Origin of the sequence: Actinoplanes sp. NBRC 103695 (genome assembly GCF_030269485.1) — a bacterium.
GTDB lineage: Bacteria > Actinomycetota > Actinomycetes > Mycobacteriales > Micromonosporaceae > Actinoplanes.
Genome location: NZ_BSTL01000005.1, coordinates 157,172 through 385,137, shown reverse-complemented (window position 1 = coordinate 385,137; position 227,966 = coordinate 157,172). Strand labels below are relative to the sequence as shown.

Below are 227,966 nucleotides of genomic sequence, written 5' to 3'. Positions count from 1 at the left end.
CGACATCTCCATGTGCGGCGCCAGCTTGCCGCCGTCGAACAGCGAGCAGCCCAGCCCCGTCCCGAGCGTGATCATCAACTCGCACCCGGTACCGGCGACCACCCCCGCGCCATGCACCTCGGCGTCGTTCAGCACCAGTGTGGGCAGCCCGAACGCCTCCGCCAGCGCGGTCCGGGCGTCGAACCCGTGCCACACCTCGACCAGCTCCGGGTCGACCTTGGTGCGCGGCCCGCTGCGCGTGACGTAATGCGGCGTGGCGACGACGACGCCGTGCCGGAGCATGCCCGGCATCCCGACCGTCACCCTGTCCGCCTGGGGCAGCCGCGCGCTCAGCTCGACCAGCGTCTTCACAAAAAGATCAGGATGCAGAGGGTACGGAGTGGGCACGCGCAACGGCTGCGCCCGCATCGTGCCTGCCTCATCCAGGACCGAGGCCTTGATGCCGCCGCCACCGCAGTCGATCGTCAGGGTGAATGCCACCTGAACAGTGTCGCCCACCCGGCGGAACACCGCGAGTAGGGTCTGCGCCGATGAAAATCACCACGCGCAACGCGAGTTTCCAGCAGTGGCAGGCGTTGCTGACGAACCGCACCAAGCGCCAGCGATCCGGCACGTTCCTCGTCCAGGGTGTGCGGCCCATCACTCTCGCCACCCAGCACGGCTGGACCGTCGAGACCCTCATCTACTCCGACCGGCAGGCCCTGTCGTCGTGGGCGCGCGACCTCCTGGACGAGACCGGCGCCACCCCCGTGGCGATGGCGCCCGACCTGGTGGCCGAGCTGGCCGAGAAGGACGAGGCGGAACTCATCGCCGTGGTCCGCCGCCCGCCCGACGACCTGAGGAGGATCCGCGCCGACCGGCGGCTGCTCGTGGTCGTCTTCGACCGCCCGTCCACGCCCGGCAACATCGGCACCCTGATCCGGTCGGCGGACGCGTTCGGCGCCTCGGCCGTCATCGTCACCGGGCACGCGGCCGACCCCTACGACCCCCGTTCGGTACGGGCGAGCACCGGCTCCCTCTTCGCCCTGCCGGTGATCCGCGCCGATTCGCACGGCGAGGTCCTCGACTGGCTCGCCACGCTCGGCAACCTGCCCGTGCGAGTGGCGGGCACCGACGAGCACGGCCCGGTGGACATCGCGGACTACGACCTGACCGGCCCGCGCGTGCTGCTGATCGGCAACGAGACCAACGGCCTGTCCGCGGGCTGGCGCGAGGCGGCCGACGACATGCTGCGCATCCCCATCACCGGCGCCGCCAGCTCCCTCAACGCGGCCGCGGCGGCGACGGTCGTCCTGTACGAGGCCGCCCGGCAACGCTCGGCGCCCGCCCGCAACGCCTGACCACCCGCACCACCTGACCGCCCGCAACGCTCGGCGCCCGCCCGCGACGCCTGACCACCCGCAACGCCTGACCGCCCGCAACGCTCGGCGCCCGCCCGCGACGCCTGACCGCCCGCACCGCGCTGGGCGGCGGTCAGCGCTGGAGAAGCGGCTCGACCGCGGCCACCAGGGCGGCGGCGCAGTCGTCCTCGCTCGCCCAGGGGAGATCCTCGGTGAAATGGGTGAGGAACGCGTAGTTGAGGCACCCGCCCATCAGCATGTGCGCGATCGCCACCGGGTCGGCCGCCGCGGACACCCGGCCGGCCTCCTGCTCCGCCCGCAGGTAACCGGCCACCCCCTCGGCCACCTTCTGCGGTCCCAGACCGGCCTGGCGCATCGACTCACGATGCGCGGCCAGCAGCTGGGGCTCGGCGAAGAGCGAAGCGGCCATCGGAAACGTACGCCGGTAGAACTGCAACCCGGCCCGCACCAGCTCGCCGAGGGTGTCCACCACCTCGCCCCGGCCGACCCGGGCGGGCAGCTCTCGCAGCAGAGGGGACAGTCCCGGGGCGCGCTCGTCCAGCACCGCGAGGAACATCTCCTCCTTGGTGCGGAAGACCTTGTAGAGCATCGCCTCGGAGTACCCGGCCTGCCGCGCGATCTCTTTCGTGGTGGTGCGCGCCAAGCCCAGGGTGCCCATCACGTGGGCGGCGGCGTCCAGAATGCGGTCACGGCTTTTCTCAGGCATGTCTTCTGCAGCATAGTGGTTAGTGAGCACTCACTCACCAGCGTTACGCGAGGAGATCCGCCATGCGAATCACCGTCATCGGAGGGACCGGCGGCACCGGGAGCCAGGTGATCGAGCAGGCCCTGGACGCCGGCCATCAGGTCACCGCCGTCGTCCGCGACCCGTCCCGGCTCCCCGCCCGCGCCGCCGGAGTCCGCGCCGGCCCGGCCGCCGGAGCCTCTCCGGATCACCCCGCCGCGGTCCCCGCGCAACCCGGCACGCTGACCGTCGTCACCGCCGACGTCCTGCGGCCCGACGAGCTCGGTCCGGCCGTCGAGGGCAGCGACGTCGTGATCACCGCCCTGGGCCCGCGCGGCCGTTCACCCGAGCCGCTGGTCACGCCCGCGCTGGAGGCCCTGCTCGCCGCCGAGCCGCCACGGGTGATCCTGGTCAGCAACAGCGGCATGCACACCGAGGGCGATCCCTGGGCGCTGCGGACCCTGATCAAGCCAATCCTGCAGTGGGTGCTGCGACACCACTACGCGGACGCGTTGCGCGCCGAGCAGACGCTGCGCTCCTCGGGCGTGCCGTGGACCGTCGTCCGGCCGCCGCGGCTCACGAACGGGCCGCTGACCGGCACCTACCGGTCCACCACGCAGGGCAACCCGCGCTGGGCCGGCAGCATCTCCCGCGCCGACCTGGCGCACTGCCTCGTGCACGCCGCCGCCGACCCCGGCACCACCGGCAAGGCGATCAGCATCGGCTACTGAGACCCGGCCGGACCCTCGCCGCCGACCCCAGCCGGACCCCGCCGCCGACCCCAGCCGGACCCCGCCGCCGACCCCAGCCGGACCCCGCCGCCGGCCCGGCTACCTCCGCCGTCCCTCGACTACAAGCGCGTGCGGGTGATCGTGGGAATCGGCGGGAGCGCACCGGCAGGAAGCTGCAACCGCTCCTCAGTGGACCTCGTCGGCCCAGGTGCGCCAGTTGTCGATCACGCCGTGCAGCGCCGGGGTCAGCCAGCCCGGCGCCGACCGCCGGAACACGCCCGGCTCCATGCCGCCCGCCCCGTCCGGCAGGGCGCCGACCAGGTGCGGCACCAGCTCGCTCAGATTCGCCCAGTGCACCAGTTCCGGGTCGGCGGGCCAAGCCCCCAGGACAACCCCGGCGGGTACGCCCCGGCGGGCCAGCGCCTCCAGCGTCAACGCGGTGTGGTTGAGCGTGCCGAGTCCCGCCCGGGCCACCACGACCGTGCTGACGCCCAGCGTCGTGGCCAGGTCGGCGAAGGTCCACGCCTCCCCCGACGGCCGCACACCCATCGGCACCAGCAGGCCGCCGGCCCCTTCCACGAGCACCAGATCGTGCCGTTCCGCCTCGGCGCGGATCGCGTCCACGACTTCGTAGAGTTCCAGCGGCGGCAACTCGGCGACCTTGGCGGCGGCCAGCGGGGCGAGCGGTTCCGGGTAGGTGGCCAGCGTCCGGGCGGTGTGCGGGGCGGCGAGACGCTGAACCTGCTCGACATCGGTGGGGACGCCGAGCACCGTACCCGTCTGACCGGGTTTGATCACCGCGACCCGCAGTCCCGCGGCCTGAGCCGCGGCGGCGATGGCGGCCGTGACGATCGTCTTGCCGACGTCGGTGTCGGTCCCGGTGACCAGCACGATGCCGCGCCATTCGGGTCCTTCGACGCGGCGCGGCCGGGCGGCCGGCTCGGGGGCCTGCGCGGCCAGCTCGGCCTCGACCTCCTCGTGCAGCTGCTCCGCGGCGTCGGGCTGGGCCAGCTCGTTCCCGCCCTCGCCGGGCGCCGGCGACACGGGCACGACGGGATCGGGCACCGGCACCACGACGGGCTCCGGCTCCACGACCGGGCCGGGCTCCACGACCGGGCCAGGTTCCACGACCGGCAGGGGCTCGACGACCGGACCGGGCTCCTCGACCGGGGCGGGATCGGCGATCGGCTTCGGCTCCACGACCGGACTCGAATCCACTTGCGATCCCTGATCCGCCACCGATCCCGGCTCTGCCACGGGCTCCGACTCCACCACCGGGCTCGAGGTCGTTGCCGGGCTCGAGGTCGTTGCCGGGCTCGGCACCGCCCCCGACGTCGATGCATTCTGCACCGCCGCGTCCGGCGAGACCTGGTCGGGCGCTGCCCCTCCGGAAGTCTCAGCCAGACGCATGGTGGGGCGCCGGCCCGACGCGGGCTCGCCGAAGTTGGGCTTGGCGACACCGGGCGCACTAGGCGTAGGCACCAGCACAGCCGCCGGCGACCGGCGGCCCGCGACAGGTTGCGGCGCGACGCGAACCGGCTGGGAAACCGACCACGACGTCCGCCGCGCATCCCCGCTGGCAAGCACCGCGAGGCGCGGCACCGGACCGGGCAGCGCGTGACCGGACGCCGGCCCGGCAGGCACGTGCCCACGAGACGCCGGGCCGGCGGTCGCCTGAGCGCGCGGCGCCGCGGCAGGCAACGCATGACCACGCGACGCCGGGCCGGCGGGCGCCTGAACGCGCGGCGCCGCGGCAGGCAGCGCATGACCACGCGACGCCGGCCCCGCAGGCACGGGCTCGGCAGGTGTGGACGCGGGGCGTTTCGAGGTGGGTGGCGAGGTGGACGTGGTGGAGCTCGGGGGGCGGGCTGGTGCGGGGCTCATGGGGCGCACTCCACGATGACGTCGAGGGCTCGGCGGAATTCGCTGTCCGGGACGCCCGCATTGAGGGTCAGGCGCAGGCGGCTGGATCCGTCGGGGGTGGACGGTGGGCGGAAGCAGCCTACGGCCACGCCCCGGTCCCGGCAGTCGGCCGCCCACGCCAGCGCCGCCTCGGGGCCCGGCGCCGGCACCGACAGCACGCCGGCCGCGGGACGGACCACCGGGAAACCGGCCGCGGCGAGGCGGCGCACGGTCAGGTCGGCCCGCTCGGCCAGCAGGGCGCGGCGGTCGTCGGCGGACCGGGCCACGTGCAGGGCAGCGCGAACTCCGGCCACGACCACGGGCGGTGGCGCGGTGTCGTAGATGAACGTACGGCTCGTGTCGACGAGGTGGCGGATGAACTGCCCGGGGCCGGCCACCACGCCGCCGGCGCCGCCCAGGGACTTGGACAGGGTCGCCGTGATCAGGACATCGGGGAGGCCGGCCAGTCCCGCGGCGGCCACCCCGCCCGCGCCCCCGGGGCCGAGCAGGCCGAGCGCGTGAGCGTCGTCGACCAGCAGCAACGCGCCCCGGGGCGAGGTCACCTCGTGCAGGGCGGCGAGGGGCGCCAGGTCGCCGTCCACCGAGAACACCGACTCCGTCACCACGACGGCGTCCCGGCCGGGGTGGGCGTCCAGGATCTCGGCGACCGCGCGCGGATCGGCGTGCGGGGTCACGACCGTCTCGGCGCCGGAGATCTTGCAGCCGTCGATCAGCGAGGCGTGGTTGTAGGCGTCCGAGACGACCAGGCCGCCCCGCGGGGCAAGAGCCCGGACGGCGCCCAGGTTGGCCAGGTAGCCGGAGGAGAACACCAGCGCACGCTCGGCGCCCAGCCAGCCGGCCAGGTCGTCCTCGAGGGCGGTGTGCGCGGCGGTCGAGCCCCGGACCAGGCGCGAACCGGTCGCTCCCAACCCGTACGCGTCAAGGGCCTGAGCGGAAGCGGCGACGACCGCGGGGTGGGCGGCGAGACCGAGATAGTCGTTGCCGGCCAGATCGACGACGGAGTCGGCGGCATCCCGCGGCCGCAACTCACGGGTGAGCCCAGCCTTGGCCCGGCCGCGAGCCAGGTGTTCCAGCGCCGCCAACCAGCCCGCCAAACCAGCCTCACAATCGTCGCCGGCCGCCATCTCCCGGCCCCCACCGAACCATGCCCGACCGAGCCCGTGCCGGACAACATCGCACCGAGTCACCGGGATGGGCCGGGGACTTCCGGGTTGTAGGGTACGGGCATGCCAGAGATCATCGACCGGGCCCGCGCCCAGGTGCTCGCTGACGGTGCCGGCCTGGACGAGGCGGGTGTCCTCGAGGTGCTGCGGTTGCCCGACGACGATCTGCCCGAGCTGCTCCAGCTCGCCCACGACGTGCGGATGCGCTGGTGCGGCCCCGAGGTCGAGGTCGAGGGCATCGTGTCGCTGAAGACCGGCGGCTGCCCCGAGGACTGCCACTTCTGCTCGCAGTCCGGCCTGTTCACATCGCCGGTGCGCGCCGTCTGGCTGGACATTCCCGCGCTGGTCGAGGCGGCCCGGCAGACCGCCGCGACGGGCGCCACCGAGTTCTGCATCGTGGCCGCCGTGCGCGGTCCCGACCAGCGCCTGATGGACCAGATGCGCGAGGGCGTCAAGGCGATCCGGGAGGCCGTCGACATCCAGGTCGCGGCCAGCCTCGGCATGCTCACCCAGGCGCAGGTCGACGAGCTGGTCGAGATGGGCGTGCACCGCTACAACCACAACCTGGAGACGTGCCGCTCCTTCTTCCCGAACGTGGTCAGCACCCACTCGTGGGAGGAGCGTTTCAGCACGCTGGAGATGGTGCGGGCGTCCGGCATGGAGGTCTGCTGCGGCGGCATCCTCGGCCTGGGCGAGACGATCGAGCAGCGCGCCGAGTTCGCCGGCCAGCTCGCCCAGCTGGACCCGCACGAGGTCCCGCTCAACTTCCTCAACCCCCGGCCCGGCACGCCCCTCGGCGACCGCGCGGTGGTCGACGGCAAGGACGCGCTGCGCGCGATCGCGGCGTTCCGCCTGGCACTTCCCAAGACCATTCTCCGGTACGCCGGGGGCCGCGAGATCACCCTCGGCGACCTGGGCACACGAGACGGCCTGCTCGGCGGCATCAACGCGGTGATCGTGGGCAACTACCTGACCACGCTGGGCCGCCCCGCCACCGCCGACCTGGACTTGCTGGCCGAGCTGAAGATGCCGGTCAAGGCCCTGTCGGCCACGCTGTGACGGCGCCCGCGGTGACCTTCTGCGACCGCTGCGGCGACTCTCTCACCCAGGGCGACCACGCTTCGTGTACGGCGGCCCGCCGGCTCGAGCCGCCGCGTTACTGCCCGCAGTGCCGCCGCCGCATGAAGGTCCAGGTCGTGCCGACCGGCTGGACGGCCACCTGCGTCGAGCACGGCGACACCCACTCCTGATGCCTGTCGTGGCTGCTCGCCGCCCGGCAGCTTCCGGCCCCAACGGCTGCCACCCGCCGCGCGCCCACTCGCCGCGCGCCCACTCGCCGCGCGCCCACCCGCCGCGCGCCCACCCGCCGCGCGCCCACCCGCCGCGCGCCCACCGGCTGAACCTCCGCTGCCCGCGCCTCGACTCGCCGCGCGCCCGTCGGCCGGTCATTCACCCACCGCGCCTTGACCTGTCGCGCCGCCGTGACCTGCCGCGCCGCCGTGCCGCGGCGCGGCGGGGCTGAACGCGATGGCGGTCTGGTCACGGCTGCGCGGCCGCACGGTGACGTTGCGCTTGGCGGAAGAGCCGGACGTCGCCGATCTGGTCCGGATCCGCTCGACATCGGAGGTCCACTCCCGGTGGCGCGGCGACGACCTGGCCGCCGAGACCCGCGAGTCGATAGCCACCGAGGACACCGAGTTCTACGTGATCGAGCTGGACGGCCGCGTGACCGGCGCGATCCAGTGGTCGGCCGAGGACGACCCCGACTACCGCCACGCGAGCATCGACATCTATGTGGACCCGGCGTTCCACGGCCGAGGCATCGGCACCGACGCGGTCCGCACCCTGGCCACCCACCTGATCGACGACCAGGGCTTCCACCGTCTGGTGATCGACCCCGCGGCCGACAACACCGCGGCGATCCGCTGCTACACCAAGGTCGGCTTCCGCCCGGTAGGCATCATGCGCCAATACGAACGCGACGCCACCGGCTGGCACGACGGCCTCCTGATGGACCTCCTCGCCGCCGAGTTGATCCGCGACTGATGCCCCGCCTCACGGTCCCCGCCCACCAGGTCCGCGACTGATGCCCCGACCGCGGCCGAACTCGACGCCCTCTGACCAACACGAAGACATCCACGCGAGCAACACCGGTTCGGCGGAGGGCAGACGCACGCCCGGCAGGACCAACGCCCGGCAGGACCAACGCCCGGCAGGACCAACGCCCAGCAGACGCGACCCGAAAGGCGCGGAGACCCTCGGCTGCGGTGAGCCCGGAACCCGGACTCACCGCAGCCGCTCTCACCCCACTACCCGAAGGTCGCGGGAGCTCTCAGCGCCGACCAGTGCGGCGGCATCTCAGCTCGACGTCGGCGGTGGCTGCCTGACATCGGCCGTGGCGGGATAGGTGCCAGCAGGGTGGGTGCCAGCAGGGTGGGCGCCAGCAGGGTGGGCGCCGCCAGAGTCGGCGCCGGTCGCGTAGGTGCCGGTGGCGGCTCGGGCGGTGGCCGGGCCAGCGGTGGCGGCGGCTGGGGCGGAGTCGGCGCCGGCAGGGTGGGCGGAGTGGGCGCCGGGGACCGTGAGGGTCACCGTCAGCATGTCGCCGTCGCGGTCGGCTGGGCCAGCGCCCAAGCGGCGCAACGTGCGGAGCATGGCGATGTTGTCCGCCGACGTGTGTGCCACCACCGCCGCGAAGCCGCCCCGGCCCGCCCATGTCACCAGGCGGCGCAGCAGCGCTGTGCCCAGGCCTCGGCGTTGCCACGCGTCCTCGACCAGCAGCGACGCCTCGCCCAGGTCGCCCTCGGCCAGGAGGGTGGCCTTGCCGACGACGTGTTCCTCCCCGCTGCGCGGGTCGGTGTGCACGGCCAGCAGGGTGAGGCCGCCGATCGGTTCGAGGAGTTGTCGCAGCCGGGTGTCGGTCGGCACCCCTCGGGGGTAGCGCAGGTCGCGGGCCGCGGCCGAGCAGCGGGCGTGCAAACGGCGGACCGCCTCGGCGTCGTCGGCGGTCGCGACCCTCAGGAGGAGCTCGTCGCCGGAGGGCAGGAGCATCGTGGTGCGGGTGTCGTCCCGCCGGAGGAGCGTCGCGCTCAGCTCGATCAGCGCCTGCGCCCGGGCGAACTCGGCGGGTGTGAAGACCGGCGCCGCCCGCAGCACCTCGAACGCCCCGCCCGCGGGGTCGACCAGGGTCATCTGCCCGGCGGTGAAGCCGTGCCCGGCGGCGGCCTCGGGGCGCCAGCGGACCTCGCCGGCGTCGAGCAGGCCGACCAGTGCCTCGCCCAGCGCGTCGGGGTCGTGCACGAGCCGGCCGGCGAGGGCCAGCGCCCGGGTCGGCGGGTCGGCCAGTCCTTGTGCCTCGGCCCGGGCGACGAACACGTCCCGGCCCCGGCCGCGCTCAACGGCGGCGAGCATGTCGCGTTCCGACATGGTGTCGGGGGCGTCGACCAGGAAGTCGTCGACCGCGCCCGCCTCGGTGGTGTGCACCTGGACGGCCAGGATGTTGACCGACTTGAGCGCCAGGCTCGCGGTCAGCACCGACAGGTAGCCAGGGCGGTCCTCGACGGTCGCCCTCACCCGCCACAGAGCCATCAGTCGCCCCCTTGAGGAGAAGCCAAATCCGGAACCGAATTTAAGCCTGCCGCGCGGGTGTTACCTCGGCATTGCCGATGCTTGCCGACTTATGAGGGGTCGGTCACAACCGATGCCACAGGCGGCACAACAGACGCCACAGGCGGCACACCGACCTGGTCGAGGCGGTCGCCGAGGATCACGGCCGCGGCTCGGACGAGCTGGGCGACCCGGTCGACCTCGGTCACGTGGAAGGCGGCGGAGGAGGTCTCCTCGTCGTCGCCGCGCGCCACCACCAGGACGAGACCGGCACGGCCGAAGGGCGCCACCGCGTACTTCGTGCGCTCGGGGCCGGTCATCGGGCGGGCGCGCAGCGGGGTCACCTCGGGGAGGACCAGCGGGGACGGCGCGCGCCAGGACGCGTACGCGATCGCCGGCTCGCTCACGGACGCCTGCGGTGCGGTCGCCCGCTCGGCCCAGTCGGCGGGCACCACGACGGCGGCGGCCCAGTCGGCGGCGAGCAGCCCGGGCACCGCGTCGACCAGGGTGGCCAGTCCGTCCGACGGGTTGGCGGCGACCTGGGCCAGCAACTCGGCGTCGTGCCCGCCGGAGACGGGCGCGCCGATCGCCTTCCACACCCCGTCGACCTGGACGCCGGGGATCGCGGCGAGGCCGGCCAGGAGCCGTTCGACCCGGGCGGCGCCGGGCCAGACCACGGTGAAGTCGTCGACCGCGCGGCCGCCGAGTCGCTCGAGCACCACCACCTGGACGATGTCGGCGCCCGCGACGCCGAGCGTCCGGGCGATCTGCCCGAGCGCACCGGGGCGGTCGGGCAGGGTGACGCGAACCCGCAGCAACATCAAGCTCCCCTCGAAAAGCACTTCCGGCGTCCACTCTGCCAACAGGGCGTTTCACCCCGGTTGCGACGCCGTGTCCCCGTCATAAAGGGCAGCATATGAGCGGCTAGGCCGAGCTTCGACGGACCAGGTGGGTGTCGAGCAGAACGTGCGAAACGACGTCCCGTCCGGCGATCAGGTCGATCAGCAGCGCGGCCATCGTCCGGCCCAGTTCCTCGACCGGCTGGTGGACGGTGGTGAGGGGCGGATCGGTACGCCGGGCCACGTCCGCGTCCTCGAATCCGACGAGCGCCACGTCCCGCGGCACCACGCGCCCGGCCTCCCGCAGCGCCCGCAGCGCGCCGGCCGCCATCAGGTCGCTGGCCGCGAACACGGCGTCCACGTCGGGGGCCGAGGCCAGCAGGGCGCACATGGCCGCGTACCCCCCTGCCTCACTGAAATCACTGACCTCGACCACCTCGGGAGCGTGCGCGGGCAACGCGGCGCGGTAACCGCCGAGCCGGTCCCGGCCGACGGCCATGTCCTGCGGCCCGGCGATGGTGGCCACCCGCCGCGCGCCGAGGCTCAGCAGGTGCCGGACCGCGAGGGTCGCGCCACCCACGTTGTCCACGTCCACGAAGGCGTCCCCGGATGTCTCGACGAAGGGCCCTCCGCCCAGCACGAACGGCATCCGGCGGGCCCGGAGCAGCGCGGGCAACGGGTCGTCGTCGTGCAGCGAGAGCAGCAGCACGCCGTCCACGTGCTGGTCGGTGAGGTGGTGCTCGACCCGTTGCCGCTGGGCGGGCGTGGCGGCCATCGCCAGCCAGAGCTGCAGTGACGTCTCCAGCAGGGTCTCGTTGATGCCACGCACCACGCCGGCGAAGAACGGCTCGCCGAAGACCCGTTCCTGGGACTCGGACACCACCAGGGCGACGGCGTCGGTCCGCTGCGTCACCAGCGACCGGGCGGCCCGGTTCGGCACGTAGCCGAGTTGGCTGATCGCGGCCTCGACGGCGGCCTTGGCACGGGGGCTGACCTGCGCCGATCCGTTGACGACCCGGGACGCGGTGCCACGGCCGACACCGGCCAGCGCGGCGACCTCCTCGAGTGTCGGCCGGCCGGCTGCGGAGCGGTGCACCTGCCTGGTCACTTGCGCATTATCAACTCAGTCGCCCGGAACGGCATAGTCTGTATCGGTGATCTGCCGAGCCTGCCGGGAGAAGCGGCACGACGACTGCCGCGGCGGCTCGTGGTGCGACTGCCAGCACCGGCCGGTGGTTCCGGTGCCGCCGGTGACCGGGCCACCCGGGCCGTGACTGAGATCCGCCGGCTGTGGCCGGAGGCCGGCGGGCCGCTCGACGACGACGCGCTGCTGGAGTGCTACGCCTACCCCGCTGGGCTCGCTCGGGATGGGCCCACGCTGCGGATGAACTTCGTGAGCAGCGCGGACGGCGCGGCCACGGTGGATGGCCGGTCCGGCCCGCTGGGCGGTCCGGGCGACAAACGGATCTTCGACATGCTGCGGCTGCGTTGTGACGCACTCTTGGCGGGGGCCGCTACGGTACGTGAGGAGCAGTACGACGCCCTGCGCCCCGATCCGGTGTGGCGGGAGGCGAACGGGCTCCCGCCGTACCCCCTGATGGTGATCTTGTCCCGTTCTCTTGATCTTGACCCTGATCAGGCGATCTTCACCGACGCACCCCGTCCTCCACTGGTACTGACCGGGCCGGGGGCCGAGCCGGGCCGACTGGCGGACGTGGCCGAGATCGTCACCGTGAGCAATCTCACCGAAGGGTTGGCGGAGGTACGCCGGCGCGGGGGCATCCGCATCCTCTGCGAGGGCGGGCCGTCGGTGTTCGGGCAGCTCATCGCGGCCGACCTGGTCGACGAGCTGTGCCTGACCATCTCGCCGTTGCTCGCCGGCGGCTCCGCCGGCCGGATCTCCCACGGGCCGCCTGCCGAGGCGCGGGAGATGTCGCTGCGGCAGGTCCTGACCGATGGCGGCCAGCTTTTTCTGAGGTACGGGCGCAGCTAGCAATTGTGGACAAGTCTGTGGATGACCACTAGAAGTTGTGGAAACTCGATGCCAACCGACGTGGTGTCCGTCGATTTGTCGTACCACTGGTGCACCATGATCCCGTGCTAGACGACGTCACCCCTCCCGGCGACCCGGTCGGCCGTGTGCTCGGCACGGCCGACGCCACCCCGCTGCAGTTCTGGACGGCGGTGACCCCGGGCAGCTACCTGCAGCTCGACGACGTCGTGGTGACCCGGCGCGACCTGCCGGGACGTGAGCCGGTGACGATCGCCGGCGTGGTCACCCAGGTGCGGGCGCGGCACGAGGGCGCGCAGTTCGACTCGGACGTGTTCGCGATCGCCGACGGCACGCTGCCCGCCGTGGTGCAGGAGGCCGCCGAGATCACCACCACCCGGGTCGATCCGGAGTTCTACGTGCCGCCGCAGCCGGGCGCGGTGGTCTACCGGGCGGCCGCCGAGGCGCGCGACGCGGCCCTGCACTTCGACCGGATGGAGCGGCGCATCCCGATGGGCACCGGGCGCGACGGCGTGCCGGTCTTCCTCAACGCCGACTTCCTCGACGGCACCCGGGGCGCGCACGTCTCGATCTCCGGCATCTCCGGCGTGGCCACCAAGACCAGCTTCGCGACGTTCCTGCTCTACTCGGTGTTCCGCTCCGGGCAGCTGGGTGCCGACGCCACCAACGCCAAGGCCCTGATCTTCAACGTCAAGGGCGAGGACCTGCTGTTCCTCGATCATCCGAATGTCCGGCTGGACGAGCCGACCCGGGCGGCGTACAAGCTGCTCGAGCTGCCGTCGATCCCCTTCCCGGACGTCCGGGTCTACGCGCCGCCCCGGGCCGGCGACTCGACCGGCACGCCCGACGTGACCAGCCGGATCACCGGGATCGACGCGTTCTACTGGACGCTCGAGGAGTTCTGCGCCAACCGGCTGCTCCCCTACGTCTTCGCCGACGCCGACGACGAGCGCCAGCAATACACGATGGTCGTCCACTCGGTGACCGCCCACCTGCACCGGCACGCGGTGCCGGCCGAGGGCGGCATCAGCATCGACGGCCGCCGCATCGGGTCGTACGGCGACCTGGTCGACCACATCGTCGAGCAGCTCACCGACGACGAGACCCGGTCCACCTGGGCCGGCTCGGCGGTGAACATGGGAACGGTCAACGCCTTCGCCCGCCGCATGATCAACAGCAAGCGCGACCTGGCCCGGCTGATCCGCGGCGACCTGGCCGCCCGCCGCCCGCACCAGATCAAGACCGCCGAGAGCGCTCAGGTCACGGTCGTCGACCTGCACAACCTGCCGGACCGCGCGCAGCGCTTCGTGGTCGGCGTGACGCTGAAGACCGAGTTCGAGGAGAAGGAGAAGGCGGGCACCGGCAAGCCGCTGCTGTTCGTGGTGCTCGACGAGCTGAACAAGTACGCGCCGCGGGAGGGCACCTCGCCGATCAAGGAGGTGCTGCTCGACATCGCCGAGCGCGGCCGCTCGCTCGGCGTGATCCTGATCGGCGCGCAGCAGACGGCCAGCGAGGTGGAACGCCGGATCGTCACCAACTCGGCGATCCGGGTGGTCGGCCGGCTCGACCCGGCCGAGGCGTCCCGCCCGGAGTACGGCTTCCTGCCCCCGGCCATGCGGCAGCGCGCGTTGCTGGCCCGGCCGGGCACGATGTTCGTCAACCAGCCGGACATCCCGGTCCCGCTCTGTGTCGAGTTCCCGTTCCCGGCCTGGGCCACCCGGTTCTCCGAGGCCGGGCCGCCGCCGTCCGACTCGATGCGCTCGATCGTTCAGGGCGCCGACCCGTTCGCGGTCGTGGGTGGCCGCACCGGTGGCGCCGACGACGACATCCCCTTCTAAGGTTGCCCGATGCGCGTTCTGCACACGTCCGACTGGCACGTTGGCAAGGTCTTGAAGGGTCACAACCGCGAGGACGAGCACAAGGCGGTGCTCGCCGAGGTGATCGCGATCGCCGAGCGGGAGCGGCCCGACCTGGTGCTGATCTCCGGCGACCTGTACGACACGGCAGCGCCGACCCCGGCCTCGACCCGGCTGGTGACCCGCGCCCTGTCCGCGCTGCGCCGCACGGGCGCCGAGGTGGTGGCGATCGGCGGCAACCACGACAACGGCCCGGCCCTGGACGCGCTGCGGCCGTGGGCGGAGGCGGCCGGCATCACCGTCCGGGGCGCGGTGTCCGCCAACGCCGATGACCTGCTCATCACCGGCGTCACGGGCAGCGGCGAGCGCTGGCAGCTGGTCGCCCTCCCGTTCCTCTCCCAGCGGTACGCGATCCGGGCCGCCGAGATGTACGAGTTGAGCGCGGCCGAGACGCAGCAGACGTACGCGGATCATCTCGCCCGCCTGATCGCCCGCCTGAGCGAGAAATTCGCCGAGCCCGGCGTGGTCAATCTCCTGACCGCGCACGTGACCGTGGTCGGCGCGAGCACCGGCGGCGGCGAACGGGAGGCGCACACCGTGATGGGCTACGCGGTGCCCGCGACCGTCTTCCCGGCCACCGCGCACTATGTCGCGCTCGGCCACCTGCACCGCGCCCAGCAGGTGATCGGCCCCTGCCCGGTGCGCTACTGCGGCAGCCCGCTGGCCATCGACTTCGGCGAGGAGGAGAACGTCTGCGGCGTGTCCATCGTCGATGTCTCCGCCGACAAGGCCGCCCGCGTCCGGGACGTGCCGGTGGAGGCGGCCAAGGTGCTGCGGACCGTGCGCGGCACCCTGGAACAGTTGTCGAAGGTGAACCTTCCGGAAGCCTGGCTTCGTGTCTTCGTGCGGGAGACCCCGCGGGCCGGCCTGCGAGAGGACGTACAGGACTTGTTGCCCAACGCGCTCGAGGTCCGGATCGACCCCGAGATGGTGCCCGACCGTAAGGGGGCACAGGCCCAGCGGCAGGGCCGCACCCCGCGCCAGCTGTTCGGCGACTACCTGGACAGCCGCGGCACGCCCGAGGACGGCGTCCGGGAACTGTTCGACGAGCTGTACGACGAGGTGAGCTCCACTCAATGAGGCCCCTGCGACTCGACATGGCCGGTTTCACCGTGTTCCGCGACGAGACCACGGTGGACTTCACCGACGCCGACTACTTCGCGCTGGTCGGGCCGACCGGCTCGGGCAAGTCGACGGTGCTCGACGGCATCTGCTTCGCGCTCTACGGCACGGTCCCGCGCTGGGGCGGCGCCCGCGGCATCGTCAACGCGCTGTCCCCGTCGGCCACCGAGGCCCGGGTCCGGCTGGTCTTCGAGTCGGCCGGCGACCGCTACGTCGCCACCCGCGTGGTGCGCCGGGACGGCCGCGGCAACGTGAAGACCTCCGGCGCGGGCCTCCAGCTGATGCCGCCCGGCTTCGACGTGTCCCGGCTGGACACCGGCATGAGCCTGGACGACCTGGGCGAGGTGCTGGCCGGCACTCCGGCCGAGATGGACCGCGCGGTGATCGAGGCGGTCGGCCTGCCGTACGAGCAGTTCACCAGCTGCGTGGTGCTCCCGCAGGGCCAGTTCGCCGACTTCCTGCACGCCAAGCCGGCCACCCGCCAGCAGATCCTGGTCAACCTTCTCGGCCTGCACGTCTACGAGGAGGTGCAGCAGCTCGCCACCACGCGCAGCAGCACCGCCGAGGGCAAGCTGGCCGCCATCGACCAGCTGCTGGAGGGCCTGGCCGACGCCGACGACGAGGCGGTCGCGACCGCCGAGGCGCAGCTGACCCAGATGCGCGACCTGGCCACGGCCGTCGAGGCCGCGGTGCCGGGCCTGCGCGAGATCCGGGGACGCGAGGCCACGGCGGCGCAGGCCCGCGACGCGCTGCGGGCCGAGGTGGCGGCGCTGACCGGGGTACGCACACCGGACGGCAGCGCCGAGCTGGTGGCCGCGGTGTCCGCCGCCCGCGAGACGGCGACCGCGGCGGCCGACGAGGTGCGGATCGCCGAGGAGCGCGAGGAGAAGATCCGCGGCGAGCTGACCGCGGCCGGTGACCCGGGCTCGCTCAAGCTGCTGCTGGACAGGCACGCCGAGCTGGACAGGCTGACCGGCCAGGCCGAGTGGTTCGCCGGCGAGGTGACCGTGGCCAAGGTCGAATTCGAGGACGCCTCGACCGCCGCCGACCTCGCGCACTCCGCGCACCTGGGCGCCACCCAGCTGCTCGAGCAGGCGCGCGCCGACTACACCGAGGCGCAGAAACTGGACCGGGCCGTGGCGCTGCGGGCGCACCTGAGTGCGGGCGACCACTGCCCGGTGTGCGAGCAGACCGTGACCGACGTGCCCGCGATGCCGACCGGCTCGGCCGTGCAGGCGGCGGAGGCCACCGGCAAGGCGGCCCGGTCCGCGGCCGAGGTCGCCGAGGCGGCGTGGAAACAGCGCGACGCGGTGGCCCGCAAGCTGGAGAGCAACCTCGAGCGCAAGAGCGCCCAGCTGGAACACCACATGTCCCGGCTGGCCGAGGTGCGCGCGGTGGTCGCCGACTCGCCCGGCGTCGAGGCGGTCCAGCAGCGCCTGGCCGAGCTGAACAAGTTGCAGAAACGACTCGAGGAGGCGGGCACGCGGGTCCGCGCCGCCCGGGAGGCGCAACGGAAGGCGCAGCGCGCGGTGGCCGTGGCGGAGGATCAGCAGCGGTCGGCGTGGCGGGCGTTCGACACCACCCGGGACGCGGTGGCGCGTTTCTCGCCCCCGCCGGCCGATCGCGACGACCTGGCACAGGCCTGGTCCACCCTGGTGGAGTGGGCTTCGGTCGAGCGGACGAACCGGACGGCGGCCCTCGGGTCGGCCGAGGACGCGGTCGCGCTCGCCCACGGCGCCACCCAGTCCGCCTTCGACGCCATCGCGGCCCTGTTCACCGAGGCCGGCCTTTCGGCGCCGCGGGACGACTCCGGTCTCATCCGGGCCGCCGCGGTGGCCGCGGAACGCGCCGGGTCGGCCTGGCAGCGGTTGGTCGACCGCCGCGAGCAGGCCCGCGACTTCACCGAGCAGCGCGCCACGCTGGCCCGCGAGGCGCAGGTGGCCAAGTCGCTGGCCGGGCATCTGCGGGCCAACAACTTCGAGCGCTGGCTTCTCGAGGAGGCATTGGACCTGCTGGTGGACGGCGCCTCCGGCATTCTGCGGGAGCTGACCGGCGGGCAGTACGACCTGATCCACGAGAAGGGCGAGTTCTGGGTCGTCGACCACTTCGACGCCGACCTGCGCCGCGGCGTGCGGACGCTGTCCGGCGGCGAGACGTTCCAGGCGTCGCTGGCCCTCGCGCTGGCCCTGTCCGAGCAGCTCGCCGGCATGTCCGCGACCGCCGCCAGCCTGGAGTCGATCGTGCTCGACGAGGGGTTCGGCACGCTCGACGCCACCACGCTCGACGTGGTCGCGGCGACCCTGGAAAACCTGGCCGCGCGCGGCGACCGGATGGTCGGGGTGGTCACCCACGTGAACGCCCTGGCCGAGCGGGTGCCGGTGCGCTTCGAGGTGCACAAGGACGCGCGGACCGCGTACGTGGAAAGGGTCGGCCTTTGACCGCGATGTTCGTCGACTCGTGGGATCCGTCCTACGGCGCCGCGTTCGAGGGTGACGGCGGGGACGGTCCGGCCTCGCCGAGCACCGCCCAGGTCGAGACGCACCACGAGGTGCCCGACGCGGAGTGGGCCCCGATCGACGCCGGCCGTGGCGCCCGCTGCCCCGACGTGGTGCTGCTGGTCGACGGGGTGCGGCGCAACGACGCCCTGCTCTGGACCCGGGAGGACGACGGCACCTCGTACGCCGGGCTGGCCGCCTCCTTCGCCGCCGGGGTGGTCCGCTGCGACCTGGCGAACGGCGTGGCCGAGCTGGTGGCCGGCGCGCAGGTCGGCCGGGGGCTCTTCACGGCCAGCCCGTCCGCCGAGGACGTGCAGGCGGGTTCGGTGCGCTACACGGTCCGCCGGGTCAGCGGCTCCGGCGAGGTGAGCAAGCTGCCCGCGGCCGTGCAGGCGCCGCTCACCGAGCTGGAGATCGCGGTTTCGTCGGCCGCCCGCGAGGAGGACGACCTGCTGGTGGTCGACGGTCCGCTGCGCAGCCGCCGCCAGCTGCCCCGCACCCTCGGCTATGTGAAGACCCAGCAGCGGCAATATCTTTCGGCCCAGCTCACCGGCGTGGTCACGAGTCTGCTGCCGGGTCAGCGCACGCCGGTGTTCAAGATGGGTTCGCTGTGGGGCGGCTGGAGCTGGTACCTGCGCCTGCCCGGCAGCAGCGGCGCGCCGTGGGCCGGCATCGTGCGCATCGAGTGCTCCGCCGACCTCACCATCGAGCAGGCGGTGGAGCTGGCCGATCTGTCCGCGGTGACGGTGCCCCGGTTCGCGTCGTCGGCCTACAAGGACCCGCGCGCCCCGCAAAACCTGATCCCGATCGCCGGCCTGGAACGCCGCCTGCGCGGCATGCTCGGCGACGCCCGCGTTCTGCACCGAGCCCTGACTCTCTCCGCGGCCGCCGGCCGGCGCTGAGGCGCCGGGGAGTCCGTCGACGATCGCGGTCCGCGCGTAACCTTCCTCGATTCCGCTCCGTCATGGGTGATGACGAGCCCGGCAGAGCTCAGGTCACCGAGGAGGGAGCACATCGCCCGAGTAGACGATGATCACCTGATCCTCGGCGCCGGCGACGGTCAGCGTCTGGCGGCGGACCGACAGCGGGCCGTACACCGGGTGCTCGAACTCCTTGCGCTCGGCCCGCGTCGGTCGTACGTCATGAAGTGCCCACAGCCGCCGGAAGTCCGCATCCACCGAGAGCTCGCCGACCAGCGCGACCACCCGCGGATCGGTGAGGTCCGCCTCGGCCCGCAGTGCCGCCGCCGTCTGCGCCGCGACCGTGGCCCAGTCGGGGAAGAGCGTCCGGGCCGCCGGGTCCAGGAAGATGTCGCGGACCAGGTTGTGCCCCGGCGAGTACATCGGGGCCAGCGCCAGCGCCGCTTTGTTGCCCGCGAGCACGTCGAAGCGCCGGTTGCGCACGTAGGCGGCGCTGTCCGGCCAGGAGTCGAGGAGCTCCTGCAGGTCGGGTGTCACCGGGCTGTCGGCGGACACCGGCGGCGGGTCGGCGCGAGCGAGCGTGAACAGGTGCGCCGCCTCGTCCGGGTCCAGCCGCAACGCCCGCGCGAGTGACCGCAGCACCTGCGGCGACGGATGCCGGTCGACGCCCTGCTCGAGCCGGGTCAGGTAGTGCTCGCTGAGCCCGGCCAGGCCGGCCAGTTCGTCACGGCGAAGGCCGGGCACCCGGCGCCGGCCGAGCGACGGCAGCCCGGCGTCAGCCGGACCGATGCGGCCTCGTCGCGCCTTGAGGAAGTCACCGAGCAGGGTCATCGTCCTCGCAGGGTAGCCCCGCCAGGGTGCTGGCTGCGGGCCGGCGGCGGGCGCACGGTGGAGCCATGAAGACATGGTTCATCACCGGCGCCTCGCGCGGCTTCGGGCAGCTGTGGGCGGCAGCCGCCCTGGCCCGGGGCGACCGGGTCGCCGCCACCGCCCGCCACCTGGACGCCCTGCGGCCGCTGGCCGGCGCGCACGGCGACCGTCTCCTCCCGCTCGAGCTGGACGTCACCGATCGGGCCGCCGCCTTCGCCGCGGTCGCCCGGGCCGCGGACACGCTGGGCGGTCTCGACGTGGTGGTCAACAACGCCGGCTACGGGCTCTTCGGGATGCTCGAGGAGACGACCGAGGAACAGGCGCGGGCCCAGATCGACACCAACCTGCTGGGCGCGCTCTGGGTGACTCAGGCCGCGCTTCCCCTCATGCGTACGCAGCGCGGCGGCCACCTCCTGCAGGTCTCCAGCATCGGCGGGCTGGTGGCCTTCCCGACGCTGAGCCTCTACAACGCGTCCAAGTGGGCGCTGGAGGGGATGAGCGAGGCGCTGGCCCAGGAGGTCGGCCCGCTCGGGATCCGGGTGACGATCGTGGAGCCCGGCCCGTACGGCACCGACTGGTCCGGGTCGTCGGCCGTGCACACCGATCCGATCGCGGCCTACGAGCCGATCCGGGAGGCGCGCCGTTCCGGGGCCGGCGCCCGGGCGCCCCGGGATCCGGCGGTCACCGCGCCGGTGATCCTCGACCTGGTCGACGCCGACGACCCGCCGCTGCGGTTGTTCCTGGGCGAATACCCGTATCCGATCGCCGAGAAGGCCTATCGGGAGCGGCTGGCGACCTGGGAGGCCTGGCGCCACCTGGCCGCGCGAGCCGCCTAGGTGTTGTCGTGGATCAGCCAGGGCTGCGGTGTGGCTGATCCACGAGACACAACCTAATCGTCGTCGTCCTCGTCGGGGCGGTCGACCGGGCGCAGCCGGATCTTGGTGATCGCCCGGCCGGTCACCTCGACCACCTCGGCGGTGAACTCGGGCAGCTCCACCACCTCGCCGGGAGCGGTCGGGATGTGGCCGAGCGCGGCCAGGACCATCCCGGCGACCGTGGTGTAGTCGCCCTCGTCGTGGCCGTCGCCCTCGAAGCCGATGTCGGGCAGGTCGTGGATCGGGAACGAGCCGGGCATGAGCAGCGCGCCGTCGTCCTCCCGGACCACCGCCTGCACGTCGCGGTCCGTCTCGTCGTAGATCTCGCCGACGATCTCCTCGACCAGGTCCTCCATGGTGATGATGCCGTCGATCGCGCCCCGCTCGTCGACCACCATGGCCAGCTGGTGGCGTTCCACCCGGAGCTGGCGCAGCGCGTCCGACACCCGCAGCGTCTCGGGCAGGAAGAGGCCGGCCCGGGCGACCCCGTCGACCGGGCCGGTCGCGTCGATCAGGTCGCGCAGGTGCACCACGCCGATCACGTCGTCCAGTCCGGCGGGGCCGACCACCGGCGCCCGGGAGTGGCCGCTGTCCATCAGCAGCTTCAACGCCTCGTTCGCCGGGGTGCCGGTGGGCAGGCTGAGCACGTCGCGGCGGGGCACCAGGATCTCCCGCAGGATCCGGTCGGCGATCTCGAACGCGCCGCTGATGATGGTCCGCTGCTCGGCCGAGAAGTCCTGCTGGGCGGCGACCATGTCGCGGATCTCCTCGGTGCTGACCTCCTCGCGTTTGGCCTTCGGGTCGCCGCCGGCCAGCCGCACCACCACGTCGGTCGACACGCCGAGCAGCCACACCACCGGACGCGAGACCGCCGAGAGAACGTCCAGCGGGCGCGCCACCAGCATCGCCCAGCCCTCGGCCCGCTGCATCGCGATCCGCTTCGGCGCGAGCTCGCCCAGCACCAGCGTGATGAAGGTCAGCGCGATGGTGACCAGCACGATCGCGGTCGGCTGGGCGGCCGCGCCGAGGAAGCCGAGCGGCTCGACCAGCGGCTGGGACAGCGAGACCGCGGCGGCCGCCGACGCCAGGAAACCGGCCAGCGTGATGCCGATCTGGATGGTGGCCAGGAACCGGTTCGGATCCCGCGACAGGCGCGCCAGCACCCGCCCGCGCCGGGACTGCCGTTCGAGCCGCTGGATCTGGCTCTCCCGGAGCTGGACCAGTGCCATCTCGCTGCCCGAGAAAGCCGCGTTGACCAGCACCAGAATCAGGACCAGGACGATCTCGCCGCCCGTTCCACCCATCAGACACACATCCCGCTGAAGAGGATCACGAAGGGCACACGCTACCGAAGGCGCTTTTCGAAGAAGGTCGAACCCGCCGCCGCCCCGGCCGGGCGGGACCGATCGTGAGATCCATCAGAACCGGGCGAAGGACCGGACCGGCATGCGCGGGCCGAAGCGGGGCGCGCCGATGCCGCCCGAGGCGAGCAGGTCGCAGACCCGGGCGCGGTGGCCGCGGAAGGGTTCGAGCAGCTCCAGCATCCGGTCGTCGGTTCCGCGCGCCTCGCCGGCCAGCGCCCAGGCCACCGTGTTCGGGATGTGGTAGTCGCCGACGCTGACCGCGTCGGCGTCGCCGTACACGGTGCGGACCGTCTCGGCCGCGGTCCACGGGCCGATGCCGGGCAGGGCGACCATCCGGCGGGTGGCCTCGGCACTGTCCCCGCAGCGTTCCAGCCGCTCGGCGACCGCCGCGACGCGCAGCAGGGCCTGGGTGCGCCGCTGCTCCACGCCGAACGGGTGGAACACCCAGTACGGCGTGGCCGCCACCGCGGCCGGGTCGGGTGGCAGGGTCAGGCCGGCCGGTCCGGGCGCCGGCTCGCCGAAGTGCCGGACCGTCGCCCGGTACGCCCGATGCGCCTCCTTGCCGGTGACCTTCTGCTCCAGCACGGCACGGAGCGCCCGGTGGAAAAGCAGGCCACTCGCGGGCATCCGTACGCCGGCAAAGGTTTTGGCCAGACGCGCGATCAGCGGGTGCGGCGCCGCCAAGGCCGCGAACTCCCCCACCTGGTCGCGCAGCCCGGCGATCGCGTCCGCGCGATCGACGATCCACGCCGCTCCCGGCCCATGGCCGGTCGCCACCATCTCCGTGCCGGTGCGGGCGAGGTGCAGGGTCGCGCTTCCTTCGGGGGTACGCGCGGCGAGCCAGAACTCGTTGGCCTCGAGCCGCACGCACGGATCGCCCTTGGTGGCGACCAGCGACGCCACGGTGCCCGCCAGGTGATACCTGTCCGGCAGCGCCATCCGCCGCGTCACCTGTGCGCTCACCCGGAACACTGTGCCACAGAAGTCCGGACATGCCGATGGCCCTGACTGCGCTCCCAGTCAGGGCCATCGGGGGGCGACTACGGACACCCGAGTCGGTCCGTGTCGCCGGTGCCGGAGCTCGATGCTCGGCCCGATTGGGGTACTGCGCCTCCTTTCGTCAGCCAGTTCCTTCATCGGGCCGACTGCCGCAGGTGCCGCCCTCAGGGGGGTGGACGGCGTCACCGGGATCCCGACGGGGGGTCCTGACGTCCGGACGTGACTTGCTCAAGGTCTACGCCCGGCCGCCAGGTTCGGAGTCCCGGTGTTGCGACAGCGCTCCGTATGTTCAGTTGTGGTGCTGCGGCAGGCTCAGCGGCCGTTGTTGTTGTTCTGGTCGCCCTGCTGCTGGTCGCCCTGCTGCTGGTCGCCCTGGTCGCCGCCCTGGTCACCCTCGTTGCCGCCGCCGTTGCCGCCACCGACCGTGAGCCGGAAGGAGTCCAAGGCGGGGGTCTGGTTGGCGCGCTCCATCATCGGCATGCGGTGCGAACCGTCACCCGCCCAGGAGGAGCACTGCGTGTTGCCGGCGTTGGGCAGGCCCGGGACGTTGATGCTCACGGTGTCCGGGGTCGCGCCACCCTGGCGGTCCTCGGTCGCCACGAAGAACTCCGGGGCGGGCGCCGGGTCGGGCGCCTCGTTGGTGTTCTGCAGGCTGCGGCACGCGGTGTGGAAGTGGCCACGGACCAGGCCGTTCTGCAGGACCGAGCTCTCCACGTAGTAGCCACCCTGGCCGGCCGCGAGGAACCGGTCACGGATGAGGTTCCGGGTGCTCACCTTGATGGTGAACGCCTCGCCGACGTCGACCTGGTCCGGGTGCTCGGTGATCAGCAGCGTCGGGTTGTTCGCCGCGACGCCGACCTCACCGAACTCGGTGGAGACGCACCGGTTGCCGATCTGGAAGCCGTCGTGTGGGTCGAGCTGGCTGTCGTCACAGGTGTTGGTCAGGATGCCGAGGCCGGCGCCGGGGGGCGGGGTCGCCTGGCCGCCACCGTTGTTGCCGCCGTTGTTCCCACCACCGTTGTTGCCACCGTTGTTCCCGCCACCGGCGTTGGTGTCACCACTCTGGCTCGGGGCCGGCGAAGCGCCGCCACCACCGTTGTTGTTGCCACCACCGTTGTTGTTGCCGGCGTTCTGCATCACCCAGCGGCGGCACCGGTCACGCAGCGTCTGCGCGCTCGGAACGTCGCTCGCGCCGTCGTCGGAGTGCTGGGTCACCTTGCCCTTTTGCTGGGTGTAGGTGCCCTTCTTGGTCTCCGAAGACAGCTTCGACGCCCGCGGCGCCTGGATCCGGTCGCAAGCGGCAAGCGCGCGGTCGGTGGACCGCTTGGTGGACGCGTCCGACACCTGCGTGACCGTGACAATGCCACCGAACGCCACGAGGGTGGCGGCCGCGGCGATGAGGCGCCGCTTGCCGGAGAGCCACTTCGGGCCCTTGGTTGCGCGCCGGTACTGAGACCTTCGCATCTGAGGAACACCTTTCCTTGAACACAACGTGGCGGCGGTGGGTGCCGGCCGAGGGGGTGATACGAACGACCTGGTCGGCTGGCCAGATCGAGACCGATGAGCGCTCCTACCTGGCTCGGAAGATGCGCATCGTGGTGACGACACCGGCGACGAGTGCCACCGCCAGAACCATCAAGATCACTGACGTGTTGACGCCGGGAACGCCTCCGGTGCCCGCCGCGGCTGCGAGCATCTGCCCGTCCACCGGCACCGGTCCGGCCTGCGCCGCGGGAGGAGGAGCCGCCGGAAGCGCGCCGTACTGGACGAGGCCGCTGCTCTCCAGAAGCGTCATGTGGGTCATGACGAACTGGTTGGCCTCCTGCGCCAGCTTCCGGACCGAGTCGTTGCGGGTGCTGGCCCGGATCGTCCCGATGGCCGGGAAGATCTTTCCGTGCGCGGCCCGCAGCCGGTCGATGAAGATCTGGTCGAACGTGGTGCTGTTCGCCGTCTTCATCTCGTCCAGCCAGCCCTGCTGCTGGGCGTTCGGCACGTTCGGCAGGGCCAGGCCCAGCTTCTTCGCGACGTTCATGTCGAGCTTGTCGAGGGTGACGTGCTGCGCGGCGATGGCCTTGCCGACCGCCTGCACCCGCTTGTCCTTCGACTTCTCCATCGCCATGTTCCCGGCGGGGATCTCCCAAAGGCCGGCGAGCCGCACCTTCACGACGAAGTCACGGTCGGCCGCCGAGATCTCCCCGGCGCCCTTGTCCGACAGGCCGTCACTGGAAGGAATCGGAACCGGCACGTCCGCCGCCTGCGCCGCGACCGGCACGGACAGTAGCGCCACGACCATTGCCGTAATGCCCACGAGCCAGCGAACCAGCCGGCGCGAGAACTGAGCGGCAATCATCTGTGAAACACCTCCGACTAGTAATTCCCGAGTAGAACGGTAGAAGCGCGCATCGGTGATTCGCAATGCCATGGGCCGGAAATGCGGAACACTTAGGTGCGGCCTAAAACAAACTTATGAGTTCTGTTGTGAACCCCGGGCATCATCCGTTCGGACGATGCCCCGGTTATGACTCTCAGTAGCTGTAGTCACTCGATCCGGCGCCGCCGTCCTCGGCCTCGCCCTCGCCGGAGTCGGCGGCAGGCGGCGCGACCGGCTTGGACACCGGCGGGAGGCAGGTCAGGTTCTTCTTGCCGGTGGGCTCGACCACGAACCACTTGCCACCGACGTTCTGGCCCTTCCACTGGCCGGCCTTCTTGTCACCGATGTAGCGGTAGAGCGCCCAGCCGTCGATCGTCAGCTGCTTGCTGCCGTCGGGCCGGGTGACCGTGCCGACGAGCTTCGGGTCGACGCCCTTGAGCTCCGGCTTCCCGTCGTTGGTGAGCGCCGCCGGCCACACCTTCTCGCAGTCACCCTTGCAGTTGGTCACGGCCTTCGGCTTGTTCTTGTCGTCGTCGAAGCGGTAGAGGACCCAGCCCTCCTGGTCCACCACGACCTTGCCCATGCGCTTGACCGTGGTGCCGGTCAGCTCGCTGGTGACGTCGTCCTCGCTCAGCTTGCCGGCAGCCTTGCCGGTCGACGTGGGGTCGGCGGTGGGCTCACCGGTCGGCTCCGCGGTGGGTTCGCCGGTCGGCTCCGGGGTGGTGTCGACCGCGTTGGCCGCAGGCTCGACGGCACCGCCGTTTCCTGACGTGCTGTAACCGGCCGGCGCGCAGCCTGGGAGCGTGAGCGCCGCCGCCACGGCAGCGCCGACGACCATCAACTTTCGCTTCTCCGGTGTCACGGGGGTCCTCCACCGTCTATGTTCGATCAGCTATTCCGCGCTGTAGTACGCGGACCGGCGGCCAGAGGTTGAATCCCGGCGACTCATTTTTCTTTGTTTTTTGTTTGAACCGATCGGCCGTCGCGTCCGTACCCGCGCCGCCACCGGCCCCGGAATGCGAAAAGGCCCGGCCGCAAAAGCGGCCGGGCCTCGAAGAATCGCTTTACGTCACGGAGCGGTCACCAGGTTGGTCGGGGTGCCGTTCGCCGAGATCTCCTGCACCACGAGGTGCGCGATCGACTCCCGCGGCAGCGCCGTGACCGCCGACATCACCAGAGCCTCTTCACGCTGCGCCGTGCCCCAGCCCTTCTCGCCCACCTTCCAGCTGGAGATGACCTCCTGGTCGCCGTCCGGCTTGATCGCGACGAGCTTGCAGATCTTCGGTCCCTTGATGTTGGAGACCGCGAACTGCACCTGGGTGCCGACGTCCTTGGCCTCGAGCCCGGCATCCAGCCGCACGCCGGTGCGGGCGTCGGTGCTGGCGACCCGCTGGCCGGCGAGCTCGGTGCCACCGATGCCGGTGCCGTCGCTGAGTGGCAACGGATCCAGTTGCGCCGGGCCGCGTGCCACCGTCGGGCTGCCCGTCTGTTCCGGCGCCAGCCAGCGGGCGCCGGCGAACAGCGCGCCGATGGACAGCATCGCGAAGACCACGACCGCGGCCGCCAGCGAGAAGAGCCGCCGGCTGTTCGCCTTGCGTCGCTCCGTGCCGACCGTGCGGATCATCTTCTTCAGGACCAGGCCGTCCTTGCGGGACTCCTCGGTCGCCACCAGCGAGTCGGCGTCGACGTCGGCGAGGATGTCCGCCACCTGGAGGAAGGACTCGAGCTCCACGGCGCAGGCCGGGCAGTCGATCAGATGGTCCTCGAACCGGCCGGCGTCGTGCTCGTCGAGGATCCCGAGCGCGTACGCCGCGACGTCGAAGTGCTGTTCCTGTGTCATTCCGTCACCCCCCGCTGCTGCAAGGCCGTACGCAGAGCCCGCAGCGCGTAGTACACGCGCGACTTGGCCGTCCCCAGCGGCAGGCCAAGCACCTCAGCCGCTTCCGGAACCGTCCGGCCGCGGAAATACGTCTCGACGAGGATCTCCCGATGCGACTGGCTGAGCGTCTTCAGCGCGTCGGTGACCGTCATCAGTTGCAGCACCCGATCCGTGTCGTCCGCGGTGCTGGGAAAGCTCTCCAGCTCGCGGTCGTACGTCTCCGGAGGGCGGGCGGTGGTGCTGCGGTGATCGTCGATCGCGATCCGGCGTGCCACCGTGACCAGCCAGGGACGCAGCGACTGCTGGCCCTGCGCGCCGAGACGGTGGGCGTTGCGCCAGGCTCGCAGCAGGGTTTCCTGCACGATGTCCTCGGCGCGCTGCCGGTCGCCGCCGGTGAGCCGCAGCACGAACATCAGGAGCGGGCCGGCGTGCTCCTCGTAGAGCATCCGGACCAGCGTGTCCTCATGATCCGCCGCGTTGGGGGCCGCTTCATGGCGCGGAGCCTGCCGGGGAATCACCGAACCATCATTCTCCGCACTACGGCCTCCGTCGAGAGCCTGCCACCCGCCACCGGAACCTCGTCCCGTCATGCCGCGCACCTCGCCCGGCGCACGTCGCTCCATGACTGACGCATGCATCGATTCCTCCTGCCGGTGCTTTCCCCGTCACCCTCTTTACGGGTGCGGTGCCCGGCGGGGATCAACCCAGACGCAAGAATTTCTAAAGGTTCGGCTGTGGCGACGAACAACGTTCCTCCGGGGGGCGGAAGTCTGGACCATGGGGGGCATGGGAGCACCAGGTGAATGATCGCTAAGCATCCATCTGCACCGATATGCGCGGTGGGGCAGGCGAATACTACTCACTTCTCCGCGAGCGGCGTTAGCTGAGTATCTCTGCGTCGCCGCAGCGTCGCGCTGCGCTGCACCGTGTCCCGGGGCGACGGGAAAGGGCGTGCCCGACGGTAGCGGCTGCCGGGCCGTCTGCCCACCGCCCGAACCGGTCACGGCTCACCTGGTGTGCGACTTTCCCCTAGCCGAGGCCGTTCCGGGCCGATTCGGCAGGCCGGGGGCATTGCGGTCCTCCCCCGTACCCTCATTAGGCTCTGGGTCACCAAGGAAGATCACTGCGTGAGGGGGAGCACCGATGACCAACAGCAGCCCGGTGTCCTCGAATGCCTATGAGTACCTCGACACCACGGGCCCCGGCGAGCAGGCGCGTCTCGCGGCCGTCCGCCGCTACCGGCTCGTCGACCAGCCGGTGGAGGACGCGTACGACCGGATCGCCTTCGTGGCCGGCGCCATCTTCGACACCCCGATCGCGACGGTGTCGCTGGTCGAGCAGGACCGGGTGTGGCTGGCCGCGTGTCACGGGCTGACCGGCGTACGCCAGGTCGGCAACGAACCGGGCCTGTGCGCCTCGGTGGTCCAGCGGGACGGCGTCTATGTGATCAACAACGCCGCCGTCGACCCGCGCACCCTCGAGCACCCGCTGGTCCGCGGCGAGCTCGGCCTGCGCTTCTACGCCGCGGCCCCGATCCGGACCCAGGACGGCTACCGGCTGGGCACGGTCAACGTCATCGACAACCGGCCGCGCGACGCCACGCCCCGGCAACTGCGCGCCCTCGAGCACCTCGCCCAGATGGTCTCCGACGAGCTCGAGCTCCGCCTGATGGTGATCCGCAGCGCCGCCGCCGAGCAGCGCATGCGCCAGACCGTCAGCTGATTCGTTTCCCCGCACATCGGGTAAACGCCGGTCCCATGCGGACACCACGGAAAGTCGCGGTCGTCGCCCACGCCCGCAAAACGCTGGACGGCGGCCTGGACGAGTTGCGCCGGCGAATCACCGACCACGGCGTCGACGAACTGCTCTGGTACGAGGTGCCGAAGAGCAAGAAGGCCCCCAAACAGGTACGCAAGGCGCTGAAGAAGGACGTCGACCTGGTGGTCGTCTGGGGCGGCGACGGCATCGTGCAGCGCAGCATCGACGTGCTCGCCGGCAGCGGCACCCCGCTCGCGATCATCCCGGCCGGCACCGGCAACCTGCTGGCCACCAACCTGGGCGTACCGGCCGACCTGGCCGGCGCGGTGGACGTCGCGTTCACCGGCAAGCGCCGCCGCGTCGACCTGGGCAAGATGAACGGCGAGCACTTCGCGGTGATGGCCGGCATCGGCTTCGACGGCGCGATGATCCGGGACGCGGACCGCAATCTGAAGGACCGGCTCGGCAAGCTGGCGTACGTCTGGGCCGGCCTGCGCCACGTCAACGGCGAGGCGCCCCGCGCCCGGGTGACCATCGACGGCGTGCCGTGGTTCGACGACCAGGCCTCCTGCGTCCTGATCGGCAACGTGGGCACGATCACCGGCGGCATCAACGCCTTCGACGACGCCAAGCCCGACGACGGCTGGCTCGACGTCGGCGTGGCGACCGCCCAGGGCGCGATGCAGTGGGCGCGCGCCCTCGGCACGATGGCCGTCGGCCGGTCCGACACGTCCCCGTTCGTCCGGATGACCCGGGCCCGCAAGGTCGACGTCAAACTCGACGACAAGCTCGAGTACGAGCTGGACGGCGGCGCCCGCGAGAAGAGTCGCCGCCTGACCGCCGAGGTGATCCCGGACGCGGTCAAGATCTGTGTGCCGGCCCAGAGCCAAGCACCTCGGCAAGAACAAGCGGATTGAGATAGTCCCGGTAGGACAGGACCTGGCCGCCCCGGACCCGGATCACGGCGATGACCGTCTGATGGAACGGGGCGCCGGTCCTGATCACGGTGCCGTACGCCGCGTACTCGACGATGATCACCTCCGGGTCCGTGGTCTCGTGCAGCACCACGTCGCGGTACTCGTCGAACCTGACGAGCTTCCCGGCGCCCTCGGCCAGGAACGCGCGGATCTCCGCACGGCCCCGCACCCCGGCGGGCGCACCCGGCGGCCGGTAGGGCCATTCGATGGAGGCGTCGGGCGCCATCAGCCCCGCGAACGCCTCGACATCCGCCTCCCGGCCGGCCCGCATCACCTGCTCGACAACCTCGCGCGACGTGGCGGTCATCTCGTACCCCATTTCGTTGAACGCCCGTTGATTGAACGACCGTAGAACGAATGGGCCGGTCCGTCAACGCCCGTAGAATGAACAGGTGACCCGGGCCCAGCAACGCCAGCAGACCGAGGCACGGATCCTCGCCGCCGCCCGCCGGCTCTTCGCCGACCTCGGCTACGACCGCACCACGATCCGCGCCGTGGCCGCCGCCGCCGGCGTCGACGCCGGCCTGGTCATGCACTACTTCAAAAGCAAGGACGCGCTGTTCGCCCACGCCACCGACCAGACACCCGCCGAGCCGTCCGCCGGCGCCCGGCCCGCGAGTCAGACGTCCGCCACCGCACACGCGGGTCAACTGCCCGCCACCGCGCACGCGGGTCAGCCGCCCGCCACCGCACACGCGGGTCAGCCGCCCGCCAGTCAGCCGCTCATCGCCGGGCCCGCCGACCAACTGCCCGCCGCCGGGCCCGCTTCGGCTGAGGGCACCGTCGCGTCTCCCGCGCCCGCCGAGGCTCTGCTCACCTCGCTGGCCGATCGCCTGGTCAGCGAGCCGGCATCCTCCCTGGCCGTCCTGCGCTCGATGCTCACCAACCCCGACGCCGCCGACCGCTACCGGGCCGCCGCCGAGGCCCAGCTCAGCGGCATCATCGCGGGGATACCCACAGCCGACGCCGACCTGCGCGCGGGCCTGCTGGGCGCGATCGTCCACGGCGTGATCATCGAGCGCTACCTGCTCCGGCTCGGCCCGCTCGCCGACGCCCCGCCGGACCAGATCATCGACCTGCTCCGCCCTTGCTTCGAGGCCTTGGCCGCAACCCCGGCCGACTAGTTGTCCACAGTCCCGGCCCCCTGGGGACAACGGGACAAAAATTCCCGCCGAAGCGCTACTTTGACTCCCACCCAGTGCCGGGGTGGGGGAGGCGGCGGGTCGTCGATCAGCGCAACCCACCCCGACCTAGGTGGGACCGTGGCACCGTGGCACAGCGGCGCAGCGGCGCAGCGGCGCAGGCTCGGGCGTTCTGGTCCTTGCGCTGACCGCGGCCGCTTTCGGCGTGTGGGTGGCCGGCCCGGGCACCAGGCCCCGAGGTGCCCGCTCATCGTCGCTGCCGCCGCTCGGCGGCCAGACCGTGCGCGCAGTGGTAGCAACTCGCGCAGGTGGCAGGACCAGGCACGCAGTGGTGGGACCAGGCGGCATCCTGCCGGAAATGCCGCCCTGGGCTACCACCGTCCGCGCGGGTGGCAGGGCCAGGCGGCATCCAGCCCAGAAATGCCGCCTTGAGCTACCACCATCCGCGCGAGTTGTTACCCGCTGGGCGGTCAGGCGCCCGGACAACTCCCGGTCACACTGCCGACCGCACGAGTGGTAGGCCGGAACGGTCGTGACCGGAACGACCGCGGCCGGAACGATCGTGGCCGACCCTCCACGACCGAGTCACCGCCCTTCGCCGATCGACTACCGCCGCGAGCGGTGCCGATCACCGTGAGCCGGGCACCCCGGCCGCCTGGCACACCCGGACCGACCCCAGCTACAACGCGGCGGTAAATCCCGCTCAGACCTTCGCCAGGAAGCTTAAGGCCGAGGCTCGGGATAGCGCGCCAGCCGCAACCGCCAGGCGAAGAACCCCACCGTCCCGGCCGTGCAGATCACCCAGACCGCCGCGCCGTGTGCCAGGCCTCGCCAGATCAGGTCGGTCGAGCCGCCGTCGATGGCGTAGTTGCCGATCTCCCGGGACGACCAGAACGGCAGCAGCTTGGCCACCAGCTGTCCGGGATCGGCGAGCATCTGCACCGCCGAGAAGCTGAACAGGGCGAACGCCCCTTCCAGCTCGCGTGGCAGCACCGCGCCGATCAGGCTGCCCAGCGGCGCCGCGACGATTGCCGTGACGACCATCATCAGCATCACCGACCAGGGGTGCAGCGGTTTCTGGTCCACGACGGCCAGGAGCCCGTAGCCGGTGGCCAGCGCCAAGCCGACGCCGGTCATGGCGAGCAGCCGGCCGCCGACGATGCCGAGGACTGAGGCGCCGGTCAGGCGGAGGCGGGGGTCGACGGTGCGGGACGCGTTGACCACGAAGAGGGTGAGTGTCGAGATGGCCCAGCCGATGCCGAGGGTCAGCATCCGGATCGACGAGCCGGCCTGGGCGTGCCGGACCAGGTAGAACCAGAGCGGCAGGCTGACCATCAGTGCGAGCGCCAACCGGCGCCGGCCGACCTCGCGGGCGGAGAGGCTCGCCACGACCAGGGCGGTCATGAGCTGAGGTCCAGGACGTGGTCGACGTTGGCCAGGTCGTGCAGCAGGTGGGTGACCACCACGATGGCCCGGCCGGCGTCGCGCCAGGCGAAGACCTGCTGCCAGAAGTCCAGGTAGGCGCCCTGGTCGAAGCCCTGGTAGGGCTCGTCGAGCAGCAGCAGGTCGGGCGAGTGGAGTTCGCCGAGGACCAGGTTGAGTTTCTGCCGGGTGCCGCCGGAGAGCTGCTGTACGCGCTGGTCGCGCCGGGGACGCCAGGCGAGCCGGGCGGCCAGGTGGTCGCCGGTGGACGCCGCCCGGGGCCGCGCCATGCCGGCGGCCGCGCCGAAGAGCCGGAAGTGTTCCTCGGCGGTCAGCCACCCGGCGGTGCCGCCGTCCTGCGGGACGAGGCCGACGCGCCGGGTCCGTTCGACGGTGCCGCTGGTGGGGCGGGTCAGGCCGGCGCAGATGCGCAGCAGTGTCGACTTGCCGCATCCGTTGGCGCCGACGATGGCGGCGACCTCGCCGCCGCGCACGGTCAGGGAGACGTCGTGGAACACGTTCTGCCGCCGGTAGCGTTTGCCCACCCCGGTCAGCCGGAGCAGCACGGGACCGGTGGTCCGCATCGGGACGGGCGCGGTGACGGTGAGCTCGGAGACCAGGTGGCGGGCGTACAGGTGGGCGGGGCCGAAGATGTCGGCGGGTGCCGACGCGTGCTCGGCTGCCTGCTGGACGGTCTCGGTGCTGAGTTGCCGGGCGCGCCGGGGTTGCAACCCGAGCCGCAGCAGTTCCGCCTCGAAGACGGCCGGCCAGCTCACCGGGGCACCACCGTGGAGATCAGCATGTCGACGCCGTCGCGGAAGCGCGTCCACTCCTGCGCTTGCGCGGCCAGCGTTTCGCGGCCGGCGTCGGTGATCTCGTAGTACTTGCGCCGCGGCCCGGCCTCGGACGGCGCCCAGCTCGGCAGGGCCAGCCCCTGCTGTTCGAGCCGCAGCAGGGCGGGGTAGAGCGTGCCGCCGGGCACGTCCGCCACGCCCGCCTCCGCGAGGCGCTGGGCCAGGCCGTAGCCGTAGTCGGCGCGCTCGGCCAGCATGGCGAGCAGGCACAGGTCGAGGAAGCCATGCAGCCATGGCCGGTTCGCGATCACGTAGGCAGGCTACCTGGTTAGTAGACAGTCTGACTAGCGAGTCAAAAACGCGACAGAACGTCCGTACCCAAGCGGGGTTTTTATGTGTTTTTAGGACCATCAATCCCCTGGTTTTGCCCGCGGCGGAACCCCACACTGAGCTTCCACAGCCGCTACGCGTCTCCAGGGGGTCCGCATGTCGCACCACCAGAGTTCGGCAGTGAGCGTCGCCTCTCTCATCATGGTCGGGACCGTGCTGGTCATCGGCTATCGCGCCGGCCGCACCCACGCGGCCTGGCGGGATCTCAAGTACGCCAAGCAAGCCGTCGGGGGCGCCCGGCGCACCGCCTGGCGGCACACCTTCGTCCTCGCCATGGGCGCCATCGCCCTGCTGGTCACGCTCGCGGCCACGATGAGTTAGCCCTTCAGGCCGGTGTGCGCCAGCCCTTCGATGAACTGCCGCTGGGCCACCACGAAGACGATCAGCACCGGGATCGCTGTCATCGACGCCGCTGACAGCTGCACGTTCCACAGCGGACCCGAGTAGGCGTCCGTGAACTGCGTCAACGCTTGCGGGAGCGTGAACTTCGACGACGAGCTGATGAACACGATCGGTTCCAGGTAGAGGTTCCAACTGTGCAGAAAGGTGAAGATGGCCACCGCGCCGAGCGCCGGGCGGGCCAGGGGCAACGCGATGCGACGGAAGATGGCCGGGCGGCTGAGCCCGTCCATCCGCGCCGCCTCCTCGAGCTCGCCCGGCAGCGTGATGAAGAACTGCCGCATGATGAACGTCGCCAGCACGCTCGGCGCACCGAAGATCGGCACCAGGATCAGCGGCCAGTGGGTGTCCACCAGGCCGGCGGCGTTGAACATCCGGAACAGCGGGACGATGGTGACCTCGCTGGGGATCAGCAGGCCGGTCAGCACGACCAGGAAGAGCACGTTCTGGCCGCGGAAACGGATGCGGGCGAACGCGTACCCGGCCATCGACGACACCACCAGCGTCCCGAGGGTGACCACGAGCGCGATGTAAGCAGAGTTGAAGTACTGCTGCGCGAACGGCTGCAGCGTGAAGACGTCGCGCCAGGCCTGGAACGACGGGTCTTTCGGCCACAGGCTGAAGGCGAACATGGAAGCGTTCGACTTCAATGAGGACGTGACCATCCACCAGGTGGGGAAGACGAAAGGCACGCACAAAAGGCAGAGCAACCCGTACCCGATGATCTTAGTTCTCATGGAAGACCCACCTTCGACGCATCTGCCACTGGAAGACCGTGAGCACGAGCACGATCAGGAAGAGCAGCACCGAGAGCGTGGAGCCGTATCCGAACGCGTGGAACTGGAACGCCTGCTGGTAGAGGTAGTAGACGAGCACCGTGGTCGACGTGCCCGGCCCGCCCTGGGTCAGCACGGCGATCTGCGCGAAGACCTGCAGCGACCCGACCACCGTGATGATCGACGTGAGCAGGATCGTCGGGCTGATCATCGGCAGGGTGATTCGTCGGAACGTGGTCCAGGCGGTTGCTCCGTCGACCCGGGCCGCGTCGTACAAAGAAGCGGGCACCCCTTGGAGCGCGGCCAGGAACAGCACCATGTTGAGCCCGACGTTCTTGAAGACCTGCACCACGATCACCGAGGCCATCGCGGTGCCGCCGGAGCGCAGCCAGTTCGGCCCCTGGATGCCGACGGCGTCGAGCAACCCGTTGACGCCTCCGTTGCTCTGCAGCATGAAGCCCCACACGATGGTCCAGGCCACCAGCGACACCACGACCGGCGAGAAGAACACCACCCGGAAGAACGTGGTCCCTCGCAGTCGCTGGTCGAGCAGCACGGCGAGCAGCAGTGCGAGCGCCAGGTTGAGGACGACCAGCCCGATCGAGAAGAGCGCGGTCGCCCCGAGCACCGACGGCAGCTTCGGGTCGGCGGCCAGCTGCCGGTAGTTCTCCGTGCCGACGAAGTCGAAGGTGTCGGCCAGCACGTTCCACTCGTGCAGGCTGTACCAGACCACCAGCGCCAGCGGGACCAGTACGAAGGCGACGGTCCCGGCCAGCTGCGGCGCGATGAACAGGTACGCCGTGAGGGAATCGCGATTTCTCACAACAGTGGCTGAATCGCTGTGCATACTCCGTTCAGGACGGCAGGCACGTCGGCGTCCGGCTTCCACAAGGGATCCAGAGCGCTCCGGACCGTTTGGGACAGTTCGGCGTTCGACGTGTGTGACGGCTTCACCACACCGGTCTCGATCCCGTTGATCACCACGTCCTGCAACTGCTCCGGCTCGAGCAACGGGTTCGCCTTCGCCAGCGACGCGGCCGTCAGCTGCGACTTGCGCGGCGGCGGGAAGAACTGCGCCAGCTTCGCGGAGTTGCCGGCGTTGGTGAAGAAGGTCAGGAAGTCCTTGGCCGCGTCCGCCTGCTTGCCCTTCTTCAGCACCCCGACGCCGCCCTGCCCGATCACCGAGTACTCCCCCTTCGGCCCGGCCGGCAGCGGCACCAGCGTCCACCTGAACTTCGCGTCCTTGAGCAGCGACGCCCGCGAGATCTGGGTGACGGTCATCGCGGCCTCACCGGCGAAGAAGTCCGCCGACGTGCCGGGCCCGGGCATCGCCTCGTCGGTGAAGATCGACTTGTGGATGAACGTCATCGCGTCCACCATCGCCGGCTGGTTGAAGCCGCACGTCTTCCCGTCCGCGCTCCACGCCTCGGCGCCCCAGCCCTGGAAGATCGTGGCCAGGTTGTCCCAGTTCTTGTAGTCGAAGTCCCGCACGACCAGACCCTTCGACCTGGCGGCCGCCGCCATCGCGCTCTCCCACGTCCACGGCTCGGGGAGCTGTTTGATCAGGTCGGTGTTCACGAAGACGCCGAAGGGCGAGGTGCTGAAGGGGTACGCGATGAGCTTGCCGTCCTGGCGCCACAGCTTGGTGGCCGCCTCGGTGAGATCGGACTCGTTCTCGATCGCCCCGTCGAGCGGCGCCAGCGCCCCGGACGAGACGAAGTCCGGCGCCGCGTTCTCCAGCACCCACGCCAGGTCGGGCGGATTGCCCCCGGCGATCTGAGTGGTGACGGTCGTCGTGTAGCTCTCGAACGGCAGCGCGTCGAACCGCACGGTCACATCGGGATGGGTCTGCTTGTAGGAAGCCGCGATCTCGGTGAACAGCTTGACGTGGGCCTCGTTGTTCGACCATGTCGTCATCCGCAGGGTGACATTGTGTGAGGCGGGCTGGCCGCCGCATCCGGCCAGCCCCGCGAGCAGCACAACGGCCGCTGTTATCGCTCGGATCTTCATCGGGAGGGTCCTTTTCTAATAACCACTGACGTCGGGCCAGCGCAGCTCGACGCCGTCGGCGGTCAGACGTTGCTGGAAGTCGGCCAGCAGGGCCGGGGTGTTGCGGACCGCGCGCGGGGTGACCGCCCGGTCCAGGCAGAAGGCGGCCAGCGCACCGGCCACCTCCCCGGCGTTCCACTCGGTGGGGTGGAGCCGGTGCGAGCCGTTGGTGATGTGGGTGGTGCCGATGTTCTTGCCCGCCGGCAGCAGGTTCTCGGTACGCCGCGGGATCAGCGCCCCCAGCGGCAGCTCGAACGGGCAGGACGCCACGTCGATGTAGTTGTCGCCGCCGGTCGACGGGTGCAGGTCGATCCGGTACATGCCGACCCCGACCGCGTCGGCGTGCGACACCGCGCCCTTGTCGCCGCGCACCGCCAGCGACAGGTCCTGCTCGGCGATCGTGTACTCGGCCCGGATCCGCCGCGACTCGCGGATGTACGGCGCCATCGCCAGCCCGTCCGCGCCACCGGTGACGTCGCCGCGCAGCCGCAGCCCCCGCCACCCGGTCCCGCCGTCCGGCCGCGGCGCCTCGGTCTGCAGCCAGTAGAAGACGGACATCGACAGCTCACGGGCCCGTTGCTCGACCTCCGCCGGCGCGGGCGCCCCGATCAGCGGCTCCTCGAAGTAGTCGATCATCGGCCAGTTCACCAGGCAGATGTCGCTCGGATAGAAGCCGTCGACGAAGTTCCGCCGCGCCGCGATCCGCCGGAACGTCCACAGGTTGCCGTCCCCCGGGTTGACCCGCTGATCCGCGGACACCAGCCACGGGTCGTCGTCCGGGTTGGGCGTGAAGCTGCGGGTCGACGTCTCCAGGGTGCGGGGATTCGGGGTCTGCCAGGACAGCATCGGCGCGCCCCAGAAATCGGGCTGGTGGTCGCGCCACCGGGCATAGGAGGCCGGCCGGTCGATGGTGTGATCGCCGTCCACCTGGTCGATCGCGAAGCAGACCGAGAACGCCTGCATGTTGCTCGCACTGGGAGAAGCAGGCGCGCTCGGCTCCCCGGTCTCGCCCTGCGACTCGAACCCGGTCACGAACTCCGTCCCGGTCATCGGCAACAGCTCGCCGGTCTCGGTCGCGTCCAGCACATAGGGCCCGGTCAGCACGATCTCGGCGCCGTCGTGGGTCACCGTCACCGACGTCACCCGATCCCCGTCGGTGGTCGCGCTCACCGGCTTCGCCGGCTGCAAGACCCTTAAGAGACCGGTGCTCCGGTACGGGGTCAGCATGCTCTCGATCACGGCGACGGCGACTCGCGGCTCGTGACACAGCCGGCTCACGTGGCCCGCGCCCGGGTTCAGATCCCGTGTCCCGCGCGCCCGTCCGGTCAGCGGGTAGTGCCGCCGGTAGTAGTCGCGGATCCCGTCCCGCAGTGCCCGATAGGACGCGGTCACCCCGAAACTCTCGACCCAGCTGTGCTCGTCCGGCGGCACCGCCTGACTGGTCAGCTGGCCGCCGAGCCAGGCGTACTCCTCGGAGAGCAGCACCGACCGCCCGGCCCGCAGCGCGGCGATCGCCGCGGCCACCCCACCCAGCCCGCCGCCGATCACCACGACGTCCGCATGCATCTCACGCCCATACGTCTCACGCACGGGCCACCGCCAGCGTGGCGCCCCGCACCGGCTCACACGGCAGGAGTCGTTGCCGTTCGCCCGGTCGCCCTTCGAGCAGGTCCATCAGCACCTCGACCGCCTGCCACCCCATCGCCCGTCGCGGAATGCGAAACCCGGTCAGCTCACGGTCGGTGACGGCCGGCCGGGTGGGGTCACCCAGGGCCACAAAGGACAGATCCTCGGGTACGCGCAGACCGGCGTCCTCCGCCTGCCGCATGAGAGCGACCCCGTCCGCGTACTCCTCGACGAACACGCACGTGGGCCTGCTGCGGAGCACCTTGTCCAGGTCGACCTCCGTGACGTGGGCGCCGTCCGCCTCGCTCCGGAACCCCGTCCACCGGTCGGCGTGCGACTCGGGCCCCTCGCCCTGGCCGACGTAGACCATCCGTTCGTGGCCCAGCTCCTTCGCGGCCCGCACCTGGGCGGCCGTGGCGCCCGGATAGTCGGCGCCGACGTACGGAACCGGCCCACCGGCGTCGTCCCGGCGTCCCACGCTGACGAAGGGCAGCCCCTCGGCGAGCAGGCGGGCGAGCTCGGTGGGGTCGAGCGACCGGCCGAGAAGCACGCACCCGTCGGCCAGCCGCAACCGGTTGTCCTGATGGAAGATCCGCCGCCGCCCGTCGACGACCGGAGCGCTGGTGAGCAGCAGCAGATCGCAGCCGACCCGCTCGGCGCACTCCTCGATGCCGACCAGGAACGGGTGGTAGAAGTCGCCCAGCCCCGCCGGGAACACCGACTCGTAGGTGAACACGCCCAGGATCCGGTTGTGCCGGCTGGCGAGCCGCCGGGCGATCGGATCGGCGACGTACCCGGTGCTCCGAATCGCCTTGAGAACCCGCTCCCGGGTCTCCGGCGCGATCCGCACGTCGGCGTCCGCCCGCCCGTTCAGCACCAGCGACACGGTGGCCTGACTGACCCCGGTCATCCGAGCGATGTCCTGCTGCGTAACCCGCCCCACGGCGCTCCCTAATACGCATTAGTAAAGCCTTGCGCAGAACTATGACGTCGCCGAAACACGTCGGTCAAGAGAAAGTCGTTTGGTAATAGGTATTAGCGCACACCGACCCGCGCGCCCGCTCCGCCGGGCCCCGGATCAACCACTTGCCGTGCGGCCCGGGTGCCCGCTCACGGTTGCTGCCGCCGCCATCGCGTGGCGGCGGGCCCATGCGGGTGTGCCAGGCGCCCCGGCGCCCGCTCACTGTCGCTGCCGCCGCTCGCGGCCGTGGCCGGGCACGGTCCGGTGGTAGGAGCGGGCGGGAGCGGTAGGACTAGGCACGCAGTGGTGGGACAGAGCGGCATCCGGGCCGAAACACCGCTCTGAGCCACCACGGTCCGCGCGCGTGGTAGCTCAGAGCGGGGGAAGCTCGGTGGATAGCGCCCGCTCCTACCACCGGCCGGCCGGTGCGGGCGGCGCGCAACGGCCGGGCCGGCCGCCAACGCCGCAGATGCCGCCTTCAGCTACCACTCTCACGCCCGGCTACCACCGTCGTGCCCGGCTACCACCGTCGTGCCCGGCTACCACCGCGAGCGGCGGCAGTGACGGTGAGCGGGCACCGGGGCGCCTGGCAACCCGGCCCAACCCCACACCCAGCGGAGACGCCGGCAGCAACGCCACGCACCGGGAAGGACGACCGATCAGACCTTCACCGCGTACGGTATCTAGCGCCTCTCGCGTCACCGGCATGGAGACGGTGGCCCAGGCTTTGGCCTGCAGGGAGTAGGCGCAGGCGATCGTACGGTCGCGGCCATCTGGTTGTAGTCGATGAAGACCCGCTAGCCTTTTGATCTCGAGCTATCTGCCCGAGCCAAGGCATAGCCTCGCCGACTTCGGTGACGGCGCCCCCGCCCTGTTCCTCGCCATCGACCCTTACGCCGAAACCACTCGACCGATTCGTCCGGCGAGGACCTTCGGACGGGCATTGGAGCTACGTTTCGGCGGAAGACCGGCGGAAGATCGAAGCATCTGCCGCCTGATACCTCAGCCCGACCGTTCAGAGGACGAAGGCGTCGGTCCAGAGCTGCCGGGAGCGTCCGGTCAGCGCGTCCATCAGGCCCATCGCCTGGTTGTCGGTGAGTGCCGCGACGAAGTCGACGACCGCCCGGCCGCGCGCCCGGGACACCCGGTCCGGCGTACCCTCCGGAAGCTCCGCCTCGGCGAGCTCGACCAGGTCGCGCAGGCGGGTCGGGAGCCGGTCCGTCTCGTCCGGGTCGGTCAGCCAGGAGAGCAGCGCCTCCACCAGGGTGGCCAGCAGGCGGGCCTGGCCGCGCTGGATCAGCGCCAGGTCCGGCCGGGCCAGCACGAACCGGTTCTGGACGAACTTGAGGATCTGCACCTCGTGCCACTGGGCCGGCGCCAGCAGCACGTGACCCGAGCGGACGGCCGGCTGGTCGGTCGCCCGCACCGACTCCACCAGCCGCTGCGTCCACGTCGCCGAGAAGGCCGCCACCTGAGCCTCCGCCCTCAACGACCCGTCGAACGGCGCCGCCAGCAGCCCGTCGACGAGCTCGGCGCGGACCTTCTCCACCGCCGCCGCGAACGCCTCGTCGTCGGCCATCCACGCGTCCTTGCGGTGCAGCTGCCGCCGCAGTGACTCGATCGCGCTGCCCGGCCCGGTCTCCGCCGCCGAGTGCCGCTGCCAGGCGGTGAGCTCGGCGGCCACCGCACCCGGCTGCAGCACGCCGACCCGATGCACATCCTCGAGATCGTGGATGGCGTACGCGATGTCGTCCGCCGTGTCCATCACCGAGGCCTCGACCGTCTGCTGCCAGTCCGCGACCAGCCCCGCGAACGGCGCGCGCGCCTGCGTCATGTCGTCCACCTCGGTGGAGTACGCCCCGAACTTCACCGACCCGCCGTCCGGATCGTCGGCCGGCGCCGCCGCGCCCCGGGGCACCGGATCCATGAAGCGCGGATGCGGCACCGGATGCGACCGGCGCGTCCACGGGTACTTCAGGATCGCCGCCCGGGTCGCCGCCGTCAGGTTCAACCCGATCGTGGCCTGCCCGCGGATCTCCGTGCTGGTCACGATCCGGTACGACTGTGCGTTCCCCTCGAACCCGTCCCGCAGCCGCAGCCGCGACCGGGCGAGCTGGTCCAGCGTCCGCTCGCCCAGGTGCCCGAACGGCGGGTGCCCCAGGTCGTGCGCCAGCGCCGCCGCCTCCACCACGTCCGGGTCGCAGCCGCCCAGTTTCTCCAGCAGCGGCCCCTGCTCGCCGGCGGCCAGCCGCTCGGCGATCGCCCGGGCCACCTGCGCCACCTTCAGGCTGTGGGTGAGCCGGTTGTGCACCAGCAGGCCGATGCCGCCCGGGCTGATCACCTGGGTGACGCCACCGAGCCGGGCGAAGAACGGGCTGCTCACGATCCGGTCCCGGTCCACCCGGAACGGGCTCAGCGCCAGATCGCCCGGTGCCAGGAGGCCGTCGCCGAACATCCGTCGGGCGCGGGGGTCGGTCATCACCCGATCTTATGGATGCTGAGAACCTGCTGAGGGGCCCGGTGGCAGAGAGCCCTTGATCCCGGTCAGACTTGGTCGATCAGGGGCTGTGTGGGAGGGCTTAGGTAATGGCTAAAAGAGGACGAACCGGTGCACTACTCGCTCTAGGGGCGGGTGCCGCACTGGCCTGGCTGGTGAAGGACCTTCCCAAGCAGATGGGCGCGCGCCGCGCATCCGGCGAGCGGCTCGACCGGATCCGGCGCTCGCCGCAGTTCCGGGACGGCAAGTTCCGCAATACCGTCGCGGCCACCGAGCTGCTCACGCCGGCCGGCATGCCCGGCATGATCGTCAAATCGCTGCGCGACACCGACCGGCGGCACCCGCACGCGCCGATCCCGTTGGTCAAGGCTCCGGACTCGGATGCGTCCGGGCTCTCGGTGATCTGGTACGGGCACTCGTCCGCCCTGATCGAGATCGAGGGCCGCCGCGTCCTGGTCGACCCGGTCTGGGGCGACCGCTGCTCCCCGTCCCGGGTGGCCGGCCCGCGCCGCCTGCACGAGCCGCCGGTCGCGCTGCGCGAGCTGCCTCCACTGGACGCCGTGCTGATCTCCCACGACCACTACGACCACCTGGACATGGAGTCGATCCGCAACCTGGTCGACCTGCAGGCGGCGCCGTTCCTGGTCCCGCTCGGCGTCGGCGCCCACCTGGAGCGCTGGGGTGTCCCGCCGACCCGCATCATCGAGCTCGACTGGAACGAGCGTCACACCGTCGCGGGCGTCGAGTTCATCGCCACCCCCGCCCGCCACTTCTCCGGCCGCGGCCTCACCCGCGACGAGACCCTCTGGTCGTCGTGGGTGATCACCGGCCCGACCCGCAAGGCGTTCTACTCCGGCGACACGGGTTACTTCGACGGCTTCGCCGAGATCGGCCGGGAGCACGGTCCGTTCGACGTCACCCTGGTGCAGATCGGCGCGTACGGCGACCAGTGGCCGGACATCCACATGCTGCCCGAGGACGGCGTCGCCACTCACGTCGACGTCCAGGGCGGCCTGATGATCCCGGTGCACTGGGCCACCTTCAACCTGGCCCTGCACGACTGGTCGGAGCCGGCCGACCGGGTCTGGGCCGAGGCCAAGGCCCGCGACGTGCGCCTGGCGATCCCCCGCCCCGGCGAGCGCGTCGACGTCGACGCCCCGCCCCCGGTCGACGGCTGGTGGCAGTCCGTCGCCTGAGCGTCGATCTGTTCAGCGGCGGCGCGCGGTCACCGCGACCGTCGTGTAGTGGATCGTCGTGTCGACCAGGCCGGTGGCCAGGTCGGCGAGGATCGCGGTGCGGGTGTCGGCGGGCAACCGCGTCATACCGCCCGTGGTGGGCAGCATTTCGAGCAGCTGGGCCCTGGTGTAGTGGCGCGTCCACGGCCGGCGCCACTCCTCGGGCGGGTGGAAGGCGCCGGCCTGGATCATGCCCTGGCCGGCGCTGTCCATCATCGACCGGTAGAGGTCGATGGCCGGGCGGTCGAAGAACGCGGGCGCCTGGGGTACGAAGCGGCTGAAGGCGCCGGCCAGGACGGACGCGACCTCGGGCGGGGGCTGGAAGACGTTCCAGAACACGGTCAGCCGGCTCCCGGGCCGCAGCACCCCGGCGGCGGTCACGGCGCCGGCGAGCGGGTCCACCCAGTGCCAGGCCTGGGCCGCGACCACGGCGTCGAAGGTGCGGCCGCGCGGCTCCCAGTCCTCGAACGTGGCGACCTCGACGTCGGTGCCGCCGCCGCGGGCCAGGGCCGCCATCCGCTCGTCCGGCTCGACGCCCAGCACGGTGCAGCCAGCCTGCTGGAGCTGGCGGGCGGCGATGCCGGTGCCGATGCCCACGTCGAGGATGCGCGGGCCGGGCGCTTCCCGGACGATGCGGTCGATGATCTCGGTGGGGTAGTCGGGGCGGGCCCGGTCGTAGCGCTCGGCCTGGGCGCCGAACGACTCGGCGACGTCGCGGTGCTCGTGCGGCTGAGGTTCTATAGTGGGCATGCGCCCACCTTAGTGGGCACGTGCCCACTCAAGCCAGAGGAAAGGGTGCGGATGCCGACCGGCGTGGCCATTCGAGACGTACGGGAGCAGCTCTTCACCGCGGCCGAACGCGTGCTCCTCAGGGACGGGGTCAACGCCCTGACCAGCCGCGCCGTCACCACTGAGGCGGGTGTCGCCAAGGGTGTGCTGCACCGGCACTTCGCCGACTTCGACGCCTTCCTCGCCGAGCTCGTCCTGGACCGCATCGGCTGGCTCGCCACCCGCCGCGACGGGTTGCTGGCACGCGTGGGAGAGGGCACGGTCGAGGGCAACCTGGCCGATGCGCTGCGCGACGTCTTCGGGTCGGTGGCCGGCGTGATGCTGAGCCTGATCATCGCCCGCGACGAGCTGCGCGCCCGGCTGCGAGCCGCCGGGCAGCCCGGCATCCCGATGGCGGCCGACGCGATGAAAATGATCACGGCCTACCTGGCGGCCGAGCGCGGCGCCGGCCGGTTGGCGCCGGACGCGGACGTGGACTCGATGGCGCTGATGCTGGTCGGCTCCAGCCATCTGATCGCCGCCGCCGAGGAGGACGACTTCGAGCGCGTGGTCGCCGCCGCTCTCCGGTCCAGCCGCTGACGGGTGTCTCGCCGACGACGGGCCTATCCGGTCTCGGCTCTCTAGGCCCTCTTTTCGGCGGCGTGCCGGGGCGTGCCGCGGCCGGCCGACGTGACCGTCCCGACCAGCGCGGAAACGGTCACCCCCGCTCGGTTTGGTGATGATCCCGGCGCGGCCGGGGACAGCGGCGCCGCCAGCTCGGCCGGGATCTGCACCGTCGCCGTGATGCCCCGGTCGCCGGACGGCCGGAGGACCACGCCGATCCCCCGCTCGGCGGCCAGTCGCCCGACCACGAACAGGCCGAGCCGGTTGCTCGTGCCGGGGTCGAAGTCCTGCGGCTGGGTGAGCCGGCGATTGGTCTCCTCCAGTGCGGACGCCGACATCCCCAGGCCGTGATCCTCGATCTCGACCACGATCCCGTCCGGCGCCGGTCGCGCCGACACCCGCACCGGAGTGCCCGGCGGCGAGAAGGTGGTGCCGTTCTCCAGCAGCTCCGCGAGCAGATGCCCGATGTCGGTCACGGCCGGCTCCGGCACCTCGGCGTCCGCCATCGCGCCGATCTCGATCCGCTCGGCGTGCTCCACCTCGCCCGCGACCCGGGTGATGATGCCGGCCAGCGTTTCGGGGCCGAGCCCGCGCCGGCTCCGCGCCGAGCCCGCGAGAATCACCAGGTGGTCGGCGTGCCGGCGCATCTGGGCGGCGAGTTGCCCGGCTCGCGCGGTGGACCGGTCGCCGGAGTTCAGGGCTTCGAGCTGCCGGTCGATCAGCGTCTGGTTGCGGCGGGCGATGTTGACCAGCACCCGGTTCAGGTCGTACCGGAGGGCGGCCTCGCCGGCCGCGGCGTCGATCGCGCTCCGCTGCACCTCGGTCAGGGCGGACCCGACGTCCGCGATCTCGTCGTCGCCGAGGGCGAGCCGTAACGTGGTGCCGTCCACGTCGACCTGCTCCCCGGTCTGTTCTCCGGTGCGGAGCCGCCGGACCGTCCCCGGCAGCCGTTGGGCGAGGTCGGTCGCCGCCGTCCGCAGAACGGTCAGCCGCCGCACCACCGAACCGCCGATGTGGATCGACAGCAGCAGCGACGTCACGATCGCGATCAGGCCCAGGACGCCGGAGATGACGAACCGGACGATGATCCGGTCCCGTTCCGCCGTCGCGAAGGCGACGGCCTTGTCGTAGCCGCTCGAGAGGAAGCCGTAGAACTGCCGGATGGCCGGGGTGAAGGTGGTCTTCCAGACGGCCGCCGTCGTCGGCACCGGATCTCCGGAAGTTCCGGCCCGGAGGAGCTGGTCCTCGACGGCCCGCAGCGCCGAGAACTCGGGGCTGCGCAGCATCTCCTTGTAGGCGGCCTGGTCCGGCGCCGGCAACGTGGAACCGGCGGTGGGGATCTGGAAGCGCAGGGCCCCGACCACCTCGATCAGCTGCCGGGACTCCCCGGGGCCGAAGCGGGCCGCCGTCGTCACGCCGGTGAGCAGGGCGTCCTCCTGGTGGAGCAGTTCGCCGGCCCGGCGCAGGCCGACCCCCGTACGGATGACCCGCTCCACCAGCGGAGAGCTGGAGGTGGCGGCGGCCGTCGACACCGTGAAGGCGTAGCCGATGACGCCGGCGTACCCGCTCACCACCTCGGAGCCGCTGATGTCGGCGGCGTTGACCCTCATGCGCAGCTGGGCCAGGGCGTCGAAGGCGGTGCTCATGTCGGCGATCCGGGACCGGGCGATGTCGGCGGAGATGCCACTGCCCCGGTAGAGCTGGGAGAGCTTCCGGAACTCGGTGATCTTCACGTCGGTCGCCAGCCGCTCGTCGCTCAGCGCGGCGATGTCCCGGCCGGCCGCCAGCGTCTCCACGGACGCGCTCCGCTCGGCCTGCAGCGCCGTCACCATCCGGTCGACGGGCAGGCTCAGATTGTCCCGGGTGTGAAAGCTGTCCCGGAGCGCCGCCGCGTCGGCGACCGACACGCTCAGGTCCAGGGTCCACAGCCCGATCAGTGCCACCACGGGGACCAGGAGAGCTAAAATGATCTTCGAGCGAATGGATCTCGGTTTCCTTCGCATGACCTGAATTACTCCCGCGGGCCGCCCTGGGTTCAGACCACGGGCCTAATGTCAGGCAACCGACAATTCCGGGATTTCCCCGAAACTTACGGGCCGTCCACCCGGACCAGCTTGTCGACCAGCCGATCGAGCTCTTCGGACGGGTCCGCCGCCAGTCCCATGTGTACCGCGCCGGCCCGCAGGATCGTACTGCGCGGTGCCACCATCCAGCGGAAACGCTCGCCCAGCGACATGCCGTGCGCCTGGCCGCCGCCCGCGCACGCGGCCACCCACGCGCCGAGGGCGGTCCGCACCGCGTGCACGTCCGCGGCCGGGTCCAGGGCGAGCAGCCGCTCCGGCACGAGCAGGATGCCCGCCTCCAGGAAGTCGGTCCGGTGGCAGTAGAGCAGCACGCCCACGTTGATCAGCTCGCCGCGCTCGACCCGCGGGCAGGCCTGGATGGTGGCGTACTCGTAAGGGATCCTCATGGCAGCCACGCCTCCGGCCGGGCGGCACGGGCGGCGAGATGGTCCACATAGCGCTCCGGCGGCACGTCCAGCCACTCGGGCGGCACCAGTGCGACCACCTCGGCGAGCAGGTCCGGGGTCACGACCGGAGGATCAAGAGCCTTCGTCGCGTACGACCTGAGCACGTGATCGCCGGCCCGGAACGGCCGCAGCACCACCCGCTCGGCGCGGTCCCAGTCGTGGTGGAAGTAGAGGCTGGCGCCGTGGTCGATGAGCCACAGGTCGCGGTGCCAGATCAGCATGTTCGGGTTGCGCCAGCTGCGGTCCACGTTCTCCACGAAGGCGTCGAACGCGACGATCCGGCCGGCCAGTTCCGCGTCGACCGGGTGCGCCGACGGCTCGTACCCGAGGGCTCCGGGCAGGAAGTCCATCCCCAGGTTGGCGCCGGCGCTTGCCTTGATCAGCTCCTGCACCTCCTGGTCGGGCTCGGCCCGGGCCACCACCGGGTCGAGGCCGGCCACCACGAGCTCGGGGACCGGGAGGCCGAGGCGCCGGGCCAGCTCGCCGGCGATGATCTCGGCGACCAGCGCCTTAGGGCCCTGCCCGGCGCCGCGGAACTTGACCACGTAGGTGCCCTCGTCGTCGGCCTCGACGACCCCGGGCAGCGAGCCGCCCTCCCGCAGCGGGGTGACGTAACGGGTGGCGGTGACCTGGCGAAGCACGCGGTCAGCTTATGCAGGGCCCTGCCGGCGCACCTCGTCGACCTTGGACATCGCCGCGCGCAGCTCGCCCAGCCACTCCTCGGTGTGCTCGCCGGTGAGCTTGACGCACCAGGCCAGCGCCTCGGAGCGGGACCGGGCCACACCGGCGTCGACGAGCGTGTCGAGCACCTGACGCTCGGCCTGGCGGAGCCGGGTCATCACCGGCGCGGCGAGGTGGGTGAACAGCTCGCTGGTGTCGCCGCAGCGCACGCCCCAGGCGACCTTGCGCTGGTAGCGGTGCTCGACCTGGCGGGCGACCCGGATCCGGTCGTCGCGGGTGTCCTCGCGGAACTGGTTGATCCGGCCGGCCTGGGCGGCGGCCCGGTCGGCGTCGGAGGCGTCGGCGCCCAGCTCGGCCTGGTTCACCCGGCCCCAGATGATGATCTCGTCGCGGTCGATGACGACCTCGGGCGGTTCGGTGAACCAGGTGTCCGGGGTCGCCCCGGTGATCCAGGCGGCGGCGTCGTCGGCGGGTGGCGGCTCGGTTCGTGCTCCCGGAGGAGTGGGTCGGTAGCGCATGATTACATGATTACACCGTTACTTGCCTTACCGACCACCGCCGTATGTTCGCTCACAGCGAACAGCCCGGGCTTCGTCCCCCCGTTGATCAGGGCAGACTGTGGCGATGGACCTGCCGATCAACCCGCCTGTGAAGCCGATGCTGGCCAAGCCGGTCGCCGATATCCCGCCCGGGCAGATCTACGAGCCGAAATGGGATGGTTTCCGGTCGATCATCTTCCGGGACGGCGCCGAGGTGGAGATCGGCAGTCGCAACGAGAAGCCGATGACCCGCTACTTCCCCGAGGTGGTCGAGGCGGTCCTCGCCAACTTCCCGGACCGGGCGGTGATCGACGGCGAGGTGATCGTGGCCGACACCGCCCGCAACACCCTCGACTTCGAGGCGCTCCAGCAGCGCATCCACCCCGCGGCCAGCCGGGTCAAGCTGCTCAGCGAGCAGACCCCCGCCGGGTTCGTCGCGTTCGACCTGCTCGCCCTCGGTTCCGAGGACCTGACGCAGCTGCCGTTCGCCGAGCGCCGGGCCCGCCTGGTGGAGTGCCTGGCCGGCGCCAAGCCGCCGATCTACACGACGCCGGCCACCGAGGACCTCGAGACGGCCCGCCGGTGGTTCGACGAGTTCGAGGGCGCCGGCCTGGACGGCCTCATCACCAAACCCAAGGACATCGTGTACGAGCCGGACAAGCGCGTGATGTTCAAGGTCAAGCACAAGCGCACCGCCGACTGCGTGGTGGCCGGCTACCGGGTGCACAAGAGCGCCGACAACCGGATCGGCTCGCTGCTGCTCGGCCTCTACGGCGAGGACGACAAGCTGGTCTCCGTCGGCGTGATCGGCGCGTTCCCGATCGCCGTGCGCGAGGAACTGTTCGAGCAGATGCAGCCGCTGGTGACCACGTTCGAGGGGCACCCGTGGAACTGGGAGGCGCACCTGTCCGGCGAGCGCACCCCGCGGAAGAACGAGGTCAGCCGCTGGAACGCGGGCAAGGACCTGTCGTTCACGCCGCTGCGCCCGGAACGTGTGGTCGAGGTGCGCTACGACTACATGGAGGGCGCCCGGTTCCGGCACACCGCCCAGTTCGAGCGCTGGCGGCCCGACCGCGACCCGCGCACCTGCACCTACGAGCAGCTGGAACGCCCGGTGCAGTTCAACCTCGCCGAGGTGCTGACGAGCCGGTAACGCCCCCTGTCAGACTCACCGGCTAGCCTTCGTGGTCGCAGCGTCAACTCCCCCTGGAGAAGGGTCCAGCCTCGTGCCGCGTCACCCCCGCCTGGTCGTCGCCCTGCTCGCCGCTCTCATCGCCACCGCGGGGTGCACGCTGCCGGTGATCGCGCCCGACGAGTCCGGATCGGACTCGGCCGCGCCCGGCGCGGTGCCACGCTCGCCGTCGGTGCCCGGCACCGTGGCGAACTGGCAGTCCTGTCCCGAGGTGCCCGAGCAGCTGGTCGGCCGGGGCGCGTCCGGCATGCGCTACGACTGCGCGGCGGTCGCGGTGCCGCGTGACTGGGCGGCGCCGAAATCCGGCGAGACGTACGACATCCAGATGATCCGGATCCGGGCCGAGGACCAGAAGAACCGGATCGGCTCGCTGGTGCTCAACCCCGGCGGTCCCGGCGCCTCCGGCATCGACACCTCGGTCTACCTCTCCTTCGGCCAGCAGCTCGGCGGCCTGCCCACCGAGATCACCGACCGCTTCGACATCGTCGGCTTCGACCCGCGCGGCGTCGGCCGGTCCAGCCCGGTCAAGTGCATCGACAGCAAGGACCAGGACGAGTCCTTCGCGTTCGAGCCCGACCCGGTCGACCAGGCGGCGTTCGACGAGATCGCGGCGCTGAACAAGAAGATCGCCGAGGGCTGCGGCCGCAAGTACGGCGACCAGCTCGCCTACTTCTCCACCGAGCAGGCCGCCAAGGACATGGACGCGGTGCGCTCCGCGGTCGGCGACGACAAGCTGACCTACCTGGGCTACTCGTACGGCACGCTGCTCGGCGCCACCTACGCCCAGCTGTTCCCGCAGAAGGTGCGCGGCCTGGTGCTGGACGGCGCGGTCGACCCCGAGCAGGGCTACATCGCCGGTTCCGAGTCGCAGGCCAAGGGCTTCGAGCGGGCGTTCACCAACTTCACCACCTGGTGCAGGGCCACGGCCGCCGAGTGCCCGATCTCGGCCGACCCCCGCGGCGCGGTCACCGACGCCCTGGCCAAGGCGAAAGCATCGCCGGTCAAGGGCGCCGACGGCAGGGACGCGACCTCCGGCTGGATCTTCGTCGCCGTGATCTCGTCGCTCTACACCGAGTCCGGCTGGAAGTCCCTGGCCAAGGCCATCGACGACCTGCAGGCCGGCAATGCCAAGGGCGTCCTCGACCTCGCCGACCAGTACGCCGACCGCAAACGGGACGGCAGCTACTCCAACCTCTTCGACGCCAACCTCACGGTGAACTGCGCGGACACCGACGACGCGCCGTCGCTGGCGACGATCCGGCAGCTGCAGACCCAGTGGCGGGCGAAATACCCGCTGTTCGGGGCGGCCCTGGCGATCGGGATGATGCCGTGCACGTTCTGGCCCGGCAAGCGCGACCCCTACCCGGTCGGCGCCGCCACCGGCGCCCCGCCGATCGTGGTCGTGGGCACCACCGGCGACCCGGCGACGCCGTACGAGAACACCGCCCAGCTGGCCGGCATGCTCGGCACCGGGCGCGTCCTGACCTGGGAGGGCGAGGGGCACACGGCGTACCCGAGCACCAGCTGCATCACCAGCGCCGTGGACCGCTACCTCATCGACCTGACGGTGCCGGCGGAGGGTCAGCGCTGTCCGGCACGGTGACCCCGCCCCGCTCGGCGAGTTCCTCGAGCAGGGTCCGCACCAGGCGCAGGTTGTTCTTCAGCTCCTCCTGCTCCTCGTGCCGGAACGCGTCCTGATCGACGATCAGCTTGCTGGCGAAGTGCGCCGTGATCAGCGGCACGACACCGAGCACCATGAGCGAGATCAGCAGAGCCGCCATCAGGCGCGCCGGCCACGACTCGGGCGAGATGTCGCCGTACCCCACGGTGGTCGCGGTGACCACCGCCCACCAGATCCCGTCCCCGAACGAGACGTCGTCCTCGAAGAGCGGGTAGAGCGAGCCGCATATCAGGATCAGGATCCCGTAGGCGACGATGAGCATCCGGGGCGAGTTGGCGAGCCAGACCAGCCCCCGGTACGCCCTGTGAAAGGGCACCAGCACGGTTCGCATCCGGCCATCGTGCCCGGTCATCGCCACGTTCCGGCTCAGCCGACCAGGCGTGTCAGGATGGCCGCGTGTTGACCTTTCGCGCGGCGGAGCGCTCCGACGTACCCGTGATCCTCGCCCTGCTGGCCGACGACGACGTGAGCCGCGCCCGCGACGGCGCCGTCTCGGAGTCCGTCGACGCGGCCCACTGGGCGGCCTTCGAGGCGATCGACGCCGACCCGTCCAACGAGCTGATCGTCGCCTGCGCCGGCGACGACGTCGTCGGCACGTTCCAGCTGACGTTCACGCCGTCGCTGAGCCGGGGTGGCGCCGCGCGGATGACGATCGAGGCGGTACGGGTCCGTTCCGATCGCCGCGGCGCGGGCCTGGGCCGGCAGATGATGACCTGGGCCCTCGACCGCGGACGCGCCCGCGGCGCCGCCATCGCCCAGCTGACCAGCGACAAGAGCAGGGCCGAGGCGCACCGCTTCTACGAGTCGCTGGGGTTCGCGGCCACGCACGTCGGCATGAAGCGCACCCTCTGAGCCCCGGTTAACCGTGAACTGCCAGCCGGCGGCGGCCCCGCTGGGTAGAGTCCAGGTCGTCCTGATCCGAGTTGATATGAACCGAGTCGGTGAGGCGAATTCATGGATTCGTACCTGATCACCACCGCCGCCGATCTGCGCCGGGAGGAACTGCTGCGCGAGGCCCAGCAGTCCCGGCTGATCGCCCAGGTCCGCGACCCCCACGAACTCCGGCACCGCATCGGCGACGCCCTCATCCGGGTCGGCCGCCGTCTGTCCGACGAGCCGCTCGGCCCCGCGACTCCCGTCAGCCGCGGCCCGTCCGGTCCCGCCCGCAACCGCCCACGCGGCCGCCCACGCGGCCGCACCGCCTGACTCGCACCCGCACCTGACCGTCGGCCCGCACCCGACCGCCGGCCCGCACCGCCTGACCTTCTCACCGAGTCTGATCGAGGGTGTCGACGAAAAGCGCGAACGCCCTGTCGGTACGGGCGTTGTCGGCGGTGGCGTCGAGGTCCATGAGGAGACCACGGATGACCGCGAGGACGAGCGTGGCCAGTTCCGGCCGGCCGATACCGCGCAGTCCCTCCTCGATCGGCCCGAGCCAGTCCGTGGTCGCCACCCGGCGGAAGCCGGGCACCAACCGCACCGCCGCGCTCTCCCGAAACTGCCCGAACATCCGCAGGTAGGGCTGCCCTTCGGACCCGGTGATGAAGGCCCAGGCCTTCGTCAGCGTGACGGTGTAGGCCTCGCCCGGCCGCACCCGCAGCAGATCGCCGAAGGCCGTGAGCTGACGTTCCCGGGCCCGCTCCAGCACGGCACGCAACAGCCGGTCCCGCGTGCCGAAGTGGTAGATCAGCATGCGCGCCGAGGTGCCGGCCGCGGCGGCCAGCGGTTCGAGCCGGTCGGGCAGCCCCTGTTCGAGCGCGTGATCGGTGCAGGCGTCGAGCAGCCGTTCCTTGATCTCGGGTTGCGGCCGCCGTCCCACCGGCGCACTTTTTCACGTAACTGCCGCTACGTCTACCGTCGTATCCGGAGGTGGCGACGATGAGGATCGTGTTCGTGCACGGCGCGTGCGTACGGGATGGTTCGTGGTGGTGGCACCGGATGACCGGGCTCCTGCGGGAGAAAGGCGTGCCGAGCGTGACCCCGGCACTGCCGAGCTGCGGCGAGTCCGGCGTGCCGGGAGGCGCCGACGGTCCCGGGCTCCCCGAGGACGTAGCCGCGGTCCGGCAGGTGCTGCAAGCCGGCGACGAGCCGACCGTCGTGGTGGCCCACAGCTACGGCGGCATCGTGACAGCGGACGCCGCCGCGGGCGTGAGCTCGGTACGCCACCTGCTGCTGATCTCCAGCTACCTGCCCGAGCCCGGCCAGAGCCTTGCCGACTTCAGCGACGGCGCCCCCGCCCCGTTCCTGGACGTGGACCCGGCCGCCGGGACGTTCGGGGTCCGCCCCGAACTGCTGGCCGGCACGTTCCTGCAGGACTGCGACGCCGACATCCGGACCCGGGCGGCGGACCATCTCGCCGCCCAGAGCGTCCGGGTCACCGAGCAGCCGGTGGGCGCGGCCGCCTGGCAGGACATCCCGTCGACCTATCTCGTGTGCGCCCAGGACCTGGGCACGCCGGCCCGCGCGCAGCGCGAGTTCGCCCGCCGGGCCGGCCACGTCGTCGAGCTCGACGTCGGCCACCACCCGTTCCTGTCCCAGCCCACCGCGGTCCGCGACCTGCTGCTGAGCCTGTAGGGCGCCCGGCTCACTCCGTCCAGTTGGCCGCGTTCTTGCGGCTCGGCTGGACCCGGGGCGGCTCGCCCGGCATCTTGGGGTGGTCGGGCGGATACGGCATGTCGCCCTGGCCGGCGGCCTCGTCGCGTTCCGACCACTCCAGCAGCGGCGTGATGTCGTACGCCTCGGCGTCGATCGTGGCGTGAGCGTCGCCCTTCTCCGCGATCCGCTTCGGGACCGTGCGCAGGTCGAAGTCGTCCGGTTCCACGTCGGGGAGCTCGTCCCAGGTGACCGGCGTCGAGACGGTGGCCCGGGGGTTGGCCCGCAGTGAGTACGCGCAGGCGATGGTGCGGTCGCGGGCCATCTGGTTGTAGTCGATGAACACCCGCTCGCCGCGCTCCTCCTTCCACCAGTTGGTGGTGATCAGCTCGGGGCGGCGGCGTTCCGCCTCGCGGGCCAGGGCGATCGCCGCGCGGCGTACCTGGACGAACGTGAACTCGGGTTTGATCCTGAGGTAGACGTGCACGCCTCGGCCACCGGACGTCTTGGGGAAGCCGGTCCAGCCCAGGTCGGCGAGCACCTCGCGGAACACGCCGGCGGTGGCGATGACGTCGCCGAAGTCGGTGCCGGGCTGCGGGTCGAGGTCGATGCGCAGCTCGTCGGGGTTGTCGGTGTGGTCGCTGCGGACCGGCCACGGGTGGAACACGACGGTGCCCATCTGCGCGGCCCAGGCGACATGCGCGAGGTCGGCGGGGCAGAGCTCGTCAGCCGTACGCATCGACGGGAACTTGATCTTCGCCGTCTGGATCCAGGGCGGGACGCCGCGCGTGGAGATGCGCTTCTGGAAGAACATCTCGCCCTCGATGCCGTCCGGGAAGCGCTGCAGGGTCGTCGGCCGGTTGCCCAGGGCTCGCATGATGCCGTCGCCGACCGACAGGTAGTACTCGAAGACATCCCGCTTGGTGTAGCCGGGACGAGGGAAGACCACCTTGTCCGGGCTGGTCAGCCGGACGGCGTGCCCGGCCACCTCGATCTCTTCCGCCTGCGCCTTCGCTGCCATGGGCCGACCCTACGACAGAACCGCCCGGCCACAGGGCCGGGCGGTTCTCCTCTGGTCGCAGCGAAGGGAACGCGGTGATCAGGCGGTACGACGGCGGCGCGTGTACCACACGGCCAGGCCACCACCGGCGACCAGCAGCGCGCCGAAGCCGATGACGGAGCCCATCGGGGCGCCGGTCAGCGGCAGGGTGCCGGCGTTGACGCCACCGGTCGGCGGCACGGTCTCGGGCAGCTCGCCGGTCGGCGGGACGGTGTTGGCGGTGGCCGGCACGGTCTCGCTCGGCGTCGGGCCGCTCGGGCTCGGGCTGGCGCTCGGGCTCTCGGAGCCGTAGCCGTAGCCCGGGTTGCCGCGGTCGTCGTCGGCGGCCGCGGAGGAGGTCGCGTTGTCGTTCGGGATGTCGTCGTCGTCGGCCTGCCCGCCGCCGTATCCGTCGCTGTCGGCGCTCGGGTCGCACTTGGTGCGGGCGTCGCTCTTGCACGGAGTGGCCATCAGGGCCGGCCGCGCGGCGTGCTCCGCGCCGTCGCCGGTGGCGAGGGCGGGCGACCCGGCGAAGGCCAGGGCGGCGAGGGCAGTGACGCCGACCGCGGGCAGTCCAGCGGCCAACCGGCGCGTCAAGCTCATGAGGGAAAGTCCGATCTGTAGCGGTAGGTCCGATTCAGTCACGGGGAGTTTAACCACTAATGTCCGGATCGATGTCAACCGGCCCCCGCGAGTCGACTTCAGCAGGGCACTCCGCCGATGCGATGGCTGCGCCACAGGTGCGAGAGCGCCGAGACCTTCAGCTCGAATTGCGGGTCCTCGGCGAGTGGTCCATCACCGCTGTAGGGCGCGGCGAGCTGCAGGCTCGCGCCCGAGACCAGATAGACCGAGACGACGGTACGGGCTCCGCGCCGCTCCGCCCTCAGATCGACCACCCGGTCCCACGGCTCATGCCCGGCCGCGGTCCGGATGCCGCGGGCGTCGATCCGGGTGCCGCGCCGTCCCAGCAGCACGCCGCCGGCCGCGCCCGTGGCCAGCGAGGAGCCCGCCAGCACGAACCACAGCACACTCGGCACCGGCGCGACCATCCCGGCGAGCAGGGCGCCGGTCACCCCGACGAGGGCGACCAGACCGCCCAGGGACAGACCATGACGGAGGGCTTGCCGCCACGTGGGCGTGAACGCTGCTTCCATGAGGGGACCAACGGCCGGCCAGACCTCGTACGCCGCACGACCGGTGCGACCGACGTACGGTTGACAGATGGCTTCCGACGACTCCACCACCCTGCCCACCACCGCTCTTCCCACCACCGAGGCGGAGTGGCGCGTGCGCCTCAGTCCCGCCGAGTTCCGGGTGCTGCGCCAGGCCGGCACCGAGCGCGCCTGGACCGGCGAGTACGTCGACACGAAGACCGCCGGCACCTACGAGTGCCGGGCGTGCGGCGCTCAGCTCTACCAGAGCAACGACAAGTTCGACAGCCACTGCGGCTGGCCGTCCTTCGACGACGCCATCCCGGGCGCCATCAAGGAGATCGACGACGTCAGCGGCGGCATGGTCCGCACCGAGATCCGCTGCGCCCGCTGCGACAGCCACCTGGGCCACGTCTTCCGCGGCGAGATGATGACGGCCAAGAACACCAGGCACTGCGTCAACAGCATCTCCATCAAGCTGGACCCGGCCTGACCTGAGCTCACGCCCGCCTGCCCGGGCTCGCTGATCGAGGAAGAACGCGCACTCGGAGAGACCCGCACAGATTCACCCAGTCGCGGGCGGAGGTCTTGCGCTGCATCTCGGCGCGGTACCCGTCCGGCGTGGTGCTGTCGTGCGGCCAGCCGTAAGCCGTCAGGTCAGCTCCAGGCCTCGCTCATCTCCGGGATCTGCTGGTTGACCGGGGTGTGCTCGCGCGGCGGCGCCGGCGTGGCGGAGAAGCCGAGCTCGAGGCCCAGCTGGCGCCACCGCTCGAACAGCACCTGGTCGGTCAGCACGTCCTTGATGTCCTGGTGCGAGGCACGCAGCTCGTCGACCGCCGCCTCGTAACGCTCCACCCGCTTGTGCAGTTCTGCACCATCGTGAACAGTCATGCCCACAGGCTAGCCAGAAATGAACTGTTTTCGCCTTGATATGGGGAAAAGCCGTCAGGCACTGAGTTTACCGGCGATGCGGACGATTCGCTCGGCCAGATGGTCCAGGGCGGCGTGGATCTCGTCGGTCAGCGGGGCGTCGTTCGAGCCGCCGGTGACGTGCGAGACGCCGTACGGATTGCCGTCGCCGAACTTGACCGGGTCGGTGTAGCCGGGCGGCACGATGACCCCGCCGAAGTGGTAGATCGAGTTGTAGAGGGCCAGCAGGGTCGACTCCTGGCCGCCGTGCTTGGTCATGGTCGCGGTGAACCCGGCGTACGCCTTGTCGGCGAGCAGCCCCTGGCCCCACTGCGGGCCGAGCGTGTCGAGGAACTGCTTGAGCTGGCTGGCGACGTTGCCGTACCGGGTGGGCGAGCCGAAGAGCACGGCGTCCGCCCACACCACGTCGTCGGCGGACGCCTTGGGCTCGTTCTTGGTCCGGTCGAAGTGCTGACTCCACGCCGCGTTGGACGCGATCGCCTCCGCGGGCGCCAGCTCGGCGACCTGCCGCAGCCGCACCTCGGCGCCGGCCTTCTCACCGGCCTGCCGCAGCCGCTCCGCCATGCCGTGCAGGGTCCCGGTGGACGAGTAGTAGATGACCGCAAGCTTCGTCATAACCCTCAGCCTGCCCGCCGGAGGCCGGAAATAACGTCAAAGCAACAGCTCGGAGCCGTTTTCATCGTCGAACCACACGCCGCCGGTGCCCAGGTAACGGAAGGCGTAGCGGCCGGGGTCGAGCCGCAGGCTGATCGTCCGGGTGCCGTCGCGGCGGAGCTTGAGCTCGTGCTCGCCGGGCTGCCAGTCGTTGAACGTGCCGACCACGCTGACCGCTCCGGCGGGCTGGTCGGCGGGGAGACAGAAGGTGACCCGGGTCTTGTTCCCGAAGAGTTTGCTGCGCTTGATCATGGAGTCCTCCAACACGGATCCGGCACTCCATGCTGACAACGCGTAGCCGTGCGTGGGTGACGGCGCGCCGCCCGTAATCTTGCCGAATGCAACCGGAGCCGGAAATCGAAACACGGACGGCGTCGTGGAACGACCTCACCACCACCCTGCTGTACGCGATCCTCAAGCTCCGCGTCGACGTCTTCGTGGTGGAGCAGAACTGCCCCTACCCGGAGATCGACGGGCGCGACACCGAGCCCGGAACGCGGCATCTGTGGCTGCAGCGCGGTGACGAGATCCTGGCTTACGCCCGCGTTCTGGACGACGGCGACGCGCTGAGGATCGGCCGCGTCCTCACCGACCGGAAGCAGCGGGGAGATCGCCTCGGCCAGCGGATCATGACCGAGGCGCTGGCGATCGTCGGCAACCGGCGCAGCGTTCTGGACGCCCAGGCGCATCTCGCCCGCTTCTACGGCGGCTTCGGCTTCCAGCAGACCGGTCCGGAGTATCTGGAGGACGGCATCCCGCACATCCCGATGCTCAGGGAAGGGTCGTCACCAGCTCGGTGACCGACCGGCGGCGACCGGTGTAGAAGGGCACTTCCTCGCGTACGTGCCGGCGTGCGCTCGACGCCCGCAGGTCGCGCATCAGGTCGACGATGCGGTGCAGCTCGTCCGCCTCGAAGGCCAGCATCCACTCGTAGTCGCCCAGCGCGAACGACGCCACCGTGTTGGCCCGCACGTCCGGGTAGCCGCGCGCCATCCGGCCGTGCTCGGCCAGCATGCCGCGCCGCTCCTCGTCCGGCAGCAGGTACCACTCGTAGGACCGGACGAACGGGTACACGCAGATGTACGGCCGGGCCTCCTCACCCGCCAGGAAAGCGGGCAGGTGGCTCTTGTTGAACTCGGCCGGCCGGTGCAGCGCCATCTGCGACCACACCGGGTCCAGGTGCCGGCCCAGGGCGGTACGCCGGAACAGCGCGTACGCCTCCTGCAGCGCGTCCGGCGACCCGGAGTGCCACCAGAGCATGACGTCCGCGTCGGCCCGCAGCCCGGACAGGTCGTAGGTGCCGCGGACCGTCACATCCTTGCCGGCCAGCTGCTCGAACAGCGTGTCCACCTCGGTCGCCAGGCCGTCCCGCAGCGCCGGCAGGGGCGCCGACACCCGGAACACCGACCACATCGTGTAGCGGATGGTCGCGTTCAGCTCGTTGATCCGCGCCGCGTTGGTCTGCTGCTCGCTCATGGGCTCCTCAGTCCTCCAGGATCTTGCACACGGTCTCGGCGGCGGTCTCACCGCTTGCCACGCAGGCCGGGATGCCCACGCCGTCGTACGCCGCACCGGCCAGCGCCAGCCCCGGCCGCCCGGCGAGCGCGGCTCGCACCGCGCCGACCCGGTCCAGGTGGCCGGGCGCGTACTGCGGCAGTCCCCCGCCCCAGCGCTGCACCCACGCCTCGGCCGGTGGCGGCAGGGGCGTCCCGATCAGATCGCCCAGCTCGGCGTGGGCGGTGGCGAGCAGCGTCCGGTCGTCGTGCTGGAGCCGGGCCTGTTCGCCGTACCTGCCCAGCGACGCCCGCACGATCACCGGGCCGCCCGGGCCGGCCAGGTGGGTCCATTTGCTGGTGACGAACGTGGCCGCCTTGACCAGCGTCCCCCGGCTCGGCGGAACCAGGAAACCGGACAGCGACGGCAGCTCGGTGCCGGGCGGCAGCGCGAACCCGGCCAGCGCCACGCTCGCGTAGTCGAGCACGCCGACGGTGGCCGCGGCGGCCGGGTCGATGCCGTCGAGCAGGCGGGCGGCGGCCCTGGCCGGCACGGCAAGGATCACCGCGTGCACGTCGTCGGTCTGGGTCGCCGGGACCGGGCCGAGCATCAGCCGCCAGCCGTACGTGGCAGGCAACAGCTCGCGGACCGGCAGGCCGAGGCTGATCCGGGCGCCGCAGGCGGCGGCCAGGGCGGCGACGAACCGGGTCATGCCGCCGTCGACCGTGCCGAAGACCGGGGCGCCGGGCTCCCGCTTCGACGCGGCCTGGGCGGCCCGGACGGCCGCGGCCAGGGTGTGTTCGTGACGGGCCGCGGCGGCCAGTGCGGGAATCGTCGCGGCCAGCGACAGACCGGAGGCCTGGCCGGCGTAGACGCCGCCGAGCAGCGGATCGACCAGCTGGTCCACGACATCGGGGCCGAGTCGTGAAGACACCAGATCGCCGACCGAAATGTCCGAGCCGGCACCCAGCAACGGGGCCGGGGACGGGGTCTCCGACGAATCACGCGGGATACCCATGAGCGTCCCCGGCGGCAATGGGGACAAATCATCCGAGGCAATCGCGGCGGGCAGCCCGGCGGGATGCGCGAGAGACAGGCCGAGACGGGCGGCGAGGCGCGCGGCGGCCGACGGACCTCCGGACGGCGCGCCCATCAGGAACGACTCGGCCCCGCGCTCCACTGTTACGCCGCCCAGGGAGCCGGTCCGCAGCTTGCCGCCGAGGACGCCGCTCTGCTCGTACACGATGATCTCGGTCTGGGGTGGGGCGAGCTCGCGCACCTTGAGGGCGGCGGACAGCCCGGCGATGCCCCCGCCGACGATCGCTACCCGCTTCCGCACGCCCTCCAGCCTAAGAGCGGTGGATGAGGTCGACGAGGCGGGTCAGCTTGCCCGGATCGGTCTCCGGCAGCACGCCGTGCCCGAGGTTGAAGACGTGCCCGGGCGCGGACCGGCCCTCGGCCAGTACCCGCAGGGCCTCCACCTCGATCGCCTCCCACGGCGCGAAGAGCACGGCCGGGTCGAGGTTGCCCTGCACGGCACGGTCCGGGCCGATCAGCTCGGTGGCGCGGGTCAGCGGCGTACGCCAGTCCACCCCGACCACGTCCGCGGCGGCCTCGCCCATCGCGCCCAGCAGCACCGACGTGCCGACACCGAAGTGGATCCGCGGGATGTCGAACTCGGCCAGCCCGGCCAGCACCGACGCAGAGTGCGGCAGGACGAAGCGCCGGTAGTCGGCCTCGGACAGCGCCCCGGCCCAGGAGTCGAAGAGCTGGACGGCGCTGACCCCGGCGGCGGCCTGCACCTTCAGGAACGCCAGCGTGATCTCGGCGAGCCGCGCGCACAGGTCGTGCCACAGGTCCGGCTCGCCGTACATCATGGCTTTTGTCCGAAGATACGTGCGCGACGGGCCGCCCTCGATGAGATAGCTGGCCAGCGTGAACGGCGCACCCGCGAAGCCGATCAGCGGCGTCGGGCCGAGCTCCGCGAGCAGCAGCCGCACGGCCTCCGCCACAAATCCGACATCGCCCGGACCGTCGAGCTGGGCCAGGCCGGCACGGGATCGGAGGGGAGCGGAGATGACCGGACCGGTGCCGGGCACGATGTCCAGGTCGACCCCGGCCGCCGCGAGCGGGACCACGATGTCGCTGAACAGGATCGCCGCGTCCACCCCGTGCCGGCGGACCGGCTGCAACGTGATCTCCGTGACCAGATCCGGTCGGCGGCAGGAGTCCAGCATGCCGATGCCCTCGCGGATCTTGCGGTACTCGGGAAGCGACCGGCCGGCCTGTCGCATGAACCAGACCGGGGTGTGCGGCACCGGCAGGCCACGGCAGGCACGGACGAAAGCCGAATCTCGGGGTGTCGTGGTCACCCGGGACATGGTGCCACGCCCGATGAAAGCGCCACGCGGCGCGGCGATCGACGACGGACACCGGTGATCGGCATACGCTTCAGTGCATGACGCCCACCCCCGCGGCACCCGAGGCGTTCACCCGCGCCGTCGCCGGGCTCCGGGCGGCCGCCCCGCGTGACGAGATCCTCCTCGAGGAGATCGCCCCGCCGCAGCGGCTGGCCCCGTACGCCTTCGCGATCAGCGCCACCGTGCTGCGCGCCGGTGACGAGGTGGCCAGCGGCCGGCTGATCCTGCTGCACGAGCCGGCCGGCCACGAGGCCTGGCAGGGTGACCTGCGCCTGGTCACGCTGATCACCGCCGAGCTCGAGGAGGACATGGCCGGCGACGCGCTGCTGCCCGCCGTCGCCTGGACCTGGCTGACCGACGGGCTGGAGCAGTTCGCGGCGTCCTACACGGCCATCGGCGGCACCATCACGCAGACGACGTCGACCCGGTTCGGCGAGCTGGCCGGGCCGCAGCCGACGGCCGACCTGGAGATCCGGGCGTCCTGGACGCCCACCTCGGCCGAGCTCGGCGCTCACCTGGAGGGCTGGTGCGCGATGCTGGCCTCGACCGCGGGCCTGCCGCCGCCGGGCGTCACCGCCCTGGCGGACCGGCACCGGGTCAACACACCTTGAAGGTCGAGCACGCATCCTTGATCGACACGGCGAGACCGATGCCCTCGGCGTCCCGGGCCTTGGCGGTGGCCAGCCCGACCACCTGCTCGGCGGCGTTGACCACCGGTCCCCCGGAGTTGCCCGGGTTGATCGGCGCGTCGAACTGGATGCTCTGCGCGTCCTGATCGCTGGGCCGGTACGCGCTGACCACGCCGGTGGTGACGGAGTCCTCCAGGCCCAGCGGCGCGCCGACCACGACGATCTGCTGCCCCGGCTTGACCTCGGCGGTGGCCGGGCTCAGCCCCTTGATCTCCCGGTCCGCGCGGAGCAGTGCCAGGTCCTTGGCCTTGTCGACCTTGACGATCGTGGCGCTGACCTCGTCCCTGCCGCGCTCCAGGAAGACCTTCTTCTCACCGGCCTCCCAGACCGACTGCACCACGTGGAAGTTGGTCAGCATGTTGGCCTTGCCCTTCGCGGCCTTGTCGCCGACCGAGAAGGCGGTGCCGGTGAAGTCGCCGGCCCGGACGCGGAAGACGCTCGGCAGCACGTGCGAGGAGACGACCTCCGGGTCGAACACGCCGTTCAGCTTCTTCTCCAGGGCGGTGGTGCGGTCGGTCAGCAGGGCGGCCCGGTCACGCTCGGCGGCCAGCTCGGCCGACAGCCGGCTGTTCCCGCTCTCCAGGCGCCACACCACGAAGCCGCCGAAGATCACCAGCACGACGGCCAGCGCGGCGAAGATCGACCCGCCTCTGCCGCGGCGTCGCCGGCCCGCTCCACCGTCGGTGTGAGACATCGAGGGTACGGACGGGGAAACCGTCCTGGCCGGGCGCGGATGACCGACGTGCGAGGGCCGCTGCGGGAACCGGACATGCTGGCCGGCCTGCCATTCCGCATCCAGGGCCCGCTGCTCGCCGGTGTCCCACTGGGACCTGAAGATGTGCTCACCCGTCTCCCACGGATCGACGGCGGGACGGAGGTCCTCCGGCCGTCGTGGTCCGGGCGCCCCGCGCTGTCCGTACGGCTCGTGCATGGCGGTCATCGCGGTGCGGCCTCCCCGGGCTCTCGGCGCTCCGGCGGGTAATACGCAGCCGACGCCGGAACGGATGTGTCCCGTCCGGAGAATTTCTCCGGAACCTCGGCGCGTCGATCGAGAATCGACGCGCCGGGACCGCTGCACACGGGACGGGGGGTACCCCCGTACGGTTACGGAGTGACCGACGAAGCACCCCTGCGCCGTCGGGACGCGCCGGAGTTTGCCGGAGACGGACCGCTCGACGTGCCCGACCCGTCTGAGCCCGGTGGACCCGTCCCGTTGACGGCACCGCGCGAGGGCACCCCGCGCCCGCTGGAAACCGACGACGAGCTGGCCGAGGTGGTCGCCCGGATGGCGGCGGGCACCGGCCCGGTCGCGGTCGACGCCGAGCGAGCCTCGGGCTACCGCTATACCCAGCGCGCCTACCTGGTGCAGCTGCGCCGGGCCGGCGCCGGGACCGTGCTGATCGATCCGATGCCCCTCAGCGACCTGCGCACGCTGGACGCCGCGCTGGCCGACAGCGAGTGGGTGCTGCACGCCGCCAGCCAGGACCTGGCCTGCCTGGCCGAGCTGGGCATGCGCCCGCGGCGGCTGTTCGACACCGAGCTGGCCGCGCGGCTGGCCGGGTTCGAGCGGGTCGGGCTGGCCGCGCTCACCGAAAACCTCCTCGGCTACACGCTGGAGAAGCACCACTCGGCCGCCGACTGGTCCACCCGGCCGCTGCCGGAGTCCTGGCTGACGTACGCGGCCCTGGACGTCGAGATGCTCACCGACCTGCGTGACCTGCTCGCCGCCGAGCTGGAGCAGCAGGGCAAGGCGGCCTGGGCGGCCGAGGAGTTCGCCGCGCTGGTGGCCACCGCGGACCGTCCGCCCCGGGTACGCCCCGACCCCTGGCGCCGCACGTCCGGCATCCACCGGGTCCGCGGCGCCCGCGCCCAGTCCCGGGTCCGCGCCCTCTGGTACGCCCGGGACGGCGTCGCCTCCCGCCGCGACTCGGCGCCCGGCCGGGTGCTGCCCGACTCGGCGATCATCGCGGCGGCCGAACTGGACCCGAAGGACGAGCGGGCGCTGCTCGTGCTGCCCGGCTTCGGCGGCCGGTCGGTGCGCCGGCTGGCCCGGGTGTGGCTGGACGCCCTGGACGAGGCTCGCGCCCTGCCGGACGACGCGCTGCCGATCAACCAGCCGGTCGAGGGCCCGCCCCCGCCGCACCGCTGGGCGGAACGTGACCCGGTGGCCGCGGCCCGGCTGCAGCGCTGCCGCCAGGTGGTGGTCGGCACCGCCGAGGCGCACACCCTCCCGCCGGAGAACCTGATCAGCCCGGACTTCATCCGCCGCCTGGCCTGGGCGCCGCCGGACGAGGTCAGCCCGCAGACGGTCGGCGACACGCTGCGCGGCTTCGGGGCGCGGGCCTGGCAGGTCGGCCTGATCGGCGAGGGCCTGGCAAAAGTGCTCCCCGATCCAAGTTCGGCCGTATCTGGCGAGGCGTAGTTACTCACGAGTAGGATTCTCCCGTCCGCTCTATTGGGAGGCTTGCTGTGCCCCGTGAAGTCCGGGAGGTCGTCTTCGTCGACGGCGTCCGCACCCCGTTCGGCAAGGCCGGCGGCATGTACGCCGAGACCCGCGCCGACGACCTGGTGATCCGCTGCATCCGAGAGCTGCTGCGGCGCAATCCGCAGCTTCCGCCCGAGCGGGTGGAGGAGGTGGCGATCGCGGCCACCACCCAGATCGGCGACCAGGGCCTGACCATCGGGCGCACCGCGGCCCTGCTGTCCGGCCTGCCGAAGACCGTGCCCGGGTACGCGATCGACCGGATGTGCGCCGGCGCGATGACGGCCGTCACCACGGTGGCCGGTGGCATCGCGATGGGCCAGATGGACATCGCCATCGCCGGCGGTGTCGAGCACATGGGCCGGCACCCGATGGGCGAGGGCGTCGACCCCAACCCGCGCATCCTGGCCGAGAAGCTGGTCGACCCGTCCGCGCTGGTGATGGGCTCGACGGCGGAGAACCTGCACGACCGTCTGCCGGGCATCACCAAGGAGCGGGTGGACGCGTACGGGCTGGCCTCGCAGGAGAAGACCGCCAAGGCGTACGCCAACGGCAAGCTCCAGCCGGACCTGGTCACGGTGGCCACCCGCAACGCCGACGAGGGCTGGGGCCTGGCCACCGCGGACGAGGCGCCCCGCGAGACCTCGATGGAGAAGCTGGGCTCGCTGAAGACCCCGTTCCGCCCGCACGGCAAGGTCACCGCGGGCAACGCGGCCGGCCTCAACGACGGCGCCACCGCGGCGCTGCTGGCCGACGAGGCGACGGCCCGCGAGCTGGGCCTGCCGGTCGCGATGCGGCTGGTCTCGTACGGCTTCGTCGGCGTCGAGCCGGAGATCATGGGCTACGGCCCGATCCCCTCGACCGAGAAGGCGCTGAGGCTGGCCGGGCTGACGATCGACGACATCGGCCTGTTCGAGCTGAACGAGGCGTTCGCCGTGCAGGTGCTCGCCTTCCTCGACCACTACGGCATCGCCGACGACGACCCGCGGGTCAACCCCTGGGGCGGCGCGATCGCCGTGGGCCACCCGCTGGCCTCCTCCGGCGTCCGGCTGATGACGCAGCTCGCGCGGCACTTCGCCGAGCACCCCGAGGTCCGTTACGGCCTCACCGCCATGTGCATCGGCATCGGCATGGGCGGCACCGTGATCTGGGAGAACCCGGCGTGGGAGGGCAAGTGATCGAGAACCCGAACGAGGTCGTCACCAAGGCCCTCGTCCGCCTTGTCCCGGTGCCCGGCCTCGACCGGAGGGCCGCGCTGATCACCCTGGACAACGGCTTCGACCACAAGAAGCCGAACAGCTTCGGCCCGGCCGGTCTGGCGTCGCTGGACGCGGCGATCACCTCGGCTCTCGACGCCGACCCGGCGTTCGTGGCGATCACCGGCAAGCCCTACATCTTCTGCGTCGGCGCCGACATCACCGGCATGCCGCTGATCACCTCCCGTGACCAGGCGGTCGAGCTCGGCGCGCTGGGCCACCGGGTGTTCGCCCGGCTTAAGGACTCGACCGTCCCGACGTTCGCGTTCATCAACGGCGCGGCGCTCGGCGGCGGCCTCGAGGTCGCCCTGCACTGCCACTACCGCACAGTGTCCGGCGGCGCCGCCGCGCTCGGCCTGCCCGAGGTCGCGATCGGCCTGATCCCCGGCTGGGGCGGCAGCCAGCTGCTGCCCAACCTGATCGGCGCTCCCGGCGCCGCCCAGGTGATCCTGCAGAACCCCCTCACCCAGAAGGTGCTGCGGCCGAAGCAGGCCGCCGAGCTGGGCGTGGCCGACGTGCTGCTGGAGCCGGCCGACTTCCTGGAGCGCTCGCTGGAGTGGGCCGCCGGGGTGGTCAAGGGCGAGGTCCAGGTGACCCGGCCCGAGGTCGACAAGGACATGTGGGACGGCGTCCTGTTCTTCGCCAAGCAGCAGCTCGACGAGCGGCTGCACGGCGCGGTGCCGTCCGCCAACAAGGCCCTCGAGCTGCTCGCGCTGGCCAAGGAGGCGTCGTTCGCCGACGGCACGGCCGCCGAGACCGAGGCGCTCGCCGACCTGATCATGGGCGACGAGTCCCGGGCCAGCCTGTACGCCTTCGACCTGGTCCAGCGCCGCGCCAAGCGGCCGGTGGGCGCGCCCGGCAAGGAGCTGGCCCGCAAGGTCACCAAGGTCGGCGTCGTCGGCGCCGGTCTGATGGCCTCCCAGCTGGCTCTGCTGTTCGCCCGCCGGCTCCAGGTGCCGGTGGTCCTGACCGACCTCGACCAGACCCGCGTCGACAAGGGCGTGGACTACGTCCGCGGCCAGATCGACAAGCTGGCGAGCAAGGGCCGGCTCGGCGAGGGCGACGCGGCCAAGCTGCGCGGCCTGGTCACCGGCTCGGTCGACAAGTCGGTGTTCGCCGACGCCGACTTCGTGATCGAGGCGGTCTTCGAGAACCTGGACCTCAAGAAGCAGGTCTGGGCCGAGCTGGAGAAGATCGTCTCGCCGGAGGCGGTGCTCGCCACCAACACGAGCTCGCTCCCGGTCAGCGCGATGGCCGCCGACCTGGAGCACCCCGAGCGGGTCGTCGGCTTCCATTTCTTCAACCCGGTCGCCGTGCTGCCGCTGCTCGAGATCGTCCGCGGCGAGCGCACCGACGACGCCACGCTGGCCACCGCCTTCGCCGTCGGCAAGGAGCTGCGCAAGTCCTGCGTCCTGGTCAAGGACGCCCCGGCCTTCGTGGTCAACCGGCTGCTCACCCGGTTCACCAGCGAGGTGTTCGCGGCGATCGACGCGGGCACGCCGCTGGAGACGGTCAACACCGCCCTCGACCCGCTCGGCCTGCCGATGCGGCCCATCCAGCTCCTCCAGCTGGTCGGCCCGGCGGTCGGCATGCACGTCGGCCAGACGCTGCACAAGGCGTTCCCGGATCGGTATGGCGACAGCCCGAATCTGCGCAAGATCGTCGACGCCGGCCTGCCGCTGATCGTCGACGACGAGATCAACCCCGCCGTGGTCGAGCTGATCGACGCGGGTTCCGCGCCGCTGACCGGTGATCAGGTACGCGAGAAAGCACTCGACGCGCTCGCCGACGAAATTCGCATCATGCTCGACGAGGGTGTCGTGGCCGAGGCGCAGGACATCGACCTGTGCATGATCCTCGGCGCCGGGTGGCCGTTCCACCTCGGTGGCGTCACGCCGTATCTGGACCGCAGCGGCACCGCCGAGCGGGTCACCGGCAAGCGCTTCCTGCCGCGTGGAGTGGCGAGCCTCCGCCCCTGATGTCAGGTATCCGACGCCCCCGTGTCTCAAAAGACGCGGGGGCGTCAGCGCAGGTGGCGTGGGATCGGTAGGCTCCGGCGCGCCGGTGAACACGACCCGTCGGCCGAGGTTGCCGTATCCGGAGGAGAAGCAGATGTCACAGCCGCCATACCCGCCCCAGCCGCAGGAGCCGTACGGCCAGCCCTACGGCCAGCAGCCGACCTCCGGCGGACCGCAGGGCTACCCGCCGCCCGGTGGCGCTCAGCCCGGGTCCGGCGGCTCGTACCCGCCTCCGGGGGGCGCGTCCTACCCGCCGCCGGGTGGCACCTCGTACCCGCCCGCGGATGGTGGCGCTTCGTACCCGCCGCCGGGCGGCACGTCGTACCCGCCTCAGGACGGTGCGCCGTCCTACCAGTCGCCGGTCCAGGGCGGCGGCGCTCCGGGCTACGGTGGTGAGCCGCCGAAGAAGAAGTCCTCGGCCCTGAAGATCGTGCTGATCGTGGTCGCGGTCATCGCGGTGCTGTGCGCGGCCGGCATCGGCGCCACCTACTTCTTCGCCAAGGACAAGGTCGAGGAGATCGCCGACGGCGCCAAGATCACCGTGGCGGCGCCGGCCACCCTGGGCGGCCGGACGAAGATCACCGACCCGGCGATCGCCGCGGCGGCCAAGGAGATGGACACCGAACTCGGCAAGGTCGCCGGCGCGACCAGCTCGGTCGGCGCGATGTACGGCGACGTGACGAAGCAGGACATCCTCATGGTGGCTGCCGCCTCGACCGTCTCCGGCTCGGCGCAGAGCCGGTTCGACGAGTTCACCTCCGGCATGGCCTCCGGCGGCATGAAGGCGGACAACCTCACCGACGTCGACCCCGGCCCGCTCGGCGGCATCGCCAAGTGCGGTGACACCAAGCAGGACGACGTGCCGATGGGCATCTGCGTGTGGTCGGACAACGGCAGCACCGGCATGTTCGCGATGCTGTTCAAGACGAAGGCCGACCTTGAGAAGGAGTTCGTCACGCTGCGTGGCGAGGTCGAGAAGAAGGCCTGATCCTCGGAGCGATACGGCGCGGATCCAACTTGGCGATCCGCGCCGTATCGCCCGGTCGGCGTGATCTCAGGATGCTGACGGGTGACGACATGCCCTGCTCACGGCACTAGAGTTCCGCACGACACCCACATCGATGGAGCTTTGATGTCGCAGCCGCCGTACCCGGGCCCGCCCGATCCCTGGTCGTCCGGCCAGCCGCAGTCGGGTCAGCCCTACTCCGGTCAGCCGCAGCCGGGACAGCCGTCGTCCGGCCAGCCCTGGCCGGGGCAGCCGGCGCCGAACCCGCAGCAGTACCCGCCCACCCAGCCGTACCAGCCGGCGCAGCCGCCCTATCCGCCGTCGCAGCAGCCCTACCCCGGGCCGCCGCAGCAGGGTGGGCCCTACGCCCCGCCGCCGACGCCGGACTACGGCCCTCCGCCGCCGGACTACGGGCAGCAGCAGTACGCGCAGCCCGGCTACCCGGTGATGACCCCGGTGAAGCCCAAGTCGCGAGCGCTGCCGATCACGCTGGTCTCGATCGCGGTCTTCCTCGTCCTCTGCGTCGGCGGCACCACCGCGGTCGTGCTGGTCGCAAGAAACACGACGGACTCGGTCAACGAGGCGGTCGACGACTACACGCCGCCGCCGTTGCCGAGCATCGAGCCGCTGGACCCGGCGCCGACCACCGAGGCGCCGGCTGGGAAGACGATCACCATCGTCGAGCCGCGCACTCTGGGCGGCCGGCCGAAGCTCACCGACGACCAGTTCAAGGGCATCACCGAGCAGCTCAAGTCCGACCTGGCAAACATTCCGAACGCCCGCAACACGGTCGGCGCGCTGTACGGGAAGGTGGCCAAGCAGGACATCGTGGTCATCGCGGGCGTAGCGGCCGACGTGGACAATCCCGCCCAGGAATTGAACGGCACCTTCCTCGGCGCGGGCGTCGGCGGGCTCAAGGTGACCGGAATCACCTCGATCAAGGCGGGCCCACTGGGCGGCGTCGCCAAGTGCGGCAAGGCCGACGCGTCCGGCACCGACATGGTGCTCTGCGCGTGGGCCGACGAGGGCAGCGTGGGCTGGATCATCTGGTACTTCAAGACGATTACGAAGGCCAAGGCCGAGTTCGCCAAGCTTCGTGGCGAGATCGAGAAGTCAAGCTGACACGCGCCGCGACGCGGTCACATACATCTATCGATCCAGATACGAACACGACGCGGTTCTCCCCCGGAGGGCCGCGTCGTCATCTTCACCAGTCAGGATGGGCCGCTGATCCGGGTCCATCATGATCGTGTGAAGGAGTAGAGACCGTGCACCTCCCGCAGCTCCGCCGTGTCCGCTGGGCCGTCCGTGCGACCCTGCTCCTCGGGGTCGCCGCATCGGTGGTGGCGAACGTCCTGCACGCCCTCGACAACCCGATCAGCCAGGCGATCGCCGCATGGCCGCCGCTCGCGCTGCTGCTGACGGTCGAGTTGATCTCCCGCGTCCCGGTGCACCGCCGCTCGCTGGCCGCGGCCCGCCTGGTGGCGACGGCGACCATCGCGGGCATCGCGGCGTGGGTCTCCTACTGGCACATGGTCGGCGTGGCGGCCCGCTACGGCGAGACCGGCGCCTCGCCCTACCTGCTGCCGCTGTCGGTCGACGGCCTGATCGTCGTGGCCAGCATCTGCCTGGTCGAGCTGGCCGGCCGCATCTCCACCCTGGAGCACTCCACCGAGCCGGCCACCCCAGCCCCAGCCATCTCCGCCCCGGTCGCTCCGACCGCCGCCCCGGTCTTCGCCACCGCCCCGGCCACCTCGCACGCGGTCGCCACGCACCCGGTCGCCACGCACGCGGCCTCCTCGCACGCGGTCTCCTCGCACGCAGCCTCCTCGCACGCGGCCTCGGAGCGGGCAGGCTCCGCGCACACGGTCTCCGATCGGACGGCCACCTCCGCAGCCCTGGCACCTAGCGTGGCCGAGGAGATCGCCGGGCTTCTCGGCTCCAAGGCCTCGAAGCCCTCGAAACCGCAGCCCGCTCCCGTGCCCCGCCAGGCCACCGGCCACCGACCCGCCGCGACCAGCCGGACCACGGCGTCCGCTCGTCCCGCCGCGTCCGCTCACCCAGCCGCGTCCACTCACCCCGCCGCGTCCACCCGTGCCGCCGCGTCCACTCGTCCTGCCCCGGCGGGACGGGCCACCCCGCCCGGCGCACGCATCCCGGAACTCACCCCGGAGGCCACCAAGCAGGCCCGCCCGGCCGCCAAGGTCCGCCGCACGCCGGCCGAGACCCTCGCCGAGGCGACCCGGATCAAGGCCGACGACCCCAAGATCACCGACTCCGCCCTGGCCGCGGCCCTGGGCATCAGCACCGCTCGCTGGCGCACCATCCGCCGCGAGTCCCCGGACCGCACCCTCGCCGCCTGAAGGCGCCGGACCCACACCCCTCGCCGCATCCCCGCGCCAGGCCCGCACCCTCACTGCCTCACCGCGACGGGTGCGAGTCTCGCCGCCCGAAAGCGCCGGGCCGGCACCCCCGCCGCCTCACCGCGACGGGTGCGAGTCCTCGTTGCCCGGAAGAGCCACGCACCCGCCGCCGGCCGGGGCCGGGCGCCCGCGCTCGCTGCGCAGCCCGGCCAGGAAGACCCGGACGAACCGGCTCACCTCGGCCGCCAGGTCGATCCCGGCCAGGCGGCTGAAGGCGTTCGCCTCGGACTGCTCCGCGTAGAGCGCGCTGACCGCCGCCGGCGGATGCGCCACGTGCCACAACCCGGCCGCGATCAGTGCCGTCGCCGCCACCAGCTCGAAGCAGGACTCCCGGCCGAGGTCCGGCAGCAGCCGGTGGACCTCGTCCACGACGATGTCGGTGGATCGGAGGGCCGCGGCCTTCGACCGGCGAAGGGCGTCGAGCGAGACGTTGCGCTCCAGGGTCAGCGAGGCGTGCGTCAACAGCTGGCAGAAGAGCGGCCGGTCGGCGATCGACCGGGCGAGCACCTCGGCCAGCCCGTCCTCGTCGGTCACCGGCGCCAGCGAGGTGACGGCGTTGTCGGCCCAGGTCAGCCACTCGGTCTCGGACAGCTGCAGGAAGATCTCCTCGCGGGTGCCGAAGTATTTGAGCAGCGCGGACTTGTGCACGCCGACCTCGGCGGCGATGGCGGCCAAGCTGACCAGGCCGACGCCGTCCCGGATGCCGAGCTCGCGGGCGGCAGCCAGGATCGCGTCGGTTCGTTGTTGTTTCTGCTCGGGCCGCCGGGCCCGCAGGAAGCCGGCGCCGTTACCTGACCTGGCGCTCACCCCGAGACTCTATCGCCCCTGAGAACCAACCGAGGATAAGAAAACAACGTTCTCTTGTTAAGCGAACACCGTTGCCCTAACGTGGCCCGCATGGTCGAAGTGGAACTGCGAGTCAACGGAGCGGCCCGGCGGGTCGATCTCGATCCACGAGTCAGCCTGCTCGACGCGTTGCGCGAGCACCTCGAGCTGACCGGCACCAAGAAGGGCTGCAACCAGGGCGCCTGCGGTGCGTGCACGGTGCTGGTCGACGGTGAGCGGATCGCCTCTTGCCTGGCGCTGGCGGTGCAGTACGGCGGGCGGGAGATCACCACCATCGAGGGTGTCGAGCATCCGTTGCAGCGGGCTTTCATCGCCGCCGACGGCTTGCAGTGCGGCTACTGCACCCCGGGCCAGGTGTGCTCGGCGCTGGGCATGCTGGCCGAGCACCGGGCCGGCGCGCCGAGCGCGGTCACCGCGGATCTCACCGCGACCGACGTCCCGCTCACCGACGCCGAGATCAAGGAACGGATGAGCGGCAACCTGTGCCGCTGCGGCGCGTACGACGGCATCGCCACCGCCATCAGGGAGACCGCCATCAAGGAGGTCGCAGCGTGAGGTCCTCGGCCAGGAAAGATGCGATCAAGGAGGTGGCGGCGTGAGGTCGTTCACCTACGTGAGCGCGCCCGACGTGGACAGCGCCGTGCGTACGCTCGCCGAGACCCCGGGCGCCAAGCCGCTCGGCGGTGGCACCAACCTGGTCGACCTGATGCGTCAGGACGTGGAACGCCCGCCCACCCTGGTGGACATCACCGGCCTGCCGCTGACCGGGGTCGACGAGCTGCCCGGCGGCGGGCTGCGGATCGGCGCGCTGGTCCGCAACAGCCACCTGGCCGCGCACCCGGCGGTCCGGTCCCGGTTCCCGATGCTGGCCCAAGCCCTTCTCTCCGGCGCGTCCGGCCAGGTGCGCAACATGGCGACGGTCGGCGGCAACCTGCTCCAGCGCACCCGCTGCCTCTACTTCGTCGACGCCACCGCGGCCTGCAACAAGCGCGAGCCGGGCAGTGGATGCGACGCGGCCGGCGGATTGCACCGGGCCGGCGCCGTGCTGGGCGCGAGCGAGCACTGCGTGGCGACCCATCCGTCGGACATGGCGGTGGCGCTGGCCGCGCTGGACGCCGTGGTCGAGGTGCGCAGCGTCCGTGGCGCCCGGAGCGTCCCGCTGCTCGACTTCTACCGGCTGCCCGGCGACACCCCGCAGCTGGAGACGGTGCTGGAGCCCGACGAGCTGATCGTGGCGATCGACCTCCCGGCGCCGGTCACGGTCCACTCGGCGTACCGGAAGGTCCGTGATCGGGCCTCGTTCGCGTTCGCGCTGGTGTCCGTGGCCGCGGCGCTGGAGACGCGGGACAGCGAGGTGGTCGCGGTCCGGCTCGCCCTCGGCGGGGTGGCCGCCAAGCCGTGGCGGGCGGTCGAGGCCGAGCGGGTGCTGACCGGCGCGCCGGCCACCGAGGAGACCTTCCGGCAGGCGGCCGAGGCCGAGCTGGCGGCCGCGGTCGGCCTGCCCGGCAACGAGTTCAAGATCGAGCTGGCGCGGCGCACGATCGTCGCGACGCTGCGGAGGCTGGCCACATCATGACCACAGCACCGGAACGGACCCGCCCGGCAGCGACCCGGCAGGACGGACCGAACGTCGGCCGGCCCGTCGACCGCGTCGACGGAGTCGCCAAGACCACGGGCGCGGCGAAGTACTCCGCCGACTTCCCCTACGCCGACATCGCGCATGCGGCCCTCGTGCACGCGGGGATCGCCCGCGGGCGGGTCACCGCGATCGACACCGGCGCGGCCGAGGCCGTCCCGGGCGTACTCAAAGTCCTGACCCACCAGAACGCCCCGCGGATGGCGCCGCCGCCGAAGGTCTCCATCGCGGACCTGAGCACGATGGCGCCCGGCACCCCGGTGAACTACCTGAACACCGACGAGGTGCACTGGAACGGGCAGCCGGTGGCGGTGGTGGTCGCCGAGTCCCTGGAGGCCGCGCACGCCGCCGCCCGCCTGGTCCGGGTGTCCTACGAACAGCAACCGGCCACCACCGACTTCGCGGTCGCGCGGGAGCATCCGAAGCAGGTCAAGAACAGCATGATCGACGTCGGCGAGGCCAGGAAGGGCGACGCCGAGCGGGCCCTGGCGGACGCGCCGGTCACGGTCGACCTGCGGTACACGACGCCGGGCCAGAACCACAACGCGATCGAACCGCACGCGACCACCGCGGCCTGGGACGGCGACCGGCTGACCGTGCACGACGCCACCCAGAACATCGACTGGACCCGCAAGCACCTGGCGCTGCGGTTCGGCGTGCCGGCCGCCCAGGTGCGGGTGGTCGCCACGTTCGTCGGCGGCGGGTTCGGCGGCAAGGGCTCGGTCTGGGCCGGGACGCTGCTGACCGCGCTCGCCGCGCGGGCCACCGGCCGGCCGGTACGGATGGCCCTGAGCCGGGAGAGCGTCAGCCGCACGGTCGGCGGGCGCGCCCCGACCGTCCAGCGGGTGGCGCTCGGCGCCGAGCGGGACGGGACACTCACCGCCCTGGTGCACACCGGCCTCACCCAGGTCGGCCGGGTGGGCGGCGGCGCCGAGCGGGTGGCCTCCCAGTCCCAGTACCTGTACGCGGCGCCGGCCATCCTGGTGCGGCACAGCACCGCCGAGGTGGACGCGCTGCCCAACACGTTCATGCGCGCGCCCGGCGAGGCGGTCGGCAGCTTCGCCCTGGAGTCGGCGATCGACGAGCTGGCCGGTGAGCTCGGCATGGACCCGATCGACCTGCGGGTACGCAACGAGCCGGAGCGCAGCCCGCTGAGCGGCAAGCGGTTCTCCCGGCGGGACCTGCGCCGGGTCTACGCGCGCGGCGCGGACCGTTTCGGGTGGGCCGGCCGCGACCCGAAGCCACGGTCCATGCGCGACGGACGGTGGCTGGTCGGCTGGGGCGTGGCGTCGGCGCTGCACATCCCGGTCCCGCTCCCCGGCGACGTCCTGGTGCGCCTCCGGGCGGACGGAACCGTGCTGGTCCGCAGCGGTCTGCAGGAGATCGGGGTGGGCATCGCGACGATCGTCGCGCAGGTCACCGCGGACGCCCTGGGCGTACCCCTCGACGTGGTCTCGGTCGAGATCGGCGACAGCGACCAGCCGACCGCGCCCGGCGCGGGTGGCTCCACCCAGACCTCGGCCGCGACCGCCGCGGTCCTGCAGGCGTGCGAGGAGCTCAAGCGCTCGGCGCTCGGGCTGGCCCGGCGAGCGGCCTCGTCCCCGCTGCGGGGTGCGCGGCCGGGCGACGTCGAGACCCGCGACGGCGGGCTCCGTCTGGCCGGTGGCGCCGGTGAGTCCTACGCCGAGATCCTCGGCCGGGCGGGTGTGCCCGCCCTGGAGGCGCGCACCGGCTCGGACTCCAGGCTGGGCCAGGCGGTCGGTCAGGCCCGGTTCATGGCCAGGTTCCTCAACGACCGGCGGCGCTGGGTCCACCCGGCGACCGGCGTGCACTTCTGCGAGGTGCGGGTCGACCCGGACACCGCCGAGGTACGGGTGAGCCGCTGGCTGGGCGTCTTCGACGTGGGCCGGGTGATGAACGCGAAACTCGCCGGCAGCCAGCTGCGCGGTGGCGTCGTCATGGGCATCGGCGCGGCGCTCTCCGAGGAGACGCTGGTCGACCCGCGCACCGGCCGGATCATGAACCCGGGTCTGGGCGAGTACCACGTCCCGGTGCACGCCGACGTCCCGCGGATCGACATCGAGTGCCTCGACGAGCCGGACCCGACGACCCCGCTGGGCCTGATCGGGGCGGGCGAGGTCGGCATCACCGGCGTGGCGGCCGCGGTCGCGAACGCCGTCCACCATGCGACCGGTGTCCGGGTCCGCGACCTCCCGGTCACCCTGGACCGGCTGCTCTAGGGGCGACACCCAGCCCTTTGGCCCGCGGCACGGTGGCGGTCGCGGCGACCACCGGAGTCGTGTCGGCGCCCGGCAGGGACACGGTGATCTCCAGACCACCGCCCTGCTGGGCGACCGCCGACACCGTGCCGCCGTGCGCGTCGCACACGGCTCGCACGATGGAGAGTCCCAGGCCGGAGCCGCGCGACCCGGTGCGTTCCCACCCGCCCCGGCGGAACGGCTCGAACAGCCCCGGCACGTCGGCCGGCTCGACCTCGTAGCCGGTGTTGCCGACGACCAGGCGGGCCTGGCCGTCCACCGTCGCGGTGCGCAGCCAGAGCTTGCCCATCAGGTGGTTGTAGCGGATCGCGTTCTCGATCAGGTTGCCCGCCAGGCGGTCGAGCAGGCTGGGGTCGCCGACCACGGACGCCGGCTCGAGGTCGGTCGTCACGTCGAGTTTCATCCGCTCGGCCTCCGCTTTGACCGCGGACAGCGCGTTGTAGACCGACGTCGCCAGGTCGGCGGGGACCTTGCGGACCAGGCGGCGGCCGGACTGCGCCTCGCTGCGCGCCAGCACCAGCAGGGCGTCGACCAGTCCGTTCGCGCGTTCCGAGGCGTTGCGGACGACCTTTGCCATGCGCCGGTACTCGGCCACGTCGGCCTCGTCGTCGCTGAGGGTCACGTCGATCTCGGTGCGCATCACGGCCAGCGGGGTGCGCAGCTCGTGCGACGCGTTGGCCACGAACCGTTTCTGCGACTCGAACGCCCCGGCCAGCCTGTCCAGCATCGCGTCGAACGTGCGGGCCAGTTCGGCCACCTCGTCGTCCGCCCCGGCGTACCGGATGCGCTGGTCGAGCGTCTCCTCACCGAGCCGCCGGGCGGTCGCGGTGACGTTGTGCAGCGGGCGCAGGGCGCGACCGGCCACCGCGTACGCGCCGGCGATGCCGATCATCCCGATGGCGAACAACGCGAGCAGGCCCTTGAGCAGCAATTCCTGCGACGCGCGGTCGACCAGCTCACGCTGCCAGTCGAGGGCGTCGAGGGTCTGGCCGTTGGTGAGCACCACCTGCGTCCCGGCCTTGAGCTCGTCGGCCGGGTGCAGCGCGTCGCCGACCAGCAGCCAGGCGAGCAGCACCAGGATGGCGCCGGCGCCGACCAGCAGGATCCCGTTGAGCAGCGTCAGCCGCAACCGCAGGGTCGGTCGCAACCAGTTCCGGGCCTGGTTGCGACCCAGATAGACGGTCACGCCGAGCCGCCGGCGGGCGTCACCACGACCGGCTCGGGCACCCGGTAACCGGCCCCGACCACGGTCTCGATCAGCGGCGGGTCGCCGACCTTCTTCCGCAACGTCATCACGGTCACCCGGACCGTGGTGGTGAACGGATCGGTGTTGGCGTCCCAGACGCGTTCCAGCAGCTCCTCGCTGGACACCACGCCGCCGCGCGCCTTGAGCAGTTCCTCCAGCACGCCGAACTCCTTGTTGGTGAGGTCGATCGGCGTGCCGCCGCGGGTGACCACCCGGCGGGTCTGGTCGAGCATCAGGTCGCCGACGGTGAGCACCGGCGGCGCGGCGGGCGTGGCCCGGCGGCCGAGGGCCTGCACCCGGGCGACCAGCTCGTCGAAGGCGAACGGCTTGGGCAGGTAGTCGTCGGCGCCGAGCTGGAGCCCCTCGACCCGGTCGGCGACGGTGCCGCTGGCGGTCAGCATCAGCACCCGGGTCAGCGCCCCGGAGGCGACCAGCGCCGCACAGATCTCGTCGCCGTGCATCCCCGGCAGGTCACGGTCCAGCACGACCACGTCGTACCGGGTCACGTAGGCCATCTCGTGGCCGGTCGGCCCGTCGTACGCGACGTCCACCGCCATGCCTTTGCGTCGCAACCCGCGCGCGATCGCGTCGCAGAGGTTCCGCTCGTCTTCCACCACCAGCACGCGCACGTCCGCGCCTCCCGACTCTGACCCGCCGCCGCCAAGCCTCGTACAGAGGCCGTGAGCCCTGCGTGAAGGCTACTTCAGGCGCCACAGTCCGACCGAGGCGTCGATCCGCCGGCAGACCAGCACGTCGGCCGTCGTCCGGCAGTCACCGGACACCTCCTCGGCCGCGCCCAGCACCCGGACCCGCAGCGTGGCCGGGTCGAGCCGGGCGTAGAAGACCTTGTCGTCGGCCAGGTGCTCGCGCAGCCCGATGACCATCCCGTCGCGGCCGGCCGCGCCGAGCGAGTGCCAGCGCCCGAAGTCGCCCCGGACGTCACCGGTGTCCGGGTCGAGCACCGACACCACCCGGCCGCGCTCCCCCGGCTCGTTGGCGGTGGCCAGCAGGTAGCGGCCGGCCTGGTCGGCGAAGTTCCACCGGTCGCCGGTCCAGCGCCGGGCGCCGCTCCGCCGGTCGATCAGCCACAGCCCGCCCTGCCAGCTCAGCGCGCAGATCCCGGTGGCGCAGCCGTCCTGCACCCAGCGCCCGCTGAGGTCGACGTCGCTGTGCCAGCCGGGGGTCAGGCCGGGCAGACGGTAGGCGTCGGTGCCGGTCGGCGCGCCGACCAGGAGCAGGTCGCCGGCCACCCAGATCGGCACGTCGGCTCCGCGCGGAGCGGCACGGAGGCGGACCTTCTTCTGGGCGACGACCTCTCCGGTACGGGTGTCCCGGACGCTGATGTCACCCGTGTCAGCGGCGGTTATCAGCGTGCGCGGAAAGCCGCCCGGATCCGACCCGGACTCAGCGGTGAACCCGCGCATCGGCTCGTCGGCCGTCCAGCGGACCGCGCCGGTGGTCAGGTCGACGCCGTACCAGGTGCGCGGTCCGGGCCGCGGGCTGTTCTGCCGGAGCAGTACCAGACCGTCGTCCCGGGCGACGCTGAGCAGCCGGGACGGCCGTCGCCACAGCGTGCGGCCGGTGCCCGCGACCAGCGCCATGGAAGCCTCGGTCTCCAGCGAGTCGACCTGGTAGGTGATCAGGATCAGCGGCCCGGCGGCGAGCACGTTGACGATCGCACCGGTGACCGTCGCGGTGGTCCGGGAGAGCAGGGCGCCGTCCGGCAGCGTGTACTCGTTGATCACCTTGTCGGTGGCCGGGGCGCCGGGCGGGAACGGGCCGGCCTCGACCACGAACAGCCGGTCGGCGGTGACGAAGGTGGCGTCGCCGAGCCCGGCCGGCACCACGGTCGGCGGTGCCGGCGGCGTGGTGTGCGCGGCGCCGGTCAGGGTGGCGAGCAGGGCGAGACCGACCAGGCCGGAGAGCAGCCGCAGCACCGGCGGGCGCAGGCGCAGCGGCTCGGGCGGCGGGACGACCGGTTCCGTCCGGGTCACCACGCCGAGGTCGATCAGCGCCTCGCTCACGGCTCGATTGTGCGCCGCACACACCGTCGGCGATAGACGGCGGGAGAGTCAGCGGTAGGCGAAGAGCTCGACGCTCTCATCGGTCCGGCACACCGCGAGGCCGTCCGCCGCCCGGCAGTCGCGGACGATGCTGCCGGCGTACCCCAGAGGTTGGATCCTCCCGGCCCGCACCACCGCGAAACTCATCCGCCTCGCGCCCGGCTCGACCCGGGACAGCAGCGGATCGCCCCCGGTGAGCACGCTCACCGTCTGCCAGCCCCGGAGGTCCTCGATCGTCCGGCCGGTGCGGGCGTCGTTCAGCCGGAGCGGCCGCTGGGTGAGACTGTCGTACTCGATGACGACGGCGCCCTCCCGGCGGAGGCTGACCTCGCGCCCGGTCTGCCACACGGTCGTGTTGGTCACCGGGTCGATCACTTTGACGGCGTCCCGGTCACGCCGGCAGAGCACTCCGTCGCAGCGGGCGCCGGTGATGGTGTCGCTGAGCAGCCGGACCGGCGACGTCCAGCGCGGGGTGAGGGTGGCGATGTCGTACCCGACGGTCCGCTGCTCCTCCTGGACCACCACCACGTCGTCGAACACGTCCGCCCAGGCACCGCCCGACGCGCGTTCCCGCAGCACCCGTCCGGTCGCCGGGTCGACCACCTGGATGCGATCGGCCGAGAGGACCAGCAGACCGTCGCGGACGGCGCTGGTGAGGCCGAGACCCCGCAGCGGCAGGCGCCACAGCTCGCGGCCGTCATTGAGGTCGACGCCGATCAGGGCGGAGCTCAGCGGCGGCTCCCGGTACGCCCGCCCGTCCTCCGCGAAGTAGAGCGGGCCGGCGTCGCCGGATTGCTGGTCGTACTCGCTGCCGGGCCGGAACACCGACTCGCGGGTGACGCCGACCCCGGGCGCGGCGGTCTCGACCCGCGCACGCGCCACGAAACGCAGGCGGCCGGTGTTCAGGTCCAGCGCCGCGGTCCGGTAGTCGGGCCGCCAGACCAGGACGGTGTCGCCGGCGACGACGACCCGGGCGCCGGACAGGACCACGACGTCGGCGCCGGGCTCGGTCATCGCGGTCGTGGCGGTCCACAGCCGGCGTGGGCCGTCCGCCTGCCAGACGCTGACCTTCCGCGTCAGGTCGCCGTCGCTGATCGTGACGATGCGGTCGCCGGTCATCGTGACCGTGCCGTCGGTGGCCAGCGGGATCGAGCCGAGCGGCCGCCACATCACCGGGGTGATCGGGGCGGCGCCGCCGAGCGCGAACAGCAGCAGGACCGCGGCGACCAGGCCGGCCGGGCGGGACAGGCGGACCGGCGGATGCGTCGTGGCGGCGGGAGCGGGACCGGTGTCGAGCTCGATCACCGCCACCAGCGTCACTCCTTCGGCGCGTACGCCCAGACGACCAGCTCGCCCGAGGTCGACCGGCACACCAACCGGCCCGGCGCGGCCTGACAGTCACCGGTGCCCGGCTGCAGGTCGGCCAGCGGTCGCGGCCCGGACAGTCCCGGCCTCGCGACGGCGACCATCGTACGTGCTCCGGCCTCCACCTCCCGGGTCACCAGCAGGTGGTCACCGGCGTCCCCGCCGACCACCCGCCAGCCGTGCAGGTCGACGAGCACCTCGCCGGTCGAGGGGTTGATGATTCCGGCCGCCTGGGTGCTCCCGCCGGCGGACCCGTACGCCACGGTCAGCCCGCCGCGCTGCTCGACGCCTCGCCACCCGGACCGGAACCAGCGCTGCACGCCGCTGGCCGGGTCGATGCCGCGCACGCCGTCCGGCGAGTTGAGGCAGGCCACCGGCCCGCAGTCGCGCACCTCGTAAACCTTGTCGGCGGGCCGCTGCCAGAGCCGCTGCAGGGTGACCGGGTCGTAGGCGGAGACCACCGCGCCGTCCCGGCCGAGGTGCCTCAGCAGGATCAGCCCGCCGGAGACGGCCGGGTTCTCCGGGCCGTAGTTGGCCGGTGGCAGCTGGGTGGAGACGAGCTTCTCCCCGGTGGCGAGGTCGTGCACGGCTGCGGTGCGGTCGTCGTGCACCAGCATCATCCGGGTGCCCGCGTCGCCGGGGCCGGGCACGCCGAGCAGCACCGCGGTGCCGGGCACGTCGACCTGCCAGAGCACGGTGCCGTCGACCGGCTGGAGCGACTGGACCGGACCCTGGACGCGGCGGTTGGTGCCGCCGCTGCGGACCGCGAAGACCCCGAGCAGCGCCTCGCTGCCGGTGAGGTTCATCACCGTGCCGTCGTGCCGCCACCGGGTCAGACCGGTCGCCAGCGACAGCGCCGTGGTGTTCGGCTGGCCGGGGCCGTAGGACGACCACGGCCGCATCAGCACCAGGCCGTTGGCGGTGCGCAGCCGGTAGGTCGGCCGGTCCGACGAGATCTCCCAGCGCCGGGCGCCGCTGGCCAGGTCGTACGCGGCCAGCGAGCCCTGCGTCTGCGCCAGCAGCTCGTTGTTGCCGGTCAGCGCGTAGGTGTCGGCCGGACCGACCCGCAGGCTGAGCAGCGGGGTCAGGGCCGGCGCGGGTGGTGCCGTGGAGGCGCTGGCGACGAGCAGCACGATGATCGCGACCATCATCGGCGCGAACCACGGAGCCACGGTCGAGCGGGTCGGTTTCCGGTAGGTCTCCGGCTCGCCGCGGTCCAGGCCGAGATCGATGATGATCGTGTTCTCACCGAACGTCTCCGCCGCCATGCCCCAAAGGTAACGGCTGAATAACGAAACCGCCCGTCGGCGATTTCAGAGGCCTAGAGGCGGGCGTGCTCCTCCTCGATCTGGGACACCGCCTCGGTCACCGCCAGGGCGACCTCCTGCGGGGTGAGGCCCAGCTCGGCCAGGATCTCGGCACGGGTGCCGTGCGCGTGGAAGCCCCCCGGCACGCCGAAGTCGCGCAGCGGCGTGTGCACCCCGGCGTCCCGCAGCATCGCCGCCACGGCATCGCCGACGCCACCGGCGCGCACGCCGTCCTCCAGCGTCACGACCAGGCGGTGCCCCCGGGCCAGGCCGGCCAGCTCGATCGGCACCGGGCGGACCCAGCGCGGGTCGACGACCGTCACGCCGTACCCCTGCTCGGCGATCCGCTCCGCGGCCTGCATGCCCAGCGCGGCGAACGCGCCCACCCCGACCAGGAGCACGTCCTTGCGGTCGTCCTCGCGGAGCACGTCGACCGGGCCGACCCGGCGCAGCGCGGGCAGGTCGGCGGCCACCGAGCCGGTCGGGAAACGCACGATCGTCGGGCCGTCGTCCACGGCGATCGCCTCGCGCACCTCCTCGCGCAGGGTGGTGGCGTCGCGCGGCGCGGCGATCCGCAGGCCCGGCACCACGCCGAAGACGCTCATGTCCCAGATGCCGTAGTGGCTCGGCCCGTCCGGTCCGGTGATCCCGGCCCGGTCCAGCACGATGGTCACCGGCAGCCGGTGCATCGCCACGTCCAGCAGCACCTGGTCGAAGGCCCGGTTGAGGAAGGTCGAGTAGAGCGCGACCACCGGGTGCAGGCCGCCCATCGCCAGGCCGGCCGCGCTGGTGATCGCGTGCTGCTCGGCGATGCCGACGTCGTAGACCCGCTCCGGGTGCTTGGCGGCCAGCGCCGCGATGCCGGTCGGCTCGGCCATCGCGGCGGTGATGCCGACGACGTCCGGCCGCTCGTCGGCGATCGCCACGAGCTCCTCGGCGAAGACGTTCGTCCACTTCACCGAAGGCTTGGCGGTCAGCGCGCCGGTCTGCGGGTCGAAGGCGCCCGGGCCGTGCAGGCAGTCCGCCTCGTCCTGCTCGGCGGGGCGGTAGCCGTAGCCCTTGCGGGTCACCGCGTGCACGATGACCGGCTGGTTGAAGCCCTTGGCCTTGCGCAGGGCGGATTCCATCGCCTGCTCGTCGTGGCCGTCCACCGGGCCGACATATTTGAGGCCCAGGTCCTCGAACATGGGCTGCGGGCTGACCGCGTCCTTGATGCCGCGCTTGACCGCGTGCAGCACCTCGTAGGCCGGCCGGCCGATCAGCGGCGTCGAGCCCAGCGCGTCCTTGACCAGGTCGAGGACCTTCTCGTAGCCCGGGTTGAGGCGCAACGTGGCGAGGTGGTCGGCCAGGCCGCCGATCGTCGGCGCGTACGAGCGGCCGTTGTCGTTGACGACGATGACCAGCCGGTTCTTCGCCGCGGCGATGTTGTTCAGCGCTTCCCAGCACATGCCGCCGGTGAGCGCGCCGTCGCCGACCACGGCCACTGTGTGCCGCTCCTCGCCGCGCAGCGCGAACGCCTTGGCGATGCCGTCCGCGTACGACAGGGCGGTGGAGGCGTGCGAGTTCTCGATCAGGTCGTGCTCGCTCTCCGCCTGGCTCGGGTAGCCGGACAGGCCACCGCGCTGGCGGAGCATGTCGAAGCCGCCCTGCCGCCCGGTCACCATCTTGTGCACGTACGCCTGGTGGCCGGTGTCGAAGAGGATGCGGTCGCGTGGCGAGTCGAAGACCCGGTGCAGCGCGAGCGTCAGCTCCACCACCCCCAGGTTCGGACCCAGGTGCCCGCCGGTGCGCGACACCTTGGCCACCAGGAAGTCGCGGATCTCGGCCGCGAGCAGCGTCAACTGCTCGTTGCTGAGGCGCTTGAGATCGCCCGGTGCGGTGATCGAGCCGAGCAGGCCGTACGGAGTGGGGAGGGCTTCGCTCATGACACCCGAGTCTATCGGCGCTGCGCCCGCCCGCATCCGCCTGACATCCATGCTCCGTTGAACCTGCACACGATCTACACATAGACCCGTCCCGGTTAATGCGCTAGAAACCGTGCATGACCGTCGATTCAACCAGTTCAGCGGCGCCCCCACGCCGCCGCGACCGCTCCCATTGGCTCTACATAGCCGTCCTCGTCGCGATGGCCCTGGGCATCGCCGTCGGCTTCCTCTTCCCGGAGTTCGGCAAGGAGCTCCGGCCGCTCGGCACCGGCTTCGTCAACCTGATCAAGATGATGATCGCGCCGGTCATCTTCTGCACGATCGTCCTCGGTGTCGGTTCCATCCGCCGCGCCGCGCAGGTCGGCAAGGTCGGCGGCCTGGCGCTCGGCTACTTCCTGATCATGTCCACGGTCGCGCTGGCGATCGGCCTGGTCGTCGGGAACATCCTCAAGCCGGGCGCCGGCCTGCACCTCACCGAGGCGCTGGCCGAGACCGGCAAGGCTCAGGTCGCCGCCGAGTCCGAGGGCACCGTCGACTTCCTCCTCGGGATCATCCCGGACACCCTGCTCTCCTCGCTGACCGCCGGTGAGGTGCTGCAGGCCCTGCTGGTGGCGCTGCTGGTCGGCTTCGCCGTGCAGGCGCTCGGCCCGCGGGGCGAGCCGGTCATCCGGGGCGTCCAGGCCATCCAGCGGGTGGTCTTCAAGATCCTCGCGATGATCATGTGGCTGGCCCCGATCGGCGCGTTCGGCGCGATGGCCGCGGTGGTCGGCGCGACCGGCTTCGACGCCCTGAAGAGCCTCTTCACGATCATGGTGGGCTTCTACATCACCTGCGCGCTCTTCGTCTTCGTGATCCTCGGCCTGATCCTGCGCCTGGTCGCTCAGATGAACGTGTTCCGGCTGTTCAAGTACCTGGCCCGGGAGTTCCTGCTGATCCTGTCGACGTCGTCGTCCGAGTCGGCGCTGCCCCGGCTGATCGCGAAGATGGGTCATCTGGGCGTCAGCCGGCCGGTGGCGGGCATCGTGGTGCCGACCGGGTACTCGTTCAACCTCGACGGCACGGCCATCTACCTGACCATGGCGTCGCTGTTCATCGCCGACGCGATGGACAAGCCGATGTCGATCGGGCAGCAGGTGGGCCTGCTGGCCTTCATGATCATCGCCTCGAAGGGCGCGGCCGGGGTCACCGGTGCGGGCCTGGCCACGCTGGCCGGTGGCCTGCAGAGTCACCGGCCCGACCTGGTGCCCGGTGTCGGCCTGATCGTCGGCATCGACCGCTTGATGTCCGAGGCGCGCGCCCTGACCAACTTCGCCGGCAACGCCATCGCCACGGTGCTGGTCGGCAAGTGGACCAACGAGTTCGACCCGGCTCAGGCGGAACGCGTCTTCTCCGGCGAGGACCCGTTCGACGAGACGACGTTCTCGGACGAGGCGCACGGCGAGGAGCCCCCGCCCCCGCCCAAGCGCGAGGAACCGGTCACCGCGTAGGGGTCAGCAGCGCCACGCATTCGATGTGCCGGGTCATCGGGAAGCAGTCGTACGCACGAACCTCGGTCGCCGTCCAGCCGAGCTCCGCGAACGTCCCGATGTCCCGGCCCAGCGCCGCCGGGTCGCACGCCACGTAGGCGACCGCCCGTGGCCCGGCGGCCGCGATCGCCCGCACCACCTCGGCGCCCGCCCCCGAGCGCGGCGGGTCCAGCACCACGACGTCGACCGGCCCGGTCACCCGGCGCCGCCGGAGCGCCCGCTCGACCTTGGCCTCCACGACCTCGACCAGCGGCAGATCGGCCAGGTTGGCCCGGGCCGCGGCGGCGCCGGAGAACGCCGACTCGACCAGCGTCACCCGCGCCCCGGTCCGCTCGGCCAGCGCACCGGCGAAGAGCCCCGCACCGCCGTAGAGGTCCCAGGCCGTCTCCCCCGGCGCCGGCTCGAGCATCTCCAGCACCGCGCCGACCAGCGTGTCCGCCGCGGCCGGGTGGACCTGCCAGAAGCCGGCCGCCGGCACGGTCCAGTCCCGTCCGGCCGCCACCTCGCGCACCTCGGCCGGCCCCTCGATCGGGCTCGCCGCGCGCCAGTCGTCATCCCCGGCATGCCCGGTGGTCAGCACGCTCACGTCGCCGCCGGAGGAGGCCACCGTCGCGACCGCGTCCGTGTCCGGCCACCGGCGCGACAGCACGTCCAGTTCCTGAACGTACGGGTGGGCGATCAGGCAGCGGTCGATCGCCACCACCTCGTGCGACCGGTGCTTCAGCAGCCCCGGCCGGTCGGCGGCGTCCACCGCGTAGCGCACCCGCGACCGCCACCCCAGCAGGCCGCCGGGCAGGCGCTGCACGCGTACCCCGGAGACCTGGTCCTGGGTCATCCCGCCGATCCTCCTCAGGGTCTCGTGCACCACGGCGGTCTTCCAGCCGAGCTGCCCCGCGTCGCTGACATGCTGCAGGTCACAACCCCCACAACCATCGGCTTTCGCGTACGCGCACGGCGCCGTCACGCGCTCCGGCGAGGCCTCGTGGATCTCGATCGCGTCCGCGCGCAGATAGCCCCGATGCACCTCGGTGATCTCCACGGTCACCCGCTCGCCCGGCAGCGCGTGCCGCACGAAGACCACCCGGCCGTGCTCCCCGCCCAGCCGGGCGACGCAGTGCCCGCCGTGCGCGGGCGCCCCGACCGTGACCTCGAGGGTGTCGCCCTCGACCAGTTCGTCCGTCATCACTTTGCTCTGCTTACACCGAGGAAGCGGGCCACGCCCTGACGGTCCTTTGCTCTGCTTACACCGAGGAAGCGCGTCACGCCCTGACGGTCCTTTGCTCTGCTTACACACACGCACCGGGTCAGGACGGGGCCTCCTCGCGCTCCGGTTCGGACGATGCCGGCGGGCCGTCGACCGGGCGGCTGCGCGGCCCCCGCGCCGGCGCCCGGGTCAGCCCGCGGTCGAAGCGGTCCAGGTCCTTGTCCTGGCTGGACCGCAGCTGCCACGGCACGCTGGTGACCATCACGCCGGGCTCGAAGAGCAGCCGCCCCTTGATCCGCAGCGCGCTCTGGTTGTGCAGCAGGTTCTCCCACCAGCGGCCGACCACGTACTCGGGCACGAACACGGTGACCACGTCCCGGGGCGACCCGCGGCGCACGCTCTTCACGAAGTCGATGATCGGCCGGGTGATCTCCCGGTACGGCGAATCCACCACGGTCAGCTGGACCGGCACCTGGCGGCGCTCCCACTCGTCCTGGATCCGGCGGGTGTCCTTGTCGTCCACGTTCACGGTCACCGCGGTCAGCGTGTCCGGCCGGGTCGCCTGCGCGTACGCGATTGCGCGCAGCGTCGGCAGGTGCACCTTGCTGACCAGGACGACGGCGTGGTTGCGGGACGGCAGCACCGGGCGCTCGTCGGTCGGCTCGAGCTCCGCGGAGACGCGATCGTAGTGCTTCCGGATGGCCAGCATGGTCGCGAAGATGATCAGCATCAGGGCGATCGCGATCCAGGCGCCGAGCAGGAACTTGGTGATCAGCACGACGATCAGCACCGCGCCGGTGAGCCCCATGCCGAAGGTGTTGATCGCCCGGGACCGCATCATCTGCCGTCGCCGGTTCGGGTCGCGCTGGGTACGCAGCAGCCTGTTCCAGTGCCGGATCATGCCCGCCTGGGACAGCGTGAACGACACGAACACGCCCACGATGTAGAGCTGGATCAGCCGGGTGACCTCGGCCTCGAACGCGACGATCAGCACCATCGCGGCGATCGCCAGGAAGATGATGCCGTTGCTGAAGGCGAGCCGGTCGCCCCGGGTGTGCAGCTGACGCGGCAGGTAACGGTCCTGGGCGAGGATCGAGCCGAGCACCGGGAACCCGTTGAACGCGGTGTTCGCGGCCAGGAACAGGATCAGGGCGGTGACCGCGCCGACCACGTAGAGCAGGATCGAGCCGTTGCCGAAAACGGTCTCGCCGAGCTGGGTGGTGACCGTCTTCTGCACGTAGCCGGGCGGGCCGCCGACGATCTGCGTCGTCGGGTCCTCGACGTACTGCAGGTGGGTCGCCCGGGCCAGGACGATCATGCCGACCAGCATGACGATCGCGACGCTGCCGAGCAGCAGCAGAGTGGTGGCGGCGTTCTTGCTCTTGGGCGTCTTGAACGCGGGCACGCCGTTGGAGATCGCCTCCACGCCGGTCAGCGCCGCACAGCCGGACGAGAACGTCCGCAGCAGCAGGAAGACGAACGCGAAGCTGGTGAGGTGGCTCTCCTCGGCCGCGATCCGCAACGTGGCGCTGGGCGCCTGCAGGTCCTGCCCGAGCACGAAGACGCGGATCAGGCCGGTGAGGATCATCCCGACGATGACGACGATGAACGCATAGGTCGGGATCGCGAACGCGGTGCCGGACTCGCGGAGCCCGCGCAGGTTCATCGCGGTCAGCACGATCACCGCGACCAGCGCGATGCCGATCTTGTGCTCGGCGACGAACGGCACCACCGAGCCGAGGTTGCCGACCCCGGCGCTGACCGACACCGCGACCGTGAGCATGTAGTCGACCAGCAGCGCCGAGGCGACCGCCACCCCGAAGCGCGGGCCCAGGTTGACCGTGGCGACCTCGTAGTCGCCGCCGCCGGAGGGGTAGGCGTGCACGTTCTGCCGGTAGCTCGCCACCACCGTGACCATCACCACTGCCACCGCGAGCGTCACCCAGGGTGAGTACAGGTAGGCGCCCGCTCCCGCGATGGAGAGCGTCAGCAGGATCTCGTCGGGGGCGTAGGCGACGCTGGAGAGGGCGTCGCTGGCGAACACCGGCAGCGCGATCCGCTTCGGCAGCAGCGTGTGCTGGAGCCGGTCGGACCGGAACGGCCGGCCGACCAGCAGCCGCTTGACGAGGGAGGTGGGACTGACCACAAGCGCACAGCGTACGGCCGCACCGGATGTGCCGTCTGCCGCCCCGGCCCACGCCCCTCGCGTGGTCGTGTCAAGCTACGCATGACAGCTCCTGAGCCCTTCGGAAGGCGACGACCTTGCACGTGGTGATCATGGGGTGTGGGCGCCTCGGGTCCACGCTCGCGCACAAGCTCGACGCGCAAGGGCACACCGTGTCGGTGATCGACCAGAACTCCGACGCCTTCCGCCGGCTCGGCGCCGAGTTCGGCGGCACCACGATCACCGGCGTCGGCTTCGACCGGGACGTGCTCCGCGAGGCGGGCATCGAGCGGGCCGACGCCTTCGCCGCCGTCTCCAGCGGCGACAACTCCAACATCATCTCGGCCCGGCTGGCCCGCGAGACGTACGGCGTCTCCCGGGTCGTCGCCCGGATCTACGACTCCCGGCGCGCCCTGGTCTACGAGCGCCTCGGCATCCCGACCGTGGCGACCATCCGGTGGGCCGCCGACCGGATGATCCGGCACCTGGTCCCGGAGGGCACCGTCGAGGTGTTCCGCGACCCGACCAGCTCCATCTCGATCGTCGAGGCCGTGCTGCACCGCGACTGGGTGGGCAGCACGGTCGGCAAGCTGGAGGACGCCTCCGGGGCACGCGTGGCCTACCTGATGCGCTTCGGCATCGGCTCGCTGCCCACCCCGTCCACCGTGCTGCAGGACGGCGACCAGGTCTTCGTGCTGGTCACCGACGACACCGTCGGATCGGTGCTGGCCATCGCCTCGTCCGCCGTGCAGGGAGGCATCTGACATGCGGATCGCCATCGCCGGGGCCGGCAACGTGGGCCGCTCCATCGCGCAGGAGCTGATCGGCAACGGGCATCAGGTGATGCTGATCGAGCGGCAGCCCCGGCAGCTCCGCCCGGAACGGGTGCCGGACGCCGAGTGGGTGCTCGCCGACGCCTGCGAGGTGAGCAGCCTGGAGGAGGCGGACGTGGCGGGCTGCGACGTGGTGGTCGCGGCGACCGGCGACGACAAGGCCAACCTGGTGGTGTCGCTGCTGGCCAAGACCGAGTTCGCGGTCGGCCGGGTGGTGGCCCGGGTGAACCGCGCCGAGAACGAGTGGCTCTTCAACGAGCAGTGGGGCGTCGACGTGGCGGTCAGCAAGCCGCGCCTGATGGCCGCCCTGGTCGAGGAGGCGGTCACGGTCGGCGACCTGGTCCGGCTGATGACGTTCCGGCAGGGCGAGGCCAACCTGGTCGAGATCACCCTGCCGCCGCAGGCGCCGTACGTGGGCGAGCCGGTCCGCGACGTGCCACTGCCCCGCGACTCCGCCCTGGTGGCGATCCTGCGCGGCAAGCGGGTGCTGGTGCCGACCCCGGACGACCCGCTGGAGGCAGCCGACGAGCTGATCTTCGTCTGCACCAGCGAGGTGGAGGATCAGGTGCGCGCGGTGATCCTCGGCCCGGACGTGCTGAGCTGAATGGCTCTCTTGATGGCCTCGCTTCGCTCGGCGGGCGCTGCGCCCCATTGGGCCGTTGTTGGGGGTGCTGGTTCTCGGACGGGAAAGAGCGCCCGTCCGAGAACCAGCACCCCCAACAACGACGGGCGCAGCGCGGGTGCGACTTCCCCACGTAGCCCGGCTACGGACTGACGGGGTCGGCTTCCGCCTCGGCCTGCCGCTTGTTGACCCGGTGGATCCACCAGGCCGTGAAGGCGAAGGTGGCGGCGTACATCGGCCAGCTGATCAGCACCCGGGTGATGCCGAGCGCGGTGGCCTGGTCGTTGAGGTAGAGCACGCCCTGGATGCCGGCCCGGATGAACAGCGAGGCGGCCCAGAGCAGGGTCAGCCACTGGAACGCGCGGAACAGTTGCCGGTTGCCGAACCAGTCATGTTTGCCCTTGTTGGCCAGCACGCCCCAGACGTACCCGATGATCGGTTTGCGGATCACCACGGAGCCGATCAGGACCACGACCTGGCCCAGGCTGAGCAGGATGCCGGGCAGGTAGAAGTCCTTGGCCTCACCGGACCGCCAGGCCAGCCAGGCGCCCAGCGCGATGCCGAAGACACCGTTGATCGCATGCCGGACCGGCTCCTTGCGGATCAGCCGGTAGACGCCGATCAGCACCGCCGTCCCGACCGCGGCGCCGATCGCCCAGTACAGCGCGGTGCGCTTCTCCAGGCCGGCGACGTTGTCCCCGAGCAGCACGTTGAGCAGCACGAACACGACGACCGGAACGCTCGACTCGACCAGGCCGCGGATCCCGCCCAGTTGCTCGGAGATCTGCTCGCTCATCGAGGGGAACGGTTCCTCCTCGGGCTCCTGATGGAGGTTCTTCTCCTCGACGATCTCCTCGGCGACCCGGTCCATCCCCTCGGCGGGGGCGGCGGCGTGTCGTGGCTCGCTGCCGGATGTCAACGCGGCGCCTCCAGCTCGTAGAACGGGTTGTAGATCACCTTACGGTCGTCCCGCAGTGCGACGCGGCCACGCGCGGTCAGCTGCCGGCCGGGCTCGATGCCGGCGATCGACCGGCGGCCGAGGAAGATCAGCGTGACGACGTCGGTGCCGTCGTAGAGGTCGGCCTCGAGCGTCGGCAGATTGGTCCGCGGCGTGTACGCCACCGTCCTGAGCCGGCCGGACACCGACACCACCTGGCCGCGGGTGCACTGCCCGGCCGGGATCGCGCCGCACTTGGCGCTCTCCCGCTGCAGCTCCTCCGCCTGCAACTCGTCCTCCGAGGCCGTCAGGCGCTCGAAGAACCGGCGCAGGCCGGTGGTGCGTTCGGTCGACATCATTTCACGGTACGCCGTCCACGCTCTCCCGGTTCGATGCGTCTCAGCCCGGTTCCTGCTGCTGCGCCTGCTCCGCCATCTCCTGAGGCAGGCGGATGGGCAGCGGCTCGCGGACCGGACGCGGCTCGTCGTCGCGGATCACCACCAGACCCTCGAGGCACTCCCACAGCACCGGCGAGAGGTTGCCGTCGGTGGCCACCGGGCCCTGGAAGGTGGCCCGGACGAACCAGCGCGGCCCGTCGACGCCGACGTACCGCACGTCGACCAGCTGGCCCTGCGGGTCGGGCAGCTTGGCGATCAGCTCGGTGCCGTACCGGCCGTGCTCCTCGTGCACGGACAGGCCACCGGCCTTCATCTCCTGGAGCATCTCGGCGCGGACCTCGTCCCAGATCCCGTCGGTCTTCGGCGCCGCGAACACGCCGAACTCGACCGCGCCGGCGCCGGAGACCAGCACCACGTGCTCGACGCTGCCGTCCTGGCCGGCCTGGACCCGCACCTCGACGCCCTCGACCGCGGGGATCCGCATGCTGCCCAGGTCGAGCCGGGCCACGCCCTCGGGCGCCCACTGCTCGTCCCAGGGCCCGAACTCGGGCGCCTCGGGTTCGCCGGCGGTCATGCTGTAGGCCAGGGCCTCGGACTGCGGCGCGTCGTCCGGACGGACGTGCCGTGCCCGCTTACGGGAGAACATCGGGGGTCACCTCTCTGCACGCTGCGGCGTGGCGGCGCGGTCGTCGACAACGCTGTCGGCCGTCCCGCCACCAACACCAACGAAAGCCTCATGGCCGCCGGTCGAACCGTGCCCGTCCGCGCCGCGGACCGTGTCCGGCAGCTCGTCGACGACGTGGAAGGTGGCGCGCTCGACCCGCTGCACCAGCAACTGGGCGATGCGGTCACCGCGAGAGATCGTGACCGTGGCGGCCCGGTCGTGGTTGACCAGGTTCACGAGGATCTCGCCGCGATATCCGGAGTCGACCGTACCGGGCGCGTTGAGCACCGTAACGCCGAGGCGGTGTGCCAGGCCCGAGCGCGGGTGCACCAGGCCGACGTAGCCCTCCGGCAGGGCGATCGCGACGCCGGTCGGCACCAGGCGGCGCTCGCCGGGCGTGAGCTCGACGTCCTCGGCGGCGACCAGGTCGGCGCCGGCGTCGCCGGGGTGCGCGTACGCGGGCAGCGGCAGGTCCGGATCGAGCCGGCGGACCATCACGTCCACAGCGTCAGGCCTCTCTGGTGAAACGGGCGTACGAGCGGCGTCCACCCTGCCATCCTGCCGCACCCTTCAACGGTGACGCGCCGTACCCTCACCGGGTGACAACCGACGCGGCCCCGGTGACCTACGCGGAGCGCCTGCGGATCCCCTGGTGGTCCTGGCCACTGGGGCTGGCCGGCGGCGGGCTGGTCGGCGTGGAGATCTGGATGGGCGCGGGCGGCGTCCGGGCCTGGGTGCCGTTCGCCGTGATCCTGCCGCTGACCGTGGCGCTGCTGTTCTGGCTGGGCCGGATCCGGGTGGCGGTGACCGGCGGCGAGTTCCGGGTCGACGACGCCCGCCTGCCGCTGTCGGTGATCGGCGAGGTGGTCGCGCTGGACGCGGCCGGCAAACGGGAGGCGCTGGGCGTCGGCTCGCACCCGCTGGCCTTCGTGATCCAGCGGCCATGGATCGGCGGCGCCGTCCAGGTGATGCTGGACGACCCGGCCGACCCGACGCCCTTCTGGGTGGTCAGCACCCGGCATCCGGTGGAGCTCGCCACCGCGCTGCGTGCCTCAGCCGGGCGGTAACTCCTTCTTCTGCTTCTTGCTCAGGTCCTTCTTGAGCTCCTCGCCCAGCTTGCCGGTCGCCCGGCGGTTGAGGTAGCCGGCCACCGCCGCACCGGTCAGCAGGGGCCCGAGCGTCGTCAGGTTGCGCCCGAACCGCTTCAGCAGGGTGCTCTGCAGCTCCTTACGGGCGGCCGTGCCCAGCACCGACGCCACGCCCACCCCGGGGACCAGGGGGTTGACGCCCCGCTGGGACGCCCATGCCTGGAGCAGGGCGGTGGCACGCTGGCCGGCCGGGCCGGTGATCGGCCGCCGGTAGATCTCGTGCAGCTCACCGATCAGTTTCAGCTCGATCGCCACCACGGCGATCGTCTCGGCGGTGAGCAGCACGGGCGCGGACAGCAGCGTGGGCGTGACCGCCCACTGCACCGAGGCGACACCGCCACCGGCCGCCCCGATCCCGGCGGTGGCCCGGGCCGCGTTTCGGATGAGACGGTCGGCCAGCTCGTCGCTGTCCATCCCGTCGAAGTGCGTGCGCAACGTGGCGAGGTCCCTGATCGGCACGTGCGGCGCGATGTCGCCCACCACGTCGGTCATCCAGCGCAGAGCGGCCTTGGGCCGGAACATCTTGCCCAGCCCGCTACTGCGTACGTCTCCTGCCAGCCGGCCCAACAGGCGCCGGCGGCGGACCGGCTCGAGGTCGCTGCGGGCGAGTTCAGCGACCGTCTTGCCGATCCCGCTCTCGTCGGTCTCCGCGGGTGTCTCGGACGGTTCCGGACTCAAAGCTCCGGTCTCGGGTGTGGTCATTGTCGTCCTCCCCGTCCTTACTTCACCGCGTACCGACCCGGTCAAACAGGCCTGCGCCGGACCGGCAGGTCAGGCGCACTCACGGCAGATCAGATCCCCGTTGCGTTCCGCGGCCAGCTGGCTGCGGTGATGCACGAGGAAACAACGGGAGCAGCGGAACTCGTCGGTCTGCATCGGCAGAACCTTGACGGTCAGTTCCTCGTCGGCCAGGTCAGCACCGGGGAGCTCGAAGCTCTCCGCCACCTCGACCTCGTCGACGTCCACTGCGCCCGACTGCGAGTCAGCTCGACGGGACTTCAGTTCCTCGAGGCTGTCCTCGCCGAGGTCGACCTCGTCGCGACGCGGGGCGTCGTAGTCGGTGGCCATCGGATTTCACTCTCCTGTATCGATGTGTCACTTGGCGTTAGTAACGCCGGTGACGTCTTCCTGGTTCCCGGTTCCCGCGGACTTTTCTTACTCAACCGTTCAGTGGAGAGCGACTGCCGCTCAGGACGTCTCCACCCCCTCGTGGATATGCCCCGGCGAGCGCGGTACCTTACCGCTCCCGTAGGACGGATGTACGCACGCAGGCGGCTCATTGTTCCCGATGTGACTGAGGCGACATCAAAGTAGGGGCCCCGACGCGTGGATCATCGTCGGCGCGCCGGAAGTATCTCCTGTTTCCGCGGCCTTGGCGGGCAGACGCTAACCTCACCTCGTCCCCATCGAGGCACACCTACTGGAGCCGGCAGTATGAGCTTTGCGCGCGTCCGGGCGTTCGTCGTCCTCGGCGTCCTCGCCGTAGCCGCGATCGTCTTCGTCGTGGTCGCACTCGTCCGCGACACCCAGGGTGGTGCCTCGGCCGACGGCGGTTGTCCCGAGGGCGCCCCGCTGGCGACCATCACGCTCCCCGACGACACCGACGAGGTCAAGGTTCGCGTGCTCAACGGCACGAAGACCTCCGGCCTGGCCGATCGGGTCAGCGACGACTTCAAGAACCGCGGCTTCCAGGTCCAGCCGCCGAAGGAGAGCAGGACCAAGTTCTCCAGGATCGCGATCATCCAGTACGGGCCAAAGGCGGTCGGCAACGCCCAGCTGATCAAGGCGTACTTCCTCGGCAAGGCGAGGGCGGAGTACAGCGCCAAGCGGACCACCGACGTGATCGACATCGTGATCGGCGACCAGTACCGGCAGCTCGCCACGAGCACCGAGGTCAACCAGTCGCTGGTCGAGCTCAGCGAGCCCAAGCTGCCGCCGGGCGCGTGCCTGGCCCCGCCGCCGCCGAAGAAGAAGGACGAGGAGGCCAAGTAACGCCGGCCCTCGTCAGGGGCCGCCCGCCGCGTCCAGCTCGCTGAGCGCGGCGTGCAGCGGCCCCCAGAGCGCCGGTGGCGCGGCGATCAGCATCCGGCTGCCCGGCGGGTCACCGTCGAGTCCGGACACGCGCAGACCGGCCTCCGTGGCGACCAGACCGCCCGCGGCGTGGTCCCACGGATTCAGGCCTTTCTCGAAGTACGCGTCCAGCATGCCCTCGGCGGCCATGCACAGGTCCACCGAGGCCGCGCCGATCCGCCGGATGTCGCGGACCCGGGTGATCAGCCCGGCGACCACCGCGCCCTGGTGCGCGCGGCGCGCGGCGTCGTAGCCGAAACCGGTGCCGACGAGCGCCTGGTCCAGTTCGGTACGGACCGAGCCCTCCAGCCGCCGAGCTAGACCGGTTTCGGCTACGACGCGCCAGGCTCCGCCGCCCCGCGTGGCCGTCCACTCGTCACCGGTCGCAGCGTTGTGCACCACGCCCGCCACTACGACACCGTCCACCTCGGCGGCCAGCGACACCGCCCAGGACGGAAGGCCGTACAGGTAGTTCACCGTGCCGTCGATCGGGTCGAGGATCCACCGCACCGCCCCCGGATCGGGCGCTGTGCTGTCGCCGTACTCCTCGCCCAGGACGCCGTCGCCGGGACGTTCGGCCCGCAGCGCCTCGACCACCTGCCGTTCCACCGCGCGGTCCGCCGCGGTGACCACATCGGTGTCGGTGCTCTTGGTCTGCACGTCCTGGATCGCCGCGTCCCGCATCCGGCGAGCCGTCGCGGCCGCGTCGCGGGCGATCCGCACCGCGAGCGACAGCAGCTCGTCCGGCGCCGATGCGCCCGAACTCGTTTTCTGCGAAATGTCGGTCACCTCCAAGGCCGATTTGCCATTACCATTCTGCCGCCGGGACGTTGCAGGACCCCTCGCGACGGGCCGGTGGCGTGCGGCGACGGGAGGATCTCGCCCGACGGCGCTACAATTCACCCCTGCCACCGATGAACGGGCTCCCAGCAAAGGGCCGGGTCCGGGATTTCGGGGGCTCCCACCAACCACCGGCCAGCCTCTTCGCCGTGCGCTGTGCTGGGCTCCAGGCCGTGCTACTCGCCCTCCGGAAGGTCATTCGTGACAGAAGCCCACCAGACCGGTGCCGACGTTCGCTCCCTCACCGAGGCCCTGATCGCCCATGCTCAGGGCGCGGGCGGGCAGATCACGGCATCCCAGGTCGCGAAGACTGTCGAGTCCGCCGAGGTGACTCCGCTCCAGGCGAAGAAGATCGTTCGGGCGCTGGTGGACGCCGGCGTCACGGTCGTCGTTGACGCGTCCCCGCCCGCGCCGCGCCGCAAGGTCGCGGCCGCCCGGGCCGCCACGCCCGCCTCGAAGGCCACCACCGCCAAGGCCGCACCCGCTCGCAAGGCGCCCGCCGCTCCGGCGCCGGCCGCCGAGGGCGACGCCGCGGCGCCGGCCAAGAAGGCGCCCGCCAAGAAGGCGGCGGCCGCCAAGAAAGCCGCGCCCGGCAAGAAGGCGGCGCCCGGCACCGCCAAGGAGGGCGAGGCCACCGGCGAGGAGATCGATCCCGAGGAACTCGCCGCCGCGATCGAGGACGTCGTCGTCGAGGAGCCGGCCGCGATGGTCCAGGCCGCCGCGACCGACGCCGCCAGCTCGGCCACCGACGGCGACTTCGAGTGGGACGACGAGGAGTCCGAGGCTCTCAAGCAGGCCCGGCGCGACGCCGAGCTGACCGCCTCCGCCGACTCGGTCCGCGCCTACCTGAAGCAGATCGGCAAGGTCCCGCTGCTCAACGCGGAGCAGGAGGTCGAGCTCGCCAAGCGGATCGAGGCCGGCCTCTACGCCGCCGAGCGGCTCCGCGCCTGCGACGAGGGCGAGGAGAAGCTCGAGCGCAACATGGAGCGCGACCTGCGCTGGATCGGGCGGGACGGCGAGCGCGCCAAGAACCACCTGCTGGAGGCCAACCTCCGCCTGGTGGTCTCGCTGGCCAAGCGCTACACCGGTCGCGGCATGGCCTTCCTCGACCTGATCCAGGAAGGCAACCTCGGCCTGATCCGCGCGGTCGAGAAATTCGACTACACCAAGGGCTACAAGTTCTCCACGTACGCCACCTGGTGGATCCGCCAGGCCATCACCCGCGCCATGGCCGACCAGGCCCGCACCATCCGCATCCCGGTGCACATGGTGGAGGTCATCAACAAGCTCGGCCGCATACAGCGTGAGCTGCTCCAGGACCTGGGGCGCGAGCCCACTCCCGAGGAGCTTGCCAAGGAGATGGACATCACGCCGGAAAAGGTGCTGGAGATCCAGCAGTACGCGCGTGAGCCCATCTCGCTGGACCAGACCATCGGCGACGAGGGTGACAGCCAGCTGGGTGACTTCATCGAGGACTCGGAGGCCGTCGTCGCCGTCGACGCGGTGTCGTTCTCGCTGCTGCAGGACCAGCTCCAGCAGGTGCTCCAGACGCTCTCCGAGCGCGAGGCGGGGGTCGTCCGGCTGCGCTTCGGCCTGACCGACGGACAGCCGCGCACGCTCGACGAGATCGGTCAGGTGTACGGTGTGACCCGCGAGCGGATCCGGCAGATCGAGTCCAAAACGATGTCGAAGCTCCGCCACCCGTCCCGTTCTCAGGTACTCCGGGACTACCTGGACTAGGGTTTCTAGTCAACCTTTCGTGTCGGAATGGTCACCACCCGTACAACACACGGTGGTGATCAGACCGTTGTACTGACGAGATCGTTGACGTGGCACCCTTGGGGGACGGCACACTTGCCGGACAACGTGTGACTTGGGTCGCCCTGGGGCACAGTGGGAAGGCCGCAACGAGCACCGATGTTGCACGATGGGTGAGCAGTAACCGAGGAACAAGTTCATCGGTGACGACCAGAGGAGGAAGGCGATGACCCCGACTCTCACGCCGCCGGCGGGAAGTTTGGCCGGCACAGCTGCCGATGAACGGTGCGACCGCTGCAATGCAGCAGGGAAGCTCCGTTTGACCCTCGCGGGTGGAGGCGAGCTGGTGTTCTGTGGGCACCACGCCAACCGCTACGCGGAAGACCTGGTGAAGATCGCGGTTCAGTTCTCAGCGGAACCGGAGTTCGTCTGGCGCGGCGCGGACATGATGCCCTCCAACTCCAACTGAATAATCCCCGGACAAAGCTTCAAAGGGGCGCCCACGGTGTGGGGCGCCCCTTTCACGTTCTGGGAACAGTTGCGATCAAAACCATCGGTTTGGTTTGAGCGCAACCGCTCACGCAGGTGGAGCGAAGCGACCCTCGGCGTGAGCTGCGGTCAGCACCACCCACCCGGCTCCGACAAATGTCTTGATCTGGCATTTGTCTTGAATGTCTGCCTGGAGAGCCTGCTCAGAGGGTCTGGACGGTGGCGATCCGCTCCTCGAGCTGTTCGATCGTCGCCTGGGCGCTCGGCGGGCCGCCGCACAACCGGCGCAACTCGGCGTGGATCTTGCCGTGCGGCAGGCCGGTGCGGTGGTGATGCGCGGCGACCAGGGTGTTCAGCTGGCGGCGCAGGCTGACCCGCTGCTCGCCCGCGCTCAGCTTGACCGGCTCGCGGGGCGCCGGCACGTCCGCGGGGGCGTTGCGCTTCGTCTTCTTCTCGGCGGCCAGCTGGTCCGCCTGGCGCCGGTTGAGCAGCGTGGTGACCTGGTCGGGAGTGAGCAGGCCGGGCAGTCCGAGGTACTCCTCCTCCTCGGGCGTACCCGTCATCGCCCCCATCCCGAACGACGTCCCGTCGAAGATCACCTGGTCCAGCTCGGCGGTCGCGCCCAGCGCCTCGAACTGCTTCTCCAGGTCGCCGTCGGCCTTCTCCTCGCGCTGCGCGCGCTCGAGCAGGTCGTCGTCCAGGCCGTCCGGGTCCTTCGGCGCGCCCAGGATGTGGTCGCGCTGGGCCTCCATCTCGCTGGCCAGGCCCAGCAGGTGCGGGACGCTGGGCAGGAACACCGTCGCCGTCTCGCCCTCTCTGCGGGCCCGCACGAAGCGGCCGATCGCCTGGGCGAAGTAGAGCGGGGTGGAGGCGCTGGTCGCGTAGACGCCGACGGCCAGGCGCGGGATGTCCACCCCCTCCGACACCATCCGCACCGCGACCATCCAGCGCTGCGTGGACAGCGCGAAGGTGGCGATCCGCTCCGACGCTCCCGCGTCGTCGGAGAGGACCACGACGGCCTTCTCGCCGCTGATGACCTCCAGGAGTTTCGCGTACGCCCGGGCGGTCTGCTGGTCGCTCGCGATGACCAGGCCACCGGCGTCGGGGATGCCGTGCGTGCGCAGCTTGGTCAGGCGTGCGTCGGCTGCCCGCATCACCTGGGGCATCCAGTCGCCCCGGTGGTCCAGAGCGGTACGCCAGGCCTGCGCGATGAGGTCCTTGGTCATCGGCTCGCCCAGCCGGGCGGCGAGCTCGTCACCGGCGTTGGTGCGCCACCGGGTCTCCCCGGAGTACGCCATGAACAGCACCGGCCGCACGACGCCGTCGCGGAGGGCGTCGGAGTAGCCGTAGACCGAGTCGGCACGGGAGCGTTGCAGGCCGTCCTGGCCTCGCTCGTAGAGGACGAACGGGATCGGGTTCTCGTCGGACCGGAACGGGGTGCCGGTCAGCATCAGCCGGCGTTCGGCCTCGTCGAAGGCGTTCTTCACCCCGTCGCCCCAGGTGCGGGAGTCGCCGGCGTGGTGGATCTCGTCCAGGATGACGAAGGTCGAGCGGGTCATCGTCCGGCGGCGGTGCACCGCGGGCGCCATGCCGACCTGCGCGTACGTGAGGACGGCCCCGTGGAAGTCCCGGGACGAGTGCACGTCGGAGTTGCGGAACGCGTGGTCCAGTTGGATCCCGACGCGGGCCGCGGCCGTCGCCCACTGGCTTTTCAGGTGCTCGGTCGGGCAGACCACGGTGACCGCCTCGACGGTGCCGTCGGCGAGCAGTTCGGCGGCGATCCGGAGGGCGAACGTGGTCTTGCCGGCACCGGGCGTGGCGACCGCCATGAAGTCCGGGGAGCGTCTGCGCAGGTACTCCACCAGTGCCTTGCGCTGCCAGGCCCGCAGGGGCGGGAAGGACTCCAGATCCGGTAGCGGCGGACTCAAGCTGCGACGTTCCTTCCTCACAAAACCGCCCCCGGCGGAGACCCGGCGGAGGCGTGAGCCAGCATAACGAGAGTGGGTCAGGAGTGTCGGCTGCTGCGACAGGTGTGCCCTTGTACACACGAACGGCGGCGCCGCCCGATCAGTGATCGAGCGTGCTGCCGCCGCGCGGGTCGTCCCTGGTCAGTGCTTCATGGCGTCGTAGATCTCCTTGCACGCCGGGCACACCGGGGATCCGGGCTTGGGGGTCTTCGTCACCGGGAATTTGTCCCCGCACAGCGCGATCACGTACGTGCCCATCACGGCACTCTCGGCGATCTTTTCCTTGCGCACATAGTGGAACATCTCGGGCCCGGTGTCCGCATCCTTGGTCTCCGGGCGCTCCAGGATCTGCGTGCTCACGGTATCTGCCTCTCGTAACGGGTCGTTCGATTTGGCCATCCGCCGGCCCTCACGTGACGTGGCCCCCGAGCGGCGGACGAAGCTCCAAACGACAAGTCTGACACCTCTCGCCTGGTCGGTCCAACGACCACCTCGCAGCGTGGCACCGTACCGTTGCCATCGTGACCGACTTCGCGATTCAGTACGGCGAGCATGTGACCCGGGCGCGCCGCGACGGACGGCCGGTGGTCGCCCTCGAGAGCACGATCATCTCGCACGGGCTGCCGCACCCCGACAACGTCCGGGTGGCCCAGGAGATCGAGCAGACCGTTCGGGACAATGGCGCCGTTCCCGCCACGATCGGAATGATCGGGGGCAAACTGGTCGTCGGGCTCTCCGCCGAGCAGATCGAGCACCTGGCCCAGCCCGGCGAGACGGCGAAACTCTCCGTCCGCGACCTGGCCGTCGCCGCCGCCACGGGAGCCGACGGCGCCACGACCGTGGCCGCGACCAGCGCCGTCGCGGCGGCGGCAGGCATCCGCGTGTTCGCCACCGGCGGGCTGGGCGGCGTGCACCGCGAGGCGAGCAGCACGTTCGACGAGTCGGCCGACCTGACGACGCTGGCGCGTACCCCCGTGGTGGTGGTCTGTGCCGGGGTCAAGTCGATCCTGGACGTGGGCGCGACCCTGGAACGGCTGGAGACGCTCGGGGTGGCCGTGGCGGGCTACCGGACGCGGCGCTTCCCCGGCTTCTTCGTCACCGACGGCGGCCACGACCTGGACTGGCAGCTCAGCTCACCCGCGCAGATCGCCGACGCGATGAAGGCCCGCGACGAGCAGGGCGTCCACCAGGGCGCGCTGATCGTGGCCAACCCGCTCCCCGCCGACGAGCAGCTCGACCCGGCATTGCACGACCGCACGCTGACCGAGGGCCTGTCCCGGCTGGCCGCCGACGCCGTCACCGGCAAGGCGGTCACGCCGTTCCTGCTGGCCCACTTCCACACCAGCACGCAGGGCAAGAGCCTGGCGGTCAACGTACGCATCATCCTGCGCAACGCGGCCCTGGCCGCCCAGATCGCCGCTGCGGCCTCCCCCGCCCCCGCCACGCTGGGTTTCTCCGTACCCGCATGACCGGTCTCGCACGGCCGGCCCCGGTGATGCACATGTGTGCTCAGAGCAAAGCGTCGCGCCGTGACTGACGCGGGCCGCGTCATCGTCGTCGGTGACCTGGTCACCGACGTGGTGGTCGTGCCGGAGGGGCCGATCGAGACCGGCACCGACACGATGGCCGCGATCACGCCGTCCGGTGGCGGGCAGGGCGCGAACACGGCCGCCTGGCTGGCCCACGCCGGAGCGCCGGTCACGCTGATCGCCTCGGTGGGCGACGACGTGGCCGGCCGCGAGCGGGTCGCCGAGCTGACCGCGGCCGGGGTCACCTGCGCGGTGCGGGCCCATCCCGCCGCGGTGACCGGCACGGTCGTGGTGCTCGCCAGCCCCGACGAACGCACCCTGATCACCGACCCCGGCGCCTGCCTCCTGCTGGACCCGGACGACGTGAACGCCGCGGTGGTCGCCGCCCCGGACGCGATCCACCTGCACCTTTCCGGCTATGTTCTGCTCAACGAGGGCTCCCGCGCCGGTGGCCGGGCCGCGCTGGCCGCGGCCCGCGACCGCGGTCTCACGGTGAGCGTCGACGCATCCTCGGCGGCCCCGTTGCGGCGGGTGGGTGCGCACGCTTTCCTGGCTTGGGTACGCGACGCCGACCTGCTCCTCTGCAACGCCGACGAGGCGACCGTGCTGGCCGGGTCCGGTTCTCCCGAGGCGCAGGCCGTGGTCTTGGCCCGCCACAGCCGGAACGTCATCGTCAAGCTCGGCCCCGACGGCGCCGTGTGGGCGGGGCGGGACCGGGTGGCGCGTCTGCCCGCCCCGGCGCGCGTACTCGTGAAAGACCCGACCGGCGCGGGCGACGCCTTCGCCGCGGGCCTGCTCCGGGCCTGGTCCGCCGGCGCCGCGCCGGAGGCCGCGCTGACCGCCGGCGCCGTCCTGGGCGCCGCCGCCGTGACCAAGGTCGGCGCCCGCCCTTAATTCGCTGGAGCGCCGCCCAGCCGCGCCGTTACGGTGCTGCGAACCGAGTCGTCGAGGCGAAGGCGCACCTTTGTACACCCTGTGAGACCTACCGAGCGCTGATCCCGTCGCGCGTCGCGCATCTGCGCCGCGCACCTTCTTGCTGCGGAATTTCTCACTGAAACCGGTGTACCTCTGTGCTCAAAAACTGGGCCGTCGTGCCCACCCGCCTGCCGCTGATTCGCCGCCGCTGCCACACGTGCCCGTCCGGACGCTTCCGGGCGAGCGGCAAATTTCGCGTCAACGCCAACCACAAGCTCCTCGACGTCTGGCTCCTCGCGCTCTGCACCGGGTGCGGGGAGACCGTGAAGCTCACGGTGCTGGAGCGGACGAACGTCCGCGCCATCCCGCCCGAACTGCTGGACCGGCTGCACGACAACGACCCCGGCCTGACCGCCGAGCTGCTCCAGGACCCGCTCGTGCACCAGCGCAACCGCGTCGCCCTGGACTGGGACGACGCCTGGCGCCTCGACACCGGCGGATCGGATCACCTGGACTGCGAGGTGGTCGACGTCTCGGTCCGCTTCGCGGCACGGATCCCGGTCCGGCCGGTGCGACTCATCGCCGAGGGTTTCGGCCTCGCCCGAGGGGAGGTGGAACGACTGATCACGGAAGGGAAGGCCGTCTCGGCGGTCCGGCTGACCGGCAAGCTCTCCGGCGACTTCACCTTCACGCTGAAACGCTGATCACTCGTCGGCGTCGATGACCCTGGCCGGCCGATCAGGGGACGCCGGCTCGATCACGTGCTGGGTGGGCTGCGGCATGGCCGCGGCCCGCTCGGCCTTGGTCTTGGGCGGGCGGTCGTTCGCGATCAGCACCGCCATCCAGGGCAGCAGCACCATGCCGGCCGCACAGAGGATCAGCCACAGCGGCAGCAGCGGGGGCTTGACGCTGATCAGCACCGCTCCCGTGATGAGGCACGCGGCACGCAGCGCCATCATCGACACGTACCGGATCTCCCGGCTGCGGAGCTGATCACCCTGGCTGCGGGCGGCGTCGGTGATCACCACCGGCCGCTCCGGCTGCTTCTTCACACTGCATCTCCGATCGTCTCCTCATCCTTGCACCGTCTGCCCCGCACTGCCCACCTTGGTCCGCGGGCTCAGCCTCACCTTGCCCTTGCCGCTGGCCTTGACCTGGTAGAGGGCGGCGTCGGCGTCGCTCAGGAGCATGCCGATCGTGGCCCGGCCGGTGGTTTCGTAGGCGACGCCGATGCTCGCGCCGACCCGGGCGCCGATCAGCGCGACGCCCGCGCTGATCCGCTCCGCGATGAGGCGGGCCTCGTCGATCGAAGGCGCCGGCCGCAGGAAGACGGCGAACTCGTCGCCGCCGAGACGGGCCACCGTGTGCCCGGCCGGGACCGCCGCGTGCAGCACCTCGGCCACCTTGACCAGCACAGCGTCGCCGGCCGCGTGGCCCCTGCTGTCGTTGACCTGCTTGAAGTGGTCCAGGTCGATCAGCAGCAGCGCCACCGGTTCGCCGGTGCGCAGGCTCAGCCCCGCCTGCTGGTGCAGGTGCTTGCGGTTGCTCAGGCCGGTGAGGTCGTCGTGGGTGGCCTGGTCGGCGAGCTGCTCGCGCTGCTGCTCCACCTCGGTCAGCAGCAGCGTGTTGCCGCGCAGGGCCAGGAACTGCCGCACCAGGACCAGGGCGAAGAGCACGAACAGCGCGGCGGTGAGGACGTCGCCGGTGTCGCCACGCAGGCGTTCGGCGGCGGCCACGACGAAGGCGACGACCACGGGTACGTACGGCAGGCCGGCCCGGGCACCGGTGGGTGCGGCGAGCCACGGGCTGTCGATGGCCGGCATGTCGTAGCGGACGACGCCGGCGAGCACCACCGTGGCGGCGAGGAAGAACCCGGACACCGCGGTCAGCTGCCAGGTGTGCCCGTACAGCGTGACCGCACTGTAGGTGAGAGCACAGACCGCGAGCGATCCGTACGCGACGGCCAGCACCGTGTACGCGGTGACCGCCCGCGACCGCGACCGCGACAGCAGCACGATGGCGACGGACAGCGCGATGATCTGGACCACGGGGAAGGCCACGCCCATCGCCCCGCCACCCGGCCCGACCAGCTCGGACGCGGGCCCGAGCAGATAGGGCCAGGCGGGCACGAACAGGGCGACCGCCACCATGGCGCCGTCCAGGATCATGCGGAACCGAACGTTCCACGTCATCGGCGCGCCCGGCCCGATGATCAGGCTGACCGCCGGTAGCACGGTGGCGATGCCGCTGAACAGGTCGGCCGGGCGCGGCGGGATCCGCTCGACACCACCGACCGCGTCGATCAGATGCAGGGTGCAGCCGATCGCCCAGGCGCCCAGGCCCACGGCGGTGCACAGCCAGGCTCGCCGCTCGGCGCCGGTGGTCCCCCGCGCCCGGCGGGTGACGACGAAAGCTCCCGCCGCGGCCGCGACCAGCACCAGACAGCTGCCGGCGATCACCAGCGACGGCGCGAAGCCGGTGGCGAACAGCGCGGCCTGCAGCGTCACCCCCGCAAGGACCCCGGCCGCGAGCAGCTTCACAGCAGTCCGTTCGGCGCGAGCACGCCGATGATGAGCCCGGTCAGGCCTTGGCGGCCGCATTCATCTCTTTCTTGTACGCCCTGACCTTCTCCAGCGAGCCCTGGTCGACGATGTCCGCCACCGACCGGTACGACCCTTCTTCGCCGTAGTGTCCGGCCGCTTCCCGCCACCCGTCCGGCCGCACACCGAACTGCTTGCCGAGCAGCGCCGCGAAGATCTGCGACTTCTGCTTGCCGAACCCCGGCAGCGAAGCCACCCGCTTGACCAGCTCCACCCCGCTGTCCGCGTCCTTCCACAGGTTGGCCGCGTCGCCGTCATACCGCTCGAGGAGCACCCGGCACACTTCCTGCACCCGTCCCGCCATGGCCTTCGGGAACCGGTGCAGAGCCGGCGGCCCCGCGAAGACCGCGATCAACTCGTCCAGGTCGAACCCGGCGAGTTCCGCGACGGTGGGCACGTGCCCGAGGCGCTGGGACAGCACGTACGGCGAGTTGAACGCCCTCTCCAGCTTGTCCTGCTGGTCCAGCGTCATCCCGATCAGCAGCGCCAGCGGGTCGGTGGAGAGCAGCTCATTGGCCGCGGCGTCGATCGGCAGCGACATCGTCATCTTGGTCCTGTCCTTCCCGGCGACGGTCATCGGACACGTCGGCTTTCTCTCCGATGCCGATAGATGACATCCTCGTTCCGCCACGGAGCCAGGCCGCCGGGACGGAGACAACTACAGCATGGCGCAGTCAGTTGTTCCAGCCGCCGCTGACCGCTGGATCTACCACTTCACCCATGTCGACAACCTCGGAGCGATTCGGGCGGCAGGCTTGCTGCGCTGCGACTCGGCGGCTCGGGAGGGGATGACGAGGACCGAGGTCGGCGATCCGGAGATCAAGGAATCGAGGCGGCGGCGCGTCATTCCCGTCGAGCCCGGTGGCCGGGTCGGCGACTATGTCCCGTTTATTTCGCGACCCGGTCACCGATGATGTATCGCATCGCGTGCGACCGCCGCGACGGCATCCCCAACCGCTACTCCGGCGGCGACAAACCACTCATCTACCTCATCACGTCCGTGGGCGCGGTAATCGACGCCGGCTCGACATGGGTCGCGACAGACGGCAACGCCGCGACGGCAACGACCGAGTTCACCGCTGACCTCCAGGACATGGCTCAGATGGTCGACTGGCCTCTCATGTCGGCTCAGCGCTGGAACAGCACACCAGAAGATCTGGACCGTCAGCGGAGACGACAGGCCGAGTTCTTGGTCTACGGCGAGTTGCCGTTGACCGTCATCCGATGGGTCGCCGTTCAGAGCGAGGAACTCGCGTCTCAAGTCGGTAAACTTCTAGTGGATCATGCGTTGGGTCAGCGAATTATTGTCAGACCCGGCTGGGACTACGGCTATGAGCGGAGGTGAGGAACGTGATCGAACCTGGAACCGGCAACCTTCTGACGTCTGACGTTGAGGCGCTCGTCAACACGGTCAACACCGTCGGCGTCATGGGCAAGGGGATCGCGCTGCAGTTCAAGCGAGCGTTTCCAGCGAACTTCCGCGCGTACCAGGCTGCCTGCGAGCGCGGTGACGTGCGACTCGGCCACGTCTGGGCCTTCGACACCGGCGTTCTCGGGCCACGACGATATGTACTCAACTTTCCGACCAAGCAGCACTGGAGAAGCTCCTCTCGGTTGGAGGATGTATCCGCCGGCTTGGAGTCTCTTGTCACGACGGTTGGCGAGCTCGGCGTCAAATCCATAGCCATACCGGCTCTGGGCTGTGGCAACGGTGGCCTCTCCTGGGATGAGGTCCGCCCGTTGATCGAACAGGCATGCGCTCGGATGCCGGACGTACGGGCCGTTGTATTCGCACCGGCTGGAGCGCCGTCCCCACAAGCGATGCCGAACGCGACGCCGCAGCCACCACTGACGCGGTCGCGGGCGCTGCTGGTTGCTGCCATCAGCCGATACCTCGAACGCGCGCGGCTCCAGGAAGTGCGTAACGGCATCAGCGAGCTCGAAATCCAGAAGCTCGCCTATTTCCTGCAAGCTCTCGGTGCACCGTTGAGGCTTGACTTCGTTCGTGGGACCTACGGACCGTACGCTCCGGCGCTGGGACAGACGCTGGACGCGATGGAAGGTCACCACCTGACGGGTCTGGGTGACAGGTCGGCCCGGGTGACCGAGTTCGTACCGATCAACCCTGTTCGAAAGAGCGCCGAAGCCGCTGACGACATGCTGGGCCGCAACGGCGACGATCAGGAGCAGTTGGACGCACTAGTTCGCCTGGTCGAGGGCTTCGAGACTCCCTACAGCCTCGAGTTACTCGCAACGGTTCACTTCGCGTCGACGCACAGCCCCGAGACCGCCGATCCGCAAGAACTCGCGGATCGAGTCGCGTCCTGGAGTCTCCGCAAGGCTCGCATGTTCACGCCCAGGCACGTCGCTCTGGCGGCCCAGCGACTGGCCGAGGTTCGGCTTCTGCCGACGTCGACCACAGCCGGTTAGCGTCTGGACCACTCGAATTCTCCAGTGTCGAAGCAGCTGCTGATCCCGCTACATCGTCATTCCGACAGTCTGCCCTGATGGTCAACCTCGGCGGCTCTCTGACAGGCCTTCAAGGCGTCGAGCACTCGGAACGAGCCGAAGACGGCGCAGTCGGCGAGTTCGTCGCAATGCCGGGCGAGGTCGTCCCGGCCGATCCGCTCGGCGTCGCGCACCACCATGCGTAGCAGCCAGAGGACCTCACGATCGTCGTCCTCCCCCTCGGCCGCGGCGAAGGAGACCGCCCTCACCGCGCGGTCGTAGGCACGCCGAAGCGCCACGTCGTCGTCCCCGAGCGACGACATTTCGACGAGCAGCAGGCTGTGTGCCACCGACTCGGCGTCGCCGGGGCCGTGCACGACGAACTGGGTGACCGCGCCCGGCAGGTGCTCCAGCAAGGGGTCGGCGGTGTGCCGGAGGACGTCGTCGCTCAGGTTGTTGCTGAGGTGCATCGAGCGGAGCGCCTCGCCCATGTCGTAGGCCGCCCGGAACGGCCGCGAGCCGTCCTCGCGGAACGCCCAGAGCATGTCCAGCTTCTCGACCGGGCCGCCCTCGGTGCGGGCCAGCACGACGTCGTTGCGGCCGTCATCGGTGCGGACGCGGCGCACGTCGACGTAGGCCATCACGCCGAACCAGGACGAGCTCGGCGCCGCCGCCCGCCAGCCCAGCGCCAGGCTCCGCAGCCAGTGGGCCGGGTCCTGGGCGCGGGTCCAGATGTCGCTCGCGCGCAGCGGTTCGCCGCAGGCCAGGGCGAGCAGGGCCAGGTTCAGGGTGTAGATCCCCATCCAGTGGTCGGCACGCTTCGGTAGTTTCCCGTACGCCAGAGGTGTCGTCTCCGGCCGGAGGAGGACGGCCTGCAACCGCCGCACCAGCCAGTCCCGGACGGACCTCGCGCTGACCTCGCTCGTGGCGAGCAGCTCGGCGACGAAGGCAAGCACCGTGTTGCGGACGGTCAGCGGCGTGTAGCCGAGCAACCCGCGCAGCAGCCCGTCGTCACCGCTGCCGGTGCCCAGGCGGCCGATCAGGTTGACCTCCCGCGCGGCGTTCTCCTGAAGGATGCCGGCCAGCAGGCGGGCGACCAGGTACTCACCGAACGTGGCGTGCAGGAACTCGTACGTCTGCAGGGCCCGGCCGTCCTGGGTGGCCTGCGCGCGCTGGATGAAGAAGAACCGTCCGACGATCTCCTGGCCGACGGTCAGCGGGCTGCGGAAGTCCTCGGTGCGGCCGGGGCGGACCGGTTCGATGCCGAGGCCGGTGAGGTCGTCGTCCAGCTCACGCTCGGTCACCCACTGGCGGCCGCGGTTGAACATCCCGAACGCCACCACGGACAGCCGCATCAGCTCGTCGGCGACCAGGCCGGACAGTTCGTGCTCCGGCACGTCGTCGTGCCATCGGCGCACCTCACGCAGCGCGAAGTCGTGCAGCAACCGGTCGTAGAGCTGCACGGTGCCGAAGGTGCCGCCGGCGTTCTGCAGCGCGTTCTCGCCCGCGTCGTACAGGGCCAGCATGAGCAGGAGCAGGGGCTGCCGGACCAGGTCGGGGAAACGATCAACGACCTTCTTCGGCAGCGTACGCAGATCACGACGCGCCAGCGACCGCCGGTTGGCCGCGTTCCACGTGGTCAGCCAGCGTTCCACCTGCCGGCCGTCGAACGGCTCCAGCCGCAGCGCCACGCTGTCCTCGACCATCCGGGCCCGGTCCGCGACCGCCAGCCTGCTCGTCACGATCACCGCCACCGGCCGGCCCTGCACCGCCTCGGCCCGCTGGAACTCGACGACCCGCTGCAGATAGTCGGACCGGTGCACGCCGGTGGCCTGGAGCAGCTCGTCGTACCCGTCGAGCAGCACGACCGGCATCGCGCCGCCCGCCGACCGGGACAGGTCGGCCCAGGCGACCGACTCGTGGATGGCGGCGCGCAGCGCGTGCTCGATCTGGTCCTGCACCGGCGCGTCGGCCGGCACCTCGCGCAGCACCACCCGGACGGCGAGGAAGTCGGTGGCCGGGAGCCGGGCGGCGAGGATCCGGGTCAGTGCCGACTTGCCGGCGCCGGGGTGCCCGAGCAGCAGCATCGGCGCGACCGCCGCCTGCGGGGTGATCAGGTAGCGGACCAGGAAGCCGGACAGGTCGCGGCGCACCGGGGCGGCGGACCACCACTCCTCGTCGCCGGGCTTCGACCCGGGACCGCACTCCTGCGCCCGGAACAGCGCGTCCACGTAGGCCTCGCCGAGCAGCGGGATGGTCAGCTCGCTGGTGTCCCCGCCGAGGATGGGCCGGTCCAGCTCGGCCCGGTACGCCGTCGCCAGCGCCGCCCGGTGACTGTCCGGGTCGCTGCCGGCCGTGGTTCGCCTGAGGGTGAGTTCCAGTTCCTGGAGGCCGCGGCCCACCGCCCGGGACTCGGCCCGGTCCACCCAGATCGCGAACTCGGGGACCTCCACGGCGAGCCGGCGGTGGCCCTCCTCGTAGTGCAGAACGGCCCGTTCCGGCAGCTGCTCGCGGGTCAGCCGGGTGACCGCCGCGCGTGCCCGGTCGTCGGCACGGTCCCACTCAGCCAGCCCCTCGAGGTAGCCGCAGAAGTAGTCGCCGGCGGCGGTGTACCACTCCCGCAGCTCGGCGAGCAGCTGGTGGTAGCGGCGTTCGGCGGCCGGGACCGGCAGCGGCGACTGGAGCAGGACACGCAGCCAGTCGCCGTGCAGCGCGGCGCCACCGGCGAGCAGCACCTGGTCGTCGCGGCTCAGCTCGGGCGCCGGGAAATCGGCCACCCGCACGATCTCGTCGAACGCCTCGAAGAACGCGGTCAGCACGAGCACCCCGTGCGCCGCCTGGAGGCGAAGGTTGCGGTCGTACCGGCCGTACCCGGTCCATCGGTCCTGCAACTGCCCGGCGGCGAGCCGGCCCAGCCGGACCATCTCCGCCTTGGCGTCGAACAGGCCCAGCGCGACGTCGCTGCCACCGGCCGTGGCCAGCGACAGGGCGCTGCCGAGCAGGTTGTCCACGGCGTCCGCGATCGGGCCGGACCCGCCGAGCAGACGGACGGCGTCGGCGTAGCGCAACCTCGGAGCCATCGCTCCATGATGGTGCACCAACGCTCCGGTAGCGTGCCCCGGGTGAGTTCCGACCTTGAGCTGCTGGCCTCGGGGAACGAGGCGGACGTGTACGCCCTGGACGAGTGCCGGGTGTTGCGCCGCCACCGCTGGATGACCGACGTCAGCGGTGAGGCCGAGCTGATGGCGTACGTGGGCAGCCTCGGCTACCCGGTCCCCGAGGTGTACGCGGCCCGGGGCGGCGACCTGGAGATGGAGCGCCTGCACGGCCCGACGATGGCCGTCGCGATGGCTGAGGGCCGGGTGCCGATCGGCGAGTCCGCCACGGTCCTCGCCGACCTGCTGCGCCGCCTGCACGACCTGCCGCCGCTGCCCGGTGGCACCGGGCGCATCCTCCACCTGGACCTGCACCCGGAGAACGTGATGCTGACCGGACGTGGCCCGGTGGTGATCGACTGGGTGAACGCCCGGGACGGGCACCCCGACCTGGACACCGGCCTGTCGGCGCTGATCCTGGCGATGGTGGCGACCGACGGCGAGCATGTCTGGTCGGCGCCGGCGGGCGAACTCCTGGACGCGTTCCTGGCGGTTGCGCCCGGCGACCCGTTCCGGCTGCTGGACGACGCCGTGCGGGTGCGGATGCGGCAACTGTCCCTGGACGACGACGGGTCGCTGGCTCCGGCCGTCGCGCGGATGCTAGGAGAGAGCTGATGCGGGCGCTGGTGCAGACGGTGAGCCGGGCCAGTGTGACGGTCGGCGGCGAGGTGGTCGGCGCGATCGGCCCCGGGCTGCTGGTGCTGGTCGGCGTCACGCACGACGACACCGAGGAGAAGGCGGCGACCCTGGCCCGCAAGGTGCACGAGGTGCGCCTGCTGCCGGACGAGAAGTCCGCTTCCGACCTGGCCGCTCCCCTGCTCGTGGTCAGCCAGTTCACGCTCTACGGCGACGCGCGCAAAGGGCGGCGGCCGACGTGGTCGGCCGCCGCCCCGGCGGAGGTCGCGGAACCGATCTTCCTGGCCTTCGTGGACGCGCTGCGTGCTCGCGGCGCGACCGTCGAGACCGGACGGTTCCGCACGATGATGCGGGTGGAGAGCGTGAACGAGGGCCCGAACACGCTCCTGATCGAGCTTTAGAAGAACAGCCCCCGCCGGGAGGCCGCCTGCCGCAGCCAGGTGTCCAGCTCGCGGCCCCAGTCCGTCCGGTCGACGGTGGCGTAGTCCACGGTGAAGCTGCCGAACGCGTCGTGCCCCTCGGTGAAGACGCCGCCGCGCTTGTCGAGCTCCAGCACCACCTGCAGGTTGTGCGGGGTGGCGATGAAGGTCAGCTCGAGCTGGTTGATGCCGCTCGCGTACGCCGACGGCGGGTAGAACTCGATCTCCTGGTAGAACGGCAGTTGCTGCTGCACGCCGTAGACCCGGCCGCGCTCGACGTCGGCGCGGCTGAACCGGAAGCCGAGCCGCAGCAGCGCCTCGAGGATCCGCTCCTGTGCCGGCAGCGGGTGCACCGCCACCTGGTCCAGGTCGCTCTTGTCGACGGCGCGGGCGACCTCCAGCTCGGTGGTCAGGCCCATCGTCATCCCGTGCAGGTGCTGGCCGTAGACCTCGGTGATCGGGGTCTCCCACGGCACGTCGAACCGGAACGGGATGTCGTGCCGGGCGCCCGGGTCCAGCCGGAACGAGCCGGTCAGCCGCTGCCGGTGGAACTCCTGATCGGAGTGGTACTCGCTGTCGCCGCTCTCCGTCTCGACCCGGGTGATCAGGCCGATCGCAACATATTCGATATCCGTGGCGTGATCGCCACCCATCACCTGAACGTTACCTTCGAGGTACCCGCCGGGACGGCAGTTGGGGTTGGTGAGCACCGTTTCCACGGACGGGCCCCCGACACCCATCGCCTGCATCATGCGTTTGAAGACCACGTCGGCTTCCCTTTCTCGGCAACACGTCAGATCAGATTATCGAGCACTTACCAGCGTGACGGAATTGCGTCGCCTTCCGCATATGTCCCGTCAATCCGGGCGTGGTGTCGGGTTCGCGACCTCAGGGTTCTCCCGGATTCATGCCAGCCGGACGCTTGCCTCACCTCCGCTTAACGCCCGCCGGTCCAAGCTTGTGATCACCGGCAACGAATGCGGCTGGCAAACGTAGGGACATCGGGAAACGCGGGGAGGGACTCGGGATGGTCGTGCAGACGCTGAAGGCGGAGTCCACGGTGGCGAAGGCTGACGAGAACATCATGACTGACGGTGTCGAGCAGATGGCCGACCTGGATGCGACCGACGAGCGCGGCGTGTCCGCCGACCTGGTCCGGGCATACCTGAACGGCATCGGCCGCACGAAACTCCTCACGGCGGTTCAGGAGGTCACCCTCTCCAAGCGGATCGAGGCCGGCCTCTACGCCGAGGAGAAGGTCGCAGACGCTTCCGACGATCTGCGCCCGCTCTTCCAGGTGATCATCAGTGAGGGCCGGGACGCCAAGAACCACCTGCTGGAGGCGAACCTCCGCCTGGTGGTCAGCATCGCGAAGCGGTACACCGGTCGCGGCATGGCCTTCCTCGACCTGATCCAGGAAGGCAACCTCGGCCTGATCCGCGCGGTCGAGAAATTCGACTACACCAAGGGCTACAAGTTCTCCACGTACGCCACCTGGTGGATCCGCCAGGCCATCACCCGCGCCATGGCCGACCAGGCCCGCACCATCCGCATCCCGGTGCACATGGTCGAGCAGGTCAACCGCATGGTGCGCGCCCGCCGCGACCTCTCCGCACAGCTCGGCCGCGAGCCCAGCATCAGCGAGATCGCCACGGCCATGGACGTGCCGGAGTTCCAGGTCATCGAGCTGATCTCGTACGACCGGGAGCCGGTCAGCCTGGACCAGGCGGTCGGCGAGGACGGCGAGAGCGCGCTCGGCGACTTCGTCGCGGCGGTCGACCCGAACGTCGAGCCGGGCAACTCCGTCGCGCAGGGCGAGCTCCGCAGCGAGGTCGAGATCGTGCTGGCCACCCTCTCCGAGCGCGAGTCGGCGGTGATCCGGCTGCGCTTCGGCCTGGACGACGGCCGGCAGCGCACCCTCGACGAGGTGGGCCGCGAGTTCGGTCTCAGCCGCGAGCGGATCCGCCAGATCGAGAAGGTGACGATGTCCAAGCTGCGGGCGCCGGAGCGCGCCGGCCGCCTGGAGGCCTACGCCGGCAGCTAGTGCCGGCTGCTAGCTAGGCGTGATCAATCGGCGAGGTCCGGAGTCCTGTCGGGGGCGGGCCTCGCCGAATTCGACGGCGGCGTGCAGGACTGAGTATCCGTCGGGGCGCGCCAGCACCGGGTTCAGGGACAGCGAGCGGATCTGTGGGTTGTCGTCGGCCAGCCGGCCCACGCGGAGCAGCAGGTCGACCAGGGCGGCCCGGTCCACCGGCTGGGAGCCCCGGTATCCGTGCAGCAGGGGCGCGGCGCGCGGCTCGTCCACCAGCGCCTCGGCGGCCCGGTCGGTGAGCGGCGCGGCCCGCCAGGCCAGGTCGCCCAGCAACTCGCTGGCCACCCCGCCCAGCCCGAAACCGACCACCGGCCCGAACGCCGGGTCCTCCACCACCTCGACCGTGCACGCCACGCCGGGCGGGACCATCGACTGCACCAGCACGTCGGGGCCGAACGCGGCGAGCAACTCGGCGTAGGCGGCGCGCACGTCGTCCGGGCCGGCCAGCGCGAGGCGGACCGCGCCCAGGTCGATGCGGTGGCGCAGCGCTCCCCCGGCGGCCTTGATCGCCACCGGGTAGCCGACCTCGTCAGCCGCGGCCAGCACGGCCTGCTCGTCGCCCGCCGCGACCGACGGGACGACGCTGATGCCGTACGCGGAAAGAACGTTCTTTCTCTCCGTGACGATCTCGGCGTCGACCTCGAACTCGGGCAGGACACCTGGCGGACGACGCAGCCAGTCGGCATAGGACGCCACCCGGCCCAGCGCGCGCACCGCCTCCTCCACCGACGGGTAGGACGGGACGCGCGGCGGCGACTGCCCGAGCAGGAGCGTCGCCACCGTCGGCTTCTCGCCGGCCAGCGCCACACTCCCCAGCGCCGCGGCGAAGTCGGCGTCCTCATCGGCGAGCTGGCCGGGCAGCGGCGGCGCGAAAACCACGATCAGAGCGTCCACCCCGTCGTCCACGGCCGCCTCGGCGAGCGCGTCGGCGAAGTCGTGAGCGCCCGCCTGCGGACTGATGTCGTGCGGATAGCCGGGCGCGACGACCAGCCCGTTCGACCGGGCGGCGGCGATCGCCAGGCCGGACAACGCCGACGAGTTGCCCACCACCGCGACCCGGCGACCGGCCGGCAACGGCTGGTGGGCGAGCAGCAGCCCGACGTCGAACAGCTCCGCGACGGTATCCACCCGGATCACACCGGAGCGGGCGAACAGAGCGGTCACCGCGCGCTCGTCCGGGCCGGGCAGCTCACCCGCCAGCCCGAGCGGCCGGGTCGCCGAGGCCACCGCGACCACCGGCTTGGTCCGGCTCATCCGCCGCGCCAGCCGGGCGAACTTGCGCGGATTGCCGAACGTCTCCAGGTAGAGCAGCACCACGTCGGTGCCCGGGTCGTCCTGCCAGAACTGGAGCAGGTCGTTACCGGAGACGTCGGCCCGGTTGCCCGCCGACACGAACGTCGACAGGCCCAGCCCGCGCCGATCGGCCTCGGTGAGCAGCGCCACGCCCAACGCGCCGGACTGGCTGAAGAAGCCGACCCGGCCCGCCGCCGGCAGCCTCGGGGCGAGCGTCGCGTTCAGGCGTACCCCAGGATCGGTGTTCGCCACCCCCATGCTGACCGGCCCCACCACCCGGAGTCCCGCCTGGTGGGCGGTCTCGATCAGCGCGCGCTGCGCGGTCTGTCCCTCGGGCCCGGCCTCGGCGAAGCCGGCCGAGATCACCACCAGGCCGCTCGCGCCCGCCGCTGCCGCGTCCGACACGGCATCCGCGACCGAGGCGGGAGGCAGGGCGATCAGCGCGAGATCCACCTCGACGCGGGCATCGACCGCCGACGGGTACGCCAGGAGCCCGCCGACCCGTTCCGCACTGCGGTGCACCGGGACGATCGCCCCGGTGAAGCCGCCGTCGCGCAGATGGCCGAGCAGCGCCGCCCCGATCCCCTGGCCGCTCGCGCTGGCGCCGTAGACCGCGACCCCGCGCGGACTGAGCAGCCGGGCGATCGAGCGGGCCTCGGTGCGCTGCTCGCGGTCCTCCTGCACGGCCCGGGACTTCTCGGTCGGCGCGATCGGAAAGCTCAGATGCACCGTGCCGTCCTCGTAGCGACGCTGTACCGGGTAGCCGGTGTCGCCGAAGACGCGCAGCATCCCGGCGTTCTGCGGCAGCACCTCGGCGACGAAACGCTCGATGCCGTTACCCCGGGCCGCCTCGGCCAGATGCTCCAGCAGGACCGAGCCGATGCCCCGGCCCTGGTGCGCGTCCTCGACCACGAACGCGACCTCGGCCTCCGGGGCGTCGGCGCCGAGCCGCTCGTACCGGCCGACGGCCATGATCTTCTCGCCCGCGACGATCACGAACGCCTCGCGGTCGGCGTGGTCGACGTTGACGAAACGTTCCAGGTCGCGCTCGGGGATGCGGGGATAAGGCGAGAAGTAGCGCAGGTAGCGGGTGCGCTCGCTCATCCGGCCGTGGAAGTCCACGATGGCCGGGGCGTCCTCCGCCCTGATCGGGCGCAGGTGGACGGTGCTGCCGTCGGAGAGCAGGACGTCCGCTTCCACGCCGGATCAGTCCCGGGGGTCGTGCGGGTCGAGGCCGTGCAGCGGGAAGACCGCCGTCCGGGTGGCCAGGATCGCCTTGTCGACCGGGTCCGCGCCGGGTTCCCACCTCGTCGACGGCACGGTCACGCCGTCGGTCAGGTCGTCCGGGACCTCGGTGCCCGGGCACCGGTCGGCGGCCAGGTCGCGCCACGACTGCGGGGTCGGCGTGTGCGGGTCCAGCGGGTCTCCGGTGGCCACGGCGAGAAGATGCGTCCAGGCCCGGGGCACGACCTCGACCAGGGCGTACCCGCCGCCGCCGGTCGCCACCCAGCGGCCCTCGCACAGCTCGTCGGCCAGCGCGCGCATCTTGATGTAGGCCGCACGCTGCCCGTCCACCGACAGCCGCAGGTCGGCCAGCGGGTCCAGTCGGTGGGCGTCCGCGCCGCACTGACTGAACAACAACTGCGGGCCGAACGCGCGCAGCACCGACGGGACGACCGCGTCGAACGCCCGCTGCCAGCCGGCGTCGTCCGTGCCCGGGGGCAGCGCGATGTTCACCGCGGTGCCCTCCGCACCCTTGCCGCCGACCTCCTCCGGGAAGCCGGACGCCCACGGGAACAGGGCCAGCGGCGTCTCGTGCAGGCTGATCGTGAGGACCCGCGGGTCGTCCCAGAACGCCGTCTGCACGCCGTCGCCGTGGTGCACGTCGACGTCCAGGTACGCGACGCGTTCCGCGCCCTTGTCGAGCAGCCGCGCGATGGCCACCGCCGGGTCGTTGTAGACGCAGAAGCCGGCCGCCCGCGCCGCCATCGCGTGGTGCAGCCCGCCGGCCACGTTCACCGCCCGGGTGACGTCGCCACTCCACACCGCCTCGGCCGCGGCCAGCGTCGCGCCGCAGATTCGGGCGCTCGCCTCGTGCATCCCCTCGAAGACCGGGTTGTCCGGGGTGTTCAGCCCCCAGCCGGAGAAGAACGGGTCCAGCGGCGCCCGCCGGACCGCGTCCAGGTAGTCGGCGCGGTGCACCCGGGTCAGCGCGGCCTCGTCGGCCGGGCTCGGGACGATCATGCGTACGCCCGGACGGTCCAGTACGCCCAGCTCCCGAGCGAGCGCCATGGTGAGCTCGACCCGCACCGGATCGAGCGGGTGATCGCCCATGTCGTACTCGAGAAGGGCCTGATCCCACACCACCGCCGTCGCGCCATCCGCCATGCCGGCCATCGTCGCACGCCTTCGTGGGGCATTCGCGACGCTCTGACCCCGGATGATTCGTCGCGAGGTACACCAGCGAGTAGTCTTGGCCGACACCGTAGGGCTCGGAGGCTCAGGACGATGGCGACCCGGACACATAACACGAGTGCTCACTCCCACTCTCACAAAGTCGACCTCGTCGACACGACGGAGATGTACCTGCGCACTGTCCTGGAACTCGAGGAAGAGGGCGTGCCACCGCTGCGCGCCCGGATCGCCGAGCGGCTGCACCAGAGCGGCCCCACCGTGAGCCAGACCGTCGCCCGGATGGAGCGCGACGGGCTGCTGACCGTGGAGAACGACCGGCACCTCCTGCTCACCGAGGAGGGCCGCGTCGCCGCCGTCTCGGTCATGCGCAAGCACCGCCTCGCCGAGCTGCTCCTGGTCAACGTCATCGGGATGCCGTACGAGGAGGCACACGAGGAGGCGTGCCGGTGGGAGCACGTGATGAGCGACTCGGTGGAGAAGCGCGTCTACGAGCTGCTCAACAAGCCCACCCGGTCGCCGTACGGGAACCCGATCCCCGGCCTCGACGTGCTCGACAGCTCCTCGCTGGCGACCGGCACCCCCGACACCGGTGAGCGCAACCTGGCGTTCCCCGGGCTCACCGGCAACGTCGTGGTGAGGCGCATCTGCGAGAGCGTCCAGACCAACGCCGACGTGCTGCGCCAACTGCACGCGGCGGGCATCGACCCGGGCGTGACCGTGACCGTGGCACAGGAGCGTGACGCGGTGACCGTCGACCGGTCCGGCGACAAGATCCGGCTGCCCCGCGAGGTCGCGTCACGCGTCTTCGTCGACGCGCACTGAGTCCTGACTCAGCTCTTCTTCTTCGGGTCCGGTTTTCCGTCGGTGCTGGACATCGTCTTCGCCATGGCGAGCAGTTTGCCGGGCATGTCCGCGTCCGGCTTCGCCGCCGTGAACTTCAGCGACTCGAGCTGGTGGCCCTCGCTCAGCCACCCGATCTCATAGGTGGCGCCGGCCTGCAGCTTGTAGGCGGCCAGGCCCAGACCCTTGAGCTTGGTCGCCTTCTTCGGCATCAGCTCGTCGTGGAACAGCTCCGCGGTCGCTGACGAATCGGTCACCGTCAGCACCAGCGACGGATTCGGCCCGTCCTCGGTCTGCACCACGCACGTCGCGGTCTTGTCGACCTGCGACCCGGCGGCCACCGTGAACCGGACACCGATCATCTCCTCGATGAACGCGTAGTCCCACAGGATGCAGGCCCCGCCGCCCGACGCGGCCGGAGGCTCGACCACCCGGACCGGCGGCAGCACCGGCTCATCCTCCTGGGCGCTACAGCCAGTCACGGCAAGGGCCGCCATGACCACACCGAGGGTCAGCAGACGCGAACGCACAGGGGTGTCCTCCCGACGAATTCGGGGCACACCGTACTTGGTTTCGAGCCGCCGATGAAAGCCCGGCTCCGACATCGCATGCGCACGGAGAGTAACTATTTGGCTTGTGGCAGGCTGGCCTGCATGTCCTTCGACCACTCGGCCCGGATCGACGCCCATCTCGACGCCACCCCCGACCAGGTCTGGCACGCGCTCACCGATCCGGAGGCGCTCACCGCCTGGTACTGGCCCGCCTCGGTCCAGCCGTCGGCTACGTCGGACCCCCGCCCCGGCGGCCGCTTCGGCATCACCGCCGGCGCCGCCGACATGGGCTTCTCCGGCGAATACGTCGAGTTCGAGCCGCCCCGGCGCATGGTCCAGTCGTGGCGCTGGGCCGGCGACGACCGCGACAGCCGCGTCACGATCGACCTCGTCCCCACGGCCGGCGGCACCGACCTGCGCGTCATCCACGACCAGGTGGACGAGTCGACCGCCGAGAAATACCGTCAAGGCTGGGAGAGCTGCCTGGCCCGCCTGCCCGGCTTCCTTACGACTGCTTCAGGAAGTCGCTGATCAGCGAGGCCAGCAGGTCGGGCTGCTCGATCACCATCGCCTGCGAGGCGTCCGCGAGCTGGACGAACCGGACGCCGCTGTGCTCGGCCTGCTCCCGCACGAACCGGCGATGCGCCTCGTACAACTCGGCGAAGCCCTCCTGCTCCGGCGTGTTGCGAGTGGGCAGCACGACCAGCTCAGGGCACCGCGTCGCGCGATAGACCGGCCCCAGATCAAGATCCTCGATCAGCGTACGCAGCTCCGACGCCGTCCCCGCCGCGGGCCGGATCGACGTCTCCCCACCCGAATGCACCAGATTCCGCCGGAAACCCTCGATCCACACCTTCTCGTTGGCGCCCATGTCCCGGGCGGCCGCCTGCTGACGCTCCACCAGATCCGGAAGCTCCTCGGCCGGAATCACCCGCCCCGTCCCCTCGGCGGCCCGATCGGCCAACGCCCGCAACTCGGCGAGCTCGGCAGCCGCCTTCCCCAGATCCATCCCCGGCAGATGCTCGGTGCGGGTAGGCGGCGGATTCCCGTCCAGGCTGACCACACCCGGCGCCTCCGGATGCCGCTCACCCCACAGCGCCGCGATCATCCCGCCCAGCGAATGCCCCACCACCGCCGGCCGGTCCAGCTCCATCTGAACCACGACGGCCGCCACATCAGCGAGTGCCGCGTCCCAGCTCCACGGGCCGTCCCCCGACCTGCCGTGCCCGCGCAGATCCAGGGTGATCACCCGATGCCGCACGCGCAGCGCCCGCGCCAGCGTCGTCATGTGGGCCAGGTTGCCCCCGGCCCCGTGCAGCAGCACCAGCGGAGGCTCCGACCCCCCGAAGTCCCGCACAGCGATGGGCAGTTCCCCGGCATCGACCAGTCGATCATTGATCACGCCGTCCATCCTCCCAGGAGCACTCGGCCGGCCGACCAGCCCCGTCGCACTGAGCCCACAAGACCCCGCCTGCCGATCGCGCCGCCGCTCAATGCCCCACCTCGGTGGGGGGCGGGTTGCGCTTATCGACGGTCCGCCGCCTCCCCCACCCCTGCACTGGGTGGGCATCAAGTTAGGCCCGGCCTACGACAATTTCCGGGCGTTGTCCACAGGTCTGGGCGCGGCGACGGCGTTCAGATGGGCTCGGCCGAAGCCGGGCGGCCAGAGCGGGCGGGCCGAAGCCGCGCGGGCCGAGCCGGGCGGGCCGAAGCCGGGCGGGCCGAAGCCGGGCGGGCCGAAGCCGGGCGGCCAGAGCGGGCGGGCCGAAGCCTCGTGGAAGCCCTCGGCAGGGCCCCCGATCGCGACGGCGATCAGAAACTCCGGCGGCTCCCACGATTGCGGCTGGCGGTCAGCGCGCCTCGGGAAAGGGTTTGGCGGCTCGGCTGGCGGCGAGGCCCAGGGCCAGGGCGGCCAAGGCGCACAGGAGGGCCTGGAGGACGCCGAAGTGTTCGGCGAGGAGGCCGATCAGCGGGGGGCCCGCCAGGAAGGCGCCGTAGCCGATGGAACCGGCCACCGAGACGCGAATGGCCGCGCGGACCGGGTCGTCGGCGGCGGCGCTGAAGCCGATCGGGAAGCCCAGGGAGACGCCGGCGCCCCAGAACAAGGCGCCCGCCAGGGCGAACGGCACGCCGAGGTCGGCGATCACCAGCAGGAGGCCGAGCGCGCCGGCGACGGCGGTGGCGCGGAGGACCTTCACGCGGCCCCAGCGTTCGATGGCCTCGCCACCGAAGAGGCGGGACAAGGTCATGGCCGTGACGAACGTGCCGAAACCGATGGCGCCGACTGTCTCGGACGTGTGGTAGCCGTCGACCAGGGAGATGGCCAGCCAGTCGTTGGCGGCGCCCTCGGCGAAACCGAACCCCAGCATGATCAGCCCGATCATGATGGTGCGCGGTTCGCGCCAGGCCTGGCGTACGCTCATCGCCGGTTTTTCGCCCTGGGGCAGGGGTGACCACGGGACGAAGCGGCGCACGGTGACCGCCATGACGACCGCGGTCAGCGCCGCCGTGGCGAAGAGCTGCACGGACACCGCCACGCCGAGGGCTGCCAGGGTGGCGCTCAGGCCGGCGCCGAACACCGTGCCGAGGCTGAAGCCGGCGTGGAAGCGGGGCATGACCGTGCGGCCGAGGCGGCGCTCGACGTCGGCGCCCTCGACGTTCATCGCCACGTCCCACGTGCTGTTGCCCATGCCGGCCAGCACCAGGCCGAGGCCGGCCAGCCAGATCGTGCCGGTGGCCGTGCCGGAGCCGAGGGCGATCAGCCCGAGCACCAGCGACGCGCTGCCCAGCAGCACCGACCGGGCCGGGCCGACGCGCTGCACGAGCGGACCGGCCAGCGGGATCGCCGAGATCGCGGCGACCGACAGACAGAGCAGGAGCAGGCCGAAACCCGCAGCGGACAAACCGAGATCATCGCGTACGGCCGGAGCACGCGCGAGCCATCCGGCGTACGCGAGCCCGTTGGTCGCGAACGTGACGGCGACCGCGACCTTGGCCGTATTGAGCCGCACGGGTTCCAGCGTCGTCGTCACCACCTCAACTTAACCGTTAAAGCTGACGGTCGGCCGGTGATGCGTCCCTCAGTGCGGGGAACTCCCGAGAAACAGAACGTCCCCGGGCCGACGTGGCCCGGGGACGTATCTGTGTATCAGATCAGCTGCAGCCGGACGTGGAGCCGCAGCCCTCGCAGACGTAGCAGCTGCCGGCCGGGCGCATCTTCGTGCCGCAGGTGAAGCAGAGCGGCGCGTCGGAAGCGTGGCCGGTGACGATCTCGAGCAGCTCGGTCGAGGAGTGCGCGGGCTTCGCCGGCGTCTCCTCGGCCTTGGCCGACGCCGCCTCAGCCTGCGGCGCCTCCGCATGCGGTGCGGACGCGGCGCCGACCGGGGCGGACACCGGCGCGGACTGCGCCATGCCTGCCAGGTCGACCGCCGAGGCCGACGCCTCGGCCGCCATCTCCGCCTGGATCTGGGCCGCCCGCTCCTTGGCGGTGAAGATGCCCAGCTCGGCGCGGTTGTCGTAGGGCAGGAAGTCCAGCGCCAGGCGGCGGAAGATGTAGTCCATCACCGACGCCGCCATGCGGATGTCCGGGTCGTCCGTCATGCCGGCCGGCTCGAAGCGCATGTTGGTGAACTTGCTGATGAAGGTCTCCAGCGGCACGCCGTACTGCAGGCCGATCGAGATGGCCACCGAGAAGGCGTCCATCACACCGGCCAGGGTGGAGCCCTGCTTCGACATCTTGAGGAAGACCTCGCCGAGGCCGTCGTCCGGGTAGGACGACGCGGTCAGGTAGCCCTCGGCGCCGCCGACCGAGAAGGACACCGTCTCCGACGGGCGCTTCTTCGGCAGCCGCTTGCGGACTGGGCGGTACTCGATGACCTTCTCCACGGCCTTCTCCGCCTCGGCCGGCGCCTCTGCCTTGTTCGGCTTCGCCGCCGACAGGGGCTGGCCGACCTTGCAGTTGTCGCGGTAGATGGCCAGCGCCTTGAGGCCCAGCTTCCAGCCCTGGAAGTGGATCTCCTCGATCTCCTCGATGGTCGCCGACTCCGGCATGTTGACCGTCTTGGAGATGGCGCCGGACAGGAACGGCTGAGCCGCCGCCATCATCCGCACGTGACCCATCGCGGCGATGGTCCGCTCGCCCATGGCGCAGTCGAAGACGCTGTAGTGCTCCGGCTTGAGGCCGGGCGCGTCCACCACGTGGCCGTGGTCGGAGATGTGCTCGATAATCGCCTCGACCTGCTCCTCGGGGTAGCCGAGGCTGCGCAGCGCCCGCGGGACCGTCTGGTTGACGATCTGCATCGAGCCGCCGCCGACCAGCTTCTTGAACTTCACCAGGGCCAGGTCGGGCTCGATGCCGGTGGTGTCGCAGTCCATCATCAGGCCGATCGTGCCGGTCGGCGCGAGCACCGAGGCCTGCGCGTTCCGCCAGCCGTTCTTCGCACCGATCTTGTTGCCGGTCTGCCACTGCTTGGTGGCCTCACGGACGATCTCGGTCGCGACGACGCCCTGCGGGCGGATGCCGTCGTTGGCCGCGGCGTGCTTGCGCATGACGCGCTGGTGCGCCTCGGCGTTGCGGGCGTAGCCGTCGTACGCGCCGACCACGCCGGCCAGCTCGGCCGAGCGGCGGTAGGCCGTACCGGTCATCAGCGAGGTGATCGCCCCGGCCACGCTGCGACCCGACTCGGAGTCGTACGGGTGACCGGTCGCCATCAGCAGGGCGCCCAGGTTCGCGTACCCGATGCCGAGCTGGCGGTAGGCCCGCGTGGTCTCGCCGATCCGCTGGGTCGGGAAGTCCGCGAAGCAGATCGAGATGTCCATCGCGGTGATGATGAACTCGACGCTCTTGACGAACTTCTCCACCTCGAAGCCGCCGTCGGCCTTGAGGAACTTCATCAGGTTGAGCGAGGCGAGGTTGCAGGACGAGTCGTCCAGCGACATGTACTCCGAGCAGGGGTTGGACGCGGTGATCCGGCCGGTCTCGGGGTTCGTGTGCCAGTCGTTGATGGTGTCGTCGTACTGCAGGCCCGGGTCGGCGCACTCCCACGCGGCCTGAGCGATGTCACGGAACAGCTTCTTGGCGTCGATCGTGTCGATGACCTCGCCGTGCAGCCGGCCACGCAGGTCGAAGGTCGTGCCCTCCTCGACCGCGCGCATGAACTCGTCGCTGACCCGCACCGAGTTGTTGGCGTTCTGGTACTGCACGGACACGATGTCGGAGCCGCCGAGGTCCATGTCGAAGCCGGCGTCCCGCAGCGCGCGGATCTTGTTCTCCTCGCGCGCCTTGGTGTAGACGAACTCCTCGATGTCCGGGTGGTCCACGTCGAGGATGACCATCTTGGCCGCGCGCCGGGTGGCGCCGCCCGACTTGATGGTGCCCGCGCTGGCGTCCGCGCCGCGCATGAAGCTGACCGGGCCGCTCGCCGTGCCGCCCGACGAGAGCAGCTCCCGGCTGGACCGGATGCGGGACAGGTTGACCCCGGAGCCGGAGCCGCCCTTGAAGATCAGCCCCTCCTCCTTGTACCAGTCCAGGATCGAGTCCATCGAGTCGTCCACGGACAGGATGAAACAGGCGCTGACCTGCTGCGGCGACGCGGTGCCGACGTTGAACCAGACCGGCGAGTTGAAGCTGAAGACCTGGTGCAGCAGCATCCAGGTGAGCTCGTGGTCGAACAGCTCGGCGTCCGCCGTGGAGGTGAAGTAGCCGTGCTTCTCCCCCGCCGCGCGGTACGTGCTGACCACGCGGTCGATGAGCTGCTTGAGCGACCACTCGCGCTGGCCGGAGCCGACCGCGCCGCGGAAGTACTTGGTGGTCACGATGTTCGCCGCGTTCACGCTCCAGGAGACCGGGAACTCCACGCCGCGCTGCTCGAAGTTGATCGAGCCGTCCCGCCAGTTCGTCATGACGACGTCACGGCGCTCCCACTCCACCTCGTCGTACGGGTGGACGCCCTCGGTCGTCCAGACCCGCTCGACGCGCAGACCCCCCGTGGGCGCGCTCGAGCCGTTGTTACGGCTGCGCTGCCGACCTGCTGTGATGCCGTCACCGGCCATGGTGCTCCCCCTCGAATCCTGCCACTACTGATGAACGCTGCCCGTTGCCCCGGCAGTCCCTTACTGAAGACCTTCGGCCCTTACTGAATGACCTTGGGCGGCCGCCCCGCCCGGGTGGTGGAGACGGCGTGTGGCACCGTCACATCCCGCCCGGTGGCCGCCGTGCGAAGGTCGGCGATCTCCTTCTCGAACTCGTCGAGCGAGTCGAACGACTTGTAGACGCTGGCAAACCTCAGGTATGCCACCTGGTCCAGGTCGCGCAGCGGCCCGAGGATGGCGAGACCCACCTCATGACTCGGGATCTCCGCCGCGCCTTTCGCCCGGACCGTCTCCTCGACCTTCTGCGCCAGCAGCGCGATCGAGTCCTCATCCACCGGCCGGCCCTGGCACGCCTTGCGAACACCACTCATGATCTTGGTCCGCGAGAACGGCTCGGTGACGCCGCTGCGCTTGACGACGGCGAGCACTGCTTCCTCAACCGTCGTGAACCGTTTGCCGCACTCGGTGCATGAGCGGCGGCGACGGATCAGTTGACCGTCGTCGGCCTCACGCGAGTCGACCACGCGCGAGTCGGCGTGGCGGCAATACGGACAGCGCACCGGACTTCCCTTCTGCCTCGGATCGCCCTCCGGGCACGCCGAAACAGCGCCAGCCTGGGTGCGGCGCTGTGGATAACGTGTGGAGAACCTGGGGGTTCCGACCCCAACCTGTGGATGACTTACAGCCATGTAACTACTAGATGTTGGGGTCAAAGTTAGGCCGATGCCGACGCCGACGCAAGCCGACCGGCGCGTCGGCGTGCCGTGGATTTCCGTGTCGGGGTGCCGCGAATTTGTTGTCGACACGTGCCGTGTACAGGAGATCACTTGGCGCTCTGACGGCGTCCGATTTGCCGTCCTTCAGCTGTCGTGTTTCCGGCGATGTGGCGCGGACGGGTGGGCGTCGTCACGTTTCGGCCACGCGCGCCAAGCTGGTTTTCGGCCGGGCGTGTCGCGGGCCCTTCGCCACGCGGACGGCCGCGGCAAGCCGGCCACGCAGGGCGCCACAGCGGTGCACTCTCGTCACGCCGGGACGCCGCACCTGCCACGCCGGGACCCGCTCCTGTCACGCCGGGACGCCGCTTTAGTCACGCCGGGACTCCGCGGCCGGGGGGACTCTCATCACGCCGGAGCGGTCGCTTCCACGCCGTCCGGGTCAGCCACGGGGAAGCTCGAGCGTCTGGCCGGGATGTACGACGTACCCCTCGAGGTTGTTGATCTTTTGAATCTCGGCCACCGCGGCATAGGGGTCACGGCGAGGCGCGGTGCGGGTCGCGATGGACCAGAGCGTGTCGTGCGGCTGCACCACCACCGACGGCGCCGGGCCGCTCGCGGGCTCGTCGGCGCGCGAGGCGGTGGCGAGCAGGAACGCGCTGGCGGCCGTCGACATCCCGATGAAGAAGGTCAGCACCACGGCGCGCCCGCGCTGGGTGAGTCGCAGCGGCGGCCGGCGGTAAGCGGTCGTGACCATGGGTTTCACCTTCCTCGTACGCGCGTTCGATCGAACGCCCGTACGACGGTTTATCAGAACACGTGTGCTGAAGTCGAGCACTTCTGAGCGACACGCCGAAGCAAAGTCGTACAGATGTTTGAAACTGTCGCACCGCGCCCATAGGGTCATTCCTCAGAAGGGGTCGGCCGGGCACGTTCCGGCAGGCCCGGAAACGCACCGCGTGCCGGCCGACGGCACTTGGCCAGAACCCTGGCCGAGATCAAGGGAGGGCAACGTGTCGACCGACGACCGGACCAGCCGGCAGCAGAACCCCGCGACCCCGCGGCGGCGGTCGCCGAGCCGCGCCCGCAGCGCCGACGCGCCCCAGCTGCGCTCGGTGACGCCCGCCTCGGTCAGCCAGTTCCCCGATGTGGTGACCAACGATCTGACCGCGCGGCAGCGACGCATCCTCGAGTTCATCCGCAACTGGGTCGAGCAGTACGGCTACCCGCCCAGCGTGCGCGAGATCGGCGAGGCGGTCGGGCTGGTGTCCCCGTCCAGCGTGGCCTACCAGCTGAAGGCGCTCGAGACCAAGGGCTTCCTGCGCCGCGACCCCAACCGGCCGCGCGCCGTGGACGTCCGCTCCCCCAGCGACCTGGTCGACGACGAGACGCTGCGCCAGGCCCGGCCGACACCGGCCTACGTGCCCCTGGTCGGCCGGATCGCCGCCGGCGGGCCGATCCTCGCCGAGCAGGCGGTGGAGGACTTCTTCCCGCTGCCACGCGAGCTGGTCGGCGAGGGCGACGTCTTCATGCTCGAGGTCAAGGGTGACTCGATGATCGACGCCGCGATCTGCAACGGCGACTGGGTCGTGGTCCGCCAGCAGCCGACGGCCACGTCCGGCGACATCGTGGCCGCGATGATCGAGGGCGAGGCGACGGTCAAGTCCTACCGCGAGCGGGACGGGCATGTCTGGCTGATGCCGGCCAACCAGGCCTTCGACCCGATCCCCGGCGACGACGCCACGATCATGGGGCGGGTTGTCGCGGTGCTGCGCCGCATCTGAGGCCGCCGGTGCGGGCCGGCGTCGGCCGACACGCGGATCTCCGATCGGGCGTGCTCGTTCGGGCTTCGGCGTGCACGACTGCTCGGCCCGGACGAGGCGACGGCTTCGCGGCCGGTGGACGAGGCGACAGCTTCGCGGCCGGTGGACGAGGCGACAAGCTATGCGGCCGGTGGACGAGGCGACGGCGCTGGGGCCTGTGGACAGCGCATGGCGCCTGTGGACAACGCTTCGGAACGTCATATTCGCGCGCTACCGTCACGCCCACCCATCAGGGGTGGGGGTGGCGGCGGGGGCCGCGACCGGCTCAAGATCAACTTCTTCGGCACGGACTCGCGGTCCGATGCGGCTGGGAGAACTGACCCCACAATGAAACGGTCGACCCCTGATGCGGGGCCGACCGTTCGAGATAGGGGCGGAATCAGCGGCCGTAGGTGCGGCCGTAGTTCTGGTCGTCGTCCACGTCGCGGGAGCGGCCACCGGACGGCGGCGCGCCACCGCCGTAGACGCCACTGCCACCACCGGTGGGGCGGCCGTTGGCCTGCGGCGGGCGGGGCTGACCACCTTGCGGGGGACGGCCACCACCCTGCGGCGGGCGAGGCTGACCACCCTGCGGGGGACGCGGCGGGCGGGGCTGGCCGCCTTGCGGTGGCCGAGGCTGACCGCCTTGGGCGGGGCGAGGCTGACCACCTTGCGGAGGACGCGGCTGACCACCCTGGGGAGGACGTCCGCCACCCTGGGGAGGACGCCCGCCACCCTGCGCCGGCCGGCCACCTTGCGGTGCACCACCCGAAGCGGGACGCCCACCAGGAGCAGGAGCACCACCCGAAGCCGGACGCCCACCAGGAGCACCACCGGAAGCGGGACGGCCACCAGGAGCACCACCCGCAGCCGGGCGACCACCAGGAGCACCGCCGGGAACCGGACGACCACCGGGCGCGCCACCCGAAGCGGGACGCACACCAGGAGCACCACCCGAGACCGGGCGACCACCTTGCGGAGCGCCACCAGCAGCAGGTCGACCCCCGCCGGGCCGCCCGTTGACCACGGGCGGACGCCCACCAGCAGCCGGAGGCCGCGGGCCAGCACCGGCCGGAGGTCGCTGACCGCCACCCGCGGGAGGGCGACCGGCAGCGGCACCGGCGACAGGACGACCGGCGGCAGCGGGACGACCAGCGCCCGCACCGGCGGACGGCCGGCCACCGCCGTAGACACCGGGTCCACCGGCCGCGGGCTTACCGCCGTACACGCCAGGACCGCCAGGGCCGCCTCCACCAGGACCGCCGCCGCCGCGGGCGGCTCCACCGGCGCCGTAGACGCCAGGCCCGGAGGCCGCGCCGCCGACCGCCAGCAGCTCGGTCGCGGCGTCGGCCGGCACGGGCCCGTCGTCGGGGCCGGACTTCTTCTTCAGCACGGCCGGCTCGGGCGGGGCGTTCCTGCGGTGCCGGCGGATGCCGAAGATGCCGACGCCGACCAGGATCAGGCCGAGCACGCCGACGCCGCCGACCAGGTAGGTGATGTCGTTCAGGTCCAGGCTCTGGAACCAGGACGGGCCGGTCTTCTTGTCGGTCTCGGCGCCCGCGGCGTTCTTCACCACCGGCGCCTCGCCGGTGGCGGGGGTGTAGCGCAGGATGTTGTTGGCGGCGCCCTCGACCGGTGAGTTCTCCATGTCGTTGACCGTGTAGAAGAACTTGCCGTCGGGGCTGTAGGCGATCGCCTCGCCCCACGGCTCGTTCGGCAGCGGGGTAACCCGGGGCTTGCCCTTCAGCGCGCCGACCACGTCGCCGTTGGTGACGGTCCATTCCAGGGCGTCGGTGTACGTCCGCAGGACCGCCTTGGTCGCGCCGGTCGAGACCGCGCCGCCGACGATGGTCCCCCTGCCCAGCCGCGCGACGTTGTTGCCGGCCGTGTTGCTCGGCGGCACCGGCACCTCGCCGACGCGCTTGAGCGGGACGCCGTCGTCGGTGTTCTTCTTGAGCTTGGCGGCCGGCACGTAGACGCCGGCGGCCTTGCCGACCTCTTTGGTCACGATGATCGGGGTGCCGTCGCCGTTGAGCAGCAGCGCCTCGGCGTCATGGGCGCCGTCGGGGTACTTCAGGCGGTACAGATCGGGCTCGGACTTGCCGGTGGCCGGCATCACCCACAGGCCGACGGTCTCGCGCTTCTTGTCGTTGTCGCCAATGTCGGCGATCCACAGCGTCTTGCTGTCCGGCGACAGGGCCATGTCCTCGGTGTCCAGCGGGCCCTTGCCGCTGTACGGGACGTCGTCCGTGATCTTGCACTTGGCGTCCAGGAAGAAGACACGCTTCCGGCTGCTCAGCGGGTTGCTGTCGTTGACGACGACGAAGCCGTCGTCGGTCGCCACGATGCCCGACAGACCTTCGAGCTTTTCATCGGTGACCTTGCACACCTTCTTGCCGGCCGGTGCCTGCGCGGCGCCCCCAGGGGCCTCCTCCGCGAAGGCGGTGCCGGCGCCGGTCATGATGAGCCCGGAGGCACAGAGAACCGACACCACGAGACGCCGCATCCGATCAGTGTCGCATGCGGCGTCCCGTGCCTGTGTTACGCGTGGATCACCACAGCTCAGGCGTCCGATGCGCGCCATCGATCACAACGTGAACGCGGACAATTCCGCGCCGAGTTGTTCATCGACGCGGACCCGGAACTCCGTGCCGTCCTCCGCGTGACGGGTGGTGAGGACCTGGCCGGTGCGGTGGATCCGGGCGACCAGGTCACCTCGGTCGTACGGCAGCAGCACGGTCAGCTCGAGCGCCGGTCGGGGCAGGTTCGCCTCGATCGCCTTGCGGAGCTCCTCGATGCCCGAGCCGGACCGCGCCGACACGAAGACGGCCTCCGGCCAGGTGCGCTTGAGGCGCAGCAGGGTCTCCTCGTCGGCCGCGTCGGTCTTGTTGATGACCAGCAGCTCGGGGAGCTTCTCCGCGCCGACCTCGAGGAGCACCTCGCGGACCGCGCTGACCTGGCCCTCGGGGTCGGGATGCGCGCCGTCGACCACGTGCAGGACCACGTCGGCGTACGCCACCTCCTCCAGCGTCGAGCGGAACGCCTCGACGATGTGGTGCGGCAGGTGCCGGACGAAGCCGACCGTGTCGGACAGGGTGTAGACGCGGCCGTCCTCGGCGGCGGCCCGCCGGGTGGTCGGGTCGAGCGTGGCGAACAGCGCGTCCTCCACCAGAACGCCGGCCTGGGTCAGCTGGTTGAGCAGGCTGGACTTGCCGGCGTTGGTGTAGCCGGCGATGGCCACGGCGGGCACGCCGTTGCGGGTGCGGCGGGAACGCTTCGTCTGCCGCACCGTACGCATCGCCTTGATCTCTCTGCGCAGTTTGGCGATGCGGGTGTTGATCCGGCGGCGGTCGGTCTCGAGCTTGGTCTCACCGGGACCGCGCAGGCCGACCCCGCCGCCCGCGCCGCCACCGCGCCCGGAGCCGCCGGACTGACGGGACAGCGACTCACCCCAGCCGCGCAGCCGCGGCAGGAGGTATTGCAGCTGGGCCAGCTCGACCTGCGCCTTGCCCTCTTTGCTCTTGGCGTGCTGGGCGAAGATGTCCAGGATCAGCGCGGTCCGGTCGACGACCTTGACCTTGGTCTTCTGTTCCAGGTTGCGCAGCTGGGACGGAGACAGCTCGCCGTCGCAGATGATCGTGTCGGCGCCGGTGGAGAGCACCACGTCGCGCAGTTCGTCGACCTTGCCGCGGCCGATGAAGGTGGCCGGGTCGGGCCGCCCGCGGCGCTGGATGAGGCCCTCGAGGACCTGCGATCCGGCGGTCTCGGCGAGGAGGGCGAGTTCGGCCAGCGAATTCTCCGCGTCGGTGACGCCGCCCTCGGTCCACACGCCGACCAGGACGACCCGCTCCAGCCTGAGCTGCCGGTACTCGACCTCGGTGATGTCGGTGAGCTCGGTCGAGAGTCCGGCGACCCGCCGCAGCGAGTGGCGCTCCTCCAGCTCAAGATCACCGGTGGTGACGTCGGGTTCAGAGAATTGAGTCTGCAAAAGTGTGACCTCCTCGGCACCGATCGTGGCAGACCCGCGCACCGAGCGCATCCACATAACCGGTCCGGAAGTTGTAATGACAGTGCCTGACGCATCAGTAACCACCGAATTGGAAGTTCCTATTCCTGACGCGCAAGAATGCGGTGACACACCCGCCAACGACGGAGGGACCACCGTGGTGACCACCCGCCTGCCCAGCGCAGGATTCTCGATCACGATCCGGATCGCGGTGACGGCCGACGCGTCGTCGATCGGCCGACTCACCACCTGCGTCGGCGAGGCCGGCGCGATCGTGACGGCACTCGACGTGGTGGACTCCGACACCACGCGCGTTCTCGTCGACCTCACCTGTGACACCGCCGACTCCGGCCACGCCGATCAGGTCGTGAAACAGCTGGAGGAGCAGGACGGGGTGGACGTCCGGAAGGTGTCCGACCGGACCTTCCTGCTGCACCTGGGTGGCAAGATCGAGGTGAGCTCGAAGGTCGCGCTGCGCAACCGGGACGAGCTGAGCCGGGCGTACACGCCTGGTGTCGCGCGGGTGTGCATGGCCATCGCGGAGAACCCGGCGGACGCGCGCCGCCTGACCATCAAGCGCAACACGGTCGCCGTCGTCAGCGACGGGTCGGCGGTGCTCGGGCTGGGCAACATCGGCCCGGCCGCGGCGATGCCGGTGATGGAGGGCAAGGCCGCGCTGTTCAAGCGGTTCGGCGGGGTGGACGCGTGGCCGGTGGTGCTGGACACGCAGGACACCGACGAGATCGTCAACATCGTCCGGGCGATCGCACCCGCGTACGGCGGGATCAACCTGGAGGACATCGCGGCGCCGCGGTGCTTCGAGATCGAGGCCCGGCTGCGTGAGCTGCTGGACATCCCGGTGTTCCACGACGACCAGCACGGCACCGCGATCTGTGTGCTGGCGGCGCTGACCAACGCGCTGCGGGTGGTCGGCAAGAACATGGCCGACGTCAAGGTGGTGGTGTCCGGCTCGGGCGCGGCGGGCACGGCGATCATGAAGCTGCTGCTGCGTCAGGGCGTGGGCGACATCATCGCGTACGACCGGAAGGGCGCCCTGCACCGCGGCATGGCGGACCTGAACGAGACGTGGCAGTGGCTGGCCGACAACACCAACAAGGACAACTACTCGGGTGACCTGGCCGGCGCCATCGTGGGCGCGGACGTCTTCATCGGCGTCTCCGCCCCGAACCTGCTGACCGGCGACGACATCGCCCGGATGGCGGACAAGTCGATCGTGTTCGCGCTGGCCAACCCCGACCCGGAGGTGGATCCGCGGGAGGCCCGGCAGCACGCCGCGGTGGTCGCCACCGGCCGCTCCGACCAGCCCAACCAGATCAACAACGTGCTCGCCTTCCCGGGCGTGTTCCGCGGCATGCTGGACGCCGCCGCCTCCGAGTTCACCGAGGAGATGGCGCTGGCCGCGGCCCGGGCGATCGCCGACGTGGTGGGCGAGGACAAGCTGAACCCGACGGTGATCGTCCCGAGCGTCTTCGACCCGCGGGTGACCCCGGCGGTGGCGGCCGCGATCCGCGCGGTGGTCAAGGGCGCTCCGGCTCCGGCCAACGCCGCCGCGGTGGAGGTCGACGAGGCTCCCGAAGAGACCTTCTAGCGGGCGGCCCAGCCGGTCAACTCGCCGGTGTGGTCGGTGATCAGACCGGCCACGCCGGCCTCGGCCAGGGCCGTCCACTCGGTGATGTCGTTGGCCGTCCAGGGCATCACGTCGATGCCCTGCGCGACCAGCGACGCCACCGTCGCCGGATCGCCGAGGACGTCCTTGACGGACGGGTTGCAGCACACGACGCCGAGCGAGGCCGCGAGCGGGACCGTGTCCGCCTCGAACCGCAGCCGCAGCAGGCCGCGCCGCACTCTCGGGGCGACGTCCCGGGCCAGCCGGACGACCTCCGGGTCGAAGCTCTGCAGGATGGTGCGGCCGGCCAGGTCACCCAGCATCTCGACGATCCGCTCGACCTCCTCGGCGGAGGCGGGCGGCTTGATCTCCAGCAGGAGCTCGACGCCGGGCGACGTGGCGAGCAGGTCGATCACCTCGGCGAGCAGCGGCACCCGCGCGCCGCGGAAGGCCGGGGAGAACCAGGAGCCGGCGTCCAGGGCGCGGATCTCGGCGAGGGTCAGGTCCCAGACGTAGCCGGAACCGTCGGTGGTCCGGTCGACCGTCCGGTCGTGGATCACCACGGGCACGCCGTCGGCGGTGGTACGCACGTCGAACTCGATGTGGGTGGCGCCGCCGTGCACCGCCGCGGCCAGGGCGGGCAGCGTGTTCTCGGGCGCCACCGCGGAGTAGCCACGATGCGCGACGCGGTGCATCAGAGGGTTACCTCTCCCGTCGCCACGAGCACCGCCGGTCCCGCGAGCCACCACTCCCCCGACTCGGTGGCGGTCACGGTGAGCGTGCCGCCGGCCACGTCGACGGTGGCGACGCCGGCGGACAGGCCCGCGTCGCGCAGGGTCACCGCCCCGACCGCCAGGGCGCCGGAGCCGCAGGACAGGGTCTCGCCGGAGCCGCGCTCGTGGACCCGCATCCGGACGTGCAGGTCGCCGACCGGGTTGACGAACTCGACGTTCACACCGTGCGGGAACAGCGCCTCGTCGTGCTCCGGCGCCACGGTCAGGTCGAGGGCGTCGAGCGGGGCCGACAGCGAGCAGACCAGGTGTGGGTTGCCGCAGTCCACGGCCACCCCGGGCATCGTGAAGCCACCGGTGGTCGCCGTGCTCGCCGCGTACACCCGAGGGGTTGTCATGTGCACGGAGATCAGGTCGCCCCGGACCACCGCGCGCACCACCCCGGCTCGCGTCGCGATCGGCAGGCCGCCGGCCGACACCTCGGCGAGCCCGTGGTGCAGCAGGTAGCGGGTGAAGACGCGGACGCCGTTGCCGCACATCTCGGCGATCGAGCCGTCGGCGTTGCGGTAGTCCATGAACCACTCGGCGTCGGCGGCGTGATCGGCGGCGTCGGGGTGTTTGGCGGTGCGGACGACGCGCAGCACGCCGTCGGCGCCGATGCCGAACCGGCGGTCGCACAACCGGCGAACCAGGTCGTCGGTGAGGTCGAGAGCGCCGTCCGGATCCGGCAGGATCACGAAGTCGTTGCCGGTGCCGTGACCCTTGGTGAACAACACGGGCACCATCATTGCGCAACTGCCAGCGCGTCCGCCAACAACGTTTCCGACGCGCCGTCCAACCAGTGAATGCGCGGGTCACGGCGGAACCACGATCGTTGCCTGCGTACGAACCGCCGGGTGGCCGTTTTGGTCGCCTCGCGCGCTTCGTCCTCGGTGAGTTCGCCGTCGAGCTGGGCCAGTGCCTGCTGGTATCCGAGCGCGCGTCCGGCCGTGCGGCCCTCGCGGAGTCCGTCCAGGGACGCCACCTCGGCCACCAGGCCCGCCTCCCACATGAGATCGACCCGGCGGTCCACCCGAATGTCCAGATTGTCGCGATCAACGCCGAGCTGCACGTGGGGATACACCGGTGTCGGGGACGGCAGCGAGGCGGTGAACGGAAGCCCGGTCAACTCGATCACCTCGAGCGCCCGTACGACGCGCCGCCCATTAGAGGGAAGAATCTTGGCGGCGGCCACGGGGTCGAGTTCCCGGAGCCGGTCGAACAACGGGACGCCTCGGGACAATTCATCCTCGAGGCGGGCCCGGATCACCGGATCGGTGCCGGGGAACGCGAAGTCCTCCAGCACCGAGCGTACATAAAGGCCTGATCCTCCGACGAGCAGCGGCACCTTGCCCCGGGCGGCGATGTCGTCGACCGCCGCGCGTGCCAGTTTCTGATATTCGGCCACGCTCGCCGCGTCCCGGACGTCCCAGATGTCCAGCACGTGATGCGGGACGCCCTCGCGTTCCTCGACGCTCAACTTCGCGGTGCCGATGTCCATGCCGCGGTACAACTGCATCGAGTCCGCGTTGACGATCTCCCCGCTCAGGGCGTGTGCGAGAGCGATGCTCAGGGCCGACTTGCCGGCGGCGGTCGGCCCGACGACGGCCATCACCCGGGGATGGGGGTGGTTCGGCACGGAGCAACGGTAGGACACCGTATGGTCACGGTCATCGGCGGGCACTTGGTCGTAACCGGGTTGGACCTGTGACAATGCGCGAGAAAGAATGTCAAGTGAGGTACGGCATTCTTGACTGCGCTGTGGCGGTGGTCGGAGCGAGGAGGCTCACGGCTGCCGGGAAGAACGAGGATGAGCTGATGAACGACTGGACAACCTTCGGGCGAGTCGATGCCGACGGCACCGTCTACGTCAAGACCGCCGAGGGCGACCGGGTGGTCGGCTCATGGCAGGCGGGCACTCCCGAGGAGGGTCTGGCCCACTTCGCCCGCCGGTTCGCCGATCTGGTCACCGAGGTCGACCTGATCGAGGCCCGGCTCAAGTCCGGCGCGGCCGACGCCGCCCACTCCCTGACCAGCGTCAAGCGGCTGCGCACCCAGCTCGACGAGGCACACGTCGTCGGCGACATCGACGGGCTCGCCGCCCGGCTCGAACGGCTGTCCACCCTCGCCGACGAAAAAGCCGGCGAGGCGCGCGTGGCCCGTGAGGCGGCCCGCGGCGAGGCGATCGCCCGCAAGACCTCGCTGGTCGAGGAGGCGGAGAAGATCGCCGCCGAGTCCACCGGCTGGAAGACGGCCGGCGACCGGCTCAAGGAAATCCTCGACGAGTGGAAGACGATCCGCGGCGTCGACAAGAAGACCGACGGCGAGCTGTGGAAGCGTTTCGCGACCGCCCGGGACGGCTTCACCCGCCGCCGCGGCGCCCACTTCGCCACCCTCGACGGCCAGCGCAAGCAGGCGCAGACCGCCAAGGAGGAACTGGTCGCCGAGGCGGAGGCGCTGTCCGAGTCGTCCGAGTGGGCGCCGACCGCCAACCGGCTCAAGGAACTGATGACCGAGTGGAAGGCCGCGCCGCGCGCCGCGAAGGAGGCCGAGCAGCGCCTCTGGGAACGCTTCCGGGCCGCGCAGGACGCCTTCTTCACCCGCCGCAGCGAGGTCTTCTCCGCCCGCGACGCCGAGTTCAAGGGCAACCTGGAACGCAAACAGGCGATCCTCGCCGAGGTCGAGGCGCTGGACGTCGACGCCGACCCGCGCGCGGCACAGAACAAGATGCGTGACGCGCAGGCCTCCTGGCACGACGCCGGCCGGGTGCCGCGCGAGTCGCAGGCCGGTCTGGATCGCCGCTGGCGGGCCGCGGAGGAACGCATCCGGGTGGCCATGGACTCGGCCTGGCGCAAGACGGCGCCGCAGGACAACCCGCTGCTCCAGCAGATGCGCGAGCAGGTCGCGGAGGCCGAGCAGCGTCTCGCCCGCGCGGAGGCGGCCGGCGACAAGAAGCGGATCAAGGAGGCCCAGCAGGCGCTCGAATCCAAGCGTCAGTTCCTGGCCTTGGCGGAGCAGGCTTCCTAAGATCAAAACCGTTCTGGAGTACGTGCACAGCACCTGCACGTCATCAGTGGCCCGGACCGTAAATGGTCCGGGCCGCTTCTTGCTTCACCGACGAGGGCGCAGTCTCGCCCCGGTGCTGCAGGCGCTCTACGACTGGGGCACCGAGCGGGCCGAACGCACCGGCGTCACCTTCCCTACGTGACCGCGCAGCCGCCTGTGGTCGCCGCCAGCGGTGCGGGCGCGCCGATCGTGGGAAGGCCCAGGTTGACGCCGGGCATCCGCGGGGTGCGGCCGGCTTCCCAGGCGTCACCCGCGCGGGTGCGGCGGTGGCTGACCGGGTCGCCGTCGGCGTTCAGGTGGTGCGGGGCGGCGTAGGTGATCACGGTCTCGACGATGTCGCCCGGACGCGGGGCCAGGCCGCCGGTGGCGAAGTGCACGAGACGGCCGTCGCGGGCCCGGCCGCTCAGCCGGCCCGTACGCTCGTCCTTGCGACCCTCACCCACCGCGACCAGCACTTCGACCGTACGCCCGACCTGCTTCTTGTTCTCCGCCCAGGTGATGTCCTCGAGCGTGGCGATCAGCCGCTCGTACCGTTCCTGCACGACCGCTTTGGGCACCTGGTCCGGCATGGTCGCGGCGGGGGTGCCGGGACGGATCGAGTACTGGAAGGTGAACGCGGTGGAGAACCGCGCCGCGCGCACCACCTCGAGCGTCTGCTCGAAGTCGGCCTCCGTCTCGCCCGGGAACCCGACGATGATGTCGGTGGTGATCGCGGCGTCCGGCATCGCGGCGCGCACCTTGTCGATGATGCCCAGGTACTTCTCCCGGCGGTAGCTGCGGCGCATGGCCTTGAGCACCGCGTCGGAGCCGGACTGCAGCGGCATGTGCAGCGACGGGCAGACGTTCGGCGTCTCGGCCATCGCGGCGATCACGTCGTCGGTGAAGTCCTTCGGGTGCGGGCTGGTGAACCGCACCCGCTCCAGGCCGTCGACCTCGCCGCACGCGCGCAGCAGCTTGCCGAACGCGAGCCGGTCGCCGAACTCGGCGCCGTACGAGTTGACGTTCTGCCCGAGCAGAGTGACCTCGAGCACGCCCTCGGAGGTGAGCGCCTCCACCTCGGCGAGGATCTCGCCCGGCCGGCGGTCCTTCTCCTTGCCGCGCAGCGCCGGGACGATGCAGAACGTGCAGGTGTTGTTGCAGCCGACCGAGATCGAGACCCATCCCGCGTACGTGGACTCGCGGCGCGTCGGCAGCGTGGAGGGGAACACCTCCAGCGACTCGAGGATCTCCACCTCGGCGGCGGCGTTGTGCCGGGCGCGCTCGAGCAGGGCGGGCAGCGAGCCGATGTTGTGGGTGCCGAAGACCACGTCGACCCACGGCGCCTTCTTGACGATGTCGCCGCGGTCCTTCTGCGCGAGGCATCCGCCGACGGCGATCTGCATGTCCGGGTTCTTCAGCTTCGTCGGCCGCAGGTGGCCGAGGTTGCCGTAGAGGCGGTTGTCCGCGTTCTCCCGGACGGCGCAGGTGTTGAACACGACCACGTCGGCCGCGTCCGCGTCGGCGGCACGCACGTACCCCGCATCCTCCATCAGCCCGGAGATGCGTTCGCTGTCGTGCACGTTCATCTGACAGCCGTACGTGCGCACGTCGTAGGTTCGTTGGTCACTCGTCATAGCAGTGAAAAGGGTAGCCCTGTCACGCCGCGTTGCGCTCCGGGCCCACCGCACAGGCGGGGTCGGCGCCGGTGCAGGGACGCAGGTGCCGGCGCTCGGTGCCCTCGTCGGTCTCGATCTCGTCGACATGCACGGTCCGCCAGGTCCCGTCCGGCTCGCTCAGCACGTACCGCGTGGGGTTGAGCGAGTCGTCGGGAAGCAGGACCGCGGCACCGAGCTCGACCGCGACGGCGCTCGCGACGGTGATCTCATGATCAACGGACGGGACGAGGTAAAGGTCGATCATTGTCGGGAACTCGCCACCGACGTGGTAGACGTCCACCAGCACGGCAGAATCCTCAGCGTCCTCGGACATCCCGGTCACGGGGCGCTCTAAGACATCGGAGATCGCAGATCGGACCGAAGCCTCATCGATCCGACCGGCAACGGCCCAGTTCCAGATGCCACCCACCGGGTCAACGTCCGCCATACCGCTCATCGTGGACAACACTCCCGACCTGCATCTCCCTGTGTTACCGCTCCGTGACCATTCTCGGCGCTAACCGATACACCAGCCCCCCTAGAGTGGCCCCATCCGAGTGAACCGACGAACAGGACGGTGTCCGCACGTGGCTGACGACAAGGCTCTCATCGTCCTTGACAAGGTCAACAAGTGGTTCGGGCCCCTGCACGTGCTCCAGGACGTGGACCTGTCCGTCGCCCGCGGCGAGGTCGTCGTCGTGATCGGACCGTCCGGCTCCGGCAAGTCGACGCTGTGCCGGGCGATCAACCGGCTCGAGCCGATCAACTCGGGCACCATCGTCTTCGACGGGCAGGAGCTGCCGGCCGAGGGCAAGGGCCTGGCGAAGCTGCGCAGCGAGGTCGGCATGGTGTTCCAGTCGTTCAACCTCTTCGCGCACAAGACCATCCTGCAGAACGTCATGCTCGGCCCGCTGAAGGTGCGCCGGGAGAAGCCCTCGGTCGTCAGGGACCGCGCGATGGGCCTGCTCGACCGGGTCGGCATCGCCAGCCAGGCCGAGAAGTACCCGGCCCAGCTCTCCGGCGGCCAGCAGCAGCGCGTCGCGATCGCCCGCGCGCTGGCCATGCAGCCCAAGGCCCTGCTCTTCGACGAGCCCACCAGCGCCCTCGACCCGGAAATGGTCGGCGAGGTGCTGGACGTGATGACCTCGCTCGCCAAGGACGGCATGACGATGGTGGTGGTGACCCACGAGATGGGCTTCGCCCGGCACGCCGCCAACCGCGTGGTGTTCATGGCCGACGGTCAGCTGGTCGAGGAAGCGGCGCCGTCGGAGTTCTTCGCCAACCCGAAATCGGAACGGGCGAAGGACTTCCTCTCCAAGATCTTGACGCACTGAGTGTCCATCAAGGAGCCCTCAAAAGGCTCACTGCATCACCACCGAGGAGCGTAATGATGCGCACTACCCGTATTGCGGCCGCGATCGGGGCCCTGGCCCTGGCGCTGACCGTGACCGCCTGTGGCGGCGACGACAGCGAGGGTGGCAGCTCCGGCAACGCCAGCTTCGCCGCCGGGTCGACGATGGAGAAGCTGAACAAGGCTCAGAAGATCCGGGTGGGCACCAAGTTCGACCAGCCGGGCTTCGGCCTCAAGGGCCTCAGCGGCAAGCCCGAGGGCTTCGACGTCGAGATCGCCAAGCTGGTCGCCAAGGCGCTGGACATCCCCGAGGACAAGATCGAGTACCAGGAAACCCCGTCGACGGTCCGCGAGCAGGTCCTCCAGCAGGACAAGGTCGACATCGTGGTCGCGACGTACACGATCAACGACAAGCGCAAGGCCGTCATCGACTTCGCCGGGCCGTACTACATCGCCGGCCAGTCGATCCTGGTGAAGGCGGACGACGCCTCCATCACCGGGCCGGACTCCTTCAAGGACGGCACCAAGAAGGTCTGCTCGGTGACCAACTCCACCCCGGCCACCAACATCGAGAAGTACCTCGGTGACAAGACCAAGCAGCTGGTGCTCTTCGACATCTACCAGAAGTGCGTGGACGCGCTGAAGGGTGGTCAGGTCGACGCGGTCACCACCGACAACGTGATCCTGGCCGGCTTCGTCGCCACCAACGAGGGCGCCTTCAAGCTGGCCGGCCAGACCTTCACCGAGGAGCCGTACGGCATCGGCCTGAAGAAGGGCGACGCCGCCTTCAAGACCTTCATCAACGACACGCTGGAGAAGGCGTTCCAGGACGGTGCCTACAAGAAGGCCTGGGACGACACCGCCGGCAAGAACGACACGTCGGAGCTCAAGATCCCGACGATCGACCGTAGCTGAAGCTGAGTAGCTGAGGACCAGGGTGAGCCAGAGCTTGGTGGTGGCGACATGGGCGCCGTGATCGACAACTTCGACGTCTTCGCCGGTGGGTTCTGGCTCACCTTGCAACTCTGCATTCTCGCCGCGATCGGGGCGCTGGTCATCGGCGCCGTGATCGCGGTCTTCCGGATCTCCCCGGTGCCGCCGCTGCGCGCGATCGGCACCGGGTACGTCACGGTGTTCCGTAACGTCCCGCTGACCATCGTCTTCTTCTTCTCGGCGTTCGCGCTCCCGGCGCTCGGCTCCAATGCCAACTTCCTGCGCATCCCCGGGCTCGAGCAGATCTTCACCCGGTTGAGCATCGACCTGCCGTACTTCCGCTTCGCGATCATCGCGCTCAGCCTCTACACCGGCGCGTTCGTCTGCGAGGCACTGCGCGCCGGCATCAACGCGGTGCCCACCGGCCAGGCCGAGGCGGCCCGCGCGATCGGCCTGACCTTCGGTCAGAACCTCCGCTTCGTGGTCCTCCCCCAGGCGTGGAAGGCGGCCATCGTGCCGCTCGGCAGCGTGATCATCGCGATGATCAAGAACTCCGCGCTCGCCGGCTTCTTCGGTGTGGTGGGAGACCTCTCCAACAGCGGGTACGCGCTGATCACGGTCCGCGGCGAACCGACCATCCCGGTGATGATCGGCATCTCGATCGGCTTCCTCATCATGACCGTGCCCCTCGGCATCCTGCTCGACCGCATCGAGAAGCGCCGGGCGGTGGCCCGATGAGCCAGCAGACCACGCTCTACGACGCGCCCGGGCCCCGCGCCCGTCGCGTCACGATCATCAGCAGCATCGTCGTCGGCCTGCTGGTCCTGGTCGGTGTCTACTTCTTCGTCTACAAGCCGCTGGACGCGCGCGGCGAGTTCGACATGGACGTCTGGGCGCCGCTGATCGACCCGTCCGACGACGACTTCAGCGCGCTGTGGACCCGGATCGGGGACGGCTTCAAGGCCACCCTGATCGCCGCGGTGCTGGCCGTGGTCGCCTCGCTGATCGTCGGCACACTGCTGTCCATCGCGCGGATCTGGCTCAAGTCCGCCAGCCACCGCAAGTGGGTGGGCTTCCCCGCCCCGGTGGCGATCCTGCTGCGCGTGATCATGGTCGCGCTCGACGCGATCAGCCGGATCTTCGTCGAGGTGTTCCGTGGCCTGCCCGTGGTCATCACGGTCGTCTTCGTCTGGCTCGGCCTGCCGTCGCTCGGCGTCGAGCTCGGCGACCTGATCTGGTACCTGGTCCTCGGCCTGGTCCTCTACAACTCCGTGGTGATCGCCGAGATCCTGCGCTCCGGCATGGAGGGCCTGCCCGTCGGCCAGCGCGAGGCGGCCGAGGCGGTCGGCCTGAGCAGCGCGCAGACCATCCGGATGATCCTGCTGCCGCAGGCCTTCCGGATCATGCTGCCGGCGCTGATCAGCCAGCTCGTGGTGGTGCTCAAGGACACGTCGCTGGGCTTCATCATCGGGTACGAGGAGATCCTCCGGATCACCACGCAGGTCGTGCAGATCCTGGACAACCAGATCCAGATGTACGTCGTCGTCGGAACGATCTACATCCTGATCAACTACGGGCTGTCCAAGCTCGCCGGCTACGTGCAGCGCCGGCTCGCCCGCGGCAGCAAGACCCGCAACCTGCCGGTCGACGCCGAGCCTCCCGCCGCCATCGGCGCCGGGGTCGGCGGCGGGCTCGCCTAGGTCGTGCCGAGCGCCAGCCGGCTTGCCCGGCGTCTGCCGGCTTGCCCGGCGTCTGCCGGCTTGCCCGGCGTCTGCCGGACGGGGCCTAGCGGGCCAGCTCGGTGACCCGGGACTCGCGGACGACCGTGACGCGGATCTGACCCGGATAGGTCAGCTCCTCCTCGATCTGCTTCGCGACGTCCCGGGCGAGCACGGCGGCACCGATGTCATCGATGTCATCCGGGCGAACCATGACCCGGATCTCGCGGCCGGCCTGCATCGCGAAGACCTTCTCCACCCCCACCTTGCCGGCGGCGATCTCCTCGATCCGCTCCAGACGCTTCACGTACGCCTCGAGACTCTCCCGCCGCGCGCCCGGCCGCCCACCGGAACACGCGTCCGCGGCCTGAGTCAGCACCGCCTCGATGGTCTGCGGCGGCACCTCGTTGTGATGCGCCTCGATCGCGTGCACCACGTCCTCCGACTCGCCGTACTTGCGGGCCAGATCGGCGCCGATCAGGGCGTGGCTGCCCTCCACCTCGTGGGTGAGCGCCTTGCCGATGTCGTGCAGGAACGCGGCCCGCTTCATGGTCCGCACGTCCAGGCCCAGCTCGGCGGCCATGATGCCGGCGATGTGCGCGGTCTCCACCAGATGCTTCAGCACGTTCTGGCCGTAGCTGGTGCGGTACCTCAACCGGCCCACCAGGGTGGCCAGCTCCGGGTGGATGTCGGTGATGCCGACGTCGACCAGGGCGTCCTCGGCGGCCCGCTCGCACAGCTGGTCCACCTCGCCCTTGGCGGACTCGAAGACCTCCTCGATGCGGTGCGGGTGGATGCGGCCGTCCAGCACCAGCTTCTCCAGGGTGAGGCGGCCGACCTCGCGGCGTACCGGGTCGAAGCAGGAGAGCAGCACCGCCTCCGGGGTGTCGTCGATGATCAGGTTGACGCCGGTGGTCGACTCGAACGCCCGGATGTTGCGCCCCTCGCGGCCGATGATCCGGCCCTTCATCTCATCGCTGGGCAGGTGCAGAACGCTGACCACGCTCTCCGCGGTCTGCTCGCTGGCGATGCGCTGGATCGCATCCACCACGATGTGCCGGGCCCGGGTGTCGGCCGTCCGCTTCGCCTCGCCCTCGATGTCCCGGACCAGGATCGCGGCCTCCCGCTTGGCCTGCGCCTCGATCGTCTCGATCAGCTCCGACCGGGCCGCGTCGGCGCTCAGGCCGGCCACCCGCTCCAACTCCTTGCGCTGCCCCTCGACGGCGGCCGCCAGCTCGGCCTCCCGGACCGACAGCGCCGCCTCCCGCCCCGACAGGTCGGCGTCCATCGCCGCGAGCCGGCGCTCCCGCTCGACCAGGCGCTCGACCTCGTCGGCGTGCTGGCGTTCCCGCTCGTCGATCCGCGCGGCGCGGCGCTCGACCTCCGCGGCATGCTCCTTGGCGGTCGCGTTGAGCAGGGCCACCTCGCGCTCCCCGCTGCGGCGGGCGGCCGTGCGAGCCTGCTCGGCATCGGTCTCGGCCTGGCGGTGTGCGTGCTCGAGGATCGTGTCGGCCTCCCCGTGAGCCGTCTCGAGCACTCTGCGTGCCTCGGCGCGGGCGGCGTTCGCCTCGGCCTTCGCGGCGGCGGCCTCCGCGCGTACCGAAGCAGCTTTTGCCTTGGCGTGCTCGACCTGATCCTCGCGGTCCTTGGCGTCGACCTTGCTGGTCTGGATCTGGCGCAGCGCGCGTGACCCCAGATAGAGGCCGCCCACCACGAACGCGGCGAGTACGACGATCGCCACCACCAGAACAAAATCCAGGGCGGTCATGTCGCCGCGTCTCCCTTCGCCAGCGCCGCCCACCCGCGGGGGCGGCGGCGCTCCCCTGCACAGTCGGCGGGCGGGGGCCCGGGACGCGGCGGCGGGTCGTGACCCACCCCGGCCGGACCCGGCGGGCCGTCTTCCCTCGGCGCGCCATCCCCGGACTGCGGCGGCCGGAGCTGGTGCCTGCGGTCTGGCGGATGGTCGTCGGTGGTGTCAGTCGGTGCCCGCCCGGCCGCTTCGTCGCGACTGTGCACTTGTCTAGTTGTCCCGGCGTGCTCGCTGGCGTTGCCGGCCTCTTGCCCGTTTTGTCTTGCGATCTCGTCTATGCGGTCTGCTCTTGGCGGACTCGTCTTTGGCTTACGAACCCACTTACCGATGTCGGCGTCCCGGCGCGCGACCCTCGCGTGCCGGTGCACAGGGTTCGGCCGACCAAGGCTCGCAGGGCACGACTGACCGTCGACGCTCGTGTCGCGTCTCTGGCCGACCGCGGGTAAGACCGTCCAGCCCTCGCACGGTCGACGAGTGGCTGGATTATTTGATGCCGGAATGTAATGCGATCTATGTTGTGCGTGTTGCTTGCGATGGTCGGATAAACCTTGTGTAACGCGAGGCTAGGTCGCGGAAGCCGGTCCGGTCAAGGACTCATGATTCGTCAGCGGATGGGACGTACGGCACAGAAACGCACATACCCTGCTCAGGGACGTGCAGGGCAATTCAGGCGTACCGCCCCCACAGGTCCCGCATCGGAGCCCAGTCCTCGCCGACGCCCGACTTCCAGAACGCCAGCATGTACGCGGCCACCGGCGTCTTCGTGTCATCCCACCAGATGCCCGCGACCGTCTGCCGCGCCCGGTTCTCCTCGACGGTGTACGCGTACTCGACGTAGCTCCCCGACGTCCGGCCGCTCGGCGTCGCCTTGTCACCCGCCGGGCCGACCCCCGGAGTGAGAGTTCGGGCGTCGACGTTCTGACTGAGCGTCTTGACCCGCGCCTTGTCCCGGTCTGTCACGGTCGCGAACTCGACGAAGATCATGCTCATGCCGTCGAGCCGGCAGCGGACCCGGGTCTTCTCACCCTTGTTGAGGATCGGGCCGCCGACCTCGCCGTTCTTCTCACAGTTGGAGAGGTAGGGCAGCCAGCCCTGCGCGGCCGGGGCCAGGGCATCGGTCAGCCGGGCCTTGTTGAGCTCGATCTGGCTCTGCTCGTAGACACCGAACGCCGGCGCGGCCGACGTCGAGGGTGCCGGTGTGGCCGGCTCCGGCGAGGCGCTGGGGGCCGTTTCCCGGCCGATGAAGAAGCCGGGCGCCCCGAAGATCAGCAAGCCGGCGGCGAGTCCGGCCAGGATGCCGAAGACCAGCTTGTTGCGCTGCTTGGGCGGGGAGGGCTCGATGCGCGGGCCCGGCCGGGGCCCCGGCTCGAAGCCGAAGCGGTCGTCCGATCCGTAGCCGGGGCCGCCGGACGAAGGGCCGTACGCCTCGTCGCCGCCCGGACCGAACCGTGGTGCGCCACCTCCGACGCCCGGACCGAACGGATCGCCGCTCGCCGGGCTTCCTGCGCTTCCCAGGCCGTCTTGGCTTCCCGCGCCGTCGTGGCTTCCCGCGCCCCCTAGGCTTCCCGCGCCGCCTTGGCTTCCCGGGCCGAAGCGTGGGGCGCCCGACGACGGGCCCAGGCCGTACTGATCGAGTCCTCCGCCGGAAGACGGTGCGATCGGGAGTCCATAGGCGTCGACCGCTTCCTCCGACGGCGGCGCCGTCCACTGCGGGGCGCCCGAGCTGGGGTCCGACGCGTAGGGGGCGCCGTGGCTGGGGTCCGACGTGTAGGGGCCACCCGAGCTCGGCGCCGCGCCATAGGCCGGCGCACCGGAGCCGGGATGCTGCGGACCGCTGCTGGACTCATGGTGGGCCGCATCAGTGTGGAACGGGCCGTACGCCGCTGCGGTGGGGTATGGAGTCGACGGCTGCGCGGCGGGCGCGGCCGGGCCGTGGGCCATCGGTGTCCCGCTCACCTGGCCCGCCACCGAGGCGCCGCCGGTCTGGCCGGCGGGCGCCTCCGGCACGCCGCTGAACTGCGCGGCCGTCCCGGTCGGTGCTCCGCCGCCGGCGCCGGTCGATGTCGCGCCGCCTTGCGGGTCCGACGAAGCGGCACCGATCGGCGCGCCGACCGGCGGAGTGGCACCTGCCGGTGGGACGACCGGCGGAGTGGCACCTGCCGGTGGGCCGACCGGCGGAGTGGCACCTGCCGGTGGGCCGACCGGCGGAGTGGCACCTGCCGGTGGGCCGACCGGCGGAGTGGCACCTGCCGGTGGGCCGACCGGCGGAGTGGCACCTGCCGGTGGGACGACGTGGGTGGGCGTCGAGGTGCTGCCCTGAACGGGGATGACGGCGGCCGCGTCGGGCTGCGGCGGCACGATCGCGGTGCGATCGGCATCATGGGTCGGATCCTGATCCGGTGCGGACTGCGCCCCACCCGAACCGGTTTCCCGCGCAGCCGGATCGGCCCCTCGCCGAAAGGGCCCGTATCCACTCGAAACATCCTGGGAATTGCCGGTCACGGTGCATCATATTACTAGTCGGTCGCCAGGACCGACGCCCCGACAGATCAACGCTCGGCAATGACATCCTCGCTGATGCCATGACCGTCTTTGATCACCGGAGGCGGTTGTCGCTCCTGACTTCAGTTCATCGCCACACGCTTTCCCGGTGGACCGGAGGACGAAATCCGCGCACCGGGAATCGGCACGTCCGAGATGGTCGGCCTCGCTCTCGCGAACGCCGCTTGGCGACTTACCCGCGCCTTGCACCAACTTCCGCGCCGTACAGCGACCCTGTCTCCCGCGCGACGCTGCGACCATTTCTCCGGTCGCTCCCGAGAGGCCTCCTAAGCAGACAGCCGCCCCCGATCCGCCCTAAGCAGACGGCCTCCCCCGATCCGACCCTAAGCAGACGGCCGCTCCCGATGGGCCTCCTAAGCGGACTGCCCGGCCGCATCAGCAACCGGGCAGTCCGTATGACGCACGATCCGTGGTGACGACGCTCGGGCCGCCACGGCGAGGTGGATCAGTCCTCGGCCTGGACCTCCCGACGACGACGGGTGACCAGGATGAGGCCGACGCCGCCGGCCGCGATCGCCGCGCCGACGCCGGCGACGGTCACCACGTCCGTACCGGTGCGCGCAAGCTCCGGGCCGTTGTTGGACGAGCCGCCCGAGCCACCACCGACGTTGCTGTTGCGGTTACTGCCGCCGCCGTTGTTGCTGCCGCCGTTTTTGCCGCCGCCACCGTTGTTGTTACCGCCGCCGTTGTTGTTGCCGCCACCGCCGCCGGTGCCGGGGTTGGCCGGAGGGGTCTCGCCGGGGCCGTCACCACCGCCGGGGTTCTCGCCGCCACCACCACCGGGGTTGTCGCCACCCCCGCCAGGGTTGTCTCCGCCACCACCGGGGTGGTCGCCACCCCCGCCAGGAATGTCACCACCGCCAGGGTGATCGCCACCCCCGCCAGGAATGTCACCGCCCCCACCCGGGTTGTCGCCGCCACCGGGGTTGTCATCATCCCCGCCAGGGTTCTGGCCGCCGCCTCCGCCGGGGTTGTCCCCACCGTTACCGGGGTTGTCGCCACCGTTGCCGGGGTTGTCACCGCCGCCGTCCGGCGGGTCGAGGGTCAGGGCACCGCCCGTGTGCACGGTCAACACCGCTGCGGAGGCGGTCGAAGCGCCCGCGATCGTGGCAGCGGCGATCGCGCCGACGACCAGGCCCAGACGCGCGACCGCACGCATTCCGCGGCTGCGAGCAAGCTGGTTGGTACTCAACGTTCCTCCCCGTACTGTCGAACAAAGAACTCATCGTCCCTATTGGACAATGTGTTCCTTGAAGCAATCAGGGAAGCAACGTACCCATTTTCCGGCAACCGCGCCATCCATGGTTGACAATACGGACACAGCGGACAGTGCTCTGGTCAGCGCCTCGAGGGAGCGCTTCGTCACAGCATTGCATTCGTGTCACAAAACCGTATCGGTCTATTCGTCTGCCATCGCATCGGGATCGATCTGCTCCACGAATTCGGCCGCTTCCGCATCACGCGCCGCTAATGCGTCCTTCACCGCGCGAATGGCGACACCCGCCGAGTACCCCTTCCGCGCCAGCATGCCGACGAGCTTCCGGAAGACCGCGTCGGGCTCGCCCCGAACCGTGCGCAGCTTGCGATCGACCAGCGCCCGCGCGGTGGCTGCTTCCGCCTCGTCGTCCACGCTTTCCAGCGCGACCCCGGCGACTTCGGCATCGACGCCGCGTTGTCGCAGCTCGTTGGCCAGCGCCCGACGCGCGAGCCCGCGTCCTTGATGCCGGGTGGACACCCACGCCCGCGCGAACGCCGCGTCATCGATCATGCCGACCTCGTCGTACCGGTCGAGCACCTCGGCGATCACCTCGTCGGAGATCTCCCGCTTGGCCAGCACCTTGGCCAGCTCGGACCGGGTACGCGGCCGCACGGCCAACTGCCGCAGACAGATCTCCCGCGCGACCTCAGCCTCCGGCCGCGGCGGCCCGTCCTCCCGAGCCGGCCGCCCCCGGCCGGCACCGCGCCCCCGGCCGCCCTCACGCTCCTGATCACCCGGCTGCCGCCACCCGGCACCACGCGCCCGGCCACCCTCGCGCTCCGGACCACTCGCTTGACCCCACCCAGCACCACGCGCCCGGCCACCCTCACGCTCCGGACCACTCGCTTGACCCCACCCGGCACCACGGCCGCGTTCCCCGAACGCACGACCTCGCCCACGAGGAGTCGCGCCCGGCTCGTTCACGTCGCCGTCGTCGCGGCCGTCGTCCGACATGCCCATACCGGTCCCATCATCACGCCTGCGTGCGCTGGACTGACTCGAACCGTGGGCCGATCGGAACCCATCTCTCGCCGTTGATCCCTCACCCGCCCGCGTAAGTTCCTCACGCACCGCGGTCAGATCACCGCCCGACCTCAACCCGGCCAGCGCATCCCTCAACGCGGCCAGCGCGGTCGGATCACCGGCCCGGCCCATGGTCAGATCACCGGCCCGGCCCGCCACCAGATCACCGGCCGGGTCCGCAGCCGGCTCGCCGACCCGATCCGGGGCCAGATCGCCGGCTCGGTCCGCACTCGGATCACCGGCTCGATCAGCGGCCTCACGCCGCTTCCCCTCCGAGATGCCGCCGACATTCGCACGACGCGCCCCCTCAGGAACCGCGTCGGTGCCCGCCCACAAATCGCTTTCGTCCGCCGGTCCGGCCCAGTCGTCCGCGGCCAGATCAAGCTCAGCCGGACCGAAACCGCTCAGGTCGAGCTCGTCCGAACCGAGATCGGCCACATCGCGGTCCGCCCGGCGCGGAGAGCGTCGACCCGGCGAGCTCCGCCGGCGGCCACCAGGAACGTTGCCGCGTTCCGGGTCACCGGGCGGAAGCTCGCCGAGAGGCCCATCGCCGGTCGGTTTCGGCGGGATCGCGTCCCACCCGCGGCCCGACCGTGCCCCACGTCGTCCGGGCATCGGGGCTCAGCACCCCGGTCCGTTCACGCAGCAGCGCGTGACCGGCATCAGACGAGGGCGCGTAGCCAGCATCAGACGAGGGCGCGTGGCCGTCATCAGACGACAGCGCGTGGCCGGCATCAGAAGTCGACCGGCGGCAGCTCGACACCGCCCGCCGCGTCGCCGGTCGTCTGGCCGACGCCCAGCTTCTCGAGGATCTTCTTCTCGATCTCCGCGGCGACGTCGGGGTTCTCCTTGAGGAACTCCCGCGCCTTCTCCTTGCCCTGGCCGAGCTGGTCACCGTCGTAGGTGTACCAGGCGCCGGACTTGCGGATGATGTTCTGCTCGACACCGACGTCGATCAGCGAGCCCTCACGGGAGATGCCCTTGCCGTACATGATGTCGAACTCGGCCTGCTTGAACGGCGCGGCCACCTTGTTCTTCACGACCTTGACGCGGGTGCGGTTGCCGACCACGTCGGTGCCGTCCTTGAGGCTCTCGATGCGGCGCACGTCGAGGCGGATGGACGAGTAGAACTTCAGCGCGCGACCACCGGTCGTGGTCTCCGGCGAGCCGAACATCACGCCGATCTTCTCGCGCAGCTGGTTGATGAAGATCGCGGTCGTCCCGGAGTTGCTCAGAATGCCGGTGATCTTGCGCAGCGCCTGGCTCATCAGCCGGGCCTGCAGACCCACGTGGCTGTCGCCCATCTCGCCCTCGATCTCGGCGCGCGGCACCAGGGCGGCCACCGAGTCGATGACGATGATGTCGAGGGCGCCGGAGCGGATCAGCATGTCCGCGATCTCCAGCGCCTGCTCGCCGGTGTCCGGCTGGGACACGAGCAGCGCGTCGGTGTCCACGCCGAGCGCCTGAGCATAATCCGGGTCGAGGGCGTGCTCGGCGTCGATGAACGCCGCGATGCCGCCGTTGCGCTGCGCGTTCGCCACCGCGTGCAACGCCACAGTGGTCTTACCGCTCGACTCCGGGCCGAACACCTCGACGACGCGGCCGCGCGGCAGACCGCCGACGCCGAGCGCCACATCGAGCGCGATGGAGCCGGTCGGGATGACGGCGGTCTGCACGACCGGCCGCTCGCCCAGCCGCATCACCGAGCCTTTGCCGAACTGCTTGTCGATCTGGGCCAGCGCCAGATCGAGTGCCTTGTCCCGGTCAGGTCCTGCAGCCATGTCCGCCACCCCTGTAGTCGCCCTGGTACCTGCGCTCGACTTGGCAGGCGTCTTCGATGAGCTTCTGTTCACCACGCGGCACACGCTAGGCGGTGGGTACGACAAAAAATGCGCCGCCCTGCCGAAGCCTGTGGATGACCATGCCGCTGTGGACGATAGCCGAACATCTGTTCGAGGATCGAGCGACACGCCGAACAGATGTGCTAACGCTGGTCAGTGCAAGCGCGACGGGATTCGATCGGGATACGCGGCGACAATTACGCGCCAGACAGTAGCCGCATCCTCACCCTGAGCGAATGCCTGATTAATTGTCCTGCCTCTGAGATCCGCGAAAGTGTGATCCTCGGCAAGACTCTGGGCGTAGGCGCGGCCGAACGCCTCCTCGAGCCGAGCCCAGAAATCCGTCAGCCGCACGTCGAGCTCCTTCGGTAGTTCAGATCTCTCCATGGTGCCGTGCCGCGGGCGTGATGCCACCGGCGGGCGGGCACCGGCACACGCGATGCGGTGAGCGTCACGCGGCCGGAGACCCGCTCCGTCCGGCAGTCAGGCTCGAACCCTCGTCAGACCTCGGCTCCCGGCAAGCCGCGCCAGACCAGATCCGCGCGGAATCGTCCCGGCAAACAGGCCGCATCGTCCCGGCAAACAGGCCGCGGTCCCGACGAGAACGTCGCGAACCGGTCCCCGTCACGCCGCTCAGACAACACCGACCCGGTGACGCCCGGACCGGCTTGACGACCCAACCAGGGCTCGCCAGGTCAGGCGCGCAGCTTTCGGTAGGCCCGCGCGGACAGCGGCAGGAACACCGCGATGAGAACCAGCGGCCAGCCCAGCGCCAGCCACACCGCGCCGTCGACCAGCGGCCCGTCCGTGATGCCGGTCGGGTTGCCGAAGAGCTGCCGGGTCGCCGACGCGGTCGCGGACAACGGGTTCCACGAGGCGACGGCGCCCAGCCACGCCGGCATCGTCTCGGCCGACACGATCGCGGTGGACAGGAAGCCGATCGGCCAGACCAGCACCTGCACGGCCATGGTCGCGCTCTCACCGCGGAAGGACAGCCCGACGAAGATCCCGATCCACAGCACCGCGAATCGCAGGAGCAGGAGAAGCAGCACGGCGAGGACCGCGGACGCCGGATCGCTGGTGATCCGCCACCCGATCAGCAGGCCGCCGAGGATCAGGACGAGCAGCTCGGCCGCCGAGTTGACCATGTCGGCGCCGACCCGCCCGAGCGACACCGAGGCGCTGCCGATCGGGAGCGATCGGAACCGGTCGGTGATGCCGCGGCGCGCGTCGGCGGCCATCGCGGTGGCCGTGGTCTCGACGCCGAACATCATGCTCAGCGCCAGCATGCCAGGCAGCAGAAACTCGATGTAGTCGCCGCCGCCCGGGACGGTGATCGCCCCGCCGAACAGGAACCCGAAGATCAGCAGCAGCATGATCGTGAACAGCAGACCGAAGATCGGCGTCCATGGCTGGCGTACCCAATGGGCCAGATCTCGCTGGGTGATCACCCAGCCGGCGCGCAACGTGCTCACCGCGCCACCTCCTTCTCGGTCAGGGTGAGAAACACCTCGTCGAGGGTCGGCCGCCGTAGGACGAGGTCCTCGGGGGTGATGCCGAGCGCGTCGAGCGCGCGGACGATCTCGGCAAGCGCGGTCACCCCGGCACCCACCTCGAAGGTCACCGCATGCGCCTCGGCGTCGACCGCCGCGGGCACGCCGACCGCCTCGGACAGTCGCCGGGCCAGATCCTCCAGCGGCTGGCGCAGGGGCAGGGTCACGGTGACCCGATCGCCACCGACCTGCCGTTTCAGGGCCGCGGGGCTGCCGGTCGCCACCACCCGCCCGTGGTTGAGCACCGAGATCCGCGACGCCAGCTGGTCGGCCTCGTCGAGGTACTGCGTGGTCAGCAGGACCGTCGTGCCGCGCGCGGCGATCTCGCGCACGGTCGCCCAGACCTCGTTGCGTGCACGCGGGTCCAGGCCGGTGGTCGGTTCGTCGAGGAAGAGCACGGCCGGGGTGAGGATCAAGCCGGCGGCGATGTCCAGCCTGCGGCGCATCCCGCCCGAGTACGTGGAGACGGCCCGCTCCGCCGCCTCGGTCAGCTCGAAGGCGTCCAGCAGCTCGTCCGCACGCGTGCGGGCGGCGGCGGTGCTCAGGCCGTACAGCCGGCCGAACATCACCAGGTTCTGCCGGCCCCCGAGGATCTCGTCGACGGCCGCGTGCTGTCCGACGAGTCCGATCCGGCGGCGCACCTGGCCGGCCTGCCGGCGCACGTCGAAGCCGGCCACGCTCGCCTCGCCCTCGTCGTAGTCGATCAGGGTGGCCAGGGCCTTGACCGCCGTGCTCTTGCCGGCGCCGTTCGGCCCCAGCAATCCGTGGATGGTGCCGGCCGCGACAGTCAGGTCGAAGCCGTCGAGTGCCTGCACGTTGCCGTAGCGCTTGCGTAGTCCGGTCGCGGTCAGGGTGTGGTCGGTGATCACCAGAACTCCTAACTCCGTACGCCTCACGGAATAAGGCGCGCGGTACACCGTACACCTCACGGGGTAATCTCCGCACATGGAAAACGAGGACGTCGATCGCACGCTCACGCTGCTGTGGCGGCGAACCCTCGGCACGCCGCAGGGCTCTCGGGGGCCGAAGCAGCGGGTCAGCGTCGACGAGGTGATCCAGGCCGGCATCGCCGTCGCGGACGAGGAGGGGCTGCTGGCGTTCTCGATGCGCAAGGTGGCCGACCGGCTCGGGCTGAAGCTGATGTCGCTCTACACCTACGTCCCCGGGCGGTCGGAGCTGATCGGGCTGATGGTCGACGAGGTGGCAGGCGAGCGAGAGCTGCCGGAACTGGTCGGGAGCCTGCGCGAGCGGCTCACCACGCTGGCCCGCAATCAGTGGGACGAGATCCACCGGCACCCGTGGCTGTTGCAGGCCGACAAGAGCCGGCCCTGGATCGGACCGAACGTCTCCGACCGATACGAGTGGCACCTCTCCGCGATCGAGGGCGCGGGACTCACCGACCTCGAGATGGATCAGGTGGTCACGCTGATCACCGGCTTCGCCGAGCAGTCGGCGCGCGCCTCGGTCGACGCGCGCCGGGCCGCGGAGAGCACCGGCATCTCGGATGTGCAGTGGTGGGAGATCAACGCACCGGTGCTGGAGCAGGTGATGCCCGCCGATCGATACCCGCTGTCCGGCCGGGTCGGCACGGCGGCCGGGCAGGAGTACAACGCGATCAGCGACCCGGAGCGATCGTTCCGCTTCGGCCTCGACCGCATCATCGACGGCTTGGAGAACCTGCTGAAGCGCCCTAACCCCGAAGGGCGGAACGGGCGACCTTGAGGTCGTCGACCAGCCCGCGATAGGCGGCGTCCCGGTCGTCGGCGCGCAGCACGGCCGACGGGTGGATGGTGGCGACGGCCTGGCACTCGGCGACCGGGAAGTCCTCCGGATGCTGGGCCGAGGCGGGCCAGGGCATGAGCTCCCCTCGGGACCGGGTGACCCGGAAGGACGGACCGAGCAGGGACTTGGCCGCCGTGGCGCCGAGCACCACCACGATCTCGGGCTTGAGCAGCCCGAACTCGGCGACCAGCCACGGCCGGCAGGCGGTGATGTGCGCCGGGCCCGGAGTCTGGTGGATGCGCCGCTTTCCGCGCATCTCGAACCGGAAGTGCTTGACCGCGTTGGTGATGTAGACCCAGGGCACCTCGATGCCGGCCTCCTCCACCGCGTCGCGGAGGACACGCCCGGCAGGTCCCACGAACGGAAGGCCCTGCTGGTCCTCGACGTCGCCGGGCTGCTCACCGACGAAGACGACCCGGGCGTCCGGAGCGCCCCGGCCGAAGACGGTCTGGGTGGCGTCCTCATGCAGCTCGCAGCCCTCGCACTGCGCGGCTGCCTGCTTGAGCTCGTCCAAGCCGCCCGGATGCGGCGGAACCCACTTCCCGGCCCCGGGCGGCGTCTCGTTCCTAGCCATCCCGGTGTTCTACCCCATACGCCGGCGACCGATCACCCCGCACCCGAATGGGTCGGCGCCCGGACGATCTCGATCATCGTGACGGCGCCGCGACGGAGCTCGGGTGCACGGCGACCGCGACCGCGTCGGCCAGGGGATCGACCCGCTCGGGATCGAGATCGCTGACCGTGATGCGGATGCCCGGCGGCGAATCGATGCGGAAGAGCGAGCCGGGCGCCACCGCGTAGCCCGCCTCGCGGAGCACCGACACGGCGCGGGTCTCGTCCGGCACTCGTACCCAGACGTTGAGGCCCGCGGAACCGACCGCCTGGACCGCGCGCTCCCGCAGGGCGCGCAGCAAGGTCTCGCGCCTGTTCTCATAGACGCCCGCGGCCGTCTCGACCCACGTGGCGACCGAAGGGTCCTGCCACACCCGCAGCAGCAGTCGTTGCAGCATGGTGGACACCCAGCCGCTGCCGATCCGCATCCGGCCGGCCACCCGCGCGATCGAGGTCTCGTCGCCGGCCACCACCGCGATCCGCAGGTCGGGACCGAACGGCTTCGACGCCGACCGCACGAACGCCCAGGAACCGGTCACCGGGCCGAGACACTGCAGCGCGGTGGTGGCGAGCTCGGCGGCATGGTCGTCCTCGATGAGCAGCACTCCCGGGTGGGCGGCGAGGACCGGCCGCAGCTCGAGCCGGCGTGCGGGCGACACGGACGCGCCCGTCGGGTTCTGCGCGCGGGACGTGATCACCACGGCTCGGGCGCCCAGCGACAGCGCGCGCTCCAAGGACGACGGCACCGGGCCGCTCTGATCCATCGCCACCGGGACGGCCTCCAGGCCGAGCACCGCGACCAGGTCGAGCAGGTTGGCCCAGCCCGGGTCCTCCACGGCGACCGCGTCACCCGGACGGAGGTAGACGGTGAGCAGCCGCTCGATGGCGTCGAGGGTGCCGCCGGTCACGGTGATGTCGGCGTCGGCCATCGGGACGCCGCCCGCGGCCAGCCGCTCGCGCGCCGCGTCGGCCAGGTCGGGCAGCACGCCGCCGTGGGTGTAGCCGATCGGGCCGCCCAGGCCTGCCGCGACCTCGCTCAGGCGGGGGCCGAGCGGCGGCAGGTGATGCACGCTGGGCTCGCCGGCGGAGACATCCCAGACCCCGGGAGCCACCTCGACGCGCAGAGCGGCACGGCTCGGAGCCACCGGCGGACGGGATCGCACCCGCGTGCCGCGCCGACCATGGGCCTCGATCACCCCGCGACGACGCAGCTCGCCGTAGGCCTTGGCCACGGTGGCCGGGCTGACCCTCAGCTCCTCGGCGAGCGTGCGGACCGGGGGCAGGGCGGCGCCCGCCTCGATCCGGCCCTCGCGGATGCCGGTCTCGATGCTCACGGAAATGGCTGAGGCACTCGCGCCGCTCACCTGATATTGTTCTGCCACAGACAATATTTTGTACTAGAACGAAGTTGTTGGCAAGTTTCGGGAGGCGACGTGACCGACAGCTACTCACCCACACCGCGGAGCACGGCAAGCCGCTACCGCGACCGCATGCACTACGACCACGACGTCGCCCACGCGATTCTGGACGAGGCGTATGACTGTTCCGTCGCCTTCGTCGTGGACGGTGAGCCTCGCGTGCTCCCCACGCTGCACGTCCGCGTCGGCGAGACGCTGTTCCTGCACGGGTCGACGGGCGGCAGGCTGGGCCTCACGGCCCGCTCCGGCGGGGTTCCGGTCTGCGTGTCGGTCACTCTGCTCGACGGCATTGTGTACGCGCGCTCGCACATGCACCACAGCGCCAACTACCGGTCCGTCGTGGCGCACGGCCTCGCCCGCCCGGTGACCGATCCGGCCGAGAAAGCGGCGGCGATGACCGCTCTGGTCGACAAGATCGGTCCTGGTCGCGCCGCGGACAGCCGGCCGCCGACCCGCAAGGAGATGGCCGAGACCCAGGTGCTCGCACTCGGCCTCGACGAGGTGTCCGCGCGCGTCCGCACGGGTGGCGTGGTGGATGAGGAGGCCGACCTCGACCTGCCCCACTGGGCCGGCGTGCTGCCCCTTCGCCGGGTCGCCGGCCCGCCCGAGACCGATGCCGGCGTGGCAGCGGCGCCGCCGGCCTATCTCGGCGGCACCTCGTCGCCCTGGCGGACGGCGGCCACGATGACCGGTCGGCACGTCCGGCTCGAGCAGCTCGCCCCGGGGCATGTCGACGGCTTGTCCGCGGCTCTCGACGACGACGAGACCTGGCAGTTCCTCTCCTCGCCGCGACCCACGTCCCGCGATCAGGTCGAGGCGATCGTGACCGATGCGCTGCGCGAGCAGTGGCTCGGCGGGCGTGTCCCGTGGGCGCAGCTTCATCCGGAGACCGGCGAGGTGCTCGGCACCACCAGCTACCACGACGTCGACGAGGCCGGCCGGGTGGTGGCGATCGGCCACTCGATCCTGGGCCGCCGTTCGTGGCGCACGGGTGTGAATACGGAGTCCAAGCTCCTGCTGCTGGAGCGGGCGTTCGAGGTGCTCGGCGCCGAGCGGGTGTTCTGGTACACCGATGTGCGCAACGAGCGGTCCCAGCGGGCGATCGCGAGGCTCGGGGCGAGCCGCGACGGGGTGATCCGGCGGCACCGGTTGCGGCCGGACGGCACCTGGCGGGACACGGTCTTCTTCGCCATGACCGCCGACGAGTGGCCGGCGGCCGCGACGCGACTACGCGAGCGGCTCGCCGAGGCAGGCCGCACGACGCAGCCGGCCTGACCATGCGCACACCACACGGGGGTGGAGTGCGCCGGCCAGGCCGGATGGTTACGGGTTGCCGGTCAGCGCATGCGGCGGCCCGCCGGGACAGGGTCGGTCTCGTCGTCGAACTCGCCGATGACCTGCTCCAGCAGATCCTCCATCGCCACGAAACCGACCCGGCGGCCGCGGCTGGTGATCATCGCCAGCTGTGCACGACCGGCTCGCATCGCGGTCACCGCGTCCGTCACGGTGACGCCGGCGGTCAGGGTGAACGGCGAATCCATCAGGTCCGCGGCGGTCACGTCCCGGCCCGCCGTGGTCGCCCGGATCGCCTCGCGGACATGCACCACACCGGCGACGAGGCCGTCTTCGCCGACCACGGCGAGGCGGGAGCGCCCGCTGTGGCGCGACGCCGACTCGACCTCGATCGCGCGGGACAGTGGCGTGACCGTGACCAGCTGGTCGTCCGGGATGAGCACGTCGGCGACGGTCTTCTCCTGCAGGCGCAGCATGCTGGTCAGCAGAGCGGTCTGCTCCGCCTCGATCAGACCCTCGGCCTCGGAGCGCTCCAGCAGGATGTTCATCTCCTGCGGGCCGTGCGCCTGCGCCAGCTGGTCCTGCGGCTGCACGCCGACCAGTCTGAGCGACGCGTTGGCCAGGCCGTTCAGGACGTTGAGGCCGGGCCGGACCACCCGCGTGAAAGCGCGGAACGGCAGCGCCAACATGGTGGCCGACCGCTCCGGGTGAGTGATCGCCCACGACTTCGGCATCATCTCGCCGATCACCAGGTGCAGGAAGGTGACGATGAGCAGCGCGATCAGCAGGGCGATCACGTGGCTCGGCGCGTCCGGCAGCCCCACCGCGTGCAGCAGCGGGCTGATCAGGTGCTCGAGCGCCGGTTCGGCGAGCGCGCCCAGCCCCAGCGAGCAGAGTGTGATGCCCAGCTGAGCGCCGGCGAGCATCACCGAGAGCTCGCGGGTGCCGTCCAGGGCCGCTCGTGCGGCACGGCTGCCCTCCGCCGCGGCGTGCTCCAGCCGGTAACGCTTGCTGGCCACCAGCGCGAACTCGGCGGCGACGAAGAACGCGTTCGCCACCAGCAGGAGCAGCGAGTTCACGATCGCCCAGGTGGTGCTCACGAGGTCACCTCCGCGTGCGTGGCGCCGGTGACGGGCGCGGCCTCGGAGATCCGTACGGTGCCCGGCACGTGCCGGTCCACCGACAGCACCCGGAGCACCAGCGGCGGGGCGGCGTCCAGGGTCGGCTGCGCCTCGACCTGCACCTCGTCGCCGACCAGCGGCACCCGGCCGAGCCTCGCCAGGACGAGCCCGGAGACGGTGTCGTACCCGTTGTCCTCGGGCAGTTCGACACCGGTCGCGTCGGCCACCTCGTCGATCCGCCAGCGCCCCGGGACGACCCAGGTCCCGTCGTCCTGTCGCACCGGCGCCGGTTCGGGCAGGTCGTCCTCGTCCCGGATTGGCCCGACCAGTTCCTCGGCGATGTCCTCGAGGGTGACGATGCCGGCGAAGCCGCCGTACTCGTCCACGACGCAGGCCAGCTGGCGGTGCCCGCCGCGCATGCGGTCGAGCACCGCGGGCAGCCGGAGCGACGACGGCACCATCAAGGGTGCGATCGCCACCTCGGCCACGGTGGTCGAGTCGCGTCGCTCCGGCGGCACGGCCAGCACGTCGGTGATGCCGACGACGCCGACGATCTCGTCCACGCCGGCGTCGGAACGCACCGGGAACCGCGACCGGCCGGTGTCCAGCAGACCGACCACGCGCGTGAGCGGGTCGTCCGCGCGGACGGTCTTGACGTCGACACGCGGCACCATCACCTCGGCGGCTGTCCGGCCGCGGAAATCGAGGCCGCGGTCCAGCAGCGCGGAGAGCTCCGGGTCGAGGTGCCCCTGCGCCCGGGACTCGGCGATGATCTGCTCGAGGTCCTCGTTGGTGGCGCCTTCCGGCAGCTCGTCGATGGGCTCGATGCCCACCCGGCGCAGCAGCTTCGAGGCCGCCTTGTCGAAGAGCCGGATGATCGGGCCGAAGACCGCCAGATACATCAGCGTGGACCGGGACAGCGCCTTGGCCAGGCTCTCGGAGCGTGCGATCGCCAGGTTCTTGGGGGCGAGCTCACCGAAGACCATCTGCACCACGGTCGCGATCAGCAGCGCCAGGAAGACGGCGACCGGGACACTGACCGCGTCCGGCACGCCGGCCACGCCGAGGAGATCGGCCAGGCCCTCGCCGAGATACGGCTCCGCGACATATCCGACGACCAGCGCGGTGACGGTGATGCCCAACTGTGCCCCGGAGAGCACGAACGAGAGACGCTCGGTGATCTTGAGAGCACGAGCCGCGGCCTCGTCACCCTCGTCGGCCAGATGCCGGAGCCGGCCACGGTCGACCGCGACATACCCGAACTCCTGAGCGACGAAGTAGCCGGTCAATGCCGTGACCACGAGGACCAGGAGCAGACCGATGAGGATCAGCACGACGGCCTCGACGGGCCGTAGGAGAGCCGGGCCGAGCCCGGCTGGGTACTGCCATTCATCCCGGGAAAGTAACAAGAATGGCTGAACGCTGCCTGGGAGCACGCTGGTTGCGCCACGTCATCAGTGTCGTACGTCACGGACGGATGCCCGGGAGAGGGTGCCGGCCCCTCCCCCGGGCACGTCGGTCAGCTGCGGGTGATCGTCACGTCGTCGACCGCGGCCTCGACCAGGCTGGCCGTGGAGAGGTCGGCGGCCTCGACGCTGAGCTGGACGGTCTGCCCGGCGTAGGCGGACAGGTTGACGGTCGCGGTCTGCCACGCGGCGGCCCGGTCGCTCGCGGCGCCGGCCTGGGTGAAGACCGTCGTCGTGGTGCTGCCCGAGACCACGCGGACGCGGAAGTAGTCCGAGCTGCTCGAGTTGTTGAGGTGCGACAGGTACCAGCCGAAGGACAGCGACAGCGTGCCGGTCGGCAGGGTGATGCTGGGCGAGCGGATCGTGGTGGCGCCGCCGTCCACGTCGTTGGCGCCCGCGCTGGCACCGGCCGTGGCACCGGTGACCAGGTCGAACGTGCCACTCACGGCAGTGCCGAGCTGGGTCGTCACGCCGGAGCTGGTCGCCTGTGGGTCGCCGCGCTCCCAGCGGCCGGAGGTCGCCGCGTCGCCGCTGCCCGCGGTCCAGCCGGTGGCCGTCTCGAAGGTGTCCTGCCAGACGGTGTCACCGGTGGGCGGCGGCTCCTCGGTCGCCGACGCGAGGGTCCACACCGTGTAGGCGATGGCGTCCGAGTTGCGGTCCAGGGCGGTGTCGTTGATGTTCGCCGTGGTGTCGCAGGAGGCGTGGTAGCAGGGGTCGAACGTGGTGGCCGTACCGCCCCACAGCTGGACCTGCGCCGCGGTCTTGCGGCCCTCCGCGCCGGTGAAGATGCCACCCGCCGGGATGCCGTTGGCGATGAACGGGCCGTAGTCGCTGCGCCCGTCGAAGTCGGTGCCACGGGTGGGCACGCCGATCGAGGTGAAGTAATCGGCCAGGGTCTGCTCGATCTCCGCCGACCCGGACGGCCCCGGACCGGAGCCGGTGCCGTCGGAGTTGTCACCGTCGTAGAGGAAGTAGCCGGGGTTGGGCGAGCCGACCATGTCGAAGTTCAGGTAACCGCCGATCGCGGCCCGTTGCGCGGAGGTCAGCGAGTTCACGTACGCGGTCGAGCCGCGCAGGCCCAGTTCCTCGGCGCCCCACCAGCCGAACCGCAGGTGCCGCTCGGGCTGGAACCCGGTCCGTGCCACGGCCAGCGCCACCTCGAGGTTGGCGGACGAGCCGGAGCCGTTGTCGTTGATGCCCGGTCCCGCGGTGACGCTGTCCAGGTGCGCGCCGATCATCAGCGTGTCGCTGGTGTCGCCGCCCGGCCAGTCCGCGATCAGGTTGTACCCGGTCGCGCCGTTGTAGGTGAACGACTGCTGCTGCGTGACGAAACCGGCCTGGTCGAGCAGGTTCTTCACGTAGGTGACGGAAGCCAGGTAACCCGGCCGGCCGTGTGCGCGGTTGCCACCGTTCGCGGTCGCGATGCTCTGCAACTGGGCGAGGTGTGCCTTGACGTTGGCGACCGGGATGTCGGGCGCTGCTACGGCAACGGCCTGGGCGGGCGCTGCTATCAGCGTTCCCAGGAGGACGGTCGCGCCGATGACAGGGAGTGTTCTCACGGGTTCCTCCGCGTTAGGGGGAACCTGAGAATGACACGCTACGGATCGATGGTTGTCATATCGGATGAGCCATATTGCGAGGCCGGAAAAGACAGCGCCGGCCGGGGGCCGTCAGCGCCGCGGCGTCGCACGCAACCCGGTCGGCTGTTGACGGTAGAACGAGCTCTGGATCATCGCGTACGTCGCCCGGTTCTGATCCCAGTCGAAGTCGCGGGTGATCCAGCCGAGGGCGTACGCGTTCGGGCCGGAGGCGAACCACCTCGTGATCGCATGCATCCGCACCGCCGAGGCGTTGTCGTAGCGGTACTCCCAGTCGGCCGCCCGGTTGAGCAGCGGCACCCGCTCGATCTCGCCGACCTGCTGATACTTCGGCAACGCGCCCGCCCGCACGAGCCGGGTCGCCTCGGTCCGGCAGGCCGCCACCGGATCGCCGGTGGGGTTCCGGCCGTGATCGATGCTCAGGATGCGGACGTTCTCCGGGTCACGGAAGCAGACCGTGGTGCCGATCCGCTCGTAGGTCCAGCCGTCCGGCACTGCGATGTGGAACCCGGCCGGATCGAGGAAGTACGAGAAGCCGGACACGAGTTCCCAGCCGTTGACGTCGGTCTTCGCGCCTGCCTGAGGGGTGCGCGGCGCGTCCTGAGCCGGCTCGCGGTCGCAGATCGCCGGACTGAACCCGGCGACCGCGGGAGTGACGGACGCCGCCGGCTCGGCCGAGCCGGTCGGCGTGACGACGACCGGGCGGGCCCGGTCGTCATCGCCCTGACGCAGGTAACCGGCCGCGAGACCGGTGCCGGCCAGGACCGCGACCAGCAGCGCACCCGCCACCACGAAGCGGGCACGATTCCGCCGCGCGCCGACCGGCAGCACGGTGATCGTGTCGGGCGGCGGCGCGTGCTCCGCCGCCGCGAGAGGCGCTCGTTTCGCGTTCTTCACACGGGGTTCGGCCGCCAGCGGACCGCGATTGCCGCGACGCGCGGCAGGTGCGGCCGCGGGCTCACCGGCGGTGACCGGCGACGCGTTGCGTTCGACGACGGGCTCCGGCTCGACATCGGGACGCGCGGGTGTGTCCGTCAGCATCCCGCTCAGCCGCGGCTGCGCCGCGTTGCCGACCTCGGCCGGGGATCGGGGCAGTGGGACGCGCGCGCGGTTGGGGGTCACCCTGGCCTTCTCCGGAGTACGCGCGCCGGCCACAACCGCACGCAACCGCTCCTCCACCTGATCGGCGGTCAGCCGGGCGGCCGGATCACGCTGCAGCAGACCCATCAGCACCGGCGCCAGCGGCCCGGCCAGCACCGGCGGGTCGGGCGAGTCGGTGGCCAGCGCCATCAGCGTGGCCATCGCGCTCTCCCGGGCGTACGGCGAACGGCCCTCGACCGCGGCGTAGAGCGAGGCGCCCAGCGACCACAGGTCGGACTCCACGGTGGAGGCGCCGTCCCGGGCTCGCTCCGGCGACACGTACTGCGGGGAGCCCACGACCATGCCCGGGCCGGTGACGGCGCCGTCGTCGACGAACGTGGCCAGGCCGAAATCGGTGAGCACCACCCGGCCGTCGCCGATCAGCACGTTGTGCGGCTTGATGTCGCGATGCAGCACGCCGGCACGATGCGCGGCGGTCAGCGCGTCCAGCACGTCCAGGCCGATGCGGGCCGCGGCGGCCGGGTCGTACGGCCCGTCCTCGGCGATGACCTGGTGCAGGGAGCGGGACGGGACGTACTCCATCACGATCCAGGGCAGGCCGCCGGCGTGCACCACGTCATAGATGCGGACCACGTGCGGGTGGTTGAGACGTGCCGCGCTGCGGGCCTCCCGGAGCGTACGGTCGCGCAGCCGGTTCTTCTCGTCGTCGGTCATCCAGTCCGGTGGTACGAACTCCTTGACCGCCACATCCCGGTCGAGCATCTCGTCACGGGCCATCCAGACCCGGCCCATGCCGCCGGAGCCGACCGGCTCGTGCAATCGATACCGCCCGGCGATGAGCATGCGCCTGACCGCCATCAGCCCCCACCCGTCGCTTGGCCTAAGAATAGTCATTCGCCCGGAAACGGGGGAACGGCGATCACCCGGCCACCGCGTAGACCACGAGGTTGTCCTTATATGACCGCAGCGTGTGATCGAAAACCCCACCGCACGTGATAAGCCGCAGCTGGCTGTCCGGTGTGGGTCCGTACACCTGATCTGTCGGGAATTTGCTCTTGGGATGCCAGGCCGTGGACGTGACGGTGTAGGCGACCGTCTTGCTCCCGCGCACCACCTCGATGCGGTCGCCCTTCTGCATCTCGCGGAGCTTGTAGAAGACGGCCGGGCCACGCTTCGAGTCGACGTGACCGGCGATGACCGCCGGACCGATGTCACCCGGCAGCGTGCCGTCGGCGTAGAAGCCGGCCTTGGCGAAGTCCTTCGGCGGGGTGAGCGCACCGTCCGGGCCGAGCCGCAGCGCCTCGAGAGGGGTGTCGACGCCGATCGCCTTCACCCGCAGGCGGGTCGGCGTGCCGGAGTAGGTGGGAGCGAAAGCGGCGAACGGGTCGGGCGCGGCGCCGTCGGTGGACACGGCGAACGGCGCCTCGTCGCTGGGGGCGGCGGCGGGTGGTGCTGCCTGCGGTGTCCCGGCCCAGCGGCCGACGTCGTCGGAGGCCGGGCGCTCCCTGATCGCCAGGTAACCGGTGCCGGCGACGAACGCCGCCAGGGCAGCGGCGATCACGGGCATGAGCGCGCTCTTCCCGAGACGGCGGAGTCTTCCTTGCGCTGGCGGCACCGGAGGATTCGGAGCCGGACCGACCTCGGATGGGTCGCCACCTGGTTCTTCTGCCTCTGCGGCGGAGGGGGTGGGAGGGCCTGGCAACGAGGTCGCGGGGGAAGGATCGGAGTTCGACGGGGCATCGGTCTCCGGCGGGGACGGCGAGCGCCGACCGACCAGCGGCGACGTCGGCACCGCCGGACCCACCAGCGGCGATCCGCTGGACGCAGGGCCCGGCGACGAACTCACGGCCGCAGACGCCGGCGAGGGCGCCGGGGTCGGCAGCATCGAGGGTCGCAGCATCGAGGGTCGCGCCATCGAGGGCGGCGACGGGGGCGGGGGCCGCAGGCGGCGTTGGAGCGGCGCGACATACAACGGCGCGTCACGCAGCGCGGGATCGATTGCGCCGTCGACCCGGGCACGCCCGCGAGCAGGCGGTTCGTCCGCGGATTCAATCCGGATCACCGCGCGCACACCGCCCGCCGCAGGCGTCGCCCCGCCCGGCAACGGCATCGGCCCGCTCGCCGAAAGCGTCACGCCGCCCGGCGAAGGCGTCGGCCCGCCCGGCGAAGGCGTCGGCCCGCCCGGCGAAGGCGTCGACTCCTCGGAAACCGACGCCTCCTCAGACTCCGCGGTCATGGTTCGAGCGCCGGGTCAGGCCGTCCGGGGACGCCGGCGGATGAGGACCACCAGGCCACCGGTGAGTACGGCCGCGATGCCCGCGATCGTCAGCGCCATCGGCATCGGGGATCCGGGCTGGGTGCCGCCTACGCCGGTGGCCACGCCGCCGCGCGGGACCTGGCCCTGACCTCCGGCGTCGATGTGCAGTTCCGGCTTGAGGCCGCCGCCCTTGGCGTCGAGCACCAGCAGCGAGTAGACACTCCCCGCGCCCAGGGTGCAGGGCAGGCTGCTGCTCCGCCCGCCACCGCTCGGCTGCACCTTGACCGTCCACTTTCCGGGCTTGACCTGGCGATAGTCCGTCGTGGTGGCGAACTGGACGCCGTCGGCGATGCTCGGTCCGTCGGCGACGTTCACATCGAGCACGGGTGCGCGTACCGAAGCTTGAATGATCCTGACCTTGGACTCGCCCGGCTCGGGCAGTTCGAGGTCGTCCTGGAGCACGCGAAGGCCCAGGTCCGCGTAACGACCGACGCCCGCGACCGTGTAGGCCTGGCCGCCCTGGACCGAGACCTCCGTGGTGAGGACCGGTTTGGTCTTGGGGTCGGCGCCCGCCTTGCGCATGGCGACCGAGTACCGCCCGGCGGAAAGCCGCAGGTAGGGGGACATGACCCCGTAGCCGACGCCGGGGAAGGTCTGCTCCTTACCGCCGGAGTCCGCCTTCAGGTACACGTCCACCTGGGGCGTATCGGGTGACAGGTGGGCGAGCCGGACGTAGCCGTCATCGGCTGCGGCGGCGGGTGAAGCGCTGAGGGTGATGGCAGCGAGGGCCGCGATTGCCGCGGCGGCGCTGCCGAGGCGCCGTACGTGTGGTGCCGAGGTGAACACGGAGCCTCCTGGCTTCATTCGGCTGTATGACACATCGAGCGCGGTCCCTGCCAATGTGCCGCAGGACACCGGAGATGCACCATGGTCCTTCCGGTCACCCGAAACCGCTGGTCGACGGTCCTACTCATGCTCGGATGACCGATACGTGGCAGTCACCGGCGAGGCGTGACCGCATTTTTGTCGTACCTCCGGGGCACCATGGTTGGCGTGCGGGAACAGCAGGTGTTGGAGCAGTTCGGCCCGGCCACGCGGGAGTGGTTCCAGGCCGCGTTCGCCGCGCCCACCGCGGCGCAGGCGGGTGCGTGGCGGGCGATCGGCGCCGGTCACCACGCGCTCGTGGTCGCGCCGACCGGCTCCGGCAAGACGCTGGCCGCGTTCCTCTGGTCCCTCGATCGGCTGGCCCACGAGCCGCTGCCCGACGATCCGAAGCAGCGCTGCCGCATCCTCTACGTCAGCCCGCTCAAGGCGCTGGCGGTGGATGTCGAGCGCAACCTGCGGGCGCCGCTGACCGGCATCCGGCAGGCGTCGGGGCGGCTGGGCGTGCCGCCGCCCGACATCACCGTCGGCATGCGCACCGGCGACACGCCGGCCGACGAGCGCCGCAGCTTCCAGCGCACCCCGCCCGACGTGCTGATCACCACGCCGGAGTCGTTGTTCCTGCTCCTGACCTCCGCGGCCCGCGAGTCGCTGCGGGGCGTGCAGACCGTGATCATCGACGAGGTGCACGCCGTCGCGGCCACCAAGCGCGGCGCCCACCTCGCGCTATCCCTGGAACGGCTGGACGAGCTGCTGCCCAAGCCGGCGCAGCGGGTCGGGCTCTCCGCGACGGTCCGGCCGATCGACGACACCGCCCGCTTCCTCGGCGGCGCCCACCAGGTGGAGATCGTGCAGCCGCCGAGCACCAAGACGATCGAGGTCGAGGTGCAGGTGCCGGTCGAGGACATGACCAGGCTCGACGAGGTTCAAGAAAACGATCTTGACAACCCCGATGGGGTACGCCGTCAGCCGTCGATATGGCCGGCGGTGGAGGAACGGGTGCTCGACCTCATCGAGGCGCACCGGTCCACGATCGTGTTCACCAACTCACGCCGCGGCGCCGAGCGGCTGTGCGCCCGCATCAACGAGCTGTCCGCCGAGCGCGCGGGTGAGCCGCCGCCGGAGGCGACCCGGCTGCCCGCCGAGATCATGGCGCAGGCCGGCGGCACCCGAGGCGCCGCGCCGGTGGTCGCCCGGGCGCATCACGGCTCGGTGTCGCGTGAGGAGCGCAAACAGATCGAGGAGGCGCTGAAATCCGGCCGGCTGCCCGCGGTCGTCGCCACCTCCAGCCTGGAGCTGGGCATCGACATGGGCGCCGTCGACCTGGTCGTGCAGATCGAGGCGCCACCATCGGTCTCAGCCGGTCTGCAGCGCATCGGGCGGGCCGGGCACCAGGTCGGTGCGGTGTCCCGCGGCGTGGTCTTCCCCAAGCATCGCGGTGACCTCGTCTCCTGCGCCGTGGTCTCGGAACGGATGACCGCCGGCGCGATCGAGGAGTTGCGCTACCTGCGCAATCCGCTGGACGTGCTGGCCCAGCAGATCGTGGCCATGGTCGCCCTGGACACCTGGCAGCTCGACGACCTGGCGACGCTGGTCCGGCGGACGGCGCCGTTCGCCGAACTGCCCGACTCGGCCCTGCACGCGGTGCTCGACATGCTGTCCGGGCGTTATCCGTCGACCGCTTTCGCCGAGCTGCGGCCGCGCCTGGTCTGGGACCGCGGCACCGACCAGCTGACCGGCCGGCCGGGCGCGCAGCGGCTGGCCGTGACCAGCGGCGGCACCATCCCCGACCGGGGCATGTTCGGGGTCTTCCTGGCCGGCTCGGAGAAGGCCTCCCGGGTCGGTGAGCTCGACGAGGAGATGGTGTACGAGTCTCGCGTCGGCGACGTCTTCCTGCTGGGCTCGACGTCCTGGCGGATCGAGGACATCACGCCCGACCGGGTGCTCGTCACGCCCGCCCCGGGCGCACCGGCGCGGATGCCGTTCTGGAAAGGTGACGCGCTCGGCCGCCCGGTCGAGCTGGGCCGGGCCATCGGGGCACGGCTGCGCACCCTGTCCAAGGCCGATGACGAGAAGGCGATCGCCTCCCTGCGCGATGCGGGGCTGGACGAGTGGGCCGCCGGCAACCTGATCGCCTACCTGCGGGAACAGCGCGAGGCGACGCGCAACCTGCCCGACGACCGGACGATTGTGGTCGAGCGTTTCCGCGACGAGATCGGCGACTGGCGGCTGACGGTGCACTGTGTCCTCGGCGCGCGGGTCAACGCGCCGTGGGCGTTGGCGATCGCCCGCCGGCTGGGCGAGCGGTACGGCGTGGACGGGCAGGTCATGCCCTCCGACGACGGCATCGTGATCCGCTTGCCGGACACCGCCGAGGAACCGCCGGGCGCCGACCTGGTCGTGTTCGACCCCGAGGAGATCAGCCAGCTCGTCGAGGAGTCGGTGGGCACATCCGCCCTGTTCGCGTCCCGGTTCCGTGAGTGCGCCGCCCGGTCGCTGCTGCTGCCCCGCCGCGATCCGCGCCGCCGTCAGCCGCTCTGGCAGCAGCGCCAGCGGTCGGCGCAGCTGCTCGACGTCGCCCGCGAGTACGCCGACTTCCCGGTGACGCTGGAGGCGGCCCGCGAGTGCCTGCAGGACGTCTTCGACCTGCCCGGCCTGGTCGGTCTGATGCGCGAGATCGGCGGCCGCAAGGTGCGGCTGGTGGAGACCGAGACGCCGCGGCCGTCGCCGTTCGCCCGGTCGCTGTTGTTCGGGTACGTGGGGGCGTTCCTCTACGAGGGTGACGCGCCGCTGGCCGAGCGCCGGGCCGCCGCGCTGGCCCTCGACTCCACGCTGCTCGGTGAGCTGCTCGGCCGGGTCGACCTGCGCGAGCTGCTCGATCCGGCGGTCGTGACCGAGACGGAGAACCAGCTGCAGTGGCTGACCCCGCAGCGGACGCCCCGCGACGCGGAGGACACCGCCGAGCTGCTGCGGCTGCTGGGCGACCTCTCCGACAAGGCGCTGACGGACCGCCACGTCGACCTGGACTGGGCCCGCTCTCTGGAGAGCACGCGCCGTGCGCTGCGGGTGCGGATCGCCGGCGAGGAACGGTGGATCGGCGTCGAGGACGCGGGCCGCTTCCGCGACGCGCTGGGGGTGGCGCTACCGGTGGGGGTGGCCGAGGCCTACCTGGAACCGGTCGCCGACCCGCTCGGTGACCTGGTCGCGCGCTACTCGCGGACACACGGCCCGTTCGCCGCGGCCACGTGCGCGGCGCATTTCGGGCTCGGCGTGTTCGTGGTCGAGCAGGCCCTGAAACGGCTGAGCGCCACCGGCCGGGTGGTCAGTGGGGAGTTCTCGCCCGACGGGGCGGGCAGCGAGTGGTGCGGCGCCGAGGTGCTGCGCCTGCTGCGGCGACGGTCGCTGGCCGCGTTGCGCCGCGAGATCGAGCCGGTCCCGCCGAGGGTGCTGGCCGCGTTCCTGCCCCGATGGCACCAGGTGGGCGGCAACGCGCGCGGGGTCGATGCGGTCGCGGCCACGGTCGAGCAGTTGCAGGGCGTCGCGATCCCGGCCTCGGCCTGGGAACGGCTCGTGCTGCCGGCGCGGGTCGCGGACTTCAGCCCGGCAATGCTGGACGAGCTGACCGGATCGGGCGAGCTGGTGTGGGCCGGCGCCGGCTCGGTGGGTGGCAACGACGGGTGGGTGACCCTGGCGTACGCCGACATGGCACCCCTGCTGCTGCCGCCACCGGACGACGAGCTGGCGCTCACCCCGCTGCACCAGTCCGTGCTGGACACGCTCGGCGACGGGCAGGCGCTGTTCTTCCGGTCTCTCTCCGATCGGGTGGGTTCCACCGACGACCCCGCACTCACCGCGGCGGTCTGGGACCTGGTCTGGGGCGGCCACCTGACCAACGACACCTTCGCGCCGCTCCGCGGCCTGCTCGGCAGCAGCGGCGCCCACCGCGCGAAGGCCGCGCCGGCGCGCACCCGCTACCGCAGGCCCGGCCGCGCGACCATGCCCAGCCGCACCGGACCGCCCGCGATGGCCGGCCGCTGGTCCCGGCTCCCCGACCGCGACCTCGACCTCACCCGCCGCGCGGCGGCACTCGCCGACCTCCTGCTCGAACGCCACGGCGTGATCACCCGAGGCGCGGTCATGTCCGAGGGCGTGACCGGCGGTTTCGCAGCCGTGTACCCGGTGCTCGGCGCCCTGGAAGAACGCGGGGCGGCCCGACGCGGCTACTTCGTCGAGGGTTTGGGGGCGGCGCAGTTCGCGGTGCCCGGCGCGGTCGACCGTCTGCGGGCACTCGCCGAGCCGGCCGAGCTCACCCGCCGGACCGGCGTGTCCGCGGTGGTGCTGGCCTCGACCGACCCGGCCAACCCCTACGGCGCGGCGCTGCCCTGGCCGGAACGCGTGGTCGACAGCGGCGACGGCGAAAAGGTCGCGGCGACCGGCCACCGGGCGGGCCGCAAGGCCGGCGCCTTGGTCGTGCTGGTCGGCGGCGAGCTGGTGATCTACGTCGAGCGCGGCGGCCGGACGCTGCTGTCGTTCGTGGACGACACGGAGGCCCTGGTTGCGGCCGGCGAAGGGCTGGCGAGGGCCGTCCGTTCCGGCGCGCTCGGCGCCATGTCGGTGGAACGCGCCGACGGCGAATCCGTGCACGCGTCTCCCCTGCGGGACGCCCTGACGACGGCCGGCTTCCGAGTGACCCCCCGCGGCCTGCGCTTACGCGGCTGACCCCATCCCGGCGCGGCACGGCGCGGCTCAGCACGGCACGGCACGGCACGGCACGGCTCAGCATGGCACGGCTCAGCATGGCACGGCTCAGCATGGCGCGGCGCGGCGCGGCGCGGCACGGCACGGCACGGCGCGGCACGGCACGGCGCGGCACGGCACGGCGCGGCACGAGGACGGTCCGGCGCGAGCACAGTCCGGTGTGAGGACCGTTGGGCGTGGGCTGACGTTGTGGTGGTTGCGTGCCACGATCGTTCGCATGCTGCGGACGTTGGAGATCACCGCGACCATTGCGCTTGCTGAGGCGCCCTTTCACAACCTCTACTTCGGGCATGGGTTCGAGTTGAGTCTGGATTGCTTCATCTGTGAGCGGGTGGGGCGGACCACCTTTCTCACGGTCGGCGCTGAGCGGGCGGTCTGCACCGGCGATCGAGAACATGGCGGGCGGCACTTCGCGGCGGCTCGGGTAGCTGGGTTCGATGTGCTCAGCGGGGAAGACCGGAAGACACTCCATGCCGTCGTTCAGCAATGGTGGGCGCCGTTTCACGATGACAAGCGGAAGCAGAGTTCCAAGCCGATCGGGCCGGGGTGGGTTCGGTTCGAGCTGCACTATCTGTGCCCGGAAGGCGAGCGGAAAAACGGCCGCACCAGCATTCAATCGAACACCGGCCGGCCGCACTCGCTGACCTGTGAGCACTGCGAGACCGTCCTCGCCCGCAGTGAGGAAGTGCCCACGATCGTCGAGCGCCCCTAACTGCTGAGCCGCGGGCAAGCTGAGCTGCCGAACCACCGCCAAGCCGGCCCGCCGAACCACCGCCCACGCCGAACGGCCGAACCACCGCCTAGCTGAGCTGCGGAGCCACCGCCGACGCGGCCAGCTCGAGGTGATGCAGGTCCGTCAGGTCGAGGGTCTGCAGGAAGATCCGGGAAGCCCCGGCCTCACCGAACCGCCCCAGCTTGTCGACCACCTCGTCGACCGTTCCGGCCACGGCGTCGGCGGCGGTGCGCAAGTCGTCGACGCTGCGGCCGATCGCGTCGGCTCGGCGGGACAGTTCGGCCTCGTCGCGGCCCACGCACAGGACCACCGCGGACGACAGGACCAGCGGGGTGGTGCGGCCGATCGCCGACGAAGCGTCGCGTACCAGAGAGAAGAGCTCCGTGGCCTCCTCGACCGAGGTGAACGCGGTGTTGAACTCGTCCGCGAAGCGGGCGGCCAGGGCGGGGGTGCGCTTCTTGCCCTTGCCGCCGACGATGACCGGCGGGTGCGGGGTCTGCACCGGCTTGGGCAGGGCGGGTGAGTCGGTGAGCTGGTAGTGCTTGCCGGTGAAGGAGTACGGGCCGTCGGCCGTCCACAGTCCGGTGACGATCTCCAGCTGCTCCTCCAGGCGGTCGAAACGCTCGCCGGTGGGCGGGAAGGGGATGCCGTACGCGGCGTGCTCGCGCTCGAACCAGCCGCCACCCAGGCCGAGCTCCACCCGGCCGCCGCTCATCTCGTCGACCTGGGCGACGCTGATCGCCAGCGGGCCGGGCAGGCGGAACGTGGCCGAGGTGACCAGGGTGCCGAGGCGGATGCGGGACGTCTGGACGGCCAGTGCGCCGAGCGTCACCCACGAGTCGGTCGGGCCGGGCAGACCGTCGGTGCCCATCGCCACGAAGTGGTCGCTGCGGAAGAAGCCGTCGAAGCCCAGGTCCTCGGTGAGCTGAGCGACCCGGCGCTGCTGGTCGTAGGTGGCGCCGTTCTGGGGCTCGATGAAGGTGACGAGACGCATGATCACCACACTATCCCGGGCCCCAGCACACCACTCTGCGTACGCGGGCGATAACGTTAACGACCATGGGTCGCTATGAATGGATCAGCCTCACGACGGACTACGGCACCTTCGACGGGTTCGTGGCGGCCTGTCACGGCTCCATCGCCCGCATCGCGCCGGACGTACGCGTCATCGACATCACCCACCACGTGCCGCCGGCGGATGTCACCCGTGGGGCGCACGTGCTCGCGCAGACCGCGCCCTACCTGCCCGAGTCGGTGCATTGCGCGGTCGTCGACCCGGGTGTCGGCACCGACCGCCGCGGCATCGCCATCGCCACGCCGGGCGGCATCCTGGTCGGACCGGACAACGGTCTGCTGGTGCCGGCCGCGGAGGCGCTCGGCGGCATCGACACCGTGGTGGAGCTCTCCAACAAGGACTGGTTCCTCGGGGACCTGTCGCGGACCTTCCACGGGCGGGACCTGTTCGCGCCGGCGGCCGCCCGGATCGCGCTGGGCGCCGAGCTCGCCGAGGGTGGCCCGCCGGTGGACGCGGACACGCTGGTGCGGCTGCCCGCGCCGGTGGTGTCCGTGGGCGACGGCTACTTCGAGGCCGAGGTGCTGACCGTCGACCGTTTCGGCAACGTGCAGCTGGCCGCGACCGGCGGGGTGCTCGACCGGGTGGGTCAGGAGCTGGTCCTGAACGGCGGGGTCCGGGCCCGGCGTGGCGCGACGTTCGCCGACGTGGATCCGGGGGATCTTCTGGTGTACGAGGACTCGGCCGGCCAGGTGGCCGTCGCGGTCAACAACGGCCGCGCCGTCGTGGTCCTCTCCGTCACGCCCGGTGACCTGGTGAAGGTGTCCACCCGGTAGGCGCAGGACGCGCTAGAGGCGGTGTTCCCGAAGGTAGCCGTGGTAGAGGCCGCCGGTCGGGTCCTGCGACATGAACGCCGGCCAGAGGCCGTTCAGCTCCTCCCACACTTCCCGGAGCGTGGGGTCGTCGGCCAGGCACGTTACGTCGAGGTCCGCCGGGGCAGGATAGGTGGCATGCCGGAGGGGGACACCGTATTCAACACCGCCCGCGTGATCGAGCGGGCGATGCTCGGCGCGACGCTGACCAGGTCGGATTTCCGGGTGCCGCAGCTGGCGGCGACCGATCTGTCGGGTTTCCAGGTCGAGGAGTCCGCCAGCCGCGGCAAGCATCTGCTGCTCCGTCTCACCAGGGAGGACCAGCGGTACACCCTGCACTCCCACCTGCGGATGGAGGGCGCGTGGCGGACCTACAAGCCGGGTGAACGCTGGAACGCCCGGCCCGCCCACCTGATCCGCGTGGCGCTGCACAGCGCAAAGGCCGTCGCCGTCGGCTACCACCTGCACGAGGTGGCCCTCTTCCCCACCGCCGAGGAGACCAAGCTCGACTATCTGGGCCCCGACCTGCTCGGCGACGACTGGGACGCGGACGAGGCGGCCCGCCGGATCGCCGCCAAACCCGAGGTGACCATCGCGGAGGCGCTGCTCGACCAGCGCAACCTGGCCGGGGTCGGCAACCTCTACAAGGCGGAGACGCTCTTCCTGCGTGGTGTCTGGCCCTGGCTGCCGGTCGGCGAGGTCGACGATCTCACCGCCATGGTCACGCTCGCGCAGAAGCTGGTCGCCAACAACAAGGGCCGGTGGACCCAGACCACGACGGGTTCGCTGCGGCGCGGTGAGACCAGTTATGTGTACGGCCGGAGGGCCCAGCCCTGCCGCCGGTGCGGGACGGCCATCCGCAAGGCGGAACTCGGCGAACGGGTCACCTACTGGTGCCCGTACTGCCAGCCGGAACCGGCGAGCCGCTCAGGCGGCGGTTGACGGCTTGTTGCCGTACTGGCGCAGCTCGTTGAGGCCGTCGGCGAGACCACGCAGGCGGTCGGTCGCCTCGATCAGGCGGAAGAAGCTGGGGTGCCGGTCGTCGGCGATCGGCTGGCCGTCCTCGGCCACCCAGCTCGCGGCGGCCGCCACCAGCCGCTCGTACGCGGTCACGCCGTCGTCGAACTGCACAGACAGGCTTTCGTGCGAGGTGCGCAGCGCGGCCTGCTGGTCGGCCGGGCTGAGCGGGATCGCGCGTTCGACGCTGGCCACCCGGTGGCCGAGGTCGCGCAGCCACTCCTCGGCGGTCGCCGCCTCCAGCACCGACTCGGACCCCGGCCCGGTCAGCCGGGTGCTCAGGCCCTGCAGGGTGCTGCTGGCCCGGTCCAGCCGGTCCCACGTCTTGGCGACGGCGGAGCCACGGACGGCGTACCGCTCGCGCTGGCGCCGGACCTCGTTGAGCATGGTCTTGCCGGCCGGGAACCGCTCGACCGCGGCGACCAGCTTGGCGCCCGGCAGCTGCGCCGGCGGGGCCGGCGGCGGTTCGATCGCCGCCAGCTCCCGATGGTCGCGGTGCCGCCAGACGGCCAGCGCGACCGAGCCACCGGCAGCGGCGGCCCAGATCGCGTCGGGGATGCCGATGCCGGCGTACGGCGTGAGGACGGCGGTCGCGGCGGCGAGGCCGCCACCGATGACGCTCCAGCGCCGCGCCGAGCCACGCAGCTTGCGCAGCCGGCGGAAGTGGCGCGTCCGCTCGTCCATCGCCGATCAGCCCGCCGCGCTGGTGTCGCCGCGCTTCTGGTTCATGCTCGCCCGGATCTCGTCCAGCCGGGCCACACTCGCCGGGTCGGCCGACGGCGCCGCGTTGTTCGTGGCGCCCTGCTCGACCGCCGGGGTGCTCTGCTTGGCGCCGAGCTGGTCGCCGGCCATCGACGCCCGGATCTGCTCCAGGCGGGACGCGCCGGCCATGTCCAGGCTCGATTTCTGCACCTCGAGCATGCGGCCCTCGACCGAGTTGGACGCGAGCTCGGCGCGACCCATCGCGTCCGCGTACCGTCGTTCGATCTTGTCGCGCACCTCGTCGAGGGACGGGGTGTTGCCGGGCGCCGCGAGCGACGACATCGACTCCAGCGACCTGGCCACGGTCTCCTGCATCTTGGCCTGCTCGAGCTGGCTGAGCAGCCGGGACCGCTCGGCGATGCGCTGCTGGAGCACCATCGCGTTGTTCTCGACCGCCTTGCGGGCCTGGCCGGCCGCGGAGAGCGCCTGGTCGTGGAGGGTCTTGAGGTCCTCCATCGACTGCTCACCGGAGACCAGCTGGGTGGCCAGCGTCGTGGCGGTTCCCTCGTACTTCTGCGCCTCGGCCTCGTCACCACCGGCCCGCGCCCGGTCGGCCAGCACGAGCGCCTGCCGGGCCATGCCCTGCAGTTTCTCGACCTCGGACATCTGGCGGGACAGCTTCATCTCCAGCTGGCGCTGGTTGCCGATGACCGCGGCGGCCTGCTGGACGAGCGCCTGGTGCTGGCGTTGCGCGTCCTCGATGGCCTGCTGGATCTGGACCTTCGGGTCGGCGTACTCGTCGATCTTCGCGCCGAAGAGCGCCAAAAAGTAACGCCAGCCCTTAGCGAACGGGTTCGCCATATCGCCGTTCTCCCTCAAATGTCGCTCGGCCCGATGGATGCGATCCATCGTTGCAGCCCCATGCCACTGTCGTCACGTGACCTCAGGGAGTTATCAGGGTCTCCCCTAACAAAGGCTACGCCCGCGACCTGAGGGGAGCGAGGGCAGATCAGGCCGCGTAGATCATGTCCCGGCCGCGCTTGCGCGTGGTCCGGAGAGTGGCCTTGAGTGGCGAGTCCTGACGCACGGAGACCTGCACGTCGCCGCCGTCGACCTTCTGCTGCTCAGGGACCGACGGACCGACCGGTGTCAGCACGCCCTCCATGCCCTCGGCGAGCGACAGCGTGTTGCTGACATCGCTCAGAACCTCGGACAGTCGAGCGCCCAGGGCGTCGCAGATGGCGGCGAGCAGTTCGCTCGACGCTTCTTTCTGCCCACGTTCGATCTCGGAGAGGTAACCCAGGCTCACGTTCGCGGCGGTGGACACCTCGCGCAGCGTGCGGTGCTGTCCCTGCCGGCGCGCCCGAAGTGCGTCACCGATAACCCGGCGTAGCAGGACCATGGCACCTCCTCCTGCGGCGGGCCACCGGCATCCGCCGGAGGCTTCCCGCAACCGTACCCGCTGCGAGCCACGCCGACATCCCGCCCCGCCGAATTCCGGAACCGGGGCCGCCTGGCGCCCCCGCTGCAACGAAATCGTGGAAATCGGCATTCCCGCAGGCCGGGCTAGGCGGGGGCGCCGGCGTGGTCGAGCTGGGCGACGAGGAGGTTTAACACGGCCGTCACGGTTCGGGCGCGGACGGTAGCCCGATTTCCGTCCAGGTGAAGTTCCTCGACGGCGCCGGCGCCCGGCCCGGCCACGGCGACATAGACCAATCCGACCGGTTTGCCGTCTTGCGGGTCGGGCCCGGCGACACCCGTAGTGGCCAGCCCCCAGTCGGCGCCGCAGCGCTGTCGCGCGCCGTCCGCGAGCGCCACGGCGACGTCCGGATCGACCGGCCCGCGCGAGGACAGCAGGTCGGCCGGCACCCCGGCCAGCGCGTGCTTCAGGTCGGTGGCGTAGACGACGAGGCCGCCACGGAAGACCGCGCTCACTCCCGGGACCTCGACGAACGTGCTGGCCAGCTGGCCGCCGGTCAGCGACTCGGCAGTCGCCACGGTCTGCTGCCGCGCGATCAGGCGACGCACCGCCTCGGCGACGAGGCTCATGCCCGGCCCCGGCGCATCCGCAGCGCCTGAAGGACGTAGTCCACACCGGTGACCATGGTCACCGCCAGGGCGGCGCCCATCAGCCACGGTCCGACCAGGTCCAGCGGCGACGGCAGCGGCAGCAGGTACCAGGCGATCGCCAGGATCTGCAGCGTCGTCTTGAGCTTGCCGCCGCGGCTGGCCGGGATGATGCCGTACCGGATGACCCAGAAGCGCAGCGCCGTCACACCCCACTCGCGCACCAGGATCGCCACGGTGACCCACCATGCGAGCTCGCCGTACGCCGACAGCAGCACCAGCGCCGTGCCGGTCAGCGCCTTGTCCGCGATCGGGTCGGCCACCTTGCCGAAGGACGTGATCATCGAGTAGCGCCGCGCTATCCAGCCGTCCGCGAAGTCGGTGGCGGACGCGACGCAGAAGGTCAGACAGGCCACTATCCGCCAGCCGGGATGAACCATCTCGGAGATGACCACCGTGGCCAGGAAGACCGGAACCAGGATGATCCGGACCCCGGTGAGGACGTTCGCCGGATTGAGCAGCGGGACGGCCGCCGCCGCCGGCTTATCGGTCACGGGGGGCCGCGGAGATCATCTCGAACGGAACGGCCACCAGGTCGACCCCTTCGGTGCCGGTGACCCGCGCCCGGACCAGGTCGCCGGGGCGCAGCACGGCCAGCTCGACACCCGAGTCGCCGTCCACCAGCGTGGTCGAGCCGTCCACCTCGGGGGCCTGATGCGCCGCCCGGCCCTCGATCTCGCCGCCGGTGGTGGTGTCGACGAGCACCTCGACGGTCGAGCCGAGCCGCTCCTCGGCGCGCTGGTTGCACAGCTCGTCGGAGAGCGCCGTGATCCGGTCGTACCGTCGCTTGATCGCGTCCTTGCGCACCTTGCCGGTCATGCCCGCGGCCTCGGTGCCGTCCTCGTCGCTGTAGTCGAAGATGCCGATGGCGTCCAGCCGAGCCTCGGTGAGGAAGCGGGCGAGCTCGTCGACGTCGGCCTTGGTCTCGCCGGGGAAGCCGACGATGAAGTTGCTGCGTGCGCCGGCGGTGGCGTCGAACGCGCGGGCCGAGGCCAGCAGGTCCAGGAATTTCTCGGTCGAGCCGAAACGGCGCATCCGGCGCAGCACCGGCTCGCTGGAGTGCTGGAAGGACAGGTCGAAGTAGGGCGCGACGCCGGGCGTGGTGGCGATCGTCTCCACCAGGCCGGGGCGGGTCTCCGCGGGCTGGAGGTAGCTGGCGCGCACCCGCACGATGCCGTCCACCGCGGCCAGCTGGGGCAGCAGTTTCTCCAGCGCGCGCGGGTCGCCCAGGTCCTTGCCGTACGACGTGCTGTTCTCACTCACCAGCACCAGCTCGCGCACCCCGGTCTTGGCCAGCCACTCCGCCTCGGCGAGCAACTCTTGCGGGTCACGCGAGACGAACGCGCCGCGGAACGCCGGGATCGCGCAGAACGCGCAGCGCCGGTCGCACCCGCTGGCCAGCTTGAGCGACGCCACCGGACCGGAGTCGAGCCGGCGGCGCAGCACCTGCCGCAGGTGGGCCGGGGTGTGCTCGTCGACCGTGGCGTGGCCGGGCACGACCACCTTGGCCGACTGGCGCTGCACCGGGGTCAGCGGCAGCAGCTCGCGGCGGTCCCGTGGGGTGTGCGAGTCGAACCGCTCGCCGGCCAGCACGCCGTCGAGCCGGGCGGCGATGTCGGTGTAGTCGTCGAAGCCGAGCACGGCCTGCGCCTCGGGCAGGCTCTCGGCCAGCTCCTTGCCGTACCGCTCGGCCATGCACCCGGCGGCGACCACCTTGGCGCCGGTCTGCGACGCGGCCATCAGCGTCTCGATCGAGTCCTGTTTCGCCTTCTCCACGAAGCCACAGGTGTTGACCAGCACCACGTCGGCCTCGTCGGCATCGGTGCTGACCTGCCATCCGCCCGCGTCGAGGCGGGCCGCGAGCTCTTCGGAGTCGACCTCGTTACGGGCACAACCGAGGGTCAGCAGGGCGACACGGCGGGGCGTGGGGGTGACGGACACTTGAAGAGCGTACCGGGCTCGGGGGTGGTCCTAGTCCACCCGCAGGGTCGCCAGGGTCTCCTCCAGCTCGTCGGGCTTGACCAGAACCTCGCGCGCCTTGGAGCCCTCGGACGGCCCGACGATACCCCGGGTCTCCATCAGGTCCATCAGCCGGCCGGCCTTGGCGAAGCCCACCCGCAGTTTGCGCTGGAGCATCGAGGTGGAGCCGAACTGCGAGGTCACGACCAGCTCGATGGCCTGGATGAGCACCTCCAGGTCGTCGCCGACCTCCTCGTCGATCTCCTTCTTCTTGCTGGCCGGAGCATCCGTGACGCCGGTGGCGAACTCGGCCTCGCGCTGGTCCTTGCAGAACTTGACGACCGCCGCGATCTCTTTCTCGTCGACCCACGCGCCCTGGATGCGGACCGGCTTGCTCGCGCCCATCGGCAGGAACAGGCCGTCGCCGCGGCCCAGCAGTTTCTCGGCGCCGGGCTGGTCGAGGATGACCCGGGAGTCGGCCAGCGACGAGGTCGCGAACGCCAGCCGGGACGGCACATTGGCCTTGATCAGGCCGGTCACCACGTCCACCGACGGCCGCTGGGTGGCCAGGACCAGGTGGATGCCGGCCGCCCGGGCCAGCTGAGTGATCCGCACCACGCTGTCCTCGACGTCGCGCGGCGCGACCATCATCAGGTCGGCCAGCTCGTCGACGATCACCAAGAGATAGGGGTACGGCTTCATCACGCGCTCGGAGCCCGGCGGCGCGACGATCTCGCCGCTGCGCACCTTCCGGTTGAAGTCGTCGACGTGCCGGACCCCGTTCGCGGCCAGGTCGTCGTAGCGCGCGTCCATCTCGCGGACCACCCACTCGAGGGCGTCCGCCGCCTTCTTCGGGTTGGTCACGATCGGGGTGACCAGGTGCGGGATCCCCTCGTACGAGGTCATCTCGACACGCTTCGGGTCGACCAGCAGCAGCCGCACCTCGTCCGGGGTGGCCCGGGTCAGGATCGACACCAGCAGCGAGTTCAGACAGGACGACTTGCCGGCGCCGGTCGCGCCCGCGATCAGGATGTGCGGCATCTTGGCCAGGTTGGCCACCACGAAGCCGCCCTCGATGTCCTTGCCCAGCGCGACCACCATCGGGTGGTGATCGGCGGCGGCCGCCCGGCTGCGCAGGACGTCACCCAACGACACGTTCTCCGGGTCGGTGTTCGGGATCTCCACGCCGACCGCGCTCTTGCCCGGGATCGGCGACAGGATGCGCACGTCGGGGCTCTTCACCGCGTACGCGATGTTGCGGCTGAGCTGGGTGATCCGCTCGACCTTGACGCCCGGGCCGACCTCGACCTCGTACCGGGTGACGGTCGGGCCGCGAGTGAAGCCGACCACCTGCGCGTCGACGTTGAACTGGTCGAACACGCCGGTGAGCGCGGTCATCACCTCGTCGTTGGCCTTGCTCCGCACCTTCGGCTGGCTGCCCTTGCCGAGCAGGTTGGGCGGCGGCAGGCGGTAGTCGCCCGGCAGCGACGAGATGTCCAGCTGCTCCGCCCGGGTGGGCAGCGGCGAGTGCTCCGGCGGGTCGGGCTTCGGCTTCCGCGCCTTGGGCAGGATGACCGTGTCGTGGACGATCTCATCCTCGTCGTCCGCTTTGCCGGTCTCGTCGGCCTCCCCGAGCCCGATGTCGGCGAGCGAGCCCTGCCGCCGCCGAGCCGGGCGACGCGTCTTGACCGGCTCTTCGGAGTCCGGTTCCTCGTTCTCGTCCAGGCCGAGGTCGGGGGCCGCCTGGGGAGAACGCCCCATCAACAGGTCACCGAGCAGCATCACCCGCTCGGGGATCTTGTTGATCGGCGTCGCCGTGATGACCAGCAGACCAAAGATCAAGAGCAGGATGAGCAGGGGTACGGCCACCCAGCCGGTCACCGCGCGCTCGAGCAGGGCGCCGATCGCGTAGCCGATCAGGCCGCCGGACTTGTCCATCGCCACGTCGTCGGCCGGGCGCTGCGAGACGTGCAGCAGGCTGGCCGTGGCGATGATGATCGCGCTCCAGCCGACCACCGACCGGCCGCGGTGCTCCGGGTCGGCCGGCTTGCGCATCAGCCGCACGGCGCCGTACAGCAGCAGCAGCGGGAGCAGCACCGAAAGGCCGCCGAAGAAGAGCCGGACCGCGTCGGCCACCCGGGCGCCCACCGGGCCCGCGCTGCCCGCCCAGACCGCGACGCCGACCAGGATGGCCAGGCCCAGCATGAGCAGGCCGCCGCCGTCGCGGCGGTGCTCCGGGTCGATGTCCTTGGCGGTGGCCGCCTGCCGGCCGACGCTGCGGGCCACCCAGCCGACGCTGTGCGCGACGCCCATCCACAGGGCGCCGACCCCGCGTACGAGCACGCCTGAGGATTGTTTCCTGGCCGGGGCGCGCTTGGCCGGAGCCCGGCGAGCGGGCTGACGGACCGGCTGTTTACGGGCGCGCGAGGACGCGGCGCCGCGCGTCGTGGACGCGTTACGGCCCCGGCTCGCCGGAGGAGTGCGGCCCGCCATGGTCCTTACGGTAACGTCGCGAAGCTCATCCATCGGTGTGCCGCACCGCAGGGATCGAACATGATGCTGCCCCGCACCCCGGACGGAGGAGACCGGGATACGGGGCAGCCGATGAACCCCCTGTTACGGAACGCTGATGCCCATCGTGTACGTGCCGCTGCCGGACGTCGACGCGACGATGTAGCGGTAGGTGTCCGCCTGCCCGTCGAAGGTCAGCGTCTTGACGCCGTTCGTACCCTCGGCCACGGCCACCGTCTTGAAGCTCCGGCCGGTCAGCTGCTGCAGCACCAGGTCGAAGTCGGCGCCGTCCGGGCTCTGGATGCAGGCGGTCTGCTCGCCGGCATTGGCCTGGAACGCGCCACCCTGCGGCTGCAGCTGCGTGGCGCCCTCCCGGCCGATCGCGCTCTGACCGGTGACCGGCAGGCTCGAGCAGTCGCCCGCGGCCTCGGCCGGGGGCGCTTCCCCGGCCGGCGGAGCCTCCTCGGCCGGCGGGGCCTCCTCGCCGCCACCGGTGGTCAGCAGCGTCAGGTCGTTCGCCGTCAGGATCTCGTTGACCGGCTGGAAGAACGTGGTGCCGCCGACCGTGCAGTCGCCCGAGCCGCCCGAGGTCACGCCCTGCGCCTGGTCGCCGGAGAGCCAGGAGCCTCCGGAGTCACCGCCCTCGGCGCAGACGTCGGTCTGGGTGAGGCCGGTGACCGCGCCCTCCGGGTAGTTCACGGTCTGGTTCTTGGCCTGGATCACGCCGCAGAAGGTGCCGGTGGTGGAACCCGACCGGCAGACCGGGGCCCCGACCGGGGCCTCGGTGTTACCGGCCACCGGCAGCTGCTCGCCGTCGATGTCGGTGACGACCACGGGCAGCAGCTCGTCGGCGAAGTTCGCGGCGACCTTCACGAAGCCCATGTCCGCGTCGCCCGGGAAGACCGAGGCCGCGACCTCGCCCTGCGCGCCGCCGTTGATGTCGGTGGTCACGTCGCCCGGCACGCCGCAGTGCCCGGCGGTGACGAAGCCGCCCTCGACCGCGAAGCCGATCGAACAGCGCGCGTTGCCGTTGATGATGTACGGGTCCGCGCCCCGGACGTCGGCCAGCGGCTTGGCCCGCGCCTGGGTCTTCACCGCCACCACGCTCTTCTTCAGACCCGCCTGCTCGGCGAAGTCCCACGCGGCGTCGGTGTCACCGGGCTGCGCGACGACCGTGACCTTGTTCGTGGTCGCGTCCACGTACCAGCCGGTCAGGTCCCCGGCCGCGGACCGGGCCTCGTCCAGCTTCTGCTTCGCTTCGTCCAGCGTCTGCGCGCTGCGCTCGACCAGCACCGGAACGGCGCCGGCCTTCTCGACCCGCGCGGCCGCGGCCTTGTCGGTGACCGCGACCTTCAGCGTCATGCCGTCCTTGGTCAGCCAGGCGCCGCCGTACTCCTTGCCGGTCTGCGCGGCCAGCGTCGACGAGACCTTGCTGGCCCAGGCGGCCCGCTTCAGCCGGGCGCGCGCCTGATCGGCGTCGACGCCCAGGTCCCGTCCCATCGCCGCGAGCAGTTGCGGGGCGACGTCCCCGGCGGCGACCTTGGCCGCACCACCGGACGGGGCGGTTCCCGCCATCGAGGGCAGGGTGAACGCCACCGCTGCCCCCGTCGCCGCTACCGCGACCGCCGCAATGGCGATCCGCTTGCGCTGCATACTCCGCACTCCCCTCGACACAGGCGCCGTGGGGGCGGCGCCTTGACCGGGAATACGGAGATGAACGTCTTTGGGTTCAAACCTCCACGACAGTGGGCACAATCATCGGCCGCCGTCGATAGGCGTCGTTGACCCAGCGGCCCACCGTACGGCGGACGACCTGCTGCAACTGATGCGGATCGGTGATGCCGTCCTCGGCGGACCGGTGCAGCGCCTGGGTCAGCAGCGGGATCACCGGGTTGAACGCGTCCGGGTCCTCGGAGAAGCCCTTCGCCGAGATACTGGGCTCGCCGACCACCTTGCCGGTGACCGAGTCGATGACCACGGTGGCCGAGATGAAGCCGCCGTCGCCGAGGATCCGCCGCTCGGTGAGCAGTGACTCGCTCACGTCGCCCACGGCCAGGCCGTCGACGTAAACATAACGGCTCTCGATCTTGCCGACGTGGCGGGCATGGCCCTCGACCAGGTCGACGACGTCGCCGTCCTCGCAGAGCACCACGCGGTCGGCCGCCACCCCGGACTCGATGCCGAGCTGGGCGTGCGCGCGCAGGTGCCGCCACTCGCCGTGCACCGGCATCAGGTTGCTCGGCCGGGTCACGTTGAGCAGGTAGAGCAGCTCGCCCGCGGGGGCGTGCCCGGAGACGTGCACCTTCGCGGTCTCCTTGTGGACCACGGTGGCGCCGGCCCGGGCCAGCCGGTTGATCACCCGGTAGACCGAGGTCTCGTTGCCCGGCACCAGGGAGCTGGCCAGCACCACGGTGTCGCCGGACTCGATCGCGATGTGCCGGTGGTCGCCGTTGGCCATCCGGCCCAGCGCGCTCATCGGCTCACCCTGCGACCCGGTGGACATGAAGACGATCTCGTCCGGCGGCAGGTTCATCGCCTCGTCCATGCCGACCAGCAGGCCCTCGGGAATGCGCAGCAGGCCCAGGTCGCGGGCGATGCCCATGTTGCGGACCATGGACCGGCCGATCAGGGCGACCTTGCGCTCGTACTCGTACGCCGCGTCCATCACCTGCTGCACCCGGTGCACGTGCGAGGCGAAGCTGGCCACGATGATCCGGCCGCCGGCCTTGCCGAAGATGTTGCTGAGCACCGGGCCGATGTCCCGCTCCGGCGTGACGAAGCCCGGGATCTCCGCGTTGGTGGAGTCGGAGAGCAGCAGGTCGACGCCCTCGGCGCCGAGCCGGGCGAACCCGGCCAGGTCGGTGATCCGGCCGTCCAGCGGCACCTGGTCCATCTTGAAGTCGCCGGTGTGCAGCACCAGACCGGCCGGCGTGCGGATCGCCACCGCCAGCGCGTCCGGGATGGAGTGGTTCACCGCGAAGAACTCGCACTCGAACGGGCCGAGCTGCTCGCGGCGGCCCTCCCGCACGGTGAGCGTGTACGGGTCGAGCCGGCGCTCGGCCAGCTTGGCCTCGACCAGCGCCAGCGTGAACTCCGACCCGACCAGCGGGATGTCCGGCTTGTGGGCCAGCAGGTACGGCACCGCGCCGATGTGGTCCTCGTGGCCGTGCGTGAGCACGATGGCCTGCACGTCGTCGAGCCGGTCCAGGATCGGCGCGAAGTCGGGCAGGATCAGGTCGACGCCGGGCTGCTCCACATCCGGGAACAGCACCCCGCAGTCGACGATCAGGATCTTGCCGTCGAACTCGAAGACGGTCATGTTGCGGCCGATGGCACCGAGCCCGCCGAGGGGGATGACGCGAAGCGCGCCTTCCGGCAGCGGGGGCGGTGTTTCCAGCTCTACGTGAGCTTGACTCATGTATTTCTTTCCGATGATCAGAGGACGATGCCGGCCTCGGCGGCGTCCTTACGCAATTGGTCCAGTTGTTCGGCGGTGGCGTCCACCAGCGGCAGTCGTACCGGGCCGGCCGGCCGGCCGAGGGCGTTCAGCCCGGCCTTGACCAGCACCGTGCCGGGGGCGCGGAAGATGCCGGTGAACAGCGGCAACGCCTGTCGGTGCAACGCCAGCGCGCCGGCCACGTCGCCCCGCTCGTACGCGAGAATCATGTCCTTGGTCGTCGCGCCGACGAAATGGGTCGAGGTGCCGACCACGCCGACCGCCCCGATGGACAGCCACGGCAGCGTGGAAGCGTCCTCCCCGGAGTAGTAGGCGAGGTCGGTGCGGCGCAGCACCTCGGAGGTGCCGGCCAGATCGCCCTTGGCGTCCTTGACGGCGACGATGCCGCGATGCTCGGCCACCCGCAGCAGGGTCTCGGTGGTGATCGGGATGCCCGCGCGGTGCGGGATGTCGTAGACCATGAGCGGCAGGCCGGTGCTGTCCGCGATGGTGGTGAAGTGTTTCGCCACGCCGGCCTGCGAGGGCTTGTTGTAGTACGGCGTGACGACGAGAAGGCCGTGCGCCCCCGCCTTCTCCGCCGCCCGGGCGAGCTCGACGGAGTGGGCGGTGTTGTTGGTGCCGACACCCGCGACGATCCTGGCCCGATCACCGACCGCCTCGGCCACCGCGCGGATCAGTGACTCCTTCTCCGCGTCCGTGGTGGTCGGCGACTCGCCGCCGGTCCCGCTGATGACGAGCGCGTCGTTGCGCTGCTCATCGACCAGATGGGTCGCGAGCACCTGCGCTCCGCCCAGGTCCAGCGCACCGTCCGGGGTGAACGGCGTCACCATGGCGGTCAGCAGCCGGCCGAAGGGCCGCGGGTCCGTGCTCATACCCACAACCTATCGGACGTGCCTCAGCCGATTCGCGGCGCTTCCGCGCGAAGGTGCTCCACCACCCGCCATCGGACCCCGGTGTCCGTGATCTGCCACTCGCCGGGTATGCCCGGCCAGTCGTTCAGCGCCGGGGCGAAGGTGTCGCCCTCGATTTTAAGATCAACTTCGGTTCGGACCAGGTGCGTGGCGTACGGGAGGAAAGCCGCGTAGACGGTCCCGCCCCCGATGACCCAGAAATCGTCGTACTTTCGCAGCACCTCGTCGACACCGCGCGCCGTCTCCACGCCGTCGAGTGCGGCACGCGTGATCACCACGTTGCGCCGGCCCGGCAGCGGCCGCACCCGCTCGGGCAACGACTCCCAGGTGCCGCGGCCCATGACCACGGTCGAGCCCATCGTGCGCTGCTTGAACGTGGCCTGCTCGCCGGGGATCCGCCACGGGATGCCGCCCTCGGCGCCGATCACACCGTCACGGGCCTCCGCCCAGATCATGTGAACCGTGGTCATACCGCGATGGGTGCCTTCAACGTCGGGTGGTGGTGATAATCGACCAGCTCGAAGTCGTCCCACGCATAGTCGAACAGAGTCGGCCGGGGAGACAGTGAAAGCCGCGGGAACGGGTACGCCTCGCGGGTAAGCTGCTCGCGCACCTGCTCGACGTGGTTCGAGTAGACGTGGCAGTCGCCGCCGACCCAGATGAACTCGCCCGGCAGCAGGCCGACCTGGTCGGCGATCATCCGGGTGAGCAGCGAGTAGCTGGCGATGTTGAAGGGGACACCGAGGAACATGTCGGCGCTGCGCTGGTAGAGCTGGCAGCTCAACCGGCCGTCGGCCACGTAGAACTGGAACATCGCGTGGCACGGCTCCAGGGCCATGTCGGGCAGATCGGCCACGTTCCACGCCGAGACGATCATCCGGCGCGAGTCGGGGTTGCCGCGCAGCGTCTCCAGCAGCTTGGCGACCTGGTCGATGTGACCGCCGTCCGGCGTCGGCCAGTTCCGCCACTGGTAGCCGTAGACCGGGCCGAGCTCGCCGTTCTCGTCGGCCCACTCGTCCCAGATCCGGACGCCGTGCTCCTTGAGATAGGCCGTGTTGCTGTCGCCGCGCAGGAACCAGAGCAGCTCAACCGCCACCGACTTGAAGTGCACCCGCTTGGTGGTGATCAGCGGGAACCCCGCCGACAGGTCGTAGCGCAGTCGCTCGCCGAACAGGCTCACCGTCCCGGTGCCGGTGCGGTCCCCTTTCGGCGTGCCCGTCTCCAGGACCTTGCGCAGCAAGCGCTCGTACTGCGTATCGACCGTCATCGACTCCCCCGCATCACACGTAGAACCAGGTGAACGGCGCCCACGGCAGGTTGCGGAGCACACTCCAGACGCCCCACACCGCGATGAACACCCCGAGCACCTTAGGACTCAACACGAGCTGCGGCAGGTTCCACCCGAAGACGCGCCGACCGGCCCACGCCACGTAGAGGTAGAGCAGGAACGGGACCGCGAAGACGAACAGCGCGTGGTGCCGGGCCGCCGCCGGGACGTCGCCGTGCATCAGGTACCACGCGGCGCGGGTGCCGCCGCAGCCCGGGCAGATGAAGCCGGTGGTGTATTTCAGCAGGCAGCTCGGTGCGTCGGCGGCGCCGGCCTCGGTCGGGCTGGTGAGCTCGGTGTAGGCCAGCGACGAGGCCATGCAGGCCAGCATCGCGGCGGGCGCGACCCAGACCGGCGCTGCGTACCACAGCCTGTTGAGGAACCGGGAGGCCCGATCCGACCCGCCGTAGTACGGCGGTGGCGGGGCCTGGACGGTCTCGGTCATGGCCGTCACGGTACACCGGCAGGGCCGCTCGCCAGCGCCGCCGCCAGCGGCCCCACGAGGTCGCCGCGCTCGGGCGGCGCGACCTCCGTCAGACCCAGCCAACCGGCCAGCCTGCGCAGCTCAGCGGCCAGTGCGACGGCCGTCTCCTCCTGGTCGGCGGCCGGCTCGATCCAGGCCGCCGGGATCTGCAGCACGCCCGCCTTGCGGTCGGCCTTGAGGTCGACCCGGGCCGCGAACCGATCGCCCAGCAGGAACGGCAGAACGTAGTAGCCGTAGGTCCGCAGCGCCGCCGGCACGTAGATCTCGATCCGGTAGGACATGTCGAACAGCCGCTCGGTGCGCGCCCGCTCCCAGATCAGCGGATCGAACGGGCTGACCAGCGTGGCGGCGCGCACCCACCGCGGCAGCCGCGCCTCGGCGTGCAGGTAGGCCGGCTGTTTCCAGCCCCGCACGGTCACCGGGCGGAGCACCCCGTCCTCCACGAGCTCGGCCACCGCCTGCTTGAACCCCGCCACCGGCAGCCGGAAATAGTCACGCAGCTCACCCTCGGCCGCCACGCCCAGCGCCCGCGCGGACAGCTGCGCCAGCGCCCGGATCGCGTCCTCGTACGCCGGGGTCGGCGCCTCCAGCACGTCGCGGGGCAGCACCCGTTCGGTCAGGTCGTAGCGCCGGGCGAACGAGGTCGTCCGCTCCGACGCCGTCACCTGGCCGGAGTAGAACAGCCACTCCAGCGCCTGCTTGACCACCGACCAGTTCCACCCCCAGTGGTCCTTGCGCCGGGGCGCGTCGTGCTCGATCTCGGCCGCCGTGATCGGCCCCCGGTCGCGCACCTCGTCGAGCACCCAGGCCACCAGCTCGGGCTGCTCCCGGGCGATGCGGGTCATGTTGCCCCAGGCGAAGTCCTGTGCCCGCGCCATCCGCCAGCGGAACAGCGGCTGCAGGTCGGTCGTGATCAGCGACGCCTCGTGGCCCCAGAACTCGAACAGCTCGCGCGGGCGCCGGTAGGCCGCGCGCTCGATCAGCTCCACCGGGTAGGGGCCCAGCCGCGAATAGAGAGGCATGAAGTGGGCGCGCTGCAGCACGTTGACCGAGTCCATCTGGATCAGGTGCAGCCGGCGCAGCACCCGCCGCAGGTGGCGCATGTCGGTGGCGCCACCCGGCTTGGGGTCGGCGAAGCCCTGCGCGGCCAGCGTGATCCGGCGGGCCTGCGCCACGCTCAAGGTGTCGGGGATGGTCACGGAGGAAAATCTAGTTCCCGGGTACGACAGAATCGATCCGTGCCGCTCACCGTTCGCACGATCACCGACTCGGACATCGACGAGGTCGCCGCACTGCACGTACGCACCTGGCAGGTCGCGTACGCCGGAATCGTGCCTGCCGAGACCCTTGACGGCCTGGACCCCGCCGTCTTCGCCGCCAAGCGCCGCGACCGGCCCCGGCTGCCGGACGCGGCGACCTTCGTGGCCGTCGAGGACGGCGCCGTCATCGGTTTCGCCAACGCCGGCCCGCGCCGCGACGGCGACGGGGGCGAGCTCTACGCCATCTACGTCCACCCCGCACACTGGCGCGGCGGCGCCGGCGCCCGGCTGTTCGAGGCCTCGGTCGGCCACCTCCGCGAGCACGGGTTTCCGACCATGACGCTGTGGGTCTTCGAGGAGAACCCGGGCGCCCGCGCCTTCTACGAGCGGATGGGCATGCGGCCCGACGGCACGCGGGAGTACTACACGCCGCACGGCAGCACGGCCCGCCTGCCCGAGATCCGCTACGAGATACGGCTGTAGGCTCGCGGGATGGCACTCGGCTTCGTCCGTCCCGCACGCCCGTCGGACGCGGCGGAAATCGCTCGCATCCAGCTCGCCACGTGGCGGACGGCGTACCGCCGGATGTTCCCCGCGCACGTCCTGGCCAGCCTGGACGAGGGCTATCTGACGCGCGGCTGGACCGAGGCCATCGAGTCCTCGCCGTCGCCCCGGCACCGCGTCCTGGTCGCCGTCGAGCAGGGCGAGTCGGCGTCCAGCACGGTCGGTTTCGCCGCGGCCGGCCCCGCCGACGAGCAGGCGCTGGCTCCCGAGGAGCCGCCGCTCGGCGACGACGTGGCCGCGATCACCGACATCCTGGTCGAGCCGCGCTGGGGCCGGCGCGGCCACGGCAGCCGCCTGCTCGCCGCGACGGTCGACCTGTGGAAAGAGGACGGCTTCAAGGCCGCGGTCGCCTGGACCTACGAGGCCGACGCGGCGATGCGCAAGTTCCTCACCACGACCGGCTGGGAGCCCGACGGCGCAGGCCGCGCCCTGGACGTCGACGACATGCTCGTCCCCCAAATTCGCCTGCACGTCTCGCTCGAAGCCTGACCCAAAATCAAGATCGAATTCGAGGTCGTAGCGGGTGGGTGGTACAGACCGTCGCTCACGCCGAGGGTCGCTTCGCTCCACGTGAGTAAATGGTTACTCCCGACAAACCAACGGCAGTAGGGTCACTCGCCGTGGATGAGGTGTTGCAGGACGATCCGCATCGGCGGGTGGAGCGGGTCGGGGACACCGTGCGGCGGCCGCTGCATCCGTGGTCCGGCAGCGTGCACGAGCTGCTGCGGCACCTGGAGGACGTCGGGTTCCCGTACTCTCCGCGATTCCTCGGGATCGACGAGCAGGGGCGCGAGGTGCTCACCTACCTCGCCGGGGATTCGGGGCCGGAAGCCTGGTCACGGGTGGTTCCCGAGGCGGGCCTGACCGCGATGGCGCGGCTGCTGCGCGAGTACCACCGGGCGATCGCCGGCCATCGACCCGCGACCGCGTGGGCCGGCGCCGGCGAGGCGCCCGCCGCCGGCGAGATCATCTGCCACGGCGACTTCGGGCCGTGGAACCTGGTCTGGCACGGCACCACCCCGGTCGGCATCCTCGACTGGGACTACGCCTGGCCGAAACCGCCCCTGCACGACGTGGCCTATGCGCTGGAGTACGTCGCGCCGTTCCGCTCCGACGAGGAGTGCACCCGCTGGCTGCGCTACCCCGCACCGCCGGACCGCCGCGCCCGCCTGGAAACCTTCGCCACCGCCTACGGCCTGACGTCGACGGACGGCCTCTACGACGCCGTACGCCTGCAACAGCGGGAGGTCATCGCCCGCTCCACCGCCCTGGCCGCCGAGGGCCTCGAGCCGCAGGCGTCCTACGGCCCGGAGGTCTACGCCGACTGGGCCGGCCGGGTCCGATGGACCGACGAGCACCGCGACGTGTTCACGCCGTGAAGACGTCCCCGATGTCGCATGCGGACGGCAGGAACCACAGCCGTTCGTAGTAGGCCCGCATGTTCGCGGCGAGCTCCGGGCAACGGACGCTGACCCCGATCGCCTTGTCCTGGACCCCGCGGTGGCTGAAGAACACCACGTCGTCGTAGATGCCGACGCTGAACACCTCGGTCGCATGCACCGAGCCGCGCAGCAGTTTCACCTGGTAGCGGTAGCCGTCCTGGGCCGCCTGGGCGACCTCGGCGAGCTCGGTGCGGTAGAACTCGGTCATCTCCGGCCGCTCGCTGTGCAGGACGATGCGCCGGAAGCTGCGGTCGCCCTGCCGCGCCCACTTCCGGCACGCCTCGAAATGCTTCGCGGTGGCCTTGCGCTGATCCGGGCCCTCGTCGCGCAGCCAGGTCACCCACACACGCTTCCGCGCCTCGGCGATCGCCTTCCGGGTGGCCTCGTAGACCTCGTCGCCGGTGTAGGTGCTCGCCTCGACCGGGGCCGGGGCGGCCGCGGCGGCGAGCAGGGCCAGGTGGCGTTCCGCCTGGTCGAGGCGCTGCCGGTTGTGCGCCAGGTCGTACACCTGGTTGAGGCCCAGCGTGACGAGGCAGAACAGGGTGGCGGCGGTGAACTCCCTGTCGTACCTGACGAGGCCGAGCTCCCGCTTGAAGAACGCGGCGTACAGGTAGACCGACAACAACCCCAGGATGATCACGGGGAAGGCGTACTTGATCAGAAACCGGAGGTAGCGATGGAAGTCCATGGTGGCCGAAGGCTAGGCCGTGGAAGTGCCGGCGGCCCGCGGAGTGGCGGATGCCCGACGAGCACGTAACCAGGAAGCGGTCACGCTCGTTAGGAGAGGAGCGGATCCAGCCCGATCGTGAGGCCGGGACGCGACCCCACCGAGCGCACCGCCAGCAGGACGCCGGGCATGAACGACGCGCGGTCCAGCGAATCGTGGCGGATCGTCAGCGTCTCGCCCGTCGTACCGAAAAGAACCTCCTGGTGGGCGACCAGCCCGGCGGCGCGCACCGCATGGATCCGCACCCCCTCGATGTCGGTGCCCCGGGCGCCGGACATCTCCTCCTTGGTCGCGTCCGGCATCGGGTCGCACCCCGCCTCGGCCCGGGCCGCCGCGATCAGCCGGGCCGTGTGGGTGGCCGTGCCGGAAGGGGCGTCGAGCTTGCGCGGGTGGTGCTGCTCGATGATCTCGACCGAGTCGAAGTAGCGTGCGGCGCGGGCCGCGAACTGCATCATCAGGACGGCGCCGATGCCGAAGTTCGGCGCGATCAGCACGCCCACCCCGGGTTTCCGGGACAGCCAGCCACGGACCCGCTCGAGGCGCTCCTCGGTGAAGCCGGACGTGCCGATCACCATGCTGATGCCCTGGTCGACGGCCCACTGCACGTTGTCCATCACCACGTCGGGGGTGGTGAAGTCGACGAGCACCTGGGCGCCCGCGTCGGCCGCGTTGAAGAGCCAGTCGCCGTCGTCGACCATCGCGACGAGCTCGAGGTCGGCGGCGGCGTCCACCGCCTTGCACACCTCGAGGCCCATGCGGCCGCGGGCGCCGAGAACGCCGACGCGGATCGGTTGCTGCTCGTCCGTCACGGCGTCAATTTACCTGAGACCGGTTGCGCCACCATCGCTCGGCCAGGCCCACCCCGATGAAGACCAAGCCCACGTACGCCCAGCCGACCAGCACGTCGATCACCCAGTGCTCGGCGGTGTAGACCAGCGTGAACGTCATCGCGAGCGGATAGGCGAGCAGCAGCGGCCACCAGCGCCCGCGCACGTACGGCAGGAAGAACGCGACCGCCATCATCGCGAACGCGGTGTGCAGCGAAGGCATCGCCGCCACCGGGTTCGAGGCCTCGACCTGCAGCGCGTTCAGCGTGTTGCCGGCGCCGTGCAGCCCGATCGCGTCCCAGCCGTTCGTGGAGATCCGGGTCGCCTGGATCAACGATCCGTGTTCCGCTTCGGCGGCCCACCACGGCGGCGCGGCGGGATAGAGGAAGTAGGTGATCAGCCCGGCCACGCAGAGCGTGAACCAGCGCCGCATGAAGCGCGCCCATTGTTCCCGGGACCGCATCCACAACAGCACCGCGATGGTCGGCACGGTCAGGAAGTGCGAGAAGTACACGATCGAGACGGCCACCTCCCACCACTGGACGACACCGGGCTCGTACAGGTGATGCTGCAGCCACTGGGTTGGCACCTGGCCACCGGTGAGCCAGCCGAACATCAGCTTGTCGGCGTCGATCAGCTCGGTCACGTGCGGCGCGAAATAGTTGTCGGCGTACCCGCGCGAGACGTTGTAGACGATGAGCAGCAGCGAGATCGGCAGCCAGTCGCGCAGGAAGAGCAGGTGCCGCTTCCAGGACCAGTGGTTGTTCCAGGCGATCGTGGCCAGCCACAGCCAGCCGAACGCGATCAGCGGGTCGCTGGTCGGCACCCCGATGAAGTAGGTGCCGACCGCGAACACGACCGTCCACACGGCCATGCCGATGACACGGCGTCGCCGGAGGTCTTCCTTGACGGGTGGGGGGAGGGTCGCTGTCATCGCCGGTCGAAGGCACCCGCCTCGAACGGACCGACCACGGCCAGCGACATCGGCTGGGCGAGCACCTCGGCGGCGACACTGTTGACGTCGTCGAGGGTGACCGCGTCGACCCGGGCGAGCAACTCGTCGACCGACATCAGGTCGTCGTAGAGCAGCTCGGACTTGGCGATCCGGCTCATCCGCGAGCCGGTGTCCTCCAGGCCCAGCACGTACGCGCCCTTGACCATGCCCTTGCCCCGGGCCATCTCCTCGGCGGTGACGCCCTTCGCGGCGACCGCGGCGAGCTCCGCGCGGGTCAGGTCGAGCACCTCGTCGACCTTGCCGGGCGCGCACCCGGCGTAGACGCCGAAGACACCGGCGTCCGCGTACTGCGTGTCGTACGAGTAGACCGAGTACGCCAGCCCGCGCTTCTCCCGGATCTCCTGGAAGAGCCGGCTGGACATGCCGCCGCCGAGCACGTTGTTGAGCACGCCCAGCGAGAACCGCCGCTGGTCGAGCCGGCCGATGCCGACGCCGCCGAGCACCAGGTGCGCCTGCTCAGTGTCGCGGGTGCGGACCACCGTCTGCGGCGGCAGGGTCCTGACCCGGCGCGCCGCGTTGCGACCGCGTTCCGGCGGGGCGGCCGGGGTGTCCAGGGCCGTGCCGGCCAGGGCCTTGCGGACCAGCCGGACGACGGCCGCGTGGTCGAGGTTGCCGGCGGCGGCGATCACGATGCGCGGCGCGAGGTAGCGCTTGCGGTAGAAACTGTTGATCTGCGTACGCGTCATCGGTGCGATCGTCGCCTCGGTGCCGGAGATCAACCGGCCGAGCGGGCTGCCCGCCCCGAAGACCGTCTCGGTGAAGACGTCGTGCACCTCGTCGCCGGGCTCGTCCTCGTGCATGGCGATCTCCTCGAGGATCACGCCACGCTCGACCTCCACGTCGGCCGGGTCGAGCACCGAGGAGGCCACCGCGTCGCACAGCACGTCGACGGCGAGCGGCAGGTCGGCGTCCAGCACACGTGCGTAGAAGCAGGTGTATTCCTTGGTGGTGAAGGCGTTGGTCTCGCCGCCGACCGCCTCGATGTCCGCCGAGATGTCCAGGGCGGTGCGCTTCTCGGTGCCCTTGAAGAGCAGGTGCTCGAGGAAGTGCGAGGCGCCGGACATGGTGGCGGTCTCGTCGCGGGAACCCACGTTCACCCAGACGCCGATGGAGGCGCTGCGGGTGGTCGGGATGCTCTCGGTGACGATGCGCAGGCCGCTGGGCAGGACCGTGCGGCGGACGCCGTCCTGCAGGGTCTGGGTAAGAGCGCGGGCCGGCCTGCCGGCCGGCCCGCGGTCACTTGCTGTCATTGCGTGGGTCAGCTGTCGCGGCCACGGTCGCCGCCACCACCGGAACGCCGGCGTCGGCGGGGCTCGCCACCACCGTCGCCGCGGGGACCGCGGTCCTCGCGCGGCGGGCGGGACTCACCCGTCGAAGCCGCGGCGTTCGCGGCGACCGGGGGCGCCTCTTCGCCCTCGGGCCGGACCTTGTCCAGGTAGATCTTGCCGCGGGCGTCGATGTCCGCGATGGACACCTCGACCTTGTCGCCGACGTTGAGGAAGTCCTCGACCCGCTCGACCCGCTTGCCGTCGCCCACCTTGGAGATGTGCAGCAGGCCGTCGCGGCCGGGCAGCAGCGAGATGAACGCGCCGAACGCGGCCGTCTTCACCACCGTGCCGAGGAACTTGTCGCCCATCTTGGGCAGCGTCGGGTTGGCGATCGCGTTGATCCGCTCGACGGCGGCCTCGGCCGACGGGCCGTTGGTCGCGCCGACGTAGATCGTGCCGTCGTCCTCGATGGAGATGTCGGCGCCGGTCTCGTCCTGGATCGCGTTGATCGTCTGGCCCTTCGGGCCGATCACCATGCCGATCTTGTCGACCGGGATCTTCACCGAGGTGACGCGCGGGGCGTACTCCGACATCTCGGCCGGGGCGTTGATCGCCTGCTCCATCACCTCGAGGATGGTGGTGCGGGCGTCGTGCGCCTGCTGCAGAGCGCCGGCCAGCACGTCCGACGGGATGCCGTCGAGCTTGGTGTCCAGCTGCAGCGCGGTGACGAACTCGCTGGTGCCGGCGACCTTGAAGTCCATGTCACCGAACGCGTCCTCGGCGCCCAGGATGTCGGTCAGCGCGACGTACTGCGTCTTGCCGTCGACCTCGTCCGAGATCAGGCCCATCGCGATGCCCGCGACCGGCGCCTTCAGCGGCACACCGGCGGACAGCAGCGACAGGGTGGAGGCGCAGACCGAGCCCATCGAGGTGGACCCGTTCGAGCCGAGGGCCTCGGAGACCTGACGGATCGCGTACGGGAACTCCTCACGCGTCGGCAGCACGGGCACCAGGGCCCGCTCGGCCAGCGCGCCGTGCCCGATCTCGCGGCGCTTCGGCGAACCGACCCGGCCGGTCTCACCGGTCGAGTACGGCGGGAAGTTGTAGTTGTGCATGTAGCGCTTGGACTTCTCCGGCGCCAGGGTGTCCAGCGCCTGCTCCAGCCGCAGCATGTTCAGCGTGCTGACGCCCATGATCTGGGTCTCGCCACGCTCGAACAGCGCCGAGCCGTGCACCCGCGGGAGGATGCCGACCTGGGCGCTCAGCGGGCGGATGTCACGCGGGCCACGACCGTCGATGCGGACCTGCTCGCGCAGCACCCGCTGCCGGACCTCGCTCTTGGTGAGCGAACGGAAGGCGGCGGAGATCTCCTTCTCCCGGCCCTCGAAGCGCTCGGCCAGGTTCTCCTGGGCCTTCGCCTTGATCAGGTCGAGGGACTCCTCGCGTTCCGCCTTGCCGGCGATCTTCAGCGCCTCGGCGGTCTCGTCGCGGACCAGCTCGGTCACTGCGGCGAAGACGTCGTCCTGGTAGTCCAGGAACACCGGGAACTCGGCGACCGGCTTGGCGGCGATGTCGGCCAGCTCGCTCTGCGCGCGGCACAGCTCGCGGATGGCGGGCTTGGCGGCCTCCAGGCCGCTGGCCACGACCTCCTCGGTCGGCGCGGTGGCGCCGGCCTGGATCAGCTTGATCGCGTGCGGGGTGGCCTCGGCCTCGACCATCATGATCGCGACGTCGCCGTCGGCGGTCACCCGGCCGGCCACGACCATGTCGAAGGTGGCGCGCTCCAGCTCCTCGAGGGTCGGGAAGGCGACCCACTGACCCTCGACGTGCGCGACGCGGGTCGAGCCGACCGGGCCGGAGAACGGCAGGCCGGAGAGCTTGGTGGACATCGACGCGGCGTTCATCGCGACGACGTCGTACGGGTGCTGCGGGTCGAGCGCCAGGATGGTCTCGACGACCTGGACCTCGTTGCGCAGGCCCTTGGTGAACGACGGGCGCAGCGGCCGGTCGATCAGCCGGCAGGTGAGGATGGCGTCCTCGCTGGGGCGGCCCTCACGGCGGAAGAACGAGCCGGGGATCCGGCCGACGGCGTACATCCGCTCCTCGACGTCCACCGTCAGCGGGAAGAAGTCGAAGTGCTCCTTCGGGTGCTTGGACGCCGTGGTGGCGGACAGAACGGTGGTCTCGCCGAGCTGGACGATGACCGAGCCGGCGGCCTGCATGGCGAGCCGGCCGGTGTAGAACGTGATCTCGCGGGTGCCGAGAGCGCCGTTGTCGATGACGGCGGTGCGGGACTCAGTCCCGAGAGCGGTGTTCTGCTCTGGCATGTTGGTGTGGAACTCCTTCGTCGAAGGACCCGACGGTGTTTTTTCTCAACGCCGGTCTTCGATCGAAGTGCCCGAGGCAGGCTCGGGAACCACTACCGAGGACCGGCCGCGGCGGGTCCGTTGGGTGTCTGTGTCGCTGAAAAAACCTCGGGGGAGCGACCGATGGTCACTCCCCCGGTGAAGCTATCGGCGCAGGCCGAGACGCTCGATCAGCGTCCGGTAGCGCGCGATGTCCTTCTTCTGCACGTAGTTGAGCAGGCGGCGCCGGCGGCCGACCAGCAGCAGCAGCCCACGGCGGCTGTGGTGGTCGTGCTTGTGAACCTTCAGGTGCTCGGTGAGGTCGGCGATCCGCTTCGTCAGCATCGCGACCTGCACCTCGGGCGACCCGGTGTCGCCGTCCTGCGCCTTGTACTCATCGATGATCTTGGTCTTGGTCTCTTGATCGAGCGCCATGTTCTCCGTAATTCTGTGTTGCCGATTTCAAGCCGGATCTTCTCGCGGCCCGCGGCGTCGGGCAGGCAGGCGAGACCGGTCGCTGGTGAGCCCAGCTCCCACCAACCCTACCAGCAGCTCAACTGAGCAACGCGCGGGTCTGTTCGACGTCCTCGCGGATCTGCGCGACGAGCGGCTCGATGCCGGTGTAGGCGCGTTGTTCCCGCAGGTGCTCGACGAAATCCAGGGACACCCGCTCGCCGTAGAGGTCGCCGTCGAAATCCAGCACGTACGCCTCCACCCGTCGCTCGCGCCCGGAGAAGGTCGGGTTGGTGCCGACCGAGACCGCGGCCATCTGCCGGCCGGAGTGCACCCCGCCGCGCACCAGCCAGCAGGCGTAGACCCCGTCGGCCGGGATCGCCGCGTACCGGTGGCACATCAGGTTCGCGGTGGGAAAGCCCAGCTCACGGCCCCGCTGATCACCACGGACCACGACGCCGCCCAGGCGGTGCGGCCGGCCCAGCGCGGCCGCCGCGGCCCGGACGTCCCCGGCGTCGACACAGCTGCGGATGTACGTGGACGAGAAGACCAGACCGTCCTCGGCGACCAGCGGCGCCTCCTCCACGCCGAAGCCGAAGGACCGGCCCAGCGCGGCGAGCAGCGGCACGTCCCCGGCCGCCCGGTGCCCGAAGCGGAAGTTGTCGCCGACCACCACGACCGACGCGTGCAGCGCCTCGACCAGCACGTCGTGCACGAACGCCTCGGGGCTGAGCTGGGAGAACGCCGACGTGAACGGCACCACGCAGAGCGCGTCGACACCCATCTGCTCGATCAGCTCGGCCTTGCGGACCGGCTCGGTGAGCACCGCCGGGTGGGAGCCCGGCCGCACCACCTCGGACGGGTGCGGGTCGAAGGTCACCACCACGGACTGGACGCCGAGGTCGCGTGCCCGCTTCACGGCGTGACCGATGATCGCCTGATGCCCGCGGTGCACGCCGTCGAAGACGCCGATCGTCACCACCGAACGACCCCAGCCGCTCGGCACCGCTTCGTATCCCCGCCAGCGCTGCATCGACAAAGCGTATCGGCCTGACGGGAGCTGTCGAAAAGCTACGATTAGTGCCGATATGGGAACCGGCTGGAGTCTTGTTGTCCTGTTCGCCGCGTTGATGACCTTCGCGGCGCTCTTCGTCCGGTCCCTGTGGGGTTACCTACGCCGGCGCGATCCGTTGCAACGGGACATCACCTGGGTCTTCCTGCCGCCGACGGTGTTCTTCGTGGCGGCCGTGGCCGGGGCGCTGCCCGGACCGCTGCCCTCCTGGGTCGAACCGATGGCCTACGCGATCATCCTGACGCAGCCCTGCCTGACCGTCCGGCTGGCCGCCCGGCTGCGCTCGGTGCCCCACGGGCTCGAACTCTTCGTGTGGCTCACCTGGGTCTTCGTGGCCGGCGCCCGGCTCTTCACCGGCGCCGACCCGACCGACCCGGTACTCGCGCTGGTCGTGGTGGTCTTCCTGGTCGGTGAGGGCATCGCCGCCGCGCTGCTCTTCGGGAAGGCTCGCCGGCGGACCGGCGCCAACCGGGCCCGGCTGACCATCGCCTCCGCGGCGACGCTCGCCTTCGGCGGCATGATCGCGCTGATCGGTGTGGGCACCTTCACCGAGAAACCCGCCCTGGAGGCCGCCGGCCGGGTGCTGGCCATGGTGAGCGGCCTGGGCTACCTGTTCGCCTTCGCGCCGCCGCGCTGGCTGCGCCGGGCGTTCTCGGCCTCGACCGCGCAGAAGGTGACCGAGCGGCTGCTGCGCGCCCCGGTCGAGTCTCCCGAGCAGGTCTGGCAGATCTACGCCGAGATCATGCGGGTGCAGACCGGCGCCGACGCGGTCGCCGTGCTGATGCCCCGGCCCGACGGGCAGCTCGCCACCATCGGCTACTCCGGCCCGTCGCTCCCCACGCCGGACAGCCTGGACAACGCCGACCTGACCGCCCTGATCCGGGCCGGGCGCCCGGCCCGGCTGCGGGAGGGCGCGCCGTCGGTGGTCGCGCACTACGGCGACGACCTCAGCGACGACTTCGTCACCGCGCTCAGCATGCCGGTGCCACCGGACGTGGACGGCGCGGTGCTGCTCTTCAACCGCCACCGCACCCTGTTCCGCGACGAGGACCTGCGGCAGCTGGCCGCGCTCGGCGGGCAGGCCGGCGTCCTGGCCGAGCGGCAGGCGGTGATCGCCGCCCAGCGCCGCCTGTCCGACGAGCTGAGCCAGTCGGTGGAGGCGCTGACCCGGGCCAGCAAGGCGAAGAGCACCTTCCTGGCGAACATGAGCCACGAACTGCGCACGCCCCTGAACGCGATCATCGGCTTCAGCGACCTGATGCGCCTGGAGGAGCCGGACAGCGACCGCCGCCGGGTTCCGGCCGAGTGGATCGAGCACATCCACACCAGTGGACGGCACCTGCTCGGCCTGATCAACGACATCCTCGACCTGGCCAAGGTGGAGGCCGGGCACCTGGACCTGCGGCTCGCCCCGCTGCGTGTGGACACCGCGTTGATCGAGTTGCTCACCGGCCTGTCACCGCTGATCACCACCAAGCAGCTGACCGTGAAGCGGGACCTGGCGGAGGTGACCGCGCTGGCCGACCGGGTGCGTTTCCGGCAGATCGTGGAGAACCTGCTCTCCAACGCGATCAAGTTCACCCCGTCGGGCGGCACGATCACGGTCACGACCCGGGACCTGCGCGACGACGTGGTGGAGGTCGTGGTCGAGGACACCGGCATCGGGATCGCGGAGGCCGACCACGGGCGGGTCTTCGAGGAGTTCCAGCAGGCCGGCGACGACGAGGGCCGGCGGGCCGGTACCGGGCTCGGGCTGGCGCTGACCAGACGCCTCGTCGAGGCCCACGACGGCGAGATCTCGCTGGTCTCGGCGCCGGGTCAGGGCAGTTCTTTCGCCGTACGCCTGCCGGCCGCCCCGATCGTCCGCTCCGTCCCGGCCGACGACGCCGACGCCCCGCTGGTGCTGCTGATCGAGGACGACCCGCAGGCCGCCGACCTGCTGAGCGCCCAGCTGAGCGCGGCCGGCTACCGGATCGCCGTGGCGGGCAGCGGCGAGTCCGGGCTGACCGTGGCCGGTACCACCCCGCCGGACGCCATCGTGCTGGACGTGACGCTGCCCGGCATCGACGGCTTTGAGGTGATCCGGCGGCTCAAGGCGGACGCCCGGCTGGCCGGCATCCCGGTCTTCTTCGCCAGCATCGTCGACGAGCGGCAGGCCGGCCTCGAGCTCGGCGCCAGCGACTACTTCGTCAAGCCGGTGGACCAGGCGGCGCTGCTCGCCGCGCTGGCACAGACGCTCGCCGACCGTTCCAGCCCGCGGGTGCTGGTGGTGGAGGACGACGACCAGGTGCGCTGCGCGATCGAGCAGGGCCTGCGGGCCGGTGGCGCCGACGTGGTGGCCTGCGCCGAGGGGCGGGACGGGCTGGAGCTCAGCCGCACCGGTCACTTCGACCTGATCGTCTGCGACATGCAGAGCACCGACGTGGACGGCTTCAGCCTGATGGCCGCGATCGCGGAGGACTCCGCGCACACGCCGGTGCTGGGCATCACCGCCGGGATCGGCGCCGACCCGTCCGACGCGGCGCCGCTGGTGGCCACCGCGATGGCCGGCGGGGTGCTGGCCGAGGCGATGGCCGGCGGGGCCGGCTGGGAGACATTGGCGCCGCTTCTGGGCAGGCGCCCGCCGTCGAGGAAGGACACCTGAGTGAGCACGATCCTGCTCGTCGAGGACGAGGACCTGAACCGGACGCTGGTCAAGGCGGTGCTGGCCCGGGCGCAGATCGCGGCGGTACGGCACGCGGAGATCATCGACGCCGGCAGCCTCGCCGCCGCCCGCGAGCGGCTGGCCGGCGGGCCCATCGACCTGGTCCTGCTGGACATGAACCTGCCGGACGGCAACGGCCTGACCCTGGCCCGGGAACTGGCCGCGGGTGAGATGGCGCTGGACGGCAAGCGGCCGGTGGTGGTCGCAGTGACGGCCAGCGTGCTGCCGCAGGACCGGGCGGCCGCGCTCGAGGCCGGCTGCGACGGCTTCCTGGACAAGCCGTACGCCGCAGCCGACCTCGTCGCGGTGGTCGCCGAACACCTGCCCGGTTAGAAGGCCGGCGTCCTGCTTCCGAAACCGGTCGCCATCCGGAACCGACGCGGCAGGGCGGAACCGTCGCCCTCGTAGCGCCACACCGCGCCGGAGGCGTCGATCGAGACCAGGTCCTGGAACCCGTCCCGGTTGATGTCACCGGCCCCGACCAGGTCGCGCATGTTCTGCCAGCTGGAGCCGATCTCCCGCCGCGTCCCGAAGCCGCCGGCCGCGCCCGGGTAGAGGTACAGCACCCCGCTCGCGGTGTGCCGGGCGATCAGGTCGTTGAACCCGTCGGAGTCGAAGTCGCCGACGCCGGCCAGCTCGCTCATCGTGTCCCAGCCGCCGCCGGTGATCTTCACCCGCGGCCCGGACACGACGCCGTCGCGACCGGGGTACAGGTAGAGGCTGTTGTCCGCGGTACTAGCCGCCAGCAGGTCCGGGAAGCCGTCGGAGTCGAAGTCGCCGATCGCGGTCAGCTCGCGCATGCTGTTCCAGCTCGTGCCGATCTGTTTGCTGACGCCCAGCGCGTTCCGGAGGCCCGGGTAGAACAGCAGCCGCCCGGTGGACGCCTGCCGCGCGACCACGTCCTCCCGGCCGTCCTTGTCCCAGTCACCGATCCGGATGATCGCGTTCATCGTGTCCCAGCTGGCGCCGAACGTGAGCGACTGCGAGGTGTCCAGCACGCCGCCGTTGCTGGAGTGGATCTGCAACTGCTCGCCGCTGCGGATGAGCAGGTCGGACCAGCCGTTCCCGGTGAAGTCGCCGTGCGGCGTGCGCGGCGCCGGGGCCACGTCCAGCCGGTCGTTGTCGATGTTGATGGCGACTCCGCCGTGGGTCTCGATGTGGTCGCCGCGCCACTGCTTGATCCGGCGCTGCGGCGACCAGTACGCCGACGGGATGCCCGGGTCGGTCACCGTGGAGATGTTGTCCCAGCGGGCGAAGTCCACGTAGTCCGGCCGGACGTAGCCCTGCCGGTTGTAGGCGGCGACCACGTCCCGGACACCCGAGGACATGCTGCTGTAGAAGCCGGACAGGTAGCCGAGGTCGTGCAGGCGCGCACTCCAGCCGCCGAGGAACTGCACCACGCCTTCGCTGCACTCCGGGTCGTTCCCGGCGTACGCCTCCATGTCGTAGATCAGCGTGCTGTCCGGGGCCAGGCCGATCGCGCGGGCCTGCGCGACCGCGTCGTTGGCGTCGGCCCGGCCCTGCGCGTACGCCTGCGTGTCGTCGATCTTGTTGGGTTTGGTGGAGAGCGTGCAGGACGCCTGCCGGCCGAGGTAGATCGGGATCAGGTGCCACCCGGCGGCGGTCTGCTCGCTCACCCAGGCGGCCGTGAGGGCCGGCTGCGCGCAGGCCCGGTTGGTGCCGCCGAAGTAGATGCCGAGTGCCCGGTACGGCGACGAATCCCAGGCGCGCATCTTCGCGCTGGCCGGCGCGGTGCAGGCGTCGAAGCCCTCGCCCGAGAACGTGCCCGGGTGCACCGAGTCGGCCATGGCCGGGGTGGCCGTCACCGCGATGGTGACCGCGGCGAGGGCGGCGGCGAGGCTGCCGCGAGAGATGTTCATCGCGACATAGAAGCAAAGTTCGCCGATGGGCGGATGCCCCGGATGTGCCAAATCCCGCGGCACCTAAGGTGGACGGGATGGAGACGGACGGTCTGATCGTGGTGGACAAGCCCGCCGGCATGACGTCGCACGACGTGGTCGCGCGGATCCGGCGCCTGGCCAAGACACGCCGGGTCGGGCACGGCGGCACCCTCGACCCGATGGCCACCGGCGTGCTGATCATCGGCGTCAACCGAGCGACGCGCCTGCTCACCTACGTGATCGGCGCCGGCAAGAGCTACACGGCCACGATCCGCCTGGGCGAGAGCACGATCACCGACGACGCGGAGGGCGACGTGACAGCCCGGACCGACGCGTCCACGGTCACCGACGAGTCGATCAGCTCAGGCCTGGCGGCTCAGACCGGCGACATCCTCCAGGTCCCCAGCGCGGTCAGTGCGATCAAGATCAAGGGCGAGAGGGCCTACAAGCGCGTACGCCAGGGCGAGGAGGTCGACATCCCCGCCCGCCAGGTCACGATCTCCCGCCTGGACGTCCTGTCCATCCGCCGCGAAGCCGCCGTGGTCGACGTGGACATCGACGTGACCTGCTCGTCCGGCACCTACATCCGGGCGATCGCCCGCGACCTGGGCGCCACCCTCGGCGTGGGCGGCCACCTGACGGCCCTGCGCCGCACCGCAGTCGGCCAGATGACCCTCGTGGAGTCCTCCACCCTGGACACCCTGGAGTCCCGGGCCCCCGACGTGATCACCCTCCCGATGGCCGAGGCCGCCCGCCGCGCGTTCCCCCAGCGCACGGCCACCGCCGACGAGACAAGAACCCTCCGCCACGGCGCCCCCTTGGAAGCCGCGGGCATCACCGGCCCCTACGCCGTCTTCTCCCCCGAGGGCACCCTCCTGGCCATAGTCAACGAGCAGTCCGGCAAGGCCCGCGCCGAGATAGTCCTCTCCCCCGCCTGACCCCAATCGCGCGCCACCCGCCCACTCCGCGCCACCGCCCCACCGCGCGCCACCGCCCCACCGCGCGCCACCGCCCCACCGCGCGCCACCGCCCCACCGCGCGCCACCGCCCCACCGCGCGCCGCGCGCAACCCGCCCTGCCCGCGCAACCCGCCCCACCGGGCGCGCCGCCCGCGCCACTTCACGCCAACCGCGAGACCCTCCGCCTGCTAAACACCATTCAATGCATGCCGCCCCGCCACCTCGCACCGGCCGACTCCGACCCTGGCGTGTGATCTGCGTCCTCGTCCACTTCCCGGCGCACAAAAAGGCCGCCCCGAAGGGCGGCCCTATTTCAGCTCTGCGCGCTCACCCGAGCAGCGTCGGCAGCTTCTCGAAGAGCTGCTGAGTGAACGTGACCATCTCGTGCAACATCCAGTTGCCCGAGAACAGGATCGCCACACCCACCCCGATCGCCTTGGGCACGAACGACAGCGTCGCCTCCTGAATCTGCGTCACCGACTGGAAGAGCGAGATCGCAAACCCGATGATCAGCGCGGTGAGCAGCACCGGCGCACACATCTTCGCGGCGATGGTCATGGCCTGCAGCCCCAGCTCGACGATCTGCGTGTCGGTCATGCCCATCACTTCGGAGAACTTGAGACCTCTCCGAGTGCGAACCGGGGGCGCAACGGTTGCCACTCAGTTGCGGCCTCCCACCCCACACCCCTTTGCTCTGCTTACACATACGCATCGCTCCAGGAATCACGGCGACTTTGCTCTGCTTACACATACGCATCGCCCCCACGCCTGTCATGCCCGGTGCTCTGCCTACACACACGCACCGCCGCCGCCCCCGTCTCGCCCCGTTGCGCTGCACTACACACGCGCACCGCCGCCGCGTCCAACTCACGCTTTGCTCTGCTTACACGCGACCACCAGGCCGTTTGCTCTGCTTACACCGACGAAGCGCCCGCCAACGTCTGGACGCATCAGGACCTCTCGCCCCGTGTCGCTCTCAAGTCGACCCTCCACCGCCACCCGCGCAGCTTGCCCAGGCGAGTCAGCGCGCCACGTCCGTCAAAGCCAACGCTCCACAGCGGTGGAAAATCCGCGCGTCCGGCAGAGGTGAGTTAGGGCGTTACGGCGGCGGCGGATCAGCGGTCGCGACGGCGGCGGCGGGTCGCGGCGGCGGATCAGCGGGTCGCGGCGGCAGGTCAGCGGGTCGCGGCGGCAGGTCAGCGGGTCGCGGCGGCAGGTCAGCGCGACGCGACGACGGCGGCAGGTCAGCGCGACGCGCCGAGGACGGCCCAGCGCGCCGAACGCCACCGCTGAAGCAAACCACCGAAGCGCACCAGCGTGAACAACCCCAGCCCCGCCCAGACACCTCCGAGGCCCAGGTCGAACGCGTACGCCAGCCAGATCGCCGGGAGGAACCCGAGCAGCGCCGCCGCGATCGTCAGGTTGCGCAGGAAACCGACGTCCCCGGCGCCGATCAGGACTCCGTCGAGGGCGTAGACCACCCCGGCGAACGGCAGCAGCCCCACGAACCACGGCCACACCACCGCGGCCTGGTCGCGTACCGCCTGGTCGCCGGTGAACAGGGACGGGATGACGCCGGCGCCGGCTGCGGCCAGGACCGCGAAGCCGATGCCCGCGATGCCGCCGGCGATGGTGACGCGGCGGGCGACGTAGCGGGCGCTGGCCTCGTCGGAGGCGCCGAGGGCCGCGCCGACCAGGGACTGGGCGGCGATCGCGACGGCGTCGAGGGCCAGCGCGGCGAAGAACCACAGCTGCAGGGCGATCTGGTGGGCGCCGACCGACGCCACCCCGAAGCGGGCCGCGACGGCGGTTGCGGAGAGCCAGCAGACCTGGAAGGCGCCGCCCCGGATGAGCAGGTCGCGGCCGAGGACGAGCTGGTTGACGATCACCTGCGGGAGGGGGCGCAGCGGCGCTTGCTCGCGGATGATCGCCCGCAGGAAGAGGCTGCCGGCGATTGTCTGGGCGGTCACGTTGGCGATCGCGGAGCCGGTCAGGCCGAGCCCGCCGGGGTAGACGAGCAGGGGGCAGAGGATGGCGCTGAGGACGTTCGCCCCGAGGATGTAGTAGAGCGGGCGGCGGGTGTCCTGCACGCCGCGCATCCAGCCGTTGCCCGCGGCGGCCAGCAGCAGGCCGGGTGCGCCGAACACGGCGATGCGGAGCCATCCGGCGGCGGCGTCTGCGGCCGACGGGTCGCTGGCCAGGGCGCGTGTGAGCGGGCCGGCGACGAGTTGGACCAGCAGGATGAGCAGCAGGCCGGTGGCCAGCGCCAGCCACGATGCCTGCACGCCCTCGGCGACGGCGGCGGAGCGGTCACCGGCGCCGAACCGGCGGGCGGCGCGGCCGGTGGTCCCGTACGCCATCAGCGTGCCGAACCAGACCGCGACCGACATCACGGTGCCGCCGACCGCGACGGCGGCGAGCGGGACCGGGCCGAGGTGGCCGACGACGGCCGTGTCGACCAGGACGTAGAGCGGCTCAGCCGCGAGAACGACGAGCGCGGGCAGGGCCAGCTGGGTGACGCGCCGGGCTGTCGCGGAGACGGCTACGGGCGTGGGCTCGGCAGGCGGGCTCATGAGTCCTCATGATGCCCGCCGAGCGGTAAGGAGGCAAACGTCCAGCAGTACTTACTGGCGGGTGTCCATCGACGTCTGGAGCGCGCGGCGCGCGGCCTCGCGGGCCTCATCGGACGACGGCTGGGGCTTGGGCTTGGCAGCCATGATCGTGGGTCCTTCCACGGCAGAACGGGCGCAATCTGCGCCCCGGAAACAGGACCAGCCCGGGATCGCCGGACGCCGGTGACTCTTGGCTCCGACGACGGGCCGTGGTCGCGACCGCGGCAGAACCAAATGACCGTTAACCCAAACTAGCGTTAACTCAGGCCGGGCGTCGGGCGGATCCCGCAGTCCGAGACGGAAAGTCAGCTCCACGACACCCGGCCTCGGCCACAGGGCCGCCGATCGAGGGGCGGAGAACGCACCGGGGCGAGGGAAAGACGCGCGAAGGCAGCGGAGGTCAGCCGGCCGGATCAGTTCGCCTGGCGTCAGCCCTGCGGCAGAAGGTGCTGCTCGACCAGCTCACGAACGCCCGCCACAACCTCGGCCGGCGTGCCGTGCCCGGTGTAGCCCGCCGCCAGCCGGTGCCCGCCGCCACCCAGGGCGACCGCCACCGCGCTGACGTCGACCGCACCCTTGCTGCGCAGGGAGACGGCCCAGGTCCGGTCGCCGGTCTCCTTGATCAGAACCGCCACATCGGCCTCCGCGACGGTCCGGACCGGGTCGATCAGGGCGTCCATCACGTACGCCCGCTGGCCGTGCCTCGCCAGGTCGTCCTGGGTGACGTACGTCCAGACCAGCCCGTGCCCGGCGGCTGCCGCCGGCTCCAGCTCGGCCCGGGCCAGCACCTCGGCGAAGAGCTTCACCGCCCCGAACGGCCGGGTGTCGAAGGTGCGCCGGGAGATCTCCCCGGGCCGCAGCCCGGTCGCGATCAGCCGCGCGGCCATCTCGTGCACCCGCGGCGTGGTCATGTCGAACTTGAACGACCCGGTGTCGGTCGCGAGCGCCACGTAGAGGCACTCCGCGATCTGCGGGTCGAGCGGGACGTCCAGCCGGGCGAGCAGTTCCTCCGCCACCACGGAGGTGGCCGCCGCCTGCGGGTCGACCAGGTTGATCCCGCCGAACCCCGCGTTGGACGCATGATGGTCGAGCACCACGGTGGCCCGCGCCCGGGCCAGCCGGCCGGCCAGGTCGCCGAGCCGGGACGACGCCGCCGCGTCGAAGGTGATGACGAGGTCGGGATCGGGCCAGACCTCGGACTCGGGGACGAGCAGGTCGACACCGGGCAGCTCGACGAAGGGCTCGGGCACCTCGAAGGCACCGGGGAACGTCGCCTGGAGCCTGGTCACGCCCAGCCGGCGCAGCCCGAGCGCGAAGCCGAGCATGCTGCCGAGCGCGTCACCGTCGGGGTTGACGTGACAGATGAGCAGCACCCGGCCGGTCGGCGCCAGCTCGCGGATCGCCGCGACCGCCGCCGACCAGTCCGAGTCCGTCGTCTCCCCGCCGGGACGGGACGTGGCCAGCTCGGTCACCCTTGGTCCTCGCGGGCTCCGACCCGGTCGGGCTCGCCGTCCTCGTCGTCGTCCTCCGCCTTGTACGGGTCGGGGTCGCCGGCGTACTGCTTGCCGGCGGCCAGTCGCTGCACCTCGGCGTCGCGGTGCCGGGCCGCGGCCAGCAGATCGTCGATCTCCTTGGCGTGGTCCAGCACGTTGTCGAGGATGAAGGTCAGGCTGGGCGAGTGCCGCAGCCCCAGCGCATGGCCGACGCGGGTGCGCAGCATGCCCTTGGCGCTCTCCAGCGCGGCGGCCGTGCCTGCCTGCTCGGTGGCGTCACCGAGCACCGTGTAATAGACGGTCGCGTCCCGCAGGTCGCCCGTGATGCGGGCGTCCGTGACCGTCAGCATGCCGAGACGGGGATCCTTGATCTCCCGCACCAGCGAAGCCACCAGCTCGCGCACACGCTCGGCGTGCCGACGGGTCTTAGCCGGATCCGACATTTTTCCCACCTCCGACAGAACGTTCTCCGCGGGAATACCAACGCACGAAGCCTACCCACGAGCCGTTACGAGCGAACGTCCCGGCGGTGCGTCTGTGGACAACCCGTCAGTCGTCATCGCCGTGTAGTCGCCGCTTGACGGACAGCAACTCGATCTCGGGCCGTCCGGCCATCTGGTTCTCGCAGGTGTCGATCACCTGCCGGACGTGGGCGGCGTCCGCGGCCACCACGGCCACCCCGATCGCGGCTCGGCCGTGCAGCTCGAGGTGGTCCACCTCGGCCACGCTGACCTCGAATTTCCGCAGCATCGCGATGATCGGCCGGACGTACGCCCGCTTCTGCTTGAGCGACCGCGAGTCGCCGGGGAGCAGGATGTCGAACTGAGCAGTCTCCGTGAACACGGCCGCACGATACGCGTACCCTCGCCGAAGATCAGCCGCGTTTCCATGGGATTCTGTCCCGATGTCCGCCCGGTACGCGATGCTCCTCGCCCCCTCCGTCAACCGTGTCTACGCTGATCAGGCGCCCAGGCTCGCCGCCGCCGAGTTGAAGGCCTTCGCGAGCGTCCTCTCCACGAGCCCGGACGAGGTCGCCACGACGGAGATCGGCGGCGTGCCGTACCTCACGTTCACCGCCGCTCTGACCGACGCCGACGTCGCCCATCTGTCGAACATGTCCGCGGCCTTCGCCCTCTTCGAGCGGCAGGACGAGCTCCTGCGCCCGGTCATGCTGACCCCGCTGGCGCGTTACGACAGCGACCTGATCACCATCCCGAAGTACGCCGGCAAGACCAATGAGCAGTTCACCAAGCTCGTCCTCAACCTGACGGTGCTGGCCTCCGCCTCGGCTCCGCGGATGCTGTCCGGCGGGCTGACCGTCCTGGACCCGGTCTGCGGCCGTGGCACCACTCTCAACCAGGCCCTCATGTACGGGTACGACGGGATCGGCGTCGAGATGGACGGCAAGGACGTGGACGCCTACAAGGGCTTCCTGCAGACGTGGCTGAAGCGCAAGCGCCTGAAGCACACCGCCGACCTGCACCCGGTCCGCCGCCAGGGCCGCAAGAGCGCCCGTCGCCTCGAGGTGACGATGGCCGCGTCGAAGGACGACCACAAGGCCGGCGCCACCCAGCAGGTCACCGTGGTCCACGCGGACACCACTCAGCTGGACGGTCTGCTGCGCCCGCGCTGCGCCGACGTCCTGGTCGGCGACCTGCCGTACGGCGTGATGCACGGCAGCTACGACGACGAGGGCGGCCTTTCCCGCCGCCCGTTGGACCTGCTGGAGCGGGCCGTGCCGCTCTGGGCCACGCTGCTGCGCCCCGGCGGTGCGATCGGCCTCTCCTGGAACCTCAAGGTGGCCAGGCGCGAGCTGGCCGAGGACATCCTGATCGCCAACGGCCTGACCCCGGTCGAGCACGACGACCTGTCCCACCGCGTCGACCAGTCGATCGAGCGCGACGTCCTGATCGCCCGTAAGTAACAAGTCCCTGAACGAGGAACGGCCCCGCACCGAACCGATGCGGGGCCGTTCTCGTGATCTACCAGGATCGGCTGCGGATCAGGCCCGCGGCTTCTCCTGCATCTCGAAGGTCTCGATCACGTCGCCCACCTGGGGCTGACCGAAGCCGGTCAGCGTCAGACCACACTCGAAGCCCTCGCGGACCTCGGAGGCGTCGTCCTTGAACCGCTTGAGCGAGCTGACCGTGACGGTGCCCTCGGAGACAACGACCCCGTCGCGGAGGATCCGCGCCTTGGCGTTGCGCTTGAGGATGCCGGTACGGACCACACAACCCGCGATGAGACCGATCTTGGACGAGCGGAACACCTCGCGGATTTCCGCCGTGCCCTGCTCGACCTCCTCGAACTCCGGCTTGAGCATGCCCTTGAGGGCCGCCTCGATCTCCTCGATGGCCTGGTAGATGACGCTGTAGTAGCGAATCTCCACCGCGGCCCGGTCGGCCAGTTCCTTGACCTTGTTCGAGGCCCGGACGTTGAAGCCGATGATCGTGGCGGTCGCGTCCGAAGTCGCGCTCGCCAGGTTCACATCGCTCTCGGTGATCGCACCGACACCGCGGTGGATGACCTTGAGCTGGACCTCGTCCGGAATATCGAGCTTGAACAGCGCGTCCTCGAGGGCCTCGACGGAACCCGAGCTGTCGCCCTTGATGACCAGGGTGAGCGAGGTCTTCTCGCCCTCCTTGAGCTCGTTGACCAGGTCCTCGAGCGTGCGGCCACGACGCGAGTTGGCGAAGGTCGCCGCGCGACGGCGGGCCTGCCGCTGCTCCGCGATCTGCCGCACCGTGCGGTCGTCCTCGGCCGCCAGGAACGTGTCACCCGCGCCCGGCACCGAGGTGAGACCCAGGACCAGGACCGGACGAGCCGGCTCGGCCTCGGCCACGTTGTTGCCGTTCTCGTCGAGCATGGCGCGGACGCGTCCGTGCGCACCGCCCGCCACGATCGAGTCGCCGGCCCGGAGCGTGCCCTTGTGCACCAGGACGGTGGCCACGGCGCCGCGACCCTTGTCCAGGTGCGACTCGACCACGACACCCTGCGCCGGCCCGTCGATCGGAGCGGTGAGCTCCAACGCCGCGTCGGCGGTCAGCAGAACGGCCTCGAGCAGCTCGTCGATGCCGATGCCGGGCTTGGCGGCGACGTTGACGAACATCGTCTCGCCGCCGTACTCCTCGGCCAGCAGGCCGTAGTCGGTCAGCTGCTGACGCACCTTGTCCGGGTTGGCGTCGGGCTTGTCGACCTTGTTGACCGCGACCACGATCGGCACCTCGGCGGCCTTGGCGTGGTTCAACGCCTCGACCGTCTGCGGCATTACGCCGTCGTCCGCCGCGACCACCAGGATCACGATGTCCGTCGCCTTGGCACCACGAGCACGCATGGCGGTGAACGCCTCGTGACCCGGGGTGTCCAGGAAGGTGATGGCCCGCTGCTCGCCGTTGTGCTCGACCGCGACCTGGTAGGCGCCGATGTGCTGGGTGATGCCACCCGCCTCGCCGGCGACCACGTTGGTCTTGCGGATCGCGTCCAGCAGCTTCGTCTTACCGTGGTCGACGTGACCCATGACGGTCACCACCGGCGGCCGGGTGACCAGCCGGTCCTCGGCCACATCGGCGTCGAGGTCGATGTTGAACTGCGCGAGCAGCTCACGGTCCTCGTCCTCGGGGCTGACGATCACGACCTCGAAGCCCAGGTGTACGCCGAGCAGCTTGAGCGTCTCGTCGGACACCGACTGCGTGGCGGTCACCATCTCGCCCAGGTTGAACATCTCCTGGACGAGCGAGCCCGGGTTCGCGTTGATCTTGTCGGCGAAGTCGGACAACGACGCACCACGCGACAGCCGGATCTCCTGACCCTGGCCGCGCGGCGCGCCCGAGCTCATCGCCGGAGCGCTGAGGTTGTCGAACTCTTGACGCCGCTGCTTCTTGGACTTGCGGCCACGTGTCGGCCGGCCACCGGGGCGACCGAACGCACCCGCCGCACCGCCGCCACGACCACGACCGCCGCCACCCGGGCGCCCGGGAGCGCCACCCGTGGGAGCACCGCCACCGGGACCGCCGCGGTAGCCACCGCCACCACCGGCACCCCCACCGGGACCGCCGCGGTAGCCACCGCCACCACCGGCACCCCCACCGGGACCGCCGCGGAAGCCGCCACCAGCACCGGCACCGCCGCCGCCACCGGGACGGAAGCCGCCACCAGCGCCGCCACCGGGACCGCCACGACCGCCACCGGGACCGCCGGGACGACCAGCGCCACCGCCGGGACCGCCGGCCGGGCGACCCGGCCGCTGCGACGGCATGGACGCGGGGCTGGGCCGAGGCGGCATCGAGGCCGGGCTCGGCCGCGGGGGCATGCCGGCCTGGTTGGGCCGGGGCATGCCGGACGGGGACGGACGGCCGGAGCCGCCGCCGGAGACACCGAACGGGTTGTTACCAGGACCACGCGCCGGGGGGCGCGGGGAGTTGCCACCGGGACCGGGACGCGGACCGGCACCGCCCGGAGCGGGCCGCGAGGCCGGCGAACCGGGACGCGGCGGGACCGCGGACGGGCCGGGGCCGGGCGGCCGCGGACGGGAGACGCCGTCGGCCGGAGGCTGCTGCTGCCGACGCTCGGCATCCCGGGTACGCGCCGCCTGAGCGGCCTTGACCTGGGCTTCCTGCTCGGCCTTCAGCGCCGAGGCGCGCGCCTCGGCGGCCGCTACCTCGATGTCGTGCGCACTGGCCGGCTTGGCGACCGGGCCGGGCGTCGGTCCGGGACGGACCGGCGGCTTGGGCCGGATGGCGCCGGGACCGGGTGCGGGGGCCGGCGACGACGGGGTAGCACTGGGCGTGCTGTCCGTGGCCGGCGCTGTGGGACGACGCGGCGGCGCGGGCCGCGCGGTCGTCGGAGCCTTGGGCGCGCTCGGAGCCGCGGCGGCGGGCGCCGGAGCGCTGCCGTTCGTCTCGAGGGCGCCACGGAGTCGCCGGGCCACCGGGGCCTCGACGGTGCTCGATGCGGATTTGACGAACTCGCCCATCTCCTTGAGCTTGGCGAGAACGGTCTTGCTGTCGACCCCGAGCTCCTTGGCGAGCTCGTGTACGCGGGCCTTCCCTGGCACTGCACTCCTCACTTCGAGGTCGTGCAGGCGGAACCCGCAGCGACCTCACTCTTGCACTAGAAGCCTGTTCATTTCAGGGACTTCATCGTGTGCTCATGTCGGTCGTCCTACCTTGCTGGGTCGTGGCGGGGCTCCAACGCCCCACCATCGGTGGCTCCGAGCGGTCGATAAACCACTCGGATGTGCTCGGCCAGCGGACCGGTGTCAGCAACACCGGCGAGTCGCAGCGCCCGCCCGAAGGCTCGGCGCCGCTCCGCCTGCGCGAAGCAAGCCGGATCGGGATGCAGATGAGCTCCCCGGCCCGGCAGTCGGCGGCCCGGATCGGGCTGGAGCCGGAGGTCATCCCCGGTCCCGACCGCGACGAACCGCAACAATGCGAAGGCCGGAGCGCGTGAACGACAGCCGACACAGGTGCGTGTCGGTCCGGCCTTCGACAAGTCTACCCCTCCGCCTACGGCTGCGCGTATTCGGTCAGCTTCCGGCGTCCGCGGCATCGCGCTCCGAGACCCCGGCCGGCTCGTTGTCCGGCTTGATGTCGATCCGCCAGCCGGTCAGCCGCGCGGCGAGCCGGGCGTTCTGACCCTCCCGGCCGATGGCCAGCGAGAGCTGGAAATCCGGGACGGTCACCCGAGCGGTCCGGGTGGCCAGGTCCACGACCTCGACCCGCAGCGCCTTCGCCGGCGAGAGCGCGTTACCGACGAACTGCGCCGGATCGTCCGACCAGTCGATGATGTCGATCTTCTCACCGTGCAGCTCGCTCATCACGGCGCGGACCCGCTGACCCATCGGGCCGATGCAGGCGCCCTTGGCGTTCACCCCGCTGACCATGGAACGAACCGCGATCTTGGTGCGGTGACCCGCCTCACGCGCGATGGCGGCGATCTCCACCGTGCCGTCGGCGATCTCCGGCACCTCGAGCGCGAACATCTTCTTGACCAGCGCCGGGTGCGACCGGGACAGGGTGATCTGCGGGCCGCGGAAGCCCTTCACCACGTGGACCACGATGCACCGGACGCGCGAACCGTGCTCGTACGACTCGCCGGGCACCTGCTCGGACTGCGGCAGCACCGCCTCCAGCTTGCCCAGGTCGACGATGATGATGCCCTTCTCGGCCCGCGCGGCATCCGCCTGCACCACGCCGGTGACCAGGTCACCGTCGCGTCCGGCGTACTCGCCGAAGTGGGCCTCGTCGGTCGCCTCGCGCAACCGCTGCAGGATGACCTGCTTGGCGGTCATGGCCGCGATCCGGCCGAAGTCGTGCGGGGTGTCGTCCCACTCCCGGACCACCGTGCCGTCGTCGTCCGTCTCCTGGGCGAAGACGAGCGCGGCGCCGTTCTTCCGGTCGATCTCCACCCGTGCGTGCGACTCGGCGCCCTCGGTGTGCCGATAGGCGGTCAGCAGCGCGGTCTCGATCGCCGCGAGGATCGTTTCGAACGGGATCTCCCGCTCGCGTTCCAGGGCGCGCAACGCCGCGAGGTCGATGTTCACTCCTCGCCCTCCTCATCCTCGTCGTCGACGTCCTCGAACTCGGCCTCGTCCAACCGCTTGAACTCGATCTGCACCTTGCCGGGGCCGAGATCGGCGTAGGCGATCACCCGATCGTCGAGCGTGATCCCGTTCTCGTCGGCGGCGGTGACCCGGCCGGTCAGCCCGCTCACGGCGACCAGGCGGCCGACGTTGCGGCGCCAGTGCCGGGGCTCGGTCAGCGGCCGGTCGACACCGGGCGACCCCACCTCGAGCTGATATTCACCGGCCAGCACCTCGCCGCCGGACTCCTCGGCCTCGTCCAGCGCCTGGGAGATCGCCCGCGACACCAACGCCACGTCGTCCAGGCTGATTCCCCCGTCCTTGTCGACCAGGACACGCAACACGTGCCGCCGGCCGGCCCGGGACAGGCCGATCTCCTCGAGGTCGTATCCGGCGGCCTCGACCACCGGCTCGATCACGGCGAGCACCCGGGCCTTGGCCGCGGCCAGGTCGATCCGGGGCGCCGCGGGCGAACGCTCGGCCGGCGCCTCATCCCGGCCACGACCGCCACCGGGGCGGCGATGACCCGGGCGAGAGCTAGCGCGACCACGCTGCGTCATCGATCTGCACCCCTTCCTGCCATTCGCCGGAAACACCGGCATGCCGCCGGGCCGATAACCCCCGGCGGCTGCGCAGAGCGTAACGCCTCGCTCCGGACGCCCGGCCGCCGCCGCACCGAATCCTCGCCATGCGCTGGTCAACGACCGGGTCGGTACCCCTGGTGCGGATGGTGTTGACTGTCCGTCGTGGGGATGTGGGACAGGCGGCGCGTGCTGAGCGTGACCGCCGCGGCGGCGCTGGCAGTGACGGCGCCCGCCGGCTGCGGATTCTTCGACAACGATCCCGAGCCGATCCCCGAGCCCGATCCACTGCAGCCCGTGCTGGACGAGGCGCGGGCGCTGGCCGCGGCGTACGACCGCCTGGCCGCCGCCCAGCCGGACCTGTCCGCCCGGATCACCCCGCTCGCCGAGGACCACCGCGCCCACGCCGCCGAGCTGGAGCGCCTGGTCGGGGCGAGTCCCGCCGCGAGCACGGCCCCGAGCGCGGGCACCGCACCCGCCGGAACGCTGGCCGAGATGCGCACCGCCGAGCAGGCCGCCGCCCGCACCGCGAACGCGTCGGCACGCACCGCCCCGGCCGACCGCGCCATGCTGATCGGCTCGATCGCGGCCTGCCGAGCCACCCACGTGGAGGCTCTCCGATGAACGAGCAGCTCGCCGCCGCCCTGGCCGCCGAGGAAGCCGCGATCTACGCGTACGGATTGATCGGGATCCGTCTGAGCCGGAACCAGGTGACGGCGGCCCGGGCCGCCGAGGCCGACCACCGGGCCCGTCGTGACCAGCTGGTCAGCCGCCTCGACCAGCTCAAGGCCAGCTCGGCGCCGGCGCCGGCGGGGTACGAGCTGCCGTTCCCGGTGACCGATCGGGAGAGCGCGTTCAAGCTGGCGATCCATGTCGAGGACGGCGTGGCCCAGGCCTGGCGGGCGACCCTCGCGACGACCACCGGCGCCGATCGCGCCACCGGCCTGAGCGCGCTGACCAGCGCGGCCGTCCAGGCGGTCCGCTGGCGCAAGGTGGCCGGCGTCGCCCCCCTGACCATGGCATTCCCAGGCCGCGCCACCTAGGACCAGGTCTGCCGCGCGGCCGGCACCACGAAAGGCCGCGCGACCTGCGCCAAGAACGCCGCGCGGCCCGGCACGACGAAACGCCGGGCGGCATAGCACTACGAAACGTGAATGCCCGATGATGAACGGGTGACCGAGATCGATGTCGCGAGCCCGCGCGGCTACCTGGCCGCCCGGCTGCGTGACGTGATCCAGACCCGCTGGTCGGCCGAGGTCCGCGCGATCGGCGTGCACGGCTCGCTGGCCCACGGCGACGACTCCGACGGCAGCGACGTCAACCTGCTCGTGGTGACCTACCGGAACGCGGGACCACGCCCGGCCCTGCGCCGGGTGGACGGCATCCTGGTCGACCTGTCGGTGGTCAGCGCCGAGGACGGCCTGCGCCGGGCCCGTGAGCTGACCCCGCGCTGGCCGCTGATCGCCGACCGGTACGTCTCGGCCAGGTCGCTGTACGACCCGCACGGCTGGTTCGCCGAGCAGCGCGACGTGCACCTGGCGAAGCTGGCGGAGACCCGGCCGGGCGAGTTCACCGGCCTGGCGAGGCGCAACTGGTGCGTGGCGTCGGCGGCGCACGCCCGGGCGGTCCGGCTGGCCGAGTGGTACGACATGGACGCCGCCCTGCTGCTGATCGCCGAGGCCCGCCTGCACGCGGCGATGGTGGCGGGCCTGCTCAGCCGCACGTATTTCCGCAGCCGGGCGGACGCGGTCAGGCGCACCGGCCTGGCCGGCGCCGACATGCAGGAGCTGGCGGCGGTGCTGAGGTCGCAGGCCGAGGATCTGACGGCGCGGGGACGCCCGGTCGACGGGCCGCTGAACGCCCTGTTCGACCAGTAGCCGTCACGGCAGGGTGAGGATCTCGTAGCCGTCCTCGGTGACCACCAGCGTGTGCTCGAACTGCGCGGTCCACGAGCCGTCCTTGGTCACCACGGTCCAGCCGTCGTCCCACATCCGGTACTGGTACGTGCCGAGCGTGATCATCGGCTCGATGGTGAAGGTCATGCCGGGTTCCATGACCGCGTCCAGTTTCGGGTTGTCGTAGTGCGGGATGTAGAGGCCGCTGTGGAACGTCTCGTGGATGCCGTGGCCGGTGAAGTCGCGGACCACGCCGTACCCGAAGCGCCGGGCGTAGGCCTCGATGACCCGGCCGATGGCGTTGATCGGGCGGCCCGGCGCGACCGCCCGGATGCCGCGCATCATCGCCTCGTGGGTGCGCTCGACCAGCAGCCGCGCCTCCTCGCTGACGTCACCGACCAGGAACGTCGCGTCGGTGTCGCCGTGCACGCCGTCGATGTACGCGGTGACGTCCACGTTGATGTCGCCGTCCTCGAGCACCGTGGTGTCCGGGATGCCGTGGCAGATCACCTCGTTGATCGACGTGCAGCAGGACTTGGGGAAGCCCTTGTAGCCCAGCGTCGACGGGTACGCCCCGTGGTCGCAGAGGAACTCGTGCACCACCCGGTCGAGCTCGTCGGTGGTGACGCCCGGCTTGCAGTGCTCGCCGGCGAGCTGGGTGGCCTGAGCCGCGAGCCGGCTCGCGAGGCGCATCCGCTCGATCGTCTCGGGAGGCTGAACGTGCGATCCACGCCACTCTTTCGGGCGGGGCTTCCCGACGTACTCCGGGCGGGTGATCCGCGCCGGCACCTGCCGACGGGGCGACTGCTTACCCGGTGTGAGCGGGGGTCGGACGGTCATGGTCCTCAGTTTATCGCCGGTGTCGTTGTCACCCGGCTGGCACAGCCCGTTGTTGCCGCCCCCGAAGCCGCTGTGTCATCGTGCTTTCCGTGGATCAAGACGGGCTGGGCGCCTTCTCCGCCGTCGGCGAGGTGAGCGACGACCGGGTCACCGTGACCGTGACCGGCGAGGTGGACATGTCGACCGCGGACGCCATGTTCCGTGCGGCCACCCCGCAGGGCGTACGCGGAGCGACCCTCGATCTGACGGCGGTCACGTTCTTCGACTCGGCCGCCCTGCACGCTCTGATCCGGCTCAACGAGCGCTATCCCGGCGGCCTGCGGGTGATCACGTCCGCCCAGGTCCACCGCGTGCTGGACATCAGTGGCCTGTCGACTCAGCCGTGGGTGACCCATCCGGCGTGAGCGGCCGCCGCAGCGTGACCGCCGTGCCCTCCTCCGAGCGCACCAGCGACATCTCCGACAGCGCCCCGATCAGCGCCAGGCCCCGGCCACGGAAGCCGGGCCCGTTGGACGGCCGCCAGGTGCCGGAGTCGCGGACGGTCACCGTCACCGCCTCGGCGTCCAGCGACGCCTCGACGGTGATGAACGGTTCGGCCGGGTCGATCGGGTGCTCGATCGCGTTGGCCGCGGCCTCGGAAACCGCCACCGTGAGATCGAACACGTCGCCCTCGGGCACCTCGTGCGCGGTGAGGAAGTCGTCCAGCCGCCGGCGCAGCACGCTCAGCCGGGTCGGGTCGGACGGCAGCCGCAGCACGAACTCGCGCGGCTCGGTGACCTGCAACGCGAGCAGCGCGATGTCGTCCCGCCGGACTTGCCGGGAGGCCTTGGCGAGCAGCGCGTCCAGCAGGTCCTCGATGTGCTCGGCCGGCTTGGCGATGTCGCTGGTCAGCTCGGCCAGACCGGCGTCGATGCCGCGGCGGCGGTCCTCGACCAGCCCGTCGGTGTAGAGCAGCAGCCGCGTCCCGGCGTCCAGTTCGACCTCGCGGTTCGGGTAGGAGACGTCGCTGAGCGCCCCGATCGGCGGGCCCATCGCCGAGGGGTGGAGGAAGGTGCCCTCGTCTCCGGAACCGGCGATCGCGGGTGAGAAGAGCACCGGCGGCGGGTGGCCGGCCGACGAGTAGGTGAGCATCCGGGTGCGCGGATCGAAGCAGACGCACACCACCGTGGCGAACTGCCGCCGGCCCAGGTTGTGCACCAGCCGGTTGAGGCGGCTCAGGCTTTCGCCGCAGCCGAAACCCTCGAGGATGTACGCCCGGAGCGCGTTGCGCAGCTGCCCCATTCCGGCGGCGGCCTGCACTCCCTTGCCGACCACGTCCCCGATGACCAGGAAGAGTTTCTCGCCGGGCGCGGTGATCACGTCGTACCAGTCGCCGCCCACCTCGGCCTCGGTGCTGCCGGGCAGGTAGCGGGCGGCCACGATGGCGCCCGGCATCCGGGGCAGGAAGGCGGGCAGCAGGCTGTGCTGGAGCGTGCTGGCGATCCGGTGCTCGGCCTCGTAGAGCCGGGCGTTCTCCAGCCGCAGGCCGATCAGCCGGGCGAGCTGGGTGAGCAGGGCCGGTTCGGGCACGCCGGCCGAGCCCTCCCAGACGCTGAGCTCACCGCGCTCCACTCCGGCGGTGTCCAGCAGCGGGAGCACCGAGACCGGCTGTGCGCCCGGCGCGGCGCCACCGTCCACCTCGGCGCGTACGCCCGTCGCGGTGAGCACCACCCGACCGGCCGAGGTCATCGCGCGCACGTGCCGCGCCGCGACGTCCAGCACCTCGGCGGTCGTGCGTACGGTATTGACCGCCGCCGCCGCGTCGACCAGCCCGCGCAACCGGCTGATGATCTGCCGCCGCACCTGGCCGAGTCCGACGTTGGCCCGCACCCGGGCGATCAGGTCGCGGGCCGAGAACGGCTTGGTCAGGTAGTCGTCGGCGCCGGCCGCGAGCCCCTCGACGGACGCCTCCTCACCGGCCCGGGCGGAGAGCACCACGATCGGCAGGTCTCGGGTCCGTTCGTCGGCGCGCAGGGCCCGGATCAGCCCGAAGCCGTCCAGCCGCGGCATCATCACGTCGGTGAGCACCAGGTCGAACGGCTCGCGCAGCGCGGTCTCGAGGGCGGCCTGCCCGTCGGCCACCGCGGTCACCGCGAAGTGGTCCCGGAGCAGCCGGGTGACGTGCTCCCGCAGGTCGGTGTTGTCGTCGGCGAGCAGAATCCGGCCGCCGGGCGCGGCGCCGCCCGATGAGGAGACACCCGGCTCGGCCGACCAGGACTGCGTCTCCTCCAGGTAGAGCCGCGGGTCGATCTCGTCGGTGAGGTGGCGCGGGTCGGCGACGAGACGATCGGCCGGCAGGTGGGCGGTGCCGAACGGGATGCGCACGGTGAACCGGCTGCCGACGCCGGCCTCGCTCGCCGCGGCCACCCCGCCGCCGTGCAGTTCGGCGAGCTCGCGGACCAGCGCCAGCCCGATCCCGGTGCCCTCGTGACTGCGCGACCAGGTGCTGCTGACCCGGTGGAAGCGGTCGAAGAGCAGCGACTGCTCCTCGGCCGGGATGCCCACCCCGGTGTCCTCGACGGTCAGCACCGCGCCGTCGTCGCCAGAGCCGGTCTCCGCCTCCACCCGGACCGTGATGCCGCCCTCGCGGGTGAACTTGACCGCGTTGGAGAGCAGGTTGAAGACGATCTTCTCCCACATCTCCCGGTCGACGTGCACCGGCGCGGGCAGCGGTGGCGTCTCGACGGTCAGCCGCAGCCCGGCGCGCTCGGTCGCCGAGCGGAACGTCCCGGCCAGCCGGGCGGTGTAGGTGGCCAGGTCGGTCGGCCGGTAGGCGGCGTGCTCCCGGCCGGACTCCAGCCGGGAGAAGTCGAGCACCGTGTTGACCAGCTTGAGCAGGCGTAACCCGTTGCGATGCATGAGGCGCAGCCGGTCGGCCAGGTCGGGCGGCAGCGGTCCGGCGAGCAGGTCCTCCAGCGGACCGAGGATCAAGGTCAGCGGGGTACGGAACTCGTGGCTGACGTTGGAGAAGAAGTTGGTCTTCGCGGTGTCCAGCGCGGACAGCTCCGCGGCCCGGCGGCGCTGCGAGTCGTACGCCCGATGGCCGGCCACCGCCCGGGAGATCTGCGCGGTGACCAGGTCCAGGAAGTCGCTGTAGTCCCGGTCCATGGACAGGTGCCGGCTGAGCCCGACGACCAGGACGCCGGCGTGCCCGGTGCCGACCGCGACCGGCAGCACCAGGGAGGTGTCCGCGGCGGCGTGCGGCGGCGGGTCGCACACCGCCCGGGTCGGCACCCGGTCCGGTTTGCCGGTGCGCATCACGCCGGCGACGATCGCGCGTTCCGTCTCGGTCATCCGGGTCAGCGGCGCCGGCGCCGCGCCGCTCGACCCGGCCAGGCTCAGCTCACCGGAGCCGCCGGCCGCGGGGTCGTCCAGCCAGAGCGCGGCGAACGGCACGTCGCCCCGGTTCGCCCCGAGCACCTCGGCCACCCGCGCGCCCAGCCCGGCCTGGTCGACCTGGTCGGCGAGCCGGCGGCCGAGGGCACTCAGGGTGCGGACCCGGCGCTCGCTGAGCACCCGCGACGTGGTGTCGGTGACGATGCAGTTGACCCCGGTCACCACGCCGTCGTCGGACCGGATCGGGTCGTACGAGATGTCGAAGTACGTCTCTTCGAGGAAGCCGTACCGTTCCAGCATGAACGGGTGGTCGCCGGCCCAGAACGACTCGTCGGAGTGGACCACGCCGTCGAAGAGTTTCTGCAGCACGCCCCACGCCTCGGCCCACATCTCGCGGCCCGGGCGGCCCAGGTAGCCGGGGTGCTTGGAGCCCATCGTGACGATGTACGCGTCGTTGTAGAGCGCGCAGTACTGCGGCCCGTGGAAGATCACGATCTGCGCGCGGGAGGCGAGCATGGCCGCGACGGCGCTCTGCAACTCGGCGGGCCAGTCCTGCGGCGGGCCGAGCGGGGTGCTGGCCCAGTCGAGCTCGCTCATCCGGCGGCCCATCTCGCCGCCGCGCTCGAACGCCGTCCGCAGCCGCCTCGGCAGGGCGTCGTCCGAGCTCACGCCCACCTCCACAAAAGCTTCCCGGCCAGGCTCTGCACGGTAACACCGACGGCGGGGAGAAGATCAGGCGGCGAGAACTTGCCGTCCCCGGTCCGACCAGCGGGACGCGGCCTCGGCGAGCGCGGCGAAGACCCGCAGGTCGCCGGTGCGCTCCGGGTGCCACTGCACGCCCAGCGCGAAGGGCCGCCCGGGATCCTCGATGATCTCGATCACCTCATCGTCCGGGCACCAGCCGGTAGCGGTGAACGTGCCCGGGTCGTTGACGCCCTGGTGGTGGAACGAGTTGACGGTGAGACTCGGCCCGAGCAGGGCGGCCGCCCGGGAGCCGGGCTGGAGCACGACCTCGTGCCGGCCGAATGCGGACGCGTCCGCGGCCAGCGGGTCGGTGCCGGGGGCGGCGCGGTGCCGGTCGTGACCGATCACGTCGGGCAGGTGCTGGTGCAGCGAGCCGCCGGCGGCCACCGCCATCACCTGCATGCCCCGGCAGACGCCGAGCAGCGGGAGGTCCCGGTCCAGCGCGGCCTTCATCAGCATCAGCTCGGAGGTGTCCCGGAGCTCGTCCACGTCGGCGGCCGGGTGCAGTTCCTCGCCCCAGTATTTGGGGTCGATGTCGCCGCCGCCGGAGAACACGATGCCGTCCAGCGAGTCGAGCACGTCGGTGCCGGGGTCGTCCGGGGTGATCAGCACGGCGCGTCCGCCGGTGGCCTGCACGGCCTTGACGTAGGTCATCGGGAGCATCCCGGCGATCAGGTTGTTGCCGTTGTACTGGACCTCCTGCTCGTAGGCGGTGAGTCCGATCAAAGGCCTTCGCACAGAAATCCCCTTCACTTGGCCTCCTTCTTCTATCGGGCGGCGTCCACGAGAGCACCGAAGAGCCGCTTGTCCCGATTCAGTTCTGGATGCCACTGCACGCCGAGGACGAAACGTCGCCCGGGATCCTCGACCGCTTCCGGCAGCCCGTCCTCGGCCCGGCCGGTCACCAGCAGTGAGCCCGGGTCGGCGACGCCCTGGTGGTGGTAACAGTCGATCTGCAGGTCGTCGCGCATGATCCCGGCGATCCGGCTGCCCGCGGTGAGCGCCACATCGTGTGTGCCGTAGACGGCCGGCGCCGGCCGGTGTTTCTCGTGGCCGAGCACGTCCGGTAGGTGCTGGTGCAGCGTCCCCCCGGCGGCCACCACGAGCACCTGCATGCCCCGGCACACGCCGAGAACGGGCAGGTCGGCCTTGAGGGCGGCGCGGGCGAGCGGCAACTCTGCCGCGTCCCGGTCGGCGCGGGCGACGGTGAGCGGTTCGGCCTCGGCGCCGTACAGCGCCGGGTCGAGGTCGGCTCCGCCGGCGAGCACCAACCCGTCCAGGGTACGCAGGACATCGGTGTCACCGTCATCCGGCGGCAGCAGCACCGCACGTCCCCCGGCGAGCATCACCGCTTCGGTGTACGCGTGCGGCAGCAACGTCGTGGGCAGGTCCTGCCAGACCCCCCAGGACGCCGGTTCGACGTACGCGGTGATGCCGATGATGGGGCGACGCATGATCCCCACGGTACGGATGACGCGTTACCGATCAAGTGCCCGAGAGGGTAAAAGGAACGCGGCGCCTCCCCGTCACCGAGGGGCGCCGCGCGCCGGGCCCTCTACTCACCCACGCGGCGACCGGCGCACACACGGGCAAGGATCCGACCCCTGCATCCTTCTTCATCGGATGTGAACGAACATTGCCCAAGCATCACCGCACCTAAACAACCCGCTCACTACTGCTACAGAGGCGTGACATAGGCCCCGGTGATACCGCCGTCGACCACGAATTGATTCGCCGTCATGAACGACGCGTCATCGCTGGCCAGGAACGCGACCGCCGCGGCGATCTCGGCGGGCTCCGCGAACCGTCCCATCGGAACGTGCACCAGCCGCCGCGCGGCCCGCTCCGGATCCTTGGCGAACAGGTCCATCAGCAGCGGCGTGGCCACCGGCCCCGGGCAGAGCGCGTTGATCCGGATCCCCTCGCGGGCGAACTGCACGCCGAGCTCCCGGGTCATCGCCAGCACCCCGCCCTTGCTCGCGGTGTACGCGATCTGCGAGGTCGCCGCCCCCAGCAACGCCACGAACGACGCGGTGTTGATGATCGAGCCCTTACCCTGCCGCCGCATGTGCGGTATCGCGAACTTGCAGCCGAAGAAGACCGACGTGGTGTTGACCTTGAGCACCCGTTCCCAGGCCTCCAGGCCGGTGTCCAGGATCGAGTCGTCGTCGGGCGGCGAGATGCCGGCGTTGTTGAAGACGATGTCCAGCCGCCCGTGCCGCTCGGCAGTTCCGTCCATCAGCGACCGCACCGACTCCTCGTCGGCCACGTCCACCTGGACGAACTCGCCGCCCACCTCGGTCGCGGCCTTCTCGCCGGATTCCGGGGAGATGTCCGCGCAGATCACGCGAGCTCCCTCGGCGGCGAACCGCCGCGCCGTGGCCAGCCCGATGCCGCTGCCGGCGCCGGTGATCACGGCGACCCGGTCCTGAAGTCGTTCCAAATCAGTCCTCCGTAGCGATGAACACGTTCTTGACGTCGGTGAACGAGAGCAGCGCGTCCGGGCCGAGCTCACGGCCGAGGCCGGACTGCTTCATGCCGCCGAACGGCGTCCAGTACCGCACGGACGAGTGCGAGTTGACGCTCAACGCGCCGGTCTCCACCGCCCGCGACACCCGCAGCGCCCGGCCCACGTCGCGGGTCCAGAGACTGCCGGAAAGGCCGTACTCGGTGTCGTTGGCCAGCCGGACCGCGTCCTGTTCATCGCGGAACGGCAGCACCGACAGCACCGGCCCGAAGACCTCCTCGCGCCAGTGCCGGTCGTCCGTCGAGCGGGCGAGCAGCACGGTCGGCGAGAACCACCAGCCGGGCCCGTCCGGCGAGGTGCCCCGGAACGCCACGTCGGCGTCATCGACGTAGGCCGAGACGGATCGGCGCTGGGCCGCCGAGATCAGCGGTCCCATCTCGGCGGTCGGCCGGGACGGATCCTCGACCCGGAACGCCCGGACCGCCGGTTCCAGCAGGGCGAGGAACTCGTCGTACACGGAGTCTTGAATGAGCAGTCGTGAGCGTGCGCAGCAGTCCTGGCCGGCGTTGTCGAAGACGCTCGACGGCGTGGACGCGGCGGCCTTTTCCAGGTCGGCGTCCGCGAAAACGATGTTGGCGCTCTTGCCGCCCAGCTCGAGCGTGACCCGTTTCACCTGGTCGGCGGCGCCCGCCATGATCGCCTTGCCGACGTCGGTCGAGCCGGTGAAGCACACCTTGCGGACCGCGGGATGCGTGACGAACCGCTGGCCGACCACGCTGCCCTTGCCGGGTACGACGGTGAACACGCCCTCCGGCAGGCCCGCCTCCAGCGCGAGCTCGCCCAGCAGCAGCGCGGTCAGCGGCGTGAGCTCGGCCGGCTTGAGCACCACGGTGTTGCCGGCGGCCAGCGCGGGCACGAAGCCCCAGCCGGCGATCGGCATCGGGAAGTTCCACGGCACGATCACGCCGACCACGCCGAGCGGCTCGTGGACCGTGATGTCGATGCCGCCGGCCACCGGGATCTGCCGCCCGGACAGCCGTTCCGGCGCACCCGCGTAGTAGTCGAGCACGTCGCGGACGTTGCCCGCCTCCCACTTCGCGTTCCCGATCGTGTGCCCGGAGTTGCGTACCTCCAGGTCCGCGAGCTCGTCGAGGTGCGCGTCCACCACCGCCGCGAACCGCCGCAACAGCCGGGCCCGGTCGCCGGGGGCGACCGTGCGCCAGCTTTCGAAGGCCTTGTGGGCACGCTCGATCGCGGCGTCGGTCTCTTCCAAACCCATTCCGGGTACGGAGGTGAGCACGCTCCCCGTCGCCGGGTTGATCACGTCGGTCAAGTCACAACCTTTCGAAGCCGCGACGCAGTTCCCAGTCGGTCACCGCCGCGTCGAAAGCGGTCAGCTCAACCGCCGCCATGTTGGCATAGTGATCGCGTACCTCGGCACCGAATGCGGCCTCGGCCACACCGCTGCCGGACCAAAGGCCGGCCGCCTCCCGCAGGGTCGTCGGCACCCGGCCGGCGGTCGCGTCGTCGTAGGCGTTCCCGACGAACTCGTCCTCCAGCGACAGCTCGTTCTCGATGCCGTGCAGGGCACCCGCCACCAGGGCCGCGATCGCCAGGTACGGGTTGACGTCCCCGCCCGGCACCCGGTTCTCCACCCGCATCCCCTCGCCGTGCCCGGCGATCCGCAGCGCGCAGGTGCGGTTGTCCACGCCCCAGCGCAACGCGGTCGGCGCGAACGACCCGGGCGCGTACCGCTTGTACGAGTTGATGTTCGGCGCGAAGAACAGGCTGAACTCGCGCATCGTGGCGAGCAGTCCGGCCAGCACCCGCTCCCCGGTCTCGGACAGATGCGCCTTTTTTGAACCGAGCATCGCCGACTTGCCGTCTTCGCCCCGCAGGGAGAAGTGGATGTGGCAGGAGTTGCCCTCGCGGGCGTTCGGCTTGGCCATGAAGGTGAGCGCCATGCCCTCCTGCGCGGCGATCTCCTTGGCCCCGTTCTTGTAGATGACGTGGTTGTCCGCGGCCTTGAGCGCCTCGTCGTACCGGAAGGCGATCTCGTGCTGGCCGAGGTTGCACTCGCCCTTGGCGCTCTCCGGGACCAGCCCGGCGCCGTACATGTCGTTGCGGATCCGGCGCAGCAGCGGC

210 protein-coding genes and 2 pseudogenes (2 of these 212 running past the window's edge) are annotated in these 227,966 nt (G+C 71.2%); 75 read left to right on the top strand and 137 right to left on the bottom strand.

Annotated features, from left to right (window positions below; all coding sequences use genetic code 11):
* Positions 1-480, bottom strand: the 5' portion of a protein-coding gene (locus QSK31_RS10700) for an ROK family protein (protein WP_285683198.1). 282 nt of this gene lie to the left of the window's left edge; the window shows 480 of its 762 coding nt (coding positions 1-480); its start codon is at positions 478-480; the stop codon falls past the left edge of the window.
* A gap of 50 nt (positions 481-530) precedes the next feature.
* Here QSK31_RS10700 and QSK31_RS10695 point away from each other — a divergent pair, with 50 nt between their 5' ends.
* Positions 531-1,340: a TrmH family RNA methyltransferase gene (locus QSK31_RS10695; protein WP_285683196.1), complete on the top strand. Its 810-nt coding sequence runs from the start codon at positions 531-533 to the stop codon at positions 1,338-1,340.
* Between the two features lie 133 nt (positions 1,341-1,473).
* On the opposite strand, the gene QSK31_RS10690 is transcribed toward QSK31_RS10695, so the two are convergent.
* Positions 1,474-2,067, bottom strand: a complete 594-nt coding sequence (locus tag QSK31_RS10690) for a TetR/AcrR family transcriptional regulator (protein ID WP_285683195.1) — start codon at positions 2,065-2,067, stop codon at positions 1,474-1,476.
* A 62-nt stretch (positions 2,068-2,129) separates the two neighbouring features.
* Here QSK31_RS10690 and QSK31_RS10685 point away from each other — a divergent pair, with 62 nt between their 5' ends.
* Complete coding sequence (locus QSK31_RS10685) at positions 2,130-2,816, top strand: NAD(P)-dependent oxidoreductase (protein ID WP_285683194.1); 687 nt, start codon at positions 2,130-2,132, stop codon at positions 2,814-2,816.
* 186 nt (positions 2,817-3,002) lie between these two features.
* Here the strand turns inward: QSK31_RS10685 and bioD are convergent, their stop codons facing one another.
* Together bioD and QSK31_RS10675 are read right to left on the bottom strand one after the other, a co-directional pair.
* Positions 3,003-3,776, bottom strand: coding sequence for a dethiobiotin synthase (bioD, locus tag QSK31_RS10680; RefSeq protein ID WP_502872937.1), 774 nt, complete (start codon positions 3,774-3,776; stop codon positions 3,003-3,005).
* 920 nt (positions 3,777-4,696) lie between these two features.
* A complete protein-coding gene (locus QSK31_RS10675; RefSeq protein WP_285683193.1) occupies positions 4,697-5,833 on the bottom strand; it encodes an 8-amino-7-oxononanoate synthase in 1,137 nt (378 codons plus the stop codon).
* 132 nt (positions 5,834-5,965) lie between these two features.
* Between QSK31_RS10675 and bioB the strand changes: the two genes are divergently transcribed.
* From bioB to QSK31_RS10660, 3 genes are all read left to right on the top strand, one after another.
* The gene (gene bioB, locus QSK31_RS10670; protein ID WP_285683191.1) at positions 5,966-6,961 is read left to right on the top strand and encodes a biotin synthase BioB; all 996 of its coding nucleotides are present in this window, start codon (positions 5,966-5,968) and stop codon (positions 6,959-6,961) included.
* Positions 6,958-7,152, top strand: a complete 195-nt coding sequence (gene bsaP / locus QSK31_RS10665; RefSeq protein WP_285683190.1) for a biotin synthase auxiliary protein BsaP — start codon at positions 6,958-6,960, stop codon at positions 7,150-7,152. The genes bioB and bsaP overlap by 4 nt, the downstream gene beginning before the upstream one ends.
* A 277-nt stretch (positions 7,153-7,429) precedes the next feature.
* Positions 7,430-7,948 (top strand): GNAT family N-acetyltransferase, encoded by a 519-nt coding sequence (locus QSK31_RS10660; protein WP_285683188.1) that lies wholly within the window; start codon positions 7,430-7,432, stop codon positions 7,946-7,948.
* A 312-nt stretch (positions 7,949-8,260) separates the two neighbouring features.
* Here QSK31_RS10660 and QSK31_RS10655 read toward each other — a convergent pair whose 3' ends face one another.
* The 3 genes from QSK31_RS10655 to QSK31_RS10645 form a co-directional block, all read right to left on the bottom strand.
* Complete coding sequence (locus QSK31_RS10655; protein WP_352244397.1) at positions 8,261-9,487, bottom strand: GNAT family N-acetyltransferase; 1,227 nt, start codon at positions 9,485-9,487, stop codon at positions 8,261-8,263.
* Positions 9,488-9,576: 89 nt separating this feature from the next.
* Positions 9,577-10,326: an ACT domain-containing protein gene (locus QSK31_RS10650; protein WP_285683186.1), complete on the bottom strand. Its 750-nt coding sequence runs from the start codon at positions 10,324-10,326 to the stop codon at positions 9,577-9,579.
* 103 nt (positions 10,327-10,429) lie between these two features.
* On the bottom strand, positions 10,430-11,452 hold the full coding sequence (locus tag QSK31_RS10645) for a LacI family DNA-binding transcriptional regulator (RefSeq protein ID WP_285683184.1): 1,023 nt from the start codon (positions 11,450-11,452) through the stop codon (positions 10,430-10,432).
* Positions 11,453-11,614: 162 nt separating this feature from the next.
* Between QSK31_RS10645 and QSK31_RS10640 the strand changes: the two genes are divergently transcribed.
* The 5 genes from QSK31_RS10640 to QSK31_RS10620 all read left to right on the top strand — a co-directional run bounded on the left by QSK31_RS10640 (position 11,615) and on the right by QSK31_RS10620 (position 18,790).
* A complete protein-coding gene (locus QSK31_RS10640; protein WP_285683183.1) occupies positions 11,615-12,337 on the top strand; it encodes a pyrimidine reductase family protein in 723 nt (240 codons plus the stop codon).
* 104 nt (positions 12,338-12,441) lie between these two features.
* Positions 12,442-14,193, top strand: a complete 1,752-nt coding sequence (locus QSK31_RS10635; RefSeq protein ID WP_285683181.1) for an ATP-binding protein — start codon at positions 12,442-12,444, stop codon at positions 14,191-14,193.
* Positions 14,194-14,202: 9 nt separating this feature from the next.
* Positions 14,203-15,351 carry an exonuclease SbcCD subunit D gene (locus QSK31_RS10630; RefSeq protein ID WP_285683180.1) on the top strand — a complete coding sequence of 383 codons (1,149 nt, stop codon included), beginning with the start codon at positions 14,203-14,205 and terminating at the stop codon, positions 15,349-15,351.
* The gene (locus QSK31_RS10625; protein ID WP_285683179.1) at positions 15,348-17,831 is read left to right on the top strand and encodes an AAA family ATPase; all 2,484 of its coding nucleotides are present in this window, start codon (positions 15,348-15,350) and stop codon (positions 17,829-17,831) included. Before QSK31_RS10630 ends, QSK31_RS10625 begins: the two co-directional genes overlap by 4 nt.
* Entirely contained in the window at positions 17,828-18,790 is a 963-nt protein-coding gene (locus QSK31_RS10620; protein ID WP_285683178.1) for a hypothetical protein, read from the top strand. Before QSK31_RS10625 ends, QSK31_RS10620 begins: the two co-directional genes overlap by 4 nt.
* Positions 18,791-18,883: 93 nt before the next feature.
* Here QSK31_RS10620 and QSK31_RS10615 read toward each other — a convergent pair whose 3' ends face one another.
* Complete coding sequence (locus QSK31_RS10615) at positions 18,884-19,639, bottom strand: helix-turn-helix domain-containing protein (RefSeq protein ID WP_285683177.1); 756 nt, start codon at positions 19,637-19,639, stop codon at positions 18,884-18,886.
* A gap of 65 nt (positions 19,640-19,704) precedes the next feature.
* On the opposite strand from QSK31_RS10615, the gene QSK31_RS10610 reads away from it, so the two are divergent.
* The gene (locus QSK31_RS10610) at positions 19,705-20,514 is read left to right on the top strand and encodes an SDR family NAD(P)-dependent oxidoreductase (protein WP_285683176.1); all 810 of its coding nucleotides are present in this window, start codon (positions 19,705-19,707) and stop codon (positions 20,512-20,514) included.
* Between the two features lie 53 nt (positions 20,515-20,567).
* On the opposite strand, the gene QSK31_RS10605 is transcribed toward QSK31_RS10610, so the two are convergent.
* From QSK31_RS10605 to QSK31_RS10575, 7 genes are all read right to left on the bottom strand, one after another.
* Entirely contained in the window at positions 20,568-21,857 is a 1,290-nt protein-coding gene (locus QSK31_RS10605) for a hemolysin family protein (protein WP_285683175.1), read from the bottom strand.
* 114 nt (positions 21,858-21,971) lie between these two features.
* Positions 21,972-22,856, bottom strand: a complete 885-nt coding sequence (locus QSK31_RS10600) for a DNA-3-methyladenine glycosylase family protein (protein WP_285683331.1) — start codon at positions 22,854-22,856, stop codon at positions 21,972-21,974.
* A gap of 372 nt (positions 22,857-23,228) precedes the next feature.
* Positions 23,229-24,380: a Pecanex-like protein 1 gene (locus QSK31_RS10595; RefSeq protein WP_285683174.1), complete on the bottom strand. Its 1,152-nt coding sequence runs from the start codon at positions 24,378-24,380 to the stop codon at positions 23,229-23,231.
* Between the two features lie 106 nt (positions 24,381-24,486).
* Positions 24,487-25,209 (bottom strand): DUF4142 domain-containing protein, encoded by a 723-nt coding sequence (locus QSK31_RS10590; RefSeq protein WP_285683330.1) that lies wholly within the window; start codon positions 25,207-25,209, stop codon positions 24,487-24,489.
* Between the two features lie 232 nt (positions 25,210-25,441).
* The gene (locus tag QSK31_RS10585) at positions 25,442-26,149 is read right to left on the bottom strand and encodes a hypothetical protein (RefSeq protein WP_285683173.1); all 708 of its coding nucleotides are present in this window, start codon (positions 26,147-26,149) and stop codon (positions 25,442-25,444) included.
* 207 nt (positions 26,150-26,356) lie between these two features.
* The gene (locus QSK31_RS10580; protein ID WP_285683172.1) at positions 26,357-27,127 is read right to left on the bottom strand and encodes an anti-sigma factor family protein; all 771 of its coding nucleotides are present in this window, start codon (positions 27,125-27,127) and stop codon (positions 26,357-26,359) included.
* Complete coding sequence (locus QSK31_RS10575) at positions 27,124-27,804, bottom strand: sigma-70 family RNA polymerase sigma factor (protein WP_285683171.1); 681 nt, start codon at positions 27,802-27,804, stop codon at positions 27,124-27,126. Before QSK31_RS10575 ends, QSK31_RS10580 begins: the two co-directional genes overlap by 4 nt.
* 505 nt (positions 27,805-28,309) lie before the next feature.
* Here QSK31_RS10575 and QSK31_RS10570 point away from each other — a divergent pair.
* Both QSK31_RS10570 and QSK31_RS10565 read left to right on the top strand, forming a co-directional pair.
* Positions 28,310-28,888, top strand: coding sequence for a GAF domain-containing protein (locus QSK31_RS10570; protein ID WP_285683170.1), 579 nt, complete (start codon positions 28,310-28,312; stop codon positions 28,886-28,888).
* Positions 28,889-28,923: 35 nt separating this feature from the next.
* The gene (locus tag QSK31_RS10565; protein WP_285683168.1) at positions 28,924-29,841 is read left to right on the top strand and encodes a diacylglycerol/lipid kinase family protein; all 918 of its coding nucleotides are present in this window, start codon (positions 28,924-28,926) and stop codon (positions 29,839-29,841) included.
* On the opposite strand, the gene QSK31_RS10560 is transcribed toward QSK31_RS10565, so the two are convergent.
* On the bottom strand, positions 29,786-30,208 hold the full coding sequence (locus QSK31_RS10560) for a nuclear transport factor 2 family protein (protein ID WP_285683166.1): 423 nt from the start codon (positions 30,206-30,208) through the stop codon (positions 29,786-29,788). The genes QSK31_RS10565 and QSK31_RS10560 overlap by 56 nt on opposite strands.
* A gap of 85 nt (positions 30,209-30,293) precedes the next feature.
* On the opposite strand from QSK31_RS10560, the gene QSK31_RS10555 reads away from it, so the two are divergent.
* Positions 30,294-31,025 carry a TetR/AcrR family transcriptional regulator gene (locus QSK31_RS10555; protein ID WP_285683165.1) on the top strand — a complete coding sequence of 244 codons (732 nt, stop codon included), beginning with the start codon at positions 30,294-30,296 and terminating at the stop codon, positions 31,023-31,025.
* Between the two features lie 741 nt (positions 31,026-31,766).
* Here the strand turns inward: QSK31_RS10555 and QSK31_RS10550 are convergent.
* Genes QSK31_RS10550 through QSK31_RS10540 form a run of 3 tightly spaced genes read right to left on the bottom strand, consistent with a single transcriptional unit; the run spans position 31,767 to position 33,570 of the window.
* Positions 31,767-32,447 carry a hypothetical protein gene (locus tag QSK31_RS10550; protein ID WP_285683163.1) on the bottom strand — a complete coding sequence of 227 codons (681 nt, stop codon included), beginning with the start codon at positions 32,445-32,447 and terminating at the stop codon, positions 31,767-31,769.
* Entirely contained in the window at positions 32,444-33,241 is a 798-nt protein-coding gene (locus QSK31_RS10545; protein ID WP_285683161.1) for an ATP-binding cassette domain-containing protein, read from the bottom strand. The genes QSK31_RS10550 and QSK31_RS10545 overlap by 4 nt, the downstream gene beginning before the upstream one ends.
* Complete coding sequence (locus QSK31_RS10540) at positions 33,238-33,570, bottom strand: PadR family transcriptional regulator (RefSeq protein WP_285683159.1); 333 nt, start codon at positions 33,568-33,570, stop codon at positions 33,238-33,240. The genes QSK31_RS10545 and QSK31_RS10540 overlap by 4 nt, the downstream gene beginning before the upstream one ends.
* A 199-nt stretch (positions 33,571-33,769) precedes the next feature.
* Here QSK31_RS10540 and QSK31_RS10535 point away from each other — a divergent pair, with 199 nt between their 5' ends.
* A complete protein-coding gene (locus tag QSK31_RS10535; RefSeq protein ID WP_285683158.1) occupies positions 33,770-33,970 on the top strand; it encodes a hypothetical protein in 201 nt (66 codons plus the stop codon).
* On the opposite strand, the gene QSK31_RS10530 is transcribed toward QSK31_RS10535, so the two are convergent.
* The 7 genes and pseudogenes from QSK31_RS10530 to QSK31_RS10500 all read right to left on the bottom strand — a co-directional run bounded on the left by QSK31_RS10530 (position 33,967) and on the right by QSK31_RS10500 (position 41,939).
* On the bottom strand, positions 33,967-34,785 hold the full coding sequence (locus QSK31_RS10530) for a carbohydrate ABC transporter permease (protein WP_285683156.1): 819 nt from the start codon (positions 34,783-34,785) through the stop codon (positions 33,967-33,969). The two genes, QSK31_RS10535 and QSK31_RS10530, sit on opposite strands and share 4 nt — an antisense overlap.
* The gene (locus QSK31_RS10525) at positions 34,775-35,647 is read right to left on the bottom strand and encodes a carbohydrate ABC transporter permease (protein ID WP_285683154.1); all 873 of its coding nucleotides are present in this window, start codon (positions 35,645-35,647) and stop codon (positions 34,775-34,777) included. Before QSK31_RS10525 ends, QSK31_RS10530 begins: the two co-directional genes overlap by 11 nt.
* The gene (locus tag QSK31_RS10520) at positions 35,644-36,834 is read right to left on the bottom strand and encodes an ABC transporter substrate-binding protein (protein WP_285683153.1); all 1,191 of its coding nucleotides are present in this window, start codon (positions 36,832-36,834) and stop codon (positions 35,644-35,646) included. The genes QSK31_RS10525 and QSK31_RS10520 overlap by 4 nt, the downstream gene beginning before the upstream one ends.
* Before the next feature lie 15 nt (positions 36,835-36,849).
* Positions 36,850-38,463, bottom strand: a complete 1,614-nt coding sequence (locus tag QSK31_RS10515; protein ID WP_285683151.1) for an FAD-dependent oxidoreductase — start codon at positions 38,461-38,463, stop codon at positions 36,850-36,852.
* Positions 38,456-39,442 (bottom strand): LacI family DNA-binding transcriptional regulator, encoded by a 987-nt coding sequence (locus QSK31_RS10510; RefSeq protein ID WP_285683149.1) that lies wholly within the window; start codon positions 39,440-39,442, stop codon positions 38,456-38,458. Before QSK31_RS10510 ends, QSK31_RS10515 begins: the two co-directional genes overlap by 8 nt.
* A 693-nt stretch (positions 39,443-40,135) precedes the next feature.
* Positions 40,136-40,257: pseudogene (gene ligD / locus QSK31_RS10505) on the bottom strand (non-homologous end-joining DNA ligase LigD); the annotation flags it as partial.
* Positions 40,258-40,475: 218 nt separating this feature from the next.
* A complete protein-coding gene (locus QSK31_RS10500; protein ID WP_285683148.1) occupies positions 40,476-41,939 on the bottom strand; it encodes a deoxyguanosinetriphosphate triphosphohydrolase family protein in 1,464 nt (487 codons plus the stop codon).
* A gap of 107 nt (positions 41,940-42,046) precedes the next feature.
* Between QSK31_RS10500 and QSK31_RS10495 the strand changes: the two genes are divergently transcribed.
* Positions 42,047-43,153, top strand: a complete 1,107-nt coding sequence (locus QSK31_RS10495) for an MBL fold metallo-hydrolase (RefSeq protein ID WP_285683146.1) — start codon at positions 42,047-42,049, stop codon at positions 43,151-43,153.
* Between the two features lie 12 nt (positions 43,154-43,165).
* Here QSK31_RS10495 and QSK31_RS10490 read toward each other — a convergent pair whose 3' ends face one another.
* Positions 43,166-43,942, bottom strand: a complete 777-nt coding sequence (locus QSK31_RS10490) for a class I SAM-dependent methyltransferase (RefSeq protein WP_285683144.1) — start codon at positions 43,940-43,942, stop codon at positions 43,166-43,168.
* A gap of 63 nt (positions 43,943-44,005) precedes the next feature.
* On the opposite strand from QSK31_RS10490, the gene QSK31_RS10485 reads away from it, so the two are divergent.
* On the top strand, positions 44,006-44,560 hold the full coding sequence (locus tag QSK31_RS10485; protein ID WP_285683143.1) for a TetR/AcrR family transcriptional regulator: 555 nt from the start codon (positions 44,006-44,008) through the stop codon (positions 44,558-44,560).
* A 41-nt stretch (positions 44,561-44,601) separates the two neighbouring features.
* On the opposite strand, the gene QSK31_RS10480 is transcribed toward QSK31_RS10485, so the two are convergent.
* The 4 genes from QSK31_RS10480 to abmR all read right to left on the bottom strand — a co-directional run bounded on the left by QSK31_RS10480 (position 44,602) and on the right by abmR (position 48,313).
* Positions 44,602-46,530: a sensor histidine kinase gene (locus QSK31_RS10480; protein ID WP_285683141.1), complete on the bottom strand. Its 1,929-nt coding sequence runs from the start codon at positions 46,528-46,530 to the stop codon at positions 44,602-44,604.
* Between the two features lie 143 nt (positions 46,531-46,673).
* Positions 46,674-47,054 (bottom strand): DUF3037 domain-containing protein, encoded by a 381-nt coding sequence (locus QSK31_RS10475; RefSeq protein WP_285683139.1) that lies wholly within the window; start codon positions 47,052-47,054, stop codon positions 46,674-46,676.
* Positions 47,051-47,755 carry a HipA family kinase gene (locus QSK31_RS10470; protein WP_285683138.1) on the bottom strand — a complete coding sequence of 235 codons (705 nt, stop codon included), beginning with the start codon at positions 47,753-47,755 and terminating at the stop codon, positions 47,051-47,053. Before QSK31_RS10470 ends, QSK31_RS10475 begins: the two co-directional genes overlap by 4 nt.
* A gap of 9 nt (positions 47,756-47,764) precedes the next feature.
* Positions 47,765-48,313, bottom strand: coding sequence for an ATP-binding transcription factor AbmR (gene abmR / locus QSK31_RS10465; RefSeq protein WP_285683136.1), 549 nt, complete (start codon positions 48,311-48,313; stop codon positions 47,765-47,767).
* Between the two features lie 106 nt (positions 48,314-48,419).
* On the opposite strand from abmR, the gene QSK31_RS10460 reads away from it, so the two are divergent.
* Both QSK31_RS10460 and QSK31_RS10455 read left to right on the top strand, forming a co-directional pair.
* Positions 48,420-49,487 (top strand): ATP-dependent DNA ligase, encoded by a 1,068-nt coding sequence (locus QSK31_RS10460; protein ID WP_285683135.1) that lies wholly within the window; start codon positions 48,420-48,422, stop codon positions 49,485-49,487.
* A 73-nt stretch (positions 49,488-49,560) separates the two neighbouring features.
* Positions 49,561-51,129 carry an alpha/beta hydrolase gene (locus tag QSK31_RS10455; RefSeq protein ID WP_285683133.1) on the top strand — a complete coding sequence of 523 codons (1,569 nt, stop codon included), beginning with the start codon at positions 49,561-49,563 and terminating at the stop codon, positions 51,127-51,129.
* Here QSK31_RS10455 and QSK31_RS10450 read toward each other — a convergent pair.
* A complete protein-coding gene (locus tag QSK31_RS10450) occupies positions 51,080-51,538 on the bottom strand; it encodes a potassium channel family protein (RefSeq protein ID WP_285683131.1) in 459 nt (152 codons plus the stop codon). The genes QSK31_RS10455 and QSK31_RS10450 overlap by 50 nt on opposite strands.
* A gap of 68 nt (positions 51,539-51,606) precedes the next feature.
* On the opposite strand from QSK31_RS10450, the gene QSK31_RS10445 reads away from it, so the two are divergent.
* The gene (locus QSK31_RS10445) at positions 51,607-52,059 is read left to right on the top strand and encodes a GNAT family N-acetyltransferase (RefSeq protein ID WP_285683329.1); all 453 of its coding nucleotides are present in this window, start codon (positions 51,607-51,609) and stop codon (positions 52,057-52,059) included.
* 102 nt (positions 52,060-52,161) lie between these two features.
* The gene (locus tag QSK31_RS10440; protein ID WP_285683130.1) at positions 52,162-52,413 is read left to right on the top strand and encodes a hypothetical protein; all 252 of its coding nucleotides are present in this window, start codon (positions 52,162-52,164) and stop codon (positions 52,411-52,413) included.
* 61 nt (positions 52,414-52,474) lie between these two features.
* Here QSK31_RS10440 and QSK31_RS10435 read toward each other — a convergent pair whose 3' ends face one another.
* A complete protein-coding gene (locus tag QSK31_RS10435) occupies positions 52,475-53,026 on the bottom strand; it encodes a TetR/AcrR family transcriptional regulator (RefSeq protein WP_285683129.1) in 552 nt (183 codons plus the stop codon).
* 59 nt (positions 53,027-53,085) lie between these two features.
* On the opposite strand from QSK31_RS10435, the gene QSK31_RS10430 reads away from it, so the two are divergent.
* The gene (locus QSK31_RS10430) at positions 53,086-53,781 is read left to right on the top strand and encodes an alpha/beta fold hydrolase (protein ID WP_285683128.1); all 696 of its coding nucleotides are present in this window, start codon (positions 53,086-53,088) and stop codon (positions 53,779-53,781) included.
* 10 nt (positions 53,782-53,791) lie between these two features.
* On the opposite strand, the gene ligD (QSK31_RS10425) is transcribed toward QSK31_RS10430, so the two are convergent.
* The 3 genes from ligD (QSK31_RS10425) to QSK31_RS10415 all read right to left on the bottom strand — a co-directional run bounded on the left by ligD (QSK31_RS10425) (position 53,792) and on the right by QSK31_RS10415 (position 55,992).
* Positions 53,792-54,820, bottom strand: coding sequence for a non-homologous end-joining DNA ligase (gene ligD / locus QSK31_RS10425; RefSeq protein WP_285683126.1), 1,029 nt, complete (start codon positions 54,818-54,820; stop codon positions 53,792-53,794).
* Positions 54,821-54,898: 78 nt separating this feature from the next.
* Complete coding sequence (locus QSK31_RS10420; protein WP_285683124.1) at positions 54,899-55,441, bottom strand: hypothetical protein; 543 nt, start codon at positions 55,439-55,441, stop codon at positions 54,899-54,901.
* A gap of 98 nt (positions 55,442-55,539) precedes the next feature.
* Positions 55,540-55,992, bottom strand: a complete 453-nt coding sequence (locus tag QSK31_RS10415; protein WP_285683123.1) for a hypothetical protein — start codon at positions 55,990-55,992, stop codon at positions 55,540-55,542.
* Between the two features lie 67 nt (positions 55,993-56,059).
* On the opposite strand from QSK31_RS10415, the gene msrB reads away from it, so the two are divergent.
* Positions 56,060-56,482, top strand: a complete 423-nt coding sequence (gene msrB / locus QSK31_RS10410) for a peptide-methionine (R)-S-oxide reductase MsrB (RefSeq protein WP_285683121.1) — start codon at positions 56,060-56,062, stop codon at positions 56,480-56,482.
* Between the two features lie 164 nt (positions 56,483-56,646).
* Here the strand turns inward: msrB and QSK31_RS10405 are convergent, their stop codons facing one another.
* The 3 genes from QSK31_RS10405 to QSK31_RS10395 are packed head-to-tail and all read right to left on the bottom strand — an operon-like array spanning position 56,647 to position 57,825.
* Positions 56,647-56,880: a hypothetical protein gene (locus QSK31_RS10405; RefSeq protein ID WP_285683119.1), complete on the bottom strand. Its 234-nt coding sequence runs from the start codon at positions 56,878-56,880 to the stop codon at positions 56,647-56,649.
* A gap of 54 nt (positions 56,881-56,934) precedes the next feature.
* Positions 56,935-57,543, bottom strand: coding sequence for an NAD(P)H:quinone oxidoreductase (wrbA, locus tag QSK31_RS10400; protein WP_502872936.1), 609 nt, complete (start codon positions 57,541-57,543; stop codon positions 56,935-56,937).
* A 27-nt stretch (positions 57,544-57,570) separates the two neighbouring features.
* Positions 57,571-57,825 (bottom strand): isoamylase early set domain-containing protein, encoded by a 255-nt coding sequence (locus tag QSK31_RS10395; protein WP_285683116.1) that lies wholly within the window; start codon positions 57,823-57,825, stop codon positions 57,571-57,573.
* Between the two features lie 86 nt (positions 57,826-57,911).
* On the opposite strand from QSK31_RS10395, the gene QSK31_RS10390 reads away from it, so the two are divergent.
* Entirely contained in the window at positions 57,912-58,373 is a 462-nt protein-coding gene (locus QSK31_RS10390) for a GNAT family N-acetyltransferase (RefSeq protein WP_285683114.1), read from the top strand.
* Here QSK31_RS10390 and hemQ read toward each other — a convergent pair.
* Genes hemQ through hemE form a run of 3 tightly spaced genes read right to left on the bottom strand, consistent with a single transcriptional unit; the run spans position 58,345 to position 61,448 of the window.
* The gene (gene hemQ / locus QSK31_RS10385; protein ID WP_285683112.1) at positions 58,345-59,049 is read right to left on the bottom strand and encodes a hydrogen peroxide-dependent heme synthase; all 705 of its coding nucleotides are present in this window, start codon (positions 59,047-59,049) and stop codon (positions 58,345-58,347) included. The two genes, QSK31_RS10390 and hemQ, sit on opposite strands and share 29 nt — an antisense overlap.
* Before the next feature lie 7 nt (positions 59,050-59,056).
* Positions 59,057-60,406: a protoporphyrinogen oxidase gene (gene hemG, locus QSK31_RS10380; protein ID WP_285683111.1), complete on the bottom strand. Its 1,350-nt coding sequence runs from the start codon at positions 60,404-60,406 to the stop codon at positions 59,057-59,059.
* A gap of 10 nt (positions 60,407-60,416) precedes the next feature.
* On the bottom strand, positions 60,417-61,448 hold the full coding sequence (hemE, locus tag QSK31_RS10375; protein ID WP_285683110.1) for a uroporphyrinogen decarboxylase: 1,032 nt from the start codon (positions 61,446-61,448) through the stop codon (positions 60,417-60,419).
* 77 nt (positions 61,449-61,525) lie between these two features.
* Between hemE and QSK31_RS10370 the strand changes: the two genes are divergently transcribed.
* Positions 61,526-62,098: a DUF3000 domain-containing protein gene (locus QSK31_RS10370; RefSeq protein WP_285683109.1), complete on the top strand. Its 573-nt coding sequence runs from the start codon at positions 61,526-61,528 to the stop codon at positions 62,096-62,098.
* On the opposite strand, the gene QSK31_RS10365 is transcribed toward QSK31_RS10370, so the two are convergent.
* Entirely contained in the window at positions 62,085-63,116 is a 1,032-nt protein-coding gene (locus tag QSK31_RS10365) for a S1C family serine protease (RefSeq protein WP_285683108.1), read from the bottom strand. The two genes, QSK31_RS10370 and QSK31_RS10365, sit on opposite strands and share 14 nt — an antisense overlap.
* 171 nt (positions 63,117-63,287) lie before the next feature.
* Between QSK31_RS10365 and QSK31_RS10360 the strand changes: the two genes are divergently transcribed.
* The 6 genes from QSK31_RS10360 to QSK31_RS10335 all read left to right on the top strand — a co-directional run bounded on the left by QSK31_RS10360 (position 63,288) and on the right by QSK31_RS10335 (position 71,301).
* Positions 63,288-64,598, top strand: coding sequence for an HRDC domain-containing protein (locus tag QSK31_RS10360; protein ID WP_502872926.1), 1,311 nt, complete (start codon positions 63,288-63,290; stop codon positions 64,596-64,598).
* Positions 64,599-64,645: 47 nt separating this feature from the next.
* Complete coding sequence (locus tag QSK31_RS10355) at positions 64,646-65,836, top strand: thiolase family protein (protein ID WP_285683106.1); 1,191 nt, start codon at positions 64,646-64,648, stop codon at positions 65,834-65,836.
* Entirely contained in the window at positions 65,833-67,893 is a 2,061-nt protein-coding gene (locus QSK31_RS10350) for a 3-hydroxyacyl-CoA dehydrogenase NAD-binding domain-containing protein (RefSeq protein WP_285683104.1), read from the top strand. Before QSK31_RS10355 ends, QSK31_RS10350 begins: the two co-directional genes overlap by 4 nt.
* A 133-nt stretch (positions 67,894-68,026) precedes the next feature.
* Complete coding sequence (locus QSK31_RS10345; RefSeq protein ID WP_285683103.1) at positions 68,027-68,920, top strand: hypothetical protein; 894 nt, start codon at positions 68,027-68,029, stop codon at positions 68,918-68,920.
* Between the two features lie 144 nt (positions 68,921-69,064).
* Positions 69,065-70,060: a hypothetical protein gene (locus QSK31_RS10340; RefSeq protein ID WP_285683102.1), complete on the top strand. Its 996-nt coding sequence runs from the start codon at positions 69,065-69,067 to the stop codon at positions 70,058-70,060.
* Between the two features lie 146 nt (positions 70,061-70,206).
* Positions 70,207-71,301 carry a DUF2637 domain-containing protein gene (locus QSK31_RS10335; RefSeq protein WP_285683101.1) on the top strand — a complete coding sequence of 365 codons (1,095 nt, stop codon included), beginning with the start codon at positions 70,207-70,209 and terminating at the stop codon, positions 71,299-71,301.
* A gap of 117 nt (positions 71,302-71,418) precedes the next feature.
* Here the strand turns inward: QSK31_RS10335 and QSK31_RS10330 are convergent, their stop codons facing one another.
* Positions 71,419-72,168, bottom strand: a complete 750-nt coding sequence (locus QSK31_RS10330) for a TetR/AcrR family transcriptional regulator (RefSeq protein WP_285683100.1) — start codon at positions 72,166-72,168, stop codon at positions 71,419-71,421.
* Between the two features lie 90 nt (positions 72,169-72,258).
* Here QSK31_RS10330 and QSK31_RS10325 point away from each other — a divergent pair, with 90 nt between their 5' ends.
* Genes QSK31_RS10325 through QSK31_RS10315 form a run of 3 tightly spaced genes read left to right on the top strand, consistent with a single transcriptional unit; the run spans position 72,259 to position 76,083 of the window.
* Positions 72,259-72,762: a 2Fe-2S iron-sulfur cluster-binding protein gene (locus tag QSK31_RS10325; RefSeq protein ID WP_285683099.1), complete on the top strand. Its 504-nt coding sequence runs from the start codon at positions 72,259-72,261 to the stop codon at positions 72,760-72,762.
* A gap of 40 nt (positions 72,763-72,802) precedes the next feature.
* Positions 72,803-73,783, top strand: a complete 981-nt coding sequence (locus tag QSK31_RS10320; protein ID WP_285683097.1) for an FAD binding domain-containing protein — start codon at positions 72,803-72,805, stop codon at positions 73,781-73,783.
* A complete protein-coding gene (locus QSK31_RS10315) occupies positions 73,780-76,083 on the top strand; it encodes a xanthine dehydrogenase family protein molybdopterin-binding subunit (RefSeq protein WP_285683090.1) in 2,304 nt (767 codons plus the stop codon). The genes QSK31_RS10320 and QSK31_RS10315 overlap by 4 nt, the downstream gene beginning before the upstream one ends.
* Here QSK31_RS10315 and QSK31_RS10310 read toward each other — a convergent pair.
* The 6 genes from QSK31_RS10310 to dxs all read right to left on the bottom strand — a co-directional run bounded on the left by QSK31_RS10310 (position 76,061) and on the right by dxs (position 84,028).
* Positions 76,061-77,308: a sensor histidine kinase gene (locus QSK31_RS10310; protein ID WP_285683088.1), complete on the bottom strand. Its 1,248-nt coding sequence runs from the start codon at positions 77,306-77,308 to the stop codon at positions 76,061-76,063. The genes QSK31_RS10315 and QSK31_RS10310 overlap by 23 nt on opposite strands.
* On the bottom strand, positions 77,305-77,997 hold the full coding sequence (locus tag QSK31_RS10305) for a response regulator transcription factor (protein WP_285683086.1): 693 nt from the start codon (positions 77,995-77,997) through the stop codon (positions 77,305-77,307). The genes QSK31_RS10310 and QSK31_RS10305 overlap by 4 nt, the downstream gene beginning before the upstream one ends.
* A gap of 69 nt (positions 77,998-78,066) precedes the next feature.
* Positions 78,067-79,392 carry an outer membrane protein assembly factor BamB family protein gene (locus QSK31_RS10300; RefSeq protein ID WP_285683084.1) on the bottom strand — a complete coding sequence of 442 codons (1,326 nt, stop codon included), beginning with the start codon at positions 79,390-79,392 and terminating at the stop codon, positions 78,067-78,069.
* Between the two features lie 48 nt (positions 79,393-79,440).
* The gene (locus tag QSK31_RS10295) at positions 79,441-80,742 is read right to left on the bottom strand and encodes an outer membrane protein assembly factor BamB family protein (RefSeq protein WP_285683083.1); all 1,302 of its coding nucleotides are present in this window, start codon (positions 80,740-80,742) and stop codon (positions 79,441-79,443) included.
* 5 nt (positions 80,743-80,747) lie between these two features.
* Complete coding sequence (locus QSK31_RS10290) at positions 80,748-82,064, bottom strand: outer membrane protein assembly factor BamB family protein (protein ID WP_285683082.1); 1,317 nt, start codon at positions 82,062-82,064, stop codon at positions 80,748-80,750.
* A 53-nt stretch (positions 82,065-82,117) separates the two neighbouring features.
* Complete coding sequence (gene dxs / locus QSK31_RS10285; protein ID WP_285683081.1) at positions 82,118-84,028, bottom strand: 1-deoxy-D-xylulose-5-phosphate synthase; 1,911 nt, start codon at positions 84,026-84,028, stop codon at positions 82,118-82,120.
* Positions 84,029-84,144: 116 nt separating this feature from the next.
* Here dxs and QSK31_RS10280 point away from each other — a divergent pair, with 116 nt between their 5' ends.
* Positions 84,145-85,515 carry a cation:dicarboxylate symporter family transporter gene (locus QSK31_RS10280; protein ID WP_285683079.1) on the top strand — a complete coding sequence of 457 codons (1,371 nt, stop codon included), beginning with the start codon at positions 84,145-84,147 and terminating at the stop codon, positions 85,513-85,515.
* Here the strand turns inward: QSK31_RS10280 and QSK31_RS10275 are convergent.
* Complete coding sequence (locus tag QSK31_RS10275; RefSeq protein ID WP_285683078.1) at positions 85,505-86,737, bottom strand: class I SAM-dependent RNA methyltransferase; 1,233 nt, start codon at positions 86,735-86,737, stop codon at positions 85,505-85,507. The two genes, QSK31_RS10280 and QSK31_RS10275, sit on opposite strands and share 11 nt — an antisense overlap.
* 121 nt (positions 86,738-86,858) lie before the next feature.
* A complete protein-coding gene (locus tag QSK31_RS10270) occupies positions 86,859-88,904 on the bottom strand; it encodes an APC family permease (protein ID WP_285683076.1) in 2,046 nt (681 codons plus the stop codon).
* 116 nt (positions 88,905-89,020) lie between these two features.
* Between QSK31_RS10270 and QSK31_RS10265 the strand changes: the two genes are divergently transcribed.
* The gene (locus QSK31_RS10265; protein WP_285683074.1) at positions 89,021-89,686 is read left to right on the top strand and encodes a potassium channel family protein; all 666 of its coding nucleotides are present in this window, start codon (positions 89,021-89,023) and stop codon (positions 89,684-89,686) included.
* A 1-nt stretch (position 89,687) separates the two neighbouring features.
* Positions 89,688-90,359 (top strand): potassium channel family protein, encoded by a 672-nt coding sequence (locus tag QSK31_RS10260; RefSeq protein ID WP_285683073.1) that lies wholly within the window; start codon positions 89,688-89,690, stop codon positions 90,357-90,359.
* A 160-nt stretch (positions 90,360-90,519) separates the two neighbouring features.
* Here QSK31_RS10260 and QSK31_RS10255 read toward each other — a convergent pair whose 3' ends face one another.
* Genes QSK31_RS10255 through dut form a run of 4 tightly spaced genes read right to left on the bottom strand, consistent with a single transcriptional unit; the run spans position 90,520 to position 92,871 of the window.
* Positions 90,520-91,296: a DUF3159 domain-containing protein gene (locus QSK31_RS10255; RefSeq protein WP_285683072.1), complete on the bottom strand. Its 777-nt coding sequence runs from the start codon at positions 91,294-91,296 to the stop codon at positions 90,520-90,522.
* Complete coding sequence (locus tag QSK31_RS10250; protein WP_502872925.1) at positions 91,293-91,670, bottom strand: OB-fold nucleic acid binding domain-containing protein; 378 nt, start codon at positions 91,668-91,670, stop codon at positions 91,293-91,295. The genes QSK31_RS10255 and QSK31_RS10250 overlap by 4 nt, the downstream gene beginning before the upstream one ends.
* A 43-nt stretch (positions 91,671-91,713) precedes the next feature.
* On the bottom strand, positions 91,714-92,358 hold the full coding sequence (locus tag QSK31_RS10245) for a DUF3710 domain-containing protein (RefSeq protein WP_285683068.1): 645 nt from the start codon (positions 92,356-92,358) through the stop codon (positions 91,714-91,716).
* A gap of 6 nt (positions 92,359-92,364) precedes the next feature.
* Complete coding sequence (gene dut / locus QSK31_RS10240) at positions 92,365-92,871, bottom strand: dUTP diphosphatase (RefSeq protein ID WP_285683326.1); 507 nt, start codon at positions 92,869-92,871, stop codon at positions 92,365-92,367.
* Positions 92,872-92,975: 104 nt separating this feature from the next.
* Between dut and QSK31_RS10235 the strand changes: the two genes are divergently transcribed.
* A complete protein-coding gene (locus QSK31_RS10235; protein WP_285683066.1) occupies positions 92,976-93,443 on the top strand; it encodes a DUF3093 domain-containing protein in 468 nt (155 codons plus the stop codon).
* On the opposite strand, the gene QSK31_RS10230 is transcribed toward QSK31_RS10235, so the two are convergent.
* Together QSK31_RS10230 and QSK31_RS10225 are read right to left on the bottom strand one after the other, a co-directional pair.
* Entirely contained in the window at positions 93,429-94,226 is a 798-nt protein-coding gene (locus tag QSK31_RS10230) for a hypothetical protein (RefSeq protein WP_285683064.1), read from the bottom strand. The genes QSK31_RS10235 and QSK31_RS10230 overlap by 15 nt on opposite strands.
* A 69-nt stretch (positions 94,227-94,295) precedes the next feature.
* Positions 94,296-94,592, bottom strand: coding sequence for a DUF4193 domain-containing protein (locus QSK31_RS10225; RefSeq protein ID WP_285683063.1), 297 nt, complete (start codon positions 94,590-94,592; stop codon positions 94,296-94,298).
* A gap of 366 nt (positions 94,593-94,958) precedes the next feature.
* Here QSK31_RS10225 and QSK31_RS10220 point away from each other — a divergent pair, with 366 nt between their 5' ends.
* On the top strand, positions 94,959-95,516 hold the full coding sequence (locus QSK31_RS10220) for a LytR C-terminal domain-containing protein (protein ID WP_285683061.1): 558 nt from the start codon (positions 94,959-94,961) through the stop codon (positions 95,514-95,516).
* A gap of 12 nt (positions 95,517-95,528) precedes the next feature.
* On the opposite strand, the gene QSK31_RS10215 is transcribed toward QSK31_RS10220, so the two are convergent.
* On the bottom strand, positions 95,529-96,374 hold the full coding sequence (locus tag QSK31_RS10215) for an inositol monophosphatase family protein (protein ID WP_285683325.1): 846 nt from the start codon (positions 96,372-96,374) through the stop codon (positions 95,529-95,531).
* Between the two features lie 261 nt (positions 96,375-96,635).
* On the opposite strand from QSK31_RS10215, the gene QSK31_RS10210 reads away from it, so the two are divergent.
* Positions 96,636-98,174 carry an RNA polymerase sigma factor gene (locus tag QSK31_RS10210; protein WP_285683059.1) on the top strand — a complete coding sequence of 513 codons (1,539 nt, stop codon included), beginning with the start codon at positions 96,636-96,638 and terminating at the stop codon, positions 98,172-98,174.
* A gap of 244 nt (positions 98,175-98,418) precedes the next feature.
* The gene (locus QSK31_RS10205) at positions 98,419-98,661 is read left to right on the top strand and encodes a DUF7455 domain-containing protein (protein ID WP_285683058.1); all 243 of its coding nucleotides are present in this window, start codon (positions 98,419-98,421) and stop codon (positions 98,659-98,661) included.
* Positions 98,662-98,884: 223 nt separating this feature from the next.
* On the opposite strand, the gene QSK31_RS10200 is transcribed toward QSK31_RS10205, so the two are convergent.
* Positions 98,885-100,609 carry a DEAD/DEAH box helicase gene (locus QSK31_RS10200; RefSeq protein WP_285683057.1) on the bottom strand — a complete coding sequence of 575 codons (1,725 nt, stop codon included), beginning with the start codon at positions 100,607-100,609 and terminating at the stop codon, positions 98,885-98,887.
* Between the two features lie 180 nt (positions 100,610-100,789).
* Positions 100,790-101,047 carry a DUF3039 domain-containing protein gene (locus tag QSK31_RS10195; RefSeq protein WP_285683056.1) on the bottom strand — a complete coding sequence of 86 codons (258 nt, stop codon included), beginning with the start codon at positions 101,045-101,047 and terminating at the stop codon, positions 100,790-100,792.
* Between the two features lie 122 nt (positions 101,048-101,169).
* Here QSK31_RS10195 and QSK31_RS10190 point away from each other — a divergent pair, with 122 nt between their 5' ends.
* From QSK31_RS10190 to QSK31_RS10180, 3 genes are all read left to right on the top strand, one after another.
* Positions 101,170-102,117, top strand: coding sequence for a pseudouridine-5'-phosphate glycosidase (locus QSK31_RS10190; RefSeq protein ID WP_285683055.1), 948 nt, complete (start codon positions 101,170-101,172; stop codon positions 102,115-102,117).
* A 60-nt stretch (positions 102,118-102,177) separates the two neighbouring features.
* Positions 102,178-103,071: a carbohydrate kinase family protein gene (locus tag QSK31_RS10185; RefSeq protein ID WP_285683054.1), complete on the top strand. Its 894-nt coding sequence runs from the start codon at positions 102,178-102,180 to the stop codon at positions 103,069-103,071.
* 176 nt (positions 103,072-103,247) lie between these two features.
* Positions 103,248-103,796, top strand: coding sequence for a DUF1062 domain-containing protein (locus QSK31_RS10180; RefSeq protein ID WP_285683052.1), 549 nt, complete (start codon positions 103,248-103,250; stop codon positions 103,794-103,796).
* Here the strand turns inward: QSK31_RS10180 and QSK31_RS10175 are convergent, their stop codons facing one another.
* Genes QSK31_RS10175 through QSK31_RS10165 form a run of 3 tightly spaced genes read right to left on the bottom strand, consistent with a single transcriptional unit; the run spans position 103,797 to position 106,239 of the window.
* Complete coding sequence (locus tag QSK31_RS10175; protein WP_285683051.1) at positions 103,797-104,144, bottom strand: DUF3099 domain-containing protein; 348 nt, start codon at positions 104,142-104,144, stop codon at positions 103,797-103,799.
* Positions 104,145-104,165: 21 nt separating this feature from the next.
* Complete coding sequence (locus QSK31_RS10170) at positions 104,166-105,632, bottom strand: GGDEF domain-containing protein (RefSeq protein ID WP_285683050.1); 1,467 nt, start codon at positions 105,630-105,632, stop codon at positions 104,166-104,168.
* Positions 105,633-105,672: 40 nt separating this feature from the next.
* On the bottom strand, positions 105,673-106,239 hold the full coding sequence (locus tag QSK31_RS10165) for an HhH-GPD-type base excision DNA repair protein (protein WP_285683323.1): 567 nt from the start codon (positions 106,237-106,239) through the stop codon (positions 105,673-105,675).
* Positions 106,240-106,357: 118 nt separating this feature from the next.
* Between QSK31_RS10165 and darT the strand changes: the two are divergent.
* Positions 106,358-107,037: pseudogene (darT, locus tag QSK31_RS48780) on the top strand (type II toxin-antitoxin system toxin DNA ADP-ribosyl transferase DarT).
* A 5-nt stretch (positions 107,038-107,042) separates the two neighbouring features.
* On the top strand, positions 107,043-108,122 hold the full coding sequence (darG, locus tag QSK31_RS10150; protein WP_285683047.1) for a type II toxin-antitoxin system antitoxin DNA ADP-ribosyl glycohydrolase DarG: 1,080 nt from the start codon (positions 107,043-107,045) through the stop codon (positions 108,120-108,122).
* A 56-nt stretch (positions 108,123-108,178) separates the two neighbouring features.
* Here darG and QSK31_RS10145 read toward each other — a convergent pair whose 3' ends face one another.
* The gene (locus QSK31_RS10145) at positions 108,179-111,220 is read right to left on the bottom strand and encodes an NACHT domain-containing protein (RefSeq protein WP_285683046.1); all 3,042 of its coding nucleotides are present in this window, start codon (positions 111,218-111,220) and stop codon (positions 108,179-108,181) included.
* Between the two features lie 42 nt (positions 111,221-111,262).
* Here QSK31_RS10145 and QSK31_RS10140 point away from each other — a divergent pair, with 42 nt between their 5' ends.
* Both QSK31_RS10140 and dtd read left to right on the top strand, forming a co-directional pair.
* On the top strand, positions 111,263-111,910 hold the full coding sequence (locus QSK31_RS10140) for a phosphotransferase (RefSeq protein ID WP_285683045.1): 648 nt from the start codon (positions 111,263-111,265) through the stop codon (positions 111,908-111,910).
* The gene (dtd, locus tag QSK31_RS10135; protein WP_285683044.1) at positions 111,910-112,332 is read left to right on the top strand and encodes a D-aminoacyl-tRNA deacylase; all 423 of its coding nucleotides are present in this window, start codon (positions 111,910-111,912) and stop codon (positions 112,330-112,332) included. The genes QSK31_RS10140 and dtd overlap by 1 nt, the downstream gene beginning before the upstream one ends.
* Here the strand turns inward: dtd and QSK31_RS10130 are convergent.
* On the bottom strand, positions 112,329-113,117 hold the full coding sequence (locus tag QSK31_RS10130; protein ID WP_285683042.1) for a sporulation protein: 789 nt from the start codon (positions 113,115-113,117) through the stop codon (positions 112,329-112,331). The two genes, dtd and QSK31_RS10130, sit on opposite strands and share 4 nt — an antisense overlap.
* Before the next feature lie 317 nt (positions 113,118-113,434).
* On the opposite strand from QSK31_RS10130, the gene sigB reads away from it, so the two are divergent.
* On the top strand, positions 113,435-114,394 hold the full coding sequence (gene sigB, locus QSK31_RS10125; RefSeq protein WP_285683322.1) for an RNA polymerase sigma factor SigB: 960 nt from the start codon (positions 113,435-113,437) through the stop codon (positions 114,392-114,394).
* A 9-nt stretch (positions 114,395-114,403) separates the two neighbouring features.
* On the opposite strand, the gene QSK31_RS10120 is transcribed toward sigB, so the two are convergent.
* Entirely contained in the window at positions 114,404-116,935 is a 2,532-nt protein-coding gene (locus QSK31_RS10120; protein WP_285683041.1) for a bifunctional acetate--CoA ligase family protein/GNAT family N-acetyltransferase, read from the bottom strand.
* A 6-nt stretch (positions 116,936-116,941) separates the two neighbouring features.
* Positions 116,942-118,123 (bottom strand): acetoin utilization protein AcuC, encoded by a 1,182-nt coding sequence (locus QSK31_RS10115; RefSeq protein ID WP_285683040.1) that lies wholly within the window; start codon positions 118,121-118,123, stop codon positions 116,942-116,944.
* A 120-nt stretch (positions 118,124-118,243) separates the two neighbouring features.
* On the opposite strand from QSK31_RS10115, the gene QSK31_RS10110 reads away from it, so the two are divergent.
* On the top strand, positions 118,244-118,972 hold the full coding sequence (locus QSK31_RS10110) for an iron-dependent transcriptional repressor DtxR (RefSeq protein ID WP_285683039.1): 729 nt from the start codon (positions 118,244-118,246) through the stop codon (positions 118,970-118,972).
* A gap of 8 nt (positions 118,973-118,980) precedes the next feature.
* On the opposite strand, the gene QSK31_RS10105 is transcribed toward QSK31_RS10110, so the two are convergent.
* On the bottom strand, positions 118,981-119,520 hold the full coding sequence (locus QSK31_RS10105; RefSeq protein WP_285683038.1) for a hypothetical protein: 540 nt from the start codon (positions 119,518-119,520) through the stop codon (positions 118,981-118,983).
* A gap of 123 nt (positions 119,521-119,643) precedes the next feature.
* Here QSK31_RS10105 and QSK31_RS10100 point away from each other — a divergent pair, with 123 nt between their 5' ends.
* A complete protein-coding gene (locus QSK31_RS10100; protein ID WP_285683037.1) occupies positions 119,644-120,072 on the top strand; it encodes an SRPBCC family protein in 429 nt (142 codons plus the stop codon).
* Here the strand turns inward: QSK31_RS10100 and QSK31_RS10095 are convergent.
* The 5 genes from QSK31_RS10095 to QSK31_RS10075 form a co-directional block, all read right to left on the bottom strand.
* Complete coding sequence (locus QSK31_RS10095) at positions 120,047-120,943, bottom strand: alpha/beta hydrolase (protein WP_285683035.1); 897 nt, start codon at positions 120,941-120,943, stop codon at positions 120,047-120,049. The two genes, QSK31_RS10100 and QSK31_RS10095, sit on opposite strands and share 26 nt — an antisense overlap.
* Positions 120,944-121,391: 448 nt before the next feature.
* Positions 121,392-122,573 carry an MFS transporter gene (locus tag QSK31_RS10090; protein WP_285683033.1) on the bottom strand — a complete coding sequence of 394 codons (1,182 nt, stop codon included), beginning with the start codon at positions 122,571-122,573 and terminating at the stop codon, positions 121,392-121,394.
* A 121-nt stretch (positions 122,574-122,694) separates the two neighbouring features.
* Positions 122,695-125,592, bottom strand: coding sequence for a vitamin B12-dependent ribonucleotide reductase (locus QSK31_RS10085; protein ID WP_285683032.1), 2,898 nt, complete (start codon positions 125,590-125,592; stop codon positions 122,695-122,697).
* A gap of 80 nt (positions 125,593-125,672) precedes the next feature.
* A complete protein-coding gene (gene nrdR, locus QSK31_RS10080) occupies positions 125,673-126,191 on the bottom strand; it encodes a transcriptional regulator NrdR (RefSeq protein ID WP_285683030.1) in 519 nt (172 codons plus the stop codon).
* A gap of 595 nt (positions 126,192-126,786) precedes the next feature.
* Positions 126,787-127,101, bottom strand: coding sequence for a LysM peptidoglycan-binding domain-containing protein (locus QSK31_RS10075; RefSeq protein WP_285683027.1), 315 nt, complete (start codon positions 127,099-127,101; stop codon positions 126,787-126,789).
* Positions 127,102-127,357: 256 nt separating this feature from the next.
* Between QSK31_RS10075 and lexA the strand changes: the two genes are divergently transcribed.
* Entirely contained in the window at positions 127,358-128,128 is a 771-nt protein-coding gene (gene lexA, locus QSK31_RS10070; RefSeq protein ID WP_285683026.1) for a transcriptional repressor LexA, read from the top strand.
* A gap of 418 nt (positions 128,129-128,546) precedes the next feature.
* Here lexA and QSK31_RS10065 read toward each other — a convergent pair whose 3' ends face one another.
* Together QSK31_RS10065 and hflX are read right to left on the bottom strand one after the other, a co-directional pair.
* Complete coding sequence (locus tag QSK31_RS10065; protein WP_285683024.1) at positions 128,547-130,652, bottom strand: hypothetical protein; 2,106 nt, start codon at positions 130,650-130,652, stop codon at positions 128,547-128,549.
* 81 nt (positions 130,653-130,733) lie between these two features.
* On the bottom strand, positions 130,734-132,134 hold the full coding sequence (gene hflX, locus QSK31_RS10060) for a GTPase HflX (protein WP_285683022.1): 1,401 nt from the start codon (positions 132,132-132,134) through the stop codon (positions 130,734-130,736).
* A gap of 175 nt (positions 132,135-132,309) precedes the next feature.
* Here hflX and QSK31_RS10055 point away from each other — a divergent pair, with 175 nt between their 5' ends.
* Positions 132,310-133,761 carry an NAD-dependent malic enzyme gene (locus tag QSK31_RS10055; protein WP_285683020.1) on the top strand — a complete coding sequence of 484 codons (1,452 nt, stop codon included), beginning with the start codon at positions 132,310-132,312 and terminating at the stop codon, positions 133,759-133,761.
* On the opposite strand, the gene QSK31_RS10050 is transcribed toward QSK31_RS10055, so the two are convergent.
* The 3 genes from QSK31_RS10050 to miaA are packed head-to-tail and all read right to left on the bottom strand — an operon-like array spanning position 133,758 to position 136,161.
* Positions 133,758-134,474: a glycerophosphodiester phosphodiesterase gene (locus tag QSK31_RS10050; protein WP_285683018.1), complete on the bottom strand. Its 717-nt coding sequence runs from the start codon at positions 134,472-134,474 to the stop codon at positions 133,758-133,760. The genes QSK31_RS10055 and QSK31_RS10050 overlap by 4 nt on opposite strands.
* Positions 134,474-135,286, bottom strand: a complete 813-nt coding sequence (gene dapF, locus QSK31_RS10045; protein ID WP_285683016.1) for a diaminopimelate epimerase — start codon at positions 135,284-135,286, stop codon at positions 134,474-134,476. Before dapF ends, QSK31_RS10050 begins: the two co-directional genes overlap by 1 nt.
* Positions 135,287-135,294: 8 nt before the next feature.
* Positions 135,295-136,161 carry a tRNA (adenosine(37)-N6)-dimethylallyltransferase MiaA gene (gene miaA, locus QSK31_RS10040; RefSeq protein ID WP_285683321.1) on the bottom strand — a complete coding sequence of 289 codons (867 nt, stop codon included), beginning with the start codon at positions 136,159-136,161 and terminating at the stop codon, positions 135,295-135,297.
* A gap of 206 nt (positions 136,162-136,367) precedes the next feature.
* On the opposite strand from miaA, the gene QSK31_RS10035 reads away from it, so the two are divergent.
* Entirely contained in the window at positions 136,368-137,576 is a 1,209-nt protein-coding gene (locus QSK31_RS10035) for a DUF349 domain-containing protein (RefSeq protein ID WP_285683015.1), read from the top strand.
* A gap of 173 nt (positions 137,577-137,749) precedes the next feature.
* On the opposite strand, the gene miaB is transcribed toward QSK31_RS10035, so the two are convergent.
* Positions 137,750-139,228 (bottom strand): tRNA (N6-isopentenyl adenosine(37)-C2)-methylthiotransferase MiaB, encoded by a 1,479-nt coding sequence (gene miaB / locus QSK31_RS10030; RefSeq protein ID WP_285683014.1) that lies wholly within the window; start codon positions 139,226-139,228, stop codon positions 137,750-137,752.
* A 22-nt stretch (positions 139,229-139,250) separates the two neighbouring features.
* Positions 139,251-139,583, bottom strand: coding sequence for a hypothetical protein (locus QSK31_RS10025; RefSeq protein ID WP_285683012.1), 333 nt, complete (start codon positions 139,581-139,583; stop codon positions 139,251-139,253).
* 253 nt (positions 139,584-139,836) lie between these two features.
* Here QSK31_RS10025 and QSK31_RS10020 point away from each other — a divergent pair, with 253 nt between their 5' ends.
* From QSK31_RS10020 to QSK31_RS10005, 4 genes are read left to right on the top strand one after another with little or no spacing between them, the layout of a single operon-like run.
* Positions 139,837-140,583 carry an amino acid ABC transporter ATP-binding protein gene (locus QSK31_RS10020; protein ID WP_285683010.1) on the top strand — a complete coding sequence of 249 codons (747 nt, stop codon included), beginning with the start codon at positions 139,837-139,839 and terminating at the stop codon, positions 140,581-140,583.
* A gap of 56 nt (positions 140,584-140,639) precedes the next feature.
* On the top strand, positions 140,640-141,515 hold the full coding sequence (locus QSK31_RS10015) for a glutamate ABC transporter substrate-binding protein (protein ID WP_285683009.1): 876 nt from the start codon (positions 140,640-140,642) through the stop codon (positions 141,513-141,515).
* Positions 141,516-141,563: 48 nt separating this feature from the next.
* The gene (locus QSK31_RS10010; protein ID WP_285683008.1) at positions 141,564-142,271 is read left to right on the top strand and encodes an amino acid ABC transporter permease; all 708 of its coding nucleotides are present in this window, start codon (positions 141,564-141,566) and stop codon (positions 142,269-142,271) included.
* Positions 142,268-143,233 (top strand): amino acid ABC transporter permease, encoded by a 966-nt coding sequence (locus tag QSK31_RS10005; protein WP_285683007.1) that lies wholly within the window; start codon positions 142,268-142,270, stop codon positions 143,231-143,233. Before QSK31_RS10010 ends, QSK31_RS10005 begins: the two co-directional genes overlap by 4 nt.
* Positions 143,234-143,318: 85 nt before the next feature.
* On the opposite strand, the gene rny is transcribed toward QSK31_RS10005, so the two are convergent.
* The 9 genes from rny to QSK31_RS09960 form a co-directional block, all read right to left on the bottom strand.
* Positions 143,319-145,019 (bottom strand): ribonuclease Y, encoded by a 1,701-nt coding sequence (gene rny / locus QSK31_RS10000; RefSeq protein ID WP_285683005.1) that lies wholly within the window; start codon positions 145,017-145,019, stop codon positions 143,319-143,321.
* A 708-nt stretch (positions 145,020-145,727) separates the two neighbouring features.
* On the bottom strand, positions 145,728-147,068 hold the full coding sequence (locus QSK31_RS09995) for a hypothetical protein (RefSeq protein ID WP_285683004.1): 1,341 nt from the start codon (positions 147,066-147,068) through the stop codon (positions 145,728-145,730).
* A gap of 1,000 nt (positions 147,069-148,068) precedes the next feature.
* Entirely contained in the window at positions 148,069-148,815 is a 747-nt protein-coding gene (locus QSK31_RS09990; protein WP_285683002.1) for a hypothetical protein, read from the bottom strand.
* 207 nt (positions 148,816-149,022) lie between these two features.
* Positions 149,023-149,514 (bottom strand): regulatory protein RecX, encoded by a 492-nt coding sequence (locus QSK31_RS09985; RefSeq protein ID WP_285683320.1) that lies wholly within the window; start codon positions 149,512-149,514, stop codon positions 149,023-149,025.
* 524 nt (positions 149,515-150,038) lie between these two features.
* Positions 150,039-150,164: a hypothetical protein gene (locus QSK31_RS09980; RefSeq protein WP_285683001.1), complete on the bottom strand. Its 126-nt coding sequence runs from the start codon at positions 150,162-150,164 to the stop codon at positions 150,039-150,041.
* Positions 150,165-150,638: 474 nt separating this feature from the next.
* Complete coding sequence (gene recA, locus QSK31_RS09975) at positions 150,639-151,685, bottom strand: recombinase RecA (protein WP_285683000.1); 1,047 nt, start codon at positions 151,683-151,685, stop codon at positions 150,639-150,641.
* Between the two features lie 213 nt (positions 151,686-151,898).
* A complete protein-coding gene (locus QSK31_RS09970; protein ID WP_285682999.1) occupies positions 151,899-152,099 on the bottom strand; it encodes a DUF3046 domain-containing protein in 201 nt (66 codons plus the stop codon).
* Positions 152,100-152,440: 341 nt separating this feature from the next.
* Positions 152,441-153,220, bottom strand: a complete 780-nt coding sequence (locus QSK31_RS09965) for an ABC transporter permease (protein ID WP_285682997.1) — start codon at positions 153,218-153,220, stop codon at positions 152,441-152,443.
* Complete coding sequence (locus QSK31_RS09960; RefSeq protein WP_502872935.1) at positions 153,217-154,164, bottom strand: ATP-binding cassette domain-containing protein; 948 nt, start codon at positions 154,162-154,164, stop codon at positions 153,217-153,219. The genes QSK31_RS09965 and QSK31_RS09960 overlap by 4 nt, the downstream gene beginning before the upstream one ends.
* A 79-nt stretch (positions 154,165-154,243) precedes the next feature.
* On the opposite strand from QSK31_RS09960, the gene QSK31_RS09955 reads away from it, so the two are divergent.
* Positions 154,244-155,020 (top strand): TetR/AcrR family transcriptional regulator C-terminal domain-containing protein, encoded by a 777-nt coding sequence (locus QSK31_RS09955; protein ID WP_285682995.1) that lies wholly within the window; start codon positions 154,244-154,246, stop codon positions 155,018-155,020.
* Here QSK31_RS09955 and QSK31_RS09950 read toward each other — a convergent pair.
* Positions 154,989-155,654 carry a UdgX family uracil-DNA binding protein gene (locus tag QSK31_RS09950; protein WP_285682994.1) on the bottom strand — a complete coding sequence of 222 codons (666 nt, stop codon included), beginning with the start codon at positions 155,652-155,654 and terminating at the stop codon, positions 154,989-154,991. The two genes, QSK31_RS09955 and QSK31_RS09950, sit on opposite strands and share 32 nt — an antisense overlap.
* A 73-nt stretch (positions 155,655-155,727) precedes the next feature.
* Positions 155,728-157,074 carry an aminotransferase class I/II-fold pyridoxal phosphate-dependent enzyme gene (locus QSK31_RS09945; RefSeq protein ID WP_285682992.1) on the bottom strand — a complete coding sequence of 449 codons (1,347 nt, stop codon included), beginning with the start codon at positions 157,072-157,074 and terminating at the stop codon, positions 155,728-155,730.
* Between the two features lie 51 nt (positions 157,075-157,125).
* Here QSK31_RS09945 and QSK31_RS09940 point away from each other — a divergent pair, with 51 nt between their 5' ends.
* Complete coding sequence (locus tag QSK31_RS09940; RefSeq protein WP_285682990.1) at positions 157,126-158,385, top strand: bifunctional pyridoxamine 5'-phosphate oxidase family protein/GNAT family N-acetyltransferase; 1,260 nt, start codon at positions 157,126-157,128, stop codon at positions 158,383-158,385.
* A 62-nt stretch (positions 158,386-158,447) separates the two neighbouring features.
* Here QSK31_RS09940 and QSK31_RS09935 read toward each other — a convergent pair whose 3' ends face one another.
* From QSK31_RS09935 to QSK31_RS09910, 6 genes are all read right to left on the bottom strand, one after another.
* Positions 158,448-159,503 (bottom strand): hemolysin family protein, encoded by a 1,056-nt coding sequence (locus QSK31_RS09935; protein ID WP_285682989.1) that lies wholly within the window; start codon positions 159,501-159,503, stop codon positions 158,448-158,450.
* Positions 159,500-160,858, bottom strand: coding sequence for a hemolysin family protein (locus QSK31_RS09930; RefSeq protein WP_285682988.1), 1,359 nt, complete (start codon positions 160,856-160,858; stop codon positions 159,500-159,502). Before QSK31_RS09930 ends, QSK31_RS09935 begins: the two co-directional genes overlap by 4 nt.
* A gap of 185 nt (positions 160,859-161,043) precedes the next feature.
* On the bottom strand, positions 161,044-162,549 hold the full coding sequence (locus QSK31_RS09925) for a M28 family metallopeptidase (RefSeq protein WP_502872924.1): 1,506 nt from the start codon (positions 162,547-162,549) through the stop codon (positions 161,044-161,046).
* Positions 162,550-162,660: 111 nt separating this feature from the next.
* Positions 162,661-164,547, bottom strand: a complete 1,887-nt coding sequence (locus tag QSK31_RS09920) for a serine/threonine-protein kinase (RefSeq protein WP_285682987.1) — start codon at positions 164,545-164,547, stop codon at positions 162,661-162,663.
* A gap of 61 nt (positions 164,548-164,608) precedes the next feature.
* The gene (locus QSK31_RS09915) at positions 164,609-165,256 is read right to left on the bottom strand and encodes a class F sortase (RefSeq protein WP_285682985.1); all 648 of its coding nucleotides are present in this window, start codon (positions 165,254-165,256) and stop codon (positions 164,609-164,611) included.
* Between the two features lie 684 nt (positions 165,257-165,940).
* Positions 165,941-166,792 (bottom strand): DUF4397 domain-containing protein, encoded by an 852-nt coding sequence (locus tag QSK31_RS09910; RefSeq protein WP_285682983.1) that lies wholly within the window; start codon positions 166,790-166,792, stop codon positions 165,941-165,943.
* Positions 166,793-166,990: 198 nt separating this feature from the next.
* Between QSK31_RS09910 and QSK31_RS09905 the strand changes: the two genes are divergently transcribed.
* Both QSK31_RS09905 and QSK31_RS09900 read left to right on the top strand, forming a co-directional pair.
* A complete protein-coding gene (locus QSK31_RS09905) occupies positions 166,991-171,547 on the top strand; it encodes an ATP-dependent helicase (RefSeq protein ID WP_285683317.1) in 4,557 nt (1,518 codons plus the stop codon).
* 256 nt (positions 171,548-171,803) lie between these two features.
* A complete protein-coding gene (locus QSK31_RS09900; RefSeq protein WP_285682981.1) occupies positions 171,804-172,298 on the top strand; it encodes a hypothetical protein in 495 nt (164 codons plus the stop codon).
* 88 nt (positions 172,299-172,386) lie between these two features.
* On the opposite strand, the gene QSK31_RS09895 is transcribed toward QSK31_RS09900, so the two are convergent.
* Complete coding sequence (locus QSK31_RS09895) at positions 172,387-173,313, bottom strand: TIGR03560 family F420-dependent LLM class oxidoreductase (protein WP_285682979.1); 927 nt, start codon at positions 173,311-173,313, stop codon at positions 172,387-172,389.
* A 65-nt stretch (positions 173,314-173,378) separates the two neighbouring features.
* On the opposite strand from QSK31_RS09895, the gene QSK31_RS09890 reads away from it, so the two are divergent.
* On the top strand, positions 173,379-174,167 hold the full coding sequence (locus tag QSK31_RS09890; protein WP_285682977.1) for an SAM hydrolase/SAM-dependent halogenase family protein: 789 nt from the start codon (positions 173,379-173,381) through the stop codon (positions 174,165-174,167).
* Between the two features lie 174 nt (positions 174,168-174,341).
* Entirely contained in the window at positions 174,342-175,145 is an 804-nt protein-coding gene (locus QSK31_RS09885) for a DNA-formamidopyrimidine glycosylase family protein (RefSeq protein WP_285682975.1), read from the top strand.
* Here the strand turns inward: QSK31_RS09885 and pspM are convergent.
* The 14 genes from pspM to QSK31_RS09815 all read right to left on the bottom strand — a co-directional run bounded on the left by pspM (position 175,131) and on the right by QSK31_RS09815 (position 189,897).
* Positions 175,131-175,904 (bottom strand): phage shock envelope stress response protein PspM, encoded by a 774-nt coding sequence (gene pspM / locus QSK31_RS09880; RefSeq protein ID WP_285682973.1) that lies wholly within the window; start codon positions 175,902-175,904, stop codon positions 175,131-175,133. The genes QSK31_RS09885 and pspM overlap by 15 nt on opposite strands.
* 6 nt (positions 175,905-175,910) lie before the next feature.
* Complete coding sequence (locus tag QSK31_RS09875; protein WP_285682972.1) at positions 175,911-176,783, bottom strand: PspA/IM30 family protein; 873 nt, start codon at positions 176,781-176,783, stop codon at positions 175,911-175,913.
* Between the two features lie 148 nt (positions 176,784-176,931).
* Complete coding sequence (locus tag QSK31_RS09870; RefSeq protein ID WP_285682970.1) at positions 176,932-177,324, bottom strand: helix-turn-helix domain-containing protein; 393 nt, start codon at positions 177,322-177,324, stop codon at positions 176,932-176,934.
* A 164-nt stretch (positions 177,325-177,488) separates the two neighbouring features.
* A complete protein-coding gene (locus QSK31_RS09865) occupies positions 177,489-177,971 on the bottom strand; it encodes a CinA family protein (protein WP_285682969.1) in 483 nt (160 codons plus the stop codon).
* On the bottom strand, positions 177,968-178,543 hold the full coding sequence (gene pgsA / locus QSK31_RS09860) for a CDP-diacylglycerol--glycerol-3-phosphate 3-phosphatidyltransferase (RefSeq protein WP_285682968.1): 576 nt from the start codon (positions 178,541-178,543) through the stop codon (positions 177,968-177,970). Before pgsA ends, QSK31_RS09865 begins: the two co-directional genes overlap by 4 nt.
* The gene (gene rimO / locus QSK31_RS09855) at positions 178,533-179,990 is read right to left on the bottom strand and encodes a 30S ribosomal protein S12 methylthiotransferase RimO (RefSeq protein ID WP_285682967.1); all 1,458 of its coding nucleotides are present in this window, start codon (positions 179,988-179,990) and stop codon (positions 178,533-178,535) included. Before rimO ends, pgsA begins: the two co-directional genes overlap by 11 nt.
* 30 nt (positions 179,991-180,020) lie before the next feature.
* Positions 180,021-182,501 (bottom strand): FtsK/SpoIIIE family DNA translocase, encoded by a 2,481-nt coding sequence (locus tag QSK31_RS09850; RefSeq protein WP_285682966.1) that lies wholly within the window; start codon positions 182,499-182,501, stop codon positions 180,021-180,023.
* Positions 182,502-182,624: 123 nt separating this feature from the next.
* Positions 182,625-184,172 carry a S1 family peptidase gene (locus QSK31_RS09845; RefSeq protein WP_285682965.1) on the bottom strand — a complete coding sequence of 516 codons (1,548 nt, stop codon included), beginning with the start codon at positions 184,170-184,172 and terminating at the stop codon, positions 182,625-182,627.
* Positions 184,173-184,248: 76 nt separating this feature from the next.
* Positions 184,249-185,937: a ribonuclease J gene (locus tag QSK31_RS09840; RefSeq protein WP_285682964.1), complete on the bottom strand. Its 1,689-nt coding sequence runs from the start codon at positions 185,935-185,937 to the stop codon at positions 184,249-184,251.
* Positions 185,938-185,954: 17 nt separating this feature from the next.
* On the bottom strand, positions 185,955-186,848 hold the full coding sequence (dapA, locus tag QSK31_RS09835; protein ID WP_285682962.1) for a 4-hydroxy-tetrahydrodipicolinate synthase: 894 nt from the start codon (positions 186,846-186,848) through the stop codon (positions 185,955-185,957).
* Between the two features lie 23 nt (positions 186,849-186,871).
* Positions 186,872-187,357 carry a dihydrofolate reductase gene (locus tag QSK31_RS09830; RefSeq protein WP_285682961.1) on the bottom strand — a complete coding sequence of 162 codons (486 nt, stop codon included), beginning with the start codon at positions 187,355-187,357 and terminating at the stop codon, positions 186,872-186,874.
* Positions 187,354-188,154 (bottom strand): thymidylate synthase, encoded by an 801-nt coding sequence (locus tag QSK31_RS09825; RefSeq protein ID WP_285682960.1) that lies wholly within the window; start codon positions 188,152-188,154, stop codon positions 187,354-187,356. Before QSK31_RS09825 ends, QSK31_RS09830 begins: the two co-directional genes overlap by 4 nt.
* A 13-nt stretch (positions 188,155-188,167) precedes the next feature.
* Positions 188,168-188,659: a DUF2752 domain-containing protein gene (locus QSK31_RS09820; RefSeq protein ID WP_285682959.1), complete on the bottom strand. Its 492-nt coding sequence runs from the start codon at positions 188,657-188,659 to the stop codon at positions 188,168-188,170.
* Between the two features lie 5 nt (positions 188,660-188,664).
* Complete coding sequence (locus QSK31_RS09815; protein ID WP_285682957.1) at positions 188,665-189,897, bottom strand: winged helix-turn-helix domain-containing protein; 1,233 nt, start codon at positions 189,895-189,897, stop codon at positions 188,665-188,667.
* Positions 189,898-189,936: 39 nt separating this feature from the next.
* Between QSK31_RS09815 and QSK31_RS09810 the strand changes: the two genes are divergently transcribed.
* From QSK31_RS09810 to QSK31_RS09800, 3 genes are all read left to right on the top strand, one after another.
* Entirely contained in the window at positions 189,937-190,440 is a 504-nt protein-coding gene (locus QSK31_RS09810) for a GNAT family N-acetyltransferase (protein ID WP_285682956.1), read from the top strand.
* Between the two features lie 9 nt (positions 190,441-190,449).
* Entirely contained in the window at positions 190,450-191,010 is a 561-nt protein-coding gene (locus tag QSK31_RS09805) for a GNAT family N-acetyltransferase (protein WP_285682955.1), read from the top strand.
* A 131-nt stretch (positions 191,011-191,141) separates the two neighbouring features.
* Positions 191,142-191,900 (top strand): aminoglycoside phosphotransferase family protein, encoded by a 759-nt coding sequence (locus QSK31_RS09800; RefSeq protein WP_285682953.1) that lies wholly within the window; start codon positions 191,142-191,144, stop codon positions 191,898-191,900.
* Here the strand turns inward: QSK31_RS09800 and QSK31_RS09795 are convergent.
* From QSK31_RS09795 to QSK31_RS09765, 7 genes are all read right to left on the bottom strand, one after another.
* Entirely contained in the window at positions 191,890-192,651 is a 762-nt protein-coding gene (locus QSK31_RS09795) for a hypothetical protein (RefSeq protein WP_285682951.1), read from the bottom strand. The two genes, QSK31_RS09800 and QSK31_RS09795, sit on opposite strands and share 11 nt — an antisense overlap.
* 89 nt (positions 192,652-192,740) lie before the next feature.
* On the bottom strand, positions 192,741-193,499 hold the full coding sequence (gene dapB, locus QSK31_RS09790; protein ID WP_285682949.1) for a 4-hydroxy-tetrahydrodipicolinate reductase: 759 nt from the start codon (positions 193,497-193,499) through the stop codon (positions 192,741-192,743).
* Between the two features lie 4 nt (positions 193,500-193,503).
* The gene (locus QSK31_RS09785; protein WP_502872923.1) at positions 193,504-194,391 is read right to left on the bottom strand and encodes a phosphatase PAP2 family protein; all 888 of its coding nucleotides are present in this window, start codon (positions 194,389-194,391) and stop codon (positions 193,504-193,506) included.
* 56 nt (positions 194,392-194,447) lie between these two features.
* A complete protein-coding gene (locus QSK31_RS09780) occupies positions 194,448-195,782 on the bottom strand; it encodes a M16 family metallopeptidase (RefSeq protein ID WP_285682947.1) in 1,335 nt (444 codons plus the stop codon).
* Between the two features lie 8 nt (positions 195,783-195,790).
* Complete coding sequence (locus QSK31_RS09775) at positions 195,791-198,127, bottom strand: polyribonucleotide nucleotidyltransferase (RefSeq protein WP_285682946.1); 2,337 nt, start codon at positions 198,125-198,127, stop codon at positions 195,791-195,793.
* Positions 198,128-198,310: 183 nt separating this feature from the next.
* Positions 198,311-198,580 (bottom strand): 30S ribosomal protein S15, encoded by a 270-nt coding sequence (gene rpsO / locus QSK31_RS09770; RefSeq protein WP_221378653.1) that lies wholly within the window; start codon positions 198,578-198,580, stop codon positions 198,311-198,313.
* A gap of 118 nt (positions 198,581-198,698) precedes the next feature.
* Positions 198,699-199,631 carry a bifunctional riboflavin kinase/FAD synthetase gene (locus QSK31_RS09765; RefSeq protein WP_285682944.1) on the bottom strand — a complete coding sequence of 311 codons (933 nt, stop codon included), beginning with the start codon at positions 199,629-199,631 and terminating at the stop codon, positions 198,699-198,701.
* Positions 199,632-199,686: 55 nt separating this feature from the next.
* Here QSK31_RS09765 and QSK31_RS09760 point away from each other — a divergent pair, with 55 nt between their 5' ends.
* The gene (locus tag QSK31_RS09760) at positions 199,687-202,314 is read left to right on the top strand and encodes a response regulator (RefSeq protein WP_285682943.1); all 2,628 of its coding nucleotides are present in this window, start codon (positions 199,687-199,689) and stop codon (positions 202,312-202,314) included.
* Positions 202,315-202,707 carry a response regulator gene (locus QSK31_RS09755; RefSeq protein ID WP_285682941.1) on the top strand — a complete coding sequence of 131 codons (393 nt, stop codon included), beginning with the start codon at positions 202,315-202,317 and terminating at the stop codon, positions 202,705-202,707. It abuts the gene before it with no gap.
* On the opposite strand, the gene QSK31_RS09750 is transcribed toward QSK31_RS09755, so the two are convergent.
* Complete coding sequence (locus tag QSK31_RS09750) at positions 202,704-204,254, bottom strand: glycoside hydrolase domain-containing protein (RefSeq protein ID WP_285682940.1); 1,551 nt, start codon at positions 204,252-204,254, stop codon at positions 202,704-202,706. The genes QSK31_RS09755 and QSK31_RS09750 overlap by 4 nt on opposite strands.
* Positions 204,255-204,331: 77 nt before the next feature.
* On the opposite strand from QSK31_RS09750, the gene truB reads away from it, so the two are divergent.
* Positions 204,332-205,213 (top strand): tRNA pseudouridine(55) synthase TruB, encoded by an 882-nt coding sequence (gene truB, locus QSK31_RS09745; protein ID WP_285682938.1) that lies wholly within the window; start codon positions 204,332-204,334, stop codon positions 205,211-205,213.
* A 348-nt stretch (positions 205,214-205,561) separates the two neighbouring features.
* On the opposite strand, the gene fliQ is transcribed toward truB, so the two are convergent.
* From fliQ to QSK31_RS09720, 5 genes are all read right to left on the bottom strand, one after another.
* Positions 205,562-205,831: a flagellar biosynthesis protein FliQ gene (fliQ, locus tag QSK31_RS09740; RefSeq protein WP_285682937.1), complete on the bottom strand. Its 270-nt coding sequence runs from the start codon at positions 205,829-205,831 to the stop codon at positions 205,562-205,564.
* Positions 205,832-206,478: 647 nt separating this feature from the next.
* Positions 206,479-207,807: an MATE family efflux transporter gene (locus tag QSK31_RS09735; RefSeq protein ID WP_285682936.1), complete on the bottom strand. Its 1,329-nt coding sequence runs from the start codon at positions 207,805-207,807 to the stop codon at positions 206,479-206,481.
* Positions 207,808-208,274: 467 nt separating this feature from the next.
* Positions 208,275-209,309 carry a DHH family phosphoesterase gene (locus tag QSK31_RS09730; protein WP_502872934.1) on the bottom strand — a complete coding sequence of 345 codons (1,035 nt, stop codon included), beginning with the start codon at positions 209,307-209,309 and terminating at the stop codon, positions 208,275-208,277.
* A gap of 5 nt (positions 209,310-209,314) precedes the next feature.
* Positions 209,315-209,782, bottom strand: coding sequence for a 30S ribosome-binding factor RbfA (gene rbfA / locus QSK31_RS09725; protein ID WP_285682933.1), 468 nt, complete (start codon positions 209,780-209,782; stop codon positions 209,315-209,317).
* Positions 209,783-209,888: 106 nt separating this feature from the next.
* Entirely contained in the window at positions 209,889-210,182 is a 294-nt protein-coding gene (locus QSK31_RS09720) for a DUF503 domain-containing protein (RefSeq protein ID WP_285682931.1), read from the bottom strand.
* 61 nt (positions 210,183-210,243) lie between these two features.
* Here QSK31_RS09720 and QSK31_RS09715 point away from each other — a divergent pair, with 61 nt between their 5' ends.
* The gene (locus QSK31_RS09715) at positions 210,244-211,263 is read left to right on the top strand and encodes a TRM11 family SAM-dependent methyltransferase (protein WP_285682929.1); all 1,020 of its coding nucleotides are present in this window, start codon (positions 210,244-210,246) and stop codon (positions 211,261-211,263) included.
* A gap of 78 nt (positions 211,264-211,341) precedes the next feature.
* Here QSK31_RS09715 and infB read toward each other — a convergent pair whose 3' ends face one another.
* The 4 genes from infB to rimP form a co-directional block, all read right to left on the bottom strand.
* Positions 211,342-214,392 carry a translation initiation factor IF-2 gene (gene infB, locus QSK31_RS09710; protein WP_285682928.1) on the bottom strand — a complete coding sequence of 1,017 codons (3,051 nt, stop codon included), beginning with the start codon at positions 214,390-214,392 and terminating at the stop codon, positions 211,342-211,344.
* A 107-nt stretch (positions 214,393-214,499) separates the two neighbouring features.
* A complete protein-coding gene (locus tag QSK31_RS09705; protein ID WP_285682927.1) occupies positions 214,500-214,886 on the bottom strand; it encodes a YlxR family protein in 387 nt (128 codons plus the stop codon).
* Positions 214,864-215,880 (bottom strand): transcription termination factor NusA, encoded by a 1,017-nt coding sequence (nusA, locus tag QSK31_RS09700; protein ID WP_285682926.1) that lies wholly within the window; start codon positions 215,878-215,880, stop codon positions 214,864-214,866. The genes QSK31_RS09705 and nusA overlap by 23 nt, the downstream gene beginning before the upstream one ends.
* A complete protein-coding gene (rimP, locus tag QSK31_RS09695; protein WP_285682923.1) occupies positions 215,877-216,479 on the bottom strand; it encodes a ribosome maturation factor RimP in 603 nt (200 codons plus the stop codon). The genes nusA and rimP overlap by 4 nt, the downstream gene beginning before the upstream one ends.
* A gap of 192 nt (positions 216,480-216,671) precedes the next feature.
* Between rimP and QSK31_RS09690 the strand changes: the two genes are divergently transcribed.
* The 3 genes from QSK31_RS09690 (at position 216,672) to QSK31_RS09680 (ending at position 218,377) form a co-directional block, all read left to right on the top strand.
* Positions 216,672-217,124: a hypothetical protein gene (locus QSK31_RS09690; protein WP_285683316.1), complete on the top strand. Its 453-nt coding sequence runs from the start codon at positions 216,672-216,674 to the stop codon at positions 217,122-217,124.
* A complete protein-coding gene (locus QSK31_RS09685; RefSeq protein ID WP_285682921.1) occupies positions 217,121-217,543 on the top strand; it encodes a ferritin-like domain-containing protein in 423 nt (140 codons plus the stop codon). The genes QSK31_RS09690 and QSK31_RS09685 overlap by 4 nt, the downstream gene beginning before the upstream one ends.
* 129 nt (positions 217,544-217,672) lie before the next feature.
* A complete protein-coding gene (locus QSK31_RS09680; RefSeq protein ID WP_285682919.1) occupies positions 217,673-218,377 on the top strand; it encodes a nucleotidyltransferase domain-containing protein in 705 nt (234 codons plus the stop codon).
* Positions 218,378-218,380: 3 nt separating this feature from the next.
* On the opposite strand, the gene map is transcribed toward QSK31_RS09680, so the two are convergent.
* Positions 218,381-219,235: a type I methionyl aminopeptidase gene (gene map / locus QSK31_RS09675; protein WP_285682918.1), complete on the bottom strand. Its 855-nt coding sequence runs from the start codon at positions 219,233-219,235 to the stop codon at positions 218,381-218,383.
* Positions 219,236-219,324: 89 nt separating this feature from the next.
* Here map and QSK31_RS09670 point away from each other — a divergent pair, with 89 nt between their 5' ends.
* Entirely contained in the window at positions 219,325-219,639 is a 315-nt protein-coding gene (locus tag QSK31_RS09670) for an STAS domain-containing protein (protein ID WP_285682917.1), read from the top strand.
* Here QSK31_RS09670 and QSK31_RS09665 read toward each other — a convergent pair.
* From QSK31_RS09665 to QSK31_RS09640, 6 genes are all read right to left on the bottom strand, one after another.
* Positions 219,596-223,219: a SpoIIE family protein phosphatase gene (locus QSK31_RS09665; protein ID WP_285683314.1), complete on the bottom strand. Its 3,624-nt coding sequence runs from the start codon at positions 223,217-223,219 to the stop codon at positions 219,596-219,598. The two genes, QSK31_RS09670 and QSK31_RS09665, sit on opposite strands and share 44 nt — an antisense overlap.
* 123 nt (positions 223,220-223,342) lie before the next feature.
* Positions 223,343-224,092 carry a gamma-glutamyl-gamma-aminobutyrate hydrolase family protein gene (locus tag QSK31_RS09660; protein WP_285683313.1) on the bottom strand — a complete coding sequence of 250 codons (750 nt, stop codon included), beginning with the start codon at positions 224,090-224,092 and terminating at the stop codon, positions 223,343-223,345.
* 29 nt (positions 224,093-224,121) lie between these two features.
* Positions 224,122-224,808 carry a gamma-glutamyl-gamma-aminobutyrate hydrolase family protein gene (locus tag QSK31_RS09655; protein WP_285682915.1) on the bottom strand — a complete coding sequence of 229 codons (687 nt, stop codon included), beginning with the start codon at positions 224,806-224,808 and terminating at the stop codon, positions 224,122-224,124.
* Positions 224,809-225,032: 224 nt separating this feature from the next.
* Complete coding sequence (locus QSK31_RS09650) at positions 225,033-225,797, bottom strand: 3-oxoacyl-ACP reductase (protein WP_285682913.1); 765 nt, start codon at positions 225,795-225,797, stop codon at positions 225,033-225,035.
* A gap of 1 nt (position 225,798) precedes the next feature.
* Entirely contained in the window at positions 225,799-227,154 is a 1,356-nt protein-coding gene (locus QSK31_RS09645; RefSeq protein ID WP_285682911.1) for an aldehyde dehydrogenase family protein, read from the bottom strand.
* Position 227,155: 1 nt separating this feature from the next.
* On the bottom strand, positions 227,156-227,966 hold the 3' portion of the coding sequence (locus tag QSK31_RS09640; RefSeq protein ID WP_285682910.1) for a glutamine synthetase family protein. 536 nt of this gene lie beyond the right edge of the window; the window shows 811 of its 1,347 coding nt (coding positions 537-1,347); the start codon falls outside the window, past its right edge — the gene reads right to left on this strand; the stop codon is at positions 227,156-227,158.

What these genes read in the sequence shown, in the direction of transcription:
- QSK31_RS10695 (WP_285683196.1), top strand. Translation starts at nt 531, where the DNA reads ATGAAAATCACCACGCGCAACGCGAGTTTCCAGCAGTGGCAGGCGTTG.
- QSK31_RS10690 (WP_285683195.1), bottom strand. Translation starts at nt 2,067, where the DNA reads ATGCCTGAGAAAAGCCGTGACCGCATTCTGGACGCCGCCGCCCACGTG.
- QSK31_RS10685 (WP_285683194.1), top strand. Translation starts at nt 2,130, where the DNA reads ATGCGAATCACCGTCATCGGAGGGACCGGCGGCACCGGGAGCCAGGTG.
- bioB (WP_285683191.1), top strand. Translation starts at nt 5,966, where the DNA reads ATGCCAGAGATCATCGACCGGGCCCGCGCCCAGGTGCTCGCTGACGGT.
- QSK31_RS10660 (WP_285683188.1), top strand. Translation starts at nt 7,430, where the DNA reads ATGGCGGTCTGGTCACGGCTGCGCGGCCGCACGGTGACGTTGCGCTTG.
- QSK31_RS10655 (WP_352244397.1), bottom strand. Translation starts at nt 9,487, where the DNA reads ATGGCTCTGTGGCGGGTGAGGGCGACCGTCGAGGACCGCCCTGGCTAC.
- QSK31_RS10650 (WP_285683186.1), bottom strand. Translation starts at nt 10,326, where the DNA reads ATGTTGCTGCGGGTTCGCGTCACCCTGCCCGACCGCCCCGGTGCGCTC.
- QSK31_RS10630 (WP_285683180.1), top strand. Translation starts at nt 14,203, where the DNA reads ATGCGCGTTCTGCACACGTCCGACTGGCACGTTGGCAAGGTCTTGAAG.
- QSK31_RS10625 (WP_285683179.1), top strand. Translation starts at nt 15,348, where the DNA reads ATGAGGCCCCTGCGACTCGACATGGCCGGTTTCACCGTGTTCCGCGAC.
- QSK31_RS10615 (WP_285683177.1), bottom strand. Translation starts at nt 19,639, where the DNA reads ATGACCCTGCTCGGTGACTTCCTCAAGGCGCGACGAGGCCGCATCGGT.
- QSK31_RS10610 (WP_285683176.1), top strand. Translation starts at nt 19,705, where the DNA reads ATGAAGACATGGTTCATCACCGGCGCCTCGCGCGGCTTCGGGCAGCTG.
- QSK31_RS10605 (WP_285683175.1), bottom strand. Translation starts at nt 21,857, where the DNA reads ATGGGTGGAACGGGCGGCGAGATCGTCCTGGTCCTGATTCTGGTGCTG.
- QSK31_RS10600 (WP_285683331.1), bottom strand. Translation starts at nt 22,856, where the DNA reads ATGGCGCTGCCGGACAGGTATCACCTGGCGGGCACCGTGGCGTCGCTG.
- QSK31_RS10595 (WP_285683174.1), bottom strand. Translation starts at nt 24,380, where the DNA reads ATGCGAAGGTCTCAGTACCGGCGCGCAACCAAGGGCCCGAAGTGGCTC.
- QSK31_RS10590 (WP_285683330.1), bottom strand. Translation starts at nt 25,209, where the DNA reads ATGGTCGTGGCGCTACTGTCCGTGCCGGTCGCGGCGCAGGCGGCGGAC.
- QSK31_RS10580 (WP_285683172.1), bottom strand. Translation starts at nt 27,127, where the DNA reads ATGACACAGGAACAGCACTTCGACGTCGCGGCGTACGCGCTCGGGATC.
- QSK31_RS10575 (WP_285683171.1), bottom strand. Translation starts at nt 27,804, where the DNA reads ATGCATGCGTCAGTCATGGAGCGACGTGCGCCGGGCGAGGTGCGCGGC.
- QSK31_RS10570 (WP_285683170.1), top strand. Translation starts at nt 28,310, where the DNA reads ATGACCAACAGCAGCCCGGTGTCCTCGAATGCCTATGAGTACCTCGAC.
- QSK31_RS10565 (WP_285683168.1), top strand. Translation starts at nt 28,924, where the DNA reads ATGCGGACACCACGGAAAGTCGCGGTCGTCGCCCACGCCCGCAAAACG.
- QSK31_RS10560 (WP_285683166.1), bottom strand. Translation starts at nt 30,208, where the DNA reads ATGACCGCCACGTCGCGCGAGGTTGTCGAGCAGGTGATGCGGGCCGGC.
- QSK31_RS10550 (WP_285683163.1), bottom strand. Translation starts at nt 32,447, where the DNA reads ATGACCGCCCTGGTCGTGGCGAGCCTCTCCGCCCGCGAGGTCGGCCGG.
- QSK31_RS10530 (WP_285683156.1), bottom strand. Translation starts at nt 34,785, where the DNA reads ATGAGAACTAAGATCATCGGGTACGGGTTGCTCTGCCTTTTGTGCGTG.
- QSK31_RS10520 (WP_285683153.1), bottom strand. Translation starts at nt 36,834, where the DNA reads ATGAAGATCCGAGCGATAACAGCGGCCGTTGTGCTGCTCGCGGGGCTG.
- QSK31_RS10500 (WP_285683148.1), bottom strand. Translation starts at nt 41,939, where the DNA reads ATGACCGACCCCCGCGCCCGACGGATGTTCGGCGACGGCCTCCTGGCA.
- QSK31_RS10495 (WP_285683146.1), top strand. Translation starts at nt 42,047, where the DNA reads ATGGCTAAAAGAGGACGAACCGGTGCACTACTCGCTCTAGGGGCGGGT.
- QSK31_RS10490 (WP_285683144.1), bottom strand. Translation starts at nt 43,942, where the DNA reads ATGCCCACTATAGAACCTCAGCCGCACGAGCACCGCGACGTCGCCGAG.
- QSK31_RS10475 (WP_285683139.1), bottom strand. Translation starts at nt 47,054, where the DNA reads ATGAGGATCCCTTACGAGTACGCCACCATCCAGGCCTGCCCGCGGGTC.
- abmR (WP_285683136.1), bottom strand. Translation starts at nt 48,313, where the DNA reads ATGCGCTACCGACCCACTCCTCCGGGAGCACGAACCGAGCCGCCACCC.
- QSK31_RS10460 (WP_285683135.1), top strand. Translation starts at nt 48,420, where the DNA reads ATGGACCTGCCGATCAACCCGCCTGTGAAGCCGATGCTGGCCAAGCCG.
- QSK31_RS10450 (WP_285683131.1), bottom strand. Translation starts at nt 51,538, where the DNA reads ATGCGAACCGTGCTGGTGCCCTTTCACAGGGCGTACCGGGGGCTGGTC.
- QSK31_RS10440 (WP_285683130.1), top strand. Translation starts at nt 52,162, where the DNA reads ATGGATTCGTACCTGATCACCACCGCCGCCGATCTGCGCCGGGAGGAA.
- QSK31_RS10430 (WP_285683128.1), top strand. Translation starts at nt 53,086, where the DNA reads ATGAGGATCGTGTTCGTGCACGGCGCGTGCGTACGGGATGGTTCGTGG.
- ligD (WP_285683126.1), bottom strand. Translation starts at nt 54,820, where the DNA reads ATGGCAGCGAAGGCGCAGGCGGAAGAGATCGAGGTGGCCGGGCACGCC.
- QSK31_RS10420 (WP_285683124.1), bottom strand. Translation starts at nt 55,441, where the DNA reads ATGAGCTTGACGCGCCGGTTGGCCGCTGGACTGCCCGCGGTCGGCGTC.
- QSK31_RS10415 (WP_285683123.1), bottom strand. Translation starts at nt 55,992, where the DNA reads ATGGAAGCAGCGTTCACGCCCACGTGGCGGCAAGCCCTCCGTCATGGT.
- msrB (WP_285683121.1), top strand. Translation starts at nt 56,060, where the DNA reads ATGGCTTCCGACGACTCCACCACCCTGCCCACCACCGCTCTTCCCACC.
- QSK31_RS10405 (WP_285683119.1), bottom strand. Translation starts at nt 56,880, where the DNA reads ATGACTGTTCACGATGGTGCAGAACTGCACAAGCGGGTGGAGCGTTAC.
- QSK31_RS10395 (WP_285683116.1), bottom strand. Translation starts at nt 57,825, where the DNA reads ATGATCAAGCGCAGCAAACTCTTCGGGAACAAGACCCGGGTCACCTTC.
- QSK31_RS10390 (WP_285683114.1), top strand. Translation starts at nt 57,912, where the DNA reads ATGCAACCGGAGCCGGAAATCGAAACACGGACGGCGTCGTGGAACGAC.
- hemQ (WP_285683112.1), bottom strand. Translation starts at nt 59,049, where the DNA reads ATGAGCGAGCAGCAGACCAACGCGGCGCGGATCAACGAGCTGAACGCG.
- hemE (WP_285683110.1), bottom strand. Translation starts at nt 61,448, where the DNA reads ATGTCCCGGGTGACCACGACACCCCGAGATTCGGCTTTCGTCCGTGCC.
- QSK31_RS10370 (WP_285683109.1), top strand. Translation starts at nt 61,526, where the DNA reads ATGACGCCCACCCCCGCGGCACCCGAGGCGTTCACCCGCGCCGTCGCC.
- QSK31_RS10365 (WP_285683108.1), bottom strand. Translation starts at nt 63,116, where the DNA reads ATGACCGCCATGCACGAGCCGTACGGACAGCGCGGGGCGCCCGGACCA.
- QSK31_RS10345 (WP_285683103.1), top strand. Translation starts at nt 68,027, where the DNA reads ATGTCACAGCCGCCATACCCGCCCCAGCCGCAGGAGCCGTACGGCCAG.
- QSK31_RS10340 (WP_285683102.1), top strand. Translation starts at nt 69,065, where the DNA reads ATGTCGCAGCCGCCGTACCCGGGCCCGCCCGATCCCTGGTCGTCCGGC.
- QSK31_RS10325 (WP_285683099.1), top strand. Translation starts at nt 72,259, where the DNA reads ATGGTCGAAGTGGAACTGCGAGTCAACGGAGCGGCCCGGCGGGTCGAT.
- QSK31_RS10315 (WP_285683090.1), top strand. Translation starts at nt 73,780, where the DNA reads ATGACCACAGCACCGGAACGGACCCGCCCGGCAGCGACCCGGCAGGAC.
- QSK31_RS10290 (WP_285683082.1), bottom strand. Translation starts at nt 82,064, where the DNA reads ATGGCGGCGGAGACGTTCGGTGAGAACACGATCATCATCGATCTCGGC.
- dxs (WP_285683081.1), bottom strand. Translation starts at nt 84,028, where the DNA reads ATGAGCGAAGCCCTCCCCACTCCGTACGGCCTGCTCGGCTCGATCACC.
- QSK31_RS10280 (WP_285683079.1), top strand. Translation starts at nt 84,145, where the DNA reads ATGACCGTCGATTCAACCAGTTCAGCGGCGCCCCCACGCCGCCGCGAC.
- QSK31_RS10275 (WP_285683078.1), bottom strand. Translation starts at nt 86,737, where the DNA reads ATGACGGACGAACTGGTCGAGGGCGACACCCTCGAGGTCACGGTCGGG.
- QSK31_RS10260 (WP_285683073.1), top strand. Translation starts at nt 89,688, where the DNA reads ATGCGGATCGCCATCGCCGGGGCCGGCAACGTGGGCCGCTCCATCGCG.
- QSK31_RS10250 (WP_502872925.1), bottom strand. Translation starts at nt 91,670, where the DNA reads ATGTCGACCGAACGCACCACCGGCCTGCGCCGGTTCTTCGAGCGCCTG.
- QSK31_RS10245 (WP_285683068.1), bottom strand. Translation starts at nt 92,358, where the DNA reads ATGTTCTCCCGTAAGCGGGCACGGCACGTCCGTCCGGACGACGCGCCG.
- dut (WP_285683326.1), bottom strand. Translation starts at nt 92,871, where the DNA reads ATGGTCCGCCGGCTCGATCCGGACCTGCCGCTGCCCGCGTACGCGCAC.
- QSK31_RS10230 (WP_285683064.1), bottom strand. Translation starts at nt 94,226, where the DNA reads ATGACCACACCCGAGACCGGAGCTTTGAGTCCGGAACCGTCCGAGACA.
- QSK31_RS10225 (WP_285683063.1), bottom strand. Translation starts at nt 94,592, where the DNA reads ATGGCCACCGACTACGACGCCCCGCGTCGCGACGAGGTCGACCTCGGC.
- QSK31_RS10220 (WP_285683061.1), top strand. Translation starts at nt 94,959, where the DNA reads ATGAGCTTTGCGCGCGTCCGGGCGTTCGTCGTCCTCGGCGTCCTCGCC.
- QSK31_RS10205 (WP_285683058.1), top strand. Translation starts at nt 98,419, where the DNA reads ATGACCCCGACTCTCACGCCGCCGGCGGGAAGTTTGGCCGGCACAGCT.
- QSK31_RS10195 (WP_285683056.1), bottom strand. Translation starts at nt 101,047, where the DNA reads ATGGCCAAATCGAACGACCCGTTACGAGAGGCAGATACCGTGAGCACG.
- QSK31_RS10165 (WP_285683323.1), bottom strand. Translation starts at nt 106,239, where the DNA reads ATGACGATGTCGCTGCCGATCGACGCCGCGGCCAATGAGCTGCTCTCC.
- QSK31_RS10145 (WP_285683046.1), bottom strand. Translation starts at nt 111,220, where the DNA reads ATGGCTCCGAGGTTGCGCTACGCCGACGCCGTCCGTCTGCTCGGCGGG.
- dtd (WP_285683044.1), top strand. Translation starts at nt 111,910, where the DNA reads ATGCGGGCGCTGGTGCAGACGGTGAGCCGGGCCAGTGTGACGGTCGGC.
- sigB (WP_285683322.1), top strand. Translation starts at nt 113,435, where the DNA reads ATGACTGACGGTGTCGAGCAGATGGCCGACCTGGATGCGACCGACGAG.
- QSK31_RS10115 (WP_285683040.1), bottom strand. Translation starts at nt 118,123, where the DNA reads ATGGCGGATGGCGCGACGGCGGTGGTGTGGGATCAGGCCCTTCTCGAG.
- QSK31_RS10110 (WP_285683039.1), top strand. Translation starts at nt 118,244, where the DNA reads ATGGCGACCCGGACACATAACACGAGTGCTCACTCCCACTCTCACAAA.
- QSK31_RS10100 (WP_285683037.1), top strand. Translation starts at nt 119,644, where the DNA reads ATGTCCTTCGACCACTCGGCCCGGATCGACGCCCATCTCGACGCCACC.
- QSK31_RS10085 (WP_285683032.1), bottom strand. Translation starts at nt 125,592, where the DNA reads ATGGCCGGTGACGGCATCACAGCAGGTCGGCAGCGCAGCCGTAACAAC.
- QSK31_RS10075 (WP_285683027.1), bottom strand. Translation starts at nt 127,101, where the DNA reads ATGGTCACGACCGCTTACCGCCGGCCGCCGCTGCGACTCACCCAGCGC.
- QSK31_RS10065 (WP_285683024.1), bottom strand. Translation starts at nt 130,652, where the DNA reads ATGCGGCGTCTCGTGGTGTCGGTTCTCTGTGCCTCCGGGCTCATCATG.
- QSK31_RS10050 (WP_285683018.1), bottom strand. Translation starts at nt 134,474, where the DNA reads ATGCACCGCGTCGCGCATCGTGGCTACTCCGCGGTGGCGCCCGAGAAC.
- miaA (WP_285683321.1), bottom strand. Translation starts at nt 136,161, where the DNA reads ATGGCCGTCGTCGGGCCGACCGCCGCCGGCAAGTCGGCCCTGAGCATC.
- QSK31_RS10035 (WP_285683015.1), top strand. Translation starts at nt 136,368, where the DNA reads ATGAACGACTGGACAACCTTCGGGCGAGTCGATGCCGACGGCACCGTC.
- miaB (WP_285683014.1), bottom strand. Translation starts at nt 139,228, where the DNA reads ATGACGAGTGACCAACGAACCTACGACGTGCGCACGTACGGCTGTCAG.
- QSK31_RS10025 (WP_285683012.1), bottom strand. Translation starts at nt 139,583, where the DNA reads ATGTCCGAGGACGCTGAGGATTCTGCCGTGCTGGTGGACGTCTACCAC.
- QSK31_RS10015 (WP_285683009.1), top strand. Translation starts at nt 140,640, where the DNA reads ATGCGCACTACCCGTATTGCGGCCGCGATCGGGGCCCTGGCCCTGGCG.
- QSK31_RS10010 (WP_285683008.1), top strand. Translation starts at nt 141,564, where the DNA reads ATGGGCGCCGTGATCGACAACTTCGACGTCTTCGCCGGTGGGTTCTGG.
- QSK31_RS10005 (WP_285683007.1), top strand. Translation starts at nt 142,268, where the DNA reads ATGAGCCAGCAGACCACGCTCTACGACGCGCCCGGGCCCCGCGCCCGT.
- rny (WP_285683005.1), bottom strand. Translation starts at nt 145,019, where the DNA reads ATGACCGCCCTGGATTTTGTTCTGGTGGTGGCGATCGTCGTACTCGCC.
- recA (WP_285683000.1), bottom strand. Translation starts at nt 151,685, where the DNA reads ATGGCTGCAGGACCTGACCGGGACAAGGCACTCGATCTGGCGCTGGCC.
- QSK31_RS09955 (WP_285682995.1), top strand. Translation starts at nt 154,244, where the DNA reads ATGGAAAACGAGGACGTCGATCGCACGCTCACGCTGCTGTGGCGGCGA.
- QSK31_RS09950 (WP_285682994.1), bottom strand. Translation starts at nt 155,654, where the DNA reads ATGGCTAGGAACGAGACGCCGCCCGGGGCCGGGAAGTGGGTTCCGCCG.
- QSK31_RS09920 (WP_285682987.1), bottom strand. Translation starts at nt 164,547, where the DNA reads ATGGCGGTCAGGCGCATGCTCATCGCCGGGCGGTATCGATTGCACGAG.
- QSK31_RS09915 (WP_285682985.1), bottom strand. Translation starts at nt 165,256, where the DNA reads ATGCCCGTGATCGCCGCTGCCCTGGCGGCGTTCGTCGCCGGCACCGGT.
- QSK31_RS09905 (WP_285683317.1), top strand. Translation starts at nt 166,991, where the DNA reads ATGGTTGGCGTGCGGGAACAGCAGGTGTTGGAGCAGTTCGGCCCGGCC.
- QSK31_RS09900 (WP_285682981.1), top strand. Translation starts at nt 171,804, where the DNA reads ATGCTGCGGACGTTGGAGATCACCGCGACCATTGCGCTTGCTGAGGCG.
- QSK31_RS09895 (WP_285682979.1), bottom strand. Translation starts at nt 173,313, where the DNA reads ATGCGTCTCGTCACCTTCATCGAGCCCCAGAACGGCGCCACCTACGAC.
- QSK31_RS09890 (WP_285682977.1), top strand. Translation starts at nt 173,379, where the DNA reads ATGGGTCGCTATGAATGGATCAGCCTCACGACGGACTACGGCACCTTC.
- QSK31_RS09885 (WP_285682975.1), top strand. Translation starts at nt 174,342, where the DNA reads ATGCCGGAGGGGGACACCGTATTCAACACCGCCCGCGTGATCGAGCGG.
- pspM (WP_285682973.1), bottom strand. Translation starts at nt 175,904, where the DNA reads ATGGACGAGCGGACGCGCCACTTCCGCCGGCTGCGCAAGCTGCGTGGC.
- QSK31_RS09875 (WP_285682972.1), bottom strand. Translation starts at nt 176,783, where the DNA reads ATGGCGAACCCGTTCGCTAAGGGCTGGCGTTACTTTTTGGCGCTCTTC.
- QSK31_RS09870 (WP_285682970.1), bottom strand. Translation starts at nt 177,324, where the DNA reads ATGGTCCTGCTACGCCGGGTTATCGGTGACGCACTTCGGGCGCGCCGG.
- QSK31_RS09865 (WP_285682969.1), bottom strand. Translation starts at nt 177,971, where the DNA reads ATGAGCCTCGTCGCCGAGGCGGTGCGTCGCCTGATCGCGCGGCAGCAG.
- QSK31_RS09850 (WP_285682966.1), bottom strand. Translation starts at nt 182,501, where the DNA reads ATGGCGGGCCGCACTCCTCCGGCGAGCCGGGGCCGTAACGCGTCCACG.
- QSK31_RS09845 (WP_285682965.1), bottom strand. Translation starts at nt 184,172, where the DNA reads ATGCAGCGCAAGCGGATCGCCATTGCGGCGGTCGCGGTAGCGGCGACG.
- QSK31_RS09840 (WP_285682964.1), bottom strand. Translation starts at nt 185,937, where the DNA reads ATGAGTCAAGCTCACGTAGAGCTGGAAACACCGCCCCCGCTGCCGGAA.
- dapA (WP_285682962.1), bottom strand. Translation starts at nt 186,848, where the DNA reads ATGAGCACGGACCCGCGGCCCTTCGGCCGGCTGCTGACCGCCATGGTG.
- QSK31_RS09830 (WP_285682961.1), bottom strand. Translation starts at nt 187,357, where the DNA reads ATGACCACGGTTCACATGATCTGGGCGGAGGCCCGTGACGGTGTGATC.
- QSK31_RS09825 (WP_285682960.1), bottom strand. Translation starts at nt 188,154, where the DNA reads ATGACGGTCGATACGCAGTACGAGCGCTTGCTGCGCAAGGTCCTGGAG.
- QSK31_RS09820 (WP_285682959.1), bottom strand. Translation starts at nt 188,659, where the DNA reads ATGACCGAGACCGTCCAGGCCCCGCCACCGCCGTACTACGGCGGGTCG.
- QSK31_RS09805 (WP_285682955.1), top strand. Translation starts at nt 190,450, where the DNA reads ATGGCACTCGGCTTCGTCCGTCCCGCACGCCCGTCGGACGCGGCGGAA.
- QSK31_RS09795 (WP_285682951.1), bottom strand. Translation starts at nt 192,651, where the DNA reads ATGGACTTCCATCGCTACCTCCGGTTTCTGATCAAGTACGCCTTCCCC.
- QSK31_RS09785 (WP_502872923.1), bottom strand. Translation starts at nt 194,391, where the DNA reads ATGGCCGTGTGGACGGTCGTGTTCGCGGTCGGCACCTACTTCATCGGG.
- QSK31_RS09780 (WP_285682947.1), bottom strand. Translation starts at nt 195,782, where the DNA reads ATGACAGCAAGTGACCGCGGGCCGGCCGGCAGGCCGGCCCGCGCTCTT.
- QSK31_RS09775 (WP_285682946.1), bottom strand. Translation starts at nt 198,127, where the DNA reads ATGCCAGAGCAGAACACCGCTCTCGGGACTGAGTCCCGCACCGCCGTC.
- rpsO (WP_221378653.1), bottom strand. Translation starts at nt 198,580, where the DNA reads ATGGCGCTCGATCAAGAGACCAAGACCAAGATCATCGATGAGTACAAG.
- QSK31_RS09765 (WP_285682944.1), bottom strand. Translation starts at nt 199,631, where the DNA reads ATGCAGCGCTGGCGGGGATACGAAGCGGTGCCGAGCGGCTGGGGTCGT.
- QSK31_RS09760 (WP_285682943.1), top strand. Translation starts at nt 199,687, where the DNA reads ATGGGAACCGGCTGGAGTCTTGTTGTCCTGTTCGCCGCGTTGATGACC.
- QSK31_RS09750 (WP_285682940.1), bottom strand. Translation starts at nt 204,254, where the DNA reads ATGAACATCTCTCGCGGCAGCCTCGCCGCCGCCCTCGCCGCGGTCACC.
- truB (WP_285682938.1), top strand. Translation starts at nt 204,332, where the DNA reads ATGGAGACGGACGGTCTGATCGTGGTGGACAAGCCCGCCGGCATGACG.
- fliQ (WP_285682937.1), bottom strand. Translation starts at nt 205,831, where the DNA reads ATGACCGACACGCAGATCGTCGAGCTGGGGCTGCAGGCCATGACCATC.
- QSK31_RS09735 (WP_285682936.1), bottom strand. Translation starts at nt 207,807, where the DNA reads ATGAGCCCGCCTGCCGAGCCCACGCCCGTAGCCGTCTCCGCGACAGCC.
- rbfA (WP_285682933.1), bottom strand. Translation starts at nt 209,782, where the DNA reads ATGTCGGATCCGGCTAAGACCCGTCGGCACGCCGAGCGTGTGCGCGAG.
- QSK31_RS09715 (WP_285682929.1), top strand. Translation starts at nt 210,244, where the DNA reads ATGTCCGCCCGGTACGCGATGCTCCTCGCCCCCTCCGTCAACCGTGTC.
- QSK31_RS09705 (WP_285682927.1), bottom strand. Translation starts at nt 214,886, where the DNA reads ATGCCGCGGACGCCGGAAGCTGACCGAATACGCGCAGCCGTAGGCGGA.
- rimP (WP_285682923.1), bottom strand. Translation starts at nt 216,479, where the DNA reads ATGACGCAGCGTGGTCGCGCTAGCTCTCGCCCGGGTCATCGCCGCCCC.
- QSK31_RS09690 (WP_285683316.1), top strand. Translation starts at nt 216,672, where the DNA reads ATGTGGGACAGGCGGCGCGTGCTGAGCGTGACCGCCGCGGCGGCGCTG.
- QSK31_RS09685 (WP_285682921.1), top strand. Translation starts at nt 217,121, where the DNA reads ATGAACGAGCAGCTCGCCGCCGCCCTGGCCGCCGAGGAAGCCGCGATC.
- map (WP_285682918.1), bottom strand. Translation starts at nt 219,235, where the DNA reads ATGACCGTCCGACCCCCGCTCACACCGGGTAAGCAGTCGCCCCGTCGG.
- QSK31_RS09665 (WP_285683314.1), bottom strand. Translation starts at nt 223,219, where the DNA reads ATGGGCCGCCGGATGAGCGAGCTCGACTGGGCCAGCACCCCGCTCGGC.
- QSK31_RS09655 (WP_285682915.1), bottom strand. Translation starts at nt 224,808, where the DNA reads ATGCGTCGCCCCATCATCGGCATCACCGCGTACGTCGAACCGGCGTCC.